The sequence below is a fragment of the Lysinibacillus sp. S1 genome (genome assembly GCF_044986265.1).
GTDB classification, from domain to species: Bacteria; Bacillota; Bacilli; order Bacillales_A; family Planococcaceae; genus Lysinibacillus; species Lysinibacillus capsici.
The window spans coordinates 3,567,116-3,797,801 of the sequence record NZ_CP173154.1 but is presented as its reverse complement, the minus strand read 5'-3'; the positions used below and the strand labels follow the sequence as shown (position 1 = coordinate 3,797,801).

Genomic DNA, 230,686 nt, shown 5'->3' with positions numbered 1-230,686 from the left:
CGCTTCACCTTGAATTGGCTCAATTAAAAATGCAGCAGTGTTTGGTGTAATAGCCGCTTTTAAAGCTTCAAGATTACCATAATCTACTAATTTAACATTTGGTAGCATTGGACCAAAACCACGACGGTATTCTTCATCAGAAGATAAAGATACAGCTAGCATTGTACGACCATGGAAGTTACCATTACATGCAATAACTTCAGCTTTACCCTCTTCTACGCCTTTTACATCATATGCCCAACGACGAGCTGCTTTAAACGCAGTTTCTACTGCTTCAGCACCAGTATTCATTGGTAATACCATTTCTTTATTTGTTAATTTCCCTACTAGCTCATACCATTCACCAAGGTTTTCACTGTAAAAAGCACGTGAAGTTAACGTTACTTTATCAGCTTGCTCTTTTAAAGCAGCGATAATTTTTGGGTGACGGTGTCCTTGGTTTACTGCTGAATAAGCAGATAACATATCTAAATATTTGTTACCTTCTGGATCTTTAACCCAAGCACCCTCAGCCTCTGAAATAACGATTGGCAGTGGATGATAGTTTGCTGCACCAAAATTTTGTGTTTGTTCAATAACTTGTTGAGTTTTTGTCATATCCTATTCTCTCCTTACTAATCATGTTGAAAAACTTTATAAAAGAAAGGGACTATGTATCACTATAAGTAGAATGATTAAGAATATAGCAACAATTCAAACGGTAAATTTGCTAACTTCTCCAAGGTAAACTACGTCATGAAAGTCTACGGTTTTAGCCAGGTAGCGTTACCTGGAGAAGTGTCACAAATTCATTCAAAATGCCTCAATTTCTACCTACTTTGAACAGCCCTCACGTCAATGTGAAAATTAAAGCATTTCTGAAGTTGTTTTTGCTTGCATATGCAGTTGTAGGTAGTCTGGGCCACCTGCTTTTGAATCTGTACCTGACATGTTGAAGCCACCAAATGGTTGGTAACCTACGATTGCACCTGTACAGCCACGGTTGAAGTAAAGGTTTCCTACATGGAATTCTTCACGTGCTTTTTCTAGGTTCATACGGTTTGTTGTGATAACAGCGCCTGTTAAACCGTATTCTGTATCGTTTGCAATTTCAATCGCATGGTCGAAATCTTTTGCTTTTGCAATGGCTACCACTGGTCCGAAGATTTCTTCCTTCATAATACGAGCAGAAGGCTCTACGTCCGCGAATACAGTTGGTTGTACGAAGTAGCCGACTGAATCGTCTGCTGTACCACCAGCTACTAAACGACCTTCGCCTTTACCGATTTCGATGTACTCTGTAATTTTATTGAATGCTGCTTGGTCAATAACTGTTGCCATGAAGTTGCTATAATCAGTTGGGTCACCCACTGTTAAAGCGTTTGTTAACTCTTCTACGCGATTTACCACTTGCTCATACACATCTTCTACGATGACAGCACGAGAACATGCTGAACATTTTTGACCTGAGAAACCAAATGCTGATTTCACGATGGATTGTGCAGCTAATTCTAAATCTGCTTCTTTATCCACTACGATTGTATCTTTACCGCCCATTTCAGCGATGACACGTTTAATCCAAATTTGGCCTTCGTTTAATACAGATGCACGTTGGTTGATACGTAAGCCAACATCACGTGAACCTGTGAAGCTGATGAAGCGTGTTTTTGGATGATCGACTAAGTAGTCACCTACTTCAGCACCAGAACCTGGTACGAAGTTCACCGCACCTGCTGGAAGACCAGCTTCTTCTAATACTTCGATAAATTTATACGCTATAACTGGCGTTGTTGAAGCTGGTTTTAATAACACTGTATTCCCTGTTACTAAAGCAGCTACTGTTGTACCAGCCATGATTGCAAATGGGAAGTTCCAAGGAGAAATGACAATACCGATTCCTAATGGAATGTAGTCATAACGATTATATTCACCTGGACGGCTTTCGACTGGCTGACCGTTTTTAATGCGTAGCATTTGGCGACCATAGTATTCCATGAAGTCGATTGCTTCCGCTGTATCTGCATCAGCCTCTGCCCATGGTTTCCCCGCTTCTTTTGTTAATAGTGCAGAGAATTCATGTTTGCGACGACGGATAATCGCTGCCGCTTTGAAAAGAACGTCCGCACGAATGGCTGGATCAACTTTTTTCCATGTTTTGAATGTTTCATCTGCCGCTTGCATCGCTTTTTCAGCTAAATCTTTGCTTGCTTTCGAAACGCGACCAATGACTTCTGTTTTCTTTGCAGGATTGTACGAAACGATTTTATCTTCTGTTGTAATGCGCTCGCCACCAATAATTAGTGGGTAGTCTTGACCTAAGTAACCTTCAACTTTATTTAAAGCCTCTACATAAGCATTGTAGTTTGCCTCTTGTGAAAAATCTGTGAATGGTTCGTGTTTGTATGGAATCATACTTAATCCTCCCTTGTGAGATGTGTTTGGGTATGCAAAAAACATTGACGCAAAATATCTTTGCGTATAAAATATTCTTACACTTATTATAATGCAAAATTTCGTTGCATATTTCAAGTAAAAAATTTTTGAGGTGCACATTTTTATGAAAAATTCTGAACCTTTACTACCTTTTTATGAGTTTATTGCAACAAATGTATCCGTTGGTATTCATGCAGTAGACCTATCTGGCAAAACGATTATTTACAATACGAAAATGAAAGAAATTGAAGGATTTCATTTTGATGAACTTGCGGATCGTTCCATTATTGAAATGTTTTCCTTCCGTCAACATGAAAGTACGTTAATGCGTGTTTTACAAACGGGAAAAAAAGAAATTAACGTTAAACAATCCTACTGGAATAAAAATGGTCATGAAATTACAACAATCAATGATACTTTTCCACTTTTTGTTGAAGGCAAACTGATTGGCGCAATTGAATTTGCACGTGATATTACCTCTCTGGAAAAGCTTGTTTATCAACCCCTTCGTCGTTACGATGAACCATTAACATTTGATATGATTAAAGCTGATTCTGAATCCATGAAGCAGGTTATCGACAACGCTAAAAAAGCAGCTGCTGTAAAATTACCAGTATTATTAATTGGCGAATCTGGCACAGGGAAAGACTTAGTAGCAGAGGGCATTCACCACGCCGCTTCACCTGATCCTGATGCCTTTGTGACACTCGTTAGTCGCCGTTCAGCTCAATCGGTGCTTGATAAATTACAGCAATTATTAGAAGAAGATAAAGATTACACCTTCTTCTTCGAACGTATAGATTTTTTAAGCTTAGACATTCAAGAGCAACTTTTGGATATACTACATTCACTTCCACAGTCCAAATATATGCTAATTGGCAGTGTGGGCAGTGATCCCATTACATTGATTGCCGAAAAGAAGCTGTCAAAATCTCTATATTATTTCTTTGCTACAATGGCCATTACCATTCCTAATTTAACGGATCGAAAAGAAGACATTCTTCCATTTGTAGAAGATTATTTTAGTCGACATCGAGAACGATTTGCTTCACAAGTCACTGAACTTGCACCAGATGTACAGGAATTATTTTTACAATATGATTGGCCAGGAAATCTAAAAGAGCTTGAGCTACTACTGGATGAAATTGTTTCATTTATGACAACGGAATCCACTGTTACTTCGGATTTATTACCTTTACATTTCCGCTTCAAAGTGCAGCAACAAGATACAAATAATCGTGAACCAGAATTTTTTATGTTCCATCAAAATCACAATGTCATGCCACTCGATGCCTATTTGCGTGAAGCCGAATCATATTATGTGCAAAATGTCTTAAATTTATATGAGGGCAATATTACAAAGGCAGCGAATGCACTTGGTATGAGCAGACAAAACCTGCAATATCGAATCCGCAAAATAAAAAAGCAATAGAAAAAACGAGGATACTTTCATTCGAAAGCATCCTCGTTTCTTTATTGACCAGATTGTTCAATCCAGTCCTGCAATTTATCTTTTAAGGAATTAAAACCATTTGCATCCGATTCATCTACACGGTCCTGCAATGATTTACGTGGTGGTGCATCTTTTTTTCTTACTGTTGCTGGGCGATCCTGTAGCGCTCTCATCGATAAACTAATTTTTTCGGCCTCTTCATCGATTTCAAGAATCTTGACTTCAACTTCTTGCCCAACAGCTAAAAATTCACTAACGTCCTTCACAAAGCCGTATGTTATTTCCGAAATATGCACAAGGCCTTGCGTATTGTCATCTAGTGCAACAAATGCACCGTATGGTTGAATACCTGTAACTTTTCCGGTCAACACGTCTCCTAATTCATATTTTTTTACCATAACCTTTGCCCACTTTCTTTTGTTTGCTACGTATATATCGCTTAAATTATAACATACGTGTAAAAACGGGGCAAAAAATCATCTCATCAATCCATGATACCAATTATACGGTAAAAACCATCTTCATTTTGAGATAATCTAAACAAAATTTGCTTGCCATACTCTTTTTGATGTTCTTCATCAAGTCGTACAGCCACCATTGGATAAATTCCATTGTATTGTGATATTTGGCTAATTATGGATAATCCTTTTACTTTGTTTAAAAAATCAGACTCTATTTCTACATTTGATAGGATTACTTTCTCTTGCAATGATTCATCTCCAATAGAAATTGCATATAAATAAAGGGATACCATATTTAAAGGACTGAGCTGATTAATAAATGGTTCAGGGTCACTTTTCAAATACTGATCATAAATTCTCTTAATTTGTGCAATCTCTGCATCATCGATGTCTACAATATTAAATTCTTCAACTGCCGTATCTTTCCTAACTTGCAAAATGGCCGTTGAAATATCTTGTATTGACAGCCCTACTAACGTTTCTGAGTTGTTATATTGGTGTAATTCATTTAAAATAGTTGCCGCATTCTTTGTCATTACCTCCCCATACTTTCCATTAGCAACTTTTTGTAAAAAATTCAGGTATTCTTTATTAACGATTCCCTTTTCAGCATACACTTGATAATTAGTGGATCCTTTCATTAGAGCTAACCAAGTATTTTCAAATACTGCCTTTAATTCCTTATAAGTAACATTCGCCGTATTGATATCAAACAGCAATGAACGCTCCATAATTTTCAAGGATTCAGCTGTTTCTTCTCGTGTATACCTCAAGCCTTCTTCTCCTACTAAAAATCCTTTTTGTAAAAACTCAAAGTAACCAAAAATATCAGGGTGCATGTATTTTATAGGCTCAAAAGCATATTCCCCATCGATGGGATTAGCTTTAAAATAATAGGAACCATCCGTATCCAAATGAAGTTCCATATATTGCTTGCTTGCTGTTTCAATGATTGCTTTTAAATCTGATGGATACTGACTACGATCTATCTTTTTCTTTAAAAACTGTTCATAAGGTTCAAGTAAAGAATTAAAATACATTTCTATGTCATTAAGCGATTGCTTATATAAGCTAAAGATTCCGTAAGATTCATTAAAGGATAATGGCCCATATCCTTTGATTGTCTCTAAGGCTCGTCTTGGGGTCATTAATCCGTCTAAAATTTCTTTCTCCATTATTTGCAATTCCCAATCCTCTTCTATCGGACGTTCGTAACTCGTATAGAAGGCTAACATGGAATCTGCATTTTGAATATATGAAAAAGTATTCAGTTCTTCTACTGAAACTTTCAACTCTCTACTGATATCTTCTTTCACTCTCTTATATTTCTTGGTGATTCGCTCTACCCATTTTTCATACGTCCCTATCGTTTTGTCATCATTTTCTTGGGAAATCTGTTTATCACTGTTATTGTATGTTTCAGGCTGTCTAATCATATATGAAGTTCCTAATAAACCCACTAATAACATGCTCGCAATACTTACAAACCAAACAACCGACTTTTGCCATCTTGAGGGGCGCTGATGACCTTTATTAATAATTTCAAAAGATAATTCCTTGGATATATCCTCTTCTTCAATTTGTTTAAAGACAGTATCAGGATCAAGCTTCGCTTCCATTCGTTCATAGGATTTTTTCAGTAGTGCCATACGTTGGTCAAATTGCTTATCATCCATTTTCAACACTCCCATCTTGCATTAATGCTGCCTTTAGCTTTTCCTTCGCTCGTAATAATCGCACTTTCACCGTCGATAACGAAATATTTAAAACTTCAGCGATTTCTTCGTATTTTAATTCGTGGAAATAATACAACACGAGAGGATAACGGTATTTTTCGTCAAGTGCCTGAATAGCACGATGTAGATGCCTGTCCTCTTCAAACAAAAGAACATCCTCTTCAGCAGATGAATGAGTCTTTTGCTGTTGGGCTTGTAGCTTGTCCTCTTTAGCCTGCTGCCGTTGTTCCTTACGATAATAATCACGCGTAGCATTTAATGTGATTTTATAGAGCCACGTGGTAAATCGATCCTGTTTAAATTGGTGTAAAAAGCGATATAGTTTAACAAATACCTCCTGTGAAACATCAGCTAAATCATTTGTATGTACGCCACATTGAAAGGCAAACTTTTCAACGGTTTGCTGATGTATGCGGATAAGCTCGATATAGGCTTCTTTATCTCCTTGCTGCGCCCTTGCTATTAGTTCAACCTCCGTCATAGCTCTCCCCCCTTTTTGATAATGAAACGAAGTATTCTACCTAATTGTTACATAATTTAAATGTCTTTCCTCATATGTCATCTCTCTATATTTTTACTCCATCAAATGTCTTTCTTGCTATCATCAATTTTCTGATATTTGCTTGTGTTATGAGAATATTGAGGTAAAATAATACTTTAGTATAAGGAGGATTTATTTTCGTGTCATCGAGGGATCAATTTACAACAAAAATTGGGTTTATTTTAGCTGCCGCAGGAAGTGCTATAGGTTTAGGAGCCATTTGGAAATTCCCCTATATGGCGGGTACGAATGGCGGTAGTGTCTTTATTTTATTATTTATTTTATGTACTTTCTTTATTGGCTTACCCGTCCTCATTGCTGAGTTCATGATAGGTCGTCGAGGTCAAAAGGATGCCGTCACTTCCTTTAAGGAACAAGCACCAGGAAAGCCATGGTATTTGATTGGCTGGGGCGGTATGGTAATTGCAGGCCTTATCTTATCATTCTACAGCGTTGTTGGTGGATGGATTTTAAGCTACTTAGGTCGTGCCTTTACATTTAAGCTAACGAATGCTGGCTCTGACATCAACTACGCTGATTTATTTGGCGATATTATTTCAAGCCCTTTCGAAGCAGTACTTGTACAGGGACTATTTATGTTATTAACAGTAGTCATTGTGTCAGCAGGTATTAAGGGCGGAATTGAAAAAGCCAGCACATGGATGATGCCTCTCCTCTTTATTTTCTTTATTGTCCTAGTTATTCGCTCTTTAACTTTAGATGGGGCTATGGAAGGCGTTAAATTTATGTTTGTACCTGATTGGTCCTATTTAAATGCTGAAACATTTTTAATGGCCTTAGGACAAGCTTTCTTCTCATTAAGTGTAGGTATTGCGGTTATGATTACATATGCTTCCTATTTATCTAAAACAGAGAAGATTGGTAACTCTGCGATTAATGTAGCATCTATGAATATTATTATCTCTTTACTTGCAGGACTTGTTATTTTCCCAGCAGTATTTGCGCTTGGTTATACGCCTGATCAAGGGCCAGGCTTAGTATTCATTATTTTGCCAGCTGTATTCGAGCAGTTACCTCTTGGTGGCTTATTCTTAACTATTTTCTTCATTCTATTGCTTTTTGCTACAGTCACTTCTTCCATTTCCATGTTAGAAATAGTCGTGGCAATCGCTATTGGTGATAAACCAGAAAAACGTAGAAAAATTGCTTGGATTGGTGGAATCGTTATTTTCATCTTTGGTATTCCAAGTGCCCTTTCATTTGGCATATTAGCAGATGTAAAAATAGTAGATCGCTCTATTTTTGACTTTGTTGATTTTATGACTAATAGCATCGGAATGCCGATTGGAGCTTTGTTGATTTCAATTTTTGCAGGTTATTATTATACAAGGGATATTTCACGTAAAGAATTAGCTGCGTCTAGCTTCATGTTTAATATTTGGTACATTTTAATTCGCTACGTCTCCCCACTCGCCATTTTTATTATTTTCATTCAGGGGATTTTGCCTTTATTTAAATAAGTACTAGCCTCATGATGCATTAAAAAAGAGGTTGTCCATTGACAACCCCTTTTTTTATAAGGAATATGCAAAATATTTTAAATAATACATTTCGCTTCAAATTTAATGGCAATTAGTTTGTAAGAAATGGCTACACAATCTTCAAACGGTATCCATTGCTCAAACGAATGCTCATATGTTTCTTGAATAACTTTTGCAAGTGTTGATGGATCATCAATCCCTTGCAATGCTGCAACTACATCTGCTGTTTCTGTATCATAATGGTCTGGACCTAAGTGGAATGGATCCCACTCCTCTAGCAGATGGACAGCTGCTTGATTCATTTTTATATTTTCCAAAATACTCACCTATTATCCTTTGATCATACTCGTATGATACCATAGTAAAAAAAAAAGAAAAGAGTGATTTGCTTGTCTATTTTTGATCAAACTATCAAACGTCGATGTACAAACTCAGTAAAATGGGACGCAATGGAAAAGGTTTATGGCCTAAACGATGCCTCAGATATCTTACCAATGTGGGTAGCCGATATGGATTTTCCTGCTCCAATAGCCGTTTCAAAGGCTTTACAACAACATGCTGAACATACTATTTTTGGCTATAGTTATATGAGTGAAGAAGCGATACAATCCATTGTAGACTGGCAAAGTACTCGCCATGACTGGCACATAGAGAAAGAAGCCATCCTATTCTGTAATGGTGTTGTGGCTGCATTAGCTAACAGCATTGTTGCCCTAACTAACCCTGGGGACAAAGTACTCATTTCACCTCCAGTTTATCCGCCATTCTTTAACATACCAAAAAGTAATGGTCGTGAAGTTGTGAGTTGCCCCTTAATTGAAAAAGACGGATTGTTTGTCTATGATTTTGAAGCCTTCGAGCAATCTTTAGCCCAAGATGTGAAAGCCTACATACTATGTAACCCGCATAATCCAGGAGGCTATGTATGGGATGAAGCTACTTTAAAGGAAATTGTACGACTTTGTGCTAAATATGATGTCATCATTATTTCTGATGAAATCCATGCTGATTTAATGATTAATGGGGATAAACATATTCCTTTAGCTAAAGTTGCAGGTGATGAAATCAATCGCATTGTTACGTGTATGGCTCCTACTAAAACATTTAACTTAGCAGGAATTCAGGTTTCATATATGATCGTAACAGATAAGAAAAAACGCTTGAAGCTTGAGGCCATCAATATGGCAAGTGGTCAAGGCTCATTAAATACATTTGCCTCTGTTGCCCTTCATGCTGCATACACAGAAGGGGCTCCTTGGTTAGATGAATTACTTCCTTATATTTCTGCCAACATGGATTATGTGAAAACGGAGTTAGAGCAGATTCCAGGTATTCGTGTTACGATTCCTCAATCCACTTATTTAATCTGGATTGATTACCGAGAACTAGCGCTTGAAGAGAAGGAGATCATGAACCGCTTACTTGAAATCGGAAAGCTTGCTCTAGAACCAGGGACAAAATACGGAGAAGAAGGTCGTGGCTTCCTACGTATGAATGTTGCTTGTTCATTTGATACTGTGAAAGATGGAGTCGAGCGTTTTAAAAAGGTCTTTGCGCAATAAAATGGTTGAAAGGATATCTCTCTCCTTAGAGCTATCCTTTTTCTATGTTTAAAAACAAAATTTTGTGGAAAAGGTTCTTATCAATCGGATTTATACAGAGGTGATTTTACATGGACATTGTCCCATTAACGATTAAACGTGCTTATATGACATTCCTATTTCCCTTCGCCTATTCCGAAAAAAATCGTCAAAAAATCAGTGATATACTACTAAACGAGGGCTTTTCCTTTTTCACCTTAAACAATACATCTCTTGAAGACGCTTTTTATGGTGATATGACGATTATACATGAGGAACTTGCCCAATTTTTCTATCCTTTTTTGGAGGATAAATTATTTCCAAACGAAATGAATAACCCTGACTTTATTCGTTTTTCGAAAGCTTTTTATACACAAGGCACCTTACATCTGCAAGAAAGTCAAATCAATTATGATTACGAAGTGATGAGTATTGATGTGACATTATGTCCTTTTGGGAATGGGATTATAACAGTCAGAACAAATATTACAGATCAATCGCATGATCTAAGTGATATCTTAAATTTTATCCACTATTTTAGAGTATTAGAGGCTAAACTACGAGAGGAAAAAGGTGCAAGTCATCATTTTTCATTTGGTCATTGTTCTTCTACGAGTGAATTATTATTTAAGTATTTTATACCTTATTTAAAACCCTTTCTATTACATCAACAAGACCATAGCTATGAAGGCTTACCTTTCTTTGAAGATGAGAGAATGTTTGCCTCAGCTTATTTAATTGCAGAGGAAGAAGCTAAAATTATACCTGAGCATTTATTTCGCTTAGGACAAGTAGACGGTAGGACACCTGCTGGCAAACCCTTTATTTCTAGCACTAATCCTTCATATATCTCTAATTATGTACAAGAGCATGCCCATACACGCTGGGCTCCTAACAGTTATATTATCACCTCCTCACAAGCACAAATAACGATTACAAATAGGCCGTTTGCCAAATGTACACATAGTATTCAAGAATTTATGGGTACGCACTATTACAATTTGTTCATTCATTATTTTTATAAAATGATGCTCTTAAAGCTTTCCTATGAGTATAGTGAAATAAAGTGGGGCAAAGATAAACAGGTTGTCAATGAACTAATCGAGCTGATTACAAAGTTTTCTGCACGCTATTATTTTGAAGAAGTCATCGTACGAACAGAAGGCAGAGAAATTGCTCAATTGCTACGAAAGTACTTCCGTATAAATGAACATTATGTAGAAACCAAAGAAACATTGAATAGTTTGTATCGAACACAGGAAGATCAATCCGATAATCGAAGTAATAATTTACTATTTATTTTAACAGTCTTTACTGTGGTATCGGGTATTTATGGGATGAACTTAGTCATTGAAGGCTGGAAAGATAGCAGTGATTTCGATAGCATCGGTAGTTATACACTCTTTGAATGGGTAGCCTTTATTACTGCATTGAGTGGGATTGGCTTGTCACTTGTACTGGTTTGTTTCACTGCCATCAAGGCCCTGCAAAATACTATTCGACGCTTTAAAAAAAATTGATACAATAAAAAAGAATCTGCTCGCCCTCTGTGGCAAGCAGATTCTTTTTATTAGACATTCTGTTGATTGTTTGTGTTTTTCTTTTCTGCTAAAATACGTGCTTCAATTTCTTTTGATTTTAATTCTTGTTTCTTAGAAATTTTTCTGAAAAGCGTAAACACGATAATACATAAAATAAGCATAATTAAAAATTCAAATGCTGCTGGAATATAACCTGATTTGTCTTCTGGGAAATATAAAAATTGATACATAAAGTTCTGCATGTTCTACACGTCCTTATACGTATTATTCAAAGACTGTAATTGACTCAATTTTCACATCTTCTAATGGTTTGTCACGGAAATCTTTTTCCACATCTGCAATTTTATCCACAATGTCCATACCTTCTACTACATGACCGAATACTGTGTGTTTATGGTCTAACCAAGGTGTACCACCGTTTTGAGCATAAGCTTCGATGATCTCTTCAGGGAAGCCCGCCCCTTGTAATTGACGAAGCATATCACTTGGAAGGTGCTTCATTTGTACAATAAAGAATTGAGAACCATTTGTGTTTGGTCCTGCATTTGCCATTGAAAGCGCTCCACGTAGGTTAAACAATTGCTCTGAGAACTCATCTTCAAAGGAATTACCCCAAATTGATTCTCCGCCCATACCAGTACCAGTTGGGTCGCCACCTTGAATCATGAAGTCTTGAATAACACGGTGGAAAATAATGCCGTTATAGTAGCCTGATTTAGCATGACCTAAAAAATTCTCAACCGTTTTCGGTGCGTGCTCAGGGAATAATTTAATTTTGATAGCACCTAATGTTGTGTTCATTTCTACAAGCACTTCGCCTGCTTGTACGTCTGTTGTTAACTGTGGAAACATGGAAGTCTCTCCTTTAATGATAAATTTCAGTTTCAATGAAAAAGATGCCCTTGCACCTTTTCTGACCTCATTTTAGTCTAACATACTTCCTACTGGTTTTCTCCCTCTAAGTATTGACGATTTTTGCACTTTTACTATTCTTGTTTAAAACTATGTAAATAGGTCTGAGCGAGTATTTGGAATCAATCCAAAATATGTTATTCTGATGAAGGATTTATAGAAAGAGTGGAGGCACACATGAAAAAGGCTTTTGGTTTTTTTATTATCGTTCTATCCCTTCCTGCTTTATGGTGGATTAGCACAAACATTAAAACAGAAATCAATATTGCACAAGCACATGAGGAACAAATGACTAATGCAATACATTTACCCGAGGTAGAGGCCCAACTACCTGTTACACTTATTGATCGAAATGGGCAAACATTTAGTGAGGAATATGTCGAATGGCGGCAGCCACTAAGTTTACAAGAAATTCCACAAATTGCCCAGGAAATATTCATTACCAGTGAGGATGCTGATTTTTATACGCATATTGGCTTTGATTTAAGTGCTATTATTCGTGCAGTTGTAGCCAATTCAAATAGCAACACAACCTCTCAAGGTGGTAGTACAATTACGCAGCAGCTTGTTCGGATGCGTTATTTATCCGAAGAAAAAACATATGAACGGAAATTAACAGAGCTTTTTTATGCCTATGAATTAGAAAAAGAATTTGATAAAGAAGCCATTTTAACGATGTACCTAAATGAGTCCTATTTCAGCAATCAAGTTTATGGCATTGGCGGAGCAGCCACCTATTATTTTCAAAAGCCACTCCAAGAATTATCCATCGCTGAAATAGCTTTCATTGCTGCCATCCCAAATAACCCTTCCCTTTATAATCCTTTAAAGAATTATGATCAAACTAAAGCAAGGCAGGAGCGTTTGTTAGATACCCTTGCAGCAAATGGGGCTATTACAGAGGGAGAGGCAAAAAACTATAAGGCTGATGCCATTACATTAAATGTGAAAGATAAAATTCAAAGTTATCCAATGTATAGCACTTATGTTCTTCAAGAGCTAAAATGGCTTATTGCAGAAAAAGAAGGTTATGCGGATCGACTAAGCTCTACAGATAATGAGGAAGAAAAGAAAAAAATTAAAGCACAATTAGACATTCGACTCAATACATTATTTCAAAATGGACTCGTCATTCACACAGCACTTGATCCTACTAAACAGCAACATGATGAGGAAAAAATGTCAGCTATTTTAGGTACTAGCCCATGGCAAGCTGCAGGTGCAGCCATTGAAAACCAATCAAGAGAAATAGTCAGTCTGTATGCAGGAAAGAACTATGAAAAATTTGATTTCCATCGTGCATTCCAAGGAACACGTCAGCCTGGTTCAGCTTTTAAGCCTCTGGCAGTCTATGCACCATTCTTCGAAACAACATCTCATACACCTGATTCGATTGTCAATGGTGGGCGTTATTGTGTGGGCTCGTTTTGCCCACAAAACTATGGGGGCTATACGTATGGTGATGTGTCAATTCGTACTGCTTTTCGACATAGCTATAATACATCTGCACTTCGTCTCTTTCAAACCGTTGGCGTCGAGACAGCCTTTCATTACCTTAATCGCTTTCACTTCCGCTCGATTGTAGAGAAAGATTATAATTATGCTGCATCATTAGGAGGACTAACCTATGGTGTAACAGCATTAGAACTAGCAGATGCTTATACTAGCTTTATTGATGGCTCTTATGTACTTGCACATAGTATTCGAAAAGTCACAGCATTAGATGGAACAGAGCTTTATAGTTGGGATACACAGCGTGATCAAATTTGGTCTCCTAAAACAGTAAAATACATGCGTGAACTCCTTGCAGATGTTGTAGCAAACGGTACGGGTCAAGGTGTCTATAGTAATAGCAGCTACGTTGGTGCAAAAACAGGGACAACGAATGACTATCGTGACTACTGGCTTGCTGGACTCAATAATGAATATACTGCTGCTGTATGGCTAGGGTATGATAAACCTCAATCGATGCAGCAATTAGAAGAGTACAAAATTCATCACCAATTATTTAACGTGTTGCTTGAGTAGTGAAACATGCAAAAGGTAGTAGTCGCTAAGACTACTACCTCTTTAAAGTGTTAAAAAACAAAACCATCAATTAAATTTTTATTAAAGATGTAAATGGTTTTCCGTTACAGGCAACTTGCTTTCCTGTGGACGAGCGCCGAGCCGCTTCCTCCGCTCCGTACAGGGGCTCGTCTGTCTCACTATCCATGGAATTTAACGTCACAGAGGAGACCCTGGAGCGAATGTAAAGGAGTGAAGCGGCTCATCGAACGCCCCCTGGAAAGGACGCTGGCGGAACGGAAATCAACCCCTCTCCTTTCAAACTCTCTTTTTCTACTATTAACATCACCATTTTAATAGTATGTATTAATTTGCAAACGGCAAACTTGCCAAAATGCCATTATATAGCTTTAATACGACATAAATAACTAATGTTAAAAGAATCGTCCACATAAAAAGCTCAAAGATTAATAGACCGATTGTGCCGCCCATTGATATAAAATGACTCATTTTATAAATCAGATAAATAAAGTAAGTAAATATCGTTATGACGAAAATACCTATTAAAACATAAATAAATTGGATGGCAAATGCAGAACACATAGCACCTACAAATAAGATAATATAGCCACCTCGAGCCTGACTAACTGTGGCTCCTTCGTTGTCCTTTGAAAAGAACAGCATTCCTACTTCATGAATGGTTTCGCCTACTAGTTTAAGGGCAGAAAATAACATAAAAAAAACAATGGCAAAGACGATGAGAAGAAATACACGTAACTCAAAATCTGATAAAAACTCTCGCATTCCTGAATACACACCGATGGCTTGAAAAATCTGTAAAGATTTACCAACAACATACATCCCAAATGTCAAACTAAACAATAAAATTGTAATTAATGGTAGATAACCATAGATATATGGGTTCTTCATAAAAAATTTTTTCCTCTATTTTTATTGATAACTTCCTATTTATAATATAACGAAAATTCTCCAACGACCGCAAGCTAAATCCCAATAGTACATATGCATTCCCAATTAAAGTACGTTATAATTGATTTACTTACCTGCATAAAGGAGGGTTTTTTTGTTACAAGTACTTTATATTTTTATTCCAATGCTTGTTGCAATATTAGTGCCATTATTATATAAACGCATGAATAATATTCACACAGGTTGGTTTGTTCTTGCTGTACCTGTTACGCTTGCTGTTATTTATACAACATATATTGCTCAAGTTGCTAAAGGTGAAGTATTTACTGCAGAGCTACCTTGGATTCCATCGCTTGATATTTCCATCATCTCATATTTAGATGGACTTAGCTTATTATTCTCATTACTCATTACTGGAATTGGCTCGTTAGTTGTGCTTTACTCCATTTTTTACTTAGATAAACATAAAGAAAAATTACATAACTTTTATGTTTACTTACTGTTATTTATGTCAGCCATGCTGGGAGTAGTACAGTCAGATCATTTAATTACTCTCTATTTCTTCTGGGAGCTAACATCCATATCATCATTTTTACTCATCGGCTATTGGTATAATCGGGATGCCTCACGCTTTGGTGCATTAAAGTCTATGATGATTACAGTTGGCGGCGGTTTAATGATGTTAGGTGGCTTCGTTCTTCTTTATTTAATGGGAGGAACCTACTCGATTCGAGAATTGATAGTCATGGCACCAAATTTAGTAGACCAACCTTTATTCACTTGGTCACTTGTCCTATTACTCTTGGGAGCATTTACAAAATCCGCGCAATTCCCATTCTACATTTGGTTACCAGATGCCATGTAGGCGCCAACACCAGTAAGTGCATACCTTCACTCAGCTACAATGGTCAAAGCAGGTATCTATTTAGTTGCACGATTTACGCCGATATTTGCAGCCTCTGAACTTTGGGTGTGGCTTGTAACAGGTGTAGGTATCTTAACTTTATTCTGGGGTTCCTTCTTTGCAGTGAAGCAAACTGATTTAAAAGGTATTCTAGCATTCTCTACAGTCAGTCAGCTTGGGCTTATTATGTCACTACTCGGGGCAAGTGCTGTTGCTTTTCATGCAAATGGCTCAATCGATACCATAAAGTTTGCTGCATTTGCTGCCATTTTCCACCTTATTAATCATGCAACATTTAAAGGCAGTCTCTTCATGATTGCAGGCATTGTGGATCATGAAACTGGAACTCGAGATATTCGTAAACTCGGTGGTTTAATGAGTATTATGCCAATTAGTTTTACTGTGGCTGCAATAGGAAGTTTATCAATGGCTGGTCTTCCACCATTTAATGGGTTCTTAAGTAAAGAAATGTTTTTAACAGCCATGCTTGCACTTCAAAAGTTTGAATTCTTCGGCTTTGAAACATGGGGAGCACTCTTCCCTATTGTTGCGTGGATTGCTAGTATTTTTACATTTATCTATAGTTTCTATTTTGTTTTCCGAACATTTAATGGGAATTACAAACCAGAGCAGTTACCTCATAAACCACATGAGGCGCCGATTGGTATGCTAATTTCTCCTATTCTTTTAGCAGCTTTAGTTGTGACAATCTTCTTTATTCCAAACTTTATCGGTAATACCTTTGTAAAACCAGCCGTTCAAGCGATACAGCCATTTTTGTATGATTCACCTCAAGCTGTTGATATTCATGTATCTGCTTGGCATGGCATTACCCCAGAGTTACTGATGACCATTGGAATTATAATAGTTGGGGTATTGTTATTTGTTGCCTTACCAAAATGGCAAGGGATGTATCAACGATTCCCGCAAGCGTTAACATTAAACAATGCCTATGACAAAATCATGCAGGGATTAGATGTTGGCTTAAATCGTATTTCCCGACGCTATATGACAGGTTCTATGCGTCACTATTTACTCTATATGTTTAGCGGAATAACTATTATTGTTATCGGCTCTCTATTCGTGAAAGATGCATTTAATATTTCATTCCAAGGAGCCTCACCAATTAATTTGTATGAAATTATCTTGATCGTAGTTTTATTAATTGGTACTGCCATCACCATCTTGGCCAAATCACGTTTAACAGCCATTATTGGGCTTGGTACTGTAGGCTATACAGTAGCCTTATTCTTTGTCATTTTTAACGCACCTGATTTAGCGCTGACACAGCTCGTTATAGAAACGATTTCAGTAGCACTATTTTTATTAGCATTTTACCATTTACCTAAGCTTGGTAAACGCGAGGAGCGAATGAGGTTCCAGTTAAATCGTGCCATTGTTTCCATTGCAGTTGGTGTGATGGTAACACTTGTTGCGCTATCAGCTCATTCCCAAAAACTAATTCCCTCTATTGCTAAGTACTACGAGGAAACCGTCTATTCTTTAGCTGGTGGTGGMAATATTGTAAACGTAATTTTAGTAGACTATCGAGGTTTCGATACATTGTTTGAAATTACAGTACTCGGTATAGCTGGCATGGCCATCTTAGCTATGATTAAGTTACGTATGAATAGAAAGGAGAACACTCATGAAAACAAATGATGTGATAATACAATTTACAGCTAAAATTGTATTTTTCATTATTTTCTTCTTCTCCATTCATATTTTTTTAGCTGGTCACTATACACCTGGTGGAGGCTTTGTTGGAGGGCTGTTAACATCAAGTGCACTTGTTCTTTTAGTGTTAGCCTATGATATCAACACAGTCCGCCATATTCTACCTATTAATTACACATATTTAACAGCCATTGGCTTACTATTAGCCCTTGCTACTGCGGCATACCCAATGTTTGTGGGCAAACCGTTTTTCACACATTTCTTTGATTATTTCGATTTACCGCTTCTAGGCAAACAGTCATTACACACGGCTATGCTTTTTGATAGCGGGGTTTATTTGGTTGTTGTCGGCGTTACGATGACCATTATTCAAACGATTGGAGAGGATGAATAATGGAAATAATTATGGCCTTTGTGATCGGCTTTCTTTTTATGGCAGCGGTCTATTTAATCTTATCAAAAAGTTTATTGCGCATTATTATTGGAACAGGTCTGTTAAGTCATGGTGCTCATCTACTCATCTTAACAATGGGTGGTCTTGGTGGTGAAGCTCCACCTGTCTTAAACGAAGGAGCCAAAACATTTGCTGATCCCTTACCCCAAGCACTTATTTTAACTGCAATTGTTATAAGCTTTGGGGTGACAGCATTCTTCCTTGTACTTGCCTACCGTTCCTATCAAGAGCTTAACACGGATGATATTAGCTTAATGAGAGGAAGTGATGAGGATGAATAACTTCCTACTATTACCCATTATCATCCCGTTTTTCTTCGGTATGATTTTAATGTTTGGACAAAAAAATCTAACTTATCAGCGATCATTTTCATTACTTGGGATTGGACTAGCCCTCCTCTCTGCCCTCTCTCTGCTTTTAACAGTGAAAGAAGATGGTATTCAAAAGGTCACATTTGGAAATTGGCCTGTTCCTTACGGTATTACAATGGTATCTGATATGGTGTCTGCATTGCTCGTTACAACGACATTGCTTATTGCACTATTTGTTGTTTGGTATGGCTTCGGTTCTATCACGAAGGAACGCGAACGCTTCTTTTATTACCCTGGTATTATGTTTATTTTAACTGGGGTCAATGGTGCCTTTACAACAGGTGATATTTTTAACTTATTTGTGTTCTTTGAAGTATTGTTAATGGCTTCCTATTTACTCATCGTTTTAGGTGGTGAGAAGGGGCAACTGAAAGGGTCAATTAAATATATTTTAATTAATGTTATTTCTTCGGCATTATTTGTTATAACCGTGGCCTATTTATATTCTGTAGTAGGGACATTAAATATGGCTGATATTGCGGTAAAAATTGCTGAAATTAATCAACCAGGGATTATTACTGTTATTGCTGTACTATTTTTAATGGTATTTGGACTAAAAGCAGCTATTTTCCCATTATACTTTTGGCTTCCTACTTCGTATGCAGCAGCCCCGATCCCTGTCTTAACTCTATTTGGCGCTCTGCTCACAAAGGTTGGGGTATATGCCATTACACGTACCTACACACTATTTTTTGTACATGATTTATCCTATACGCATGATTTACTAATGGCATTAGCTATTGCAACAATTGTGGCTGGTTGTATTGGAGCACTCGCCTATTTTGATGTAAAGCTCATTATTATCTATAACATTGTCATTGCAGTAGGTGTCATTTTATTTGGTGTCTCTCAAATGAATGAGGCTTCTTTAAAAGGAGCTATGTTTTATTTAATTCACGATATGCTGATTAAGGCAGCACTCTTTATGTTAATCGGCATTGTCATCTACATTACTGGTACATCTGACTTGCGTAAAATGGGTGGACTTATGAAAAAATACCCTGCACTGGGTTGGTGTTATTTAATAGCAGCTTTTGGCTTAGCTGGAATTCCACCACTTAGCGGGTTTGTTGGAAAGCTGTTAATTGTTCAGGGAGGCTTTGAGGCTGGCAGTATGTGGAGCAGTATTTTCATTTTAGCATCTTCACTGCTTGTTCTACTATCCGTGATTCGTATTTTCCTCTATGCCTTTTGGGGTGAAGAAAAAGAAACACAAGGTACCGTCGACAAATCTACCTATAAAATGCTGTTTATGCCTACTGCCTTGTTAGTACTTATTACGGTCGCATATGGTGTGGGTTCTGAATGGATTACGCCATTTATGGATGATGCTGCAAAACTATTAAATGATCCATCTATCTATATAGATGCTGTGATGAAGGAGGATTAGCACTATGGCATTTCAAATGATTTTAAATTTTGTACTTGCCTTTGTCTGGATGTTCCTTTCCTCTAATTACACAGCAACTGGTTTTATCATAGGATTCATTATGGGGATACTTTTACTTATTCTCATGCGGAGGTTTTTCAAGTCCCGTCTTTATGTCTATCGATTATGGGCCCTGCTAAAATTAACGTTGTTGTTCTTTAAAGAATTAATTTTAGCAAATGTTCAAGTGTTAAAAGTAGTGTTGAAGCCTAAACTGGACCTGCAACCAGCCTTTTTTGCTTATCCAACTGTTTTAACACAAGACTGGGAAATTACGTTATTATCAAGTCTTATTACTTTAACGCCAGGAACAGTTGTAGTGCATGTTTCGGATGATGCGAAAACTTTGTATGTACATGCAATTGATATTAACGATGTGGATGAAGCCATTGCTTCCATTCGAGATTCATTTGAAAAAGCGATTTTGGAGGTGAGTAAATCATGACAACATTTATTATTGCTGTAATCGTAGTGATTTGCTTATCTATGATAGCGGTCATTTATCGAATGGTAAAAGGTCCTTCCGCATCCGATCGTGTTGTAGCTTTGGATTCACTTGGTGTTTCACTCATTTCCCTAATCGGACTATTTTCGATTTTAGTGGAAACAAGCTTCTTTCTTGAAATCATTTTATTGCTAGCAATTTTATCGTTTATCGGTACGATGGCTTTCTCTAAATTCATAGAGAAAGGAGATATCATCAAACGTGACAATTCTCGCTAATAGTTTAGTTATCTTTTTCATTACTGTTGGAGTACTCTTTATTGTCGTGACAGCTATTGGACTGGTCCGCTTACCTGATTTGTATACACGTGCACATGCCGCGTCAAAAAGTGCAACACTTGGCGTCATGTGTGTACTAATTGGTGTATTCTTTCACTTTTGGCTCATTGAAGATCATTTCAACCCTCGTATTTTATTGGGGATACTCTTCCTCTTTATTACTGGTCCTGTTGGCGGACACATTATGACACGTTCTTCCTATATTGCTGGTGTTAAGCCTTGGAAAGGTACCGTACGTGATGAACTAGGTCCTGAAATTGACAGAATGAAAAAGGAACAAGGTGTAAAATAAACGTAAAAATCTGCCCGATTACTAAATCGAGCAGATTTTTTTTAGTTAAATATATCCCTTGGCAGTTAAAATAATTGTCAGTTGCTCCACACATTCTTCAATGGAATGCTGTTCTGTATCCAAAATAACTTCTGGGTTAATCGGTTCTTCATATGGAGCGCTAATCCCTGTAAAATTAGCAATTTCAGCATTCCTTGCTTTTTTATACAAACCTTTAGGATCTCTTTTTTCACATGTTTCTACTGAACACTTTACAAAGACCTCTAAAAATTCACCATCCTCTACAAGTTCACGGACTACCTGACGATCTTCTCGATAAGGTGAAATAAAAGCCGTTAGCACAATTTGACCGCTCTCTATAAATAACTTTGAGACTTCACCTATTCGACGAATATTTTCTTTGCGCCCTGCCTCATCGAATCCTAAGTCACTATTTAAGCCATGACGCACATTATCACCATCTAATACGAAGGCTTGATTGCTCATTTCAAATAATCGTCGGGCAAATGCATTGGCCACTGATGATTTCCCTGAAGCAGATAAACCCGTAAACCATAAAATAAAGCTTTGATGTTTATTTTTTGAACGGCGTTCTTCTTTTGTAATGGAGGCTTCATGCCAAACAATGTTTGAACTCATTTCACTACCTCCTTACTCATGCCTTTAATTAAAATGTCTACGACTTCTTTACGACTGAATGTACTTGGTGGTACTTCTCCATTTCGTAGCATCTCACGTACCTTCGTTCCTGATAGAATGACATGGGCAGAGCTATCATGTGGACACGTCTTTGTCGTCGCCATGCCTTCACATTGCTGGCAATAAAAGCTATGCTCAAATTTCAGTGGGACAATTCCCAATTCATCTTCAGTAAACTGTTCAAAAATCTTTTGTGCATCATATGTGCCATAATAATCACCAACACCTGCATGATCACGACCAACAATAAAATGAGTACAGCCATAATTTTTTCTAACAAGTGCATGAAAAATAGCTTCCTTTGGTCCTGCATACCGCATAGCGGCTGGGAAAATACCTAATTGTACACGACTTTCAGGATAATAGTTTTCTAATAAAACCTCATAGCTCTCCATACGTATAGCAGCTGACACATCATCTGACTTTGTTTCTCCAACAAGTGGATTTAGAAATAACCCATCAATCGTTTCAAGTGCTGCCTTTTGAATATATTCATGCGCCCTATGGACTGGATTACGTGTTTGGAAGCCAACAATAGTTTTCCATCCCTTGTCAGCAAATAATTGTCGCGTTTCTATTGGGTCAAATGAATAAGCAGGGAACTTTTGTGTAAGACGTTTAATTAACGTAATTTTCCCTCCAACATAAATGGCAGGACGATCAAAAAGCTTTTGAACGCCCGGATGTGCTAAATCCTCTGTTCCATAGACAAGTAAAGCCTCTTTCCGTTTATTCGGCTCATAAATATCTGCTACTTCAATAACGCCATATACTTCATCACCATAAACCAGCTTCACCTCGTCACCAGGCTGTAAAATGGACGCTTTCTCTTTTGTAACAGGTAATGTAATCGGAATACTCCATACTACACCTGATGCTAAACGACTTTGTGCCACGACTGACTCATAGTCTACTTGTGTTAAAAAACCTTCAATTGGGCTATACCCCCCTATAGCAATTAGCTCTAAATCACTCAACGAAATTGCATCCAACTCAATTTCCTTATGAATAGTTGTGATTTTTTTTTCCGGATTAAATGCTTGCACAAGTAGTCCACCATGTGGTTGTAGACTCATAAAAATCTCCTCCTAATTCTAGTTAAATACTAAGTTTTGTAGTCAAAAGATAGTGATGATATGATTCAATTTAAATGCCTTCCCCTGCATCATAGATAGACTGCTCTTCTTCACGCATCGTACGCATCAGACTAATGACCCCTAGCGTCCCAACAATAATGCTGCCATTTAAAATAATGGCATAAAGGTCTTTTTCTAAAAATAACTGCACTAAAAAATAAGAAATGACTAATGAAAAGATGGGTGATACAACCCAAATACGTATAATTTTTTTCACAATATGCTTATGGAAGATTTGCTTTCCGTTTTTCGCCATCCCCATCCCAATGATGGATGAAGAAGTGACTTGTGTTAAGGGTACTGGAAGCCCAAAAATTGAGCTTACGCCAACAAGCAGTGCACCTGTACTTGAAATGAGAATGCCCTCTGCCTTTTGAAAGCGCACTATTTTTTTGCCGTTTGTTTCAAGCACTCGTTTACCAAGTAGCAGAGCACCTATTGCGACAAATGCACCGCCAAGCACAATGCCCGTTGTCACATCCATCATTCCTGCTCCCACCAAGGGTCCAACTGCATTGGCAACATTATTCATCCCCGCTGAAAATGCTTCGAAAAATCCTGCTAAAACGAGAAGAACAGTTAAAATTGGCCGATCTTTCAGCAACCCTGTGTTTTGTAACTTATATAATAACTTTCCACATACAAGAGCAATGACAAAGGCAACAAGCGGTACAATCACCCAAAATGATATAATGACAAGCAGCGAATTGACGAATAGTACTTTATAGGCAATTCCTACACCCACGACAGCACCCACTGTTACTTCACTCGTTGATAAGGGAATGCCTAAAAGATTGGCGAAAAATAACGAGCTTGTCGCAGAAATCAAGATAATGATGACAACCTTTACCGTAATATATTCCTGGGGCATAATGCCTGAGCTTATCGTTTTGACTACCTCTCCTCCGCCTAATACAGCTCCACTGTAGACGCCTATCGCGCATAAAAGCAATGCTTGCCACGCTTTTTTGATGGCACCTGCCCCATAAGCAACACCCATTGAGGCTGCTGCACCGCTTGCTCCTATGTTCATCGCAAAAAATAAACTAATAGCTATTGCAAAATATTCAAGCATGGCAGAACTCCTTTATTCATGTAACCCGCACTCGGTTTTACCAGAACCTTGCCATCTACCTGAACGTAAATCCTCCATTGTAAATGCTGGTTTCGTACAATGCTCACAGCCGATGCTTGGATAGCCTTGATCGTGTAACGGATTATATGGCAAACTGTGCTTTGAAACATAGCGCCAGACATCCTTCCAAGTCCAATGAATCAATGGACAAACTTTAATCGATTTAAATTTATCGTCACGATTTAAAAAGTTTGTTTGTTGACGTGTTGGTGATTGCTCACGGCGTAAGCCTGATATCCAAGCCTTTTTACCTGATAAGGCTTCGTGTAAAGGTTTTATCTTACGAATATCACAGCACTTATTTGGGTTAGACTTCCATAGTTCTTCACCATGTTGTGTAGCTTGTTGCTCAAGTGTAAGGGCTGGCTTTTTCATGACAATGTTAAGTTGTGGATATTTTTCTTTGACTTTATGAATGGTTTCATATGTTTCTTTAAAGTGTACATCTGTATCTAAAAAAACAATCGTAGCGTTAGGCTTTACCTTTGAAATGAGATCAATTAAGACAATGCCCTCAATACCAAAGCTACATGCATAGACGATTTCATCTCCATATTCTTGATAGCTCCACTGTAAAACCTCTAGTGCAGCCTTATACATATCATCAACCTGAAAATCAATGATCGGTTCTTGCCAATTTTCGTAAGTTAACATCGAATCCCCCTCATAGCAAAAAAGGCGTTCTAACAAAAGACATAGGAAAAACAGGTCTTTGTTAAAACGCCTCTAGTTTGACTAGCCAGCTCTATATTTAATGATTGTTCACTAGTAGTTGTTACCTCGTACTACAATCATTCTTCTTATTACCAAATATATACTAAAGTACACCAAGCAGTCAACTAGGTTTTTTAAATATCTTTTCCATACACCCATTTTTTTTGTTCTTTGCTGCATATGATGAGTGGAATCTAAGGACACTTCTATTAATTTTCAAAATAAATAATCTTTTTTATAATTCCTTGTTGACTAATAGGAAATATATGTTTAATGTATTACTAAAGCTTTGACCTAAAAAAACGCTGATCAGAGGATCTGAAGGCCATCTACCCAATGTTGTCATGTCATTGTGGGTGATGGCTTTTTGCATTCTTAAGACAGAAAAGGGGCGGATTAACTATGAAAAAAAAGAGCTATGTTCTCCAATCATTGGCATTATTAACTATTCTAACGCTTAGTTTAACTGGCTGTGGAAGTGCTAACTCAGATGAAAAAGCAAGCGAACAGGAAGACAAGAAGTCTGTAGAGCTACTAAATGTTTCCTATGATCCAACACGGGAGCTTTACGATGAGTTCAACAAAGATTTTGTAAAAAAATGGAAGGCTGATACTGGCCAAGACGTCACAATCAATCAATCACATGGTGGATCTGGCAAACAGGGGCGTGCAGTTATTGATGGTCTTGAAGCCGACGTTGTGACACTCGCACTCGCTTACGATATTGATGAAATTGCTCAAACTCGTGAGCTGCTGAATAAAGATTGGCAAACCGAATTTGATCTTAATTCGACTCCCTATACATCTACAATTGTTTTTTTAGTTCGCAAGGGCAATCCAAAAAACATACAAGATTGGGATGATTTGATTCAAGATGATGTATCTGTCATAACGCCTAATCCCAAAACATCTGGAGGTGCACGGTGGAACTACTTAGCTGCTTGGGCTTATGCCGGAAAGTTATATAACAATGATGAGACAAAAATAAAAGAATTTATGAAATCACTTTACAGCAATGTAGAAGTACTTGATTCTGGCGCTCGTGGAGCTACAACAACATTCGTAGAACGTAAAATTGGTGATGTCTTAATTGCGTGGGAAAATGAAGCATACCTCTCTCTCAATGAATTAGGTAAGGATGAATTTGAAATCATCACGCCTTCTTTAAGTATTTTAGCTGAGCCACCAGTTGCAGTTGTAGACAAAATCGTAGATAAAAAAGGGACACGTGAAGTCGCTGAAGCTTACTTACAGCATTTATATAGTGATACAGGGCAAGAAATTGCGGCGAAAAATTATTATCGACCACGTAGTGAAACGATTCTAGCAAAGTATAAAGATCAATTCCCTCAGCTTGAACTTGTTTCCATCGATGATTTTGGTGGTTGGTCACAAGCACAAGCAACCCATTTTAAAGATGGTGGTACCTTTGATGAAATATACGTACCACAATAAGGAGCGTTTTGATGAGCAGTTTAATCATTCCTAAAAAATCGCGTCGAATTATTCCAGGCTTTCATTTATCTCTTGGTTATACAATGCTTTACGTAAGTTTACTAGTGTTACTACCACTTTCCATGATTTTCATTCATACCATGTCCTTAAGCTGGTCAGCATTTATAGATATCATTACAGATCCCCGTGCTGTTGCTTCCTACAAAGTGAGCTTCAGCACTGCACTGATTGCAGGCTTACTAAATGTTTTTTTCGGTACGACTATTGCATGGGTTCTCGTTCGCTATCAATTTCCCTTTAAACGAATCATTGATGGGCTTGTAGACTTACCTTTTGCATTGCCTACTGCTGTCGCTGGAATTGCTTTAACATCTCTTTATGCGCCAAATGGTTGGATTGGTCAATTTTTTGATTTTAAAATTGCCTTTACACCTCTTGGCATCATTATTGCTTTAACCTTTATCGGGCTACCCTTTGTTGTACGAACGGTCCAGCCCGTTTTACAAAATATCAGTGCTGAGGTGGAGGAAGCTTCGGCAAGCCTTGGAGCCAATCGTTTACAAACCTTCCGTAAAGTCATCTTACCAGAGCTAGTACCAGCTATTTTAACTGGCTTTTCCTTGGCCTTTGCGCGCGCTTTAGGTGAATATGGCTCGGTTGTTTTTATTGCAGGAAATATGCCGATGAAAACGGAAATTACGCCGTTAATTATTATGACAAAGCTTGAGCAATATGATTATGCGGGGGCAACTGCCATAGCTGTTGTCATGCTTGTGACATCCTTTATTTTGTTGTTCACCATTAACTTGATACAATGGCTAGCCAATCGTCGGTTTGTACATTAGGAGGTACTATATGGAACAATCAACTTTTATTCAGCAGGCTAGTACAGAAAAAAGGAAAGCAGCTACACAGACTGCTGCCTTACAGGAGCCTCGTATTATTCGCTATACGTTAATATTTATTGCCTTAGCTTTTTTAGCTTTCTTTATCGTACTACCTTTAGTATCTATTTTTATTACAGCCTTTCAAAAAGGATCCGATGTTTACTTTACTGCGATTACACATCCAGATGCATTAGCTGCTATTAAGCTTACATTAATCGTCGTAGCCATTACTGTACCCCTCAATGCAATCTTTGGCGTAATGGCTGCCTGGGCACTTACAAAGTTTAATTTTAAGGGGAAAAATCTATTGCTTACTATGGTAGATTTACCTTTTGCAGTTTCACCTGTTATCGCAGGTTTAGTATTTATTTTATTGTTTGGCTCACAGGGACTATTTGGTGAATGGTTGTTTGCACATGATATTAAAATTGTTTTTGCACTACCTGGCATTGTCCTTGCCACAATTTTCGTCACATTACCCTTTGTTGCACGTGAATTAATACCGCTGATGCAAACCCAAGGTATATCTGAGGAAGAAGCGTCCATTTCATTGGGGGCAAGTGGCTTTAAAACCTTTTGGTATGTCACATTACCCAATATTAAATGGGGACTATTCTATGGTTTGATTTTATGTAATGCACGAGCCATCGGAGAATTCGGGGCTGTGTCTGTGGTATCTGGTCATATTCGTGGCATGACAAATACGATGCCCCTTCATATTGAAATTCTCTATAATGAATATCAATTTGCAGCAGCCTTTGCAGTTGCTTCCTTAATGAGCGTAATGGCCATCTTTACATTAATTGTGAAAGACATTATTGCTTGGAAATCAAAATCTAGTTAAAAGGAGATGGTCTCAATGAGTATACAAATTCAAAACGTATCCAAAAAATATGGGTCCTTTCAGGCACTAGAGGATATATCCGTACATATTCAGTCTGGGGAGCTAGTAGCACTACTTGGCCCTTCTGGATCAGGAAAAACCTCATTATTACGTGTGATTGCTGGGCTTGAAACAACGGATGTCGGCAATATTTTATTTGATGGTCAATCCATCACAGATCGTCATCCAAAGGAACGCAATGTGGGCTTTGTCTTTCAACATTATGCGCTTTTTCGCCATATGACGGTCTTTGACAATGTAGCCTATGGCCTGAAGGTACGTCCTCGAAAAAGCAGACCTTCAAAACAACAAATCAAAGATAAAGTGATGGAATTATTGCAACTTGTGAAGCTTGAAAATTTCTCAGATCGATATCCAACACAGCTCTCAGGTGGGCAACGACAACGTGTCGCACTGGCAAGAGCGCTTGCTGTAGAGCCAAAGGTACTGTTACTAGATGAACCATTTGGAGCTCTCGATGCAAAAGTACGCAAGGAGTTACGTCGCTGGCTTCGAAAGTTACATGATGAATTTCATATTACAAGTATTTTTGTGACACATGACCAAGAGGAAGCTCTCGATGTTGCAGATCGCATTGTGGTCATGAATAATGGCAAAATCGAGCAAATTGGTAGTCCAGATGAGGTCTATACAAACCCCAAAAGTCCATTTGTCTATGACTTCTTGGGCAATGTTAATCTATTTAAAGGTCGCTTACATAATGGTAAGCTCATGCAGGGTGAAGTTGCACTTGATGTACCTGAGGCCCTAACACATTCAGAGGACAATGCGATAGGCTATGTACGTCCACATGATATTCAGATTGAGAAAACAAGTATTTCAGGTACAGTTCCTGTTAAAATCAGCCACATTCATTTGCTAGGACCTATCGTTCAAATTGAACTACGCCGTGAGGATCTTGATGAATTTTTAGAAGCGGAGTTATCAAAAGAACAATTTCATCTTCTTCAACTGAAGGTGGGCGATCAGGTATTTGTAAAGCCGAAACAATTAAAGGTATTTATTCCTGAGGATTATTCTATATAAAAAACCATGTAGCAAATTTTTCTTTGCTACATGGTTTTTATTTTTAATGAAATTCTCTCCCATCATAGACAGCTGTGACATACCCAGCACGAATGACAAAGTCTCCAAAATGTTCGCCCTCTAAACGTTCCTTTGAAAAATGCAGAAGAATTGGTCGTAGCTCTGCTAAAATTTCCTCTTCACCAATATTTTCACGATAGATTTTATTTAAGCGATTGCCTGTAAAACTTGCACCAAGGTACATATTGTATTTACCTGGCCCTTTGCCAATAAAGCCGATTTCACCCATTGCTGCACGTGAACAGCCATTTGGACAACCAGACATGCGAATAACAATTTCTGTTTCATTTAAGCCAGTCTCATCAATAATGGCATCAATTTTTGTTATAAGAGAAGGTAAATAGCGTTCTGCTTCTGCCATGGCTAAGCCACATGTTGGTAATGAGACACAGGCAATGGAATTGCGGCGTAAGGCAGAATAATGCGCACCGTCTGTTAGCTTGTATTGTTCAATAAGCGTATTTATTTGTTTCTTTTTCTGGGGTGTTACATTGCTAATCATTAGGTTTTGGTTCGGTGTTAAACGAAAATCACCCGTGTGCACCTTAGCTATTTCACGTAAGCCAGTTAACAACTGATAATCCTCAAAGTCTTTTATACGGCCATTTTGAATAAATAACGTATAATGCCAATGACCATCTGCCCCTTTAATCCAGCCAAATTCATCACCTGTACGCTCAAAAGTATAAGGACGAGCCTGCTGAATTTCCCAGCCTAGACGACGCGTTAATTCTTCTTGGAACCATTCAAGTCCTCTCGCATCAATCGTGTATTTAAATCGTGCATTTTTACGGACAGAGCGATTCCCATAATCACGCTGTATCGTTATTATTTTTTCTGCTGTTTCTAGTAATTTATCTGGCGTTATAAAGCCAATTTCACGAGCAAGCTGTGGATAGGTTTCATGATCACCATGTGTCATGCCCATGCCTCCACCAACCGCTACGTTAAAACCAACAAGCTGATTGTCTTCAACGATGGCAATCAGTCCGATATCTTGTGAAAAAACATCTACATCATTACTTGGTGGAATCGCAATACCAATTTTAAATTTACGCGGCAAATATTGAGCTCCATAAATCGGTTCAATTTCTACATCCTGACTATCTACTACCTTTTCTCCATCTAACCATAATTCATGATAAGCACGTGTTCTCGGCAGTAAATGCTCACTTAGTTTTGCAGACCAATTATAAACTTCTTCATGTAATGCAGACTGGTTTGGATTGACATTACACATCACATTACGGTTCACATCTCCACATGCAGCAAGAGAATCCAATAACACCTCATTGATTTCCTGCATATATTTTTTAACATTCCATTTTAAAATGCCATGTACTTGAAATGCTTGGCGTGTTGTTAATTTTAAAGAGCCATTACCATACTTTCTAGCCATTTCATCCATCACAAGCCATTGCGCTGGGGTAGCTGCTCCACCTGGTGTTCGTACACGTACCATAAATTGATAGGCCGGTTCCAGCTTTTGTTTCTGACGTTCATTCCGAAGATCTCGATCGTCCTGTAAGTAACTGCCATGAAATTTCATAAGGCGATTATCGTCCTCTGGGATACCAGAGCTTAATGGATTATTCATGGTACGTTCGAGTGTTCCACGTAGGTAATTACTTTCGGTTTTAATACGCTCTACATCACTTGGTTTCCCGGGCTGTGGAGGTAACACTATTTTTTCAGTCATTCTTTATCGCTCCTTTAATCCATTACACCTCAGCGTATTGGGCATACCTGAGGGTTTACTTGCTAACAAAGAGATCAACTCATTAATAAGGGAAGGTTTTCGAGAAATTTGTGTTGAACTCCATTAATAAACGTCACGTTGGTAGCGTTTTTGCTGTTTTAATTCATTCACATAGGCTTTTGCTTCCTCTGGTGTTTTCTGTCCTTGCTGCTCAATAATTTGATGAATGGTTGCATCCACATCAGATGCCATTGATTTTTCGTCACCACATACATAAATGACAGCCCCCTGCTCCAGCCACTCATAAAAACTTGCGGCATTTTCTTGCAATTTATGTTGAACATAGATTTTTTGGTCTGTATCACGTGAAAAGGCTACATGCATGTGACTTAATGTGCCAGCAGCTAGCCAACGTTGCCAATCCGTTTGATAGAGGAAATCCGTAACAAAATGCTGATCACCAAAGATGAGCCATGCTTTCCCCTTAATCCCTAACTCTTCTCGCTCCTCTAGAAAAGCTCGATATGGTGCAACACCTGTGCCTGCACCAATCATAATAATTGGCGTTTCATTATTCTCTGGCAATCTGAAATTCGGATTTTTATGAACATAGATTGGTAATGTATCACCTATTTGTATTCGTTCTGCCACACTTCCAGAGCAAACACCAAGACGTTGTCTACCTGCTGTTTCATAGCTTACCTTGCCAATCGTTAAATGAACCTCTTCGCTATTGGCCTTTTGGCTACTAGCAATAGAATAAAGTCGAGCTGGAATTTTACGCAGTAACTCTACAAATTGCTGTGCACTCCAAGTAAATGGTGTAAATTCCTCTACTAGGTCGAGCAAGTCTCTTCCTTTTGCATAGTCCTTCCAGGCTTTTGGTTCTTCAAATAGCTTAGAAAATTCTTTATGCTCTGTATAAGCAGCAATTTTTTCGAGTAACGGTTTAGATAACACCGTAATTTCTAATTTTTTCTGTAGTGCTTCTTTTATTGTTATTGTTTCATCAAAAACAGTCACTTCTGTCTCCGAATCAAATTGAAGTGCTGTCAGCAATGCATTGACTAATTGTTCATCATTCTCTGGCAGAATGCCAATGCTATCGCCAGGTTCAAAATGAAAATTAGCTCCCTCAATCGATAATTCAAGATGACGCGTCTCTTTATTGGAGCCACGACCATTTAGATTTATATTTTCAAGTACTTCAGCGTAAAATGGATTTTTTCTTGAATATGTAGATTCTTCAAGTACTTGCGCCCCTTCGTTGTGTGCTGAAGTAGACGTTGCTGAAGTTGTATGCTGAAGAAATTCCTGTTGAACCGCAGAGAACCACTGTGCAGCTGCGTCATCATAATCTACATCGCAATCTATACGAGGAACAATTCTTGTTGCACCTAATTGCGCAAATCGCTCATCGAAGTCCTTACCTGTCTTACAAAAAAATTCATAGGAGCTATCCCCTAAAGCAAGAACCGAATATTGTAGGTGTTCTAGCTTAGGCGCCCGCTTGCTATGCAAAAATTCATAGAATTGTATCGCTTGATCTGGTGGATCTCCCTCTCCATGTGTACTCACAATAAGTAATAGATTGGTGATCTTCTTTAAATTACTAGCTTTAAATTTCCCTAATGATGAGACAGTTACATCTACCTGCTGCTCTTTTAAAGCTGCTGCATACTTTTCAGCTAATCCTTGACTATTGCCTGTTTGGGAACCATATAAAATTGTTATTGTTTTGGTAATCGGCTGGGCTGCTGGTGGTGCCTGTTCAACAATTGCTTCAAGAGTTGCTTGGGGAGCACTTAGGTAACCGTTTAGCCAAAATTTTTGTTCAATTGTTAATTTAGGGAGAAGCTCGTTTAATAACTTCACCTGCTCTTCATTAAATGGACTGTTTATTACTTGTAATTTCAATCTTTGCCACCTCACGAATCTTCTTCATTTCATATTTTTTAATTTATCGAAGCCTTATTTTTTCCTTTTTCTCAATCTGAACCACATAGGAATTTTGAACAATCAATGTAATTGATCCGTGGTTCACAGTATTTAACATTTGGCGGACATTATCTAATGCTAGATTTACATTTTCAGTTCTTTTATCTACCATTACGAAACACCTTCCTCTTTAAAATGTAGTAATTCATCAATACGTTCCACTAATACTTTTTTCACATTGTCGTCATAGCCTAAGCTTTCACATAACATAATGTTTTGACTGTCAAAGCCTTGTAATCGCTTGGCAATACTTTGTCTTAAAATGCCTGTAAATAATAAATAAGGGACAATAAAAATTTGCTGTTGCTTCCCTTTAACTTGCAGTAACCAGTCTTCAAAGGTTGGTCCCATTCCGTATAAGAAGCATGTATCAACGGCTTTATAGTGATATTTAGTACGTAGCCTTTTGGCAATTTTGGCTAAATCCCTCTTGACGGCTGGATCACTACTCCCACGTCCTATGAGTAAAACACTCGCATTGCTGTTAGGTTGCTGTTTTTCTATTATCCTAGCTTGTAATGTGTCAATTAATCGTTCATGAATGCCAAGAGGCTCACCATATGTAAACTTTACATATGGGTATAGTTTTTGAGCTTTTGCCATTTCTTTCGGAATATCATGCTTTGCGTGTTGAGCAGCTAGTAGGAGAATAGGCATTACGGCAATCGCTGTTGCCCCTTTCCGAATACAGCTAGCAATGCCTTCTGCAATGGTTGGTGTTGCCAGCTCTAGAAAGCATATTTCCTGAATAGCTACTGTCACTTCTTGTTGTACGCCTTGAAGAAAGTTTACGGCCTGCTCTACACCTTCCTTGACACGACTGCCATGTGCAATATATAAAATAGCCTGCATAATCCCACAACCTTATCCCGTTATTTGGATTGGCTGTGCGGGGTTTTGCTCAAACCAATGAATGGTTTCTCTTAAGGTCACAACCTTCCCTACTAATATGATGCTAGGGTTATGAATATTTTCTGTACGCACAATTTCCTCAATTGTAGCTAAAGTCCCCGTAACAGTTCTTTGCTTAGTAGAAACTGTTCCCCAGTGAATAACAGCCACAGGCGTTTTTTCATCACGGCCATATTTGAGTAATTGTTGACGGATATACGGAAGATTACCAACACCCATATAAATGGCAATCGTATCAATTCCTTTTGCAAGACTTTCCCAACGGATAGCATCTTCTTTTCCATCCTGCATATGCCCAGTAACCATAGCAAAACTTGAACCTAAGTTACGATGTGTGACAGGAATACCTGCATATGCTGGAGCTGCTATACCTGACGTAATACCAGGAACAATTTCAAAGGGAATTTGATGCTTCGCTAACACATCTGCCTCCTCTGCCCCTCTACCAAAAACAAATGGGTCTCCTCCTTTTAATCTTGTGACAACATATCCTTGTTGGGCATAATCAACAAGCGTTTGGTTGATTTGCTCCTGAATCATGGCATGTTGCTGAGGCAATTTCCCGCAAAAGATTAATTTAGCGTCTTTCTTGGCATAGGCTAATAGCTCTTTATTAATGAGTCTGTCATATAAAATGACATCTGCACATTCAATGCAACGTAATCCTTTAATCGTAAGGAGGTCAACATCTCCAGGACCTGCACCAACAATATAAACTTTCCCCATTTCATCTCACTCCTTCTGTCAATTACGCCTCGTTGTAATGGCATTTCAGATTGATTAAACTTACTAATAAGGGTCCTCGATTTTCTAAACCTGACACTTTGCTTTCGGTACAAAAACCTTTACTAAATTAAGATAAAGAAAAAAGGCTAATATTATCCTTAGACACAAAAATGCCTATGAATAATAAAAGCCTCTAGTTTGCTAGTCAGCCACATATTTAATTCTTAGTAATATAATAAGAATAATAAATAATTTAGTATATTCTGTCAACACTAATTTTGATACTTCGTTAGGCACAATAAAAACCAGTTGTCGATATCAAGATCGACAACTGGCTGATCTAATTATGTGCTTACCATGGTCTACGATATCGCGGACCTGGTCGAAAATATGGACCTGGTGGATATGGTCGATAGTTTGGATAATATGGATTGTAAGGATATTGATTAAATTGAGAGCCAAGGAAACTGCCTAAAAAACCACCAAAAAACGGTGCGCCAAATGGCCAAATAAAGCCTCCAAATCCTCCGCCTGGATAACCTCCGAAATTGCGCATATGCTACCTCCCCTTTTTACTCTATCGTATGAAGGAAGATACATCTATCATATGTAGAATGCCTATTCTATCGGGATTAGTGCATAAATCACAAAAAATCAGCGAGAATAAACTCCCGCTGATTGACATGCTTTATTATTTTTCTTCCCCTAAACGTTGGACAAAATTCGCGAGTGTACGGACCATAACACCAGTACCACCCTTAGGTCCTAAATCATGTACAGCTACAGCATCAGATGTGCCTGCTATATCCAGGTGAATCCATGGTGTATCACCAACAAATTCGCCCACAAAACCGCCGCCGAAAATCATATGACCATCACGACCAGGTGAATTATTTAAATCAGCTACATCTGATTTTCGAATTCGTTTTTTATCATTTTCTGTTAAAGGCATACGCCAAACAAATTCATCGGTCTCTTTTGCAGCTTCCATAAATGCTTCAAAAAATGCATCATCATTTGCAAGAGCACCTGTTTTATCCATACCTAGTGCAGTAATAACGCCTCCAGTTAAAGTAGCAACATCGATCAGTGATGTAGCCCCTTGCTGTTTAGCATATGTAGTTGCATCTGCCAGAACTAAACGCCCTTCTGCATCCGTATTTAATACTTCTACCGTTTTTCCGCTGTACGTCGTAATCACATCATCTGGTTTAAACGCTGTATCAGACACCATATTATCTGTAGAACCGATAACGGCTACAACATTTTTATTTGGACGTAATTCACCGATAATTTTCATCGCACCAAGTACAGCAGCGGCACCGCCCATATCACCTTTCATACCAACCATAGAGTCCTTTGGTTTTAAAGAATAGCCGCCTGTATCATACGTTACACCCTTACCAACAAGGCCAATTGGATCTTCAAAATCTTCAGTCGCTTTATATTTTAAGGTAATTAATCGTGGTTCTTCATAAGAGCCTTGGTTAACACATAATATACCACCCATACCTAGTTCCTCTAATTGTGCTTTATCTAATATCTCTACTTCAAAATCGTATTCCACAGCAAGAGATTGTGCATAGTTAGCTAAATCCGTAGCTGTTAGTAGGTTTGGAGGTAAATTAATTAAGCTACGAGCTTCATTGACAGCATCTGCATAAATCACACCTACCTCAAAGCTTGCCACCACTTCATCTAAATCCTCTGCTGTAGTCACAAGGTGAACAGCATCAATACGTTTATCTACTTCGTTTGAAGTTGTTTTATAATGTGGGACAGCATAATAGCCAAGGCCAATTCCTTCACCTGCTAAAAATGCTACATCTGCTGTTGAAATTGACTCTGTTGTAAATGATTCAAGCCAGATGGAATACTCTTTTACTTTTAAAGATCTTAATTCTTTTCCCACTAAACCAAATGCTGTGCGAATATCACCTTCTGTGAGGTTTTTACGCTCATCTAAACCTACAAATACAATACGTTTCAGGTTAGCATGGTCTTTCACAAATGGTAATTTCGTTAGTTTCTTTAATTCAGTTGAGACGTCTCCTGCACTAATCCATGTATCAAGGGCTTCACCGTAAAAAGATGAAAAGCTTGCCCAGTCCTGCATTTGTTCACGATGTTTTGTGACTCCTACCACTAATAGTTCAGTAGAAATCGTTTCAAATGTTTTTGCTTCTTTTACAATATGCATGTAAATTCCTCCATTCCATATACTATTATAACGAAGTTTCTGAAAAGCGCGTAATATTTGCCTATATCTTCTTTTAGAAAATAATGAATGTTATAATAAAAGCAATTATTTGCGAAGGTTGTGATGAAATTGAGTTTACTCCATAATACCCCATTACTAATTGCCCTCTTTGCGGTTCTCTTTGCACAGTTTGTTAAAATCCCCATTCATTTTTTAATGACTAGACAAGTAAAATGGGGACTTTTTACCTCAACAGGAGGAATGCCTAGTTCTCACTCTGCTTCTGTCACTGGATTGGCAACCTCAATTGCCTATGAGACGGGTTTGGAATCCCCCATTTTTGCGGTAGCTGCAATGTTTTCCATTATCGTGATGTATGATGCTAGTGGTGTTCGTTACCAAGCAGGTCAGCATGCAGCCATTTTAAATCAACTGCGTAAGGATTTCCAAACATTGCTTCATGATTTAAAAAAATGGCCACAGATGGACGGACAAGAAAAAATGGAGGAATTAAAAACATTATTAGGCCATAAACGAAGTGAAGTATTTTTTGGGGCTCTAACGGGTATTTTTATCGCCATCATAGCCTACGAGTTTTTCATCTAACAGACATCAACACATCCTCTAGAGGAGGCTGTGTTTTTTGTATAAAAAAAGTATTCTTTCTTCAATTGAAGAAAGAATACTAAGCACGTTAGAACATTCGATAGCCACTTTTACGTAAATAAATCATCACGATACCAGCCACAATAGAACCCGCAAAGCCACCTGATAAAATAGCAATMTCCACAAACTGAAGTGCCTGTAATTTATCAATTAATGCTGGGAATGCAGAGCCTGGCTTAAAAATATAATCTAAGAAGCTTACTTCATCTACMNTRWMKMTKAYAMCAATYKSMKASMCMAYKRSMMTTAACCATGTCATCCGTAACAGCATATTTAACAAGAATCCGATACMMRWKWASRKGAMGAAAAATAAYAAAATAGAAATGATTAACTGTACTAATGAAACTGGACCATCCATGTATGTATAACCTCCGTTTTCCTCTCATTAGTTTACATGATTACGACACCGCTTTCAATGAACATATCCTTGTTTTCGCTTGTTCGTCATATTTAGGAAAATCATCAATCGATCATCTATGGTTGATCTTTGAATTTAGGGGTATATGCTTCTTCCGCGGGTATTTGCTTCTCCTTCGTCGTAGATGCTTTTTCCACCAAAAAACTATTGAAGACAAATGCTTATCTTCAATAGTTTCTATGATTTTATGAAGTTGATTGAGCTACTAAAAACTTTGGTGATTTCCAAAGCTGTGCCCATTTTTTAAATGCTGTCAGCACAATTAAGAAGCCAAGCATTAACATGATAACAGATAAAATCCCATTTAACATATTAAAGCCTGMAGCGGCTGGATTCCAGTATACATTTTTAATCATCCAATAGCCTGCAACGTTGACCGTAATGTADAAATAAGCCAATGGGATAAAGCATGTCAATGCATAGATGCGTTTATCTGCGACCTTCAATACCATCGTCACGCCACATACTAGACCAATGGCTGCCATTAGCTGATTGGATACACCAAATAATACCCAGATTGAGCTTATATCCCCTGAATACAATAAATAGCCCCACATAAAGCAGGCAAGTGCACTAGCAAAAATTGTACCTGGTACCCAATTGGTACGCTTCAGTGGTTTATAAACATTGCCACCAAAATCTTGTATTAAATAACGAGCTACCCTTGTTCCAGCATCAATGGCTGTAAGAATGAAAACCGCTTCAAACATAATGACAAATTGATAGAAGTACGAAGATAACTCTGCGAACCAAGGAATACCTGTAAAGATATCTGTCATACCAACTGCTAGCGTTACAGCACCTCCTGTTCGTCCTTCCAAGTCCATGCCGATACTTTGAGACAATGCTTGTAGATGAACGGGCTCCATTCCTAATGTAGCAAATACAGCTGGTGCTGAGTTAATCGCAAAATAGTCGGCTGGATGAAGAGCAGTAGCTGCGATTAAAGCCATCACACCTACTAGTGACTCTACTAACATAGCACCAAAGCCTACAATACGGATGTCCTCCCAACGATCAATCATCTTAGGTGTTGTTCCTGAGCCTACAAAAGCATGGAAGCCAGAAATGGCACCACAGGCAATTGTAATAGAAACAAACGGCCACACAGGACCGGCAATTACTGGTCCACCACCATGAATAAACTCTGTCAATGGTGGGAATTGAATAGCAGGATTAACAAAGAAAACGCCAATAATTAGTGCAATAAATACCCCAATCTTCATGAAACTACTTAAATAATCACGAGGTGCTAATAAAAGCCACACAGGTAATGCAGCGGCAAAAAAGGCATAGATTGGTAAGATGATAGCTAATGTATCCCGATCAAATGTTAAAAAATCACCGAATGCTGTGCCTTGAATAAGCGGTCCGATAAATACCCCAATCATTAATAAAATAAAGCCTATAGTAGATGTAACAATTAAATTGCCTGTTTTACGATAGGCAATACCCACAAGCATGGCGATTGGTATCGTAATACCTACAGCAAATGTTCCCCATGGATTGCGCTCTAAAGCACCTAACACCACCATCGAGAGACCTGCCATTGTAATCGTAATAATGAATAGCATCGCAAGGCCTGTACAGAAACCTGCGATAGGGCCTAACTCCTCCTTCATCACTTCCGATAGGGATTTACCACCATGACGCATGGAAGCAAATAAAACAACAGCATCATGAACTGCCCCACCAATTACTGCTCCGATTAATAGCCATAGAAGTCCAGGCAAATACCCAAATTGTGCAGCTAGGATTGGTCCAACTAAAGGTCCTGCTGCTGCAATCGCTGCAAAATGATGCCCAAAGGTTACCCACTTATTCGTCGGAACATAGTCTTTACCATCTTCCAAAGCGTGGGCTGGGGTGGGCGTATCATCTTTTATTTTAAGTACCTTCTTTGTAAAGAAAATGCCATACAAACGATAGCTGATCATCAAAATACAAATAGACCCTATCACTATTGTAATCGCATTCATGCAAACACCCCTTTTACTTTTTCCACATCATAGCAAAGGAATGTCCATATTATTCGTAAAATAACTGAAATGTCAGAAATTAAAGTTGAAAGGTAGTAGTTGTCCGTTGAAATGCAACTACTTCGATAGGTCAAAAATTTTCCGTACATCCTTCATATATAGCCTACTTACTGGAATGGAATGTCTGTTATGCACAATTAAATTAAATTTAGAACTACTCCAAGGCTCTAATTCCACAATATGCTCTAAATTGACAATATACGCGCGATGGACACGTACAAAGCCTTTTAAGGTAAGTCTTTTTTCTAACGCGGCCAATGATTCAGAAGCAAAAAAACGCCCCTGCTCTGTCACAACAACCGTTTTACTATCCTCAGAGGTACAATACAAAATATCCTGTATTTTCAATAATAAAATTCGATCGTTTGCATAAACTGTTAACTTATCGAGCTTGTCCAACTGAGATGCCTTTAACTCCTCCATTGTTTTTGCTTGCGCAGCTCTTTTTTTAGCTAACAGTTTTTCCACAGCTGTTTGTACCCTTTCTGCCTCAAAGGGTTTCAATATATAATCAAATGCATTGACTTCAAATGCCTGCAAAGCATAGTCATCGTAGGCTGTAGCAMAAATAATTTCAGGTCTCTGTGCATTCAGTAATAATTGTTTAGCTAAGTCAAGTCCATTGTTCATGCCTAATTCAATATCTAGAAATATACAATCGACTTCTTCAAGCTGTGACGCTTTGCACAACTCCTCAAGATTTTCAGATTCACCACAAACATTCACTAATGCTGTTTGCTCTAATAAATATCGCAGTTCCGCGCGTGCTAAGGGTTCATCATCCACAATATATACATTCAAATTTTTCTACTCCCATCTAGTCGCCTTTAACGGCAGTTGAATCATAATTTTTGTGCCCACACCTAACGTACTTGTTATATGAAAATCCGCTTCAGAACCATAAATTTCATGGATCCTCTGATAAATATTCCAAAGAGCGGTTCCTGTCCCCTGTTCGGATTGCATTATACGCTTGCCAAGTTGTTTTACCTGCTCCTTCCTCATACCACAGCCGTTATCTTCCGTTAACAGGACCAGCTTATCATTCACACGTTGTACTTTGACATAGATTTTGCCTTCATTACGATTTTTAAAGGCATGATAAATAGCATTCTCGACAAGAGGCTGTAAGGTAAATGGAGGAATTTGCACATCAAAGAGTGTTTCATCCATGATAAATTCAACTTCGTAACGATTTGGAAACCGTGTTTGCTCAATAGATAAATAAGCTTCAACATGATCTATTTCATTTTTCAATGGAATGAGCATTTGCCGTGCGCCCTGCAAATTGCTTCTAAAAAATGTACTAAGCTTGATTAATAATGCTCTTGCCTCATCTGCATCTGTCCGAATCAAGCTTGAAATAGTATTCAGACTATTAAAGAAGAAATGTGGATGAACTTGTGCTTGTAATGCCTTGATTTCAGCATCCTTTAATAATTTTCGCTGTTGCTCAATTTCAGCATATTCAAGCTGAGAGGAAAATAGTCTACTCAAACCCTCTGCTAGCTCCTTCTTCACCCCTGTCAAAGAATCCGCTTTAGTGAAATAAAGCTTTAAGCTTCCCACTGTTCGATGCTGTACCTTCAAGGGCAAGACAATGGCAGCACTTAATGGGCAGCTAGCGTGTGGACATTGAATTTCCTTTTGAGATGTAGCCATTAAAATTTTGCCTTCCTCTAATACTCGTTTTGTCAAAGCTGTCATGATTTCTCGATGAATTAAATGATGATCCTCACCAACGCCAACATGTGCTAACACCCCATTTTTATCGGTAATAGCGACCGCATCTACTTTTATTTCTCTTTTAATAATTTCTGCAACCGTTTGGCATGATTCTTCATTCAAGCCCTTACGAAAATGCTCAATTGTTTGTTGGGCAATTGAAAAAGCTTGATGGGTTTGTAATGCCTTTGTTCGCTCCTCTTCATCAATAAACGTTTTAATAATCATGAAAAATAAAAATATCCCAAAGGCATTCATTAAAATCATCGGCATTGCAATTAATGAAACTAACTGCAAGGCCTGCTCAAATGGCTTGGCGACTACTAAAATCACCAGCATTTGAATCGTTTCTGCACAGATGCCGATAATGACTGCTTTCTTATAGGAAAAAGTTTGACGTATTTTAAAGCGTTTACTTAAACCACCTGTAATAAAGCCAGCTAGAATTGTTGAAACACCGCAGGCTATTGCTGTAAAACCACCAAGTGTAATTCGGTGAATACCTGCAATAATTCCTACACATACACCAACAAGTGGTCCACCAAAAATTCCTGCAATGGCGACACCAATTAATCTCGTATTAGCAATGGCCTCCTCCGCATTGATCGTACTATGTATCATCTGATTTAAAGGATGGATTGTCCCACTTTCAATTTTAATCCCTGTATAACTGCTGATAATACATAGGCTACTAAAGATAATAATGAGCCATATTTTCTCTTTCGTTCCTTGCTCCTGAAACAGCTTTTCTCGAAAGAGTCGCCATCTTGACATTAAAAAGGCAAACACAATGATCAGCCCAACTCGCTCTAACATAAATAAAAACAGCTCCATCAAAGGTCACCTCCTAAAAGTCATATTATTTTTTAAAGAATAAACGATAAGAGGTATAACCAAAAATATCCCCTGGATTAATCCCTTCTATCGTCTCTAATTGATGTCTTTCAAATTGATTGGAAGCCATTTCCTTTAACATCACAGAGGTTGTTTCATCTTGTGCTAGTTCCTGTGGATACAACCATTTAGCTTCTAAAATTTCTTTTTCTTGAATGGAAACCTGCTGCTGCTCATCTAGCATTCGACAATAAAAAATGGCCATATTATCACTGATGTCATCACGGATGACACCTGTTCTAAATCCAATTAAGCCTGAGACTCTACAATCGATGCCTGTTTCTTCTTTGATTTCACGAATGACCGCCTCATCTACCGTTTCTCCTGCATTAACAAAACCTGCTGGCAATGACCAACGTCCTTTCAATCCGCTATAAGCCTTTTTCACAACTAACCATTGTCCAAGCTCATTCACCGTAACTCCTGATACACCCAACCATATTTTCCCTCGATCTTTTCTCATAACCTTCACCTCTATCTACCTATTATACCTGCTCACTTTCTATGGAATGAAGCATTTATTCTGAATTTTACAGTTAATCCACAGTGAAAATGCTTCTTTCATTCAACCTCAATGAAAGAAGCTATTATACATTGCCTTGAATTTCACTAAATAAGGTCATAAAAATTTGTTGGAAGTGTCAGATGATTTTTAACATAGTTACTTACAAACGGGAAAATAAAAAGAAAGAAAAAAGCTCCTTTCATTCATCATGTTTTGCAACATCATCAATCAAAGAAGCCTATTATTGTTAGCCCATTATTCGAATGGATTTATTTACTTTTACTCACAAACCTCAGGTGTACCTTCACGCTTTGCTGTTCTGAAAGACGTACCGCAGCCACATGATGCAATGGCATTTGGATTATCGATTGTGAAGCCACCGCCCATTAGCGATTGTTTATAGTCAATTTTTGTTCCCATCAAAATCGGCGCATCTTCACGGGAAACAAGAATTGTTAAACCATGCTGAACATCTTCAAAATCATCATCTTTTTTCTCTTTATCAAAATGCATGCCATAGGATAGCCCGCTACAGCCGCCACCATTCACCACTACACGTAAAAAAGAACCTTGTTCTTCATTATGCTCCATCATTTCATTAATATGAAAGCCAGCAGCCTGTGTCACTTCTATAATTTGCTTTGTACTTGTCATCCCAATCACCTTCCTTCTTACGTATTATCATAACAATTTTGACCATTGTATGACAAACATTCAGCTTCAAGTCGATTATAAGTTATAATTCTCATATTTTTCACATTAATAGTATTTTTTATTCATGTTAATAAAAACATCATTGGTATAATAGTTACAACGAATTCTTGGCAGGGGGTAATATATATGGAGATTTCACCATATTATGAGAAAAAAATTCAATGTTTAAATTGCAAAAAAGAATTTCCAACATTAAAAGTGCGTTCAAAATTTATTAAAGTAGATCATACGGAAACAGATTTTCAACCTATTTATGCAGATGAAGTGAATGCTCTCTATTATAATGTTTTTGTATGTGAACATTGTGGCTTTTCCTTTACAGAAGACTTTACAAAATATTTTGCACCGGGTATCCAAGATGATATACGTACACAAATTACAGAAAAATGGGTGCATCATGATTTCAAGGGTGAACGTACCGTATTTCAAGCGATTCAAGCCTATAAGTTAGCGTTTCTTTGTGGCAAGATTAAAAAAGAAAAAAATGTAGCGATTGCTGGACTAACTCTACGTCTTGCATGGCTTTATCGTTCCTTAAACAATAGTGGACAAGAAGAGCGCTTTATGAAATTAGCACGTGATTATTATATGGAATCTTATTCTACCGAGGACTACAGCTCTACACAAATGTCAGCTGTCCGAATTATGTATATGATTGCTGAATTATCTAGACGTATTGGAGATATTGAAAATGCGACACGCTTCTTTTCTAGAGTCATTGAAAAACAAAGTGTCGGTGGTGAGGCAAAAATTATAGATATGGCGAAAGAACAGTGGGCCATTATTCGTGAAGAAAAAGAACATGCGCGTCATAAATAGGTAAATAAAAAAGTTCTAGCTTGCAAACAGCTAGAACTTTTTAAAAAGGCTTAGAATACTTGCTCTACTTCGACGATACCTGGTACTTCTTCTAATAATGCTCGTTCAATACCAGCTTTTAATGTAATCGTAGAACTTGGGCAACTGCCACAAGCACCTAATAAACGTAATTTCACAACGCCATCCTCAACATCTACTAATTCACAGTCTCCACCGTCACGTAGTAAGAATGGACGTAATTTATCTAATACCTCTTGAACTTGGTCGTTAATTGTTGCTTCTGCCATTTATCTCGACTCCTTTCCTTATAATGATTATAATGTTAGCAACAGAAAAAATCCAATATTGAATCACAAGGAGAGAAAATACTATGCCATCAACAAAACCTATGATTGAAATTTATGGAACAGCTGTCATCTGTGCTAGTTGTGTCAATGCCCCATCTTCCAAGGATACATATGAGTGGCTACAAGCAGCCATCAATCGCAAATATCCAGATCAAGCATATGATATTCGCTATATCGATATTGAAGGTCCAATTGAGAATGAACGCGACCAAGAGTATGCGTCACGTATTCAAGACGATGAATTTTTCTACCCCCTTGTCCTCATTAACAGTGAGGTAGTTGGAGAGGGCTATGTCCAACTAAAGCCTGTATTTACGGCCCTTGACAATTTAGGGTTTGTCCCAGACGAAATGTTTTAATAAAAATAAAGGGATTATTTCAAAATGATTTTTGAAACAATCCCTTTCAGCTAATTAATCATTTTGACGTTTGTAATACCATAATAATCCTGATTTCATTAAGCGAGCGATACGCCCAGTTACTGTTGTATCAGCTAAGTATACAAAGCCTTGTTTTTTACCAAGAGCTCCCATAAAGCCTTTTAATTTAATATCTGGCATCTTCTCTGGTAAATGTTCACCTTTCCAACGCATACGAAGTACTTTCACAATTTGCTCCGCTTGTTCCTCTGCTAATTGTGCTGTTGGGGCTAAATCTGATGAAGCACAATCTCCTACAACATAGACATGTTCATCATCGAGTAAATTAAAATACTGTGTGACAAGTGGACGGTCATGTTTATCTTTCTCAACATCCATATCACGCACAATTTTGACTGGCTGGACACCTGCAGTCCAAACCACTGCATCGAGTAAAATTTCATCATCATGATTAAAAATTTTACCTGGCTCTACTCTTGTAATATTTGAATTGGCAACCACATCAACATTATGCTTAACAAACCAATCCTTTACATACTTACTTATTTTTTCTGGAAAATCTTTCAATATACGTTGACCACGGTCAAATAGCTTGATTTTTAAATCTGAGCGACTTTCACGTAGCTCACTTGCAAGCTCAATTCCACTTAGGCCAGCCCCTATAATTCCAACTGTAGACCCAGCTGGTAACCCACAAAGTGCTTGGAATGTTGCACGTGATTTACCCATTGTTTGAATGCTGTACGTATACTCTTCCGCACCTGGTACACCATGATATTTATCTTCACAGCCAAGCCCAATGACTAAATCATCATATTCTATACGTTGTCCGTCTTCAAGAATGACTACTTTTTCCGCACGATTAATTTCAACGACTTCTCCATATACGGCTGTTAAACGTTCATGCTCTGGGAAGCTTACACGAATTTCTTTATCTGTTGCTGTCCCTGCCGCCAATGCATAAAACTCTGTTTTTAAACTATGGAAAGGGGCTCTATCTACTATAACTACCTCTCTGTCTAATGGTAGGCTGTTTAATAGACGAAGCATGACACGCATATTGCCGTAGCCGCCACCTAAAAGTACTAATTTTCCCATAATAGTCTCCTTTTATATCTCTTTTAATAATTGTTCACAAAGTATCCACAAACGAGTATAACCGATTGTGAGAAGTTTCACAATATCAGAATGAAATTTTGTGAAAGATTTCACAAAATAAACGAGAACCTGTTCATTTCTATTGATTTTTAAGCCATTAATAACAAATTCCCTTTATCTTTTATTAAAAAACGTTTCTTTTCTCTTAAACATAAATAATTGACGAAAATCGTAAAACCGAGTAGCATTACTTTGGTGAGGTGACATGGATGAATCCAATGGTTGAATTTTGTATAAGTAATTTAGCAAATGGCTCTCAAGCAACTTATGAAGTACTCGAACGCGATCCAAACATCGACGTTTTGGAATATGGCTGCCTCAGTTATTGTACAAAGTGCTCAGAATCCTTTTATGCAATAGTAAACGGTGAATTAGTAGAAGCAGATTCTCCTGATGAATTAACGAAAGCCATTTATCAATTTATTGAAGAAAATCCTTTATGGTAGTTTTCTAAAATACCTATATGAATAAATTTGAACAAATAAAAAGGATGTTATGCTGAAAATTAGCATAAACATCCTTTTATTACTTTAGTACGTCCACTACATATGTAGGTTGGCATTCTTTTTCGAGGACAGTCTTTGTAGGCGTCACCCCAGTATTCACATGAATGGTGTCACAGCCAAATCGAATGCCACACATAATGTCCGTATCATAATTATCACCGATCATTACCATGTCTTCTTTCGCAATTCCATGTTCGGTCGCAATTACTTCCAGCATGGCTGGCGATGGCTTACCAATATAGATTGGTTCAACATCTGCAACTTCTCCTACCAAGCGTGCAAAAGAACCATTGCCTGGTAAGAACCCGTATTCTGTTGGGAATTTAATATCTTGATTCGTGGCAATAAAGGTCGCTCCTTGCTGAACAAAAACCGTGGCCCTAGCAAGTGCCATATAATCAAGCGTACGATCAATCCCCATAACAAATACATCGGGCTCATCCTCAACAGGCACAATATTTTCATTGAGTAGTGCCTGACGAATACCATCTGTACCCATCATCGCTACTTTTTTGCTTGGAAAATGTAGGGCCACATACTTTGCTGTGACCAATGCACTTGAATAAATATGCTCTAATGGCGCGTTCACGCCAATAGACAGTAAAGCTTCTTGCAGTTGTTCTCGCGTCTTCGAAGAATTATTCGTTACATAGAATGGCTCAATTCCTGCTTGCTGTAAACGATGAATAAAAGCTACCGCAGAAGGAATACCTTCCTTCCCACGGTAGACAGTACCATCTAAATCAAAGCAATAGGCCTTATATTGTTTCATTGATGATCCTCTGGCAAAAATGCTGAAACAGGTCCTAATTCATTTGTTAAATAATTATGAACTGCTGGCGAGAACTGCTTTAAAGCCATTAGATTGGCTGTTAGTACATGGATAACCTCTTGGATATCTACCTCTATAAACTCACGCACTAGCATTTTACGTAAGCCAACAACTGCTTTGTATGGTGCTTCCAAATCAGCAGCTACAACTTTTTCATCGACTAAAATATCAATAATATCCTCGTAGCTTCCTGGATCGCGCATAATGAAACCGTCAATCATTAAATTTCCTACATCCATCATTGACTCCATAATGTTGTGTCCAATTCGCTCGATAGCTAATTTCTTTATATCATTCTGAAGCCAGTTATCCTCTGTCTCCAAAATAGTTAATAGCCCATCTAAGTACTGTAAATTTTTTGTGATTTTATTACGATCTACAAAATACACAAGGAAAGCCCCCATTCAAATCTTTAAAAGTTGATAGTCTTTTCTCTTCTATAGTACCATAACTATAGGATTGGAAGGAGATTAAAAGATGGAACGTTTTTTTTTATATGATGATGTAGAAGATACGAAAACAAGATTTGTTAGTTTTGCTGGACAAAAGCTACGTTATGATTTAGCAATATTACAATCTGGCCGCTTCTTTGGAAAAGTGCTTGTCATGGATATCCAGTTCGGTCGCTTTGCTATTATTGGTCCTGATGATGTAGAAGAGCCTGGGTACTTAGAACATGTGTACAATCGCACAGAGGAAGAAACAATCGAATTACGGGAATACTTGCGTGAATTATTGAACTAACACCCATTTTATTGGGTGTTTTTTTATATAACATAAAAAAATTTCGCTAGCCATGGGCGATTGCGAAATCTTTTTACGTATTGTTATTTATTTAAAGTGGATGGATTATCTTTATTATGGGGCTTGTCTTTATTTTCATTATCATTTTGCTTTTTCGCTTGCTGATTTTGACCAATCACAGCTAAATCGTCTACACTAATATCAAAACCATACCCATATTCCTCTCGATCTAATGGCTTTTTATTGCGTTTTTCTTTTGCCAACATCATCACCTCCATTCATAAATTATCCCTTTTTTAATGATTTATACGCCCTTTTTCTCAATACGTTTAAGCTGTGACATCCTTAATAATCCACTGGGCAGCGCTTATTAAATCTGGAAAGACAGCATCTGCTAAGGGATCTTGTTCCCCTAGGAAAACACCCTTTGTTCCTGCCCGTTTTCCTGCCATAATATCCGTATCTGTATCGCCTACCATATAGGATTTTGATAAATCAATGTTATATTTCTTTCCTAAATCCACAATTAATTTGCTATTGGGCTTGCGGCAGGCACAACCTGACTTAGGTTTGTGCGGACAATAAACGACTTCATGGATCACTGCCCCTTTTTTCTTTAGCTCCTTCACCATATGTTCATGTATTTTCTGTAAGCCACTTTCCTTCATAAAGCCTAAACCAACCCCACCTTGATTTGTCACGACAAACACATAATCAAAATGCTTATTTAGCTTTCTGATTGCCTCAGGCACTTGCGGTAAAAAGTACAAATCCTTAGGCTTATTCACAAACTTCACACGATTGGTCAGTACTTCATTGATAACACCATCACGATCTAAAAATACGGCTCTTTTCATTTGCAACACACCTTCGATAAGCTGTTTTGTGCTTTAGTTTTCCCCAATTACACAAAAGCTAATAATCATGAAAAAAAACCTGATGCCTATCACATCAGGTTTTTGTATAAGAGTTTATTCTGCTAAAGGTTCATGGTCTGTTGGCTTTGTTACTTCACTCATATCCACTACTTCTGGCTGTTTCATAACTTTCCCCAATTTACGTAATACGAAATAAGCACAGCCAAAATTACAGTATTCGTATAGATAATCTTGAAGCGTACTTATTTTTGTATCAAAAGTGGATTTTTGATTTTTATCATCAAAAAACCCCTTTAAACGTAACTGGTTATAGCCCCAATCACCTACAATATAATCGTATCTGGCTAAGATATCTGAGTATCTTTCCTGAAAAACTTCCTCCTGAAAGGCCTCGCGATAATCTTCTATTAGTTCATATTCTAATCCTTCAACTATGATCAAAGTGACACCACCCTTTTCGTTCAGCCTTGACGTTTACACTTCCGCTTGTAATTGACGTTCTTTCGTTGCAGCATTTACTTGTTCGTCTGCATGATAACTACTACGTACAAGTGGGCCAGCCTCACAATGCTTAAAGCCTTTCTCCATGGCAATCTTACGCAGTTTACCAAATTCTATTGGTGAATAGTATTTTTTAACTGGTAAATGCTTTTTCGTTGGCTGTAAATATTGACCGATCGTCATAATATCTACATTATTTGCACGTAAATCGTCCATGACTTCTAAAATTTCTTCATGTGTTTCGCCTAATCCAATCATTAGTGATGATTTCGTTGGAATTTCAGGCTGCATCTCTTTAGCTAAACGCAGGAACTCTAAAGAGCGTTCGTATTTTGCACGAGCGCGCACTCTTGGTGTTAAACGGCGTACTGTTTCAATATTATGATTTAAAATATCTGGTTTTGCATCCATTAACATTTGAAGGTTCTCCTTCATCCCGCCTAAATCTGATGGCAATACCTCAACAGATGTGAAAGGACTTTTACGACGAATTGCACGTACTGTTTCTGCTAAAACTTGCGCTCCGCCATCCTTTAAATCGTCACGTGCGACCATTGTAATAACAACGTGCTTTAAATTCATAATGGCTACTGAATCTGCAACGCGCTCTGGTTCTGCCAAATCTAGTTCATTTGGTAAACCTGTTTTCACTGCACAGAAACGACAAGCACGTGTACAAACGGAACCAAGAATCATCATGGTAGCAGTACGTCTCTCTCCCCAGCATTCATGGATGTTTGGACAACGAGCTTCTTCACATACTGTATGCAGATTTTTCTCACGCATCAGCTTTTTAAGCCCTTTATATTCATCATTCGTGTTTAGTTTTATTTTTAGCCAATCTGGTTTTCTTACATGTTCTTCTTTACTTGTAGGTTTACAAGATGTCATACGAATATCGCCCCTATCAAAAATATACATTTTTTAATATTAACTATCTTCACTGTTGTCAATGTAACATATTAAAGGCACTCCAACAACTATCACAACAAACATTTCTATTTATAAGGGACAGGTATTTCTATGGACGGTTGTGGCGCGTCACTACTATTGGTATAAATGTTTGGAACAGGTCCCCTTGTTAGGCCCATCGCTACAGGTATATCCTGTGCAACGGTAGAAGATTTACTAGCGAAAGGAACAATAATCTGAACATTTACCTCTAAATGAATACCTACCTCCACATAAGCACTATTGATTCCAAATTCTTGAATAGAGGATGTCACATTACTATGAACATTCCCAATCACATGGAAGCGAATCGGGATCTTTGGCCCCAAATTTCCAAGCAAGGGAATATTGGCTGCTTGACCAAGCGGTACAAAAAAGACAATGCCATCACCATCTTGGATCCTGTTAATATCATATTCAACATTATCTAATTCAGGTAAATGCGATAGCTCTCCCTGTTCAGCTTGCTCCAAATACATTTTAACAAGCTCTAATGTCTCTGCTCGAACACGATTAATGATTTCTGTATTAAACTTAGTCGTCATCATTTCAGACGTACCTGGAGGAATATCTTCAATGATATCATTTACATCTAATACATTAGAGGTACGTGAATTAATGGCTTTACTCACAACATATGAGGCAATCTTCGTAGTTTGCACTTCCGCATATTGCAAATAGGTTGGCATGAGCCGTTCATTTAAATAATAAATAAATAATATAAGGCAAACAACCATACTAACAATTAAAATSKTTAAKTTWTKWMGAMGMRWYMMCCTTCTACCATATGAGCGTAATTTCATTCTTTTTCGAGGGAAAAACAAAAAAATCTCCTCCTGTTCCATAACGTATGAACAGGAGGAGTAATTTATTCTACTTTTGCGGGAACCACATAATCCGTCTCAACATTTTCAATTGTTACATCAGGATAATCCACTAAATTAACTTCATATGTAGCTGCCAGCAATTGATCTTGTTCTTCAAAAATACGAATCCATGGTAATGCCGCATCCAACGTGTTTTGTCTAGATACAATCCCACGGCGTCCATCTGATAATTTTAAAATAACACCATTTGGATAATGAACGACAGCTCTTTTTAAAGCTTTTACAATTCGAGCATCATAAAGAGTGCCCGAGCCAGCTTCAACAATAGCTAGTCCTTGTGAAGGGAGCATCTTCTCCCGGTATACACGATTCGTTGTCACCGCATCAAAAACATCTGCAACACCAATTATCTTGGCAAATGGATGAATTTCAAAGTCAACAAGTCCTCTTGGATAGCCACTTCCATCAATACGTTCATGGTGTTGGAAAGCACAGTGCGCCACAAGCAGAGAGATTGAATGTAAATTCCGTAATAAATCAAAACCATAACGAGCATGCATCTTCATCATTTCAAACTCATCATTCGTTAAACGTCCTGGCTTTGTTAAAATATCTTTCGGTACCATTAGTTTACCGACATCGTGTAATAATGCACCTATCCCGATCAAACGTAAATCCTCAGCAGAGTAGCCAAGTTCTTTGGCAATGGCAATAGAATACAATGTCACTTGGAAAGAGTGTTGATATAAATATTCATCAAATAAATAAGCATCTGTTAAAATGGTTAGAATTTCATTATTTCCAGTAACTGCAGAAAGTAATTCATCTACGATCGAAACAATTGTCTTTGATTGCTGATCTAATATATAAGAAGCATTTACTGGATTCAAACCATCAATGGACTGGAACGAATCCTTTATAGTTTTGATGACTTTATTTCGCATAGCAGGTGGAACGGTCTCTTCTACTTCTATTCCCTCAGAAATCTCATCGTCAATATATAAATAATGTGTATTTAACTGTTGAAGTCTTTGAATAATACGGTCATTAATGACAACATCTTTCTTTAAAAGCGGATGACCTGCCTCATTCCAAATGGTTCTTCCTAATACCATCCCTTCTTTTAATACATCGATTGAAATTAATCGCATGACTTCTTCCCCATTCCATTCTTTAAACTCTCTCTATTGTTTAAAGAATCTTTGACCATAATCTATCATAATGTTTCGTAAAAATTCAGGTAAAATATCTTGTTTTTTTGCATATTTAAAACTTGGATAAAAATAACCAAATGTAAAAAGATCCAATATGACCAGTTTATACATGTGATTTTGATCTACTAGCTTACCATTAATTAATAATTGCCGATTTTCATTCATGGAAAAKYCATATGTCAATATTTTTCCAAAAATGACGCCTCTAAACCCTAGTCCTTTTAGTTCGATATAGGGCCATTCTTCATTTTTGGATTGCATATAAATTTCTTTCATTTCAGCGACGGATAATTCAATTGTACATAAATTAATTGGATGTGGAAAAATTCGGTGCAAATCTAAGGCAGTCACTATTCCCTTAGGAAGACCATCTAAAAATATCCCTGCATTGAATAATGCACAGTCCGCTCCGCTTTTTTCCAAAATTGCATGTGCAAATAAATCAGATAGCTGTGAATAATGGAACCATTCCTTGTTGTAGGCTTTCTTTGTTGTAAAAACTGGAGTATCCAATATTCTGTTACCTTCATCCTCCAAAAACTGTACCACTTTCTGTTCATTTTTAACAATTGGCAAATCCTTATTATGAATTAAAGTATCCTTTTTTTCAACAATTTTCCTCAATTTTTTATCATATTCTATGATAAGATGTCCAGTATATTGGCCAAACTTACCTCCACCTGTCAGTAAAACCCCATTAATCACTTTGCCCTCTGGTAGGACATGATGGGTATGAGAGCCGAATATAACATCAATTTCTGGACACTCATCCGCTAAGAGCTCATCCTCTGTAATGCCTAAATGGGATAAGCATACAACAATGTCTACTTCTTCACGTAGTTGATGCGCTAAACGTAGCAGTGTACTTCTAGCGTCGTCCATATGCCAATTTAATTCTTCATAATATACTTCAAACATGGCCGTGGCTGCAATGACGCCAATCTTCGTACCCATTGCTGTTGTTAAGATTACATAAGGCTTCATCCATGCTGGCTTCTTCCCGTGGGAGGCATATACATTTGCAACMACAACATCAAAATTAGCATTGTCATATAAGTKGAAGAGCTCTTCATGGGATAATGTAATACCTTCATTGTTGCCGATTGTCACCACATCGTAACCCGCCTCATTTAGCAATCGCACATTACCTTTCCCAACTGTTGCTTCTGTATAAATGTTGGAACGATCTAAATGATCTCCAACATCAAACAAATAGCTTGTTTCCCCGATATTCCCTAATTTATTGCGCATTTCTTTCACATAGCTTTGCATTCGTGGCCAATACTTAAAATGACTATGCAAATCATTTGTGTGAAAAATATGGATCTTTTCAAGCATTAAAGCCACCTCACTTCAAATTAAGCTAATATGCCTTCTATAATAGATCGAATTCCTAGTAATAATAGAATAATCCTTAAAGCTAGTACAAGTGTATCGGATTTAATCCTCTTATTTAACGCAGCACCCAGCTTTGCTCCAACATAAGCACCAGGAATAACTGGAATAGTATAAAGCCAGGGTACATGACCGAAATAAACATGGCTTGCAGAATTAACAATGGACGTTAAAAATACCATAAACATCGATGTTGCCACCGCGACATGTGGGGGGAATAAGAATAAAATAATCATTGCTGGCACGATCATGGAGCCGCCACCTATTCCAAATAAACCAGAAGCAAAGCCAATACCAAATGTTAATGTAATAGCAAACCAAATGGGATAGCCATATACATAGGTTTTTCCCTCAGAGTCAGTAAACTCTTGCTGCATACCATTTTTTACAAACCATTTTACAGGCTTCAGTTTGTCTCTCACAAGCAAAATAATCGATAAAATAATAAGTAAAATACCGAAATATAAATTAAAGGATGGTAAATCTAATCCTTTATTGACCCATGCGCCAAGGATTGTTCCTGGAATACTTCCAATAAAGAATATAAAACCACTTTTATAATCCACCGTTTTAGATTTCATATAGCTTAGCGTGGAGGCAAGTCCCGTGAAAATCATCATCACCACTGATAAACCGACTACTTTTTGTGGTGTAATATCTGGGATCATTCCTAAATTTAAGCCGATGTATAATGTTGCTGGTACTAATACTACACCACCACCTAGCCCAACTAATGAGCCAATTAGACCAGCAAGCAAGGCAATGATGACTAATAAAATAAACTCCATTATAGTTCCCCTTCAAACATGTTTAATTGTTTAGGTGCCAACCCGACATCGTTAATATTCAACATACCTTGTAGCTCCTTTGCGTTTTTCGCTGCATGATTACCAGAATTATTATTAAATAAAACGAAGAGTTCATTGACCTCTGGTTCAAGCTTTTTCATGCTATCCCCAAGTTGCTGTAATTCTTCTTTATTATAATCATATAAGAAGCGAACTTTACGCCAATTTTCTGCATTTCCTGTGTTCCGCCATCCATGTATATTGCGACCATGGAGACGAATCAACGCTTTATTTGCAGTCACTACAGGGTAGAAAGGAACAGATCCTACACCAGCCTGTGGTTCATCACAAATCGTATGGATAAATTGATGTTCTCGTAAGAAATCTATCGTCTGTTTGACAACATTTTCTGCATACCWTGTTTGATTTCGAAATTCAATCGCTACKTCAAAATCCTTTAGCTGCTGTCGGATATACAATAAATATTGCACATTTTTTCCTTGGCAATCAAACCATGGTGGAAATTGTACTAATACCATGGCTAGCTTTCCGTAACGTTTAAATTCATTGGCACATTCAATAAATGCATTGAACATATCATTTTTTGATTCAAAGGGAATCTCTCCACGTAAATGACCCGTCATGCCTTGGTAAGCTTTCACAACAAAACGGAAGTTTTCAGGTGTATCCTCACACCATTTCCGAACATGCTCTTTGGCTGGTATGGCATAAAAAGAAGTATCTACTTCAACCGTTAAAAAATGACCTGTGTAATCAAATAATTTATCCTTTGAAGTAGTCACTCCACTATAAAGTGAAGGGTGATCGCCCCAACCAGTTAATCCTACTACAATCATGTGACATCCTCCTCTATGTACATAATCATAGCACACAGTATGTCACTACAAATAAACATCATGTAAAAAATATACCTTCTTTTATCACTTAATTATGCCAAAGAAAAAGCATGAGTCCATATTCCATTGAACTCATGCTACTATAACAGGCGACGTTTATTTCACAAGATTTTGCCGAATAGCCTCTAAAAACTTAATTCGGCTATATGCAGGGCCACCTTCCATTAGTGGATCTAGTACATTAACAAATACTCGGTCATTTTTAAATGCAGTAATATTTTGGGTGATTGGATTCTCTTTAAAGTCTTCTAAAGCATTCGGCGCGTCCGCATTTTCATCTGTTGAAAACTGCACAAATAAATAATCAGGATTCATATCTGCAAGTTGCTCCACAGAAATGGCTTCTTGAGATTTAGCTTTAGCAACTTCATTAGGTACTGCTAAACCAAGCTCGCCATAAAGAACTGCATTTAAAAATACTTCTTTTGGATAAACATACGCTTGTCCCCCACGAATACGAATAGCCGCTACTTTTTGATCTTGTAGTTTTTCAGTTAGCGTGGACTTAGCAGCTTCAATATCAGCTTTATATGTAGATAAGATCTTCTCAGCATCTGCTTGCTTACCAGTTAGTTCTGCTAGTAAATTCAAATTAAATTCCCAGTTCGTCGAAATATGTGAAACTAAAATTGTAGGTGCAATTTTCTCTAATTTACTTTGTACCTCTTCTGGGAACTTTGTGGACCCTAAAATGACATCTGGATTTAATTCTAATATTTTTTCAAAGTTTGGTTTAATCTTCTCACCAATAGATTCTGCTTTGTCTGTTACAGAAGCATAGAGCTCAGGGAACTTGCCACCAATAGCAATAGCTCCAACTGGGTGAACATCCAGCACCACCATATCCTCCATTGCTTCCATAGCTCCTGTTACAACAATTCTTTCCACTTTTTCTGGCACTTCATAGCTTTCACCAAGATATTCAATCGTTCTTGTGCCATTTTCATTTGTTGATTCTTCTTTTGTCTGTGTCACTTCTTCTTCTTTTGGTGTATCAGTGGAAGATTCCTCTTCTACTGCCTTCTTCTCTCCACATGCGGCGAGAATGAGCATAAATAATGCTATGAAACTAATAAAAAAAAACTTCTTTTTCATTTACCTATTCTCCTTTGAATGATGATTAACTATCTCATCTTGCTTATTGAAGTACTGCACATCTTCTAGATTTACCATCCCCCTTTTCAATTGATATTGATTCTCATTATCATTTTAGTATGTAATCTTAAATAAATCCAGTACTATTTCGATATATTATAATTATCCACTTTCTTTCACGACGTAAAAACACAAAAAACCCCTAGTCACAATTTATGTTATGACTAGGGGTGGCTAATAAATTAACCGATAGAACCTTCCATCTCGAATTTAATCAGACGGTTCATTTCTACTGCGTATTCCATTGGTAGTTCTTTTGTGAATGGCTCGATGAAGCCCATTACGATCATTTCTGTTGCTTCTTCTTCGGAAATTCCGCGAGACATTAAATAGAATAATTGTTCTTCAGATACTTTTGAAACTTTTGCTTCGTGCTCTAAAGATACATTATCATTAAAGATCTCGTTATAAGGAATTGTATCAGAAGTCGATTGATTATCCATAATCAGCGTATCACATTCGATGTTAGCACGTGCACCACTTGCTTTAGGACCGAAACGAACTTGTCCCATATACGTTACCTTACCACCTTGTTTAGCAATCGATTTAGAAACGATTGTTGAAGATGTGTTTGGTGCCATATGGATCATTTTAGCGCCAGCATGTTGGTGTTGTCCTTTACCTGCTAATGCAATCGATAATGTCATACCACGAGCACCTTCACCTTTTAGGATACATGCTGGGTATTTCATTGTTAATTTAGAACCGATGTTACCATCAATCCATTCCATTGTACCGTTTTCTTCTACAACTGTACGTTTCGTTACAAGATTGTAAACATTGTTCGCCCAGTTTTGAATTGTTGTATAACGGCAATAGGCATCTTTACGAACAACAATTTCTACAACTGCTGAGTGTAAAGAGTTTGTTGTGTAAACAGGAGCTGTACAACCTTCAACATAGTGTACGTGAGCGCCTTCATCTACAATAATAAGTGTACGTTCGAATTGACCCATATTTTCTGAGTTAATACGGAAGTAAGCTTGTAACGGTGTTTCTACTTTAACACCTGGTGGCACATAAATAAACGATCCACCTGACCATACTGCTGAGTTTAAAGCAGCAAATTTATTGTCTGTGTAAGGAATCACTTTGCCCCAATATTGTTTGAAAATATCTTCGTTTTCACGTAGAGCAGAGTCAGTATCTTTGAACACAATACCAAGATCTTCAAGGTCTTTTTTCATGTTGTGATAAACTACCTCAGACTCATATTGTGCAGATACACCTGCAAGATATTTTTGTTCAGCTTCTGGGATACCTAATTTATCAAAAGTTGCTTTGATTTCATCAGGTACTTCATCCCATGATTTTTGAGTAGCTTCTGATGGTTTTACATAGTACGTAATTTCATCAAAATCTAAATCTCCAAGATCGCCACCCCATTGTGGCATCGGTTTTGTATAAAATGTTTCAAGAGCTTTTAAACGGTATTCTAGCATCCATTCTGGCTCTTGTTTCATATTTGAAATTTCACGGACGATTTCTTCAGTTAAACCGCGTTTTGAACGGAAAATTGATACGTCCTTGTCATGGAAACCGTATTTGTAATCGCCGATATCAGGCATTTTTTTAGCCATCGTTTCTCCTCCGTTCATTGATGTATTTTTCTAGGTAATCATCCCTTGCTTTGAGTGAAGGCATAGTAGCTTTCACTCAAGAACAAGGAAGTAAGATTTATTTCACACCTTTTTCCATTGCTTTCCAAGCCAATGTTGCACACTTAATTCGTGCTGGGAATTGTGAAACACCTTGCAGTGCCTCAACATCCTCAAGGTCATATTTATCGCTGTACTCCTCACCCATCATCATTTTAGAAAAAATATCAGAAAGCTCAATAGCTTCCTCTACTTTTTTTCCTTTGATGAGCTGTGTCATCATTGATGCAGAGGACATAGAAATAGAACAGCCTTCACCATCAAATTTTGCATCCTCTACAACACCGTTTGTCACTTTCAATGTTAAGTGAATACGGTCGCCACAAGTCGGATTATTCATATCGATCGTTACAGCATTCTCATCTAAAGATCCTTTATTACGAGGATTCTTATAGTGATCCATAATGACTGAACGATATAGTTGATCTAAATTATTAAAAGACATCGCCAAAATACTCCTTCGCAGAACGTAACCCTGCAACTAAACGGTCAATATCCTCCTCTGTATTGTACAGATAGAAGCTTGCTCGTGCTGTCGCTACTTGCTGAAGACATTTCATTAGTGGCTGTGCACAATGATGTCCTGCACGAACAGCAATACCATTCATGTCAAGCACCGTTGCCACATCATGTGGATGTACATCATCTAGATTAAATGTTACTAATCCACAACGCTTCATAGGGTCACGTGGGCCAAAAATTTTCAAACCGTCAATTGTTTCTAGTTGATCCATTGCGTAGCCTGCAAGCTTATGCTCATGCTCTAGAATGTTATCTAACCCGATATCAGTTAAGAAATCAATAGCGGCTCCTAAACCTATTGCACCTGCAATAATAGGCGTTCCACCTTCAAATTTCCACGGTAATTCCTTCCACGTTGACTCATAAAGCCCAACAAAATCAATCATTTCGCCACCAAACTCAATTGGCTCCATCTTTTCAAGGTGTTCCTTTTTACCATATAGTACACCTATTCCAGTTGGTCCGCACATTTTATGCCCTGAGAAACCTAAGAAATCTACATCCAAATCTTGCACATCAATTTTCATATGTGGCGCAGCTTGTGCACCATCGGCTACCATGACAGCACCATTAGCATGTGCAATTTGAGCAATTTCTTTAATTGGATTTATTGTTCCAAGTACGTTTGATGCCATAGACACCGAAACAATTTTTGTTTTAGGTGTGACTGTCGCACGTACTTTCTCTAGGCTAAGAGTGCCGTCTGCTTCAAGCTCAATGTATTTTAAAGTTGCATTTTTTTCTTTGGCTAATTGTTGCCAAGGAATAATATTGGAATGATGCTCCATATGAGTAATGACAATTTCATCACCCTCAACAACATTTGCACGACCATAACTTGTCGCAACTGTATTTAAAGCGGTTGTTGTACCACGCGTAAAAATAATTTCCTGTGTTGATTGCGCATTAATAAACTTACGAACCTTTTCACGAGCACCTTCATATTTATCTGTTGCACGGTTTCCTAGTGTATGCACGCCACGGTGAACATTGGAATTATCAAATTCATAATAAGCTTTAATCGCTTCAATCACTTGAACAGGCTTCTGAGACGTCGCTGCACTATCAAGATATACAAGTCTATGACCATTTACATCCTGATTTAAAATTGGGAAATAGCTTTTAATGTCTTTATTCATCATTAGCGAACTTTCCTTTCAATAACCTCCGTCAGTTGCTTTTGAACGCCTTCAATTGGTAATTGCGTAACAACTGGCGCAAGGAATCCATGGATAACAAGGCGCTCTGCTTCTGCTTTCGAGATACCACGGCTCATTAAATAATAAAGCTGTAATGGATCTACTCGACCAACAGATGCTGCGTGTCCTGCTGTTACATCATCTTCGTCAATTAATAAAATTGGGTTTGCATCCCCACGAGCTTTTTCTGACAGCATTAATACACGTGATTCTTGTTGTGCATCGGCTTTTGTCGCACCATGCTCGATATAGCCAATACCGTTAAAGATTGACTGAGCTGCATCTTTCATTACACCATGCTTTAAGATATGCCCGTTTGAGTTTTTACCCCAGTGACGAACCTCAGTAGTGAAGTTAAGTTTTTGTTCTCCACGACCAACTACGACTGTTTTTGTATCTGCATGAGAACCGTCACCAATCAAATGCGTAATGTTTTCAGAGATTGTATCAGAATCATTCATTAGACCAAGAGCCCAGTCAACTTTTGCGTCACGCGCTAAACGTGCACGACGATTAACATACGTCGTAAATCCTTTTGCAAGGACATCTACTGCACCATATGTCACCTGTGCATTATCTTGAACAACGACTTCCGCAATAATATTCGCTTGCCCTTTTGCCTCTTCAACTGTTGAAACATAAGTTTCCACATATGTTACTGCTGAATTCGCTTCTGCTACTACTAAAACATGGTTATATAATGAAGCTTCCGCATTGTCATTAAGGAAAACAACTTGAAGTGGTTGCTCAATGATCACGTTTTTTGGTACGTATACAAACACCCCACCATTAACAAGTGCTGTATGAAGTGCTGTTAACTTATGCTCATCTACTTTAACAGCTTCTGTCATAAAGTATTTTTGTACAAGTTCGCCATGTTCACGAACTGCTGTGAAAATATCAGTAAAAATAACACCTTTATCAGCAAGTTCTTGTGATGCCTTAATATATGCTGGTGTATTATTACGTTGAMWATATAGGTTTTCTTGTGCTTCAAGGTCAATTAAACCTTTTGCTTCTTCAGGTAGAGCATCCAATGAAGGGAATGCCTCACTATGAACTGCCAACACTGGGAAGTTCATGAAATCCCATTTTGTAATATTCGTTCTATCTGGTTTTGGCAAATCTAAACCAGCTACTTTGTCTAGTGCTGCCGCGCGAAGTTCTGTAAACCAAGTAGGTTCACCATTTGCTTCTGAGAACGAGCGCACGTCCTGTACTGTTACAGGCAAGTTAAGTTCCACTGTCATGCTAGTTCGTCCTCCTTCTTATGCTTCTTGTTCTTCTGTTTCTTCTTCGATTCCTAATTCTTTTTTAATCCAGTCATAACCTTCTGCTTCTAAGCGTTGTGCAAGCTCTGCACCACCTGATTTTACAACACGTCCTTGCATCATTACGTGTACATGGTCTGGTGTAATGTAGTTTAATAGGCGTTGATAGTGTGTAATCATTAAGCAGCCAAAGCCTTCACCGCGCATTGCGTTGATGCCTTTTGAGACAACTTTCAATGCATCGATATCAAGACCAGAGTCAATTTCATCTAAGATTGCAAATGTTGGTTTGATCATCATTAATTGAAGAATCTCATTACGTTTTTTCTCCCCGCCAGAGAAACCTTCATTTAAATAACGTTGAGCCATATATTCGTTCTTATCACATCATACGCTGCCATTATCTAATAGACCGATAGTTTTCAGTAATTAAAGTTCGCGGCCATCTTCACGACGCGCGTTAATTGCTGAACGTAAGAAATCAGCATTTGTAACACCAGCAATTTCAGATGGATATTGCATTGCTAGGAATAAACCAGCTTGAGCACGCTCGTCTACTTCCATTTCAAGCACATCTTCGCCATCTAACTCAACAGTACCTGAAGTTACTTCATATTTTGGATGACCCATAATAGCAGAAGCTAGTGTTGATTTACCAGTTCCGTTTGGTCCCATAATTGCGTGAATTTCGTTTGTATTAATTGTAAGATTTACGCCTTTTAAAATCTCTTTTCCGTCGATAGCAACGTGAAGATCTTTAATAACTAAAGTTGACATGAAAATACCTCCATAGTGTTCAGTGAATGGGTCAACCATTCCTTAATTATCATCATTCTAATCTTAACTGAAAATCGTTCTCTATGCAAACCATTTCAATTACTTTCCCATTCCTTAAATAAAATCTTTAAAAATAAAGACTTTGTAAGCATTTTCAGATTATTACTACTTCACCTAAACAATGAGAATAGACTTTCTTCATTTTCAATAAAATCTCCCTAATTGAGAATTGATTTCATCTAGCTACATAGTGAAAACCTCGAGAAAAGTGCTAATTGTAGCGGTTTTGTGACAAATTAGCATAAACAACATAACTATACTATAACCTATTTCAGTAAAATGGAATCAATTTAAGTTCATATTRGAAGAAAGAAATTTTGCTATAAAAATTGATGGATTKTATCCTCAAAAGAAAGTAATTTTAGGTAAATGAAAAGACAGAAACGTAGATTGKATACAACATTTCTGCCATTTCTCCATTAATTTAGATGATATGCCCATAAATATCCTTTTGATTCCAGTAAAAAAGCATCTGACTCTAAGGTAGAAGTGATAACAATTGCATCATTTGTCTTCAGCTCATAGCCTTCATTCACGCGTTCTATTTGAATAGGTAAACCTAGCTCTATAAAAAGCTGACGTAGACGGTAAATCGTATTATAAAGATTAGCTAACGCTTTTTTCTCATCTATATTAGGCCAAATATCATCTAAAATACGATACTTCGATACTACGATTCCTTCATGGACTAATAAATAATAAAAAAGCTCCTCCGTAACCTTTGTTCGCCATTTAATAGCTTTGTCATGTATCCTTGTTCCAACCTCACCTTTTAAACTAACTTCCAACTTTGTAGTGTTTCGCTGTGTTTGACGCCCATAATATTTTGTAAGTCTTTCATTTACTTGTAGTACAATACTTGGTGTCATGGGCTTTAATACATAGTCTAGTGCTTGGACTCGAAATGCATCTACAGCATATTTTGCATAGGCTGTTGAAAAAATAATAGGGACATCAATGCCTTCTTCTACTAAAATAGCTGCAAGCTCTAATCCATTCATCTTTGGCATTTCAATATCTAAAATTAGCGCATCATATTCACCCTTAATGGACAAAATTTGAGTTATTGCTTCTAAAGGTGATGTAAAGGTGGCAATAACTTGAAAAAGCCCCTCTTTTTCAAGTAATAGTTTGTGCAAATCTAAAATTGGCTGTTCATCCTCTACCATAATAATTTTCCACATGTTGAAGCTCCTTTAAAGGTTGTATGAATACCATTGTTGTACCTTCATCTTTCTTAGAAGTAATAGAAAGAGTAGCACTCGGCATTTCTTTTACTCGACGTAGAACATTGGTAAATCCGATGCCATTTGAAAATATATTTTCTCCATTGTTTAAAGCTTTTACCTGTTCCTCAGTCATACCAACGCCATCATCCCTCACCTGAATGCTTAAATTATTTTGCTGCCTTTTAATTTCAATAAAGACTGTCCCATTTCCATCCTTTTCAAAAATCCCATGACGAATTGCATTTTCAACTAAAGGCTGTATCAGTAAACTTGGGATTTCTATCTTTTCAGCATCTAATGTATCTTCTATTGTCAAAATAACCGTTAACTTATCACCAAAGCGTGCTTGTTCAATCTCTACATAGGCACATATAATTTCAAGCTCTTTCTCTAACGTTGCGCGTTGCCCATCCTTACCTGATTCTAAAATATAACGTAAATAGGTAGAAAGCATCGTTAATAAATGCCCTGCTCGCTCTCCGTCTGTATAACAAAACGAAATAATACTGCTGAGTGCATTGTATAAAAAATGAGGATTGATTTGTGCCTGTAGAAAAGCCATTTCATGCTGTATCGCTTTGCCCATAGCCTCTTTCGTTAATGCTATAGCCGATAAACGTGAAAGTAACATTTCTTTTGTAGCTGGCTTACGGATATAATCATTGGCCCCTGATTCCAGGATAAGAGAAATATTCGTAGGATATTCATTGGCTACTAACATAATAATCGGTAAATCTATATAGCTATAATACTGACGTATATATTTGGTTAGGGCAATGCCTCCCATTCCAGGCATCACTTCATCTATCAATAAAAAATCAGGTCTTTTTTGCTGAATAACGTTGAGTGCCTCCTCAGGGCAATGCACTACCTCTATAGCGTAGTGGCTTTGTAGTAACGATTGTAAAACCTCTGCATGAATGACATCATCCTCAACTATGAGTAATCTTGGCAAATTTTCATTGAACAGTGGCTGATCATTCATAATGATAATCATCTCATTGTCTTTTAGCACTTGCTCATAGCCCCCGAATGGCAAGGTGATGATAAATCGAATGCCATTTTGTAATAAATCTACCGAATATGTACCACCCATCTGCTCAATGATGGCTTTCCCTATCGACTGTCCAGTCTCATCTGCTGCTTTTTGCTGTATAGGCTCAGGGCCAGCTCCTTCTACCAAGATTCTTACGTCTGTATCAAGATGTAAAACAGTTAGAATCATATCCCCATTCCCAGCATGAGCAATAGCTGTTTCAAGTACCCTGTATAAGATTTGACCTAGACGTTGCTCATCAGCTTGAACTAATAATTTTGGATTGGTGTGCTTGTATAAACGAATATGCGTTTTTTTATTTTCTTTTCGTGCATAATTAATACATGCTGAATAATCATTTGAATATTAACTGGGTGTACATCTATTTTAAAATCCTGAAACCTTATTCTAGTGAAATCTTTTAAGTCATTTACTAGATATAATAAACGTTCTAATTGTTGTTCTAGTAGTTGTTGCTTATCCGTCATAGATTGAGTTGATAAGGATTTTGTAATATTTAATGCATGATAAAGAGGTTGTTCTAATTCATTTGTTGTCACTTCTAAAAAGGAATCCTTACCGATTGTCGCCTTTTCCAGACGTTGACTATATAATTCAGCGTCTCTTGTTCGATTAATTAGTCGCATTGCCAAATAAATATTCATACATACTACAAAGAATAGCAGACCAATACGATTAAAAACATTTCGCCCAGAGAAAAAAAGCTGATCAAATGTTCCACTTATGCTAAAAATTAATAGAGATATAATTGTTGCACTTAATATTATCAGTTCATTTTTCGGAACATGAGCACTTTTCTTCATGATCAAATACAATAATCGTCCTATTATAAAAAATGCTAGGAAATTTATATAGGTAAAAAATATATATTGTAGCTCTGATAAAGATCTTGCTGGTAAAAGCAGTGTTCCAACGCCATATAATAGTAGTGGTGACACAAATAATAAAGCTGTCCTACGCTTCATCATAGCTGTTACCGTATAGGCAAAGAACAGGAATAGCATCACTGCATTTATATACGTTATAAAATCTTGCAAACGAAAATAAAATTCAAATTCTATAGTAGGAAACTCTCTATAAAGAGTTCGTTCGCCTCTTGTACATACCAAAATTGCCAACGTAAAAAAATACATTGCACTATAAAAAAACGCTTTGTCTCTTATTCTTAATAAATACAAACTAAAATGAAAGATTGAAAATATTAATAACATGATAATCGTTGTTTTTTCTAAGTACACATCTTGAATGACATCTTTTGCAAGAGCATCCGCATCTCCTATATCTATAGGAAATATAATGCCATGCCTTGCATTATGAAAATCTGCAACTTGTATTGTTAGGATCACCGAATCTGAAGAAGGTGAAAAATACACTTCATAAACAGGATTACTTGGTTTCGATGCTTCACGAGCAGTAGCTAGTTTACCATAGGAGGCAGCGATCTCATTATTTATAAACAGTCGATGAGATGACCAAATATTTCGTACCCGAATACCTATTTTTTTGAAATGAGGTGGTAGCTTAATTTTAAGTTGATAAGTACCATACTCTGCATCGGCCTGCCATGGTCCAGGAACCTTTTCAATTGGAGCATGATCAGGAAAATTAGCAGGTTCAAGAAATTTATTGCCTATAAAACGCCATTCTCCAGACAATGCTACAATCTCTTCCTCTTTTGTTATTTCTGATAAATCTAATTGACCATCTACCGCCTGTAACTTAGTATTGCTTGTATCTTGATCGTTAAAAATTAAATAAGTTAGCATCGTGATGGCTAATAAAATAAATAACCAACTTAAACTTTTTTTTATCATGAATCCCACCTCCTCCTCATCTTACAATAGCGAACTCTCAAATATCTAACAGCTTATAATTTTTATTTTGACATAAACAGTCATTTTTCATCTTAAATAATATATAATTAAGGTATAATCAATCTTATTTTTAGATTAATAGAGGTGAAATGTTAGTGGAGTTACGTCAATTACGCTATTTTGTAGAGGTTGCTGAACGTGAGCATATTTCAGAGGCTGCTGAGCATCTTCATGTAGCCCAATCTGCCATTAGTCGGCAAATCGCAAATCTTGAGGATGAGTTAGGCACTCCGTTATTTGAACGAGTGGGACGAAATGTCAAATTAACACCAATAGGGAAGACATTTCTTGAGCATACCATTACGGCATTAAAGGCAATCGATTTTGCAGCAAAGCAAGTAGAAGAGTATCTTGATCCTGCAAAGGGCTCAATTAAAATCGGCTTTCCAACAAGTTTAGCTAGCTATGTTCTGCCAACCGTTATTTCAGCCTTTAAACGCGAATATCCTGATTTACAATTTCAACTCCGTCAAGGGTCTTATCGATTTTTGATTGATGCAGTTAAAAATCGGGAGTTGAACCTCGCCTTTTTGGGACCCCTGCCCCCGAAGGACGAATCCATTCAATCAACCATTCTGTTTACTGAAAATATTGCCGCACTCCTACCAGCCAATCATCCATTAGCTAAAAGAGAAAGCATACAGCTTGCAGAGTTGAAAAATGATTTATTCGTATTATTTCCAGATGGTTWMAWTTTGCMTRAGGTAGCGATGGATGCTTGTAGAGCTGCAGGCTTTTTACCAAATGTCATTTCAGAGGGAGAAGATTTGGATGCACTAAAGGGCTTAGTCGCCGCTGGCATAGGTGTTAGTCTATTACCAGAAAGTTCTCTTTATGATTCAGCAGCTCGCTTTACCATTAAGGTTCCTATTGAATCTCCTACAATCCCTAGAACTGTTGGTATTATTTCACCCGTAAATCGAGAAATTGCACCATCAGAAATCATTTTCTTAGACTTTGTGAAAAACTTTTTTTCTCGCCTTTCACAATTCCAATAAAAAAATCGCCTTTTGGGCGATTTTTTTATTATTCTGTTGATTGCTCGGCAATCCATTCTATTGTTTTCTCTCCTAAGCCTCCTGCACGCCATAATACAACGTCATGATAGCTTTTCTTTTGAACGTAAGTAACCCATTTTTCTAGCGTTTCTTGATCAGCATACCAAACTTCATGGCTGACATTATTGTCATCTACATATGAAAAATAAACGGCTCCACTTGCTTGATCACGCTGCTTAGCTGCTTTTCTATCGGCTAGTAATTGTTCGGCCTCAAGCTCTGTTAAAGCGACTATTTTGCCCTGAGCTACCCAATCAAAACCTCCAGTGGCAAACGCGATAGCTAAATCTTGATTAGACTTCTTCATTTTTTTTACTAAATCATCTAGAAAAGAAAAAGTAGCTTTAGCACCTGGCCCACTGTGGTAACCATGAACATTATAGGCCATTACTGTATAGTGAGGTCCATCTGGCAATTTCACATCAAATGGAAAGCGTGGTTCGAGTACAACATGCAATGTAACATCCTTTTTGGAAAGCTCTTGGTAAAGCTCTTCTAAAAATAGGATATAGTTTTGAAGGTCATCTTTAGCCACCTTTTCATAATCAATCTCAATGCCATTTACTTGATATTGTTCCACAATCCGCAAAATATTTCCAATATGCTTTTGCCTTGCTGAGGAATCCTGCAATAATCTATGCAAAAGCGTGCTATCCTTTTGAACAGATGGAGCATTCTCTGTTACATAATCATTGATGAGTGTTAGGATCACATGATGGGAATCATTAAATTGCTGCTTGGTCTTTTGCAACATATCTACGGCATTTTCTGTTAACAATAGTTCATCATTGCTATTAAAATATGCGCCAAAAACACGTATATCTTGTAATCCAAGTTGAGAATTTTCTACATCTTTCATGGCGGATTTATTTTGCCATTCTGGTAACCAAATAGATAATCGGAGCTTCTCCTTATCGTTAAATTCTTCTTTTGCTTTAGCTGGCTGTTCTTTACTATTACTACAAGCTGTAATAAATAGTAGCGCAATACAAATAAATAACATAATGTTCTTCACTTGACTCTAATTTCACCCCGATTTAGAAGGTCTCGATAAAGAAATCAACGACATGATTAAATAACTCAGTGGATTTATACTTAACCTTCTCGAAATTCGTATATTGGTTCGTAAAAATAGTTTGATTGTTTTTATCTGTAATCAAAATATCTTCAATTAATGTATCGTAAATATCATCTGCATACTGTTCGTGTGAAGTGTTCTTATTACTGTACAACGCACCAAATCCAATCTGTGCCCCTTGTAATTTCGGATTTATTTGAACGGTCTCGGATAATACATTATCTACATCTATTTCTATTTTATCCTTATTTATAGGAATGTTAAATACTCTTTTTTCCGTTAAGTTTCTTGGGTACTCTTCTTCATCTATACGTGACCGTTTTTGCGTATCATGATAAGTGTAAACTGTTGCTTTATTAAATGCGTATTCTTCTTCATTCCACTTAATTTCATTTAATGGAAAGCGTTCTTTTTCAACAATTCCCCCGCCTGGTAATTTTTCATTTATTACAATCTCATTATCGACTAGTACAATTCGTAAATAACTATTTGTTTTTTCATCGTAATTTACATAGAAAGCTTGTTGGCCAACCACATTCCCTTTAAACGCAAAATTCACATTATATTGATCTGGCAGTTCCTCCTTTAAAAGAATTCTGCCTTCACTTGATGGTGCTGAAGTTAAGGTAATCTCATTATTTTCATATTCTGCCGCACCATTTATCACTTTCCAGTGTTGTGCTACTTCCTGATCTCCTATCTTAAATTGTATGTTTTGCCTACTGGCCTGTCTGATCTTCATCATCAMATGATTAGTTGACCAATATGGTGATACTTGTAATCTGCTTAAATTATAAATATCTGCCTCTTTATCATTGTAGGCTCCTAATTCTAGATTAAAATGCATACGAAACTTATCTTTAATTTCTTTGTTATTCACACTTTCCACGAGAGGATCCATATTGTTATAAAGTGAGTTTGCATGCATAATTGCGTAGGCTTTAGGGACTTCCCCCAACTCTTCATGATAGATATCCTGCATTAAATTGTAGTCCTTCTTAATACGAGCCTCCATCTCTTGTCGAGTTTCACTTGGTATCATATATTGATTACGAATAAAATCCATTAAATAATGATTATAGTATTCTATTGTTGTTTTATTAGGTACGTTATTTTCATCTATGACGCCTAAGGACTGTCCTTTATCATTAAAAATATTAATATAGGTTAACCTATATCCATTGGAGCCCATTTCCCAATAACCGCTTTTTTCCATCAGTTTTAAATCTTTGGGCTTTAAAAATTTATTATCGGTTGTATCCATTTTATTGGCATACGTAAACATCGTCGCCTTATAATTTAATTTTTCCATAATATTTTGAGCAAAAATACTAGAATCTGTACGTCCATCTTCAAATGATAGATACAAAGCTTTTTCTGGCAATGGTTTATCATGCTGATAGAAGTCTAAAATATCCTTTTGAGTAATGGTTTGATACCCTTGTTTTTCTAACAAAGTTAATTGTTCTTCTAAATTCTTTTTAGACACATATTTAGGTGATTCATTTCTACTGACACCAAAATAGGAAAGGGCAATAAAACCCTCTTTATTATTTAATGGAACTGTTTCAGCTCCCCTTTTCTCTGTTAGAAAAACAGCTTTAATTAAAATGACAGCTAACAATACTACTATTATTAATTGAGCGATCGAACGGATGATTTTCCGACGATTTTTTTTAGCTGGCTGAAGCTCTACACTTTTTCCGTTCATTCCTTCTCACCCTTTTTTCTAATTTTCACCATCGAAAATCGGGATTTTCGTAATTTTTGCTTTTCCATTTTCTTTTCCTTCGCTAGAACATCCTGAGGTGTTTCCCTTGTCCCCCATGTAGATTTCCAAAAAGTCACCCAAGCAACTGGCATCTGCCATAGCAAAATAAATTCATAATAAAGGACAAAGATAAAACCAAATCCCCATAGTTTACTTTTTCTAAAGAATAGATGAGCCAAACTCATAAGCATGGCCATTAATAGTAAACCTATTAAAAACGTTGTAGGAAAAATACCATACATGACTGGTACATAAATTAAGTTATAAACAACGACAATTGGTGCTGCAATAGGAACAATTAAACCAATAATGAAGAAAAGGAACATAAACGGTTCTTTTTTCCACATAAATAAAAATGCACGCAAAGATTCTCGAAGCCAAGAACGTTTCCATCTCATTTGCTGGGACAGAAAAACTTTTGTGTCAGATGGAACAATTGTCGAACAAATGGCATTGTCCTGATAGCCTGTTCGATGTGTTTTTAAAATATAGTTCGTCATACTACGGTCATCACCAAAAGTTGCTGGCTGACCAAGAAATTTTTGATTAAGCCATGCTGTTTCATTTTTTAAAATTAGCTCTTTCCGGTAACAGGCTAGTGGTCCTGATAAGCAAGTAACCGTATCAAACCATGCTTCAGCTGCTTTCATAATACGGAAGGCAATATAATAACGAACCGTCTGTAATTTAGTTAGCGCATTAGTAAATTTATTTTCAACCTCTGTTCGGCCAGCCACACCGCCCATTTTGGGATCTTGAAAAGGTTGCACTAAATTACGGATTGCATGTGGCTCTAAAAAACTATCGGAATCCACAAAAACAACTAAATCATGCTTCGCTTGATGAACACCCGCAACTAACGCTTCCCGTTTCCCACCGTTTTGTGGAAGCTTATAAAACTTTAATCGATCATTCGTCTTAAATCGTTCACCCTCTTGATGAATAAGGTTAATCATGTCGTATGCCTTTTCCTCTGTACGATCTGTTGAACAATCATCTACAACGATTACTTCTAATTTATCTACTGGGTAATATTGATTGATACAACTAGAAATCGTGCGATGAATCCACTCTTCCTCATTAAAGACTGGAATAATAATGGAGACACCTGGTTCAAACTTTGGATTGATCGGTACATTTTTATAGAAAATACCAAATAAATATGTTCTTAACAGAAATGTTGCTGCAATAATACCTTCCCCATATACGCATCTGAGAAACCTAAAGTAAATCACGCTTTCTGCTCTCATTAACATGACAATAATCGATACGACCAATAAAAATAAACTAGCCATAAAAATAGAAATGCCCCAACGTTTTTTTGTCATATATTCGTTTAAAGGCTGTAAAAATTCACAGGCAGCATAATAACGTAGTTCTCCATCCACTTCTTTCGTAAAATAACGGACAACCTTAGCCTTTAACTTCACTTTGGCTTCATAGCCCTCAGGCATTGCACCACCCGGTATGTTGAAATTCATTGTTAAAATTTCATTTATTAAAAATTCATGAGGTTGATTAGAGTAAACGAGGATACCCGTTACCGAAATATCCTCTGCAAAAAGTTTTTCTGCGTTCACTTGGCGTTTTGCCCTTTTAATATGAACCTCAAAATGAGTTTCGTAGCGTAAACTTAATTGTTGAAGTCGATAGATTTCATTCACATCTGTCGGATCAATTTCCTCTTTCTGATAGGAGGCGCCACGACGATTCACAAGGCTCCTTACATTTTCGGGATCGGGAATATTTGAAAGAATCCGACGGTCAGAGCGTGGTATCGTTAAGATCTCTTTTTTTGTTTTCATTGTTCATTCACATCCCTATTTGAATCTTCTTCAATCCAAGTAGACATTTTGCTAAAGCTATAACCATCTTCTAGAAGTTTTTCAATAATGAGTGGAAGTGCTTCTACCGTATTTGTTCCATCTAGGATATGCATGACAATGACCTTGCCGGGCCCAACCCTAGAAATCACCCGTTCGTAAATGTCTTGTGCTGAGTAATCTAAATTCCAATCAAAAGAAGCGATATCATACATAGCAATCGTTTTAATTCCCGCAGCAGTAATGATCTTGGCCGTTCGCTCATCCATTATTCCTTGGGCTGGTCGGAAATATAGAAGCGGGGGCTCTTGTAAAGCATAGGTTAATGCCTGATGTGCCTTCACTAAATCATCTTGTAATTCTTCGGGTGTCATTTTTGTAACATCTAAATGGTAATAGGAGTGGCTCGCTACCTCATGACCTTCCTCTACAATCATCTTCGCTAATTGTGGATTCTTCTCCACACCACTTCCTATTAGGAAAAAGGTACTTTTGATATTATATTTACGTAAAACATCCAACACTTCTTTTACTCGTTTTTCATGTGCCCAATCATCAAAAGTAATAGCTATTTCCTTTTTTGTTGTCTCTTTTCGATAATATAAATTCGGCTTGGCTTGCTCATAATTTACATTTGGACTGACAGCATCATATCCTGAAATTTCTTCCACGGACTTTGTTAAATAACGTTTATCTAATAGATCACTTAAGGTAGTAATGGTATACTCGCGTTCTTTAGCTAATTGAGCTAATAATGGTATAGCATCAATAATGGCAGGATTAATGTATGTGTTGAGATGAATAATAGAGCCCCTATCAATATATTTACTGATATAATTAATCAGCTCCTGAGCACTTTGCATTTTTCTATCAAGTGGGTTAATAGATAATCCAATAACGGCTTTCATATCAAGCGCCTTAGCTGCTAAGCGCATATTATCGGTAACATCGCCTGAACGACTACGAACAAATTTTGGTGTATAGCCTAAATGCTCTTCAAAAATTTGATTGGTTAACATGATTTCTTCATACGTTTGGTCATAATCCAAAGACGTTACATCTGGAAATGTCAATGTACCGTTTTGCACCTCATGTCCCCTTTTTAAGATATCTTTCACAAGCTCTGGCTCTTGAGCAACACGCATTCCCTCTAGAAAAAAGGTAGCCTTCATATTCGATTCATCTAGTTTCGTTAATAGCAATTTCATTGTGTCGTTATCTGCTAAGCCATTAAATGTTAACGATACTTTTGGTACCACAATATTGGCATGACTAATTAATTCACTTTTAGTACCATCAGATTTTTTGACCTCTATAGAAGAATCAACTGGATGAATCGTTTCTTGTGTCGCTGACTGACAGCCTGCTAAGAACAGCATGATGAGCAGACCACATAGTTTTAGTAGTTTCATTTCCTATGAATTCCCCCTTATAGTTTGTAATAATTTTTATTTTCGAACAAAAAATGGGTATTACGTGTATCAAAAATTAAAGAAGCTTGTTGATCAATTAAAGAGTAATCAATAGTTGAATGATTCGTTAAAATTAATACTGCATCTGCTTGTTGGATTATTGGTGCTGTTAATGCAACCGTATTGAAATGTGATTGTTCGATAGAGAATGTTTGTATATAAGGATCAATGATTGTTAATTGACATTGTTTATCTAGTAGTTGCTGAATAACATGAAGTGCTGGCGATTCACGTGAATCGTTTATATTAGGTTTATAAGTGACACCGATGACAACAATATTGGCTCTATACAGCTCTTTATTTTGAATACTTAAGTAATTACTTAGTCTCTCGACTACAAAGTTGGGCATTGAGTCATTGATTTTATCAGCTGCTTCAATTAACGTTGCAGAGATACCATGTTGTTGCCCAGCCCATAGTAGATATTTAGGATCGACTGGAATACAATGCCCTCCCACTCCTGGCCCTGGTGTAAATGGCATAAAACCATACGGCTTTGTAGAAGCTGCATCAATAACTTCCCAAATATCAATGTTCATCTTATAGCAAATCTGACTTAACTCGTTTACAAGGGCTATGTTAATTTGGCGAAAAGTATTTTCCAGTAATTTCTCCATTTCAGCCACTCTAGGGCTTGTCACAGTACACACATGGGTATGGAGAACTGTTTCATAAAAAATCTTTGATAATTCTAGGCATGTGGCTGTTATTCCCCCAATCACTTTTGGTGTATTCGACACGGAAAAGTTGCTATTTCCTGGATCAACACGTTCTGGTGAATACGCTAAAAACAAATTATGACCAATAGTAAAACCATATTTTTGTAAAATAGGCTGGACCATTTCTTCTGTTGTCCCAGGGTAAGTCGTACTTTCAAGAATAACTAGCGCATTGGCTTTAATATTTTGTCCGATGGCATGCGTTGCTTCTTCGATATATGAAATATTAGGTGTTCCATCAGGAGTAGTAGGTGTAGGTACACAAATAATCACAACGTCTGCTTGTGAGAGCATAGAAAAATCTTTAGTTGCTTCAAAATGTTTACTTTCGATCATTTGCTCTATATTTTCTCTCGGTAAATCAGCAATATAACTTTCACCATTTTGCAATTGTCTGATTTTTCCTTGATTCTTATCAAAGCCAACTACCTTAAATCCATTTTGAGCCATTTCCACAGCAAACGGTAAACCTACATAGCCAAGTCCAATCACTCCAATTGTTGCTTTTTTTGTTTGGATTTTTTTCAATAAAGCTGTACTTAGTGATTTCGTTTCGCTCGTCATTAAAATTACTCCTTTATTTAATCTGTATTTTCATTGTTTTTTCTTTATTTAATTGAGGAACGCATTCCATAAAGCAATGGTTCAATTCTCGTCATCTTTTGTAAAAACCCCCTTCAACATTCAAACTTACACAGGACTCTTTAGTCGAAATAGATCAGTAGGATTACACATCACTCAAAATAAGTTTATTAACGTTTATATAGTACTAATTGAAGCTGAACAATTTCTAAACAATCACATACAAGGTAATAAAAACCTATTTCCCTAAAAAATAAATCAAATTTTCATTATAAAAACGTCTATTTACGACGTTTTTTATATTAACCATTAACTGTAAATTTTTTTGTTTAGAAAATTTTTTCTTTCTACAATTCTAAAAATCCCCTTAAGCCTCGGTGAACTGCTCCCCAAATGTTAGACACATCTAACATTTGGAGGAGCAGTTTTTATATGGCTAAATTTACATCGGAAGAAAAACTACAAGCAGCCTTACGTTACATAAAAGGCAATGAAAGTTCACATGAAATTGCTAAATCTATCGGAACAGATCACAAAGCAATTCTTAATTGGGCGAAACAATATGAGTATAATGGCGTAGAAGCGTTTATAAAGCGATATACAAATTATTCGGCACAGTTTAAACTAGACGTACTAAACTTTATGATTGAAAATGGTACGTCCTTACTTGAAACAGCAGCTATCTTTAAGATAGCTACGCCTTCTACACTTCGTAGTTGGAAAAAGCAATTTAAAACAAAAGGATTCGATGCCCTTCAATCAAGGAAAAAGGGGCATCCATCCATGAAAAAAGAAACGAACAAACAACCAAAACAAGCACCAGTAGAAGGGACACCTGAAGCACTTCAAGCAGAAATCAATCGTCTACGTATGGAAAATGAGTACTTAAAAAAGTTGAACGCCTTAGTTCAAGCCAAGGAAAAATCACCAAAGAAGACAAAGTAAAGGTCATCTATGAATTAAGGCATAAATACTCGGTGAAGGCGCTTGCGAAATTCGCAGGCATTCCACGTAGCACGTACTATGATTTAGTGAAGAAGATGGATCGTCCAGATCCAGATGCCGAGTTAAAGGCCGAAATTCGAGCAATTTATAACGAACACGAAGGTCGTTATGGTTATCGTCGTATTCGTGATGAGCTAGCAAATCGTGGGAAAAAAGTGAATCATAAAAAGGTTCAACGTATCATGAAAGAATTAGGTTTAAAGTGCTTAGTGCGTATGAAGAAATACAAATCTTATAAAGGGACAATCGGTAAGATTGCGCCTAATAGATTGGATCGTAACTTCATAGCAGAAGCACCGAATGAAAAATGGGTTACAGATATTACGGAGTTTAAGCTGTTTGGTGAAAAGCTCTATTTATCACCTATTTTAGACTTATTTAACGGCGAAATTATTACGTACACAATTGGTCATAGACCAACATATTCGCTTGTATCAGAAATGTTGGAGAAGGCACTAGAGAGGTTGCCAGAGGAACATCAATTATTGATGCATTCAGATCAAGGTTGGCATTACCAAATGAAACAATATCGCCACGCCCTTGAATCAAGAGGCATTGTGCAAAGTATGTCACGTAAGGGAAACTGTTATGACAACTCTGTCATGGAGAATTTCTTCGGCATCATGAAGTCAGAATTCCTCTACTTAAAGGAATTTGATAGTGTCGAGCATTTTAAAAAGGAACTTGAAAAGTATATAACGTATTACAACACGAGACGTTTAAAGGCAAAATTAAAACTGAGTCCGGTAGAATACCGAACTCAGTTTACCCAAGCTGCCTAAACGAAATAACCGTGTCTAACTTATAGGGGTCACTTCACGGTTGACCACCGACACTTAAGGGGATTGGTAAATAAAAAAGAACTAAGGGCAGAACAATCTACCCTTAGCTCCTTTAATATGCTTTAAATAATTTTTGTAAAATATAATAGGATTGTTTTAAGCGCTCTTCATATTTTGGTACTTGCCATGTTTCCCATGTATAAGTAGAGAGTGGTGGTAAAACACCATTAGAAGCTGCTGGCATAGATTGAACAACGTTGTTCTCTTTATCTACAAATAAAGCACCAATATAAATATTGTCTACTTTAACCGCCGCTTTATCGCCATCTTTATACAGGTTACCTATAAACTCACGCTGACTCGGATCTTTAGCTTGAATCAATAACCAAGGGATGCGAAGTTCGATAACATTGTCATCGGTCCAAGTATAATCAACTAAAGAATCATAATCTTTTGCTTCTGGATTAGCATTTCCTTGAAGTAATTTTCCTGTTTCGTAGATACTAAAATCAGTCGTTCTATTTTGCTCAGGTAAAAATAGTTGTTTATTTAACACATAGTAAATAGGGGCGAACTTTCCACTATTTTTCAAGGCATTTGCCATTCGGGGAGCAACTAAATTTAAACGGTGGCCATATAAATAATCATAGAAATCGTAGTATTCATCAATAACAACCCTAGATTGACCGTTTTTATTAAGCTCAACTATAAAATCAACACCATTGGAAAACGTCATATTTTTTATAGATGTAGCTGACGTATTTCCTTGACCTGGTACAACATCTAATAAAATGCGAGGGGAGGTATTGGCTAACTCCCCACTTTTTAATTTAATGTACAAATAGCGCTCATCATAGTCTACTGCAAAATCTGTTGGGTTGTTTGGTGCAGTATCATATAGCTGTTTACCCGTCCATTCCGTTGTCTCTCCATCTACTTTTACCTTAAGTCTATCGAAGCTTAATAATCCAAACTGTTGCTCATTTGTTTGAGCATTGGACCAAAATGGTCGACGATTCGGATCATCATAATCCATCGTATTCCACGTTCGTTTAAACCACTCATCTTGCCATGTAAAAACAAGTCCTCCCATGAGCCCCTCATGCATAATATCCTCAAATAAATGTTGAAGTGTTTCTCCCTGTGCTTGCTCTGACATTTGCCCCTGATTCCAACCATATACATTATCATGTGTTTTACCACGTGATGCTGGGATACCAAATTCCGCAATAAGAACAGGCATAGTATGAGCTTCATGGAGCTCTTTTAAATAACCTGCATAGCTATTTTTGTTCCCTCGGAAATCGACATAATTTAAATAATCTTTATCGAAATTAAAGAAGTCAGGGTAATAAGGATACACATGATAGGAAGCAAATTGTCCTGGTGCTGTCATCTCTCCTTTTGTATAAATAACATTTGGATTGACCCCTACTAAATCTTCCTCCTCTGATGGCTCTGACGGATGTTCAAGAATGTCAGTTGTGACCCAGTTCGTGAAACTCATTGGACGTAGCCAGTTATATTTTTCCTTTTCATAAACTGACACCACATCCATTTGTTCTGCTAGCCAATGCTCAAACGGAGAGGCACCCTTTGTTTCAAAAAAAGTACCGTTGTATTGACCAATATTTGCATGTTTTTCATTCGTTCCCACAACCATGTGTGGATACCATTCAATTCCTAGTACCCATCCTATAACATATTTCGATACGTCTACATCATACAAGCCAGATGCATGTCCTGGGTGAGGCTCCACATAGATATTTCCATGAATGACATCTACCATTTGTTTCATTTCTAATTGGAAATCTTCTAACGTATCTTTGTCATAGGCATCCAATGAACCTGCTAAGCCCTCTTCATTAATCCAAACTCCATGTAAAACATATAATGGTTTTTTTGGATGTTCTTCATTATATTTAGCAAGTGCTCTATAAAAGCCTGGTGGATGTAATGTATAGACTCGTATCGTATTAGCATTCATGTCTGCTATTTGTTTAAACCATCGATAATATTCCTCTTCAGTAATTGCTGCTTCTCCAGGAAAGGCGCCAGGTTTCCCCATTCCGATATTGACACCCTTAAATACGATTGGTTCCCATTTGCCATCTCTTAGCACCTCAAAAGATTGTCCCTGAATCCTTGCATTATAGTTTAATTTCTCATGATTTACAGTATCCTGAACCTCTTTGTGCTCAAATGAATCAAATATTTTATGCATTACTGGGATGTAAATGGACCAATAAAACGAACTGTCCGCATACTTCTCAGCATATTTATAGATTGTAGGTAACCCTTTTATTTTATAAATATTCGGTACCCGTGCGATATCATTAAAATCTCCCGCAAAATAATAACTAGATGTGTAGCTTTTATCTTGGCCTACAATTGCTGCAAATTGTTCTGGAATGCCATTATCCTTTAACAGCTCTGTTCCTTTTTTTGTTAAATCCCATTTATAATTTGCAAGAGCATCTTCAGCATATTTAGGTGTAATAATATCAAACCAATAATCGTATTGCGCCCTTGCAGATGAATGAAAGAATTTTTTCCCATTTTCAGTAAACTGCACTTGAATACCTTCAGATTTAACATGCTTGTTCATTTCTAGAACAAGTAGCTCCTCAGTTATTTCGTTAAATAGTAAAAAGCCTCCACCTTTATATGACCAATTATCGCCATGTTCATCGATCACCCATTGCGGTATTTCTAAATTTTTATGATAATCAAGCTCATCGAAATAACGCCCGATCCAGCCAGACCATGTGATTCCTAAATAATCCTGTAATTCTTTACGAACTTCCCCTGATGTTGGTGAAGCAAACGTGTTATACTCAGCTATTAACATGCTCTTTTTTTTGCTGGCTAAGCGTTCGACGATTGCCTGCCATTCTTTTTGTTCAAGTCCCCCAACAATTTTTTCAGAACGTTCACCTAAACGTTTTGTTTGTTGTAAATCATCTTCATAAACTCCGTACGTATCTGCCAAATAAATGACATCATAGTCACTATAATCATTTGGCAAATTCTTTTCTACAACGCTTTTAGTTTCATCATTTGGAACGGTTCCATAGTAATCGCGTTCTACTTCATAAGGTTCATTATTTAATCTATATTTATAATGGTTTAAAAACCAATTCACCCCTAAGTGCTCTCGGTAAGACTCATTCGGAACCGTTTTATCTATAATGGCCACATTTAGCTGTTTTTCATCTTCCAAGTACCACCATGCAATAGGGATTATAATGAGGACTAGAACGACCATAACCCCTATATAGACTCGTTTCATACACTTTTCTCCTTTTCAGCAATGCCGACACGTTTCATATTACCCCAGTCACTTTTTCTTAAGACAAAACGAACTAATCCCTCACAGCGCCAGAATAATGTTAGTGGGCGATACCAAAAAATTTCTGTAAACGCTAAAAGAATCATGCGTAACAACTCTCTTTTTTTCGGATACGTATTCATACTCCACGATTCAAACAATACTGCCGCTATTGAAAAAATAACACCATAAATAACGAATAGTAGTAGCAGTATGAGCGCAACTTCATAATAAATTTTCCCTAAGAAAAAGGCTATGACAATATAAATATATCCACCTAACTCGACAAGAGGCCCTAGACATTCTACTAGCCAAAAATACGGGAAAGAAAGAAATCCAATCATGCCATATTTAGGATTCAAGGTCATTTTTTTGTGCTTCCATAGACTTTCAAATAACCCTTGATGCCACCTTCTTCGTTGATTGCGCAGTACCCCTAATGTTTGAGGTGCTTCCGTCCAGCAAACTGGGTCAGGTACAAATTCAATACGTTTATTTTCTTTTTTTTCTTTTATAAGTCGATGGATATTCACTACAAGTTCCATATCTTCGCCAATAATATTGGTTGAATATCCACCTGCTTCAACAGCCCATTTTTTAGAGAAAACACTAAATGCTCCTGAAATAATAAGGACTAAATTGAATTTACTTAAGGCTATTCTCCCCATTAAAAATGCCCGCAAATATTCGATTACTTGCATGATTACTAAGTAATTACTAGGTAATTGCGTCTCATAAATAGAGCCAAACTGCATCTTTGCACCATTTGCAATACGAATATTACCTCCTGCTGCAATGACCTCACCATCAGATAAAATGATAGGCTTCATCACCCGCAGCAAGGATTTTTCATCTAAAATGGAGTCCCCATCAATAGAGCAAAAATATGGATATTGAGATACATTAATACCCACATTTAGTGCATCAGCCTTACCACCATTTTCTTTATCAACTAAAATACAATTTTTATAGATTTCTGATTCATATATTTGTTTAATGTCTTTTGTAGGGATGTTAGTTCGAACAATTTTATTGATTGGCTTCATTTGAAAATGTTCGATGACCGTTTGAAGGGTTTGATCTGTAGATCCATCGTTAATAATGATAATTTCAGTTTGAGGATAACGTAAATTCAATAATGAATATACTGTATCTACAACTCCTACTTCTTCATTGTAAGCAGGAACAAGTAACGATACCGGTTTTGAATAAAAGGCATCGATATGTGCATCATCATACTCTGATAGATCGAGACGATAGCGTTTTCTTAAATCCAGCATAGCAATGATGAACATTGTACAATATGAAACAATAACGAACAGCATATAAAATAAAATACTGCCCGCAAAAAACATAATACAATTATCAATTATTTTCATATACTTCCCCTATTTTCTCGCTGCAATTTCTTGTGATATTTCAATTGCATATTGATCCTTTGAGGATTCAATGAATTGCTGTAATTTGGCAATACCATGTCGATCTTCTACAATCGTTTTTGCCGCTTGGGAACGTACCCACCAATTCTCATCTTGAAGAAGCTGCTCTAAATAACTATAAGTATAAGGAAGCGGTACATGTTGAAAAATTTTTGCAACCATTAACCTGGCTTCCCACACTTCTGAGGTCACAAAAGGKACAAAGGGATCCATCTCATCAATAATTCCTATTTCATATAGCCCTTTTAATGCTCTGATGTTAATTTCCGGTGTATCATGGTGTAATAATTTTTTTAATTCATCCAAATACTCCATATTTCTTTTTACAGCAGCAGTATCAATAACAGCAAATTGCATTTTGGCCGACAAACTATTAAAATCATGGAAAAATCGAATAAATACATTATCATCTAATAATATAAATAGTCTTCTATATTCACTTTCAGCGTAATTTACATTGGAATTTTTTATTTTCTCCATAAATAAATCTGGTTGGAAAAGCGAGTATATTTTCAATAACTGGAAATGTTCTTCATCTGTAATGTTATTTTTTTCGAATTCTTGGCACTTCGTTAGCAATTCATCTATTTGTAAGTCTGCAATTCGATAGAGGGCATTCATTCGAATACTCCATCGTTTACTGGATAAATCTTTTTCGTAGAATGCTTTTAAATATTGATTGGAGAATTGTTTAATTTTTAGTTCCACCTGTTCATTCCTTATATTCTTTAAATAGGATGAAAAAATTTTTTCAATAGCTTCTACTTGGGCCCTGCCTCGAGGAACCAATACGATACTAAATAATGCGTTATTGAATAAGTAATCATACCAAAGTTGAGAATAATTTTGTAAATAACGGTCACGAACTTTTTCAAAATAGCTTTCACGCTGCCGCTGAACAAGTAAATACATTAAAAAGATAAAGAGCACAACTAATAAAAAGAAAATTATTCCCAAAAGCGTCGAAACAGTCAGCTTGATCATTGCCAAAACCTCGCAAACGTTCTTTTAATTTTGGCTTCTAGCAAACGTAAATTAAATGGTTTGACAATATATTCATCAACACCGCCCTCATAAGCATTAAGCGCTGCCCCTTCAGAATTGCGTTCGGACATCATATAAATAATAAATTTCTTTTCATTTGGCATATGTCGTAAGATATGCAATATTTCTAAGCCATTTTTCAGAGGTAAAATATCATTCATAAGAATTAGATGCATATGCCCTGATTTATAATCATCCGATTGTAAAAAGCTATAGCCATCCTCATAAACCTTTACATCTAAGGAAAAATAAGGGATAGATATTTGGTTAAGCGTTGACTCTAATACTTGTCTAAAAATGGCGTTTTGCTCAATAATACTAACTTTCACTAATTCAGTTGGTTGCTCACAGTAATCCTTTACCTCTGCTATACTCCATGTTAATTGCTCATCCCCTGATAACATCCCTTCATCTTTATACAACAGCGCTTCACCACCCGCGTTATTATTTSKTTTTTCTGTTATAGAGGCCTTTAATGCAATCTGTTGGAACTTCCGTTCTGCTTTTAAGATGGCAAATATTCGTTTTAAAAACGCCCTAGCTTCTACATCACTACTTTGTAAAAAGAAGATGCCCCAATGATCTCCGTCGGATAATTGAAAAAGCAAGTCTGTCTTGCGTATTTTTGATTGTAAAAACGAGGTAACTTGATCATTCACATTTTCATTCAGTTGTGTAGCATTAGCTGTTTTTAAAAAGACTGCTGTTATAGTAAGGCGTGATCTAATCACACTTTCTCGCCATATTTTAAAGTAGCGCTCTACTTCATGTTCTTGCATGATGTCATGGGTGAATTTTATATCATTCATTAGAATCACTCCATCTAGTTTTTTCTTATTATTACTTTCTATCATTTATTTCGTAGATTAACAACATTACTATAGTAATAAATATGACTAAACAATAAATAGACGTCATAAAAAATACATAGTTTCTCATCAATTTAACTAAAAATAAAAAAGAGTACATAAGTCGTTAAACTTATGTACCCTTTTATAAAATTTTTAATTCTTATTTTACCGGTACTACTGCACCTTTCCACTCTTCTAAAATGAAGTCTTGGATTTCTTTAGATGTTAATACTTCTAATAATTTTTTAATTTCAGGTTTTGATTCATCACCTGCACGTACAGCGATGATGTTAACATATGGAGATTCTTTATCTTCAAGAGAAATAGCATCTTCAATTGGGTTTAAACCGTTATCGATGGCAAAGTTAGAATTGATAAGTACTGCATCGCCTTCATCGTTTTCGTACATTTGTACAAGCATTTCTGGGGCAGTATTTGCATCGAATTTAAAGTTTTTAGGATTTTCTTCAATATCCTTTAATTCTGCTGCTGTTTTATCAATGCCTTCTTTTAATTTGATTAAGCCTTTAGCCTCTAACAATGACAGCATACGACCATGGTCAGATACTGAATTAGAAAGTAAAATTGTTGCGCCTTCAGGCAGGTCTTCTAACGTTTTATATTTTTTAGAGTAAATACCGATTGGTTCAATATGAACGCCACCTGCATTAACGAAATCATAGCCATTGTCTTTAATTTGTAGCTCTAAGTAAGGAATGTGCTGGAAATAGTTTGCATCAAGTGTTTTTGAGTCTAAATCTTGGTTTGGTAGAACATAATCTGTATACGTTTCAATTTTAAGGTCTATGCCTTCTTTAGCTAAGATCGGTTTTGCTTTTTCTAAAATAACTGCGTGTGGTGTATTAGAAGCACCTACTTTTAATGTTACGTTTTCTTTGCTATCTGTTTGATCGCCAGATGCTGATTTTTCATCTTCTTTTTTATCTGTACCGCAAGCTGCTAATGCTAGTACAAGTATTGATAAAAATAATCCTGCTAATAACTTTTTCATTTATGACACTCCCTTGTATTTGTTTTAAATATGTTAGCGGTAAAAACCGGAATAACCTCATTTTCGTGCTAGCGTTTATCAATTTTTTCAGTAATTAAATCACCAATCCATTGAATAATAAATACGACTACTAAGATCAAAATAGTTGCCATTAATGTCACATCTTGGCGATTTCGCTGGAAGCCGTCTAAGAAAGCTAAGTTACCAAGACCACCTGCACCAATAATTCCTGCCATCGCTGTATAACCTACAAGAGCAACAGCCGTTACAGTGATACCAGAAATCAAAGCTGGTAATGATTCCGGAACCAATACTTTCCAAATAATTGTAGAAGTTTTTGCTCCCATTGAACGGGCTGCTTCAATCACACCTTTATCAATTTCACGTAACGCAATTAATACCATACGAGCATAAAACGGTGCTGCACCGATAATTAAAGCAGGTAATGCCGCATTGGCACCGCGAATTGTACCTAGTAAAAACTTCGTAAATGGAATTAATAAAATAATTAATACGATAAATGGAATGGAACGGAAAATATTAACGAGTGATCCTGTTAAAAAGTTAACGATTTTATTTGCCCATAACTGATTGGGGCTAGTTAGAAATAGAACAATACCAATGACTAACCCAAGAATAAATGTCACAACCGTTGATATAGCTGTCATGTATAAAGTTTCATACGTAGCTTGCCACATATTTTCCCAGTCTACATTCGGAAAGAGATTAGTTAGCATTTTCAATCACCTCCGTCTGTACTTCCACTGTATTTAAATAACGAAGGGCTTCAGTGACATTTGTCTGAGAGCCATCAATTTGCACAATCAATGTACCATATGCACCATTTTTTGTTTGTGAAATATTTCCGTGAACAATACTTACTTCTACATCAAATTGTTTCACAAGATGTGAGATGACAGGCTGTTCTGTTTTTTCACCAACAAAAATCAATTTGACAAGTTGTCCAGTTGGATAGTTTGTTTTAATTTGTGCTACCGTATCTTGTGTTTCCTTAGTGTCGGTAATTTGAGATACAAACTTCTTAGTAATAGCCGCCTGTGGGGCTTGGAAGACTTGTAATACCTCACCACGTTCCACAATTTCGCCTGCCTCCATCACCGCTACACGATGACAAATTTTGCGGATGACATGCATTTCGTGGTTCATCAGGACGATTGTTAAGCCTAAGCGTTCATTTATATCTACGAGTAAATCAAGAATTGCATCCGTTGTTTCAGGGTCGAGTGCGGATGTCGCCTCATCACATAGTAAAACCTCTGGATTATTCGCTAATGCACGTACAATTCGTACGCGCTGCTTTTGTCCCCCGGAAAGCTGGGATGGATATGCGTTATCGCGCCCTTCTAAGCGTACAAGGGCAATTAATTCCTTCACACGCGCTTCACGTTGGGCCTTTGGGAAGCCTGCGATTTCTAAAGGGAATGCAATATTTTCGGCAACTGTTCTTGACCAAAGTAAATTAAAATGCTGGAAAATCATACTTACCTTTTGTCTAGCTGCTCTAAGCTTTTGCCCTTTTATCGATGAAAATTCTTGATTGTTCACCGTTACTGTTCCTGCTGTCGGTTTCTCTAAACCGTTTAATAAACGAATCATGGTACTTTTACCAGCACCACTATAGCCGATAATGCCAAAAATTTCACCTTTATTAATAGTAAGGTTGACGTCTTTGACTGCCGTTAATTCGCCATTTGCTGTTTTGTATTTCTTTGTAATATTTTGAAGCTGGATCATAGCGAATACTCCTTTTCTCATATAGAAAACCCCTTCACTCACAGACAAGTAGAAGGGGTCACGTATGATACGTTAAACCGTTCTCTCATCTTTCAAAGAAAAATCTTTGGGTGATTTGGCACCTTTTCACATTGTGATGGTTGCCGGGCTTCATAGGGCACTTCCCTCCGCCACTCTTCATAAGAGTTCGATATATTTAATGTTTTAATAATATATTTGATACTTTACCACGCTAGTAAAGTTCAGTCAATTGATTTTTTTAACAATTCATATAAAAATGGTACGGATTGAAAAGCATAAATCTTTTCTGTCACTTTTCCGCCATCACTGATGAGTAGACAGGGAACACTTTCAATTTGATGCTCATAAGCTATGTGTTCCAAAAAGTTGATATTTGCTTTACCCATTTGTAGCTGTGGCAGTAATTGCTCAATAATGGACATCATTTTAGATGCCACTGCACACGTTCCACACATCGGTGTATATAAATAAAATGCAGTTTTCTCTCCCGACTGTTTAGCCGCTTCCCACTGCTCTATTGACCATTCTTCCATTTACTCACGCAACCTTACAAAATATATTCATTATGGATTGAAAAATGTGCACGCAGTAAAATCATTGCTAGCACTTTTCTTGGTGTCGTTTCTACTTCCTTGTATGTTGGCATTGTGCGCAGATGCTCAGCCTCTGGATAATGTCTGTCCATTAATGCACGTAGCTTATCACCAGAAGTATCTGCATCAAAAAAAGTAAATAGCTCACAGCCCTCATAGGGATCCAGTAGTTCTTCTAATTGATGCACACCAATTGTACCATTCGTACATAGTATTGTAACATTCTCATTCAAAATAGGCTCAATTTGTAGCTTATCTGAGCGCCCTTCTACTATCAAGCATTTTCCCTCGAACATTACGCCACCTCCATTTAGAGATCCCCACTTATAAGTCATTATATAACAAAAAACGCCGGTAGTTTCCGACGTTTTTCGATTATGGCTTGTCTTATTCAGCGATCATTTCTTCGTATTGCTCTGCTGTCATTAGTTTCTCAACTTCTGATGCGTCAGCAGGCTCAACAACGATCATCCATGCTTTTTCATATGGTGATTCATTAACGAATTCTGGGCTATCTTCTAAATCTGCATTTACTTCAACTACAGTACCTGAGATTGGTGCATATAATTCAGAAACAGTTTTTACTGATTCTACGCTACCGAATGGATCATCTGTTTTGATTTCGTCGCCAACTTGTGGAAGCTCAACGAATACGATATCTCCTAATTCAGATTGTGCGAAGTGAGTAATACCAATACGTACTTTTCCATCTTCTACTTTTACCCATTCATGTTCTTCAGAGTATCGTAAGTCTTTAGGTGTGCTCATGCAAAAAACCCCTCCATAAATATGTAATATATTCACTTTCAGTGTGCCATACTTCTCCTATAAATACAAGGTTTAATACGGTTATTTCCAAGCTTGCTCAAAATCTACTTCTTTAAAACCTAAAGTAACTTTTTTTCCATCTGTCACGATGGGACGTTTAATTAACATGCCATCTGAAGCAAGTAGCTCAAGCTGCTCATCCTCCGTCATTTCTGCTAACTTGTCCTTTAAACCAAGCTCACGATATTTCATGCCTGAGGTATTAAAAAATTTCTTCAAAGGCTGTCCACTAGCTTGCCAAATAGCTGTTAATTCTTCTTTAGTGGGAGGTTGCTCTGCGATATGTACCTCTTCATAGGAAACCTCATGCTCATTTAACCACTTCTGTGCCTTTTTACATGTTGTACATTTCGGATAATGGAAAAATTGAATCGTCATTACAATGCTCCTCTTCTGTCTTTTTCTGTAGTATACCATCATAGTTGTTTTCAATGGTGAACTTCACTCTTTTTTGTAAGTTTATCCACCAGTTGTGCAAATTTATCCGCTCCTTTTACGATTATCCATCTCATATAAAAAAACCTAGCTATCTTTTGCAGATAGCTAGGTTAAATTTGCACTATTAAACAATATATTTTTCAGCATCAATTAATTTAACGGAAGCCTCACGCTTCTTCGCAATTAAATTATATGGATTATTACGCGTTAGCTTACGCAGTGCAGATAATGTCATACGGGCTGCATCGCCATCCGCTGAAGCAAGAATTGTGTCTTTTGCTTCTTTTTCGATTTCTGCGAATGCTTCTTGGCAGAAAATTTGTGTGTATAGCAATTTTTGATGTGCTTTTTCAGCACCGTCACGAGCAATTGCTTTTTCTGTACGTAAGACAGCTGATTCCATTGCAAATAATTGGTTAGCTATATTCGCAATGTTTACCAATACTTCTTGCTCTTGATCAAGCTTTGCACCAAAGCGTTGTGCTGCTAATCCTGCAGCTAATACAGCAATCTTCTTGGCATTTTTCACTAAATATTTTTCTTGTGCTAACGGCTCTGTACCGATATCCTCTGGCATTAGCATAAGCAGCTCTTGCTGTAAATTTTGGGCAACTTGTAATAATGGTAGCTCACCTTTTAGCGCCTTTTTCATAAATGTGCCAGGTACAATCATGCGGTTAATTTCGTTTGTACCTTCAAAAATTCGATTAATACGAGAATCACGGTAAATACGCTCTACCTCATATTCAGCCATAAAGCCATAACCGCCATGAAGTTGTACTGCTTCATCTGCAATATAGTCTAATGTTTCTGAACCGAATACTTTGGCAATAGAGCATTCAATAGCATATTCAGCAATCGCACCTGCAATCACTTTTCCTTGCTTTTGCTCTTCTAGGCTTAATTGGCTTAAGCGATCCTCAAATAGACCCACAGTACGATAGTTTAATGATTCTGAAGCATACAATTGAGAAGCCATCGTTGATAATTTCTCTTTTGTCAGATTGAAATCAGAAAGCTTTGTCTTAAACTGCTGACGTTGGTTTGTATACTGAATAGCTAACTCCAATGCACGTTTCGATCCGCCAATTGTGCCCACGCCTAGTTTATAACGACCAATGTTTAAAATATTGAACGCAATGATATGACCACGACCAATTTCGCCTAATAGATTTTCTACAGGTACTTCCGCATCTTCCAATACCAATGTACGAGTTGATGATGATTTAATCCCCATTTTCTTTTCTTCAGGACCAACTGAAACACCATTGTAGGCACGTTCTACGATAAAGGCAGAGAATTTATCGCCATCAATTTTTGCGTAGACCACAAATACATCAGCAAAGCCTGCATTCGTAATCCACTGTTTTTCACCATTTAAAATATAATGTGTGCCAGCTTCATTTAATTTTGCAGTCGTTTTTGCACCTAGAGCATCTGAACCTGAACCTGGCTCTGTTAATGCATAGGCAGCGATTAATTCACCTGAAGCAAGCTTAGGTAAATATTTTCTCTTTTGATCTTCATTACCGAATAGAACAATTGGTAATGACCCAATACCAACGTGGGCACCATGTGTGATTGAGAAACCACCTGCAACAGACATTTTTTCAGCGATTAAAGCTGAAGAAACTTTGTCTAATCCTAACCCTTCGTATTCTTCAGGCACATCTGCTCCAAGTAAGCCTAATTCGCCTGCACTTTTTAGGAGACGCACTGAATGCTCAAATTCATGGTGCTCTAAATTTTCCACTACTGGTAAAACTTCATTTGTAACGTATTCCTCTGTTGTTTTAGCAATCATTTTATGCTCGTCAGTGAAATCTTCCGGTGTAAATACACGATCTAATTCCACATCTTCAATAAGAAATCCGCCACCTTTAATGAAATCAGTTGTTTTTTCAGTCATGATTAATTCCTCCCAATATATCTTTTTGTTAGTTGATTCCCCTAATGATCATGTATAGAAAAGCTTGACGTATACAATGTTCGGAGGCAACCGTAAACAGTACACCTCAAGCTGATCTAGCAAAAATTATAGAATTTCAAATACGCCAGCAGCACCCATGCCGCCACCAATACACATTGTCACTACGCCATATTTCTTCCCTTGACGCTTCAATTCATGAATTAGCTTTAATGTTAAAATAGCTCCCGTTGCGCCTAGTGGATGACCTAATGCAATCGCTCCACCATTGACATTGACTTTCTCTTGGTCGATGCCTAAATGACGTACCACCTGTAATGACTGTGAAGCAAATGCTTCATTGATTTCCCATACATCAATATCTTCGATGGATAAACCTGCAATTTCCAACGCTTTTGGCACTGCCACGATAGGCCCGATACCCATTACTTCAGGAGGTACACCGCCAACTGCAAAGCCTAGGAATTTTGCCATTGGTGTCAGTCCTTGCTTATCAGCCTCTTCACGATCCATTACTAGTACAGCTGCTGCACCATCAGAAGTTTGAGAGGCATTGCCCGCCGTTACACTGCCTTTTACGTGGAAAGCTGGACGTAGTTTGGCTAAACCTTCAACTGATGTACCTGGACGTACACCTTCATCCATACTGAATGTGAATTTTTTCACTTGTGGTTTATTGTTATCGTCTACGTAATGCTGTTCCACTTCAATTGGTACAATTTCATCATTGAATTTACCTTCTTTAATTGCCTTTTCAGCAAGCTCATGCGAGCGAACAGCAAAAGCATCTTGGTCTTCACGACTAACATTATATTGACGAGCTACTTCCTCAGCTGTATGCCCCATGCCCATATAATACTGTGGAGCCGTTTCTGCTAAAGTCGGATTTAAACGTGGTGTATTCCCTACCATCGGCACCATGCTCATGGATTCTACACCACCAGCAAGAATAGCCTTTGAGTGTCCTAGCATAATTCGCTCTGCTGCATAAGCAATTGCCTGTAAACCTGATGAGCAAAATCTATTGATTGTCAGAGCAGGCGTTGTATCTGGTAATCCAGCTAGTGCCCCAATACTACGTGCTACATTCATTCCTTGCTCTGCTTCTGGCATTGCACAGCCTAAAATTAAATCATCAATTGGCCCTTCATAGCCTGCTCTTTTCAATGTTTCTTTGACTACAACAGCACCAAAATCATCTGGTCTTACTGTTGCTAAAGAACCTTTTTTTGCTTTTCCAATTGGAGTTCGTGCTCCTGCTACAATAACGGCTTCACGCATCGTATTAATCCCCCTTTGTTTCATGTGCAAGATTGATCTATTTCGTCAATTAGTTACGAAGTGGTTTACCTTTTAACAGCATGTGTTGCATTCTCTGCTGTGATAGCGGATCAGCAACAAGACTAAGGAATGCCTCACGCTCTAAGTTCAATAAATATTGCTCATCGACTAATGTGCCGTACGGAACCTTTCCACCTGCAATAACATAAGCTAATTTTTTAGCAATTTTTAAATCATGTTCGCTAATAAAGCCTGACTCAAACATCCCTTGCGCACCGATGAGTAATGTACCATAGCCTGATGCACCGACCACTGGCACTTTTGTTGGTACAGGTGGTTGATAGCCCGCTTCGTAAAGTGCTAATGCAACCTGCTTCGCATCATACAATTGATGATCTGGATTAACTGAAATACCATCCGCAAAGTTTAGGAAATTATTTTCACGTGCTTCCTCACCAGATGTTGAAACCTTCGCCATCGCAATTGTTTCAAATACTTTATTAGCAATATGTTGATAGTCTACCTCTACGCCGTTTGGTAAGCCCTTTAGGAATTTCTGATAGAGCGCTTTATTTCCGCCACCACCTGGGATTAATCCAACCCCTACTTCCACTAAGCCCATATATGTTTCCATTGTTGCTTGAATATGTGCAGCTGGTAAGCAAACCTCTGCTCCTCCGCCTAATGTCATGGCAAACGGTGCTGCTACAACAGGCTTACGTGAATATTTAATTTTCTGCATAGCATCTTGGAATGCTTTAATGACGAAATCTAGCTCAAATATATTATCATCCTGTGCTTCTACCAAAATCATTCCTAGATTTGCCCCAACACAGAAGTTTTTCCCCTGATTACCGATGACTAAGCCCTTATAGTTAGCCTCTACTTCATCTACCGCAAAGTTAATCATTTGAATAATATCCAAGCCGATTGCATTGGATTGCGAATGGAACTCCAGTAATGCAATTCCATCCCCTAAATCTATTAAACTAGCACCTGTGTTTGATTTAATCACACCATGCTTTTTCTTATAACGTTTTAAATTAATCTCTTTTTCATTGACTGGCACTTTCACATATTGTGAACCATTATAGTAAGCTAAATCTCCGTCTAATTCTGTATAGAATGTCTCCACGCCATTTGCTAACATCTCTTTGACAAAAGCAGGTACCTCTCGGCCCTCAGCCTCCATTTTCGCCACAGAGTCTTTTACGCCTATAGCATCCCAAATCTCAAATGGCCCTTGTTGCCAGCCGAATCCCCATTTCATCGCGTTATCAATGGCTACGATATCATCTGCAATCTCCCCATGCAGCTGTGCAGAATAAAGGAGCGTCGGTGCAAAAATCCCCCATAATAGCTCGCCTGTACGATCCTTTGCATAGGTTAACGCCTTCACTTTATTGGCCAATCCACGAGTTTGTTTTGCCATTTCAATAGAAGGTGTTTTTAATTTTTTGGCTGGACTATACGTTAAGGTTGCTGGATCAATCTCATGTATCTCTTTTCCTTGTTTTAAGAAGAAACCTTGACCCGATTTTGCTCCTAGCCAACCGTTTGTGACCATTTTTTGTAAAAATTCAGGTACTGCAAATACTTGCTGCTCCTCACCTGTTGTTTGATCGTAAACATTTTTCGCTACATGAATGAATGTATCTAAACCAACTACATCTAGCGTACGGAAAGTTGCAGACTTTGGACGGCCGATAAGCGGACCTGTTACAGAGTCTACCTCGCCAACAGAGTAACCACCTTTTAACAGAGCATGTGACGTGTTCACCAAACCACACCTCCCGATGCGGCTGTCACGAAAGTTTGGTAGAACTGTTGCATGTACAACTCCTTTACCAAGGACAGTTTCCCCAAACGGTTTAAGCAATCTATAAACTGCACGTCGAGTTGTATTGGCAGGAATCACTTCTAATAATTTTAAATAGCGAGGTGGGTTGAAAAAATGTGTGCCAAGAAAATGCTTTTGAAAATCATCTGAACGTCCCTCTGCCATCGCATTAATGCTAATACCAGATGTATTTGAACTAATGATTGTTCCTGGTGAACGAACCGCATCAATTTTTTCATAAAGACTTTGTTTAATTGGTAAATTTTCTACAACAACCTCAATAATCCAATCTACATCTTTTAGTTTCCCTAGATCGTCTTCAAAGTTGCCAACTGATAGTAGTGATAAATTTTTCTTAGAAGTAAGTGGTGCTGGCTTTTGCTTTAATAACTTTTGCAAAGCTCCGTTTACAATACGATTTCTAACAGCTGGATGCTCTAAAGAAAGGCCTTTTGCTTCTTCCTCTTGCGTCAGTTCCTTCGGTGCTATATCCAATAGTAATGTTGGTATACCGATATTTGCTAAATGTGCTGCAATTCCAGAGCCCATCACCCCAGAACCTAGAACAGCTGCTTTTTTAATGTTKTAAGTCACAAGCAATTCCCCCTTATTCTCCCATTGAATGAATAGCCATTCATTTTTTGGTCAAAAAAATATCAAGTGTTCCTTAGTGAATTTTTTGTCCTTTTGTTGAATGAGATTCCCTCCACTCAACCAAGCACGACTAAGGTTTATCTTCGCTCCAAAATGACACTTCTCAATGAATGAAGATAAAACTACTTTTCTGTTTTTAGTGTAGATTATTTTGTCTAATTTAGCAATCTTTTTTCAAGAATTATTTTTGCAGTATACATCTTTTTTTGTTTTTAACGAGCTAAAAGAGGACAAGAAGTAGCGATTGAAACGGCCAAACAGAAAACTTTCAGATTGCGAGAAAAATGTGTAGAATGGAAAGCAAGGAGAGTGAATACTTAATGAAAACTATTACTACTGCAGAACAATTTAACGAATTAATCGCTGGCGACCAAAAAGTTTTAGTGAAATTTTATGCTGGCTGGTGCCCTGATTGCACACGTATGAATATGTTCATCGATCCAATCATTGAAGAGTACAACCAATATGATTGGTATGAGCTAAACCGAGACGAGCTTCCAGAAATCGCTGATAAGTACGATGTTATGGGAATTCCAAGTCTATTGATTTTCCAAAATGGTGAAAAACTTGCACACTTACATAGTGCAAATGCAAAAACACCTCAGCAAGTAACAGAATTTTTATCTGCTCAACAATAATGGCGAGAGAGCTGCATTTCTTCTTGAAATGCAGCTCTTTTTGAAAGGAGTTTATTATGCGTCAACAATTGGCACTACGAGGGGCTTCACAATATGAGATTTCCATTGCACCAAGCTATCGCAATTCTGCCTGTGGACCTACTACGATTCATGTCATCTTAAAATTTTTAAATGAGTCAACTCCTTCAATTAATGAGCTATATAAACTGCTTGGTGGTACAAAAATTGGCTTATTCAAATGGAGACTKATTCAMAATYTWCKKCAATTGCTTCCAWMTTGGKATATTCGWACATGTTCATTAAAGGAAGCTCTACAGGAAATTGACGCAGGTCGACCAGTTGCTATGCGTTTTGATCGCTATTTTAGTCTTCAGTGGCGTGATAAAAAATCAACCTTTGCTTATCATTGGGTACCGCTTATAGGCTATGAGATAAAAAATGATGAGCTATGGCTAATATTCCATGATAATGGTGGTCCACAACGTGATAGCCAAATTCGTCAGGCTCTCTATAAAGACAACGAAAAGGTATTATCCTTCGTGAAAATGGTTCCTTACTAGAGCAAATATCGATTAGCCTTCTTTTTGCTCTCTATTCTTTTCCTTACAATAAAAAAAGCAGAGCATATGACTATACTCTGCGATGATTGATTAAATAAGCGAATACAAAGAACGGGCATGCTTGGCAATTAGTGTGTAGCCACGCTCTTCTATTGCTTTAAAAATATGTGGTTCGTAAGTTGGTAACACAAGGCTTGTAAAATCAGCGTCAATTGGTACATTGGTTTGAATCGTTGCAAGCTCATGTGATAGCTGCAACATATCTAAATTATCTTGAATTTTTGTTCTTTGACCTGGCTTCAATTCACCGAGTGATGCCAGTATTTTGTCTATTGAGCCATATGTTTGAATAAGCGTTAACGCTTGTTTTGGGCCAATCCCTTTCACACCTGGATAGCCATCACTTGAATCACCCATAAAGGCTTTCACCTGTGCAAACTGTGAAGGTTCAATACAATATTCTTCTTTAAAGCGAGCATGCGTATAAATATCGTACTCTGTATAGCCCTTTTTCATAAACGCAATTTCTGTAGATGGCCTTAAAAGCTGAAGTAAATCCTTATCACCACTAATGACCGTAATGTCTGCCTCGTCCTGCCATTTCGTTATCATGGAGCCAATTAAATCATCTGCCTCCATGCCCTTCACCCCGAAATTTTGCCAACCCATTTGCTGCGATAAATTTTTCGCCATATCAAATTGTGGTAGCATTTCCTCTGGAGGTGCTGGGCGATTCGCTTTATAGCCATCAAATAAATCATTGCGGAATGTATGTGCGCCCATATCCCAGCAAACAGCCATATGTGTTGGCTTCATAATAGTTTGTGCTGTTAGAACATGTCGCACAAATCCTTGGGCCCCATTCGTAGGTGTTCCATCTGCCAAGCGAATAAAATGCCCCATGGCAGCCGAAGCGAAAAAAGAACGGAATAACAGTGCCATACCGTCGACAATCAATAATCTTGGTTTTGTTGTCATCATAAATTTCCTCTCTATTACAATACAAAGTTTGTATTTATTTATTGTTTTCTATTTAAACATTATAGCAAACTTTTAAAATTCAGCATTGTTAATACTCGGAAATACACTTGCTTTACAACATAACCTTCCCTTTTTTCGAGATACGATTGCGATGATCTAGTTGAATGCCTGTCAACCATTGTAAAAATGCAGTTACACCGATTTTAACAGTTTCTGGACGTAGTATACCTTCTTTAGGATCAGCATAAACAAAATCAATATGACGAACACCCTCATTTTCGCCAATAATCTTGAGGATATCGAATAACTCATAAGCCGTTAAACCACCAGGTGAAGCTGCAGGAACATCACAGGCAAATACAATATCAAGTGCATCTAAATCCACAGACACATAAATGCGATCTACTTCATACMTAAGCTGACGCAGCATTTCACGTATTGTGAGTTGAATACCATCACGCCGCATTTGCTTTAACGTAATCATATGAATGCCTTGTTCTTTAGCATAATGAATCATTTCGGGTGAATTGAAAAAGCCATGCAAACCGACATTATAGACATGTCTCCCCTCCACAACCCCTGCTGCAATTAACTGATGAATTGGAGAATCTTGTGCTAAACCAATTTCCTCTTGGTTTCTTGCATCTAAATGCGTGTCAATCTGAATGATGCCAATGCGATCCTGTGGGAAGGCATTTTTTATACCTTTTATGGAGTGCGCTGTAATAGTATGATCTCCCCCAATCAAACAAGTAAAACTTCTTTGAAAGGCTATACTTAAATTTTCTGCAGCAGCCTCGATGGCAGATTCCGAAAGCATTCGATCATTTTCTAGAATCGCCACATCCCCAATATCCACAACTGAAAGGGCACGTAAATTCACCTGCTCATCTAAATTATATGATTGAAAACCTGGCCAAGCCTTACGAAAGGCTGTTGGGTATTGCGCTTTTGACGACGCACCATTGGTATATGATAAAAGCGCTCCATATACGACAATATCCACCTCATTCGGATTCGGATTTGTTTGCTGCTTTATCCACTGATGCATAGCTGATCCATTCTCCTGCTTCCATTGGCATTCTGATTGTATAAACATATTCATCTACCACCTTCTTCTCTTTTCCATTCAAGTTCAATTGACCTAAATCAATTGGTGCTCCCCAGTAAATGTCCTAACATATTTTCTTTATAGTAATAGTACCATTCGTACAATGATTTTCGTCAAAGTTTTWCTTTTTTTCTCTTATATTGAAAATATTCTTTTGATAAACAAAAAAAGCAAACTTGAAATCAGTTTGCTCAGAAATTACATGTTTCTTTTGTTAGGAGATTGTGGCTGTTCTCAACTTTTTGAGTGTTGTTCACCTACCTTGAGCGCTTTGACACTCTTAATAAATGACTTTCTCTCGTTTACAAGCACTTTAATTACTCTTCAGAGAGCAAACCTCTTTTTACCAACTCTTCGTACAGAKAGCTCTTCCATTATTACTTCTGCTGTTTCGAAAGGCTTTCACAAAGTTCTGCTACCTCATACATGGAATAGCTTTGAAAATTATATTGATTACGCAGTTCTTGATGATAACTTAATAGTTCTTCYAGCATCGCCAAATTCTTATCAATATGCTTGCCAAAATTATGAGGATGCCACCATAAATGATAAAAGGCTTGTGCCTGTGCAGCCTTGAGCATGCCTTCCTTTATTCGCTTTACTTTTAAATTTTCGAATATACGCAATGGACTACAGTATGGCCTTAAAAAAGCACTTGATCGAATATTAATCAGTTGCTCCTCTTGCATTTCTTCCAGGGTGGCTATATGATGACCAGTTATATTCCAATAGCTATCTATCCACTTCTTAGCACCTAAAAGTCTTCCCTTTTTCGTAAACTTTTGTGCGTCATATAGCTCATGATTTTCGGTGCCTCTATAGCAAACATATCCCTCTTCTAAACAAGCTGTAAAATAGTCTTTGTTTATTTGATTACGAGGAAAGACAATCGATTTCATAGGCGCAGTATAGCCGTCACTGATTGTTTTGGTTGCATGTAAATCCGCACAAAAGGCAGCTTTCGTTTGGCCCTTCTCCAAGCAATAAAAATGAGAAAAGGTATGACTTCCTATTTCCTGATGTGGTGTACGTTTAATTTCCTCAATTAATGATTTACCAAAATGCAGGAGATCTTCTTGTTCATTTTCGCCAACTTTTGCTAGCTGTGTATGTGCTGCAAAGCGCATATTTTCATATTTCACAGGGATACCTCGCAAATAATGAGCCATTTCTGCCTTTGATTCAGCAAACAATAATCCAACTGTAGCCCAAGTTGCATGGATGTCATATTGCTCAAATAACGCTAGTATCCTGGGCAAGGCTTTACGGACACCATATAGGTTTTTATTGTATTGGCCATAACGAAATACGTCATGGACACCCCAATTCAGCTCAAAATCTAATGAAATAACGAGACCCCCACCATTCATGTTGCTACTTCCTCCATTTTTGCACACCTAGTAAAAGTGCACGTATTTTTGATTGGAWAATGTAGCYTSAGTAAACATGAACAACCTGGCCACCAAAGCTTAATTTAAAGGCTCGTACATTTCGATTGTCCGTTAATTCTCCCATATCATATAAGACAAAACCTTGCTCCTTTAGGTGTAGCAGGTTATGCCAAATTAAAAACCGATTTGCATAACGGAAAGGACGTTTTAATTGTGCAGGCAATGCGGTTGCATGACATGTTGCCTCAAAATAAGACATCGCTTTTTTCTCATGCACAATATCTAATCGATAACATAATGTCTGTCCACAAAAACTCTGGATCTCCGATAATAATAAGGCACCCTGTTCATTGAGGAGCAGAATGGTTTCCATTTGCGACTTGCCGATTGCTTCAATTTTTTTTCTTTTGGCAAATTGATTGTAAAATTGCTGAAAGGCTTTCAAATTTTCTATGGATGGCTCTTTATACAAAATGACTTGATAGGATTCTTTTTGGGCACGTCGTAAGATTTTACGATTACCTTCAGACAGTGCTAAATATAATGAAAGCTCATGCTCTTGCAAATAAATGTGAATCGTTTCGCTTTTTACAAGCTTCCGACTTGGTACTAATGAATGCGTATAGCCCACAACTTTCATAGACTTTCGAAAATTGGCTGGCTTTTCGAGAAAATAAAAATGCTGCATTGCGATATTCCATCGCTTACTTTTAATGGACAGAATGTACATCGCCCCCACTCTCTGTATATTTTTCTACACGGTGTCGCTCAAAACGAGCAAGTTTATAATGTTTCATTCGAGAAATAGGTTTATAGCCTAGTTGTACTAAGCGCTTGCGCTTGCGCCATTGCCAAAAACTTACCGATACCCACAATGTTTGYGCTGGTTTTATTTTCCGKAAMAAAGCTGTAATAATGTCGATTTGTTTGAAAACATCATAGGCTAAAAAATAGGTTTGCTTCGGTAAGGCTTCTACAATTTGCATTGAATCCACTCGCCAGTTTGTGGCATGTAATGCAAACGCCAGCTTATTCGTTTCCGCAAAGGAGTCTTTATAAATCGTATAGCCCTTATAAAGGAGGGCCATGACTTCTTCCTGATCAAGTTGCATCGCTTCCTGAATCGACATTTCTTCAAATAAGTTTCCGACAGGTTGCTGTGGTGATACGTCATCTGATGGGGATAATTCATACAGCTCCACTTGTTTCAAACGAATAAATTTTTCTACGAATTGTTGTCCATATTCTAGCCAATCTTTTACCTTTCCATACTTTACTAAATATCGTAAATGGCCCAGTGTGTTACGCTTCCAATCTACGACTCGTTGGTTCCCTTTCATAAATTCTTTGAGCCTTTGCTTTAACGATAAAAAACCTGCCAGTAGATTTGTACGTTTCGTACCGCTGCTAGCAAGCATCTGTCTTGTAAAATCAATGTCTGAGCGCCAATCAAATTTATAAGACTCATAGCCTATGCTCATATCAYATAAGCGATAGTTAGCAGTAAACGTTCSSTGGATGGCTTCCTGAGTGACTATCCGACCAGCAMCAAAKAAATTAAAAGTTGGCTCATGTGCAAGGGCATAGGTTACATAGCTGCCACGACAGCATAATCCATAGGTAAAAGCAATCCACTGGTTTTCAAAGACAAGTGCATCGACCTCTACCTGTAACGCCTCACCTTTAAGCATCGTTAAACGCTCAAAAAAATCTCTTTTCTTGCCTTTTGTAAAGCCACTTGTATCTAGTTTTTTTGCCCAACGTCGATCAAATAACCGAAACATTTGCCAAAGCTCGTCCTGTGAAGCCTCACGTCTTTCTAAGGAGCCTAAATTTCTTAGTTTTCGTTCTCGTCGATCAACGCCATGCATTTTTCGACGTTGATTGAAATGGCGCTGAAAATCAATTTCTGAAAAAGCAAGATAGGGTGTCACAACTCGGAACAGGCTTGTACGTAATTGTCTTTCTACAAAGTATTGCTCTAAGATCTTAGTAGACACCTTGCTTTCTAATAACCCATGCAAGGAAAAAAGAATATGCCTATGCTTTTTAATGAGCTCATCAAAAACAAAGGTTGTAACTTGCTGTAACCATTCCTTTTTAGCCACAACCCCTGTATAATTGGCGATGTTTTCTCCCGCAAAAGCATACACCCTTACCCCCCAACGAATAGACACTGTAAAAGGAAAAAAGGCCCTAATTGTCCCCTCATGTTCAATGGCGTAAAGCTCTACACGCTCTTTCCGTCCTACAATTTGCCACCAATTATAAAACCAAGCAAATTCTATAAATGGATTATCATTGTTCTCTTCTTCTAAAATGGCATCCCAAATTTCCTTGTACCACATAAGCTCATCATCAGTTCTAATGCGAATTAATTGCAATTTAATCCCCTTTCTTTACTAGTTCTGAAACAGCCTGTTGATAAACCATTAATGTTTTTTGATACATGGGGATGAAGGTGAAGTACTGTAAATAACGCTGCTCACTTGCCGTCCCCATCTCTCCTCTTAAAGGAGCATCCATTAATAATTGATGCAGCCTCTTCTTCAATAATTCATTATTCTCTCGCTCCACTAAAAACCCATTGTCATGATCAATAATAAGCTCTTTCACACCACCTACATTTGTTGCAATAATAGGAAGTCCTACACGCATCGCTTCAATAATCGAAATCGGCAAGCCTTCCCAATCTGATAACAGAACAAATAGGTGGCCTTTCTCAAGATAAGAATGAACGTCTAATTGATTACCTAAAAATGTTACACGATTTGATAATCGATTTTGTTCAACGAAATGTTCTAGAGCTGGACGCAGAGAACCATCTCCAATCAATTGAAGGTGCCAAGGGATATCTGTCAGTTCCGCTAAAGTCTTTAACAGGACATCTTGTCTTTTAGGCACTTCAAAACGAGCAACCATGACAATGACTGGCTGCTCCATGCATATCTTTTCAGTTGTCTTATTTCTCTCGATAGGGTCAATGCCGTTGTGAATAGTCAGCAATTTATGAGCAGGAGCGACCTTTTTCATTAGTGCTAGTTCCCGATCATATTCAGACACTGTAATAATTTTTGTCGTAAATGGCTGAATTGATCTTTCCATCCGTTGATAGAATAGCTTTTTCTTGTAAGGAACACCTTCTGTAAAGCTCCAGCTATGTGCCGTAAAAATAGTTGGAATTTGTAACAACCTACCAACTATGCGACCAATCACACCAGCCTTAGAGGAGTGGGTGGCTATAACATCTGGTTGTAKATGTTTGAAAACGGCTCTTAATTGCCAAAATGCTTGAAGATCTTTCGCTAGATGAATAGCCCGTTGAAGAGCAGATATACTGATAACAGGGATTTTATGCTCTTGTAAGTGCCACAGTGATGGTTGGTAGGAGCCCGTCACTACTGTGACATCATGCCCATCCTGTTTTAAGTGGATAGCAAGTGCCTCCACATGTTTTTGCGCACCTCCAACTTTATCCATTCGTGTAATAAGCTGAACGATCTTCAGTATGGCCACTCCTTATTTTTTAATAAGCACCTGTGCGTGCAACGACAACATAAATTGTCTTCAACAAAATTTGGACATCCAACCAAAAGGAATAATGATCAACGTATTCAATGTCATATGATATTTTTTGTCCATGTGAAATATTCGACCTACCATTAATTTGAGCGAGGCCTGTTAATCCTGGCTTTACCTCCAAACGCCGAGCCTGTAAGGAATTATATGCATTCGTGATCGTTGGTACTTCAGGACGTGGACCTACAATGCTCATATCACCTTTTAACACATTTAAAAGTTGTGGAATTTCATCAATACTGAGTTTTCGAAGAATAGCGCCCACTTTTGTGATGCGTGTATCTTGCTCTGTTTTAAAATAATAATCATCAGGGATACCATCAGCACAAATAGTCGGCATATTGACTGGAACTGCCTGAATACACATTGTTCGTAGCTTCCAAATCACAAAGCGGTGATGATCGAGGCCAGTTCGGATTTGTTTAAAAAAAATGGGGCGACCTGTCGTTATGAGTAAAATGAGGAATATAGCTAGCATTAGAGGAATTGTTATAAAAAGCAAAAATAATGCCCCAATAATATCGAATATTCTTTTGCCGTACTGACCATAGAATGTGAGATTCTGAGCTKTYTGAACKTGCAATACATCATCCTTTGCATTTTTTTAGCACTTAACTCTATATATTCATTTTGAACATTTCTAGAACTATTTTAGAAAAAGTGCTTATTTTATGAAAAAAAGAGTTATATCAGCGTTACTTGCTGAATAACTCTTGCTGTCTTATTATATGCTTGCTTCAAAAATTTGAACATCACATTCAATTACAACATTACCTTTTAATGCTTTACTGATCATACATGTTTGTTCAGCCTTGTGTGCTAAGCGTAGAAGTCTTTTTTCAAGATGTTCTGTTAGCTCTTGCACAATAATAGTCGGTTTATGGACAATTTTTTCATACGTAAAAATGCCATTTTCTACACTAACAAATCCATGGGCCTGCATGGATAATTCCAGTACATCTATTTCTGACMYTTCGAATAAASCAGCTAGTGTAATTAAATAACAGGTTGCAGCTGCCCCTAAAAGCATTTCATCTGGATTTGTACCAATGCCAGGTCCATTCATTTCCCGAGGAATAGAAATTTGTGTTTGCAAATTACTAGCTTGGATATTTCCTGTACCGTTTCTTCCTTCTGACCAAGTTAAGTCCATTGTAAATTTATGCTGAACCATTCTAGATCCTCCTTTATTTGTAAAGCGAAGAAAAATGCCCGCTTACAAACGTAAGACGAGCATTCCATTTATTCAACTGTTACTGTATTTTTTTCTGTGTCAATATGACGACCTTTCTTAGTCACGGTTTGGTACTCTGCAAGACGAGCGGTCGTACGCCAATAGTGATAGACAAGTCGATCAATCCACAGCAAAGTCTCCACTTTCGATACAGCTGTCTCTAACTCTACCACATTTTCAACAGTGTGCTCAAAGTATGCGTTTCGTTTATCACGACGCACCGTAGCCATTTCAGAGGAAGTAACCTCAAGCAAGGTAGCAATCTCAGGTAGACGTTCATCCTCATCAATGATTAGTAGTACTTTTTCCAATACCTCTAACCACTTTTGGGTTAATGTCTCCTGTAATTGAAAGGCATTTGGATGTTGCTCACGTAATGCCTTTGACAAACGATATAAGTGGTCTAAAGCATGTAAAAGGGCAATATGCTTATACCGTTCTTTTTGAGAGGAAGATTGAATAGCATCCATAAATAAACGTGTTTTTTCGATTGCCTCATCTATTTGAGCCAATCTACTGTCTGTTTCAGCTGTGCGTTTTTTTCCTTGAATAAGGGAAACGAGTACTGTCGTCATTTCCTTAGTAATATCTTGCAATGTATTAAAGGATACCTCTACAGCAACTCCAGGTAGTTTGGCAACACTACTATCTAAATTACGAGTTAAATAATTTCCTTTTTCAGGGATCATTTTTTCAATGGCCTTTGCAAAAGGACGAACAAATGGCACAAAGAGTATCGCGCCAATCACACTAAATAATGTATGGAAAACAGCAATGCCGAGTGTTTCATCAAAGCTACCATTGATGGATTTCGTGACAAACTCTGTAAGAGCAAACATAAACCTTGCACCGAATGTCACTAGTATAGCAGTGACTACATTGAACATTACATGTGTCACAGCTGTTCGTTTTGCAGCTGTTGATGCACCAATCGCAGCAAATAACGCTGTAGCTGTCGTCCCGATATTTTGACCAATGACTAAATAAGCAGCCTGTTCAAAATCAATAGCACCTGCATATAAAGCTGTTAAAGTGGCTGCTATTGCAGCACTAGAAGCCTGCATAATAACCGTCATGATAAGACCCAAAACAATTAAAATTAGCTTGCCACTAATAGAATTTGCACTAAATGCATCGAATGGAATTTTATCTTGTACCGCAGCCATTCCTCCCTGAAGAACATCAATACCTAAAAATAATAAGCCAAAACCAGTCACTAGCCCTCCAATTGCTTTGTAATCACGTGGTGCGAGCAATTGGACAAATACACCAAGCGCAATAAAAGGTAGTGACATTGTCTGCATATTGATCTTAAAGCCGATTAATGAAATAATCCAACCAGTACTCGTACTCCCGATATTGGCGCCAATAATAACGCCAATCGATTGGACAAATGTAAGAAGTCCAGCACTGACAAAACCTATCGTAATCAAGGTCGTGGCCGTGGAGGATTGTACAAGCATTGTCATAAATGTACCAGATAGTACCGAGCTAATGGTCCCACCTGTAAAACGATTGAGCCATTTTTTCAAGGCATCTCCTGCCAATTCCTTTAAACCGTTTGTTAGCATCGTCATTCCAAGTAAAAATAAACCTATGCCCCCAAGCACATTGATCAACCTATCAACACTCCCTACTAAAATTGTATCTCTTTTATGAAAGCTCCTTTATAAAGGAGTTTTATTCCCCAAACATTCTTAATAGTACCATTATTAATTTTGAGAAAATAGGGATATTTCCCTGCATTGTACAAAATCATCCATTATTTTACGAAAAACAATGTGATAATTTTTATGGTAGAATAGAATAAATAATTCTTTAGGAGATTTTCAAAATGATTTTAACAAAGCAAGAAGCAATACAAGCACTTAAAAAGAACAAATTCATCGGTTTTACTATTACAACGGGTAATATTATTATGAAAAAGATAAATAAAACCGAGTATAATATTTTTGTTTTCGAAGWAGGAAGAGMRMARCMATTACGYTATGTAGGCTCTATCATGAACGTGATGGCGACAATGAGCGATAAAGCTTCAAAAAAAGATTTTGTGATTGTTGAACAACTACCAGCAGGAAACAGCGATAAAGAAACTCAATCTTCTGAACAAGAAGCAACGACAGAGGAAAAAGTAGCACCACATGAAGAAAAGCCTTTAGTTGAAGGACAAGAAGAAAGCCGTGCGATTGCTGGCTATGAAGGCTTATATGAAATGACGGCAAGTGGTCGAATTATTACAGTAAGAGAAAACCGCCCATTGGCTCGCTGTAATGATGAATATGGCTTCCATATTGCGCGATTAACAAAGGACGGTAAAGCATCTAGCCATAATGTCTTTGAACTTTGGAAACAGACATTCCCAGAGCTGGAGCACACTCTTTTCAAAGGTGCCTTAAAAGCCAAGTATGGTACAGGCTGTAAGCTAATTGATAAACCTGGTATTCATTTTTAATGAAACACCCTCAGCAAATATGCTGAGGGTGTTGTTATTTAGATATCGTATATTTTATACGAGTTCAATATCTTTATAACACTAATTTTAGCTACTTGATGGAAGCCTGCCTGCATGAGCTTTGTTCGTCTGGTTCTCTTATACCAAGGGACTATTGTACAGACTGCTCTCCCTTCCCGCTGCACATCTGCAACGATCTCCTCTAGTCGCAAGCTATCATATTCTTTTATAAACGACATATTGTCTGACAGCTCATAGGAATAGTTAACCGTTTCTTCGGCTACCGTTTGATCGTGTCGCTTATAGATGACATGATCGCTATCTGCAAAGAGTCGATAGCCCTTATAGAAATCTGTAACATTTTTCGCTCGATCCTTCGTTGTCATGATGTCTTTCATTGATAATTCTTGAAATCTCACATTTCCGTTATTCTGTTGTTGCTTTGCAATATAAACATCTAAAATATGAATGGCTAGCATTCGTTGGAACATTTTTGTAAAAGCTCTTAGCCAATCTTTCGTGCTTGCATGCTTCAGAAAATAACGCAGTTCTCCTAATCGGTCTCGCTTTAATTTTACTAGCTGATGATTATTCGTTAATAGCCCTTTTAGGCGATCACGCATGACCATCCATAATCGAATACTACGCTCTTTAACTCCTTTTGTACTCATTACAAACTTCCTAGTAAAATCAATATGTGTATACCATTCAAACTTATATGGCTCATAGCCACTTCCTAAGTCATAATAACGATAGCCAGTTTGATGTGCTCTTAGCATATTCTCTTTTTCAATGAGGCGTCCTGGACCAAATAGATTAAAATCTGGCTCATGGCCCATTGCCTGACAAAAATTGCGCTCTCTACAGCATAGGTCAATTGTAAAAGCAATCCACTGTCCTTCAAATTGTAAGCTATCGACTTCTACGCGAAGCTCCTTACTGTTGGTTTTAGCTAGCTGCTCATAAAATAGACGAGTTTGCTTCTCGGTAAAGCCACTTTTATCAATTTTCTTTTGCCATCTTCTCTTGAATAACGTAAACATGTCTTGTAGATGATTGTGATTCACTTCCTGAAAGACGACATGACCAAGAGACTTTAATTTATTTTCACGCCGTTTAAGGCTTTTGAATTTCTTACGATGCTTCTTTAGAAATGTTTCCATAGGAATGGTGTGGAAATCAATATAAGATGTGACAGTTCGAAAAATCGAATGAGGCATCTGATATTCAATCGCATATTTTTCTAATTCTTGAGAGGTATTTTTACTTTCTAATAATCCATGTAACACGATTAAATAACGCTTATATTTTCGTGAAAACTCCTTCAAAAGAAACGTAATGGAAGGTTCTAACCACTCCTTATCAGCAATCACTTCCATATAGGTCGCAAAACCTTGTCCTAAAAAGCTGAAATAATGGATTGTACCAAATCGTACAGAATGCACTAACGGAAAAAAGGCCACTGCTATACCTTGATGCTCCACTATGTAAATTTTGACATTGTCATGAATCCCGAGCGTTGTCCACCAAGTTGAAATCCATTCATACTCAATAAAAGGGTTATTATTATACTCTTTTTCAAGAATCTCTGACCAAATGCTCCGATAGGGCTCTAACTCTTCGATAGTCGTTATGAGTTTATAAGCTAGCAATGAACTAAATCGCTCCTTTTCATGTGATCATCGCCATACATTTAGTAGCCACTATATTCCTAGCAAGAAAGTATTAGAACATTACACCAACGTAAAAACCCCTCCTTATTAGAAAGGAAGGGCTTCGTTTCATTTACACGTTTACAAGTGATACCTCATCTTTTGTCACTGCATTGGCCATATGTGCTGTCGCCACAAAGCTTAGTGTCATACCAGGCCCAATGGTTGCGCCTGGGCCAGGATACGTTTCCCCCATGATAGACGCTGAACAATTGCCAGAAGCATACAACCCCTCAATGGGTTCGCCATTCTCCTTTATTACACGAGCATATTCGTCTACTACGAGGCCACCTTTTGTGCCGATGTCTCCAGGATATAGACGCAATGCATAGAATGGTGCTTTCTTGATTTCTGCTAAATTTGGATTTGGTAGTGTCGGGTCCCCGTAGTAATTATCGTAGGCACTATCTCCTCGATAAAAATCATCATCATGTCCGTTCCGCGCAAAGTCATTAAAACGATTCACCGTTGCTACTAGGTTCTCCGCTGGCACTTCCATTTGTTTGGCAAGCTCTTCAATCGTTTCCGCACTTTTTGCAACTCCATGCTCAAACCAACTTTTCGGGAATGCCTGTCCTGGGAACAATCCTGTAAAAATATAACGGCTTTTAGCTGAAGCATCAATTAATATCCAGGAAGGAACTGCCTGCTGTGTGACCTCTTGATGCTTATACATCGTATCCACGAATTCATGATATGGAGCCGCTTCATTGACAAAACGTTGCCCTGCACTATCCACTACAATCATATTGGGAACGCCACGATCTGCMACAAGGAAGAATGGATGTCMTTGTGGATCAATAACAGARGGCGCTCCCCATACTTTATCCATTAAATCCAACGTTGCACCAATTTTTACGCCAGGTTCAAGGATGTCACCTGTTTGACCTTCTGGAGAAGAAGTCCATGCAGCATTCGTAGGACTTGGTAAATACTTTTCACGAAGTGTCTGATTATGTGAGAAGCCACCTGATGACAGAACAACACCTTTCTTTGCCTCAATTTTAAGCTCTTGTCCATCTCGTTCCACAATAATTCCAATTACTCTTCCTTTGCCCATTATGAAATCTTTAAAGGCCGTTGATAGCCAAAGCTCACCATTTGCTTCTGCAAGGGAGAGGCGTAAACGTGCAATTAAAGCTTCTCCTAAGGCTACTGGATCGCTCTTAGTCACCTTTGACTTGACTAAACGCGCCCCTAATTTCAGTGCAGTAGTTTTACCTTTTAGCGTCCGGGTAATCATATTCACTTTATGAAACTCGTAGCTATTCATCGTGAAGCCTTTTGTTGATAGAGTTGCACGACGCATAGAATTTGCTAAAGAGCCCATTTTTGTTAAATCGAAAATAAGTGGTTCAATGGAGCGTCCCTGTGACAACCCACCTGGTTTTTCTGGATAATAATCCGAGTAGCCTTTTGCATATTGGAAGCGCATATGCTTTGTTTTATTGTATAAAAAGCGTAACATTTCAGGCCCTCTCGTAATATAAGTTTCCTTTAGCTCTTCTGGCACACGATCACCGATTGTTGAATCTAGATATTGGCGTGCAAGTTCATGTGTATCTGGGACACCTGCACCTTTAATGATATGATTATTAGGAATCCATAAAGCACCACCTGAAATAGCAGAAGCACCACCATAGCAATCTGTTTTTTCTATCACTAATGATTTCATTCCTTGTAACTTTGCTGTTAAACCTGCTGTCAATCCCGCTGCACCAGAGCCTACTACTACTACATCATAACTAGCATCCCATTTCATTCAACCATTCCTCCCTATATGAGCTAAATCGATGAATCTGTCCTTTCTATTAAAAAGTATAGAATTAAACCAATATTCAGTCAATTTAAACCATTCCCTATATTTCCACAAAAAAAGGAGCATACTCACTCGATTTCAGGTTTTAGAATCAACTTTATATAGTTATCTTCCCGTCCACAAATTATTTCATAGGCTACTTGCTTCTTCTAATGGCAATTGATATGTAATGGTACGATACATTAAAAGGCAAGAGGACACAGTCACCCTTTTTCACTTTTGTCACATGCTCTTACCTATTACATAATTCTTATGTGAAAGAATAGCGCCTTGGTAAATATGCAAATCAGTTCCACGAATAGCAGTAGAAGTGATTTTCACAATAATATCGTCCTTCTTTTAACAGTTGGACCATCTAATATCTTTATTTCCATGATAGGTTACAGCCTTCACGACAACACTCCCTTTGCATAGTATCATCACAACAAGCATATATTTTCGACTCTATTCTTTCCTTCGCTAACCTGCAGTATGCACATCTTTGTCATTATCGTTTTTATGCAGGCAATTCAATGTCAAGCATATTCATTTCTACTTAGCATATAGTTTGAAAAAGGCATTAAGTTGATGATAGGGCGGAGGAATTTTACAGGTGAGTGCAATGATACTTGGCGGTTTTCTATTTTTCAGTGTGAGCATTGGGGGCGCGATTGCCTGGATTTTCTCTAAGCTATTTCAGCATACGACACAGGGGTTATCATTATTGTGCGGAGGTTTTTTAGTAGGCTTACTTGTGCTAGATATCATCCCTTCTTCCTTTCAAATCTATCAATCATTTGGGATTATATTAGGTATTTTTATTGGTTATTTCATCTTCCAACTACTAGATACCTTATTTCATGCTTCTCATGCACAGAATCCCTCTGTCTCTCTATTAACACTAGCTATGATTATCCATACAATACCTATTAGTCTCACTGTTGGAAATTTACTTGGAAATGCTGCATTAAGTATTTCTCTCACAGCCTCCATTATTCTCCACCATGTTCCAGAGGGATTTGCATTATCTACTGCACTCATCTCTCAAGGTGAAAGGCTTTGGAGACTTTTCATTTATTTCTTCATCTTCTCTATTTTCTTTAGTATTTTCATCTGGTTTGGTCAGTATTGGGCTTTACCAGACAAAGCACAAGGGATCTTAATGGGCATTTCGATAGGATTGATTGCTACAGCTAGTATTTCTGAATTCATTTTGCATCAGCTACAGAAAGTCTCATTTAAAGCATTTTTTATGTATCTCTTTCTAGGTTATTTCCTAAGCTATATTTTCCATATACTTGTTGAATAACAAAGGGATGTCTCCGCGCATGAGACATCCCTTTCCTCTTTTATTCTTCTTCACTAACTAGCATTAAAGTAAGCGTTAAAATTTTAGAAACCTCTGCCCGAGTAAGATTACCTTTTGGGTTAAACTTACCATTCGTACCATTTAAAATACCTAGATGTTGCAATAGACCGATAGCCTCTACTGTTTCTTGACGCATTTGATTTTTATCTGTGAATGAWTTGTTTTTGCTCACTTGCGCAACATTCHCTTCCATACCTTCTAAATACCTAGCAGTAATATAGGCCATTTCCTCTCGTGTAACGGGCTTTTTCGGCTCAAATTTTTCACCATTGAAAATATCGATTAAGCCATACTCCTCAAGAATCGCTACCTCCTTAGCACCCCAGAAACCACTAAGATCAGTATAAGAAGCAGGACCCTCATAATCTTCATTCACATTTAAGCCAGATGCACGGAAAATAATAGCCGCCAGTTCTCCACGCGTCACTTGTCCATTTGGATTAAACATAGTAGCCGTTGTCCCATTAATGATATCTGTTTGATATAGTAACTGAATATAGCTTTCAGCCCAATGACCAATAGCATCCTTGAAATATCCACCTGCTTTTAACTCAACGTCGGCACGAGCAAATACCTGTACCATATCATTTAAATCCTCTGCACTAACTGCTTCCCATTTGCCAGCTGTATATACCTCACTCTTATAGCCATTACTAGTTTGTGTAATTTTTATTTGAATCGCAGGCCCAAATAACTTCTTCAGTTCTTCATAGTTTTCCTTAAACTCTTTTTCTCCCTCTGGATAGAGGTTTGTACCATCTTTGTACGATTGAAGAATCGCCTCTAATGAAATTTTTACTGTAATACTATTTTTTGTTGTAACAATCGACACTTCGTTATTTTCAAAGCCTATTTTAGATAACAAAAGCATTTTATAAATATCTTGATAGGGCATGGCTTGTAACTGACTAGTGGCTGCAACATTCTGCTTTGGATGGATTATATTTGCCACATTTACTACATCCTGTGCATACGCCTGTCCACCACCCCCTGTAAAACATGCAATACTCAGTGCACCAGCTAACATTATTTTCTTCACTGTTTTTCCCCCTTCAATTCATAGATTCAGTGTACTAAAACAACAGTTTATAAATCTATAAAAATATGGGAATTAAACAATAATTATATAAAAGACCCATTTTTAACACATTATAATTTTCCTATTTTGCTTTTGAGTTTGAAACTAGTTTAACAGAAAGACAAATTACTTAATGCTATCTACAACAATTACATATGTAATTAGATTTATCTCTTAAATGAGGGCAGCTTAAAGGCTGTTCTTTGTTATATTTCTTTTACACTGGGTACATACTTGAAATGAAACTTCTTTCAGAGAACTTTATATTTATATAATATCAGAGGCTTTCATTTGATTTTTATTCAACGGTAGAAGTAGTATGGAGTTGTAACGAAGGATTCTCTACATATCCATACTATTATATTAATGTAACAATTCCAAAGGAGGAATTTCGATGAATTATCAAAACATTACGGTTGCAGGTAGTGGTGTATTAGGAAGCCAAATTGCTTATCAATCTGCTTTCAAAGGTTTTAATGTAACAGTGTATGACATTAACGATGAGGCATTAAAAAATGCACAGGATCGTATTACAAAATTAAAACCATTTTATCAACAAGATTTAGGCGCTACACAAGAAGAAGTGGATGCAGCCTATGCACGTCTTACTTTTAATAGTGACTTGGCGCAAGCAGTTGCCAATGCTGATCTTGTTATAGAAGCAATCCCTGAAGTTGTGAGCATCAAAACAGAATTTTACACGAATCTTGGAAAAGTAGCACCAGCAAAAACAATTTTTGCAACAAACTCGTCTACTTTACTACCAAGCCAATTTGCTGAAGCAACTGGCCGTCCTGATAAATTTTTAGCTCTTCACTTTGCTAATACAATTTGGAAAAACAATACTGCGGAAATTATGAAACACCCTGGTACAGATATGAAAGTATTTGATGAAGTGATTGAATTTGCACGCGCCATTGGCATGGTACCACTACCATTGCATAAAGAGCAACCTGGCTATATTTTAAACTCATTACTAGTTCCGTTTTTAGATGCAGCTGAATCTTTACTTGTAAAAGAAGTGGCCGATCCAGAAACAATTGATAAAACATGGATGATTGGTACAGGCGCTCCACTTGGACCATTTGCTATTCTAGACATCGTTGGCATTAACACTGCCTATAACATTGTGGAAGCGAAAGCAACTGCCACTGGTGATGAAAACATGAAAAAATTAGCTAACCTCTTAAAAACAGAGTACATCGAAAAAGGCAAATTGGGCCGCGCAACAGGTGAAGGCTTCTACACATATCCAAATCCAAGCTTTGCAAAACCAGATTTCTTAAAGGGTTAATGATTAAAAAGAGCAATTGTCCTTCTTAAAAGGGCATTGCTCTTTTTTTATCATACAAAAAAATTCCAAAAACTAGGTGTGTTTTCAAATTCCTTCGTTGTCAGCTTTTCAATAATTTTCAGCTTAATCTCCTGCTCTAAGTCTTCTCTATCCTGGTAACTTGTTTGATGAAGACACTGCTTAATTTTTGGCGTAAAATTTTCAATAATTATTAGCATCTCCTCATTCATATTGTTCTGCATTGACTAAATCTCCTCCTTTCTAATAATATGATGAAGCTTCTTTAAAGCTTTTCGATGCAGGTTGGATATATTCTGTGGTGTTGTTTTTAATGTTTCAGCGATTACTTTTATAGAATAGTCTTTGACATAAATCATTTCTAAAATTTGCAGTTGCTTGTCTGTTAATTTTTGCAAGCCTTTAAAGAGCTGTTCATTTTAAATTTTTTCTAATAATCCTTATTCTTCGCTCTCTTCGTCTCTTGTACCATCGTCCATTAGACCACTATCTACGACTAATAAAAAGCGATTTTGCAATCTTCTCTTTTTTTTATCGAAATCCAAGCTAAAGAAATAAATTAAATTGCTGATATATTTTATTTTCTGTACCCTTTGATAATGAGCTTGAAATGTTTCATCAACCATTTTCAAATTACAATCATTGGGATGTAAGATTGCATGTTGTACCAAATAAAGATTTTGTGCATCTGCCAAAAAACTCCTGATAATTGGGTTTTTAACCTGTTCTCTATTTCTGTAAAAAAACTCTTCTATTATTTTGTACTCATTACACATTCGCATCACTCCTATATATTCGCCTTCTTGTTCTTTAAAGTGAATATCATATATCTATTATAAACCAAAAACAGAACAAATGTTCCCTGTTTTATTCATTCATATTGATTTTATTAATCGTACGTTCACTTTTCATAACTGTAAGCATCACAATAATGAGGGAGGAAGATGTTATGATACCAATTGAAACTATACAAATGTGGGTTCACCTAATAGGTAATTCAGGTTTCCCTATTGCCATTACCATCTATCTCTTTATGCGTTTTGAGAAGAAAATAGAAAATTTGGAAGCAATCATCTTGAAATTGTTAGATAAAAGGGAAAATTAATAAGCCTATAAAAAAATTTACGGCAGCATCCTTTAAAAAGGATGCTGCCGTGTGACTTAAAGATGCTTCTGCATACCATATATGTAATAACAAATATGTAGATGGGGGGATTTTATGGAGCTTATATTGACCATTTTTCTCATGCTAGATATTCCCTACAATTACTTTCACCATTCATTCCCCATTATGATTGAATACTTGGGGAATCTTGGATTTTGGCTGGCACTCCCATTATCGGTCCTTACTATCTTGCTAAGTCTATGGTTACTTATAAAAAAAGTGGGCATTGTTAGCTCTTTACTTATTCTTTTTATTACGGGGATTCTTTTATTCCTTGCTTTAATTCCATTGTTCCATTGTTACTCATCCTAATAAATTGAAGCCTTTGAAGATGGAAGTCTTCAAAGGCTTTTTAGCATTTTTAGAAATACAGCACCATATAATCCTCATCAAAATATTGCTGCCCTATTTTTAAGGCGTTTCGTTCTGTTCCAAAAACGTGAAAACCTAACGATTTGTATAATCCTTTTGCTGATTCATTGGAAGAAACAACTGTTAAATTAATTTGCTCGACGTCTACTAGTGTCTTTGCTTGATTGATGATCTCTACCATTAGTTGTTTTCCTATGCCCAATCCCCGCTTTTTTGTAGAAACATAAACGGCAAAAATACTCGCTTTATGCTTTAGCTTCATTTTATTTGCTTGCACCAATGTCGCCACACCGAGTAAATCCTCCTGGTCAAATGCCCCAAACGTAAATGTTCCCTGTCCTTCGAGCCTACTTGCAAACGACCCAATTGACAAATCCTTTTCTTCCTCGAAGCTAGCGCCAAAAGCTTCTGGATTTGTTTGCAATCCCTCTAATCTTAAATCTCTATATACTTCAGCATCTGCAGCTGTTAATTGTCTAATTTCCATGCCTTTTCCTCCTATCATACTTTTCCTATTTATCGGCCATAACGATTGGCATTTGATGTACTTTTCCAACAGTAATCCTTAAAATGGAAATAAGGGAGCTGAAAATCTATGGAATCTACTAATATGTCAAAACACTTTCTTACATTACATGCACAACGAGCACACTATCTACCAGCTATTCATTCACTTTCACAGGAAGAACTATGGCGTGTAACACGCGAGGGAAAATGGTCCATTGGTGAACACTTTTATCACCTTTATTTGATTCTCAAAATGCTCCACACAGCAACCAAATATTCTTTATTCCTTACGCCTATCGCTAAAATGCGAAGAAACAAGCCATTCTCTACTGAAATACATGATATTTATGAAGAATATCAATCCAAAAAAGGACATGGAATGCGAGCACCCAGTATTTTGATTCCACCTAAGAAAATACGCTTTGTATTAAACAGTTATGATATCGAGCAATTACTTATCAACGAGACACTTGCTTTGCAAAAGTTAGTACAAAATATAGACGAGGATGTTGCAGGGCATATTGTTTTTCCTGATCCCATTGCGCATTATCCTAATCTCATTCAAGCTATTCAGTTGCTGTCTATTCATGAGAGACATCACTTTAATAGGATGGAAGGGCTTTTAGGAGGAAAGAATTTGAAAGGTACAATTAAAGAAATCAAATAGAGCCAATTTGATTTTATGCCCATCATAACTGGCTCTGGATTTTTCAGTGTAGCAACTTTGTCATGGAAAAATTTTATTAGGAAACGCTACGAGCTCTTTGTTCTAGAACTACACTTAAAATTCCAAACAATAACAGTAACAACACACCCATTAACGTAATATTTGACCATTGTAACCGTGTATCGAATAGCTGAAAAAAGAAGGTGAATACAGGAATAAAACACAATGACATCATGACTAAAAATACTTCACAATATTGAATACCCTTCTGTAATAAATACATTGGTATCAACACACCGATGACTGTCATCAATAAAATCCAACCAATGTTTTCAAGCAAATAAGTAAACATGACATCATATGTAGCGATAAATGAAAGCAAAATGATACCATAAAATCTTTTTGATAAAATCATCGAGTTTGTCCATCCTAATTGACTGAGCTGCTTAGAATAGACTGTACATAATACTGCACCAAGTCTAGACTATTTAATTTTCTTTCAACAAAAAAATCCGTAAAGGTCACTATGAATCTGACATTTACGAATTTTTTATCACTATTACTTATTTTGAGCTTATTAACTTTTACAGCAGCATACGTAAAAACTTTTCAAAATGCACGCCTGCCTCACGAGGTACTTGCTCCTTCGAAGTAGCTTCAATTGCAGCGGCTAAAAATGTTTCTGCTAGTTTCATGGACTCCATTAAATCTTGTCCACGCATCATGCCGCCCATCATGATGGATGCGAAGAGGTCGCCTCTGCCTGAATAGCTCTCACCATTATAGTTACGGATACTATGAAAAGACCGCTCAGAATCGACAAACATATTCCCAACATAACGCTTGTCCCTATCACCTGCTGGGGGATTCAAACCAGTAATAATGACGTTTGCTCCAGTTGTTTGCTGTAACTGCTGACCTGCTTCCTTAAGGGCATGAATATAATCTGTATCATTTTGATAGCTCAATAGCCTTTCATAGGATAAACCTGTAAGCAAGCAACATTCCGTAACATTTGGCGTAATAATATCAGCACACTTTACTAACGCTTTCATACGATCAAGCAATTCACCAGTAAACATCTTATAGACCTCACCATGATCGCCCATTACTGGATCGACAAGCAACGTCGTCTTATTTGAGTGAAACACGTCTAAAAAGCGAAATATATTATCGATTTGCTCCTTACCTGTAACAAAGCCTGTATGAATACCATCAAAGGTAGCTCCAAGCTTACTCCACTCGTCTATAAAAGAGTCCATCTTTGACGTTAAATCTTCACAATAAAAGCTTGAATATCCTGTTTGTGCCGTTAAAATAGCTGTTGGTAGTGGGACTGCTTGCACACCCATCACAGAGAGTACAGGCATCGCAGCCGTCAATGAGCACTTTCCAAAGGACGACATATCTTGAATTACAGCAACTTTTTTCATCATACATTCCACCTAACTCATCCTGCTTTTACTCTCCCCATCGTATCACAATTAGAAAGATGCGAAAATAACCTCAAACTGACCCTTAACTTTTTTATGAAATTGACACTTTTACAATAGTCAGTCCTTTGTTAAAGTAAAAATCATCAAAATATTCATCATAGTGAGGAAGAGACAAATGCAAAATATACAAAGGCCAACATCCTATACAAAATCACGCACAAAAACATTTGATTTAGTCATTACAGCGATTTTAGCAGCACTTGTTTTCGTTGCTACAATGTTTATCAATCTTAAGCTACCGATTGGGCAAGGGGGCCTTATCCACTTAGGAACATCTATGCTGTTTATCTCCGCTATTCTATTCGGGCCTAAAAAAGGAGCACTTGCTGGAGCTATTGGAATGGGTTTATTCGATATCGTAGGTGGCTGGTTAATTTGGGCACCCACAACCATTATTTCACGCGCATTACAAGGCTTCATTGTCGGTAAAATTGCTTGGTCAAAAGGACATAAAGGTGATAATCTTGGGCTGAATATTTTAGGAGCAGTAGTATCAATGCCCGTGATGATTGCTGTTTACTATGTTGGGCAAGCCATTATGTTCAACAGCTGGATTGCCCCGCTGGCATCCATTCCTGGGGACGTCATTCAAAACATCGTAGGCTTAGTTATCGCCATCCCAGTATGTGTTGTACTGAAAAAAACGCCATACTTCAAAAATAATTTTTAATGAAAAACACCATCTTGCTGTTGAACAGTAAAGATGGTGTTTTTTATGGAGTGATCTGCAAAACAACGAATTTCAAGATAAAGTGAAACTAGCCTTGTTCTTTTTCATACTATAAGGTGGAGGTGGAAAAATGCCAAGAGTAAAATACCGTGATGCAGACGTTGCTTTAATGGCAAGGATGATGAGAGCAGAAGCAGAGGGTGAAGGTCAACAAGGTATGCTTTACGTGGGCAATGTCATTGTGAATCGTGCTGTGGCGTCCTGTTTAGATTTCAATGATGTAAGAACGATTGAGCAGGTTATTTACCAGGTACAAGGTGGAAACTATTCTTTCGAAGCTGTTCAAAAAGGCAATATGTTTTACCAACGAGCAAGAGAAACGGAAAAAAGATTGGCGAAACAAAACTTAGATTTCTGGCGAGAACATCCAGCAAAATACGCACTCTGGTACTTCAATCCATATGCACCATGTCCCCCAACATGGTATGGTCAGCCGTTTACAGGACAATTTAAGAATCATTGCTTTTATGAACCTGCTCCAGATACTTGTGCAAGTGTATATATGGGATAATACGTTCAACGTTAAAAAGGGAATACCTCTATTGCAGGTATCCCTTTATGCTTATATTTTATAGCATGGCTTAATCCATCACTCTTAAAAGCTTTTCCTTAAACATCATTACTCCAATCAAGCCAATGATAGAAAATATGACTGGCGAGATGAAGCCATAGTAGTATCCATCACTTACATTGCCTGTGGCAGCTTGAAAGTAATCTAAAATATACCCAAAAATAATCGGCAGCAATGCGGCACTTAGAAAGCCCCCTGTATTGGCAAATCCAGAAACAATGCCTGATTCATTTAAAGGGAAAGTTTGACGAACTGCCGCAAAGGTTAAAGCACTTGCACCATAGCCAAAGCCGATGATAAAGAACAGGACAATGAGCATGAAAATGGACGGATGCCCTTTCAATAAAAGAAAGGCAAACCAACTCGCTAAAACCGCAATATGCACAACAATATAGGGTCTCTTAATTGTACCTAAACAGCCAGCAATCCAGCTCATTAAGGGTGCTCCTATTAGTGCTCCGACTAGACCAATCATAATTAGCTGACTAGCCTCTGACCGTGACATCTCATACATATTGATCCCATATGGTACTGCCCACGAGCTAATAAAGCCAACATACCCGCCAACAACGCCAAAATGACAAAAAAATAAAGCCCATGCTTGCCTGCTTGAAAATATTCTTCGTAATAATCTGGAGCTTTTTTCACGTTGTATTTCTTCAGTTTTGAAGACTGGTTCCTTTGAAAAGATGCGTTTTGTGTTTTGTACGAGCACAAAATAAAGAAGTACACCACATAAGCATAGTAAAAGTCCTGTAGAGAAAAAGGTGATTCGCCAACCTAATAAAAGAATCAATGTAGCAAAAGGCACTGTTGCCAATAAGAAGCCTAAGCTCCCTGTCATACCTGCAAAGCCAATTAATCGTACAAACTCCTTTTTATGAAACCATTGTGCCAAAATAAGCACCATATTCACCCATATGGTGGCATCTCCTACACCAGTAAGTATTCTAGAAAAGAATAGAATGAATTCATGTGTACCTAGACTGTAAAGAATGGTTCCTATACCTGTAAGGATGGCACCAATGATGAGGAAAAGGTTTGGCCCAAATCGGTCAGCTAAAATCCCCATCGGCATTTGCAAACTCGTGTACACAAAAAATTGAATACTCGTCAATAAGCCAATTGTCGAAGCCGTTACCCCAAAATCCTCCATCAATTGATCTGTAATTAACCCTGGAGCAGTTCGCTGACTTGCCATTAACAAATAGGTAAACAATACAGCAACAAACACAATCCATCTGTACTTATGTTGTTGTTTGTCCAATAATCACTACTCCTATTAGCTTTTATGTTATGTATATGAGTTCGAGGTCAGGATAAAACCTGCTTTTGAGGAAGCTTGAAAATTACGACAGAAAGAAAACGCACCCAGTCTACACTAGGTGCGTTCATGCTATATTATACTGCTGGCTGAGGCTGTTCACTGACATGTACTGCTGGTTGACGGTCTTTCCAAGGCATTGCTTCCTCTAGCTGTCTACCTAGCTGTAATAACGTCAATTCATCTGCAAACTTACCTGTCATTTGTAGACCAATTGGTAGACCTGATTTACTTTCTGCTAAAGGCAATGATATGGAGGGCTGACCTGTAGCATTGAATAAATTTGTAAACGGTGCATACGTGAAAATTTGCTCTGTCCATTCAACAGCCGAAATGTTAGGATTGTTGGCATTTAATTCACCAATTTTAGCAGGAAGTGTGCCAATAGTTGGACTCAATAAAATATCATAATCTTCAAAGAAGCCTGCAACTTGACGTGAAACGACTGCATTTGTATGAATAGCTTCCAATAAATCAGCCGCCTTTAATTGACCACCATATTCATAGCATTTCCAAATGGCTGCTTCAATATAGTCTGGAGAAACTGCTTTACTAGTTCCCGCTGCAGCCCCCTTAATCATTTGATAAATATTCGCTGTCCAAATATCGACCGTCGCCTTTGTGAATGATGCTTGTTCATATTTCGGACGCGCCTCTACTACCTCGTGTCCTAGTTCTTTTAATACTTGAACTGTTTTATGAACCGCTTCTATACATTCCGGATCGACAAATGCCCCAGAATTTGTTTCAGTTGTCCAAGCAATTTTTAGCGGGCGCACTGTTTCCTTGATAAGTTGACCATACGGTGCATGTGTTACCTCTAATTTGGAATAGCTCCCTAAGTCAGGGCCTGCTACTTGATCCAATAGCACCGCTGTATCACGAATTGTACGAGTCACAGCGAACTCAATGGCAATACCATTTAAAGGCTCACTATTGAATGGACCAGCTGGAACTCTTCCCCGTGTTGGCTTTAATCCCACTAACCCACTACAGGAAGCGGGGATACGAATAGAACCTCCGCCATCATTAGCATGAGCGATTGGCACAATACCACTTGCCACAGCGGCTGCTGACCCTCCACTCGAACCGCCTGGACTATGATTTAAATTCCACGGATTGCGCGTTGCACCATAAATAACTGCTTCAGTCGCTGCATTATAGCCAAACTCAGGTGTTGTCGTAGTACCTGCTAAAATCAAGCCAGCCCTTCTAAAGCGCGCCATTAATTCACTATCGACGGGTATAACCGTCTTTTCTCCAATACGACTCCCCATACTATGCGGAACACCCTCTGCATGTAACACAAGCTCTTTAATTAAAAACGGAACACCTGCAAACGGCGCATTTTCATCAACTTTCTCAATTGCTTTGTCAGCCTGCTCTTCTAACACACTAACAACTGCATTAATGGATGGATTGACTTTTTTTATTCCTTCTAACGCTAGCTCCTTTAATTCCTGTGGTGTTACTTCCTTTGATTTTACTAGCTCTGCTAACCCAATACCGTCATATGATGCATACTCTTGTAAATTCATATTCTCACCTCGTATAATAGTGATCTTGCAACTATAATGTACTGAATATTCTAAAATTAAGATATTACCCAAAAGGATAATTCTGTTTTAAGTAGAATATAAAAGCATAATAGAGAAATGAGGTGTTTTCATGTTTTTAGAAAATGATTTAGAAAACATTCTTAAAGCGAGCTATCATATTTCAAATATGAATGTGAAACAAAGTAATGAAGGGTTTAAACATGAACTATTGCATACAATAAGTCAGCATCTCGGCTATCACCATATGTTATTTTGGGAAATAGCAAATAATGAGCTAACCGCCCCTGTGCTTTTTAATATAGAGCGTCATACGATTAATGAATATTTACAAAGATATAAAAACTTTGATCCATTACACCCTCAAAATATAAATACACAGCATTCCATTCAGCTAATGAATAGGAATGAAGTTATGTGCCTGCAAAAACAAACCCACTATAAAGAAGTTTTTTTGAAAGAAAATCGCTATGAAGATGAAATGGCCATGTATTTAAGAATAGACAATAAGCTCGTAGCAGTTATTGGCTTTTTAAGGAAAACAGGAGAGAAGCTATTTAATGAAAAAGATATATTAAAGTTAGTGTATTTGAAAAGAAATATCGAAAACATGTATTCCCTCCATCACTATTCACAGCCTTCCATCTTATTTGAAATGACAGAAAGAGAAAAAGAAGTTTTAAGCTTTGTTTTAAAAGGCTTAAAAAATATAGATATCGCCCAGCAATTATTTGTCAGTGAAAATACAATCAAAAAACACCTTCAAAACCTATATAGAAAGTTTCAAGTAACCAATCGTACCCAACTGCTGGCAAAGTGTTTGAAGTATATTGATCATGTTTAGTAGGGTCCTCCATTGAATTCAAAGATAGTATTATTAATTTCCTTTTAATATTCATTTGCTGATTAATTGGCATAAAACTATTTTTCCTCAGTAAAAAAACTGCCCCACCAATTGGTAGAGTGAGTCTAACAATGGGTGGGGCAGTTGTAATTTTGATTCTAACTATAGAGGTGCTCTTTTACTTAATTACTTTGCACTTTATACACTTTACTATCAAGCTGTCTATTTATTGCCTGCTGTAAAAATCGTGTCGCGGTAAATAGTTTTTCTTCATCAATATTCGTTTGGACGCCTAAACGATGCAGGAAATTTACTAAATCATTCGTTGACACATTGCCGCTTGCACCAGGGGCATAGGGGCATCCCCCTAAACCTCCAATAGCACTGTCGTATTTTGTAATCCCCAGCTCAAGTGCTGCAAAGATATTTGCTAAAGCACGGCCATACGTATCATGAAAATGAAGGGCAAATAAATCACTATCGTATTGAGTGAGTAGCTCTGATAAAATAGCCTTTACTTGTACAGGATCCGCTACCCCAATTGTATCGCCGAGAGAAATTTCAGAAACGCCCATTGCTAGATAGGCATCAATGATTCCCTTTACTGTTTGAAGCTTTACTTCATCACCAAACGGACTGCCAAATACAGTTGAAATATAGCCTCTTAACGATATACCTTCACGATTTGCTGCTTCAGCTACAGCTTTTAAATTCTGTAAAGATTGGTTAATTGAAGCGTTTACATTACTTTGATTATGCTCCTCAGAGGCAGAGATAAATAACGCAATTTCATCAACCTTTTGTTGAATGGCTCCTTCTACCCCTTTCAAATTAGGCACAAGAGCTGCATACGTTATTTTTTCATCACGTGCGATTTGCTCAAACACTTCATGATGATCGGCTAAAGCTGGTATCCACTTGGGACTAACAAAAGAGGATACTTCGATATGGCGGACACCTGTTTCACTGATTAAGTTAATCCATTGCACTTTCAAATCAGTTGGAATAAAAATTTTCTCATTTTGTAAGCCGTCACGCGGACCTACTTCTCTAATCTCCACTGCTTTTGGTAAGTTCATCAAGATACACTTCCTTTAATTAAATGCCGAACAGCTGTAGCATAATCCAGCTTGATGCGTAGAATACCATGAATTGCACTCCAGCCCCTACACCTAAAATACGATTTAATAAACCACCAACAGTTGCGACTGTAAATGTTAACACTACTCCTAGTAATTGTGCCTCGTTATAGGCAAGCAAAAATGCTAATCCGATGAACATCGCTACGATTGCTTCCTGGCTAATATATTTCAATACTAATACAGATGCTTTACGTGCATAATTCATCGCAAATGGATAAGCAATTAAAGCGGCTACACTAATACCGATTAACCCAAAAATGAAAAAGTCCCATGAAGACATTAGCGTGTGTAAGTTGTTAACTGGATCTACTGTAAAAATCGGTGGTGCATTAAATAATGGTGATGCTGGTCCAAGTGCTACTGGGCTTAACGGAATACCGAATGCAATTAATGGAATAATCGCTTCAGCAATATATGTCGATTCCGTTACACCATTCATAACAGTAAGACTCGTTGTTGATTTTTTATAGGCACCTTTTGTACGAGAGCCTACAATTTCTCCCATCAATGACGTCATCCCAACAGGACTAAAGACAAATGTAAGGGAGGAAAGAAACGTTGTAATACTCGTAAAAATGGTCTGCCTTTTCGATAAAATTTTAAATGGATTCGGGAAATAGCCTTTCCATGATTTCGTTTCGGGAGCAAGATTATATTGATTTGGCTTACTGCGTGCTAGATCATTTTTAGCAACAGAAGAAGCCGCCATTAAAATATTACAAAACATCGGTCCAATCGCAATTCCTAAAAAGAATGTAATACTTAAATGTTTATCCAGCATCGCGAAGCTAACGCTATCTAAAGCTTTAATGAAAAATGCAAATGGAATAATGATTAAAATACTTGCCCATTTTCCTTTTGAAAAGAATGCGATTAAAATAGCGGCAAGTGTAAAAATGATGCCTGATGAAGATTTAAAAAAGTCGGCAAATTGACCTAAAAATTGACCTAACAATACAGCGGTTGGTAGGGCGATAAATGCACCGATAACACCGCCAGAAATCATTTTACGTAGTGCAACGTGCGGCATGCCTAAACGGCGTAATGTATTGGCATGATCGATTAACGGTACAGCCGTTGTATCCCCTGGAATGCCTAATAACGCAGTTGGGACAGCATGTGTTAAATGCTTAGCTAACACGCCCGCCATGAAAAAGGCGAATACCCCTTCAGGAGGCGCTCCCAGCAAAATAACTAACAATGTAATTGGTACCATAATTGCTGTTTCATCTGTACCTGAAATAAGTCCAATTATAGTAAAGATTGCTGCACCAAGAAGTGCAAATAAAAGAGCTATTACATAAATACTCATTTTTTATCCGCTCCTTTCAAGCCTTGTAAGCTAGAAAGAATGCCAAAATCCTCAAGCTCTTTTTTTGTCACCGGATCTTCCTCGATTAAGCGTATTTCCTCGTCTATATCAATTTGTAAATCCTCAAATGCTTCCTTTAAAGAATGACTAGATGCTTCATCTTCTACTAAAATACGCTTTGGTTTAAAAAGAATCGTATTAATAGCAACAACAATCAGAATACCCGTGATTCCTGTTAACAGTGAATAAGAGTTAATCATCTGAGGGTCTGCAAACTTCGGAAAAACCCACTGACCAAACTGATAGCCTAAAAAGCTTGCGGCAACGCTTAAAATAATTGAAATAATTAACTGATTGCCAGAAACCGTGTCTCCTAAAATTTCAATAAACTTCTTTTCCTCTACATTTTTTTGCTCATTGTATGGAGTATTCGCCATGTATTATTCACCTCGCAGAGAGTTTGTAATCTCTAAAACACGATCATAACGGAAATCCTTCTCTTCTACCGCCTGCTGCACAACTCGATCAATAATATCGCCTGTTGCCCCAGCCATTACAGCCAAGTTTTTCGCATGCAGACGCATATGACCAGATTGAATACCCTCTGCTGAAAGTGCGCGTAAGCTTGCTAGATTTTCTACTAATCCTACTGCGGCAATGGAGCTGGCTAGCTCCTCTGCTGTTTGCACATCCATAATTTTTAGCGCTGCTTTTGCAACAGGATGAGTCTTCGTAGCCCCTCCCACAATACCAACAGCTAATGGCAATTCCAACGTACCAACAAGATTGCCTGCTTTATTCAGCTCCCACGTTGTTAAAGAACGATATCTACCAGAACGAGCAGCATAGGCATGAGCACCAGCCTCAACAGCACGTGTATCATTACCCGATGCTAATACTGCAGCAGTAATACCATTCATAACCCCTTTATTATGTGTGGCAGCCCGATACGGGTCAGCATCTGCAAATTCGTAAGCACTTACAATATTTTTCGCAATCTCTATCCCCCCGAGCATTTCTGTCGAGAATTCACCACGCGCACGAACAATACGCTTATCTGCTAAATTTGAAATAATCCGTAGCACAACTCGTCCATTTGTAATACGTTCGATTAATGGTGACACAGATTCCGCCATCGTATTGACTGCGTTTGCCCCCATTGCATCCTTCGTATCTACGATTAAATGAACGACAACCATTGTTTCTTTTGCTGTGTCGATTAAGTGCACTTCTATATCCTTCACTCCACCGCCTAACTTGACTAACGTTGGATCCTTTTCATTACAATGCTCGATGATCTCATTTTTATGTTCAAAAATTTTCGCCCTCGCTGCATGAGGGTCCTCAATATTTAATACCTGAATCTGTCCGCGCATAACTGTTCCCGAGCTGGAAGTAAAAATACCCCCTAACTCATATGCTGCACGGGCAGCATTACTAGCCGCAGCAATTACTGACGGCTCTTCAGTAGCCATCGGAATAAATACCTCTTTGCCATTCACCTTAAAGTTGGCCGCTACCCCTAGAGGCACTGAAATATGTCCAATAACATTTTCAACCATTGCATCAGCAAGCTCTAATGAAATTCCACTTTTTAAAGCTTCAACTTCCTCTTTGGTTAAATTTGATTTTTCAGCGATTAACTTAATTCGCTCTTCTACTGAAAGTAAATAAAATCCCTTAATACGTGAAGTCATCCCCATACCCCCAAAATTAAAAAAGTGTAATATAATTCAACTTAGTTGAATAACATTACACCAATTGTAAATTGTCTGAATAGTATTGTAAACAAGAAATTTGTATTTTCGATAATATTTACGTTTTAAAGAAAGATTTAATCCTCAACATAAATCGTTAATACCTTTGAGTTTTCTACAGAATTATTAATAAAGATATGCTCCTTTTTCCCAGAAAAATACGCAGAGTCCCCCTCTTCTAAATGGTAAAATTTATGATCGTATTTCAAGACGATACTACCAGAGATGACATAAATAAATTCATCATTATCGTGTGTATAAGGAGCTAAATTTTCCGCCCCATTATGTACAGTAACAATAGAAGGATTGATATTGCTCATATAGCTCTTATTCGCTAACAGCTCATATTGATAGCCAAGTTCATTCGTCTCAACAGTCTCATTGCGTTCTTTTTTCGAAACAATCGAAATGCCATCAAATTGATCCTGAATAACAAACCAAGCCATGGGCACATCAAATATTTCCGCAATCTTAGACAATGTCACCAGACTCGGTGTCGCTTTGCCATTTTCTATTTTTGAAATATGACTTTTCGTTAAATTAATCTGCGAAGCTAAATCATCCTGAGACATTTTATTTTTCTTCCGCATCTGCTTTATTTTTACTCCAACTTCTAGTAAGTTCATCTATTCCAGTCCCCTCGATCATTTCGGTTTTTACAATAACTATACTATATTTTTAAATGATGGATAGAAAAATACAGGAGTATATTACTCCATCATTATCGTCTGTTCAATTAAATACAAAAGGGTGTGCTGAAAGTTTCTCGATTTTAAAATAAATTTGAGAAGCAATAATCAGCTTAAATAGAGGAAATAAACGGGAGTTTTATTTATAAATATTAAATTACATTTAGTAAAAACGAAATGTTGGTCACAGTTTTTCTATACGAATAACTTTGATTTTTGCTGGATTTGACTCCAAAATTTCAGAATACCAAATCCTCACTTCATCTCCACTTTTAATTCCTTTCATAGAAAGTTTTGATTCATTAATTAAAATTGAAACTGATTCAAATTTATTTGAGAACAGGAGATTTTCGCTAGAGAAACTCTCTATATCTGATTGTTGAACGTCCTTTCCTTGAATAAAATAGACTATTCCTTCATGCATTACTATATAACCAATTTCACTTTCGGTATTTTCTTTACTAGCAAATAGTTGGCTAACATTACCTAAGAACCATAAAGCAACAAGAAAAAGTAACAATAAGACTGTGTTGATAATAGGTTTGGGGATTCTATTCTTCATTTAAACCACCACCTTATACATTTAATAATTTTCATAATGAATATAATTTAGCGTTTTTAAATGTACATAATATATCAAAATACTGTACTCACCTCTTTATACAAAACGATACTTTAAATATTTTGAAGTTTTCAAAATGTAATTGGATAGAATTAAGCAAATAAAAAAGCTCTTGTATTGAACTGCTCTCCAATTATTGGACACAACTAACAATGGGAGGTACAGTTTTTTTACGGTCAAATATACTGCCGAAGATAAATTACAGGCTTTTGAGCGCTACTTAAGTGAAATAGAACGGAAAGCTCCTATGATATAGCTAAATCTATGGTGACTGATAATAAAGCAATCCTAAAAAGGATTAAGCAATATGAAATACAATGGAGTTGGGCTTTTAATCAGCCGTATACAAATTACAAATAGAGTTTACTCTAGACCAACCTATTCACGTGTTTCAAGCATGTTGGACAAAGCTACTAGAACGTTTACCTGAGTACCACCAGTTACTCATGTATACCGTTCAAGACTGGCATTATTAAATGAATAAATATCGTCGCGCCTTAGAATCAAGAGGGGTTGCTCAAAGTATGTCTCGTAAAAGAAATTGTTACGACAACTCTGTCATGGTGAATTTCCTTGACATTATGAAATCCGAATTCCTTTACATGAGGGAATTTGAAAGTATAGAGCATTTTAAAATAGATTTAGAACAATATATAAACTACTATAATATGAAACGGATCAAGGCAAAATTAAAAACGAGTCCGGTGCAATACCGAACTCATATACCCAAACAGCCTAATGAAATAACGAAGCTAACATAAATGAATTAACTATTTAATTCATTTATGTGTAACCTACTTAATTGCGCTCTGATTTTAGGAATGCTACAAATAAAGATAATTTTTTATTAGAAAAACCTTAGTTACCTCTAAAGACATTAGTCTCTATTATTGAAAGCAGATGCAAATAAAAAAAAATACTAAGAGACTGAGACATTCAGATGTAAAAACAATTATAAAAATAATACCCAAAATAGAGCCTTTGAAGAGTTTGATATGCATATATTCACATGAATTCTTTCACATTTAACCAAAAACGATGGATATCAGTTTAAAGAGATAGACGGGTGGTTATCTCGATCTCGCTTTATGACTACTCCCACTCAATCGTCGTTGGGGCTAAGATGTAGTTTTAAGATTATTATCAAAACAGAAAAATGCATTCAAATCATGTAATTTTTTGTCCTCAATTGTAGATGGTGACTCCCATTTATATGTCTTTGTCGTCTCAATGTCTTTATTATCAATTTGAAAAGAAAAACATAGGGAAATTTTAGTCTTCCTATGTTTTCATTCAAATTATTGATCTGTTTGTTCTTGCTTCTTTTTCAAATACTCCGCACGTATTTTCTCAAGTTGCTGCTTTTTATCAAATTTGGCCGGCTTGTTTTTTTCATGATACTTTGCAACAGCCACCTTACCTTTAGTATCCAATTGATATTTCCCCACTTTGGTTCACCTACTTTTCCTGCCTTTAAAGAAATCTATTCAACAAGTATAGTATACCTTATTTTGCTGATGTAAACCTTTTTCCTATATTGGTGTATTGCTTAATCTTAAATTCAGTAAAAGCTTAGTAAATCATTCATTGCCAAATGTATTGTCTGTATCCACCCATTTTTATATTATGATACCTTTATCATTATTTACCGCTACAATATTACTCAGCTTTATGTATGGAGACGGCGGGTCTTCAAACGGAAAGTTTGAAAAGTGCTGAAATACCAATGTTTTCAATAGTTTTGCGGCATTTCATAAAATGTCTGACCCAAATTTTGACCCAAAATAAAAAATTTGCTTACGGAGATATAGAAAGTAAATATTTTCTTTCGTTTTTTACATTCGATAATTTTGCCATACAACGTTTGACACTTTATATTTAGAACACAATGAAATAAATGCAAAAACATAACTTGATGTGGGAAAGCTTTTGATTTGATTTATCGATACTTCTTATTTCCTTATCGAAATTTATTATCTTCTATAGTAGTTTCATTTGGATTAAACTAATCTTTAATTAGCCAGTAATTCTTATAAAAATGGCTCATAAACTCTATTCGAATGTATCCAAGTTCGTCAATCTCATAGTCTTCCCCTACTATATATCCCCACTCAATCGTTAGTTTTTTCATTAAGAGCTTATATAATTTAAATAGTAACTCTTCGTACTTTTGCAATCCACAAACATGAATTTTACCATTTAAATCGCTTATTGAGTTACTCTCTTGGACCCAATACACATCAAATAACGCTTCTACTTCTTCAAATGGTAACAAATTATAAAAATGAAAATTGTGTAATCTACCTTCTGGTTGTAATTTCTTTTTTAAGTCTGGGTTAAATATCTTAATATTATAGCGATAATAACCACTATGATTGTTACTCTTCTTATCAAACTCTGATTTGCCGTAACGATTTTCGTAAAAGTTCCATGACATCTTAATTACTTCCTCTCTAAAACTATTTCAACCATTATAAATCACAACTTCTACCATTCGAACCATAAAATATGATTATTTTTTTATATAATTACAACAACATTCCGATACTTATTTGTACAATCATATTCCATCTACACTTAGAGTTACTATAGAGATCTCGTATCAAACGTTTTTAAATTTATTTAATCGTATAAGCAGCATTTCCCTCAAAAAAGTAGTAAAATAGATACTAGCATATACATATGCAAGAACTTGTGTTCTTAAACACTAGTTCTTAAACGTAGGAGATGAAAAAAATTGATTTTTAAAAAAGGCGAATTATTTAACGGCCCAGGTGGCCTTAGTTTAGCAGCTAAGAACACAGTCGTTATCCATCCAGAAACACAAGAAGAATTCCGTATTGAACACACCTGGTCAAATGACTATGATCAAAATGCTTGCCGAACATTTGCACTCAATATCTGTGGTAATGAAAACGATCCTAGTGTTATTTGTGGACCAGTAGAAAAGTTAAATATAAGTGAGTTACCAGAAATTCAGTGCTTTGCATTTGGTTTTCCCTGCAATGACTACAGTCTAGTAGGTGAAAAAAAGGGACTAGGAGGTTCATTCGGACCTCTTTATAGCTACGGTGTAAAAGTTTTAAATACCCATAAACCAAAATTCTTTATTGCTGAAAATGTCGGAGGATTACAAAGTGCCAATGAAGGTCGTGCCTTTATTAAGATTTTGAAAGAATTAGAAGCACCAGGTGATGTGGAATACGTAGTAACACCACACTTATATAAATTTGAAGAATACGGCGTCCCACAAGCCAGACACCGTATAATTATTGTAGGCATTCGTAAAGATCTTGCTGATAAAGGAATTGAATTTAAAGTTCCTGCACCAACAACACCAAACTCAGCTGATTATAAAACATGTAAAGAAGCGATAGAACATCCACCAATCCCTGAAAATGCACCAAACCATGATATGCCACGCCATACAGCGAGGGTTCAAGAAATGTTAAGCTATATTCCAGCAGGGGAAAATGCTTGGTATATTGGTATACCTGAAGAATTACAATTAAATGTTAAAGGTGCTCGTTTAAGCTCAATCTATAAACGTCTCGATCCAACACGTCCAGCTTATACCGTAACAGGTAGTGGAGGAGGTGGTACACATATGTATCACTGGGAACAAACACGTGCTTTAACAAACCGCGAACGCGCACGCTTACAAACATTCCCGGATGATTTCATTTTTACAGGAAGCAAAGAAGCTGCACGCAAGCAAATTGGTATGGCTGTTCCACCTGCAGGTGCTCAAATTATTTTTGAAGCGATTTTAAAATCATTTGCAAAAATCCCTTATGAATTTGTGGAACCAACAAAAAAATTTCAATTTGAATATCTTCAAAAAGAGAAAGCCAAAAAGGTGGCAAAAAATGAGATTAATGCCGACAATCAACAACTATCTTTTAACAATATCTAGTATATAATGGAATCATTCACCAAGGTATCTATACACAAACGCAAATTTAACTCAGTGAAAACCAATTTTATTGTGAAACTCAGGTTTTAATATTGAAATACTTTCTAATTGAACCTAAGTTTAACTTAACAAATTGAAAAAATATATTTCATACTCAAGGAAATACTATTAAAAAATTACTTTTTTTGAATTTTATTCATTTTTCACGTAAAGTTAGATTTGGAGGTGGCGTTCTCATGCTTATAACTCATAATTTTGAACAATATATTGTAAGGGATATATATAATTCCGGATATAGAAACCTAAAAATTTTATCTAGTAATGTTAGTCCTATTCTTGTTACAAAAATGTTAGATGAATTCTATGATTTAAACTTAAAAATCTATGTCGGAATGGTCTCTCAAGATGGTATTTCTGAATTTACACATCTAGCATTCCAACACTTAGTAAAAAGATATGTTAATCGTCTAGAAGTATACTACCAAATTACTAAACCAGGTCAGCATAGCAATGTTTACTATTGGGAAAGTCCACTTAATTTAGGATTAGATCAAAAAAAAGTATTTGTAGGTTCTGCGACTTTTACATTGAACGGATTCTGCCATAGAAATGAAATATTAGTAGAACACGATGGGGATGTAGAACAGATATTTGATAATTTAAATATTATAGATTGCACAAGTGCAAATATTTCTGAGGAAATAATAATTCACCACAACAAAGAAAGTGAATTAATTGTTTTATATGAAGATGAACAATTGGATATTTTTTCTTTAACTAAAGAAGGAGAGTTAGAGAGCAATTACGAATCCATAAATATTCCCCTAACAATTAGGGGAGGTGAGACACCGCCTAAATCAGGAATCAATTGGGGACACAATGGTCGAAATGGTTTGAGACAACCTACACGTACTGGGAACGAAGCATATCTCCCAATCTCTAAACAAGTACATCGCGAACGTCCCCATTTTCTTCCTCAAAGACGTGAAAAAATGCTTGTTTTAACAGACGATGGTGAAATGTTTGTTTGTAAAGTCGCACAAGAAGAAAGAAAAGCTATAGAAACATGCGATAACAATAGTATTTTGGGCGCTTATATTAGGCAAAGAATTGGTGTAGCCTCAGGCACCTTTATAGAAACTAGGGATTTAATAAGATACGGTAGAGATTCAGTACAATTAACAAAAATTCATGAAGGTCTGTACTTACTTAACTTTGCTACAAATTTAACTTTAGCTAACTGCGAAGACCATCTTTGGGATATCGAAGATAGGGGTACTGATATCCTACAAGAAAATGAAAATATGCAAATACTAATAGAAACAGTATTTGTAAGAGTTCCTGATCTTAATATTGATGTGTATGGTGGATTAATATGTTCTTGGAATGAAAATTCGAAGGAATACTTAATAGATTCAGACTTAATTATTATCAAGACTTTGGGTACAGATGATATAGTCTACGATGAAGGAGGTAGTTCACTAATTGTTGCAGTCTCTAACTATTGCTATTCAGTTGGTAGAGAATCAAATATGAATTATCTAGAATCCTTAGGTTGTGAAATAATCATTGAAAATTAATTTAACTATCAATTAAAACAATTCCTTATTAAAAAACGGTTATATCTATTTTAAATTTAATAGATATAACCGCTTTTTTATATACTAAGTTATTTTATTAAATAAATCATTTGGCACTTGGCACTTTCTTTTTTAATCCTTACCAATACTACTTGATTTTAGAACGAGTAGCAATTATATTTATTATTTTCTATAAACTCCTAGTTCATTTAGATGGACGGAGATATAATACGACGGTAACCAGATAAAAATAATTTTGGACATACTTAAATGTATTTCGGAAAATGTCAAAGACTTTATAAAATTTAAATAATAATTGGTCCGTTCTACTGCTCTATTCTTACATTTAAACAGCAACGATAACTCGCTTTTCTACTAAATTTTCTTGCCCTTTTACAGTCAAAATTTTTTCGTTAATTTCATTAATTTGGTTAAATATACTTTCTAAAACTTGTACAACTATACTATTGCCTGCTAATTGGATTAATTTTGTTTGTGACAATATTTTACGATCTTGGCCAATTTGTATGTTGTTTTCCATTAATAATTCGTATTGTTCCTCTTTAAAACCCATTAATAAGAAACATTCTCGTGGAGTAAGGTTCCTATATTTTTTATTTATACTTGTAAGTTCTTGATTTCTAAATTCAATAATACCTGAATTAGGATGACGATCTTGTTTCGTTGTAATAGTACGCGCATGCTCTTTATTATGAGCAATATTATCTGTTGCTAAAATCACATTATTTTCATAGATTTTTTTACGTGACTCCGTAAAAGCTGGTGTACTCTCAATTGCTTCCATATAATAAAGTTTTTTAGAATAATCTAATCGTAAAAACCTTTCAATAGGAGCTATCTGTTCTTTATCTAAATAAATATTCTCTAAATTATTTAAAAGAAAATAATTATTTATTTCATTTGCTTGTTCTGAGTTTTCGGCAAGTACGCTAACTAGATATGTTCTAATTCTAGATTGTGGAATTCCGAAATTTCTCGCATCTAGTGTATAAATTTTATTAATGTAGCCCAGATTCTCTAAAAAGTTTTGCCATTCATTGAAGTTTTTAATATGCTTGCTAGAAAGAATGTTACTTACGTTCTCCATAAGTAAAAACTTTGGTAATGCTTTCCCAATTTCTACAAACTCTTTTAAAATTCTTTCAATCTCCCAAAGCAGCGTAGAGCGATTATTGGCGTCTCTATCTATGCCTGAATGATTGTTATGCCAATATCCACTTACCGATAGATCTTGACAGGGAAATGAGTAAGTTAATACATCTGTATCAGGTAATTCAATTGCTTTAACACTTTTTATATCAACTAAATTGTTATTTCTTTCAATTGAGGATAGAATAGCCTTAAGTTGCACTAAAGATAATTTAGTTAATGCTCTGTAACTTAATGGTACTTTACCATCGCTTGATAAGGTATAATTGTCTAATATATTAACTAAAGATTCTTTAGTATGATGTCTATACTCTTTCAAGTATTGAGGACCATTATGCATTATATCGTATGCATACATTGCTCCTATCTCCCACTCTACTGTAGCGACTACTCTGTGTTCTATATTAATATTTTTAAGAGCTTGTACTTGGCTTCCAATGCCGCTAAATGTTTCTATTATCCTTAACATTGAATTCCCTCCGATCTCTTAAAATTTTTTAACTAGTAGTCCTTATTAAAGCTCATTTTATATTCATTATGATTTATTCTTGTAAAATACATTGTTGCATACCCATTAGAAACTAAATCATCATAACTAATTGGCCTTTTTTCTACTAAACCAATGCGCTCTCGAATATAATCATATAAATTAAAATTCAAAACTTCTAATTCCCCATTAAATTTACCAGTTAATTTTGCATTAAATAATTTATTATCATCGGTATAGATACTAAATTTTTCATCGCAAGGAAATACTTTAGCAAACAGTAATTTAGGAGTTTGCACTAGTACTGGGTTTCTTCCATCCACCCAAGCATTAATACCTTTATTTGCCCATCTTGGATTGTTATTCCGGTGCAATATCACAGTCACTTCAAATGAAAGGTAATATTCATAATCTATTCTACCTCGTAATAAACTCCAACTTTTAATAGATTTTCTTTTACCTACATTTCCTTTTATTTTGCTTGAAATTGTAGTTGCATTTTGCTGAAGCACATTTTCGTTTTCCAATTCATTAGAAACTTCACACTCATCTACTTCAACTAGACTTGCTGCAGAATCTATTTTACCATTAACAAGACTTAGATCATTTGTATCTTCGTCATAAAATTTAATAAAATCGTTTATGCTTTTATCGTTACATATTAATGAATCATTTACTTGGTCTATAAATAATGATTCTGGAAGGAAATCAATTTCCGTCAATACTTCTTTATGATTAAAAAATCCATTTTCTGAAAAATTGGCAGATCCTATAAAAATCTTATTACTTGTTTTTGTACTAAATTCAAGGATTTTCATATGATTTGGCTTACCCTTTATTTGATAGAAAACATTAATATTCTCATATCTTTTTATTAAAGATTGGAATTCTAAATGATTATTTTTAGATACACCATGTAATGTCATTCCTAAGAATAGTTCAATTTTTAAATGTGGAAAATCATTTATCACACGCGATAGAAAACTAGCAGAAGCATAACCGCTGATTATTCGCAAATGAGTGTAATTATTAGCTATTTTTCCAAAGATATTTTCATAAAGATTCACAAAATATGTATCCATTGAAATCAATCCCTATTTTGAACAGTTTCAAACAAGTCTGAAACATACCCCTGTAATCCACCCTCAACTAATTCTGGAGAAATGGTTAAAAGACGTGCGGTATTTAATTTAAGAACTCTTCGGAATAGATCGCGTGACTTATCCTCAAAAGTAGAATATTGCAACATTAACTCTCGATACATTTCTACATAGTAACCTATTCCTGGTCGTTCAACTAACTGCAATATCGTATCGGTAGAATTATTCTTTAAGATCTCATAGGTATCTTTTTTATTTCCTCTCCAAGATAAATGAATGTACCACCAAATCGTTTTTAACCAAATTCTTCTAGATATTTTATAAAAATGATCTGCATTTAAGGACCAACGAGAATGTACTATATCTGGTATCACATAAATGGAAAGGTAACGCCAAACATCGTCATTAGTAGCTACTCGGTTTGCAAAACCTATATCCTCGTTTAAAATTTGATACACTTCTAAGCCAAATAATAAATCAAACGGGTAGTCTAATTTATTTACTTTGTCCAAATTGTACGCTTCAAATATATTGTCCCGAGCTTTAATTAACTTTTGGCGAAGTTCGATAAATTCATTTCTTGGGTTTATTGGCTCTATAGAAGTGGATTTAACTTTAAGTTTTTCGAAATCTTTACTTGCTTTATTTATATCACAATTTAAGTTTTCCCAATTAATCATATTACTCCCCACCTAGCATTTCCTGATCAAGCTTCGTTCTCAGTGAATTCATTATCGTAAATAGTGAAGTCGTATCAACTTCAAAGGTAGTTACCCAGTACTTTACAACAGCCAATATACTATTCGAAGTAAACTCATCCACTATATCTAAAGTGTTCTCTTCTATAATTAATACTTGTTGGATTAGCATTGACATTGCTTGAACCATAATATCACCCATTAAAGCTCTACTTGCTTTTGTTTTCCCACCTTTTATTTGTTCAAAAAGTGGGTGGGCAATATTTAAGCTTAAATAGACATTCGAACTATCAAATATATCTTCAGAAGCGTCTACCCAATTTTTTTCAAGAATCCACAGAGGTCCATTCTTATCATTAAACTCAGTGATAGGGAATGATGACCCTTCTCCATCCACAACAATGGTTAGACTATATAAATCTTCTTCACTTAATCTCATCCCAATTTGATTAGCATGGTAAGGTCTAGTCTCTAGGTTATCTTGTAGATACAAAAAGAAATCCATTTCTATATTTCCACGAAGACTATCTTTTGGAAAGTAATGTTCAAAATGAACAATTATTTTCTTTTGAGTGTTTATAATGGTACCAAAATTAATTTTCTTTTGATTACTAGAAGTTTTAGAATGAATATGGACAGCTATTCCTATTTTATTATCGATTGATGTTACTCCTTCATCCCCAAATAAGATTGAAGGATTGTAAAAAGTAAATTTTTGCTTAACTATTAAATCATTTTCGTTTGGGGACCATTCTGTATCAAATTCATTTATTGTTAAAACGTTCTCAAACTCTTCACCGACCTCTATTTCTTTTAATCCTTCAGCAGTACTGTAAAAATATTGAGGTATACCTATTTCTAATCCTGCTTCTTCAATCATTTTTGAATCTATTTTTCGATATAACGATATTTGATTAGTAGATTGTAACATTCTCATATAACTCCTTCCCTAGAACGTACGGATAGCAATATTTGGTATATATTGATTAGAATGCATATTTAAAGTCATTGTACCTTCAATTACACTATCGGCTTCTGAATCTGAAATAATTTCAAATACACTCGATTGATTACTATCTAAGTTAAATATAAAATCTTCATTTTGATAATATCTATATGACTGATTTATATTTTCATCATCGATTCTTTGAATATTAACCTCAGAAATCCAAAATGGGTAAGGAATAGTATTATCCATAACTTTATTCCATGCACTTGAATCCATACGCTGATCTTGAGTTAGAACTTGTACTAATATAATATTTTTTGTTTTTCTTTTTATAAATGCTTTAAATACTACCTCTACTTTTGTTCCATTTAGAGGGATAGAACTAATAACAGAAATATCAGAACCTCTAGATTTAGTGCCAGCTTTTCTATCTGTTTCTTTCTTTTCTTTTTCTCGAGAAGATGTTTTACCAAAGTTTTTTGGTGGTAATAGCATTGCCCCAAATTTACGAGATAGACTTGATGTAGCTGATGAATTTTCTGTATCTTTATCGCCTTGATAAGTATTTGTAATACTTATATTTGTACGCTCTCTTATACGCTTTACAACTGTAATATCTACAGCATCTTCCCAGTTTGCATGGTCAGAGTTTTCAATTGATCTTAAATAAGATTCCAAAGTTGTATAGCCGGCTTCTTGAAAGCTATCTGTTAATAAAGCCTTAGAGTTTGGCACAAAGAAGCCAAGTAAAATATGGTCTTCTTTTAAAGCGATATTTCCATTTGCCCATAATCCATTAATACTATATTCAACAACCATTCCTGGCTTTCGGCTATAGGCGATAACTTTTGGCATATTATTTTCGAATAAACTTCTATCCTTCACACCTAAATAAGCCAATCCAGATGGTTTATTATCAGGAGGCGTCATTTTTAGTTCAATGTTGCTTACTTCACGAAAAGCCACATACCCTACTTCTTCTTTAGAATCTTTCAATGCATTACGTCCTAGGTTTATCGCTAGTACTTGAATATTTGGTTTTACAGGCTTTCCTAATAAAGCCGAGGTGTATAACTCTTGATAAATTTTAAAAATAGGTTCGAACTCAATAGCTGGATGTATAACATTATTATTAACTGTACATTCCAAAAAAGAATTTTCGAGTGTTTCACGATATTGTTCATTCCATATCCTCGGGAAGTACCATCGCTGAATTGCCATAGTAATAGCATCTTCATAATTGTTCTCCCATGGGAACTTTAAAACATCTTCTTCTATCATTTCTTTATTAAATTCATTTAAATATGGAATAATAATAGTTGTACCAGTCTCCGTACCTGAGTAACTTTTAATACCGAATATTGAAAGTATATCTGCGATTTCACCTTGGTTTGTAATCGGATAAATTCGATCACTATTTAATGCGAATTCACCCCACCAAGCAATACCACGCTCATTATTAGATAGTAATCGGTCTTTTTTAGATGGATCTTCAATAATTGACGCAATTAATCGTTCTTCATATCCATCACCTTCTTGTATGCGAGTGTAATAAAGAACGACTCCAACACCTAATCTAAAATAGCTAGTTTTACCGTAACCCCAACTCCCTCCAGCTCCATCTTTGCTTTGATTTTTACCGATACCAAATACTAGTTTATGAAAATTACTTTTATCTAGAATTTTAATGTCTTCAGATGTATAATCGCCTATCAAACCATATGTTTTTTTATCACTTATAGCAAGGAAATCTTGATACCCAGGGAATCTTTCAATTAAAATTTTGTCCACATCTTCGAATATTGGTGCCAACTTTTCCGATTCAAATTTATCAATTTTAAAATCTACATAGGTACTATGTTCGCCTTCAATTGAGGCGTCTAAGCTATTTTGAATTGATTCTCGTACTACAATATCAATTAAAGGTAAGTAGTTGTTTTGTAATGATTTTAGGATTTTCCCTCCATCATGTGACATACTCTGTACGTCGTTTATTGCATGTTTAATCCTCATAATCATCTAACTCCTCATAATAGTTCTCATCATTAATTTCTTTTAAATTTAATTTTGCAGATATATAAGTAGCTAATTGACTTCCTTTAGATACTCCTGGAATCATTACATTTATACCAATAACATCTTTAGAGAAGTTTAGCGGCTCTCGGTTCGCGCTAACTTTCTTATTTTTATTGTTACTTGCCTTATCAATTTGGCCCTTATCAATTCTATAAATGGTGATTAGAGGTACTTTTCCGTAGCCATATTTCTCACGTATTGAACGAATCTCCAAAATTTTAGATGTATTTCTTTCTTCCGAAGTTAACTCTTCATCAATATCAGCTAATAAATCAGATGGTGTACGTAAAGCACCTATATTAGCTATCTTTTCTGTACTACGTTTTTCTAATTTTGTTCGGACTATCGACTTAGGGCTGTATCCATGTATATTCCAGTCACTACACATCCCTTGTGTATCTTCAACTTTCCCTATGCTAGATAAAGTAATATTCCAATTAGATAGTTCTCCGGAATTTTTCTCAGCCCATTCAATTAAAGCTGGTAAATTTGACATTTTCACATCATTTTCGCACACATAATAGCCTTCTAAGAAAAACTTTATATCTTCAACCGGTATATTTCTCCATATCATATTGCTATTCTTGATTTTTGGTGATTTTAAACCATTCAGGAATTTTTTCGTATGTTCCAAATTATGTCCTAATACATCTTCATTGTTTTCAAAATACACAGTTTGTGAATTAAAACCAGCAAAATCATACTCGCTTGGTTCAGCTGACTGCATTTTATTACTTGAGGTTATTCTGATTAATTTATGATTTATAGAATTCTTGACTCTTGGTGCATAAGTTGTCGGAGTGAGGCCGTTCTGGGCATATAATGCAATTTCCTCTCGCAATTCTTCATTCATTTGTGACAAAAATTGATAACGTTCTAAAGCCTCGCTATCCAGCCAAATACGAGGGAAAATTTCATATCCCTTTCTATATCCAAACCATCGCGCCATCTGCATTAATGTATCTGCTTGATTTGTTGTCCGTAAGAAATACGTTGTAGTTAATCCTTCTAAAGTTAGGCCACGCGAAAGTGTATTCCCACCTATAACGATAAATGCAGGGGCTGGATTCAGGGCTTTAACTTTAGGATAAACAAGCCTCACAATTTGGTTTTCAGCCTTAGCTTTACTGTTATCAATAACTAAATGGAACCCTTTATGATATTTCGGTTGTCCTTCTTCACCTATTGGTATATGACTAATAAATTCATCCATATCTAAACGAATCATTCTTTCAATATAACGTGATACTTCTTCCCATTCAGGGTAATCTGGTACTTCTTCTTTAGTAGAATATTCTTTCATTCCTTCTAAGAAATACGAACGTTTAAAATCCAAAGACTCATTCTCATACATTACTTTTAATTGAGGCATTATTTTTTTGTAATTTATTTTGAAATCACGTAAGTATTCTTCAATTTTTTGCGCGATACTTCTATGGTCCGATATTCTAAAACTAGTATGTATTAACATAGAAATTGGCTTACGATAATCAATAGCTCTCATGGCTGCAACTGTTAACATAAACCAATGCAGAGAGTCAACCAGACTGTTTACTAAAGGAACATCTTGATTTACTTTTTGTGCTCCACGAATATTTTCCGCATCTGCTGAAGTAATATCCCTTACAATGTCTATATAAGGACTCATTTCTGGCTCTTCTGTACCAAAAATTTGCTTTGGGCCAATATAATCTTCTGAAGGCTCTAACAAAACAATAAAGTCTTTAGGGTATAACGTATCCTCGCCCGTTTCATTCAATATGTTTGCATATGGTGTAGCTGTATAAGCTATATAATTCATACCTTTCACCTTGTCTGAATTTACTAGCTTTAGGATTAATTTATTAATTTCTGTTCTATCTTCTTCTTCTATCTTTTTTGTATTAACACTTGCTTGATCGGCCTCATCATCAATAACTAAGATTTTTAATTGTTTTGTTTTATTCACATCATCATACAGCCATTTTATTAATGAGTTTAAACGCGTACTATTTTTTAAACAAACAGTAAAATATCTATCCTTTGCACTTGTGTCCAAATTAAAATTACTAATATTATGTTCTGGTAACTTTGATCGTAAAGAAGGATTATCTACTTGATGCCAATGCAAATGACCATTTCCAGCTGTATTCATATCCCCATATAAACGATTAGCTGTCTGTTGACGTAAATTTTCAATAACACCAGATAAAATAATGAAATAATTAAAGCCATTATCGGCTGCCATTGCCATCAATCCCGCCATATTTGCCGTTTTTCCTGACTGAACATTACCTACAACTAACCCTTTAATTGGACCTGACTCTACAGTATCCATTGATAGATTTTTCAATATTTCAAATGAAGATTTTTCAATATTTTTAATCGAATCCTCCGACCAATCTTGTTTAATTAAAACGTTTTTATAAAGTTGCCACGCTGAATATTTATCAACTGGTATTTTAGCATCGTTAAATGTATCTTTACCTAATTTAACTACCTTGTGTTTTTTCTCTCGATTTTCAAAGTAATCAATTATTTGGTTCCAAATATTTATATTTAATTCTTCATTACTCAAATTACTAAACATTCTAAGTGCTTCTAAAGCTCTATCTTCGGAAAGGTCCGCCAAGCTTTCAAAATTTCTAACTTTATTCCAATCAGCTAGATTATTAAATTGATTTTCTATTATTTGAAAAAGTTGCGAATACTTTATCTTGTTAAATGTCATTTAATCCCCACCATTTAGTTATATTTTCCTAATATATATTAACTTATTTAAACAATTTTTTATATATAAGATTTTAAACAAATTTTGAGACCATACCTTGATATCTTTTATAACCATATAATCTAAAAAGTAACCATAAAATAGTCGTTCCATTAATAGTTTTATAATAGTTTGTCTCAATATCTGTTAATGTTAGAGGAACATTCGTTTATATACCAACGTCTCCGGATTCAATCTTCTAAAAAGGGGTTTCATTGATCTCACGATTATACTACAGAAGAAGTAAATAATTAGGAAGTAGTTACCACTAAACTACCACTATAGTATATAATAATATTATAAGTTAAGTTTTTTATAATTTACTTAAATTTTTACAGATTGATGGTGATACGTTGTTTTACTCAGTTAAACCAAACGGGGCTGGTTACGAAGAAGAAGTACTTTTATTATCATTATTAAACGATGCATTTAAAAAAGATAATGCCTTTGCTTTTCAACAACTACCAATAAATACTCTTAATGAAGCGTATAGATATGAATCTGATATTATGTTTTTTCATCAGCAATTAGGTATGTTTATTTTTGAAGTGAAATCCTATAAAATCGATCAAATAAAAGGTATATTGGGGACAGAATGGAGATGCGAAGGAAGTCAAGGTCTTTTTACAGTTAGTCCACAAAAACAGGCAGAAAATCAAATGTTCCATATACGAAATATATTAAATCAGCGTTGCATGTTACACAACCTTTTCAATACACATGCTTTTGTTGTACTACCTAACATTAGTTATGAGGAATGGGATGCACGTAATGATTTACAGAAGGAGTATATTAAGCGCCCTCTTTTAAAAGACGACCTCCTAAATGCGAACATATTGTATGAAACAATCCAAACCTTCGCAAACCGTCTAAAGCTTAAGCCTTTAGATGACATAAAATGGAAGGATATTCTAGATTACTTTATGATTTCACCAGAACGGAAAATTAGCGGAACATCAACACAGGCCTTTTTTTCAGAATTGCACTTACTAAATACATTGCCTAATGACTATGCAGATATGCTTCAAACAAAGCTTTCACAAGGTCTAAAGCTATATGTCTTAACTCAGCAACCATTTAATTCTGAATTTAAAAAAGCCTTTTATCCATTTATAGAAAACTTTCAACTTTTAATTTACGAACAGCCAACTAGCATCTTTTCTGAAAAGAACGAATTTATCTTAGATGGTGATATTTCAAACGATCGCTTGAAATCGCTTGAAGCGGCCTTCCCAAATTTTAATTCAGGACAATATGCCATTATTCATGCTCCTCGAGACGGTAACTTAATGGTATCCGCTGGTGCAGGAACTGGAAAAACACATGTAATGGTTGATCGGGTTTTATTTCTTCTATTAAAGGAGCAAGTACCTCTAGATGATATTACCATGATTACCTTTACAAATGACTCAACAAACGAAATGAAGCAACGTTTAGAAAATCGCTTATTAACTCTTTTTAAATTAACAAATAAGTCTTTGTTTTTAAATTTCGCAGAGGATATTTCAAGTATGGAAATTAGTACAATTCACTCCTTTGCCAAACGCATACTACAAGCATTGGCTCATGAACTTGGCTACGGTACAGAGCTATCGTTACGTTCTTTTAAGTATGAAAAGCAGAAAATTATCTTTGAAATTTTAGATGATTATTTTTTATCTAACACCATTTCTGAATTTTTAGATACAAAGATTCGCTACTATGATTTTGTTACGATTTTGCTTGATATATGGGAAGGTATGGAGAAAAAGGGGTTATCCATGAATGAAATTGATGAGCTGGATTTTGGAAAAGCAAATCATCCATTATTACACAACTTGATTCTTGAAGTGTTTAGTAAATGTGAGCTTGCACTGGAAAAAGAAAAACAAGCTCAACAAGCGATTACAATGAGCGATTTAATTCGTAAACTAAAAAACTTTACTGGAAACGATAAAGCTTTAAGGCAGCTAGCTCCTGGCAAATACTTATTTATTGACGAGTTCCAAGATAGTGATGATGTGCAGATTGAGTTCATTGCAAAACTACAAGAAATATTAAACTATAAAATTTTCGTTGTTGGAGATATAAAACAAGCAATATACCGTTTTAGGGGCGCAGATTATCGAGCGTTTAAGGAATTAACAGAACGTTCAAAAAAACCTTTCCTACCGTACACATTACATCATAATTATCGTACAGCAGAAACCCTGCTTAAACGGATGCATGAACTTTTTTCTAATTGGGGTCAATCATATAATCAAGATTTAACCTACTCTGAAGAAGATTGCCTAACTAGTAATATTCCATCGTATACAAAAGAGTGGCATATAAAGGAGTATAGTTATCACGAAATGGATACAGTTAATAGATCACTTTTACAAGAACATGTACTACAGCTAAAAGGTGAAGAAAAGCTTGCCATTTTAGTACGTACAAATAATCAAGCACGAAAAATGAAAATTTTGTGTGATGCTCTTTCCATATCCACAATACAAAATTTAGACGGACAATTTTACTTATGTGACGCTGTAAAACATTTCCGTACATTATTAGTTGCATTACAGTATCCTGATCAACCCATGTATGTATTCGAAGCCTTACAAACACCATACTTTGGCTATAAACTGAACGATAAAAACTTTATTGCAACCCAAGGGAATAAAAATCGTTTAAAGCAGTTTTTAAATGAACATGTAGGTACTACTTTTTCAAAATATGCAGTGTTAGTACGAGATTATTCGCCACTAACTATAATTCAAATGATAATGAATGAACAAAACTTCTACAGCCGTATTGAAGATTATTATAAACAGCAACTCACGGTACAAAAACAGGAACAAGAAAAACAATTAGCCTTACTAGTACAACGCTATAAAGTAAACATGCAACATTTATTAACAATTATAGAACAACATTTTGCAACAAATGCTACTACAATTCCAATGATTAGTAATTGGTTAGATATTCAAATGAAGACAAATCGCACTGAAAATGAACCCACTATTCAATCTCATACAGCTCAGGTTGTTATTTCAACAGTTCACCGTTCAAAAGGGTTAGAATATCATACTGTATTTTTACCTATTACAAATAATCCTTACAATGCAATCAAACCAAAGTTTTTTATTGAAGATGGGATTGCCCTAAAAGAAGGAAAAAACAGACGCTTTGGTTGGCGTATCGAAAACTTCTCTAATAATTATTTCGACTTATTAAATGTTGAAGAAAATAATGAAGCAAGAAAAGAAGAAACTCGCCTCCTTTATGTAGCCTTAACACGAGCTAAGCAAAAGGTAATTATTACGCTTCCATCTAAAAACATAAATAATAGTTGGTCTGAATTATTAAAAGAAGCTGGCATTTTAGGAGGTGTATGAAGATGCCTACATTTACTCGCACATATATGAATCCGCATGATTGGGATAATCACCCTCTAAGAAATCAGTTAGAAAATGGTATTCATATTTGCGCTTCATCCAATATGCGTACAGGTATTAGTATGGCTTATCAAAACTATACTAATCTGTGCTCCATTAACGCCTTGATGAAAGAGTTATACCCTATGTGGAATTCGAGTGAGTTTCAGCTTGAGCAATATTTAGAGCTTTCAAAATGGTTGCAGGAAAATAAACAACTTTTTCCTTCAAATAAACTTTTTGATGCATTCCGCACAAATACAAAGGGACTTGTAATGCTCATGCGTAAGCTAGCTGAATCAGGGGTGAAACCAAAAGATTTAAAAGATACCTATACCGATATGAATTTACGTGGTCAAAGCGTATCTGAAAAAGAATTGATGTTTTTAAAAATTTGGACTGCCGTTGATAATGGCTCAGCTGGAAGCTACAGCTATGCGTCCTACCGTCATCAATTAATAAATAAAAAGTTAACTATTGAAGATTTAAATAAAGCACTAGAGTCTCTAAAAGCTAAAGATAAACATGTTCCTTTACCTGCAGAACCGGTAATTTTTTTACATGGCTTTTACTTCATTACACCTGAGCAGCAGTTTTTCCTAGAGCAACTCAAGGAATCTTTTACAGTTATTATGTTTTTATACTATGAACCGAAATATGAACGTACATTTAGCTTCATGCGTTCATTTATACAACCAAAATACGGATGGGAGGCAATTCCTTATAAAAATGATTCAGCTGCCATGACTGACCATATCTCAGACCTATTTTTAAGAGTTTATGAAGATGGGAACGGAACTTTTAAAAAGGGGACACAAGAAGTATTAAGTTATTCAAACTTTTTTGAGTTTATACAGGATGTTATATATCCAAATTATCCAACCGAAAAAAATTCTATACTCAAGGAGTTTAATATTTTCACACCAAATGCAAACGAAATGAACGAGCTTCTATTAAATCATTATCCTGAATTTGATCAAAAAAATCGGAACTTTTTATCATATCCAGTTGGACGTTTCTTCTCTATCATCCATGAAATTTATCAGGATGGACAATATCGCCTGACATATGATCAATTACATGAGCTATTCGCTTCTGGTTGGCTCTATAACAGAGAAACTAGACAAAACGCTCGTAACTACACGCATGATTTAAAAGATATTGAGGCTTATGTAGAACAAGCCAATACTATTGATCAATTAATTACGTTGTGTGAAAATTTAAGGAATCAAATTTTATTTATCCATAAACGGTTCCCCCTACCTGCAGATGCTTCTCGTATGCAAAAAAGTACACGTAGTCCTTTTACAAAAAACAGTCACTTCTCGATGGAAATGGACCGTTTAAATCATATCATTAAGTTTTTAGTTGAGATCAAAGATATTTGTAATGAGTTATTTGAAAGTGGGCAATCAGGAACAAAAATTAACCTTCATTTTAAGAAGTTAGAACACTTAATGAATAGACGTATAGGCCATGTACAACAAGACTTTAATAAGGTAGAACAAAAACTTGTCGAAGATTTACGTACTCGTCTATCTTATATCCGATCAGATACGGACCTTCTTTATAACGATTTACACGAAGCTGTTTCACTATATTTAAGTGGCAAATTCGATTCAAAAAAAGAAAAACTAATTCGACCTTTTATGGAAATTGACGGTGAAGCATTCAAACAAAAGAATCTGGATTATGATTACAAAGTTTATGTAAGTGGCTTAGACGAACTTTCTCTTCCATTGGTAGCAGAAACTATACATTGGCCACTACAAAGGGACACTTGGATAGCTTTAGGTGATCGTGTACCACGTATTGCCTATGATTATATGAGAACTGACGCGAAGAAATATATTTCAAGATATTTATTTTATATCATGTTGCGATTTATTTCTAAGGACCGACTACACTTATCTTGGATACGCCATTTTATCAGTCAAGATGAAAGAAAGAGTGCTTTATATATACGTCAGTTAGAACTACCCACTATTAATTATACCCCACCAATTCAGGAAAAGATGTATGTACAAAATCGACTGTTAACAGAAATGGTATATTCGCAAGACGAGCTTGAAAGCGGTTATAAAACCTTACTTTACAACGATTTCTTTGCCGAGTACGTGCAATGCCCAAAACGTTTTTACTACAGCTATTTAATGCAAGAGTATCCAGTGTTCCGTAGCGAATATACGCAAATTTTTTTATTTACTGAGTTGGTTAAAATTAGTGCTAAGGCTGCAAATTATGACTCTAAACAACTTTATAGAAATCTCGATCCTTTCTTTCCTCAGTGGATTACAGTAAAGAAAAGACTAGAAGCTGAGAATGCATTAAACTATGCTTACAAACGGACATTACAACAAAATCAGGTCGATGAAAATGTTTATGTATCTGAAATACGTAAAAACTTCCAATTTCCCGGCCTAAAAAATGGACGGCGAGAGGCTCTCTTTGAACAGGCAGTAATGCAACGCCATTCAATCGAGGAAAAATTAATGACTGAACAACAAGTGTCCTTAGATGCTACTCCTGGCTATCATTGCCGTTTCTGTCCACATAACGACCTTTGTCCTTCTGTTACTCATGGCATTGATTTAAAGGAGGACACTGATGACTAATGAACAATTTTGGATCTTTCTAGCAACTGGCTGGTCTACATTACAGGAGCAAGCAAAAAGTTCTAAATTTGATTCTGTTCTGTTAGAGAAAGTAATTCAAGCGCAAGTTTCAAATGCAAAAGCAATACGTAATAATTATTATGTTAATGATGGTTTTTTAGCATATGCAGATGATGATGAAAATGATATATATTAAGGTGGAAAATCAATGAAGCAACCATTTATTTTAGAAAAAATAGAATTTACAAAACGACAAACAGAAGCAGTAAACTATAAAGGCGATCAAATGTTATTACGTGGTATTGCTGGTAGTGGTAAAACACTAGTTTTGATGGGTAAGGCAGTTAAAGTAGCAAGAAAATATCCGAATGATAAAATAGTATTCATTTGCTATGGAGAGCCTTTATCAAAGGCAATTGGCGAACAACTAAACGAAGCTGGATTCAATAATATTACAGTCATTAATTTTAATAAGTGGATTTCTGCTGTTTGCCGTAGTATGAAAAAAGTAAGCTACTTAAGAAAGAACAGGAAAAATCCTAGTAAAGTCATTTTAGAAAATACTTTTGAGCAGTTAGAAGTTATTTACCCAAATCATCGATTTATTAAAGATGAACGCTTTATAGATTTCATACTAGAAGAGATTAGCTGGATTAAAGGTTCTGCAAATACAACAAAGGAAAAATATTTAGTTGCATCTCGTCGAGGTCGTGGTGGCAAAGTCAATGTTTCAAAAGCTGATCGTGAAGTTTTATTTGATATTTACACAACTTATGAGGTAGAAAAGAAGGGTAAACATGACTACGATGACGATGCGTTATATGTTTATAATAATTTAGATGACTTGCCAACTTCTCAAAAAATGGATCATATATTCATTGATGAAGCACAGGATTTACCAAAGACAGCATTAACAGTTTTAATTAATGCTGCTCAAAAGACATGTACAGTTGGGGCTGATCTAGGACAAAAAATTTATTCGACTTCATTCACTTGGAACGAAGTTGGACTAAACGTTTTAGGTGGACGTACAAAGATTTTAGGTACTTCCTTCCGTTCTACAAAGCAAATCGTACTTTTAGCAGAAAGCTTGCAAGCTCATGATGAGATTCGAAAAGATGAGGAATATACAGCACTTTCAATTCCTGATATCGAAGGCGACATACCAAAGCTTTTCATCTTAAAATCTAAGGAAGGACATGACGAAGCATTAATAAATGCCCTAAAACAAACTCGTTCAGAGGACCCTGAAGGATCTATCGGTGTTTTAATCCGTAACTGGGAAACTTATTGGGGTATTCGTTTGCAAACTGTTTATAAAAAGGGGTTACGTCAAAAATTTAACGACAACTGTTTGAACCACGACATTATTAAAAACGGTGAAAATGGATCCCATTTAAAACCCGGCATTCATATCACATCTTTCCATACTGCAAAGGGCTTAGAATTCGATTATGTTTATGTTGTAGATTTAGTAGACCCTACACAGGCAGAAAAATTAGGTGAGGAATTTGACTGGAACGTTGAACGTCGACTCCTATACGTAGCTATGACTCGCGCCCGCGCCTCTCTTGGCTTATTTACTTACAATGAAAATACGAAATTGATTACAGAATTTGATTCCAAATTAATGGATAAGATTTACTTATAAAATTAATCTCTCCCTCCATTAATAAAGGAGCATAATAATATATTAAAGGTACTACTACCGAAATTAATATATAAACTTTCATATTTAAGTTTTAAACTGTATATAAAAGTAGAAGACTGGATGTGACTATTTCACAGTCTAGTCTTCTACTTTTTCTTTCACACAATCACTCTCCCTCCAATTAGTGTGGTGATTTTCGATAATGAAAAAATTGTATATGGTTAAAATCACTATTTTTTCCAACGTATAAACGCATTAGCGAATTCATTACTATGGAATATAATTATCTAAATAATTCCACAGTTTTTTTAACAATCAGTTCGAATCTAGTTAGCCAACTGCTATCATATATATATAAACATCTTTTTTATATTTTTATTTATGTCTATTAAAAATTAATAAGGTCTCTTTGACTGAAAAACTAATTACTATTTTACCTTTTTCATTTAACAAAATTCTATTTTTATAGATGTCCCTCAAAAATTTCCTGATGCTCATTTTAGAGCCTACTTCTTTTTATCAAATAATCCGTTAATTCTTCTAATCGGAGTTTAAACCCATTATTCAATATAGTATAGAGCAAAAAAGAACGCTGATTTTTTGCTCAAACAGAACAATCACAGCGGTTTATATAGATGAAGAAATCCAATATCAGATCGTGCTGTTGCCAACCTCTGATTTGGTCTGGATCACATAGCTGTTGCTCGATACCAGTTGTTTCAAAAACTTATCTCAAATTTAGCTTGGAGATAAATATTAAATGGTGATAGTACACCTAAAAATATAAGGAGCTAACACTCAATGGGCAGGAGTGACAGAAATATCGCCAAGTGCATTAGCGACTACTTTTTAAAGTAGGTTACTTATTACATTTAGTCATTGGATTTTTTGTCTGCGGACATTGACCTCACTTCTCATTTTTTAAAGTGAAGCTTACTTTAGAGTAAGCATAAGTGAGCTGCACCCGCTACATTAGCGTTAAGCATTATTGCTTAAAGTTGTGCAAATTTATTACTTAACACTTTAATATCGTTATGAAATTGTATAGGACCATATAGACAGTATGTATTATGAGAAAGGAACGCTTGCTATTGCAGGCTTTTTCTATATCCCATTATATAAATTTCATAAAGATAAGCTAATTGCAAATATGGGTGGGGTCTGCCCTTTTTTATACAACTATGAAGGAAGGAATGTTTGTTATCGGAAATCGAGGATGGATTAAAACAGAAAGAGAGATTCGTATGGCCATATCTACTAATGAAGATGTGAGCAATAAAGGTGCCTATTTAAACTTGATGTTGCAATTAAATAAAATTGCTAGACATGCAAAAGGTGTTAGTGTGAATAAAACACTACCTCAATACTACAATCATATGGACTTATTTTGCCGTTTCGTAGCTGACAACTATAATTTAAAAACGCTTGCTAACATTCAAAATAAGCATCTCGTAGATTATGTAATTGAACGACAAAGCGAGGGCAAATCCGCTTCTACAATAAAAAATGATTTAGCTGCTATCAGATATTTTCATGATCAAATCCCTAACCCTCGTTATCAGCTAAGTAGCAATCAAATTTTAAGCGAAAATTATAATGAATTCCATTTAGAGAGAAGGCGCTTTGGTGGAGTTGATCGTCGTCCTACCGAACTGGAATATCAAGCCTTAGTAAGATTGGCACAACAATCTAATTCTTCTTCCCTTGCACTTATTATTATGCTGTGTCGTGAACAGGGCTTACGTGTACATGAAGCGGTTAGACTAAGCCGTGTGGATGCTGAAAAAGCATTACGTGAAGGCTTTCTAACTGTTAAAGGAAAAGGTGGCCTAATAAGACAAATCCCCTTACAAACTCAATCATTTAGTGTTTTACAAGATGCAATGCAACAGGTCAATCGTGGAGAGAGACTTTTTGTTTTGCGAGATCAGAAAGCGCATCAAGTAATTCAACGTGTGCAAGATTTTATTAGGAATAATCGCCAAAAAGTATTAGACCCACTCAACACTCGGCCAAAGGGTGTTGAAATTACAATGCATAGTTTTAGACATGCCTATGCAAAAGAACAATATGAATTATTTATTGAAAAAGGTTATACAGAAGGAGATGCACGATTAGCAGTCTCTAAATTAATTGGTCACAACCGTGAGGATGTTACACGAATTTATTTAGCTGAATAAAATTTGTAATTACTCTAGTAATATCATTTTTTGCAGATATAATGTTTTAAAATATCAAAGGATGTGGTTAAAATACGAAATCAACACGAAGAAAATGAACAAATTGTAGAATTAGAAAAAAAAATTAATTCATTGGAACGCTTATTAAAAATTGAAACATATCGATTAAAAGAAGCAATTGGAGCATGGAGACGTAAAATTGAAGGGAGAGGGTTACGTAAAGACTCTATTAGAGAAGGCTTCAATGCTGAAAGAGGAACACATTATAAAGTATTTGTCTTAGATTTACCTGGGGATTTAGAGATTGAGTTTGTGTTAGATATTATTAAAAATGAAATGTTAGAAGACTTATATCCCTTTACTTTTCGCAAGGTTGATTTTTCGCGCCGCTATAAAGGTTGGTTAATGGAGGTAGAAAGAACTTTAAATAAAGAAATGCAACTAGAAACAGATTTTTTAATGAAATACTATAGTCAAAACTAAAAACTCATTTTCCATATAATCAAAACAGAATAATACAAAACACAAAGAAAGGAGCTTATTCCATCTCTTTATGTTTTGTATTATTTAGTCATTAATAAGGTACCATCTTTAAACCCCATCAAAATGTCACTCTCTACTAATTCTGATCCCATATTTAATCTAAGTAGAATTTAAATTCGATATAAAGGTATTTATAATCTCTCTATTTCTTTCAGTAAACTCCATTTTCTTAGTAGTTTCTCTCTCAATTTCTTTATATAGTAGAAAGAGTTCTTTTTCTAAATTACTTTTACGTTCTTGTTCAACAATAATTTTATTTTTAAAACCATGGATCTGTTTACTTAAATTTGATGTACATTCACTATCTCTTACATCCAATGGACTGTTATTTAATAACCTTTTAAAATAACCTTTCTTTGTTTGCTTTATAAAATCTTTAAGCTCATGAACTTTCGAACAATATTCATTTTTCAACAACAAAATATTAAAATCACTTTCAAGATAAAGTAACTTTCTCAAACATACATTTATCTCGTCATTTATCCCAAAAGCTTTCTTATGCAATATATATAAGGACTGCTCTATTCTAAAAATTTCTTCCTGATTTTCATTCCAAGACAATATTACTTTTTCAATTATCCTGATTTTTTTATTTAATACTTGGACTTCTTCATTGGTTTGCATATTCCCTTTCTCAAACTTAAAAAGGAAGCCAATATTTTGATCCAGTCTTTTTATCGCATTCTTTATTAATTTAATTTCTTTTTGATAACTATCAACGTTTTCATATAACAATAGCTTAACATTATTCAAATTTTTACCTTGCCTCTTTAAAAACTGCTGCACTAAATACAATTTATAAATACTTATATAATTAAACTTATAATTTCTCCCCTCTCTTACATTCTCAAGATACTCAAATTTACAAAGGTTTTTAACATAATAGCGGAAACTACTAACGTTCATATTAAGCATTGTAGAGACTTCTAAAGAAGTATAAAGCCTTTTAGCATTTAAAGTTTTAATAAACTCAGGAAAAAGCACCTCTTCCTTATAACCATACTTTGTTAGCACATTATAGATTTTATCTTCTAAAAATAATGATTTAAATTTCTCAATTTCTATGTTGTCATTATTCAATTACGTCACCTCTTGTATACAAGGATTTCCAAATTGAATTTATAAGTTACAAAAAAGCAGTTTTTTAGAAGATTTTACTTACCAAAAAAACTGCACCTTAAATGCCATTTAAAAAGTTATATTTGTTATAGTCCCTTTTCCACGAATATATATTTCACTATTCTTAGCTTCTTTAATTGCTTTATTTACTATTGATACATATTGTGGAGTAGGTACACCCTCATATTCTAACTTTATCCCCACGTAAGGAACACGATAGCCTCTTGCTTCCACTAATGTCCTTAGTTCTTTTAACAATTCAGATGTAATATCTTCATGTGCTAAATTTCGTGTAGCTTCTTCATCCTCTAAACTCTCTACAATTTTGTATACATCCATCGTGAGTTGACCTTTAAAAAGTGCTTTCATCGTTTATCGATCCCCCTGGTATTTTTTCTCTGAGTACAATCCCATCTAAAAAGCCTTGCTTGTATATATCTTGAAATAATAAGTGCTGATAATTAAGAATTGATATTTGTATCGACTCAGAAATCTCTTTAACTTCTTTTTCACTTATGCCTGAAAGAGCTTTGGATAATTTCTGTTTAACATCTTTAACCATTTTATTTTGATGATTCCTAAAAACCTTGTTATGATAAAGCACATCAATCCTTTCATCTATAAATAAAATAAGTGCCGATTCAAAGTTTCCGATAGCGTTCAACCCCATTCCTTACTCATTATGTATATTTACGTTTTAAGTATAATTTATTTTCTATTGATTGTAAAATACAATAACTGTACGATTAATTAAACGATAAAAGTGGAGTTGAAATAATATTTATGAATAACTTGCAAATAGGACAGTTAATACGTTCGTTACGCAAAGAAAATAATTTAAGTATGAGTGATCTTGCTCAAAAATTAGATATTTCTCAAGCATCTATTTCACGAATAGAAAGCGGTATTCAGGAAGCTAATTATGCACTGTTAAGTGAAATTTGCGAACAATTTGGACTAACGCTTAGCTCATTCTTTTTATTACTGGAAAACAAAGTTGATACAACTATTAAAATTCCACAAGATAAATCTCTACTACAAAGTGAAAATATAGATGACGAATTATTTAATATCATTAAAAATTTATCAGAGGAACAAAAAAAGGGATTATATGTACTGTTACTACCCTATATCAGATAATTAACCATAAGAAAAACCTTAGTTTCTCGCATTCAAACGAAAACTAAGGTTTTTAGATTGCCTTTTAAATGTTTTATAAATTTATATCTCATTGTATTTAGTATTTTTTCCAGCAAACTTTTCAATTGGGTATTTTTCATTATTTTTTTGAAGTTTATTATTTATTATTTTTACTAAGTCCAAATCCGTTTCATTCGCAAATAATATCGCATAAATCAAAACATCCGCTAGCTCCTCCTTCATCTTATCTAAATTCTTTTCAACTGCTTCCTCACTTGTTTTCCATTGAAATAGCTCTAATAATTCACTTGCTTCTAATGATAAGGAGAGTGCTAGATCCTTAGGATTATGGAATTGCTGCCAGTTACGTTGGTCTCGGAATTGCAAAATACTTTTACGTAGTTGTTCTAACTCACTTATACTATTCACCTGCTTTTTGATATTCTAAAAGTTTATTGCGCAACGCTTCATCACTTGAATAAATGTACAGACCCCTAATTCCACGCTTCATCAAGATATTGATTGAATTTAGGACGATTTTTTCCTTTGCTTCATTTACATTTTCAATTCCGTCCATACCTGTATATGCACCTTTATCCATATACTTACTCGTATCAATGCTGATTTCATCTTTAACAGCGTCATATTGAACAGATGGCCCAAGCACGACACCAACATAATTTAAATCAAAGCCCTGTATTGTATAAATTGATCCAGCTTCGTGAACGGTTTCTGCTTTTTCTGCCCATGTATATTTCGTACTTGTTGTATTCCACGGCAGTTGGTATTCACCATTGGATTCTTTCACGTAGTAGGTCCCACCATCTTTTTTATGTATGTAATCAAACGTTGATACAACACGACTTAAACCGTGCTGAGTATTTTGGGATTTAATTTCATCATGCATGTCCTTCAAAGATTCAAATACTTTAAATTCATAGTTTTTATCTTTAGGAAGCGGCAATAATTTTTTTCGCTTGAATTCGTTTATCCAATTGATTACGTCATCATTTGCTTGCATGCGAAATTGATTTGTTAACTGGTATTCTTCGTGAAAAGTACTTAATTTCTTAAGCCCTTCTAGTGTTGCTGCTCCCCATAGACTCTTCAGTTTTAATACTTGATCTTGATCATAAATAATGACAACTACCTTTGCTAGCTTCAAAAACTCCTCTAAATGATTATTGCCGTGGAATCCATTATAAGTATCTGGCTTTGTTAGCAATAAATGTGCTTCATCTACGAAAATGATATCAGCCTTTTTTCCCTCTTTTTGCAACATATTAATCAGAGATGTAGGTTTTGCAAAGTTTTTCCCTTTTAAATGTTTCACTTGTTTTGCTATGTTTTTATATGTTTTAAACATTTCCTCATGGTTCACAGCTAGATAATTTTCTGTACGATATAAATTTGAAGATGCTTCTTCTACTCTTTCTTGAATCGTATTGAAAATAGAACTTAACACAACGCTTTTTCCAACGCCCGCTTCACCTTCAATGATTAATAGACTTCCATATTCGCTTGTGTTTTGAGTAACCCGTTTCTCGCAAAACTCGAGTACTTTATCTTTTAATTCAAGTTGTTCTAAAGATAAATCTTTGAAAGGAGATAATTTAAAAATATCTTTGTTTTCAATTACATGTAACTCATTGTCAACAAGCTTTTGTTCATATAGTTTTTGCCAAAGTTCTTTAAATAGTTGTTGATCGTAATAAGATTTATTGTAGTAGTTATGAGTAAAATCGTTAGCCGTCTTACTTTTATTTTGAAGCGTATATTTTTCATCACCAAGGAAATAGTTAATCAGTTTTGTCTCTAGATGAAAGGTTGCTGATCGATTAAAGTGTTCGTGCTTAATCAAATTTACTTGTTGAATATTTTTACGTGCTTTTAAATGAGCTTTCATACGATTTTTAAAATAAACCGTTTCACCAATATAAGCTTCTTTATTGCCATTCAAAACATAAATAACTGGATAATTTAAATACTGCTCTTTGTTGTTGATTTGATTAATGCTTTCTTGTATAAAAGGCCATGATAGTATTTCGATAGCTGTCATTTCTTTTCTCCTTATCACAATACTACGTATATATAATTTAACTAGTCATAATTTATGTTACTATTTTATCATAATTATCCCTTTTTACTTGTAATAGACTTCTGATCAAATGGAAGCTAATATTTCCGCACCAATTACTACTAGGGGTTAACTTAGCATACCTTACAGGTACATAAACACCCTATTCTCTATCTCCTACTTTAAATCCTTCAGCTACCTTCAGTTACTAGAACCCTCTATAATGGTGTTGAAATGTTTAATAACTGCAAATCGCAATGGTGGGGATACATCACTATCACACTTTTTTATTTATGTGTAAAACCTGCAAAAAACCATTTGATGGGGAAAAGTTACTTTCCGTGTTTTACGATTTGTTAATAAAAAATACTATGGAATTTGATGGATAAATCATTTGCTGTTTATTTCCTATAAAAAAAGATATAATACTAGTAAAGAAAGGCAAACGGAGGGATTTTTATGACAAGATTTTTAAAATCGTTAGAAGCCCATATGAAAGAACCGGAGCTTAATCTGAATTTTTCAAAGACCGTTCAACCTAACAAAAAACTAATTAAGAAAAATGAAGCTGCCTATAACCAAGCAAAAGAAAATTTTTATTTGGCACAAGACAAATAAAATAAATTCATTCCTTACCTTCTAAATAGGTAAGGTTTTTTTTTATAAATAATATTAATCTAGAAGTTATTCAATATTTAAGGAAGTATATCGAGAGCTTCACAAGAGCCAAGAACCATCTTGTTCATGCTATAAAATTTTACTATCAATTCATCTTAATCATGTTGATAATCTTCAGATAAATCATTTTCAATATAAGAAGTAAGTATGAGAATATCTCGTACTCTAAGCTCACTAGAGTCCTGAATTTTTCATATTTATAAATACACCTCTATACAATATGGATAATTTTTCATTAGAAAAACCTTAGTTTCTGCATTAAACAGTAAACTAAGGTTTTTATATACAGCTATTAAGACTGATAAAAGAATTTATATTCAGTATTACATTGTACTTCATCTAATTATTAAATCTTCCAATGTCTTATCGTTTAATCGGTAAATAACAGACATAATTCCTCATCTATTTGCTCGTTCTCAATGTTTTATACGTCTTTTTCCTTTGAAAACACGCCCCTTATAAAATATTAGGACTCATATTTCATCAGAGATATGTTTTGTTTCATTTTTTTTAATGAAAAAGCGTCTCATAAATATGACCCCCTAATTCAAACTTTTTGCGCAATAGGAGGTCATTTGATAAGTATTCAGTTCTGTTAAAACTAGGTTTTGTAAATCTTAGCATACTGTCTTTAATTTTTCAACTTCTACCAAAAGAAATAAAAGAAGAAATAAATAAAAATTACTCTTAAAAAAATAAAATCTGGCGGGTATATTGTTTAGACAAAAAGCAAAGGAGCCAACAAAATGACAGAACCAGAATTTAAACAATATCTAGAAGAGTTGAAAAATGAAATTATTACAGCTATTACTAAGCAAATATCCAAACCTGAGAAACAGTTACTAACTATTAGAGAAGCGGCTGAATATTTAGGAGTTTCGTATAACACCTTTCAAAAATTTAAATGTGAAGGGCTAAAAGTATTTGAAATTGATGGTACTAAACGAATCTATAAACACGAATTAGATAAATTTATAGAAAAAAATAGCTACTAGCAAACGGAGGAGTTATTATGGCAAAAATAAAAGCAATTAAATCATATAAGTTAGTATCAGGGGAAACAAGATATAAATTCAAGATTTATCTAGGAACCACTTCTACCGGTAAACGAATTGAAACTACTCGACGTGGTTTTAAAACAATAACAGCTGCAACAAATGAATATTTACGACTTAAAATAAAATTTAAAGAAGGCTATCGCCCTGAAAAAAAGACATTTAGTGATATTTATAATGAATGGTTATCAATTTATCGAAAATCCGTTAAACCTTCGACATATCATAAAACAAAACAACTTTTTCATGATCATATCCTGCCTTGTTTAGGTCACATTAAAATTCAATCTATTACTTACAAACATTGCGAAAATGCAGCATACATTTGGTATGATCAATTAAAAAAACACAAAACAGTCGAACATTATGCAGCCAAAGTATTTGATTATGCGATGAAATTAGATGTTATTGAACGAAATCCCATGAAGGCAGTTACGACACCCATTAAAAAGCAAAAAGAATCCACCAAAGACTACTATAGCCGTGAAGAACTAATAGAGTTTTTAGAAGCTACTAAAAATGAAGATATAAAAAAATATGCATATTTACGGTTACTATGCTATACAGGTATTAGGCGTGGAGAAGGTTTTGCCTTACAATGGAGTGACATCAATTTTGATAAAAAGGAAATTACAATAAACAAAGCTGTTACCTATGATGAAAATGGGAAACTAATAATTTCTTCCACTAAAACATCTGATCATAGACTATTAAAGATTGATGATCGCACACTTGAAATTTTAAATGAGTGGAAAACAATTCAATCCGTTTTGCATTATAATTTAAGTAGCTATAGCCTTGTATTTTCTGATAAGAAAAATAATATTACTTATCCATCTAAGGCTTGGGACTGGTGCAATAATATCCAAGAAAAATATAAACTCAAAAAGATTTCTCCCCATGATTTAAGACGTACACATGCAACAATGTACTATATAAGTGGTGCAACACCATATGAAATAAAGAAAAGGTTAGGTCATAGCTTTAAAGATATTACTTCAGATGTTTATATTATCGAAACGGATGAAATCAAGACTAATGCATTTAAAAATTTTATTCAATATATGAACTATTAGAACAAGTTTTTTAGCTTGTTCTTTTATTTTTCTACAAACTCTAATTTGTCTTTAAACGCTATAAATAATATGATAAATATGTAAGGTACTACTCACCTTACACTCTGTCTCCGTAAGCAGAACAGAGGAGGAATTACTTTGGCGAGAAATCCCCAAATCAAAGAGTACACATTAAAAGATGGAGAAAAGCGTTTTATGTTTAAGTTTTACCTTGGTACAGATTCATTAACTGGGAAGCCTTTAACTACTACTCGACGTGGTTTTAAATCACGTAAAGAAGCTCAAGATGCTATGAATCAGTTACAGCTCGAGGTATACAGTGGCACATATAAAAAACAACAATATGAAACTTATCAAGATATTTATAACATGTGGGTTGAGCAGTACGAAAACAGCGTTGAAGAAAGTACATTTGTAAAAACTATTGGTATCTTTAAAAATCACATTTTACCTGCTATGGGTACTTATAAAGTTGACAAGATTGATATTGCAACTTGCCAAAAGCATGTAAATCAGTGGGCTAAAAAGCTAAAGCGGTTTCGCATGGTTAAGTCCTATGCTGCAAAAGTTCTCGATTATGCGATTAAACATGTCTACATTGATAAAAATCCTTTTACATTGGTTGAGATGCCTAAGAAGCGAAAGCAAATCGTTTTAGATGAGGCAGAATTTGAAAACTTTTACGAACGAGAACAATTAATAAAACTACTTCAAAGCTTTGAACAGCAAGATAATCTAATGGTTTATACAATATTTCATGTATTGAGCTATTCAGGTATGCGTAAAGGCGAGTTATTAGCACTGACGTGGAATGATATCAACTTTGAAAGAAGTGAAATTCGTATTAACAAAGCGATTTCACGCGGCAAGGATTGTCAATTGTACCTGAAGACAACTAAAAATGGTGTAGTGCGAACAATTAAAATGGATGAAACGTCAATGTCTTTACTATTAAAATGGAAGTTCCAGCAAAGTAAGATTTATTTAGAAAAAGGCATTAATACATCTAATAAAAAACAACTCGTATTTAGCAATAAACATAACCGCTTCATCCAACCTGTTCAAACGCAAAAGTGGCTTCATAAAGTAATTGATAAATATAAGCTTCAGCCTATTACTACACATGGTTTACGCCATACCCATTGCTCACTATTATTTGAAGCGGGTGCAAGTATTAAAGAAGTACAGGAAAGGCTAGGACATACAGATGTTAAAACGACAATGGACATTTATACGCATGTAACCAAGAAAACCAAAGCTAGCACAATTGAAAAGTTTGATGCATACATCAATGCACGCTAATTCTTTGACCCAATTTTGACCTAGTTTGACCCCAAAAATGACCCAAAACCGTTTGATATCAGTTGAAAGTTTTTGAAATAAAAAAAGCGCCAAACCCTTGATATACCAAGGGTTTTGACACTGTTTGAAATCATGTTGTTTCGTATGTATGGAGACGGCGGGAGTCGAACCCGCGTCCAAAGACTCCAATACTTCAGCTTCTACGCGTGTAGTTTGCCTATTTACGATTCACGTAACATTATGCCGACAAACAGGCGTCCTGTACGCTAACCTGGAAATCTCTTGCCGATGACTCAGGTGGCACCATCGACCGTATCCCACTAAAGTTGGGCCCCACGTTCTCTACATGGGCGATAGAGAGGCAGAGCGCTTACGAGCTTACGCTGCGAAAGCTAAGTTTTGTTGTTTGCCAGTTATTATATAACTGTCGTTGATGACGGAGCCGAGCCCTCCGACGCGCGACCAAAGCTTGAACCATCCCTGTCGAATCCGTAACGTCCCCTTGAATATGAAGCGAAGCGGCTTGGCCTCGTTCAAACAAAGAGCTAGAATTGCTTCTAGTACGGTGGGAGCTTAAAAGTACGCTTCCATGAAATCTGGCAATCAGTAATACATATTATAAAACAAAATGAGAGAGAGTTCAAGTGTACCGCTTTAATAGAAAAAATTGGCTTAGCTATAAATACTATCCGCCAGATTAAGTCTGCTATCCATCACTTTTGCTACTCTATCCGCCACTTTCCAACCTCTATCCGTTACTTTCACCATTCTATCCGCCAAACTCGCTCGCCCCTCCCAACAACGAAAAAACTCACCGCTATCGCAGTGAGCTTTCTCTAAATCTATTAATATTGATTTTTTGCTTTGAAGACACGTTCCATCTCGCGTTTGGCTTCTTTTTTGCGCATGTCGCTGCGCTTGTCGTAGTCTTTTTTCCCTTTACCAATGCCGATTAGAAGCTTGGCGTAGCCATCCTTGATGTACATTTTCAGTGGAACGATTGTGTAGCCGTCACGTTTTACGGCACCGACTAGCTCGCCGATTTGCTTTTTGTGGAGCAGCAGCTTGCGGGTGCGTAGTGGATCGTGATTGAAGCGGTTGCCTTGTTCAAAGGCGCTAACGTGCATATTGTTGATCCATGCTTCGCCATTGCGGACGCGGACAAAGGAGTCTTTCAGTTGAACTTTGCCTGCACGGATGGATTTGATTTCTGTACCTGTTAGGACCATGCCTGCTTCGATTGTTTCTTCGATGAAGTAGTCGTGGCCTGCTTTTTTGTTTTGTGCTAATACTTTACCAGAACCTTTTGCCATATCTTTCACCCTCTACTTAAAAGGTTGAGCTTAAGCGAAAGCACCCTTTCAATGGATACTTTCGCTTAGGCTTATTTACGTTTTGTTTTTTTCTTTTTGCCTTTTTTGGCAATGCCCTCATAGAACTTTTGCTTTTGCTTCACGCGTTTTTTAGGACCTGGGCTTGAGTCATCTTTGCGGCGTCCACGTGGATCACGGTCACTTTCACGTCGTTCACCTTGCTTTGATGATGAGCTACGAGTTCCACGGTCATCCTCTTGACGACCGCCTCTACGATTGCCACCACGCCCGCCTTTTTCCTCATCACTGCGTGTGCTTCGGCGACTGCGTCCACCTTTGTTATCGCTGTAATTTTTACGTGCATGAATAACAGTTGGTGCTGCTTTGCGTGTTCGTCCATATGAAGTTACCATTCCAACGATTTCAAAGTCAATGGATGACTCCTCAATAATGACATTTGCCACACGAACTGTCACTTCATCCCCAATACGGAATTGGCGATTCGTTCGTTCCCCGATCATAATCATTTGACGATCATCGAAGCGGTAGTAATCATCAGTCATATTACTAATATGGACAAGTCCTTCGATGGTGTTTGGTAGCTCCACGAAAATACCGAAGTTTGTAATGGATGAAACAATTCCTTCGAATTCTTCGCCAATTTTGTCGGACATATATTGTGCTTTTTTCAGTGCGTCTGTATCACGTTCTGCATCAACAGCACGACGTTCACGCTCAGATGTGTGGTCAGCAATTTCATCCATTGCCATACTCCACTGTGCAATGGTTTCTCTCGATGTATCCTTGTTAATTAAATACGTGCGAATTAAACGGTGTACAACTAAGTCAGGATAACGACGAATTGGTGATGTGAAGTGTGTATAGAAATCCGTTGATAAGCCAAAGTGTCCAAGACTTTCTGGGTAGTACTTCGCCTGCTGCATTGAACGTAGGAGCATCGTTGAGATAACAGGCTCCTCTGGCATACCTTCAATTGCCTTCAAAACATCCTGTAATGCCTTAGGATGAACGGTATTACCAGTACCCTTAATTAAAATCCCGAAATTCGTGACAAATTCAAAGAAGCGTTGAAGCTTTTCAGGCTTTGGATCTTCGTGAATACGGTATAGAAACGGTACATTCATCCAGTGGAAGTGCTCTGCCACTGTTTCATTGGCAGCTAGCATGAAATCTTCAATTAATTTCTCCGCTACTGTTCGTTCACGTAATTCAATATCAACGGGCCATCCTTCTTCGTTTACGATCACCTTAGATTCTTTGAAGTCAAAGTCAATAGCTCCTCGCATTTCGCGTTTACGGCGTAAAATACCAGACAGCTCAGCCATGTTTTTAAACATTGGAACAAGTGGCTCATAGCGTTCAATTAATGCCTCATCTTGCTCCTCTAAAATTTTGTAAACGTCCTTATACGTCATACGCTCAGTCGTTTTAATGACACTTTGGAAAATTTCGTGTGCAACCACATTACCATTCGCATCAATAATCATTTCACAGGATAGTGTTAAACGATCAACCTGTGGATTTAATGAACAAATGCCGTTTGATAAACGATGTGGAATCATTGGAATGACACGGTCTGTTAAATAAACACTTGTCGCACGATCGTAAGCTTCAATGTCAATGACTGAGCCTTGTGTTACATAATAACTTACGTCTGCAATATGTACGCCAAGCTTATACGTACCATCTACATTTTTGGTTACGGTTACAGCATCATCCAAATCCTTTGCATCTGCACCATCAATTGTCACAATCGTTTCATGACGTAAATCACGACGACCTACTAAATCGGCCTCGGTAATTTCATCGGGCACGCGCTGTGCAGCAGCAATGACTTCATCTGGGAATTCAGGTGGAATGTCATGCTTATATAAAATGGATAAAATGTCCACACCTGGATCATTTTTATGCCCTAAAATTTTTGTAATATAGCCTGTAGCGGATTTTAAATCCTCTGGCCATGTTGCTACCTCAACAACAACCTTATGTCCATCGACAGCTCCTAATGTATCTCCTTTGGCAATAAAGATATCCATTGGTAGCTTTTTATCGTCTAGGACAACAAAGCCGAAGCCACGGTTAGCCTGAAATGTGCCGACAAAGCTTGTTTGACCGCGCTCAACGACCTTTGTAACCGTACCCTCACGTCGATCACCAAATGATTCCTTTAAAACACGAATCAGAACGATGTCTCCGTTAATGGCACCGTTAATTTCATGCGGCGGAATGAACACATCATCCATGCCCTCGACATCAGGTGTCACGAAGCCAAAGCCCTTCGCATGTCCGATAAATTTACCTCTTAGTAAATTCATACGCTCTGGTAGGCCATAGCGATTGGAGCGAGAGCGTACAACTAAGCCTTGCCCCTCCATGCGGACAAGTGTTTTCACAAGCTCCTTGAACTCCTCCGCATCCTCAAAGCCGAATTCATCCTCGATTTCACCGACGGTTAGTGGTTTATAATCATCTTTGCTGAAAAAATCGAGTAAACGACTTTGTAGTGTATCTTTTTGATCTTTCATACATATTCCCTCCTTCATGAGAAAATCCTATTTATAATTATTGTGCCCAATTTAGTCTTTCTAAAAAGCGATAAATGTCCTCATGTAATTGATCTTTTTCTTGATCTAATGTAATAACATGTTTTGAGTTTTCATACCACTTGATGTGCTTTTCAAGTGACTCAGTTTGATTATATATAATGTTGGCAGATTCTGTCTCTATTACTTCATCATTTGTAGCTTGTACGACGAAAATAGGCGCGTAAATCATGTCAATTTCTTGACGAGTGCGAGCTATAAATTCTCGTAGCTGCTGTAGAGATGGCATGCCTTTGTCAGCAATGCTTGCAACTTCAGCTTCAATTTGCTCTTCCTGTTTCCCTTGGAACTTTTTATAGTCCCTTGCATATTTCAAGACACCCTCAAACATAACGTCGGTTGTACGCATTGTCATAGGGGCACACATTGTCACAATTCCTTTAACAGGATTATTTAATGCAACGTTTAATGCCATAACACCGCCTAATGAAAGGCCAGCAACGGCTATTTCCTGATAGCCAGCATCCTGTAACTGTTTGTAGGCGGCAATAACATCCTGCCACCAGTCTGCTGGACCTGTTGTGATTAGTTCTTCTGGTTCCACACCGTGACCTTTATAGTGAGGTGCTAATGTAGTATACCCTTTTTTCTCTAAAAATCTACCAAGCATTCGTACGTCTGCAGAGCTTCCTGTGAAGCCGTGTAATAATAAAACAGCACGTGGTCCTGCCTGAAAGAAAAATGGCTGTGATAATGATTTGTTCACTGTAAGCACTCCTTCATTCTAAAACACTTATACATACTATACCCATTCTCGTCATCTCAATGATGCCCAGCGGATGACATTGGTTATTGCATTACCATTCATTTATTACTCCAGAGAGAGAATTTACCATTTAACAATGATAAAAGAAAACGCCCAACCAATTCGGTTAGGCGATATATCTTCAACTATTAGATTTTTGTAATAGCGATTGCTAATAAAAAGAAAACTATAGCTAACACAATTGTTGCACGGTGAAGGATTAAATCCATACCACGTGCTTTTTGCTTTCCAAATAGTTGCTCAGCTCCACCCGAGATGGCACCTGATAAGCCTGCACTTTTACTAGATTGAAGTAATACCACAACGATTAACGCTAATGATACGATAACTAATGAAACTAATACTACTGTATGCATTCACTGCACCTCCCGAACTTTGAAACATCACAACAGACTACATTATAACAAAAAAAGGTTGTGATGACAAACTTCGCTTTATGTTTTGCTGGAAATTTTCCGCCTCATGCTTCCATCCTTGTCGACTTATGCTACTATTTGTGGATGTCACTCCCTATAAATTAAATTATAATGGCAAAAATGAATTTTTTTGGAGGGTGGGAAAATGAATAAAAAAATAGCAGCGCTGCTTGTGCTATGCTGCATGATTCCGTTTCTTACTGCATGCTCAAAGGCCATTGACCTACTTCTTGAGGAAGAGGATGTAACAACTACGACCTTAGCAGAAGAAACAGAGAATGATATGAAGAAGCCAGAAAGTAAAGCGTTATCTGCCTCTTTTTCACCTAATGATCTTTTTTCAACCTCATTATTTAAGGATGATCCTGCCTTACTACAATTCACTAAAAAAGTCGAAAAACAAGTAGCAAAGTTTGAACAGCACTTTGAAGTCCCTTATACCGGGAAGCTACACTTCGAAGATTTTGAGGTGCAGCTGAATGACTTAAATAGCCTGCTTTCTTTCGTTGATCCCTATACAGCTGGTTATTTTCTTACTTATGAATGGACGGCTTGGGAAACCGAGGATGGCTATTTGGTAGAGTTGTCGATTGATTACTTAACAGATGCCAAAAAGGAGCAAAAGGTCGATCAATATGTAGAGGCTTTTGCTGACCAGTATATTACGACAGATATGACAGATTTTGAACGTGCTAAAATCATTAATGATACGGTCGTACAGTTAGCCACTTATACAGAACAAGGCTCTACTGAGGGACAAACGGTTTTTGAGCTGATAGACGAGGAAACTGCGGTATGTCAAGCCTATGCTCTACTAGCTTATCGCCTACTATTAGCATCGGATGTAGAAGCTAAATACGTATATGGCTATAGTGAGGATCAGCTGCATGCTTGGAATTTAGTCAGTATCGATGGCAATTGGTATCATCTTGATACAACGTGGAATGATGTGGATTCAGCGGAGCCTTATGCGATTTCCTATGAATACTTTTTAGTCAGTGATGAAAAACTAAGCCAAGATCATTTATGGGTAAATGAAAATTATTTTACTGCTACAAATAACAATTATGATTTTATGCATGATATGTGGTATGCCAATACTGTGGATGATGTGATTTATTATAATAGTATCAATGATAATATGGTCTATTCCTATAATTTAGACACAAATGAAAACAATCAAATTACAGAAACGGCATGCTATTATTTAGCTACTTATGATGATTTCATTTATTGCAGTGACTATGACAATGCCGGTTATTTAACAAAAATTAATGTCCAGGACGGCTCCGAAGAAGTCTTATTTGAAGATGAAGTCCTCAACTTGTACATTGAAGAAGACATTTTATATTATGAAACAATTGATGGCGCACAACATCAGGAAAATTTGTAATGCCCCAAAAGAATCTGTGTGACTTTTACACAGATTCTTTCCTTCCCCAATATTTACATAATTACCATATTCCATTAACAAACCTTTAACGCTAGCTTTACACCATTCCTTTACACTTACAATTGAATTCACCTAAAGGAGGAAAATCATGAAATACGCAAAAAAATGGACTTCATTGTTCTTAGCAAGTGCAGTGACTTTATCCGCAGTTAGTATCCCACAGCAAGAGGTACATGCAGCCGAAGTAAAGAAACCGACAAATGTCATTATGCTTGTGATGGATGGTAGCAGTAATAATGCTGTCACCCTTTCTCGCTGGTATAAAGGTGAAAGCCTAGCAATGGATGAAATTTTATCGGGTGCTATGCGCACATATTCTGCTGAATCTGCCATTACCGATTCCGCGCCTGCTGCGACAGCATTAGCAACTGGGCATAAATCGAACGATAAATATATAGGTGTGCTGCCCTCTGTGATCAACTCCCCTGGATTAACGCAAATCGCTAAGGAAGATGCCTTCCGACCTGTAGCCAATGTGCTAGAAGGAGCTAAACTGCAAGGTAAGGCTACTGGATTAATTTCTACTTCCGAAATTCAACATGCTACACCAGCTGGTTTTTCTGCACATGTCAACAATAGAAGTCAATATGGGGATATAGCAGAGCAGCAGGTTTATCAAAATATTGATGTTGTCTTAGGTGGTGGACTGGAATCACTATCACCAGGCACATCGAAAAACGCTCGTCAAGATGGCGAGGATTTAATCAAAGTTTTGAATGAAAAAAACTATGATCTCGTTAAAACGCGCGATGAGCTATTTAACAGTCAATCCTCAAAAATTTGGGGAAGCTTTGCGCCAAGTGCACTTGCTTATGATTTAGATCGTGCTAAAACAAGAGCATCTGAGCCTACACTTGCTGAAATGACAAATAAAGCAATCAATACGCTGAAAAAGGATGAGGATGGCTTCTTCCTCTTTGTAGAAGGTAGTAAGGTTGACTGGGCTGCACATGCCAACGATACTATTGGTATCATTAGCGATATTTTATCATTCGATGATGCAGTGAAAGAAGCGGTTGATTTTGCGAAGGAAGATGGTAATACTTTAGTCATCGCAGTAACTGATCATGGAAATAGTGGCATTACGATGGGGAACGCTTATACAACTAGTACCTATTCCAGCATTCCAGTCTCTGCGTACATCGACCCGTTAAAAAAAGCTACAATGACCATTGAAGGAGCTTTAAGCCAACTAAAAGAAGATCGCTCGAATTTAGTTGAGGTCGCTGCTCTTTATGGCTTAGATTCATTAACGGAGGACGAGCTTAAAACATTACAGTCTGCTAAAGACTTAGGCAATGAAATGGTAAAAATGCTAGCCAATCGTGCAAACATTGGTTATACAACAGGTGGCCATACGGGTGAAGATGTATTCTTATATTCATTTGGTCCTTCTAAATTGACAGGATTAGTAGAAAACACTGATTTAGCCCATACAATGGCACGCTTTATGGGCTTTGACTTAAACACATTAACAAATGAATTATATGTGCCTGCAACGAAGGCATTTACGGAAAAAGGATTTACAACAAAAATTGACTTATCGAATAAAGAAAACCCAACATTTATTGCACAAAAAGCAGATGTTACAGTGAAAATTCCAGTCAATAAAAACACGATGATCTATGAACAAACTTCAACAAACACGGCAAAGACTCATACATTTGATACAATCAATGTCTACAATGGCTCTGAATTTTATGTATCTAAAAAAGTTATTAATGACGAGAAGCACGAACCATCGCGTAAAMMKMWSYKKMKRYWAWTCCCTTATGTTCGTGCTTTTTTTACATAAGTAAACCAGCCAATAATTTGTAAACTCTATATATTCCCCCAAAACCTTAAATTTACCTTAAATTAATCTTATGATTTACTGAATTCATCTTAATTCAGCAACATTTTTCTCCACATTCCGTCAAATCAGTGTTAAAAACCTAAGGTAAGGATTTTTAACTAGTAAATTACTATTTTTTGAAAGTTTAATTCTATACTTTTTTTCATTGGAGGTGGACAAATGCAATCCATCAAAAATAATGAGTATCTACGCTTTATTGGCTTCACGTTGTTTTATTTGATTGTTTTGGTACTGTTGTTTCTTATACATGGCTTCCATGATATGAACGCCGGACCATTTATATATACGGAATTTTAAATAAAGGAGATTAAAATATGTTAAGTATTTTGGCAGCTATTGAACGTGTGGCCCTCCAGCAGCCACAAAAAACTGCTTATCAAACACACAATGCCTCCTTAACTTATAGTGAGCTTTGGCACTTATCAGATCGTCTTGCCGATTATTTAATGAAGCTTAAGTTGCGGAGACAACAGCCTATTGTCATTTATGGACATATGTCCCCCCTACAAATTGTTGCGTTTATCGGAGCTGTAAAGGCTGGCCATCCATATGTGCCTGTTGATTCGTCAACACCATCAGAAAGATTACAGCTCATTACAGAAGCTTCTGGGGCAGGTTTAGTATTGACAACAGAGCTATTACAGATGCCGTTGAACCTGCCAGTTATGGCAGTGCATGATATTCTGGATGCCTCCTCAAAGGACGTGATCCTATCATCCGCAACATGGGTTCGAGATGAGGATATCCATTATATTATTTACACTTCTGGTTCAACAGGTCAACCAAAAGGGGTACAAATTACAGCTAGTAATCTAACACACTTTGTTAGGTGGATGCAGGAGCACTTCCCTTTACAGCAAGACGGCGTATTTTTAAATCAAGCACCTTATTCCTTTGATTTATCTGTTATGGATCTCTACCCAGCTCTTGTTGGTGGACACACGCTTTATGCGATTACACAGCAAGAAATTGCTAATCCAAAAGCATTGTTTGATTCATTAGCGATGTCAAATACTCGTGTATGGACTTCTACACCTTCCTTTGCCAAGATGTGTTTGATGAACAAAGAATGGGATCAAAAACTCATGCCTGCATTAGATACTTTTTTATTTTGCGGAGAGGTTTTACCGATAGCAGTATGTAACGAGTTAATGCTTCGTTTTCCACAGGCAACAATTTATAATTTATATGGTCCTACAGAAACAACCGTGGCTGTATCCTATGTAAAGGTGACGAAAGAGCTAGTAGCACGCTTCGAACAATTACCGATTGCCCCTATAACGGAGCCAAACGTTTCTGTAGCAGAAGATGGAGAAATTATTATTTCAGGGCCAACCGTTAGCGCAGGGTATTTGGGAGCGCCTGAATTAACAGCGAAGGCTTTCCCGATCGTGGATGGCGATCGCATCTATCAAACTGGTGATATAGGCTATGAGCAGGATGGTTATTTGTTCTTTTCAGGTCGTAAGGATTTCCAAGTGAAATTACATGGCTATCGTTTAGAGATTGAAGAGATTGAAAAACAAATCAATAACCTGCCACCTGTTTCAAGTTGTGTTGTTGTACCTGTTTATAAAGAGAAGGAAATCATTTCTCTTAGTGCCCATATTGTTTTACATGAGCCATTAACAGGAGCAGCCTTCAAAACGACAAAGCAATTGAAGGCACTTTTATCGGCGTACTTACCTGCCTATATGATACCGAAAACGTTTAAATATATGGACGCTTTACCACTAAATCCAAATGGTAAGATAGATCGTAAAGGATTGGCGGTTATGGAGACAGTATGACGCCTTATGGAAATATAGCATTTTTTGTGATCATCGGACTTTTATTACTACCTACTATCCTCCTAGGGTTACGAGGCAAATCTTCGAAACGTTATAATCTTTTTGTTTCGGTCATTGTCTTAGCATTAATCTTCGGACATTCAATGAATGGGACCATCTCGCTCGTATTATTTACTGTCTTTCAGGTAGTACTTATTGTGGCTTATCAGCGTTACCGACTTCAGCAAAATAGCGGAACCATTTTTATAATAGCAGTGCTTTTATCCATATTACCCCTGATTCTTGTGAAGGTTTTGCCGATTCTCGGGTTACATCATGTATTTGGCTTCCTAGGTGTATCCTACATTACGTTTAAAGCGGTGCAAATGATTTTAGAAACTCGTGATGGCTTGATGAAAGAGAAAATTTCTGTAGGAGAGCTAGTCTATTTCTTATTATTCTTTCCTACCGTATCATCGGGACCTATTGATCGTTGGCGTCGTTTTACAAAGGATTTTCATACCGTACCTTCCTCGGAGGATTACCAAAAGCTGCTATTGAGTGGCATTAACTATATTTTTGTCGGCTTTTTATATAAGTTTATTTTGGCTTATTTAATTTACAACTACACGCTTATTTATTTACCTAACCATACGTATAACTATTTGACACCCTTTCAGGGACAGCTAGCGTATATGTATATGTATAGCTTTTACTTATTCTTTGATTTCGCTGGCTACAGTGCATTTGCTGTTGGTGTGAGCCGGACAATGGGTATCCATACACCGATTAACTTTAATCGCCCTTTCGCCAGCCGCAATATTAAAGATTTTTGGAATCGTTGGCATATGAGCCTTTCCTTCTGGTTTAGGGATTATGTCTATATGCGCTTTGTCCTTTGGATGACAAAGAAAAAATGGCTAAAAAATAAATTTGCTATTTCGTATATAGGCTTCTTTTTACTATTCTTTTTAATGGGTATTTGGCATGGTCTGGAATGGCACTTTGTGGTCTATGGACTCTATCATGCCCTATTGATTATCAGCTTTGATAAATTTGAACGCTGGAATAAAAAGCATAAGCGTTGGCCAAAAAATAAATGGACGCATGCTATTGGTGTAATCATTACGTTTCATGCTGTATGCTTCGGCTTTTATATTTTTTCTGGCACATTATTTTAAACAAAGGGCTGTAAGAGCCTGTTCACTAAAGGAGAATTATTAATGGATCAACAACAAGTTTTAGAAATGCTAGTCGAGTTATGTGAAGATGAAATTATTGTAGAAAACCCAGATATTGATTTATTTGAAGAAGGTTTACTAGATTCGTTTGGGACAATTAATTTATTAGTTGAAATTGAAAATCGTTTTAATATTTCTGTCCCTATTACTGATTTCAATCGTGAAGAATGGAATACGCCTAATCGAATTGCAGGGAAATTAGCTGAAAGACAATGATCAAAAAAGGCTTTCTTTCTTTATTTATTGCATTTGCTCTTTTTACTGGCTTTGTCTTTTTTCCTAATGCTTGGATTAAAGCATGGATATCCAATGAGGATGTGGAGCAAGCCAAAACGAACATGTCTCCACTTGTATTTCAGGGCACATATTTACAGGAGCGAATGTTGCAGGAGCCTAGTTCCATGCCACTTTATGGCTCCTCGGAATTAAACCGTTTTGATCCGTTCCATCCATACAATTATACGCGAGCAACTGATGCTCCGTATTCGACATTTATGATTGGGCGTGGAGGCATGCAGTCCATTACCCACTTCTTGAATTTCGCAGCACAAGAAAAGAATTTAAAGGATAAAAAAGTGGTCTTTATCATCTCCCCGCAGTGGTTTACAGAGAAGGGCATGGGTGAATTTCACTTTTCACCGAATTATTCCATGTTACATGCTTATGATTTAGCCTTTAATCAGGAGATGGATGCCAACCTTCGTAAAAGAGCTATGGAGCGCCTACTTGAATTTGATACTGTCAAACGAGATCGCCTCTTAAAGACCATGTACCAATATCAAATGTCTAACGGCAAGGAAAAACCAATTACTGGACGTATGGCCATGGTCGCGGGGCGTTTCCACAAGGAGTTACTAGAAAAGAAGGATTTATATTATTCCCTTTTCCCACGTAAAGGTCATGCATTAAAAAGTAATGACAAGCTCATTGCCAATCAAAGCTTTGAGCAACAATTGCAGCATGCAGAGGCATATGGGCAGAAGCGTGTATCCAACGACTATATGATTGAAGATCGCGCCTATCAGCGACTTGTAAATGCTAAATTTTCAAAGTTTAAAGATATACGAAAAAAAGAGGATTATACAAACTCTCCTGAATATGAGGATTTCCAACTAGTTATCGATGTTTTAAAGGATGCAGGTGCCAAACCACTATTCGTCTCCATTCCAGTTAATGGCTATTGGTATGATTATAACGGCTATCCTGAGGAACGTCGTCAAAAATATTACGATAAAATGGAGCAAGTATTAAAGGATGCAAATGTTGCCTATGTTGATTTTTCAGATCATGAATATGATCCTTACTTTATTATGGATACGATTCATATTGCCTGGAAGGGCTGGGTCTATCTCGATCAAGAACTAGATCAGCATTGGTCACAGCCATAACAATAGTCAGGACAGTCTAATATTAGTAGACTGTCTTTTCTTATTATCGTAAGAGACCTTTTATGTAAAGCGCCATTTGCTCACTTATCTCATTTAGGTTTTTCAATAGCTTCACTAAATTGTTGAACCTGCTCTGCCTGATCATTAGAGGCTGCTTCAATTTGCTCCATGCTTTCCATAAGTGCTTGAATATTACTCGTGATCGTTTTAAGGGAGGTTACATTTTGTTCTGTTGCTGTAGCTGTCTCACTAGAAAGCTTCCTTACCTCTTGCGCTACGATGTTGAAACCTGCACCGTATTGGCCTGCACATGCCGCTTCACGTTAATCTTTTTTATATGTTAAAATGCCTCAAAGTTTGAATTAACTTTGAGGCATTTTTTGAAATTCGCCTATTTATCTTTCGCAAAAAGGTATTCAATATAAGTCATATTCTAAATTGTGTTGAATATAAGCTTGCTCTTCAGATGGAGTTAATAGACGAATTGCTTTCCCTGAAGCTTCTTCATCGCCGCCTTGCATTTCCCATATGGAATTGTGGTCGTCAACTGCATTTGAAAAATCACCCTTCGACCATCTTTCCAATATTGAAATGTAAAGCTCTTTATATTTATAATTGCTTTCTTTGGCTATAGCTAACAATCGGTCAACCTTTTCTTGTGTTATTTGCTCGTGACCCCATTTTATTTCCGCTTCAACCTTCTGATGAGACATACTATGAATGGTTTCGTTCATTTTGTGTTCTATTAAGTCATCTGGATATAATTCATTTTCTTTTTTTAGAACAGTTCCATCCTTAGAAGTTACTTCAACATATCCAGCGATTGTTTTTTCTTCCTCGGGAGTAGATTTATTCATATGCTCAGTGAATTTAATGTAACCAAATGCTCCACCGAAAATAATTAATATTACAATGATACTAATAACCGATTTGGTTTTTCTCTTCATGTTATTACCCCTCAGTAATTTTTTATCATTATGTAAATATGGTTGATATTAGTTAATTAGGTTAAATAATAACAGAATGTTGTAATAGGTTTCAATGAATAGATACTTAATGTCCACCGCTTTCGGTTGTTCTAATTGAATAAGCTTACTCTGTAATTAGATAAGCAACTAAAAAACCCCCAATCTACAAGTGTTTATCACACTTATAAATCAGAGGTTGAAGCAATACATAAGACTAAATGTACAACATGGTTCAAATATAAAAGCTGTGTATTACTAAATTCAAAGTATTTTCTCTTCAATCAAATACTTATTTTAAGTTATAGAATGAATTTAAACCAAGATACTCTGCTGTTGAACCAAGTTGATCTTCGATGCGAAGAAGTTGGTTGTATTTAGCTACACGGTCTGTACGTGATGGAGCACCTGTTTTAATTTGACCAGCATTTGTTGCAACAGCGATATCAGCAATTGTCGCATCTTCTGATTCACCAGAACGGTGAGAAATAACCGCTGTGTAGCCTGCACGTTTCGCCATTTCGATCGCTTCAAATGTTTCAGTTAACGTACCGATTTGGTTTACTTTGATCAGAATTGCATTTCCTACGCCTTGCTCAATACCTGCTGATAATTTTTTCGTATTTGTTACAAATAGGTCATCACCTACTAATTGTACGCGATTGCCGATACGGTCTGTTAATAGCTTGTGTCCAGCCCAGTCGTTTTCGTCTAAGCCATCTTCAATTGAAATGATTGGGTATTTATTTGTTAACTCTTCGTACCAATCCACCATTTCCTCAGAAGTTTTGACAACACCTTCACCATCTAAGTGGTATTTGCCATCTTCTTTATTGAATAGTTCAGAGGATGCTACGTCCATTGCAAGCTTCACTTCGTCACCTGGTTTGTAGCCTGCTTTTTCAATCGCTTCTAAGATCACTGTAATTGCTTCTTCGTTAGAGCCTAGGTTTGGTGCGAAACCACCTTCATCACCTACTGCTGTGTTGTAGCCTTTTGCTTTTAGAACAGCTTTTAGGCTATGGAAGATCTCAGCGCCAATACGTAATGCATGACGGAATGATTCTGCACCAACAGGCATAACCATGAATTCCTGAATGTCTACATTGTTATCAGCGTGAGCACCACCGTTTAGGATGTTCATCATTGGTACTGGTAATTGCTTAGAATTGAACCCACCAAGATATTGATAAAGAGGTACATCTAAATAATCTGCCGCAGCATGTGCAACTGCCATGGATACACCTAGAATTGCGTTGGCACCAAGCTTGCCTTTGTTTTCTGTGCCATCTAGCTCGATTAAAGCTTTGTCGATGACTACTTGATCAAGAACAGAATAGTTACCTTCTAATTCTTCCGCAATAATTGTGTTTACATTTTCAACTGCTTTTAATACACCTTTGCCTAGGTAACGAGATTTGTCACCATCGCGTAATTCTACCGCTTCGTATTCACCTGTTGATGCACCTGATGGTACGATTGCGCGGCCAAATGCGCCTGATTCTGTAAATACTTCAACCTCTACTGTTGGGTTCCCACGTGAGTCTAAAACTTCGCGCGCATAAACTTGTGTAATAAATGGCATAATTAATTCTCCTCTTTTTCAATTAATGATTGTCCTGTCATTTCAGTAGGCTGTGACACCTCTAATAATTCTAACATGGTTGGCGCTAAATCGGCTAAAATACCACCATTTCTTAACATTATATTTGGTTTTGTCACAATTACTGGAACAGGATTTGTTGTATGAGCTGTCATTGGCTCACCTGCTAAAGTTAACACTTCATCAGAGTTGCCATGGTCAGCTGTAATAATAGCTGCGCCACCTTTTGCAAGGAGTGCGTCTACTACTCTCCCTAAGCATTCATCTACTGCTTCAATGGCTTTAATTGTTGGCTCCAGCATTCCACTATGACCAACCATATCAGGGTTGGCAAAGTTAAGAATAATGCCATCAAATTTTTCAGCCGCAATTTCTGCAAGTAAGGCTTCTGTCACCTCATAGGCAGACATTTCAGGTTTTAAATCGTATGTCGCCACCTTTGGAGAAGCAATTAAAATACGTTCCTCACCAGGGAATTTTTCCTCACGTCCACCACTCATAAAGAATGTAACATGTGGATATTTTTCAGTTTCCGCAATCCGCAACTGTGTTTTCCCATTCGTCGCTAATACTTCACCAATTGTATTTTTCAAGTTGTCATTTTCATAAGCAACCTGAGCGTTGACTTCATCACTATAGTGTGTGAAGGACACAAATTTTAAATTCTTTGGATGATTTGCAGATATAGCAAAGCCATCGAATGCTCCATTTGTAAAAACTGTTGACAGCTGAATGGCACGATCGGGACGGAAGTTAAAGAAAATCACTGCATCATGATCGCCAATTGTTGCTACTGGCTCACCATGCTCTTGAATGCTAAATGGGATGACAAATTCATCTGTTACCTCACGCTCATAGGATGCTGCTACACCACTTTTAGCACTTTCTGCTGTTTGACCGACGCCATCCACCAGTACATTGTAAGTCAGTGCCACACGATCCCAACGTTTATCGCGATCCATTGCATAGTAACGTCCATGAATAGAAGCAAATTGCCCTATGCCTATTTCAGCCATTTGCTTTTCCGTTTCTTCGATATAGTCTAATGCTGTTGTTGGACCAACATCACGACCATCTAAGAAGCCATGTATATAAACTTCCTCTAATCCTTGCTGTTTAGCTAGCTTTAATAGTGCAAACATATGCTCATAATGACTATGAACACCACCGTCTGATAATAAGCCCATAACATGTAGCTTTGACTGATGAGCTTTCACATGTGCTACTGCATCTAAAAAGGCTTGATTCGTGAAGAAATCTCCATCACGAATAGATTTATTTAAGCGTGTTAAGCTTTGATAGACGATACGTCCTGCACCGATATTTAAGTGCCCCACCTCAGAATTCCCCATCTGTCCTTCAGGTAATCCAACGGCTTCTCCCGCTGCTGTTAATGTCGCATGAGGAAATTGATGCCAATATCGATCAAAATTTGGCTTATTGGCCTGTGCTACTGCATTCCCGAATGTTTCATCTCGAAATGCAAAGCCATCTAAAATAATTAATGCTACTGGCTTTTTAGGCATTTGCTGCCGCCTCCAATAATGTTAAATAAGATTCTGGTTGTAAGCTTGCTCCACCAACTAAAGCACCATCAATATGTTCTTTGGATAAAAGCTCCTGAATGTTATCAGGCTTAACACTGCCACCATATTGAATGCGCACGGCATTCGCAGTTTCAGCATTATATAGCTCTTCTACTACTGCTCGAATCGCTCCGCATACTTGATTTGCATCGTCTGCCGTAGCCGTTTTACCAGTACCAATCGCCCAAATCGGTTCATACGCAATGACCATATGCTCAACTTGCTGTGCTTCAAACCCAGCAAGTGCCGCTTTAATTTGACCAGCCACTTTTTGCTCTGTTGTGCCTGCTTCACGTTCTTCTAGTGTTTCGCCACAGCAAATAATAGGTACGATAGTATGTGCAAGTGCTGCTGCTACCTTCTTATTAATCGCTTCATCTGTTTCATTGTAGTATTCGCGACGTTCAGAGTGTCCTAAAATGACATAGTCAACATCCACACTTGCTAGCTGTGCTGGACTAATTTCACCCGTAAAAGCACCTTCATTTTCATAGTGCATAGTTTGTGCACCAATTGCCAGCTCTGACTCACTAGCAACTTGCACAAGTGTAGGTAGGTAAAGAGCTGGTGCGCAAATAACAGCATCTACTTTGTCATTGGAAGGAAGTTTTTCTTGTACAGCATCTACAAACTGAATAGCCTCTTCAAATGTTTTAAACATTTTCCAGTTACCTGCAATAATTGGTTTACGCATCATTTTGCCTCCGATTAGCTTATTTATCGTTTAGTGCTACAATCCCTGGAAGCTCTTTGCCTTCCATTAATTCTAAGGAAGCACCACCACCTGTAGAAATGTGATCCATCTTATCTGCTACTTCAAATTTTTCAACTGCAGCAGCTGAATCTCCGCCACCGATTACTGTGTAGCCAGCTGTTGTTGCCATTGCATCAGCAACTGTTTTTGTGCCGTTTGCAAATTTGTCCATTTCAAAGACACCCATTGGTCCATTCCAAATGATTAATTTAGATTTTTTGATAACTTCTGCATAGTTTGCAGCCGTTTTAGGTCCAATATCTAGACCCATCCAATCAGCTGGAATAGCATCTACATCAACGATTTGTGTTTCAGCATCCTGTGAAAATTCATTTGCCACAACAGCATCGACTGGCATATGTAATTGCACACCTTTTGCTTTTGCCTTCTCAATAAAGGACTTTGCTAGCTCAATTTTATCTTCCTCTAGCAATGATTTACCGATATCGTGGCCTTGTGCCTTAATAAAGGTAAAGGATAAACCACCACCGATAATTAAGTGATCTACTTTTTCTAATAGGCTTTCTATAACACCAATTTTATCTTTTACTTTGGCACCACCAATAATGGCTGTAAACGGATGCTCAGGGTTAGACAATGCCTTACCTAGTACATCTAATTCCTTTTGCATTAAGAATCCAGATACAGCTGGAATATGCTTAGCAATTCCTTCTGTAGAAGCATGAGCTCGGTGGGCTGCACCAAAAGCATCATTAACATAAATATCTGCTAGCTGAGCAAATTGCTGTGCTAATGTTGGGTCATTTTTCTCTTCACCAGCATGGAAGCGTACATTTTCAAGCAGTAGAATATCTCCATCTTGCATGTTTGCAACGGCTTCTTCCACCGCTTGCCCAATGGATTCATCAAGCTTTGTAACAGGCTTGCCCATTAATTCCGCTAAGCGAATGCCAACAGCCGTTAAACGCATTTCCTCTTTTACTTCACCTTTTGGACGACCTAAGTGAGAAGCTAGAATAACTTTAGCACCCTGCTCTACTAAATACTCAATTGTAGGAATAGCTGCACGAATACGCGTCTCATCGGTAATAGCACCGTCTGCCATTGGTACATTAAAATCTACACGTACAAAAACGCGTTGACCCTTAACATCAATATCTTTCATTGTTTTCTTATTTAACATGAAGAAACTCCCTTCAAAGTTTGTTTTAGTCTTACACCCTTGTGTTTTACCCATCTTGGCTCTACACCATGCTTACTAAATTGAATAGTCATTTTGGTACTTTTTCAGCGTCACTATCTCGTGTAAGTATGATTCTCCAACTTTTGATAATGAACCCTAATACTTGTTTTTATAGTAGCAAAAGTTAACTGTTATGTCTTGCAATCAACATGTATCAATTACGCCTCAGCGTAATTGCGTCCAGATTTTTTTTGAACTTGCTCGAAACATTCCTCTTCAAAATCTGTGACATTCGCTGAGCTTTTATCTTGATTCAGTCGGTGATTGAACACCAATGAATCAAGAGAGTCATTTGTGTAATCATCTCATTACCTATAGAGGTGGGGTTTTCTGCTGAATCTAGAAAAAAAGGAGTAAGGGTTATCCCTTACTCCCAATACCCTTGTATATTATATCTATTCGATATTATAAAGGCTATACTTTTTGTGCATAAAAAGCAGTAATATGTCACACTTTTTACTCAAAATGTCGAAATATGATACTTATTTATGGTTTAAGCCTTGTTCAGCAATGTATAAAGCTAGGTCCATTAAGCGAGTAGAGTAACCAATTTCGTTATCATACCAAGCTAAAACTTTCACCATTTTGTTTTCTAACACCATTGTTGAAAGGCCATCTACCGTAGAAGAATAATGGTTACCGTTATAATCAATTGATACTAATGGTAGCTCATTGTAATCTAAAATGCCTTTTAATTCATTTTCAGAAGCTTCTTTTAATGCTGCATTAATTGTTTCTTTCGATACATCTGCTTTTAGCTCTACAACTAAGTCAACACATGATACGTTAGGCGTTGGCACACGCATAGAGAAACCATCTAGCTTACCTTTTAATTGTGGTAATACTTTTGATACAGCTATCGCTGCACCTGTTGTTGTTGGAATCATAGACACCGCTCCGGCACGTGCACGACGAGGGTCAGAGTGTGGGAAGTCTAGAATTCGTTGGTCATTTGTATAAGAGTGAATTGTTGTCATCATACCACGTTCAATGCCAAATTTCTCATCAAGCACTTTAGCTACTGGTGCTAGACAGTTAGTTGTACAAGAAGCATTGGAGATCACATCATCAGTTGCTGGGTTATAATCCTCATGGTTTACACCCATAACAAATGTAGGCATTGCGCCTTTTGCTGGTGCCGATAGAATCGCTTTTTTCGCCCCTGCTTCAATATGCTTGCCTACTTCTTCCATTGAACGGAATCGACCAGTACATTCAAGCACTACATCTACGCCTAATTCGCCCCATGGTAATTGGGCAGGATCTTTTTCAGCATATACTTTTACACGTTGACCATTTACTACGAAAGAATCTTCATCTGCATTGACTTCAGCATCATAGATACCGTGTACTGAATCATATTTCAATAAGTGCGCAAGCTGACCAGCATCTGTTAAGTCGTTTACGGCTACTACTTCAAATTCATCATGCTTCATTGCCTCACGAAATACTAAACGTCCAATACGTCCAAATCCATTAATCGCTAATTTTAATGCCATTGTTAATTCCTCCAATAATGTGTGATGTCTGTCTCTATGAATAGAGACATCAAAATTTACTTTATGCTCATTCAAAAAATGCTTTAGCACTTTCTGAGATCGAGTGACATGTTTACAACTTTGCCATCATTCAAGATGCTTATTTTCTATAGAAGATATTTTAGCAGCAATTGCTTTGGCCGCTGCTTCATCTGTTACAAATATGGTTTGCTTAGGTGCTACTTTGAAATAAGAAAGCATTGCATTGACCTTCTGTTTTCCTGCTGCAACTGCAATGACCTGCTCACTGTTTTGTACCTGCTCAAGCTGGATACCAATTGTGCGTATACGATGTACTATTTCTCCATCGGCATTGAAATAATAGCCGAAAGCCTCACTCACAGCGCCTTTTTCCTCAAGAATTCGCAAATCCTCAGGAGATGAGTTACGACGAATCGCCATTTCCTCTGCAGAGCCAATCCCATGAATGACGCAATCTGCTTGATCATAGAAGGCCATCATTTCTGTTACCATCGGCTCTGTTAGCATCGCTTGATAAGCTTGCTCACTTAAATGCTCTGGTAAAAATAAAGTACGGTATTGTGTTTCCATTTGCATGGCAAATGTTGCAACAAGTGTATTGGCCTGCATTTGCATTTCATGTCCAATCCCCCCACGTGCAGCTACAAAAGTGATATCCTTTTGTCCGTCTAAAGGATGTAAAAACTGTGCAAGTGAGGCAACAGATTTTCCACCAGTGACAGCTACAACTTGCTCATCAAAAGCAGCCGACATAAATTGCAATGCTGCTTCTTTGCCTAGCATGCTTAGGATTGTATGATCCTCATTGTAATCACCAGGAACTACGACTACACGTTGAATGCCAAAGTGGCTTTCAAGCACTTTTGCAAGCTGGGTTAAACCAGACCATTCATAAACGATAGCTCTTAATTTTTCAATGACTATATCACCATCATCTGTACATACCATACCCGACTTTTGCGCATCTAATAACCCTTGTTCACGTAAAATATCAGTTTCTTTGCGTATTTCTCTTTCTGTCATTTTCAGTGAATCAGCTAGTGTACGTCGCCCGATTGGTTGCATAAGTTGAACGGCTTGCAATATTCGATATCTTGCTTGCAGAAGCGGATACATTTCAGGAAGTAGCCTTTGCTGTGCCTCTGGAACAGTTAACATATCTATCTACTCCCCTAATTAATAGTGGTGGGTTTGTTTTTAACCCACTTAATTATTTTGTGTCCCACTTATGCTTTTATTATAATATGCATTGTTTTAAAGTGCAAGTAGTTGTATTGTTCTGGATAAAAAAAAGCCTCATAGCTCTAAAAACAGCTACAAGACTTTGTTGAACTTATTTAGTGAAAGATAAAATCGCATTCTTTTTAAAACCTTCTAAAGCTTTTGTTGCTTCAGTTTTATTTGTAAATTCAAAAATACGAACGTCCTTTTTCTCAAATACTGTAATAACCCACATTGTAAAATCTCCCTTCACATCATTCATTTTTGTAATATAACAACCACTAAAATTTGTGATACATTTGCTAAACTGTTTTATAACAACTTCTTACTTGATACCTATTCTACTCCGATTTTTAGGAAAAGAAAGTCTAATGTGAAGGTCTTCACAAACTGTTCAAATTCAAACCGCTTTCATTGAACAATTTGTGAATTGTGAGAATGACAGCTAATAATAAAGTCATTTATACCGTTAATAATTCTTTATACTTTCAGTAGATTAACTGCCTAATCGCTCCATTAACGTGGCATAATCTAAATGACCATACTGAATGACGACACCCTCTTTTTCAACTACCGGAATCATTAGCATATATTTTTCATGTATACGATCATCCTGCTCTATATCAATTATTTCAATATCAAATAGAACATCTTCCTGAACAAGCTTTAATGTCTGTAATCCTTCTACACATAAAGGACAATTCGCCCGACTAAAAAATTTAATTTTCATAGATAGCACCTCCTCCTTTATTATAAACGATGTGGCAATGTAGAAATGGCTACTATTCTTTGATGATGTTTATTTGAGCTGTCTTAGCATCCTTCTTTGTAATGGTTGTATTTTTGCCAACAATGACGGAAATCACGACAATCATTGCCACGACGATCGTAAACCAAGAGATGGATTCATTTAAAAATAGCGTAGCAAAAAGAATCATTAAAAATGGCTGTAAATATTGGATCTGACTAACTCTTGCAATACCTCCTAAAGCCATTCCCCCATACCAAGCAACATATGCTAAAAACTGACTGACAACAGCTAAATATAACAGGCTAACCCACGCTGTAAGAGGGGCATGTAGCATTTCCAAGGAAAATTGGGAAATGACAGGGACAATAAAAAAGGGAGCCGCCATCAAAATAGCCCAAGCAATCACCTGCCAGCTCCCTAATTCCTTCGCTAACTGTCCTCCTTCTGCATAGCTAAGACCTAATATTACAACTGCTGCTAATAATGCTAGATCTGCCATATGTAATTGGCCTAAGCCTAAAAAGCTAGCATAAATAATAACGGCTATAGCCCCAATAACACTCGATAACCAAAACTTAAATGAGGGACGTTCACCTGCTCTGAATAAAGCAAAGCCCGCAGTCGCTAAAGGTAAAAGTGCTAATTCTACCGCTCCGTGAGAAACTGGTAACCTTATCATTGCCCAAGATGTAAGTAAAGGAAACCCTAATACAGCGCCAAAGGATACTATTATCAAGCTTTTAAATTGTCTAGCAGTCGGTAGTCTTTCTTTTCTTACAAGTAAAACAATGGCTACGATGAACGCCGCAATGACAGCTCTCCCCAATCCTACAATTGTCGCTCCAAAATATGGTACAGCTGTACTTGTTGCAGGTAACGTTAGACTAAAGCAAATTACGCCCACAAATCCTAACAGCAAACCTATTTTTTCTTTTCTTTTATCCTGCATGTTCTCATCCTTTCATTTTCCTCTCCATCTGTCCCTGGTATAATCCATAGTAAGTGGCGCTACCCCAAAAATAAACAGAATTTTCTACCAACTGTCCTGGTACAGATAAAGGAGGAAGGATGATGATTGCAAAATATTTAGAAGTTGTAGAGGACATTAAAGAGCAGCTTGCTAATGGTGTGCTCCTTGCAGGCAGTAAACTACCTTCCGTTCGACAACTGTCTGAGCAATTTTCCTGCAGTAAAAATACAGTGATAAGAGCGTATAATGAATTAGAAAAGGAGCATCTTATTTTTTCCAAACCCAAAAGTGGCTATTATGTTGTGAATAACATAGAGCAACCAACTACAAACCAACAAGTTATTGATTTTTTATCAGCTGGCCCAGACAAAAGCATTATGCCCTATATTGAATTTCAGCATTGCATCAATCAAGCTATTGACACATTTAAAGAAGAATTATTTAGTTACAGTGATCAGCAAGGGCTTTACTCGCTGCGTGTACAATTGGCTAAGTATCTACAGGACTTACAGGTCTTTACTGAACCTGATCGATTATTTATTGTTTCGGGTTCACAGCAAGCATTACATTTACTAGCGGCAATGCCTTTTCCAAATGGTAAAAATAATATATTAATAGAACAACCTACCTATTTTGGTTTTATAGAATCTGTCCATCTGCAACAAGCTACAACTTTTGGGATTGATTTAACAATGGAGGGCATTGATTTAGATCGTCTTGACTATATTTTTCGCAATAATGACATTAAGTTTTTTTATACTGTGCCGAGATTCCATAATCCTCTTGGTCATAGCTATACAAATGACGAAAAAAGAAAGATTGTGGAATTAGCAGAAAAATATGATGTTTATATTGTGGAGGATGATTTTTTAGGAGATTTAGATCCTAATAAAAAAGCGGATCCGTTTTTTTCTTTTAATCCCACTGGCAGGGTTATTTATATTAAAAGCTTTTCAAAGGTATTTCTTCCGGGTTTAAGAGTAGCGACAGTCGTCCTTCCCACTATAATGACAAATCATTTTCTACGTTATAAATTTAGTGCTGATTTCAATAGCTCTGTGCTCTCGCAGGGTGCCTTAGACATTTATTTAAAAAGCGGTATGTTTAATAGTCATATTAAAAAGATTAAAGAGCTTTATGTAAGAAAAATGAGCGTTTTACAGGAGGCTTGCGAATCATTACTTCCCACCTCTACTAACTATACGAAACCAGTATCAGGCTTTTATCTTTCCGTTGTTCTTCCTGATAATGTAAGTGCTAGGCAGGTGGTTCATTTATTAAAGGACAAAAATATATTGATGGATGACGCTGCTAGAATGTATCTACCAGAATTTAAAAAAGATAATCTTATTCGTTTAAGTATTTCTCAGGTAGATGAACCATTAATTTATACTGGTATTGAGGAGCTAGAACTTTGCATTTCATCATTTGAACGTAAAATGCGTTATCCAAATCCCATTCACCTATTGTAATTAAAAAAGGCATTGATTGTGAGCAAGCTACACATCAATGCCTTTCGTTTTAAATTATTTTAAATGACTATCGAAGAATTTTACCATGGCATTATAGAATTCAATTCTATTTTCCTCATTTGCAAAGCCATGTCCTTCATTATCTTTTAGCATGTACTCTACATCCACACCTCTAGCGCGTAAGGCTTCCACAATTTGATCGGATTCTGCTTTGTTCACACGTGGGTCATTTGCTCCTTGTGCGACAAATAATGGTGTTTTGATTTTATCTGCATGGAAAACTGGTGAAACAGCAGTTAACAATTCTTTGTCTTTCTCTGGATGACCTACACGCTCATAAAACATGTTACGCATAGTTTCCCAGTAAGGAGGGATGGTATTTAATAATGTAAATATGTTAGATACCCCTACATAATCAACTGCAGMAGCATATAAATCAGGTGTATACGTAATACCCGCTAATGTTGCATAACCACCAAATGATGCCCCATAAATACCGATGCGATCAGGGTCTGCAATGCCTTGGTCAATTGCCCATTGGACACCATCAGTGATGTCATCTTGAATCTTCAGACCCCATTGTTTATTACCAGCCTGAAGGAATTCTTTACCATATCCAGTTGACGAACGGAAATTCACCTGTAGCACTGCATAGCCACGATTAGCTAATAATTGTACTTCTGGATTGAAGCCCCACATATCACGTGCCCAAGGCCCACCATGAGGATTGACAATAAGAGGGAGATCTTTCGCTTCTTTATTTTTCGGTAAAGTTAAATAGCCATTAATCGTTAAGCCATCTCGGCTCTTATATGAAATTGGATGCATTTCTGCCAGTTCATTCGGATTTAACCAAGGGCTTAAAGTGGCCAACTCGGTTAATTCATCTGTCGTAGAATCGTAATAATAATATTTTCCATAGACAGTATCACTTGAAACACTCACAATAAATTTTGTCATTTCTTTATTGTAATCGTTGATACCAAGCTCACTTTCATGCACATTCAGCTTGCTTTGGATTTTACGGAAAAGCTTTTCAAAGTTCTCATCAAAGAATTGGTAATGTGGTTTATCTGTTATATACGCACCATATAGCAATTTATCGTGTTCGGCACTATATAAGACACCAGAAACATCTACTTGATCATTAGACATAATTACTTCTTCATTACCTTTTAAGTCGTATTTCACAACTTCTACTTTGTCTCTACCTTTGTTAGATGTAGCGTAAATGTATTGATTGTCTTTTGAGAAAGCTAGTGGCATTACTTCATCTCCAGCTTCCATTTCAATAAATGGCTTGAATTCATCCTTTTCAGAATCTCGATAAAGAATCGTTCCTTCCACACCATCTGAGGCTACAGCAATTCGTACATTTCCATTGCGATCTGCTAGCCAGCTCGTAATATTACCCGGATTTTTTGCAACGTGAGTTGTTTCCCCAGTCTTTACATTCAACTTGTAGACATCAAAAACTGTTGCATCTTCCTTATTCATCATGATAAGAATTTCATCTTTAACACCCTGTAGACCACTTAATATCCCAACTGTGACATTTGGATATGGCGTTAGATCTTTTTCCTCAGAGCCATTAAATGTTGTAGAATAAATATGGAAGTTTTCATCTCCACCTTTATCCTTTACGTATAGTAAATTATTATCCTTCCAGTAAAATCCTGCAACGTCCCGATCTTTTGAATTGGAAACACGAACAGGCTCACTATCATCATTCATCTTTTTCACGAAAACATTGGATCTGTTCTCCCAAGCAGAGGAAAAAGTAATGTAATTGCCATCTGGCGAAAGTTCATAACCAAAATTACCAGGATTTTTCATAAAGTCTTCAACTGAAATTTCCTTTACACCTTCATGATTGGAACCATTTTTTATTTGTTTTGCATTGTTTAATATTTTTACTGCATCTTGTTTTGAAATTGCTTCTGTATTTAATGATAAGCCATTAAATAAACCAATCTTATTGGCCTTCTCTAAATAGTCAGCAAGCGAAGCTTCTTTTTCTTCTTTATTTAACGCTCTAACTAAAATACGAGCCGCTTCATCACGTTTAATTGTCAAACTTAAATCTGTGAATTCTCCAGCCTTGACCCATTTATCAATAATTTGTTGACGCATTGAATCTGAACCGTGTTGGAATGTTAAAGTTGTTACAGCTAAATTCAAAAATTCCTGCGCTGACACACGTTCTTCTTGTGCTGTTACTGTGCTATTAGTTTCATTTGCAGCACGGACTTCTTGCATTGTTGCAGGAATAACTACAGAGGTTGTTAAAATAATTGCTAACGATGCAGATAAAAATCTTTTTTTCAAAATGATTCCTCCCTATATCAGTTTACGCTATATCGTTTGTCGATATATTTAAATTATAACAATTCTAGCATTATTGTCAATAATTGAGAGGTTTTTAATTAAGCCAAAATGAAAGCGAACTATATAGAATAGTTCGCCATACCTCTATTAAAATTTCCTGCTTGCTCCCCCACCAGCAGAAGATCCGCCACCAAATCCGCCAAAGCCTCCTCTATTCGAATGTCCTCCACCAAAACTTCCTGGATAACCGCCATAGCCTCCAGAGCGAGGACCTCCGCCGCCTTTCGAAAAGAATGAATAGATAATAATAACAACGATAATGATTAGGATAATTAACCAAGTGGGTATGTCATCCTCTTCTTTTGTTTGCGCTGGCAAATCACCGTTCCAATTATACTCTTGGGCAACAGCGCGAAAAACTTCAGAATAGGTTGCTTGAAATGCTTGATCTAGATTACCAGCACTTGCTGAGGGATAAAATGCATTATCTAAAATGCGTCCTAATTTACCATCTGGTAATGCTCCTTCTAGTCCCTGACCCACGGCAATTACAACGTCGTTATTTCCTTCCCCTTGACCTAAGGTAGCTAAAATTAGGACACCGTTATTTTTATCCTTGTCACCAATGCCCCATGACCGAATCAATTTTGTCGCATACATTTTCGGCTCTTGTCCATGAAGACTATCAACTGTGACTACCATGATTTCAGCACCCGTGCCTTGATCCAACTGCTCAGAATATTGATTTATCTCTTCTTTGACATTCGCAGAAATTACATTGGCAAAGTCATGTATATACGTATTTTTCATCGGTGATGGCATCGTTGCTTCTGCTAGATTCGAGAAAAAAAGAAGCACCGAACAAACGATGATCATCTGTACAATGCAACGTTTCATTATTGTGTACCCGATTGACTAAAATCGATAGATGGTGCTTTGTCCGCTCCTGCTGTGGCTTTAAAGTATTCTTTTTGTTCAAAGCCAAACATCCCTGCCATCAAATTCCCCGGGAAACGTTTAACATGTTTATTGAATTGCTGCACCTCATTATTGTAATCCTCACGTGCTACTGCCAGACGATTTTCTGTACCTGCTAGCTCATCCATTAACTGGCGGAAGTTTGCATCTGCCTTTAAGTTTGGGTAATTTTCTACAACTACTAGTAAACGACTAAGAGCGCCAGTTAAAGCATCATTGGCAACAGCTTGCTCCTCTGGTGAGCTTGCACTTCCCATTTGTGCACGTGCCTCCGTAATATTCGCTATCACCTCTTGCTCATGATTCGCATAGCCTTTCACAGATTCCACTAGATTGGGAATCAAATCATAGCGACGTTGGAGCTGATTTTCAACTTGTGCCCATTTAGAATCAACATTTTCCTCGGCTGTCACCAGACTATTGTATTTAGGTATAAATAATAAGGCGATTACAACAAGAATGATGACAATTATTCCAATTGGTCCAAGTAACTTTTTCAATTTTAATCCTCCTTGACTTGCTTTTCCTTCTATCTTTAGTCTACATTTTTACCTTTACATTTATACCGTATGAAATTGAATTGACACGACATACTAAATACTGCAACAAAAAATTATTGAGGAGGCGTTTTTTTTGTCACAATCGTTTTACAATGAATCATCAAACCAAACAAATTTAAATCAACAACATAGCCTAAATCATGGTGGACATGAAATGATGGACATGCATGAAACAATTGGCGAAATTATTGCAGGTATGAACCAAGCGATTATTTTGCGTCCCCATGTAAAAGATCCTGAATTACTCAACATTTTGGATCGCCAATATAATTTCACTCTTGGTATGTACAATACGATCGTAGAGTCCTTTAAAACAGGACACGATCCATCTGTTCCAACAGGACGCTACCAAATGGAAACAGGAAATGATTTCAAATATGGCCTAAATCCTGGTCAACCAAAAAAGCCGATGCAAAACGCTAATGAAATTAATGATGAAGCTATTTCTGGATTTTTACTTGGAGCTCAAAAAGGAGCAGCGAAATGTATGACAACTGCTGCGTTGGAGACAACAAACCCTGTAGTTCGTCGCGTTGTTGCGGATAGTATTCCTAACTGTATTGAAATGGGATACGAATTATCCATTTATCAAAATAAACACGGCTATTATCAGGTGCCTCAGTATTCCCAACAGGATATGCAAACGATGCTGAATGCATTCGACACAACATCTAATCCCCTTCATTAAATAAGAACAGCACAAAAAAAGCGAACGAGCATGTCGTTCGCTTTTTCAGCTTTATAATACTTTTCCTAAAAACGCTTTCGTACGGTCGCTTTGGGGATTGCCGAATAGTTCCTCTGGAGACCCTTCTTCTACAATATAGCCCCCATCCATGAAGACTACTCGATCACCTACTTCACGAGCAAAGCCCATTTCATGTGTCACAACTACCATTGTCATCCCTTCAGCTGCTAGATTTTTCATAACATCTAGCACCTCTTTTACCATTTCAGGGTCAAGTGCTGAAGTTGGCTCGTCAAATAAAATAGCTTTTGGCTTCATTGCTAAGGCACGAGCAATCGCCACACGTTGTTGCTGACCACCTGATAGCTGCTCAGGATAATTATAGGCCTTGCTGTCGAGCCCGACCTTTTTTAATAGCTCATGTCCTAAAGCTTCTGCGTCTGTACGATTCATTTTACGAATTTGCATAGGTGCCATCGTGACATTATCGATAACTGTCATATGCGGGAATAAGTTAAATTGTTGAAACACCATACCCACTTCAGCGCGAATTTCATTGATATTCGTTTTAGGATCATTAATTTTTACATTTTCAATATAAATAGCACCATCCGTTACTTCTTCTAACATATTGATGCAACGGAGAAATGTACTTTTTCCTGAACCAGACGGCCCAATAACACAGACAACTTGTTTTTCTTGAATTTCATAATCGATTCCTTTTAATACTTCAAGCTTGCCAAAGTATTTGTGTAGGTTTTCAATTTTTATCATCTAGCTTCCCGCCCTTCTACCTTAGCTTTACGAGGGACATAGCTATTGCTAAATCGTTTCTCGATAAATGCTACAATCTTCGTTACACCATATGTCAACACTAAATATAATAATGCTGCAACGATATACGGTTCCCAGAAGCGGAAGCTTGCACCAGCTACGACCTTACTAGCGTATAAAATATCTGGTGCTGCAATTACAGTTACGAGTGAAGAATCTTTTAATAATGCAATAAATTCATTGCCCAATGGCGGAATCATACGTCTAAATGCTTGAGGTAAAATGACCTTACGCATCGCTTGGTTATGCGTTAATCCAAGAGAGCGAGCAGCCTCCATTTGCCCTTTTGCAATACTTTGAATCCCTGCACGGAAAATTTCCGCATTATAAGCAGCACAGTTTAAAATAAGCGCTGTAATCCCTGATACCATATAACCTAAAGAATGACCAAAAATTGTTGGAATAACTGCTAAGTGAATTAACAAGATTTGTACAAGCATCGGTGTTCCACGGAATAAATCGATATATAGTTTAGATGGCCAATAAATCCATTTTTTACTCGATAATTTTCCAAGGCCTAAAAATAGTCCTAATAGAATACCGCCAAAATAACCACTAAGTGTCAAAATAAGTGTTACGCCAATACCTCGTATAAACATATCTCGGTAGTTCCAGACAATGTCCCAGCGTAAGTCAAAGATGTCCATCCGAAAACCCCATTCCCCTTTAAATTACAATTAATAAATGAGCTGTTAGCACAGTTACTATGTTAGTAGCATCATTTCATTCATTTTTATTGAAAATCAATGCCTGTAATTTCTTTTAATTTACCGTTTTCTTTAATCTTTTTAAGACCTTCGTTTAATTTATCTAGCAATTCTTTATTCCCTTTTTGAACCATGAAGCCATAGTATTCTTTTTCGAATGCATCATCTTCAATTACTTTTAGTTTTTGATCTGGGTGAGCTTTGATATATTCATAAACTACTGCATTATCTCCGATAGCTGCATCAACATTACCATTTAGCATCTCTTGGATAGCGATTGGCTGACTTTCAAAAGCCATAATATTTGTACTTGCTTCCCCTTGTAGCTTTTTCGCTGCCATATGACCAGTTGCATTGATTTGTACAGATACTTTTTTATCTTTTAATTCATCAAGAGATTTAATCTTTGAATCTTCTTTCACAACAATTAATAACTGAGACTCATAATACGGTTCTGTAAAATCAAATGATTCTTTACGCTCTTCCGTAATTGTGATTCCAGAAGCACCGATATCTGTTTCACCGTTCTTAATTGTTTGGAACACTGGCTCCCATCCAATATTATTCCACTCAACCTCAAAGTCCATCTCATCTGCAATAGCTTGTAGAATATCGACATCAATCCCTACAATTTTCCCTGAATCGTCAACAGATTCAAATGGTGCAAAAGTTGCCTCAGTACCTACTTTGTAAACCTTTTTGCCATCTCCACCATCTTCTGAAGATGAGCTACCTGAAGATGCATCATCTTTTGTACCACAACCTGCAAGTGCTAATGTTAAAGCTGCAATAATCATCAGTAACATCCAACCTGTTTTTTTCATTGTATTTCCCCCTAGTTCGATAATTTTCCGAATTACGTATTATTTTTCGCAATTCGGAAATGTTAGACTATTAGGTCAATTATATTAACATTATAGTATTTAGACAACAACTTTTCGCATAAAATTAAATATTTTTTCATATAAATTTATAATAAATTCATATAATTTGAAAAAACATGTATAAATAACAAGAAAATTAACCTAAAACTAATATATATACAATAAGAACCATGCCAAATTTCGATAAATTTAGGCAAAAAAAAAGAATCCCCTCAGATAGGATTCTTTTTTTTCGACTATTACTAGTCTCACGTACAGTATGTTCACTAAAAAATAATTTGGAGTTGTTGCTTTTTTGAAGGTTTGAAAGGAATAAATAGGGGAATAATGCCAACTAGGACAGTATTCCCTTTATTCTTCCTCTCGATCTCCAGTAAGCAGGCTGCTAAACTACTTATTAGGAGATGAGCTATAACAGTATATCAATTGATCAGTAAAATGGCGCCCTCGGAGGGAATCGAACCCCCAGTGCAAGAACCGGAATCTTACGTGTTATCCATTACACCACGAGGGCAAAAGACACAAAAAAAAAGTACTCACTCTAGGCTTACGAAAAGCATGATGTAGATAACCCTCATTTTTGAAGCATACCTGCAAAATAGTGTCCTGTACTTTAAACCTTATAACCTTAATCATTATACAAGCCTATCCTATATAATTCAACCATAGAATGCAAAAACAATTTATTTTTTTTAATTTCACTTTAGCAGGGTTAATATTTGACCTTCCCTGACTATAATGTGTATGATAAGGATACAGCTGAAATACAAAGGAAAATTTTCAGCAAAGGTATTCGAATTTAGCTTTTTAAGGAGGATTTAACATGAATTTAATTCCTACAGTTATTGAACAAACTAGTCGTGGTGAGCGTGCATATGACATTTATTCACGTCTACTTAAAGACCGTATTATCCTTTTAGGAAGTGCTATTGATGACAATGTTGCTAACTCCATTGTCGCTCAGCTTCTTTTCCTACAAGCAGAAGATCCAGATAAAGATATCTCTCTTTATATTAACTCACCTGGCGGATCCATTACGGCTGGTATGGCTATCTATGACACAATGCAAATCATTAAACCACAGGTACAAACAATTTGTATTGGTATGGCTGCATCAATGGGTGCTTTCCTACTTGCAGCTGGAGAACCTGGTAAACGTTTTGCCTTACCAAATGCTGAAGTCATGATTCACCAACCACTAGGTGGTGCACAAGGTCAAGCGACAGAAATTGAAATTGCTGCTAAACGTATTCTATTCTTACGTGAGAAATTAAATGGCATTTTATCTGAACGCACTGGTCAACCACTTGAAGTCATTGCAAGAGACACAGATCGTGATAACTTCATGACTGCTGAACGTGCAAAAGAATACGGTTTAATCGATCATATTATGCACCGTAGCGATAATAAATAAAAAATAGAAGGCATCACAGAATTGCTCTGTGATGCCTTTTGTATTTAATGAATGTTAATCTTCATTTTCAATAATTGTTGCCAATGCTGTAACCGCTTGCTCAGCATCGTTACCTTCACTGCTTAAAGTCACTTCGGTACCTTTAGCAACTGCTAAGCTCATAACACCCATAATGGATTTGGCATTTACTTTTTTCTCATCTTTTTCTAGAAAGATATCAGCACTAAAACGATTTGCTTCTTGCACAAATAGTGCTGCTTGTCTAGCTTGTAGTCCTAATTTTAATTTAACCTGGACTCTTCTCTCAATCATTCTCAAAACTCCCCTTCACTACCGTTCGTCTATTAGTTTTATCTTACCTTACTTACTGGCAAAAGAACAATAAGCGATTAGCATGACATTCATACCTGAAAAGTATGATAACTTAACCACCTATTTTTTCACCACGCCTTAATGCATCCGCAATCTCATCAATTTTTCTCAATCGATGGTTAACACCTGATTTACTAACCGTTCCACTAGATACCATTTCACCAAGCTCTTTTAATGTCACATCTTGGTATTCAACACGGAGACGTGCTATTTCACGAAGCTTCTCCGGTAGTTGATCAAGACCAATTGAATTTTCAATAAATCGAATATTCTCAACCTGCCGTAATGCTGCTCCAATGGTTTTATTTAAATTGGCAGTTTCACAGTTCACAATACGGTTGACACTATTACGCATATCTCGCAAAATCCGAACATCTTCAAATTTCATCATAGCCTGATGCGCTCCAACAATATTAAGGAAATCTGAAATTTTTTCTGCTTCTTTTAAGTAAGTTACAAAGCCTTTTTTACGTTCAATTGTTTTGGCATTGAGTTCAAATTCATTCATCAAATCCATTAATGCCTCACCATGTTCTTTATATAAAGAATAAACCTCTAAATGATAAGCCGATGTTTCTGGATTATTGACGGAACCTCCTGCTAAAAAGGCTCCTCTTAAATAAGCTCTTTTTTGGCCGCTCTTTTGAATGAGCTTTCTTGAGATAGTATGGTTAAATTGAAAGTCGTCTGAGATGATTTCTAAATCAATTAATAGCTCACGCGCTCCTTCTCTTACACGGCATATATACACATTATTTTTTTTCAATCGCATTTTCTTACGAACAAGTAATTCAACATTGTACGGATACAATTTTTTCATAATCGTATATAGTCTTCTGGCAATTGCAGCGTTTTCGGTTTGCACGTCTAAGCTTAGTTGTTTATTTGCAAAGGATAATGAACCATTCATACGAATTAGGGCAGAAACTTCTGCTTTCATACAATGATTGTCCGCTTCTATTTGTGTCAATTCTTTTTTTGTTTCAGAAGCAAAAGACATATCACGCCCCCCTTTCAATCATGATTTCTATGTATATGTTCATCTTACCATATACAATAAAGCCATTATGTTTCTATTATTGGTCCTCTTACTTTTTGATGGTAAATATCAGCATAATCTACCAGCCATTCTGCAACATTTGTAGCATTATGTCGAACCGTTCCATCAGGTCGAATTGTAGCAATGTCTCGTTTGATAACTTCTAATCCCATACTTTCAAGCTTTGCTACGTCAAATGTTACTGGTTCCGCTCTTTCTTCTTTATACAGTTCTTTTACAGGGTTAGGGAGTTCTTCATCATTTACTAAGATGGAATCGATAAAATCATGGCCAACATGCTTATGTATGGCTGTTACATGATCACCTGCTGTATAAGAAATGGTTTCACCCTTTTGTGTCATTAAATTACAAACATATATTTTTCTTCCTTTAGCCTTAACAACTGCTTCACCTATTTCCTTAACAAGCAAATTCGGAATAATACTTGTATATAAGCTTCCTGGTCCTATTAAAATATAATCTGCACGAAGTATTGCACGAATAGCTTCTGGCAACGGTTGCACATTTTCAGGTACTAAAAAAACGCGATTAATGCGTTTCGTCGCTGTCGGGATTTTTGATTCTCCCTCGATAATTGAACCGTCCTCAAGCACAGCATGTAGGGTGATTTTTTTATTAGCTGCTGGAATAACTCGACCATGAACTTTTAAAACCTTTCCCATCTCACTGATAGCATGATTGAAATCACCAGTAATATCAGTAAGGGCTGTAAGCATTAAATTCCCTAAGGAGTGACCTCGTAAGTCTTCAGATGCCGAAAAACGGTATTGAAACATTTGCTCTACAAGGGGCTCAATATCTGATAATGCTGCAATCACATTGCGTACATCACCAGGAGGTGGGATATCGTAATCATCACGTAAACGACCTGAAGATCCACCATCATCTGCTACTGTTACGATAGCAGTAATATCAAATGGGTGATGCTTCAGACCGCGAAGTAACGTGGAGAGCCCTGTGCCACCACCAATTACCACAAGCTTTGTTTGCTTTTTCCCCATTCACTCATTCCTTTCTACGATTAATATCACGATGCGTAATAACCGTATTTTCCTTGCCCGCAAAATATGCACCAAAAAATTCTGCTAATGTCACTGAGCGATGCTGGCCCCCAGTACAACCAAAAGCAATAACAAGCTGTGATTTACCTTCTTGTCGATAGAGAGGAATCATAAAGTCTAATAAATCCGTCAGTTTTTGTATAAGGATTTGCGTATCTTCCAACGCTAACACATAAGAAGATACCTCTGTTTGAAGACCCGTTTTTGGACGTAGCTCCTCCACATAGTATGGGTTTTTAAGAAAACGAACATCAAACACTAAGTCCGCATCAATCGGCATACCATGTTTAAAGCCAAAGGACATAATGTTAACGGTAAAAATAGTATCTGCCTCACTTGCAAATTCTTTTACGATTTTTTCACGTAATTGCTTTGGTTTCATGTTAGATGTGTTATAAACAAAATTGGCACGACCCTTTACTTCAGATAAAAGTACTCGTTCCTGTTTAATTCCATCTAGAGGTAAACCATTCACTGCTAATGGATGTGCACGTCTTGTTTCTTTATACCGTCTGACTAATGTAGCATCATCCGCATCTAAAAATAAAATACGAGCAACAATATCGCCTTCTTTTAGTATATGGTCTAATGCGCCAATTAGAGCATCAAAAAAGTCGCCTCCGCGCATATCCATTACTGCTGCAATTCGGGTACTGTTTTTACCAGAATCTCTTAATAAGGTTAAAAAAGTTGTAAGTAACGCAGGTGGTAAATTATCAATACAGTAATACCCTAAATCCTCAAAGCTTTGAATAGCTACTGTTTTCCCAGCCCCAGACATTCCTGTAATAATAACCAATTCATGTGTACTTTGTTGGCCTTCAACCACCACTGTCATGCAACTCCTTTATTGTTCTTTTGAAATTTGTATTTTCTGATGAAGTAATTCAAAATTCGTTGTATAGTCAAACGTGCCATACTGAATGCCTGATTGCGAAACAGCAAATTGTAAATTAGTTCGATCTCCTTCAGCCATTGGCAAATGTGCTAAATCCTCTACTGGGTGCCATGCAAGTTTGCCTTCTCTTGTTTCTTCGAATGGTACTCCATCTACATCCTTTGCAACAAATGTATAGAGCATCCATTCATCCACTACGTCATTGTTTTCTTTAATGATCATCGTATAAACACCCTTTAAATGAACATGTAAAGGTATGACGTTTGTCTCTTCTTGAAACTCTCGAATAGCAGCCTCGAAGATTGACTCGCCACTCTCCATTTTCCCTCCTGGAGCTACATACCAGCCTCGTCTTGGTTTCTGAAGTAATAATACTTTACCGTCTTTTACGGCAATTAAATTTGCAATTCTTTGCATAGGCACACCTCTAATCACTTTTGCATTCTACTCTTCATTATAACAAGACCTTGTAAGTTTTGTCCTCATTTACAACTCTTGTACGCAGACAATTAACAATTTAGTTCTATTCAAAGATAACCATTTCATCTTGGGCGAAATTTACGTTTATCGTGATATTATTATTTGATTTTTTACACATAAAAAAGTAGGTTGCTCCCACCTATTGGAGGCGGAAACAACCTACTAAACAAAATAAAAGGGGGATTGCTAATTACATTTTTAATCATACACCTTTTATATGTCATTCAAGTTACAGCAATATTAAAACCACATTAAAATTGTATTTTTTTCCTTAAAATAGCCATATTAGGCATTAATTTTCTCTAATAGCTCTTCTACATAATGTTGAACAGCTTGCGCGGCAATACTACCGTCACCAGTTGCTGTTACAATTTGACGAAGTGATTTTTCACGAACATCTCCAGCTGCAAAGATACCTGGAATTTTTGTTTCCATCGTTTCATTTGTCAAAATATAGCCAGCCTCATTTAAAATACCTAATGACTCAAATGGTTTCGTTAAAGGAAGCATACCTATATAGACGAAAACACCATCTGTAGCAAATTCAGATTCTGTACCATCGACAGTTGATTGTAGTGTTACACTGCCAACTTTACCGTTCGCTTCATTGATTTCTTTTACAGTTGCATTCCAAATGAAATCAATTTTTTCATTGGCAAAGGCACGATCTTGGAGAATTTTTTGTGCACGTAATTTATCACGACGGTGGACAATTGTCACTTTATCAGCAAAGCGAGTTAAATAAACACCCTCTTCAACAGCTGAATCTCCGCCACCTACGACAACTAGATTTTTTTGTTTAAAGAATGCTCCATCACATACTGCACAGTAGCTGACACCACGGCCACCAAGCTCTTTTTCACCAGGCACACCCATTTTTTTATACTCAGCACCAGTGGTGATAATAATGGCACGTGTTTTATATTCTTTTGCACCTGATTTAATTGTTTTATATTCTTCTCCATCGATGACTTCCGTTACATCACCATAGGCATATTCAGCACCAAATTTTTTAGCATGCTCAAACATTTTTGTAGAAAGCTCTGGTCCTAAAATTGTCTCAAAACCTGGGTAGTTTTCTACTTCTTCAGTGTTTGCCATTTGTCCACCAGGAATGCCACGTTCAATCATTAAAGTAGACAAATTTGCACGAGATGTATAAACAGCGGCAGTCATCCCAGCAGGACCTGCACCAATAATTACTACATCATAAATTTTTTCTTCCGACATAAATACTTCCCCCTAAACAGAATACTTTTTATCTTCATTCAACCAATACATATAACGTCATCTATAGAAGAAGATCAATGACGCTAAGGAAAAATTGGTGATAGCGTTAGTATGTTCATCGTATGTGAAAGTATAAAGTTATTCAACTATGTTGCTCACACATTAATCATGACTGTTTGGCAAAAACGTTAAGATTTCGTCAATATACTTTGATAAAGTAGATACAGAAACTCCATATTGCTGCGCAATTTCCTTTTTTGTCACTTTAAGCATTTGTGAAGATCTGAATAAATAATCATTTGCTCCTGCAATTGCTGTTGGATTTGTAAAACGATAATTTTCTATTAAAGCTTGTTCACATAGCACAAACCACATTTGAAACAGCGGTACAATCAATGATGATAGCTTTCCATATTGTTCTAATAAAATTTCTGAGACCTGTACTGATCGTAAAAAGCTTGCTTCTACTTTATTTTTCTTATCAAATTCATGTCCAAGTGCATAAGCTAAAAACAATTTTTCAAAAGAGCCTAATTGTTCAATATTAATCCATTTCGGATGGGCGATAATTTCTTGCTTATGCGCTGTACCTTTCAGTAAAAATAAACCAAAAATGCGCTCACTCGTATAAGTGCTCTCTAATTTTTCAACAATAAAATCACGATCATGCTCCAATGCATCAAGTCCAAATTCATTTTCTTGTTGGCGCCAAGGTTCGAAGCCCTCTTTGTCTGGGTCTAGCTCTAGAAGCTGGTCCCACGCACTTTTCGAAATCTCCTCATGTCCTGAGAAATAAGCAGCATGTGACAGCCAAAAGTAAAATCCTGCATCTCCTACATAGCCTCTCTTTTGCATGCTACGCAACCATTTATAGGCTAATTCATATTGGCCGATTAAGGCTAAGGTAGCACCAAGTTTATAACGATGCTCCCAAGTATAGGGTTGAATTTTAACAAGAACATTTAACAGTTCTTGTAAATCATCTTCATTTTTTTCATAATACGCAATTACCGTTAAATTGCATAATGCATGTAGATTGCCCTTATTTTCACGTAGCACTGTATGCAAGAGAGCCTTTGCTTGCTCTTCTTCTCCAACATAAAAATAAGCGAGTGCTAGATTATTATAGGCTGACCAAAATGCTGGTCGATCTTCAATTAAATCTTCTAAAATAGTAATAGCTTCAGGAAAATCTCCCTTTTCCATACAACGACGAGCTTGCTCCTGACGATATAAATCCTCACCAGAGCCTTCAAGCTCTTCAAAATCATCTTGCTCAAAAGCGACAAACTCTAATATTTCTGCTGCTTCATCGGCATAAGCACCCTCAGGTTCTAGCTTTAAATATTCTTCTGCAAAGCGTTTTGCATCATGCATGATTCCTACACACCCTGATACTTCTGCCATGTAAAATATGATTTCTGGATTATCTGGATCAATTTGATAGGCGCGACGAAGTAGGTCATACGCTTCCTCAAAACGTTGACCTTCTAACTCTACTATGGCTAACTGCAAGATAATCATTGGATCGTCGGGACTTAAATCTACCGCACGCTGTAAATATTTATAGGCTTTATTCATTTGTCCACTGTTCATTGCTTGAATTGATTTCTTATAATAATAGTCGCCTGTTGGAATGAACGACACTATATTCGATTGAGTCTCATTTTGACGTTTCTTTTCCAATATATTTCCTCCGAAACAAGAAATAAGGAACGTATTCTACGTTCCTTTACACAGTAACTCCTATTATACCACACAATCAATAATATGCTGTTATTTCTCCTCGTGACGTTTTTCCAACACATGCAGAACATCATAAATGCTTACTTTTTGTTCTTGTAATAATACGAGTAGGTGATAAATTAAATCAGCTGCCTCCCATTTTACTTCCTCAGCATCTCGGTTTTTGGCACCAATGACCACCTCTGTTGCTTCTTCCCCAACCTTTTTACAGATTTTATCAATTCCCTTATCAAATAAATATGTAGTGTACGCTCCTTCTGGCATTTCCTGCTCTCGCTTTTCGATGACACGAGCAAGTTTAGAAACGATGTCCACAGAGCCTACCTTCTCTTTTTGCTGAATAACCTCAGTGAAGCAAGAAATTGTCCCATTATGACATGCTGGCCCTGTCGGTAGAACCTCCACTATTAAAGCATCTTGATCGCAATCCGCTTTGATTGAAACCACCTGTTGTGTATGGCCACTTGTTGCTCCCTTATGCCAAAGCTCTTGACGGGAACGAGAATAAAACCAAGTTTCCCCTGAATCAATTGTTTTAGCTAATGACTCCTTATTCATATAAGCTACTGTTAATACCTCTTTTGTATTGGCATCTTGTACTACAGCTGTAACAAGACCTCTCTCATCAAATTGAATGTTCTCTATCATCTTACTGCCACTCCTTTTTCACGTAAGTATTCCTTTACTTGCGCTACACTTGTTTCTTTATAATGGAAGATAGAGGCTGCTAGTGCAGCATCTGCATCTACCTCTTGTGCTAATACTTCGTAAAAATGTTCGGCATGTCCCGCTCCACCACTAGCAATCACAGGGACTGTCACAGCTTCACGCACTGCTTTGGTTAAGGCTAAATCAAAGCCTGATTTTTCTCCATCTTGATTCATACTTGTTAATAAAATCTCACCAGCTCCTAAGCGTACAGCCTCTTTGGCCCACTCAATGGCTGACCAAGGGGTTTTGTTGCGACCACCATGCGTATAAACCATCCATGTGCTATCTTCCTCACTATAGCGAGCATCGATTGCTACAACAATGCATTGTGCGCCAAAGTAATCAGAGCCTTCCTGTATAAGGGCAGGTCTTTCCAGCGCGGATGTATTCACTGAAACTTTATCAGCACCTGCTCGTAAAATACGCTTCATATCATCCAACGTACGAATACCTCCGCCAACAGTAAAGGGTATGGCAAGCGTAGCCGCTGTTTGACGAACCACATCTACCATCGTTTCTCGACCTTCATGTGATGCAGAAATATCTAAAAATACAAGCTCATCTGCTCCTTGTTCATCATAGAACTTCGCAAGCTCCACTGGATCTCCTGCATCTCGGATAGAGACAAATTGTATACCTTTTACAACACGACCTTCTTTCACATCAAGACATGGAATAATACGTTTTGTTAGCATGCCTTCACACCTTCCAACCATTGCTCTAATAAATAAACACCTAATTCCCCTGATTTTTCAGGGTGAAATTGCATGCCAGTCACAGAACCATTCATCACAATACCAGGTACTTGAATGCCGAAGTAATCAGCATAGGCAACAAGCTCTGATTCTACGATATCTGTTGCATAAAAGGAGTGAACAAAATAGACATGCTTCGCTGATACTTCATTGTGTAACCATGCAGGACGATTTGTCACAATTAGTTCATTCCACCCCATATGCGGTACTCTGTATGCTTTGCCCTCTTGGCTACCACTAAAGCGTTTAATACACCCCTTGAAAAACCCTAGCCCTTTTGTTGGGGTTACTTCATCACTTTGCTCGAATAATAATTGCATACCTAGACAAATTCCTAAAAGTGGACGGTTTTCTCTTTGTGCCTTCTGTAAATATTGATCTAAGTTTGTTTCAGCTAAACGCTTTCTGGCATCAGGGAATGCACCCACCCCTGGTAATAAAAGTGCGTCAGCTGTATCTAATGCCTTCTCATCAGCAGTTATAATAACTTCACAGCCTAGCCTTTTTAATGCCTGCTCCACACTAAATAAATTACCCATTCCATAATCAATGACACCTATTTTCACGTCAACAGCCCCTTAGTCGATGGTACGCCTTTAACACGTGGGTCAATTTCCACTGCGGCATCAATCGCACGTGCTAATGCTTTGAAAATTGCCTCAATAATGTGATGTGTATTCTGACCATAAGGTACAATTACATGAACATTCATCCTTGCCTCAAGGGCAAATTTCCATAAAAATTCATGCACTAATTCTGTATCAAACGTTCCTACTTTTTCTTTTAATGCTGGCACACGGTACTCTAGATGAGGTCGATTCGAGCAATCGACCACTACCTGAGCTAGTGCGTCATCCATCGGTACAAAGGCGTTACCATAGCGTTTTATGCCTTTCTTATCACCAAGTGCTTCTCGAACAGCCTGTCCTAATACAATACCAAGGTCCTCTGTTGTATGGTGATCATCAATATAAGTATCGCCATTTGCATGTATTGTGCCATTAAATAGTCCATGCTTAATAAATAAGTCAAGCATATGGTCCATAAACCCCACGCCTGTTTGGATATCTGCCTTGCCTTCACCATCTAAATCAATTGCTACAGAAATTTGCGTTTCATTCGTTGTACGCTCTATCTTTGCATATCGTTTCTTTTCTGTCATCGTCCTATTCCTTCTCCCATCCACGTGATTCCACTGCACGAGCATGGCCCTCTAAGCCTTCCATACGCGCTAAACGTGCAATTTTTGGTGCGTTGTCTCTCCAGGTTTTTTCACTATAGTAAACAATACTTGATTTTTTCACAAAATCATCAACATTTAAGCCACTTGCAAAACGAGCCGTACTATTAGTTGGAAGTACATGATTGGTCCCTGCAAAATAATCACCAACTGGCTCAGAACTATACCGACCTATAAAAATACCACCAGCATGTCTTATTTGCTCAGCTAACGCCTCCGCATTTTCCATCACAATTTCTAAATGCTCCGGTGCTAATGAATTAATGGCTTCCACTGCATCTGCCAATGTTTCAGCTACATAAATTACCCCAAATTTCTCTATGGAGGCACGAGCTACTTCTTGACGCGGTAAGTTCAGCAGCTGCTTCTCTACTTCCTCAGCTACTTTTTTGGCTAATTGCTCTGAGGTTGTGACAAGAATTGAACAAGCTAGTGGATCATGCTCTGCTTGTGATAAAAGGTCTGCAGCAATTTCATCAGGATAGGCTGTGTCATCAGCCAGCACAGCAATTTCACTCGGTCCCGCAATCATATCAATGGCTACTTCTCCAAATACCTCACGTTTGGCAAGTGCCACATAAATATTTCCTGGACCTGTTATTTTATCGACTGGGGAAATTGTTTCCGTGCCATAGGCAAGTGCAGCTATTGCTTGTGCCCCACCAACTTTATAAATCTCATCAATCCCTAAAAGGTGAGCCGCCACAAGTACACCTGCTGGTAGTTTCCCATTTGGCCCTGCAGGTGAAGTAATAACAATACGTTTCACCCCTGCGACCTGCGCTGGTATTACATTCATCAAGACTGATGAAGGGTAGGCAGCTGTACCACCTGGAACATATAGTCCTACTGCATCTAAAGCTGTTACCCGTTGGCCTAACCAAGAACCATCTCCCAGTTCTAGGTGATACCCTGAACGTATCTGTTGTTCATGATAAAAACGAATATTTTCTGCTGCTTCCGCTAAGTCCTTATATAATTGAGGATCGAGTTCACTTACTGCTTCTTGTATTTCTTCTTCAGAGACACGTAAATTTTTAGGGACATAGCCATCCCATCGCTCAGTATAGGTGCGTAACGCCGCATCTCCCTGTGTCTTAACATCCGAAAGCACTTGTCGTACAACTTTTATTTGTTCTTCATTTCCTCCTTCAAGTGGTCTTTTTAAGGAAATGCCTTTTTCAAGCTTTGTTATTTTCATAGGATTAATCCCCTTTAGTCCTTCATATGTAGCTACAAATGATTACTTTTTCTGCTCATTTACACATTTCTTTAACCGCCTCACAAGATCAATAATACGCTCACCTTTCATACGATAACTTACAGGGTTTGCAATTAATCGAGAAGAGACAGCCGTAATAAATTCATATTCTACTAAGCCATTCTCTTTTAATGTACGACCTGTAGAAACAATATCGACAATTCGATCAGCTAAGCCAATCATTGGTGCTAATTCAATAGAACCGTTGAGCTCGATAATTTCCACTTGCTCTCCAATGCCTTTGTAGTACTTCATGGCAATATTCGGATATTTCGTAGCAATTCTAGGCGCAATCTCATTCATGGGGGTGTTTGGTAGGCCTGCAGAAGCGATATAGCAATTACTAATTTTCAAATCAAGTAATTCGTGCACTTCTCGCTGTTGCTCTAACAAAACATCCTTACCAGCAATACCAATATCAGCAACACCATGTTCAACATAGACAGGAACATCCATTGGCTTTGATAAAATAAAGCGAATTTTTTCCTCTGGTATTTCAATCATTAATTTACGTGACATTTCTACTTCTTCTGGTAAATTAAAACCTGCCTCTAACAACATTTGATATGCCTCTTCAAAGATTCTTCCTTTGGGCATTGCAATCGTTAATTCATTCACCGCCAACTTCCTCCTGTCCAACTACCACCACTTCTGTAAAGTATGCTAAAAAAGCCGCCTCATCGACTAGACTACTACGTAACTGCAAAGTAGCTAATTTTCCTGCTGCTCGTAAATTTTTAACCTTTAGTAAAGCTTCCTCAAATTGTTCTTCTTCAAAAAGAACAACTGTTGCTTCCTGTCGTTTCACAGATTGCCCGTTTAATGTTTCTAATAAACGATCCACACGAATACTAAATCCTGTAGCACCAACCTTTGAACCAAAAACTTCTAACAAGCCATCATAACGACCACCATTTCCTAATAAAAAGCCACTTCCCACAGCAAATACTTCAAATAGCATACCCGTGTAATAACTCATATGACTCGAAAGTGTGAAATCGAAAGCTACATAATCAGCTAAATCAGCCATTTCAAGTAGTTGAGCAAGTTGTTGCATATATTCTAATGCATCATTTTTGCGGACATATTTTTCAATATCTCGTATATCTCTGACATTCATGGCTTCTTCAATAAATTGTAAGAGGGCATCGGATTTAGCTTTAGGCAGATCAAATGACTCTACTGCTTCTTCAAACCCTACGTAATTTCGTTGGACAAGCAATGTTCTAAGCGTTGTTTGCTGTTCGATACTCTCTGTGTAATCTTGTAAAATGCAATTTAATATACCAGCATGTCCAATTGTGATTTTAAACTCTTCCAATTTAAAATGCTTTAATAGCTCCATTGCTGTTACAATAACTTCTGCATCAGCAAAAACTGATTGATCACCTATTAACTCAATCCCCATTTGATCAAACTCAGCCGGCCTGCCTCCCTCTGCTTCCTGAGCTCGAAAAACGCTTGCAAAATAGGCAAGACGTAGTGGGATCATTTCCTTTAATAGCTTCGATGTAGCTACTCGAGCAATCGGTGTAGTCATGTCAGGTCGCAGCACTAACGTATTTCCTTGGCTATCCACTAGCTTAAATAAATGAGCATCAGCAATCGCTGAAGCCTTCCCCACTGTATCGAAATACTCCACCGCAGGCGTTTTAATAAACTCATAACCCCTTTTATATAAAAAGTCTCTGCCCGCATGTCTAACTGCTTCAACTTTCTCATAGATTTGCGGGAATGTATCGCGCATTCCAAGTGGCTTTTCAAACATTTTTATCGACGACATATGGACACTTCCTCACATTTTACTTTAATTCACTAGAGTATTAGAGAATTAGATTATGAAAGAATTTTAACTTATTTCATTAATACAGTCAACGATATCCTTATTAATTATCGAAATCTTTAAATACTTATTATTCTGTTAATTATACACATTGAATTGCAAAGACTTCCAAAAAAAGCATGACTCATTTTACTTATAATTTGACAAAATACTTTAGTGACAATGAGAATATGTCTAAATTGTGACAAACCAATTTTTAATCACTTTAAGTATTCGCTAAAAATTGATAATGATTCTCTCTTAACAAATCATTGATAAAAATAAAGAGTTTTCAATAGAGTATTCTCAATATCGAAATCCAATAATTATATCTATATAATTATTTTTAACCAATCACTTAAAATGATTCTCAATCTCATTATCATCAATAATACTTTTATATCAATACATTTATTGATTATTACTCTCATTCTATTTTACTTTTTACATTTCAAAAAACTTAATATAGAATAGCATTAATAACAAAAAGAACCATATACATTACGCATTGGAGGGATTTATTATGGCATGTCCATTCGTACAACTTAGTGAGCAAATGATCGTTAGTATTTGTAAAGGCGAGTTTTATCCTGGTGACAAGGTAACACTTCACACAACTGAAGACATTGATGGGACTGCAATTAAATCAACTTTTGTTGAAACAACTTGCTTAGGTGATCATGACACTTGTGAATTCAAATCAGATTATGACGCAGCTCTTGCTTAAACAGTAAAAGCTACTCCCAAAACCTAGTGTTTTTGGGAGTAGCTTTTTATGCAAAAAACTCACGAAGTATATCACTATACTACGTGAGTTTTTATTATTTCTTTGGTGTACACCACTCTACAGCCTCATTACGTTTGCGCTCAGCCATTTGTTCAGCAGTATATATTATTCGCATTGGATTACCCCCTGCTAAACAGCCTGCTGGCACATCCTTATGTACAAGAGTGGCAGCTGAAACAATGGCACCATCACCAATTGTTACACCTGGTAAAATAGTTGTATTTGCCCCTATCATTACTTCTTTTCCGATATGAACATCACCTAAGCGATATTCCTCTATTAAATATTCATGCGCTAAAATGGTAGTATTAAAACCAATCACAGTATTGTCTCCAATGAAAATACGTTCAGGAAACATGGTATCTGGCATGACCATTAAGGCTAATGACGTTTGCTTACCAATAGTCATGTTTAAAAAAGTACGATATAGCCAGTTTTTCACACGTAAAAATGGTGTGAAGCGTCCAATTTGAATGACAATGAAACACTTCATCACCTTCCAAAAGGACACCGTGTCATATATATTCCAAAGTGAATTGGCTCCTTCGACACGGTAACGTTCTGTCTTACGCGCCATCTACCTTACCCCTCTTTCACAATATCAAATAAATCTGACATATGCTGCAACATATATTCTGGTTGATACTGCTGTAAGTAAGCCTCTCCCTTAATTGCCCAAGCAACACCCGCTGCTCTTACACCAGCACGATGTCCAGCTTCAATATCGTGCGAATTATCACCAATCATAATCGCATAGTCTTTTTCTATCCCTAATCGTTCCAACGCAAGCAATACTGGCTCTGGATCAGGCTTCACATTGTTCACATCATCTGTACCAATACGCACATCAAATAGATGCGTTGCACCAAGAATAGCAAGTCCACGATCGATGGTCTCATTACGTTTCGTCGAAACAATAGCCAATTTTATACCTTGAGCTTTTAACTGCTCTAGAGTTGACACAACATCAGGATATTGGCTGACTAGGTCATCATGGTGTGCAATATTCCAAGCGCGATACATCTCTATCAAATCGTCTTCTTCACCTGGTGCAATGTCATTAAATGTCTGTTTCAATGATGGACCAATGAATTTCAGGCAATCTTTTGGCGAATATTGCCCGGGAAATCGCTCATTTAATACATGCATAAATGTTTGAATGATTAAATCATTTGTATTTAGTAAAGTCCCATCGAAATCAAATAGTAGTGCCTTAACAGCCATCTTTTACAACCCCTTATTTATTATCCAAGTATTTTACGGCTGGTTTCACCTTTATTCTACGATAAATAATTGCACCTAGACCAACTACAATACCGATAATGGATACAACCTGTGCTGAACGTAAATCTCCCACTAAGTAAAGGCTATCTGTGCGCATTCCTTCGATATAGAAACGACCAATTGAATACCAAATTAAATAGCTAAAGAATATTTCTCCACGATGTAAGTTCACTTTACGCAAAACTAATAGAATAATAAGCCCAATTAGGTTCCAAATCGATTCATATAAAAAAGTGGGATGAACATATGAACCTAATTCTTCAATATACATTTGATTAATAATCCAGTCTGGTAGCATTAGGTTTTCTAAAAATGCTTTCGATACCTCGCCACCATAGGCCTCTTGGTTCATAAAGTTGCCCCATCGACCAATAATCTGCCCGATTAAAATACTAGGTGCTGCAATATCTGCTACTCGTAAAAAGCTTACATTTTTTATACGAGTATATATGTAAGCTGTGACAAATGCCCCGATGAGTGCACCATGGATGGCAATACCACCATTCCATATCTCTATGATTTTGCCTGGATTTTCACTATAGTAATCCCATCGCATTGACACATAGTAAATACGTGCACAGATAATGGATATAGGAACTGCCCATAATAATAAATCTGCAAGAAAGTCTTCAGGCAGACCTCGCTTAACGGCCTCTCTTTGCCCAACAATATAGGCTAAAATGATTCCCGACACAATTAGCAATCCATACCAACGAACTGGAATTGGTCCTAAATGAAAGGCAATCGGGTCAATTTGCAATAGTAATAAATCCATCTTCTACTCCTCTCAATATGTCATGAACAATGTTGTTCGCTTTTTAATCGTCTAACACATCATTTGATGAAATCACTTCATCTAAACGTCTTGAAAATTCCTCTGCCGCATTGACGCCCATTTTCTTTAAACGATAGTTCATCGCTGCCACTTCAATAATAACGGAGACATTGCGTCCAGGTCTTACTGGAATTGTTAGTTTTGTTAGTTCCGTGTCAATTATTTTCATTTTTTCTTCTTCTAAGCCCAATCGATCATAAACTTTTTGTGGATCCCATATTTCGAGCTCAATGATGAGGGTAATACGTTTATAGGGGCGTACTGCACTTGCACCAAAGAGTGTCATAATGTCAATAATGCCGATGCCTCGTATTTCCAATAAGTGCTCTAACAAAGGTGGAGGGCTTCCAATTAATAGGTTTTCTGATTCTTGACGAATTTCAACACAATCATCAGCAACTAAACGATGACCCTTTTTTACAAGCTCAAGTGCTGTTTCACTTTTACCTACGCCGCTTTTACCGATTATAAGCACACCAATGCCATACACATCGACAAGTACACCATGTGCTGCTGTCATTGGAGCTAAGCGCCCCTCTAAGTAGTTCGTCAATCTACTCGAAAATTTGGTTGTTGTCATATGTGTTTTAAACACAGGTACATGCTTTTCGTTTGAGGCCTGAATAAGTTCCTCTGGTACTTCTAAATCTCTAGAAATAATAATAGCAGGTGTATCCTGTGAACAAAGTAAACGCATACGCTCAAGCTTAACATCCGCTGGTAGCATTTCAAAAAAGGAAAGTTCAGTCTTGCCAAGCAATTGTACTCGATTTGCTGGATAATGAGTAAAGTATCCTGCCATCTCAAGCCCTGGTCTTGAGATATCACTTGTCACAATTGTCCTGCCTATTCCTTCTTCACCAGCTAATAACTCTAATTTAAATTTCTCCATAACATCTCTTGTTAATACTACGACCAATGAAAAAGCCTCCAATCAATGGATAAGGTTCATCTTATTTTAGCATGTCTATGTGTAAAAGAAATGTATTTACTCTCAATACAGCGTTTACTTGCACTAAAAAAACTAGCGGCTCTCCAGCCCGCTAGTTTTTAAAAAGCAATTATTTTTGAGTTGCTAACCATTTAGCAACAGCTTCAGCATCTGCACCTTTTACTAATCCTGCAGGCATGCCGTTTTTACCATTATTTATAATATCTAAAATTTCTGATTCAGACAAACGTGAACCTACATCATTTAATGCTGGACCATTTGCACCTTGTAGCTCGCCACCATGACAAGTAACACAAGATTTCATCGCTATTGCTTCGCCATCTGGCTCTGTAGCAGTTTCATTACCATTATTAGATGCAGTTTTATCTCCGCCGCCACATGCTGCTAAGAAGATTGCTGATCCGAACACTAATGTTAACATTGCTTTTTTCATTAGTACCCCTCCTCATAATAAATATCTTACGCCGCCATTATACCAAAATTATGCACGTTTGAAACCTTCTCCTAATACCTCATATGCATCAGAAACGATAACAAACGCTGATGGGTCAACGCTTTTAATGAGTTGTTTCAGCTTTGTGAATTCTGTTTGATAAACAACAACCATCAGAACTGGTCGTGCTTCTCCTGTATACCCTCCAATTGCTGGTAACTTCGTTACACCACGATTAATTTCAGCATAAATGGCTTCCCTTACCTCATCTTGTTTCAATGTAATGATATAGACCATTTTTGACTGACTAAAACCTAGCTGAATAATATCAATCGTTTTTGTGGTAACATAAAGTCCAATCAGAGCATACAAACCTTTTTCTAAGTCAAAAACAATTGCTGCACTAATTGCGATAACGCCATCTATTAACAGCACACTTGTTCCAAGCGACAATCCTGTAAACTTCGTAATGATTTGCGCCAGTAAATCAGTGCCACCAGTTGAAGCATTCCCCTTAAAGACCAGTCCTATTCCTAGGCCAACAACAATTCCACCAAAAAGAGCACCCAATAAAGGATTATCAGTCCACGGCTCCCAGCTATTTGTTAATAAGACGATAAAAGGTAATGTAATTGTCCCAATAAAGGATTTTATTCCAAATTTTTTGCCCAATAATAAAACACCAGCAATAAAAAGCGGAATGTTAAATGCATACTGAACAATTCCCGGATTCCAACCAAATAAACCATGCAAAATCGTACTTATTCCACTTACCCCACCTGAAGCGACTTGATTTGGTAATAAAAAGACATTAAAACCAATAGCAATTATTGCCGCTCCTACAATGACATACACATACTCCACAATGCTATCTCTCACATCATGTTTCATTTCCCCACGCCCACTTCAACTATCAGAATTTTTTAAAGACGAGATGATTATAGCAAATACTTTTAGCATTGAGAACTTCATCATGATGAAGGGATACTAGATTGAGGAAGATATAAAATAAGCTATCTTACAGTATTCAATAAGATAGCTTTTGTTGATTTGGTTTAAAATGATTTTTCTGCCCATTCGATGGCTTCATAATATAAAATATCAATGTCAACTAACTGAATATTCAACTGTACAGCTAGCTCTTCTAATCGTGGCCAATCAAGTTTACTTAACGCAATACTAAACTCCAAATATGGGGTCATTTCCGTTTCAAAGCCTAAAATGGTATTCGTAATAGCCTCTGAGAATGGTAGCTGCTGTAAAATAACATTCATCGGTCTTTGAAGTAATGTATCAATTAGAGAAAACATGCCGACTAAAAAATATTCTGAGAAATTCTTTTTATAAGCAAGCTTAGCTAGTTTTTCACAAACCTTAGCTCGGAATAAAGACGTACACATCACTTCTTTAAAAAGATCAGAATCAGCATCAATATCAATTTCACGCATGGCCAATAAATAAATCCATTTTCGTAAATTGGATACGCCCAATAACACAATCGCTTGCTTGATGGAGCGCACTTTAGATTTAGAACGTTTAGATGAGTTATTAATCATTTGCAATAATTTGTATGTCAATGAAATATCACGTTCAATATTTTCCGCTAACAAATGAATATTTGGTTCTTCCTCTTTTAGTAAAGAGATAATGTGAATATATTGAATCGCATTTGCTGGAATGTCTGTTGCTCGTATTATTTGCGGTTGTTCAAAAAAATAACCTTGAAATAACACATAGCCTGAGGATTTAGCGACTTCAAATTGATGACGCGTCTCTACCTTTTCAGCGAGCAATTGAATATGTGGAAATTTCTCCTTAACTTTATTTTCGATTTCCATTCTTTTTACGATGGAAGAAGCTAAAAAATCCACCTTAATATAATCAATTTGTTCAAATAATTCATCATAAACTTCCACTTGATCATCCATCATAAAATCATCCAAGGCAATTTGAAACCCCTGTTTTTTTAGCTCAATTACACGCTCCACTAATTGAGAGGTAAGTGGAACATCCTCTAATATCTCAATCACTACCTGTGAGGGATTTAAAAATTCATGTATAGAGCTCATCAATAAGTTTTCAGTAAAATTAACAAAGCCAGGCTTACCTTTCGTTACCTCTTCAAAACCAATTGAAAGAAATGAGTTCACAAGTACATCAATCGTTGCTGCATCTGAATCGACCATTGGAAAGGCATTTACATTTTTGCTACGGTATAACAATTCATATGCAACGACTTGCTCATGAAGATTAAATATAGGCTGTCTGCCAATGAATACTTCCATTCCATTGCCCCCCATTTCTCCATTTTCTAGTAATTTATAGTATAACATTTTTTACGACCTGATGCTTATACTTCAAGCTAACTTAACATGCCAACTTTGCTTTTTCAGCAAATAATAAAGAAAGGACAGTCCCTGTGATGATGAATCACTTAAGGACTGTCCATATTATTTACCGACTTTGGATTTAATTGCACCGATCACTGCAGGCACAACTGATATAAAGATAATCAAAATCAATACAACAGAGAAGTTATCTTTAATAATTGGAATATTCCCAAAGAAGTAACCTAATAACGTACAACTGAATACCCATAAAATTGCACCAAAAATATTATAAAATAAGAAATAACTATATTTCATTTTACTTGCACCCGCCACAAACGGGATAAATGTACGAATAAATGGCATGAAACGTGCGATTACGATCGTTTTCCCACCATGTGTATTAAAGAATTTTTCAGCTGCTTCCATACGCTCTTTCTTAACAACTCTACCGAGGAGGCTCTTTGGCGGAATAGATGTCCCTACCTTATGTCCAATATGATAGTTCATCGTATCTCCCAAAATAGCTGCTGCTAAAAATACAGGGATTAAAATCCACATATCGAATGCGCCCATTGCCGCAGCTAATGTTCCACTTGCAAATAACAAGGAATCACCAGGTAAGAATGGGAAAATAACAACCCCTGTTTCTACAAAAACAATCGCAAATAAAATAAGATAGCTCCAATTGCCAAAATCACGAATAATTTCTTCTAAATGCACATCGATATGCACAATAAAACTTATTAACTCCTTAATGAGTTCTAACATGTTTTTGTATGCTCTCTTTCAATAGTATTTTTACCTAAAAGTTTTGACGTGGCTTCACCTCAAAGGGTTCCAGTTTTGTACGTCTTTTTACATTACTTCCTCACTATATGACAAGCTCTTGAAAAGTATGTAGAAGATTTCACAAGTTTGATTTTATCACTTACAGACATCTACTCTCAACTGATTTTACTATTATACGAATAATGTACAAAAAAAGAGCTACCATTTTTCAATAGTAGCTTTTCTCGTTTAAACTTTCTCTTTTAATGAGCGTCTTAATATTTTTCCTGTTGTGTTTTTTGGTAGTTCATCCAGTATTTCAATTACTTTCGGAACCTTATACTTCACCATATGTTTAGCACAATAGGATAGTAGATCATCTGTTGTAGTAGCAGCTACTTCTTTCAGCACAACATAGGCATGTACTGCTTCCCCTAAGTTAGGGTCTGGGAAGCCTACCACTGCTGCTTCTACAATATTATTATGGGCAAACAGCACTTCCTCTACTTCACGAGGATAAACATTAAAGCCCCCTACAATAATCATATCCTTTTTACGATCGACAATGTAAAAATACCCTTCTTCATCTACCTTTGCTAAATCTCCTGTATAGAGCCAGCCGTCACGAATCGCCATCGCCGTTTCTTCAGGCATTTTATAGTATCCCTTCATCACATTTGGACCACGTACAATTAGCTCTCCAACTTCGCCCACAGGAACTTCCTGACCATTTACATCAACAACTCTATTCTCAACATTGCTAATGGATGTTCCAATAGAGCCAGCTTTACGATCACGATCTAGTGGGTTAAAACATGTCACGGGTGAAGCTTCGGATAAGCCATAGCCCTCTGACACACGCACATTAAATTTCTGTTCGAAATTATGTAATAGCGCAACAGGCAAGGAGGCACCACCTGAAATAGCTAAACGAATTGTCGAGAAATCTTCAGGATTGCCCTCAGGTAATTGGTACAAGAAATTATACATAGTAGGAACACCAGCAAATACCGTTGCTTTTTGCTCTCGTGCTAAAGCGAAAATTTCGCTAGGGCTAAAGCGTGGTGCAAGTAAAACTGTTGCCCCACTTAATAAAGGCGCATTCACCACTACCGTTAAGGCAAATACATGGAATACAGGTAGTGTCGCAATAACACGGTCCTCTGCATTAATGCCTAAATAATGCGCAACATCACGTGCATTTGAGTACACATTGCCATGTGTCAGCATGGCTCCCTTTGGACTACCTGTAGTTCCTGAAGTATATAAAATAATAGCATTGTCATCCTCTGCAACTTCAACAGGTTGTAAAGATTGAGTGGTTTTGGCGATTACATGTGTAAATAAATGTGTTTTTTCTTGTGCTTGTGGTGATAAAGCTGCCACTTTTTCCGCTATATCTGGTGTGGTTTCACAAACTATAAATGTTTTTACCTGTGGAAATGCTTGTACACCTTTTTCAACCAAGGGTAGCAACATATCCAGAGCAATGACTGCTTTTACATCTCCATTATGCAAAATGTAAGAAATTTCATCCGGTGTATAGATTGGATTAACAGGTATTGCTGTTGCCCCTAAGCGCATTGTTGCATAGAGTGCAATTAAGTAGTGTGGCGTGTTGCCGAGTAAAAACGCCACATGATCCCCTTTTTCAACGCCTAAATCTTGTAATCCTTTTGCAAAGCGGCCAACTGTATGCTCAAATTCCCCGTAAGTCGTATCTTTCCCCATAAAATGATACGCCACTTTTTCAGGTTGTTCTGCTGCCTGTTGACGAACACGTGAAACTAAATTCAATTACACCATCCCCTTATCGTATAAAATGAATCGTTATTCAGTAATATTATATAAGAAATATATCTAAAAAACAATGAGTCTTTTTATCTCATGTCATAAATTACGTTAAATAATTCATTTTTTTCTCTTTTAAACCATTAGTTCATGAGCGAATATGGGAGATATAGCGCCATCGAATTAAATAAAAATAAACCACTTGTATTAATACAAAAAAGCCAAAAGCAAAGAATACTTCTTTTACAATCGATATATTCGCAATGTCCCTTAAAATGCCTTGAACCATTAGAAAAGCAAAGGCACTATGCATCATCGCAACACCCCAAGGTAAAAAGAATTGGGGAAACAAATGGCGATTAACTAGCTTTTTTAACTCTGTATCTGTTAAACCCATACGTTTTAATACATCAAATTTACGCTTTTCACGTTCGAGGGATGTATGCAATTTAAAATAGATAAAGCTACCAGCTGCAAGTAAAAATACAGTGGCTACTAAAACACCCACTAATGTAAATAATGAGTAGGTAGCTAGTATATAAGAATAATTTAATCCTGCATTTTCAAAGTAAAAAGGGCTAAACTTATCCTTTTTAATAAAATATAAATTGGATTCTAGATGATCGATATCCTTACCAATATCCTTCGTTTCCATCCATTGAGGAATAACAAATGTAAATAGATGATAGCTTGGTTGAATAATGTCTTGATCGGAAATCGGATGAATAAGCTTCGCGAAGTCTTCATCACTAATGACAATCGAATTGACACTGACAATCGAGCCTGGAAACACTATTTTTGGATAGACACTATCAATAGTGAGCGGTATATTGTTTTCTTCTAAAACAGTATGCACAACTCGATCTTTTAATTTTTTTAGGGAATCCTCCGAATAAGGAATGAATACTGCCTCACCTGCTTCCAGATTCAATAATGGATAACTGTAGGAAGAAAGCAGGACATTCATATCGGACTCTCGAAAAACCTCCACTTCATTTCGAGTGAAAGAGGAGGTTTGCTTCACAACAATAAAACGGGATAGCTGATAAGATAAACCTTTCTCCTCTAATTGCAGCCTTAAAGAATTGATATGCTCCCGTTCATATGGATTATCGACATCCCCTTTATAAACCAGCCCGAGTGGATTTAATCGATCATATTGCGTTGTATAGGAGGACATTGTTGCTAAAACACCAACAGATAAAAATGCAAGTGTCGATACCATCGTCACAACGAAAAACATTTTCACGTTATCCATCATTATATGCGTTTGTTCTGCTAGCGATAGTAGACGGTAGCGTTGCCAATGATATTTGCGTTTCCCACGTGCTAAATCTAAAAAACAAGGTACAGAATCACTGAAAAAATAATAGGTGCCAAATGTTGCGGAAAATGGTATTAACAGCGTTAGCCCAATTAGTGATGTATGTCCGACAACAAACGCGAGAATATACGTCGTTACAATTAAAGCAATACCATAGAAAGCTCGTATTTTGGAATACGTTGTTAAGCTATTTAAATAATCACTGCCTTTTATAAGATCTCGTAATTTTCTCTCTCGTGTAAAATACACACTAATAAAGGAAATGACGAAAAATGCACTTGTGAAAACACCAATCGTTAATAAAAATGGCTCCCATGAAATATAGAGTGGTAAATCTTCTAAATGTAAAATTTCCCGAACAATCATAAAAAAGAATTTTGAAAAGGAGAAACCAAAGACAATCCCTACAATAATGGAGCCTGTTCCTATAATCATTGTCTCTAAAAAGACAAGTTTATTCATCTGACGTTTTTCCATTCCCAAGTGCAATAAAATAGCAAATTCATGTGATCTGGCCTCTAAAAAGGCACTCATGGAATAATATAAAAAGAATAATGTAAACAGGACGAGAACAATTTCAGCCCCCACCATCCCAATGAGAGACATCTCCCCTAATATCCCACGTTCAATATCAGGGTGAAACATCAGCATGGAATAGATAAAAAATACAGCCACAGAAAAAAAGCTTGCCATGAAAAAGGCGCCATATATCCGGCTGTTCCGCACGACATTACGGTAAGCGAATTGTCGAAAGGTCACCTACTTGCCCTCCTCCTAGTAAGCTCAAAACATTTAAAATACGTTGGAAAAACATCTGACGGCGGTCATCTCGATAAATTTCATTAAAAAATTCACCATCTTTAATGAATAACACTCGATCACAATAACTTGCTGCAATTGGATCATGCGTGACCATCACGATTGTCGTTTGTTTATCCTGATTCACTTTTGTCAATAGTTCAAGCACATCACGTGAAGAATTTGAATCTAAATTACCTGTAGGTTCGTCCGCTAAAATGAGACTAGGATTATGAATAAGCGCACGACCAATTGCTGTTCTTTGTGCCTGTCCCCCAGATATTTCATTTGGACGTTTATGAAGGAAGGAAGTTAAATCTAGCTTTTCTACAATACTTGCCAGACGCTCCTCCATTACCTCTAGCGGCTGTTGATCTAACGTTAAGGGCAACACGATATTTTCCTCGACCGTCAGCATATGCAAAAGATTGAAATCCTGAAACACAAAGCCAAGCTGTCTTCTTCTAAAATAGGCAAGCTCTGTTGCATTCAACTTATGTGGATTCATTCCATCTAAAATGATTTCTCCACTAGTTGGTTCATCAATGGTCGAAATAATATTCAACAATGTCGTTTTACCGCTTCCTGAGGGCCCCATAACAGCTAAAAACTCGCCTTCTTCCACGTCAAAGCTCAATTGATTTAATGCACGATGCGTTACTTTACCTTCGTACACTTTTGTCACATCTTTAATTTGTAAAATAGGCATACTTCATTCACCTTATTTCTTCATTAATTCTAAGGATTGAGGTAAAAGCCACTGTAAAACGACCTCAAAACCAATGTGAAAATGAGGCTCTGTTAAAGCCAGTATTGACTCTTCCTCTACTAAACTAAAGCAATGCTCTCCAATAATTACATCCCAAGCATCCATTTCTCCCTCTACGATTTCCCCACATACAGTATAATACCCACTATACATAATCTGTTGACCGTCTACAGGAAAAGCATTCAATAATGTTGGTTGCTGTAAGTTTAACCCAAGGCTCTTTGAAAAATGCAGTAGTTCTTCATCTAACTTTTCATTTGCCAGGATAAAATTTTGATAGGCTAATGGATCTCCCGCTTGCAGATGTGTCATATAAAGCGCATTTGTTTTCTCCTTATCAATTGTTAGTTTCCAATCTAATATACGTACCTCTACCATCCTAGTGCCCCCTAATTTGTAAATGTTACTGTCACAATCGTCCCTTTTCCTACCTCTGATGTAATAGCCAGCTCATGCCCTAGCTTTTCACAGATTTCTTTGGCTAAATAAAGGCCCATTCCAGTTGATTCACCTGTTTTCCGCCCATTTTCGCCAGTAAAAAAGGCTTTCGTAACACGAGAAAGATCGGAAGCTGGAATCCCAATACCCTCATCACAAATCGCAAGTTGTACATAGTCATCCTTTTCAATGGCAGAAATAACAATTTTTTTATTGGCTTCAAACGTGTATTTCACTGCATTGGTGATAAATTGTCCAAGAATGAAACGAAGCCATTTTGAATCACTGGCAACAATTAGATCGTCGTCAATATGAATTTCCGGGAAAACTCTTTTCGTAATAAATAAACGTTTATTTTCATTAACAGTTGCAGTTACAATACCTTTTAGCGCAACTCGCTCTACTTGCATATCATCCTCAAAATTTTCTAGGCGTGCATTAACAAGTACCATGTCCAACCCTCTACGCAAGCGATCGATTTCCTCCTGAACATTCTTTTTATCAAGAGGTCGGTCATCTTGTAATAATAATTCAATCACTGAAATAGGTGTTTTCATTTGATGGACCCACTGGTTCATAAATTGATCATGCCTTTTTTGACTTGCATATAAAGCATGCAGCTCATGTTGATAAAGTCGATACAATTCATGCATATACTTCTCGGTTTGTATAGCTTCTGGCGTTTTTGCATTTTTTTGTAGCACATCCTCCATTGCTGATGGAAGCTGAGTTATCTTCAATAAGTAGCGTTGCCGCATTAAATAGCGGACAAGTAAAAAGGATGCTAATAGCACAAGGCTAATACAAAAGGAATAAATAGCCGTATCAATATTTCGAAAACCGTCGAGTGCATAGATAACCATGATGAAGCCAACTAATAAGAGCTGGAACACAATAAATGATGCATAATCACGTAAAAAAAGCTTCCAGCCCACTATAGCTCACCTGCACTTAATATGAATCGATAGCCTGCACCACGTACCGTTTCGATTGTTGACGATATATGATAATCCGCTAATTTTTTTCGAACTCGGGTCATATTCACATTCAAAGTGTTTTCATCGACAAATGCTTGATCGTCCCAAAGCTCCTCTAACAATTGCTCACGCGAAACTACTTTCGGTGCATTGCCCATCAGTAGCTCTAAGATGATACATTCTTTTTTCTGAAGCGGAATTTCTAAATCATTTTTATGTAGCTCCATTCTTTCTAAATGAAGTACAAGCTGTCCTTGCTTGATTGTCCGTTCTTCTTGCCTTGCTGCATATTCACCATATGTACGGCGTAGATGACTACGGATTTTAGCCAACACAATTTCGTAGTTAAAAGGCTTTGTAATAAAATCGTCGCCCCCATTTTCAAGTGCAAAGATTTGGTCCATTTCTCCTGAGCGTGCAGAAATGAAAATTATTGGACATGTTGTATGCTGACGTAGCTGGCGACACCAATAATAGCCATCGTAAGCGGGTAAATTTATATCAAGCAGCACCATATGTGGATTAAATGCTGTAAATTCTTCTATAAGATGATCAAATTCTTGAATTGTTGCAACTTCGTATTGATATTTTCTAAGCGTTTCCGCTAGTAATGATGCAATCTTGACATCATCTTCAACTATGAATATTCGATGCTTTTCCATATCAACACTCCTTTCTTTCTATATTGTATCAAAAAAAGGTTCGACGACATAATTGTCAGCGAACCTTTAGGCTAAAACATTACATGAAACCGTATTTTCCTTAATAAATTAATTGTAAAAAGTCCTCAGTTGAAATTCCACCAAAATATGTAGGGATATCAATGTCTGCTAATGCCTTAGCAATTGCCGCTCTGTCATAGTTTGTCCCAACTAAGCGCTGTTCTATATCAGCCATATCACCGACACCAAAGAAATCTCCAAAAATATGCACTTCTTCCATCACACCATGATTTACTTCTAGGCGAATATCAATGCCTCCTGTTGGGAATCGGTGTGTTTTTTGAATATTAAAGCGTGGTGATTTCCCAAAATTCCACTCCCATGTTTGATAGCGTTCCTCTGATAGCTTGTGGATATTTGCCCAATCATCTTCGGTTAGCTCATAATAACGAATATTTTCTTCCCCGCCAAAAATGGATTTTAAAATTTCAAGACGGAATTCCTCAACTGTCATTTGCTCTTTTAAAAACTCTGAAATGTTTGCTACTCGAGAGCGAATTGATTTAATACCTTTTGATTCGATTTTATCCTTTTTGACCTTTAAGGCTGAGACAACCGCATCGATTTCTGTATCAAACATCAATGTACCATGGCTGAACATACGTCCTTTTGTAGAGAACTGAGCATTTCCTGAAACTTTACGTCCCTCTGCTAGTATATCATTACGTCCTGAGAGCTCTGCATTCACACCCATTTTTGCTAGAGCGTCAACGACTGGTTGCGTGAATTTTTTATAGTTCATAAAGCTATCGCCATCATCATTTGTAATAAAGCTGAAGTTAAGATTGCCTAAATCATGATAAACAGCACCACCACCTGAAAGACGGCGCACAACAATAATGCCATTGTCCTCTACATAGTCTGTATTGATTTCTTCAATCGTATTTTGGTTTTTACCGATGATGATAGACGGTTGATTAATGTAGAAAAGGAGCACTGGCTCTTTCTCAACGTCCATTGTTTTTAACAAATACTCCTCAATAGCAAGATTAATGCGTGGATCATGGATCCCTTTATTATCAACGAAAATCATAGTTCACGTTTCCTCCTTCACAAAATATCCATATTTATTTTACAGTAAATTAGGCATTTTGTGTTGACGAAAAGCATCTGTTATAATACACTAGAAAATATCAAAACAGTAATAGTACAGATGAACTTAAAGGAGGAGTCCACAATGTTAGAAAACGTAGTTGAATTTTTCAAGAATTTACCTGCTAAGCAATGTACTGAGTGCGGTGAAAAAATGGAAGAACAAAGCGAATGCTACAGCAACACTTGTGAAAAATGTAACCACCTATAAGCATTTGCCTATTCTGATATAGTCATATACGTGCCCCACACGTAGCAATCATGACACCCTTCATCATATTTTGATGAACCCTTAATTAAATCTCTTACACTTACAAAAAACAACAGCTGATACGCTCATATCAGCTGTTGTTTTTATGTTTTTGAAAAAGACAATCACTAGCAGAGAAAGACCTTTTGGCAAGGGAAGGGGGATTTCCGTTCTGCCAGCGTCCAGAGGGAGCAGCTCACCTACTTAAAAACAAATGGCCGCAATGGAAATCCATACTTTTTTTCATAAAATTTCTATAGATAGCTTCGTTTTTATTTATGTCATTTGAGGCTGAAGAATTATTACATAACCCCTATGAACAACAAAGCACTCACCGTACATTAGGTGAGTGCTTCATGATTAGTTTTCTTCAGCTACTTTAGAGTAACGTTTATTGTGCAGTAGCATAAAGTAACCAAATGTGATCGCTAAGAATGCTACTAAGAAGCCAGCTAGTACTCCATAGTTTTGCATTAAGAATGACGTATCACCAGTAGAAATACTTGATTTAAATGCTTGAACTGTATATGTCATCGGTAATAGCTTGTTAAATACTTGTAATGGTGAAGGTATTAATTCTAATGGGAATGTACCTGCACTTGTTGTTAATTGTAAAATTAGTACAACAATTGCCATGAAACGACCAGGGTCACCAAAGATCGAAACAAGCATTTGGATTAAGGCTAAAAATACATAGCTTGTTAATAAGGCTGTTAAAATAAAGTAGCCCATGTTATTCACTTCGAGGCCTAGACCCCATTTGACAATAACTACTGTTAGTAATGTTTGCACTAAACCTACGACTGCTAGTACAGTCACTTTACTTGTAAACCAAGATGCCCCGTTTTTAGGACGAATAGCAGGTTCAACAAGTGGGAACACAATTGAAATTAATAATGCACCTACGAATAAACCTAGAGAAATAAAGTACGGTGCAAAACCTGTACCATAGTTAGGAACATGGTTTACAGACTCTTTTTCAACTTCAACTGGACTACCTACCATATCATACGTGTCTTGATTTGCTTTAACTTCATTTGCTTTTTCACTAGCCTCACCTAATTTACCAGATAAAGTAGCTGTACCATCTGCAAGCTCCGTCGAACCATCTGCAAGTGTTGCAGATCCTTGTGCTAGCTCACCAGATTTTGAAGCAAGTGTTGAAGTACCTTGATTTAATGTTGTTGTACCATTCGCTAATTCATTTAAACCAGATGCTAATGTTTTTGAACCTGTTACAGCTGTATTCACACCTGCATGTAGTTCACCTAATTTTGCAGCTAATGTAGCATTACCTGCTTGTAGACCTTTTGCACCTTCCAATAAAGCATTACTTTTAGCTGTTAATGCATTCGCACCAGCTAGCACTTCTGCTTGACCTGCTGCAATTTGAGTTGCCCCAGAGCTTACTTGATTGGCACCAGCTTGTAATTTTTCTGTACCAGCTGATAAAGATGTTAAACCGTTATGCACACTAGCACTACCTGCCTGTAGTTCCGCTAATGTTTGTTTCAACGCTGCTGCTTGCTCTTCAGGCATTGAAGCCATCATCGTTTGTAATTGATTTGATAGGGCTGTAATGCCTGCCTCTACTTTTGCAGATCCTGCTGTTAATTGAGTTGCCGCACCATTCAATGCACCGGCATTCTCAGCAATAGATGCTGCACCTGCACTAATTTGCTGTTGTTTGTCGTTTAAAGTGTTTAAACCAGCACCAACTTTTGCAACACCTTGTGTATATTGTGATAACCCCTGTTCAAGGCTCGTTGCTCCATTTGCAGCTTGCTGTGCACCCTGTTGTAATTGAACAGTACCATCTTGTAGTTTGACTAAACCACTAGATAAGTCATTCGCGCCTTTTGCGGCATCTCCTGCACCTTTTGTTAATTTATCAGTACCATTTGATAGTTCAACTGTGCTCGATGCTAGTTGCTCCAGATATCCTTTTAAATCTTTTGCACCATTCGCTACTTTTTGTGCACCCTCATCTAGCTTATTTGAGCCATCTGCAGCTTCTGTAAAGCCATCTCCAAGTGTTGCAATTGAATCAAATAATTTTTCAGCATAAGTCGCTGATACTTGAGAATTTACTTCAGCGCGTACACGATCCATTGCAGTCTCACCAATTTGAGCACCAAGGAAGTTCAATCCCTCGTTTGGAATGTAGTTCATTACTAATTTTGATGGTTTGTCATCTAATAGTGTTGTTGCATGTTCAGAGAAATTTGTTGGAATTTCTAAAATCATATAATAGTCACGACTATTTAAGCCTTTTTCAGCTTCCTCTTTTGAAACTTCTATAAAGTTAAATTGCTCGCTATCTATCAATTTATCGACCAAGGTATCCCCTAAGTCTAATTTAACGCCATCCATCTCAGCACCAGTATCCTCATTAACAACAGCTACTGGAAGATTAGGAAGCCCCGCATAAGGATCCCAAAACGCCCATAAAAACATACCCGCATACATTACTGGAATAAATAATACAGCAATGATTGACACAAGCATTTTTCTTGTTTTAAAGATCTTCAGCCACTCAGCTTTAATCATATAATATCCTCACTCCTAAACTATTTGACCGAAAACGTCATTTGGTCATTTTCATTCAAAAAAAATAATCAACCTCGACAATATTGCAAAAAGAGCACTTGATTCAATACTTATACAGCTGTATTTTATCGAATCAAGTTAAAATCAAACCTCGAAAGATAGTTTCCTTAAAAAGATTAAGAATCTTTTCTTCAGGGATTACATCACCATGTAACTCATGCCAATCGACAACAAAAGCAAGATATGCCTTCAGCAATAAGTAACTAACTAGCTCCGCATCACACTCTCTAATTTCACCTTTATTAATACGTCGTTGTATTAACTCTGCGACATACGATAAGATTTCAGTCTCGATACGTAGTAGCACCTGTTTAACTGCTGGTGTTCGTAATTCTTTTTCTTCCTCGATTAGCTTTGCAAATAAAAGATGTTTTTCTCGGAACTGTAGCATTTTCATTAAAGCATTATGCGCATTATCCATAAAGCTTGCTGATGCATCCAACACTGCATCTGCTTCCGCTTTCATCTCTCGTACAAGTGACATTGCGATCTCTTGAAATAAAATTTCTTTATTTGCAAAGAATGTATAAATCGTACCTTTACCGACATTGGCGATTTTAGCCACTTGCTCCATTGTTGTTGCCTTGTAGCCAAACAATGTAAAGGATTTTGCAGCTGCTTCAAGAATTTCCTGCCTACGATCCATTAGTAACATCCTTTCTAGTTAGGTTATGTACATCTCTCGTACACTTCAATAAAAATGACCAGAAAACCATTTCGGTCATCTGGTCATTATCATATTCCTATTTCAAAAAAATTGCAAGCCTTTAATGATGATTTTTTTTATCTTTTTTCTCTTCCTCATGATCCATATCATCTGAAGTGTCATTATTATGATCCATCATGTTATTATCCATGCTGTTATTGGCTTTTTCATCCTCTGGGACAACCTTTGTCATATCAGGGCTTCCAGCAATAATTTGTTGCTTTGGCATATTATGAACACCGTTAGCTGTTGTATGTGCATACATATAATACACACCATCATGATCAAAAGTAGTCGTTGCTTTATATACACCGTCTTGCTCTAATTTCCCATCAATCATTTGTCCTTCATCGCGTTTTCCTGATTCCCAAACTTCAAATTCTACTACAGCATCATCGACATTTTTTCCACCTTGTTCAACATGTGCTGCCAGCTCAATCGTTTCATTGAGTGCTACTTCTTTTGGTGTTAAAATTTCAACTTCTGGGATCTGTGGTACTTCTGGTTCTGGCAATGCCTCTTTTTTTTCTCCACATCCTACTAATAATGTAGGGACTGCAATTAGCGCAAATAACCACTTTTTCATCTTTTAATCCTCCATTAATGGCAACCGTATCTTCACGGATGTGCCTTTTTCAACAACACTTTCAATTTCTAACGTTCCTTGTAACTGTTTTAACAACTGTTCAACAATCGATAAACCTAGTCCACTACCACCGTCCGCACGACTTCGAGCTTTGTTAACACGATAAAATCGTTCAGTGACATGGGTTAAATCCTCGACAGGAATACCAATTCCATAATCCCTAATGATAATTTGTGCACTACCAGCCTTTTCAGCAGCAACAATTTCCACCTTAGAATTTTCATGCGAGTAATTAATCGCATTTTCAATAATGTTAATAAAAATTTGTTTTAGTTTTACTTCATCCGCTTCAATAATTAGGGCATCATCTACATCTAAATATAAAGTTATGTTCTTTTTATTTGCTTGATGCGTTAAGATTTTTTGAACCTCTCGTAATGTTTCACCTAACGGAATTGGATATAAATCAATGTCAGTTTGTTCATTTTCTGTTCTTGCCAGCTGAAGTAATTCGTTTGTTAAGCGTTCCATGCGATTGGCCTCACGGACGATTAGCTGAATGGTTTCTTCTTTTTGGCCTTCTGTGATGATGCCATTTTGCATGGCTTCGCTATAGCCCTTTACATAGCTAATCGGTGTTCGTAATTCATGCGAGACTGTTGCCAAGAATGTTTTTTGTGCTTCATCCTCTTGCTGAATGGCCTCTGCCATTTTATTAAAGGTACTAGATAATTTACCGATTTCATCTCGTGAATTGACAGGTACACGAGTCTCATAATTCCCATAGGACATCTGCTCCACTGCAAGCTGTAAATCGTTTAATGGTCGCATAATATGTCGAATCCCTTTATAAATTAAATAGCTAACAACTACTAAAAATATGAAGGCACTAATAAACAATAAAATAACGCCACTATTTGCCAATTCACTAATTTTGGCCAGTGGGAAATAAATATAAATAATACCTTCTAATCGATTTTGATCAACAAGTGGTACAACCACCGAAATAAGTTGTCGATCAAAGCGAGGCTCGTACCCAATTTTTTGCACATACTTTCCTGCCAATAATTTTTGTCTTTCCTCAGGACCAATCAATGTCTCATAATCGATATCAAATGGAACACAGGCACTTAATTCACGAGGATTCCTTACCGCAAATATATTCAAATTGGAATAATCATTAAATTCTTCAATATCTGCAATAAATTCATCCGTTACCTTGCCATTGTCATACATTGTTTGTAGCTTCAATCCAACTTCGACCATTGTATCTTCTGTATCTTGTACATATAAACGTTGATATAAAAAATTTGTGAGAACATACATAAAGACAACGGTAATAATTAAAAAGGCGAAAATTAACAACCAAATGCGCGTGGCAATTTTTTTCATTCGCCAGGATCAAAGCGGTAGCCCACACCCCAAACGGTTTGAATATGCGAAGCCGCATCCTTTCCAAGCTTTATTCGTAAAGTTTTAATATGTGTATCTACCGTGCGTGTTCCACCTACATAATCAATATCCCAAATGCGTTCTAATAATTGCTCTCTCGAATAGGCATTTCCTGGATTTTTCATAAATAAGTGTAAGAGTTCAAATTCCTTTAAAGTAAGTGGAATACTCTTTCCATCAACGGATACTTTTCGTGCTATTTCATCTATTTTAATAGAGCCAAAAATTACGTACTTTTGCTGTAGTTCGGTAATATTTGCACCACTTCGTCTTAATACAGCATAAATTCTGGCTACGAGTTCATCATGTGTAAATGGCTTAACAATATAATCATCTCCGCCAAGTGTAAGACCTTTCACTTTATCCTCATTCGCATCACGTGCAGTTAAAAAAATAATCGGCACATTGGACATAGCCCGAATACTTTGACAAACAACAAAACCATCCTCATGTGGCATCATTACATCAAGTAATACTAAATCTATATTTTCACGCACTATTACATCGTAAGCCTCAGTTCCACTAGCGGCAGTAAATGTCTCTATATCAGAGTTATTGAGCATCATTTCAATTAAATTACGCATATCCTGCTCATCATCAACTATTAATACAGTTGTCATCATTGTTCCTCCCTTACTAACAGCTGAAAAGCACCTTTCCCCACATCAACTGTTTTTTCCTTCTGGCCATCTTTTATAAAATACAATGTGTGATCATCATAGCCAGCGACAACAATATAATCTTTAAATTGATCCACTACAAATGGATTTGCCCCAACCTCTTGCTGCCATTTGATATGGCCATCAAAGTCAGCCACATATAACTCGTTGTGACCATGACTTACAACAAGAACAGCATCTTTGGTCTTTTTTAATCCTACTGGCATCAAAGGCATATCAATCTCTCCATGCAGTTGACCTGTAGTCAAATCATATTTTTTAACAGAACTATTTGGCTTACTTCCTTCCCCATGACCGCCTACCCATAGCTCATGTGTTTCTTCTAGAACAGCTATTCCATGTGCAGATTTTTGAATCGGCCACTCTTGCTCAATTTTTAAATCCTTCATATTTAACACAGATAACTTTGTATCTTTAAAATTAATAACATATAGTTTATCCCTATACGATGTCATTGACATTGGATAATTGCCAAGTTGTTGTGAAGCTAGCTGATTGCCTTCTTGATCAAAGCTTGTCACTGTATTGGTTTTACTATTCGTGATAAAAAATTGCTTGATGTTGTCATCGTAGTATACATTGGTCGTACCAATCTCTACTTTTTTTGAATAGAGCTTTTCTCCGGTGGATATTGTATAGACGTCGATGTTATTTAGTTGGTGTCCATATAATAAAACTTGGTCATCTCCTAATAATATGGCCCCTGAATAAGCCTTATCAAATAACCATGTCGCAAGCATATTCCCATCCTCATCAATAAAATCTAATGATGGCTCTTGTATGTTCAATGAAGCTATAAAACTTCGTTCCCTTTCAATGGGTTCATATGACTTTTCAGCGCAACCCGCTAACCATATAATTTGTAGTAACGAAAAAATGAAGAATGCCCATTTTTTCAACTTTATCACCTCTGCCCCTTTACTATACTTCACAATTGTGAAATTCGGGTGAAACTTGGAAGGTAAATTTATGACAAACCATGAAAATACATTTCACATATCAGGCGCGCAATTCTTCTAACAGTTCAATCATCCAACCAATATTTCCGTCCTTACATATATTACAAAGATAATGGTAAGGAGGAATAGAGTATGATATCCATTAGCTTATGTATGATTGTAAAAAATGAAGAAGATGTTATTGGTCGATGTCTTGACTCTGTCAAAGATATAGTAGACGAAATTAATATTGTTGATACGGGGTCAACAGATAGTACAAAGCAAGTGGTTGCACAATATACAGACCGAATTTTTGATTTTAAATGGATACATCACTTTGCAGCAGCACGAAACTTTTCCTTTCAACAAGCAACAAAAGAATACATCCTCTGGCTTGATGCTGACGATGTTTTTTTAGAGGAAGACCGCCAAAAATTAAAGGCACTCAAAGCATCTCTTACTTCCGACATCGATGCTGTTTCTATGAATTATCATTTAAGTTTCGATCATGAGGGAAATGCAGATGCCTTAATAAGAAGATATCGCCTTGTCAGGAGGGAAAAGCAATTTCAATGGATTGGTGCAGTTCATGAATATTTAGAAGTTTGTGGTATGTTGTTTGATAGTGATGTTGCTGTCAGCCATTTACCGTTAACCCATGATCACTCCCGCAATATTACGATTTATAGACAACTGATTGAAACGGGAGAAACACTATCACCACGTGATACATTTTATTTTGCTAATGAATTAGTAGATCATGGCCTGTTTGAGGAAGCTATTTATTATTATGAATTATTTTTAACGTCCAAATTAGGGTGGATTGAAGATAACATACGTGCCTGCTTAAAATTAGCTGATTGCTATTCCCATTTA

General features: G+C 36.7%; 215 protein-coding genes, 1 tRNA gene, 1 other RNA gene, 7 pseudogenes and 1 riboswitch (2 of these 225 cut by a window edge). Of the genes and pseudogenes, 60 read left to right on the top strand and 164 right to left on the bottom strand.

Annotation, left to right across the window (positions count from 1 at the left end):
- Positions 1 to 597: the start of an ornithine--oxo-acid transaminase gene (locus ACHZEU_RS18895; protein WP_004233780.1), read on the bottom strand. Its footprint begins 597 nt before the window's first position; the window shows 597 of its 1,194 coding nt (coding positions 1-597); its start codon is at positions 595 to 597; the stop codon falls past the left edge of the window.
- A gap of 249 nt (positions 598 to 846) precedes the next feature.
- A complete protein-coding gene (gene pruA / locus ACHZEU_RS18890; RefSeq protein WP_279495853.1) occupies positions 847 to 2,391 on the bottom strand; it encodes an L-glutamate gamma-semialdehyde dehydrogenase in 1,545 nt (514 codons plus the stop codon).
- A gap of 145 nt (positions 2,392 to 2,536) precedes the next feature.
- Here pruA and ACHZEU_RS18885 point away from each other — a divergent pair, with 145 nt between their 5' ends.
- Positions 2,537 to 3,844, top strand: coding sequence for a sigma 54-interacting transcriptional regulator (locus ACHZEU_RS18885; RefSeq protein WP_103118704.1), 1,308 nt, complete (start codon positions 2,537 to 2,539; stop codon positions 3,842 to 3,844).
- Between the two features lie 41 nt (positions 3,845 to 3,885).
- Here ACHZEU_RS18885 and yugI read toward each other — a convergent pair whose 3' ends face one another.
- The 3 genes from yugI to ACHZEU_RS18870 all read right to left on the bottom strand — a co-directional run bounded on the left by yugI (position 3,886) and on the right by ACHZEU_RS18870 (position 6,543).
- Positions 3,886 to 4,263: a S1 domain-containing post-transcriptional regulator GSP13 gene (yugI, locus tag ACHZEU_RS18880; protein ID WP_004228409.1), complete on the bottom strand. Its 378-nt coding sequence runs from the start codon at positions 4,261 to 4,263 to the stop codon at positions 3,886 to 3,888.
- 86 nt (positions 4,264 to 4,349) lie between these two features.
- A complete protein-coding gene (locus ACHZEU_RS18875; protein ID WP_279495856.1) occupies positions 4,350 to 6,002 on the bottom strand; it encodes a hypothetical protein in 1,653 nt (550 codons plus the stop codon).
- Positions 5,995 to 6,543, bottom strand: coding sequence for an RNA polymerase sigma factor (locus ACHZEU_RS18870; protein ID WP_048394469.1), 549 nt, complete (start codon positions 6,541 to 6,543; stop codon positions 5,995 to 5,997). Before ACHZEU_RS18870 ends, ACHZEU_RS18875 begins: the two co-directional genes overlap by 8 nt.
- A 200-nt stretch (positions 6,544 to 6,743) precedes the next feature.
- Here ACHZEU_RS18870 and ACHZEU_RS18865 point away from each other — a divergent pair, with 200 nt between their 5' ends.
- Entirely contained in the window at positions 6,744 to 8,084 is a 1,341-nt protein-coding gene (locus ACHZEU_RS18865) for a sodium-dependent transporter (protein WP_048394467.1), read from the top strand.
- Positions 8,085 to 8,161: 77 nt separating this feature from the next.
- Here the strand turns inward: ACHZEU_RS18865 and ACHZEU_RS18860 are convergent, their stop codons facing one another.
- Entirely contained in the window at positions 8,162 to 8,422 is a 261-nt protein-coding gene (locus ACHZEU_RS18860) for a DUF1871 family protein (protein ID WP_004228396.1), read from the bottom strand.
- Between the two features lie 72 nt (positions 8,423 to 8,494).
- Between ACHZEU_RS18860 and ACHZEU_RS18855 the strand changes: the two genes are divergently transcribed.
- Entirely contained in the window at positions 8,495 to 9,667 is a 1,173-nt protein-coding gene (locus ACHZEU_RS18855) for a MalY/PatB family protein (protein ID WP_048394465.1), read from the top strand.
- Positions 9,668 to 9,777: 110 nt separating this feature from the next.
- On the top strand, positions 9,778 to 11,205 hold the full coding sequence (locus ACHZEU_RS18850) for a hypothetical protein (RefSeq protein ID WP_066038173.1): 1,428 nt from the start codon (positions 9,778 to 9,780) through the stop codon (positions 11,203 to 11,205).
- 50 nt (positions 11,206 to 11,255) lie between these two features.
- On the opposite strand, the gene ACHZEU_RS18845 is transcribed toward ACHZEU_RS18850, so the two are convergent.
- Both ACHZEU_RS18845 and ACHZEU_RS18840 read right to left on the bottom strand, forming a co-directional pair.
- Positions 11,256 to 11,468 (bottom strand): hypothetical protein, encoded by a 213-nt coding sequence (locus ACHZEU_RS18845; RefSeq protein WP_066038174.1) that lies wholly within the window; start codon positions 11,466 to 11,468, stop codon positions 11,256 to 11,258.
- Positions 11,469 to 11,490: 22 nt separating this feature from the next.
- Entirely contained in the window at positions 11,491 to 12,078 is a 588-nt protein-coding gene (locus ACHZEU_RS18840) for a peptidylprolyl isomerase (protein ID WP_004228389.1), read from the bottom strand.
- A gap of 237 nt (positions 12,079 to 12,315) precedes the next feature.
- On the opposite strand from ACHZEU_RS18840, the gene ACHZEU_RS18835 reads away from it, so the two are divergent.
- Complete coding sequence (locus ACHZEU_RS18835; protein ID WP_404803642.1) at positions 12,316 to 14,166, top strand: transglycosylase domain-containing protein; 1,851 nt, start codon at positions 12,316 to 12,318, stop codon at positions 14,164 to 14,166.
- A 345-nt stretch (positions 14,167 to 14,511) separates the two neighbouring features.
- On the opposite strand, the gene ACHZEU_RS18830 is transcribed toward ACHZEU_RS18835, so the two are convergent.
- Positions 14,512 to 15,075: a DUF5366 family protein gene (locus ACHZEU_RS18830; RefSeq protein ID WP_404803641.1), complete on the bottom strand. Its 564-nt coding sequence runs from the start codon at positions 15,073 to 15,075 to the stop codon at positions 14,512 to 14,514.
- A gap of 154 nt (positions 15,076 to 15,229) precedes the next feature.
- On the opposite strand from ACHZEU_RS18830, the pseudogene ACHZEU_RS18825 reads away from it, so the two are divergent.
- The 7 genes and pseudogenes from ACHZEU_RS18825 to mnhG all read left to right on the top strand — a co-directional run bounded on the left by ACHZEU_RS18825 (position 15,230) and on the right by mnhG (position 20,985).
- A pseudogene (locus tag ACHZEU_RS18825) lies at positions 15,230 to 17,641 on the top strand (Na+/H+ antiporter subunit A).
- Complete coding sequence (locus ACHZEU_RS18820) at positions 17,628 to 18,050, top strand: Na(+)/H(+) antiporter subunit B (RefSeq protein WP_004228380.1); 423 nt, start codon at positions 17,628 to 17,630, stop codon at positions 18,048 to 18,050. Before ACHZEU_RS18825 ends, ACHZEU_RS18820 begins: the two are co-directional and overlap by 14 nt.
- Positions 18,050 to 18,391: a Na(+)/H(+) antiporter subunit C gene (locus ACHZEU_RS18815; protein WP_004228379.1), complete on the top strand. Its 342-nt coding sequence runs from the start codon at positions 18,050 to 18,052 to the stop codon at positions 18,389 to 18,391. Before ACHZEU_RS18820 ends, ACHZEU_RS18815 begins: the two co-directional genes overlap by 1 nt.
- Positions 18,384 to 19,871, top strand: a complete 1,488-nt coding sequence (locus tag ACHZEU_RS18810) for a Na+/H+ antiporter subunit D (RefSeq protein WP_054549430.1) — start codon at positions 18,384 to 18,386, stop codon at positions 19,869 to 19,871. The genes ACHZEU_RS18815 and ACHZEU_RS18810 overlap by 8 nt, the downstream gene beginning before the upstream one ends.
- Before the next feature lie 4 nt (positions 19,872 to 19,875).
- Complete coding sequence (locus tag ACHZEU_RS18805; protein ID WP_404803640.1) at positions 19,876 to 20,355, top strand: Na+/H+ antiporter subunit E; 480 nt, start codon at positions 19,876 to 19,878, stop codon at positions 20,353 to 20,355.
- Positions 20,352 to 20,633 (top strand): Na(+)/H(+) antiporter subunit F1, encoded by a 282-nt coding sequence (locus tag ACHZEU_RS18800; RefSeq protein ID WP_004228375.1) that lies wholly within the window; start codon positions 20,352 to 20,354, stop codon positions 20,631 to 20,633. The genes ACHZEU_RS18805 and ACHZEU_RS18800 overlap by 4 nt, the downstream gene beginning before the upstream one ends.
- Entirely contained in the window at positions 20,617 to 20,985 is a 369-nt protein-coding gene (mnhG, locus tag ACHZEU_RS18795; RefSeq protein ID WP_004228373.1) for a monovalent cation/H(+) antiporter subunit G, read from the top strand. The genes ACHZEU_RS18800 and mnhG overlap by 17 nt, the downstream gene beginning before the upstream one ends.
- A gap of 45 nt (positions 20,986 to 21,030) precedes the next feature.
- On the opposite strand, the gene cysC is transcribed toward mnhG, so the two are convergent.
- From cysC to ACHZEU_RS18775, 4 genes are all read right to left on the bottom strand, one after another.
- Positions 21,031 to 21,624, bottom strand: coding sequence for an adenylyl-sulfate kinase (gene cysC / locus ACHZEU_RS18790; RefSeq protein WP_404803639.1), 594 nt, complete (start codon positions 21,622 to 21,624; stop codon positions 21,031 to 21,033).
- A complete protein-coding gene (gene sat / locus ACHZEU_RS18785; RefSeq protein ID WP_103118712.1) occupies positions 21,621 to 22,760 on the bottom strand; it encodes a sulfate adenylyltransferase in 1,140 nt (379 codons plus the stop codon). The genes cysC and sat overlap by 4 nt, the downstream gene beginning before the upstream one ends.
- A 70-nt stretch (positions 22,761 to 22,830) precedes the next feature.
- Positions 22,831 to 23,895: an inorganic phosphate transporter gene (locus tag ACHZEU_RS18780; protein WP_048394449.1), complete on the bottom strand. Its 1,065-nt coding sequence runs from the start codon at positions 23,893 to 23,895 to the stop codon at positions 22,831 to 22,833.
- 12 nt (positions 23,896 to 23,907) lie between these two features.
- Positions 23,908 to 24,609 (bottom strand): phosphoadenylyl-sulfate reductase, encoded by a 702-nt coding sequence (locus ACHZEU_RS18775; RefSeq protein WP_404803638.1) that lies wholly within the window; start codon positions 24,607 to 24,609, stop codon positions 23,908 to 23,910.
- 462 nt (positions 24,610 to 25,071) lie between these two features.
- Here ACHZEU_RS18775 and ACHZEU_RS18770 point away from each other — a divergent pair, with 462 nt between their 5' ends.
- Genes ACHZEU_RS18770 through ACHZEU_RS18755 form a run of 4 tightly spaced genes read left to right on the top strand, consistent with a single transcriptional unit; the run spans position 25,072 to position 28,941 of the window.
- Positions 25,072 to 26,124, top strand: a complete 1,053-nt coding sequence (locus tag ACHZEU_RS18770; protein WP_404803637.1) for a sulfate ABC transporter substrate-binding protein — start codon at positions 25,072 to 25,074, stop codon at positions 26,122 to 26,124.
- 11 nt (positions 26,125 to 26,135) lie between these two features.
- Positions 26,136 to 26,969, top strand: a complete 834-nt coding sequence (gene cysT, locus ACHZEU_RS18765) for a sulfate ABC transporter permease subunit CysT (RefSeq protein ID WP_048394444.1) — start codon at positions 26,136 to 26,138, stop codon at positions 26,967 to 26,969.
- 10 nt (positions 26,970 to 26,979) lie between these two features.
- On the top strand, positions 26,980 to 27,855 hold the full coding sequence (gene cysW / locus ACHZEU_RS18760) for a sulfate ABC transporter permease subunit CysW (protein WP_269897699.1): 876 nt from the start codon (positions 26,980 to 26,982) through the stop codon (positions 27,853 to 27,855).
- 15 nt (positions 27,856 to 27,870) lie between these two features.
- Positions 27,871 to 28,941 carry a sulfate/molybdate ABC transporter ATP-binding protein gene (locus ACHZEU_RS18755; protein ID WP_048394440.1) on the top strand — a complete coding sequence of 357 codons (1,071 nt, stop codon included), beginning with the start codon at positions 27,871 to 27,873 and terminating at the stop codon, positions 28,939 to 28,941.
- Positions 28,942 to 28,984: 43 nt separating this feature from the next.
- On the opposite strand, the gene cysI is transcribed toward ACHZEU_RS18755, so the two are convergent.
- The 7 genes from cysI to ACHZEU_RS18720 form a co-directional block, all read right to left on the bottom strand.
- Entirely contained in the window at positions 28,985 to 30,700 is a 1,716-nt protein-coding gene (gene cysI / locus ACHZEU_RS18750) for an assimilatory sulfite reductase (NADPH) hemoprotein subunit (RefSeq protein ID WP_404803636.1), read from the bottom strand.
- A 123-nt stretch (positions 30,701 to 30,823) separates the two neighbouring features.
- Positions 30,824 to 32,617, bottom strand: coding sequence for an assimilatory sulfite reductase (NADPH) flavoprotein subunit (locus ACHZEU_RS18745; protein WP_404803635.1), 1,794 nt, complete (start codon positions 32,615 to 32,617; stop codon positions 30,824 to 30,826).
- Positions 32,618 to 32,660: 43 nt separating this feature from the next.
- Positions 32,661 to 32,810: a YezD family protein gene (locus ACHZEU_RS18740; RefSeq protein ID WP_004228347.1), complete on the bottom strand. Its 150-nt coding sequence runs from the start codon at positions 32,808 to 32,810 to the stop codon at positions 32,661 to 32,663.
- Positions 32,810 to 33,550 (bottom strand): sirohydrochlorin chelatase, encoded by a 741-nt coding sequence (locus ACHZEU_RS18735; protein ID WP_054549435.1) that lies wholly within the window; start codon positions 33,548 to 33,550, stop codon positions 32,810 to 32,812. The genes ACHZEU_RS18740 and ACHZEU_RS18735 overlap by 1 nt, the downstream gene beginning before the upstream one ends.
- Before the next feature lie 12 nt (positions 33,551 to 33,562).
- A complete protein-coding gene (gene cobA / locus ACHZEU_RS18730) occupies positions 33,563 to 34,336 on the bottom strand; it encodes a uroporphyrinogen-III C-methyltransferase (RefSeq protein WP_054549436.1) in 774 nt (257 codons plus the stop codon).
- 352 nt (positions 34,337 to 34,688) lie between these two features.
- Entirely contained in the window at positions 34,689 to 34,892 is a 204-nt protein-coding gene (locus ACHZEU_RS18725; RefSeq protein WP_016991509.1) for a hypothetical protein, read from the bottom strand.
- 135 nt (positions 34,893 to 35,027) lie between these two features.
- A complete protein-coding gene (locus ACHZEU_RS18720; RefSeq protein WP_048394430.1) occupies positions 35,028 to 36,536 on the bottom strand; it encodes a leucyl aminopeptidase in 1,509 nt (502 codons plus the stop codon).
- Positions 36,537 to 36,659: 123 nt separating this feature from the next.
- Between ACHZEU_RS18720 and ACHZEU_RS18715 the strand changes: the two genes are divergently transcribed.
- Positions 36,660 to 37,142, top strand: coding sequence for a divergent PAP2 family protein (locus ACHZEU_RS18715; RefSeq protein WP_048394429.1), 483 nt, complete (start codon positions 36,660 to 36,662; stop codon positions 37,140 to 37,142).
- A gap of 88 nt (positions 37,143 to 37,230) precedes the next feature.
- On the opposite strand, the pseudogene ACHZEU_RS18710 reads toward ACHZEU_RS18715, so the two are convergent.
- From ACHZEU_RS18710 to ACHZEU_RS18685, 6 genes and pseudogenes are all read right to left on the bottom strand, one after another.
- A pseudogene (locus ACHZEU_RS18710) lies at positions 37,231 to 37,560 on the bottom strand (YuiB family protein).
- Between the two features lie 245 nt (positions 37,561 to 37,805).
- A complete protein-coding gene (locus ACHZEU_RS18705) occupies positions 37,806 to 39,599 on the bottom strand; it encodes a carbon starvation protein A (protein ID WP_404803634.1) in 1,794 nt (597 codons plus the stop codon).
- A gap of 117 nt (positions 39,600 to 39,716) precedes the next feature.
- Complete coding sequence (locus tag ACHZEU_RS18700) at positions 39,717 to 40,460, bottom strand: LytR/AlgR family response regulator transcription factor (RefSeq protein WP_404803633.1); 744 nt, start codon at positions 40,458 to 40,460, stop codon at positions 39,717 to 39,719.
- Between the two features lie 6 nt (positions 40,461 to 40,466).
- Positions 40,467 to 42,218, bottom strand: a complete 1,752-nt coding sequence (locus ACHZEU_RS18695) for a sensor histidine kinase (RefSeq protein WP_048394424.1) — start codon at positions 42,216 to 42,218, stop codon at positions 40,467 to 40,469.
- Between the two features lie 25 nt (positions 42,219 to 42,243).
- Positions 42,244 to 42,741, bottom strand: a complete 498-nt coding sequence (locus tag ACHZEU_RS18690) for an NUDIX domain-containing protein (protein ID WP_048394423.1) — start codon at positions 42,739 to 42,741, stop codon at positions 42,244 to 42,246.
- Positions 42,742 to 43,062: 321 nt separating this feature from the next.
- The gene (locus ACHZEU_RS18685; RefSeq protein ID WP_048394421.1) at positions 43,063 to 43,437 is read right to left on the bottom strand and encodes an iron-sulfur cluster assembly accessory protein; all 375 of its coding nucleotides are present in this window, start codon (positions 43,435 to 43,437) and stop codon (positions 43,063 to 43,065) included.
- A 186-nt stretch (positions 43,438 to 43,623) separates the two neighbouring features.
- On the opposite strand from ACHZEU_RS18685, the gene ACHZEU_RS18680 reads away from it, so the two are divergent.
- On the top strand, positions 43,624 to 44,316 hold the full coding sequence (locus tag ACHZEU_RS18680; protein WP_404803632.1) for a DUF2225 domain-containing protein: 693 nt from the start codon (positions 43,624 to 43,626) through the stop codon (positions 44,314 to 44,316).
- Between the two features lie 50 nt (positions 44,317 to 44,366).
- Here ACHZEU_RS18680 and ACHZEU_RS18675 read toward each other — a convergent pair whose 3' ends face one another.
- Positions 44,367 to 44,603, bottom strand: a complete 237-nt coding sequence (locus ACHZEU_RS18675) for a NifU family protein (protein ID WP_004228295.1) — start codon at positions 44,601 to 44,603, stop codon at positions 44,367 to 44,369.
- 83 nt (positions 44,604 to 44,686) lie between these two features.
- On the opposite strand from ACHZEU_RS18675, the gene ACHZEU_RS18670 reads away from it, so the two are divergent.
- On the top strand, positions 44,687 to 45,022 hold the full coding sequence (locus ACHZEU_RS18670) for a YuzD family protein (protein ID WP_404803631.1): 336 nt from the start codon (positions 44,687 to 44,689) through the stop codon (positions 45,020 to 45,022).
- 54 nt (positions 45,023 to 45,076) lie between these two features.
- On the opposite strand, the gene ACHZEU_RS18665 is transcribed toward ACHZEU_RS18670, so the two are convergent.
- Positions 45,077 to 46,141, bottom strand: coding sequence for an NAD(P)/FAD-dependent oxidoreductase (locus ACHZEU_RS18665; RefSeq protein WP_404803630.1), 1,065 nt, complete (start codon positions 46,139 to 46,141; stop codon positions 45,077 to 45,079).
- A 269-nt stretch (positions 46,142 to 46,410) separates the two neighbouring features.
- Between ACHZEU_RS18665 and ACHZEU_RS18660 the strand changes: the two genes are divergently transcribed.
- Positions 46,411 to 46,647: a YuzB family protein gene (locus tag ACHZEU_RS18660; RefSeq protein ID WP_004228286.1), complete on the top strand. Its 237-nt coding sequence runs from the start codon at positions 46,411 to 46,413 to the stop codon at positions 46,645 to 46,647.
- Positions 46,648 to 46,726: 79 nt separating this feature from the next.
- Here the strand turns inward: ACHZEU_RS18660 and ACHZEU_RS18655 are convergent, their stop codons facing one another.
- Positions 46,727 to 47,479, bottom strand: a complete 753-nt coding sequence (locus tag ACHZEU_RS18655) for a TIGR01457 family HAD-type hydrolase (RefSeq protein ID WP_048394415.1) — start codon at positions 47,477 to 47,479, stop codon at positions 46,727 to 46,729.
- On the bottom strand, positions 47,476 to 47,928 hold the full coding sequence (locus ACHZEU_RS18650; protein WP_048394413.1) for a DUF86 domain-containing protein: 453 nt from the start codon (positions 47,926 to 47,928) through the stop codon (positions 47,476 to 47,478). Before ACHZEU_RS18650 ends, ACHZEU_RS18655 begins: the two co-directional genes overlap by 4 nt.
- An 88-nt stretch (positions 47,929 to 48,016) precedes the next feature.
- On the opposite strand from ACHZEU_RS18650, the gene ACHZEU_RS18645 reads away from it, so the two are divergent.
- Positions 48,017 to 48,283: a DUF3055 domain-containing protein gene (locus ACHZEU_RS18645; protein ID WP_009371988.1), complete on the top strand. Its 267-nt coding sequence runs from the start codon at positions 48,017 to 48,019 to the stop codon at positions 48,281 to 48,283.
- Positions 48,284 to 48,366: 83 nt separating this feature from the next.
- Here ACHZEU_RS18645 and ACHZEU_RS18640 read toward each other — a convergent pair whose 3' ends face one another.
- The 18 genes and pseudogenes from ACHZEU_RS18640 to ACHZEU_RS18555 all read right to left on the bottom strand — a co-directional run bounded on the left by ACHZEU_RS18640 (position 48,367) and on the right by ACHZEU_RS18555 (position 66,496).
- Positions 48,367 to 48,561, bottom strand: a complete 195-nt coding sequence (locus ACHZEU_RS18640) for a hypothetical protein (protein ID WP_175400780.1) — start codon at positions 48,559 to 48,561, stop codon at positions 48,367 to 48,369.
- Positions 48,562 to 48,612: 51 nt separating this feature from the next.
- Entirely contained in the window at positions 48,613 to 49,140 is a 528-nt protein-coding gene (locus ACHZEU_RS18635) for an HAD-IIIA family hydrolase (RefSeq protein ID WP_048394410.1), read from the bottom strand.
- A gap of 114 nt (positions 49,141 to 49,254) precedes the next feature.
- Positions 49,255 to 49,602 carry a YutD family protein gene (locus ACHZEU_RS18630; protein ID WP_004228271.1) on the bottom strand — a complete coding sequence of 116 codons (348 nt, stop codon included), beginning with the start codon at positions 49,600 to 49,602 and terminating at the stop codon, positions 49,255 to 49,257.
- Positions 49,603 to 49,635: 33 nt separating this feature from the next.
- Positions 49,636 to 50,553 carry a lipoyl synthase gene (gene lipA, locus ACHZEU_RS18625; RefSeq protein WP_004228269.1) on the bottom strand — a complete coding sequence of 306 codons (918 nt, stop codon included), beginning with the start codon at positions 50,551 to 50,553 and terminating at the stop codon, positions 49,636 to 49,638.
- A 107-nt stretch (positions 50,554 to 50,660) separates the two neighbouring features.
- A pseudogene (yunB, locus tag ACHZEU_RS18620) lies at positions 50,661 to 51,458 on the bottom strand (sporulation protein YunB).
- 23 nt (positions 51,459 to 51,481) lie between these two features.
- Positions 51,482 to 52,591 carry an HD-GYP domain-containing protein gene (locus tag ACHZEU_RS18615; RefSeq protein WP_048394405.1) on the bottom strand — a complete coding sequence of 370 codons (1,110 nt, stop codon included), beginning with the start codon at positions 52,589 to 52,591 and terminating at the stop codon, positions 51,482 to 51,484.
- 33 nt (positions 52,592 to 52,624) lie between these two features.
- On the bottom strand, positions 52,625 to 53,992 hold the full coding sequence (locus tag ACHZEU_RS18610; RefSeq protein WP_404803629.1) for a bifunctional metallophosphatase/5'-nucleotidase: 1,368 nt from the start codon (positions 53,990 to 53,992) through the stop codon (positions 52,625 to 52,627).
- Between the two features lie 20 nt (positions 53,993 to 54,012).
- Positions 54,013 to 54,837 carry a sulfite exporter TauE/SafE family protein gene (locus ACHZEU_RS18605; protein WP_054549446.1) on the bottom strand — a complete coding sequence of 275 codons (825 nt, stop codon included), beginning with the start codon at positions 54,835 to 54,837 and terminating at the stop codon, positions 54,013 to 54,015.
- A complete protein-coding gene (locus ACHZEU_RS18600; RefSeq protein ID WP_404803628.1) occupies positions 54,837 to 55,694 on the bottom strand; it encodes a DUF72 domain-containing protein in 858 nt (285 codons plus the stop codon). Before ACHZEU_RS18600 ends, ACHZEU_RS18605 begins: the two co-directional genes overlap by 1 nt.
- Before the next feature lie 156 nt (positions 55,695 to 55,850).
- The gene (locus ACHZEU_RS18595; protein WP_048394398.1) at positions 55,851 to 56,849 is read right to left on the bottom strand and encodes an ABC transporter substrate-binding protein; all 999 of its coding nucleotides are present in this window, start codon (positions 56,847 to 56,849) and stop codon (positions 55,851 to 55,853) included.
- A gap of 242 nt (positions 56,850 to 57,091) precedes the next feature.
- Positions 57,092 to 58,489, bottom strand: a complete 1,398-nt coding sequence (sufB, locus tag ACHZEU_RS18590; protein ID WP_016993620.1) for a Fe-S cluster assembly protein SufB — start codon at positions 58,487 to 58,489, stop codon at positions 57,092 to 57,094.
- 97 nt (positions 58,490 to 58,586) lie between these two features.
- Entirely contained in the window at positions 58,587 to 59,012 is a 426-nt protein-coding gene (gene sufU / locus ACHZEU_RS18585; protein ID WP_048394397.1) for a Fe-S cluster assembly sulfur transfer protein SufU, read from the bottom strand.
- Positions 59,002 to 60,231, bottom strand: a complete 1,230-nt coding sequence (locus ACHZEU_RS18580; protein WP_048394396.1) for a cysteine desulfurase — start codon at positions 60,229 to 60,231, stop codon at positions 59,002 to 59,004. The genes sufU and ACHZEU_RS18580 overlap by 11 nt, the downstream gene beginning before the upstream one ends.
- Entirely contained in the window at positions 60,231 to 61,538 is a 1,308-nt protein-coding gene (gene sufD, locus ACHZEU_RS18575; protein ID WP_404803627.1) for a Fe-S cluster assembly protein SufD, read from the bottom strand. The genes ACHZEU_RS18580 and sufD overlap by 1 nt, the downstream gene beginning before the upstream one ends.
- An 18-nt stretch (positions 61,539 to 61,556) precedes the next feature.
- Positions 61,557 to 62,336 (bottom strand): annotated as a pseudogene (gene sufC, locus ACHZEU_RS18570) (Fe-S cluster assembly ATPase SufC).
- Between the two features lie 479 nt (positions 62,337 to 62,815).
- The gene (locus tag ACHZEU_RS18565; protein WP_115672964.1) at positions 62,816 to 63,580 is read right to left on the bottom strand and encodes a response regulator; all 765 of its coding nucleotides are present in this window, start codon (positions 63,578 to 63,580) and stop codon (positions 62,816 to 62,818) included.
- Positions 63,552 to 64,850 carry a histidine kinase gene (locus ACHZEU_RS18560; RefSeq protein WP_279495924.1) on the bottom strand — a complete coding sequence of 433 codons (1,299 nt, stop codon included), beginning with the start codon at positions 64,848 to 64,850 and terminating at the stop codon, positions 63,552 to 63,554. The genes ACHZEU_RS18565 and ACHZEU_RS18560 overlap by 29 nt, the downstream gene beginning before the upstream one ends.
- An 80-nt stretch (positions 64,851 to 64,930) precedes the next feature.
- Positions 64,931 to 66,496 carry a hypothetical protein gene (locus ACHZEU_RS18555; protein WP_279495926.1) on the bottom strand — a complete coding sequence of 522 codons (1,566 nt, stop codon included), beginning with the start codon at positions 66,494 to 66,496 and terminating at the stop codon, positions 64,931 to 64,933.
- 155 nt (positions 66,497 to 66,651) lie between these two features.
- Here ACHZEU_RS18555 and ACHZEU_RS18550 point away from each other — a divergent pair, with 155 nt between their 5' ends.
- A complete protein-coding gene (locus ACHZEU_RS18550) occupies positions 66,652 to 67,554 on the top strand; it encodes a LysR family transcriptional regulator (protein ID WP_404803626.1) in 903 nt (300 codons plus the stop codon).
- Positions 67,555 to 67,582: 28 nt separating this feature from the next.
- Here ACHZEU_RS18550 and ACHZEU_RS18545 read toward each other — a convergent pair whose 3' ends face one another.
- The 5 genes from ACHZEU_RS18545 to ACHZEU_RS18525 are packed head-to-tail and all read right to left on the bottom strand — an operon-like array spanning position 67,583 to position 75,041.
- Positions 67,583 to 68,629, bottom strand: coding sequence for a glycosyl hydrolase family 18 protein (locus ACHZEU_RS18545; RefSeq protein ID WP_048394388.1), 1,047 nt, complete (start codon positions 68,627 to 68,629; stop codon positions 67,583 to 67,585).
- 22 nt (positions 68,630 to 68,651) lie between these two features.
- A complete protein-coding gene (locus ACHZEU_RS18540) occupies positions 68,652 to 70,403 on the bottom strand; it encodes a polysaccharide deacetylase family protein (RefSeq protein ID WP_404803625.1) in 1,752 nt (583 codons plus the stop codon).
- Positions 70,400 to 72,268 carry a glycosyltransferase gene (locus tag ACHZEU_RS18535; RefSeq protein ID WP_404803624.1) on the bottom strand — a complete coding sequence of 623 codons (1,869 nt, stop codon included), beginning with the start codon at positions 72,266 to 72,268 and terminating at the stop codon, positions 70,400 to 70,402. Before ACHZEU_RS18535 ends, ACHZEU_RS18540 begins: the two co-directional genes overlap by 4 nt.
- Positions 72,265 to 73,698 (bottom strand): polysaccharide deacetylase family protein, encoded by a 1,434-nt coding sequence (locus tag ACHZEU_RS18530; RefSeq protein WP_231595700.1) that lies wholly within the window; start codon positions 73,696 to 73,698, stop codon positions 72,265 to 72,267. The genes ACHZEU_RS18535 and ACHZEU_RS18530 overlap by 4 nt, the downstream gene beginning before the upstream one ends.
- A 17-nt stretch (positions 73,699 to 73,715) precedes the next feature.
- Positions 73,716 to 75,041 carry a nucleotide sugar dehydrogenase gene (locus ACHZEU_RS18525; RefSeq protein WP_048394381.1) on the bottom strand — a complete coding sequence of 442 codons (1,326 nt, stop codon included), beginning with the start codon at positions 75,039 to 75,041 and terminating at the stop codon, positions 73,716 to 73,718.
- A gap of 450 nt (positions 75,042 to 75,491) precedes the next feature.
- Here ACHZEU_RS18525 and ACHZEU_RS18520 point away from each other — a divergent pair.
- Positions 75,492 to 76,846, top strand: a protein-coding gene (locus tag ACHZEU_RS18520; protein WP_139111235.1) for an IS3 family transposase whose coding sequence is annotated in 2 segments (ribosomal slippage) — positions 75,492 to 75,945 and positions 75,945 to 76,846 — 1,356 coding nt in all. Because the reading frame shifts where the segments join, the coding sequence is not laid out codon by codon here.
- A gap of 112 nt (positions 76,847 to 76,958) precedes the next feature.
- Here the strand turns inward: ACHZEU_RS18520 and ACHZEU_RS18515 are convergent.
- From ACHZEU_RS18515 to ACHZEU_RS18450, 14 genes are all read right to left on the bottom strand, one after another.
- Complete coding sequence (locus tag ACHZEU_RS18515; protein ID WP_404803623.1) at positions 76,959 to 80,138, bottom strand: hypothetical protein; 3,180 nt, start codon at positions 80,136 to 80,138, stop codon at positions 76,959 to 76,961.
- Positions 80,135 to 81,556: a glycosyltransferase gene (locus ACHZEU_RS18510; protein WP_404803622.1), complete on the bottom strand. Its 1,422-nt coding sequence runs from the start codon at positions 81,554 to 81,556 to the stop codon at positions 80,135 to 80,137. Before ACHZEU_RS18510 ends, ACHZEU_RS18515 begins: the two co-directional genes overlap by 4 nt.
- Positions 81,557 to 81,565: 9 nt before the next feature.
- Positions 81,566 to 82,600 carry a HEAT repeat domain-containing protein gene (locus tag ACHZEU_RS18505; RefSeq protein WP_404803621.1) on the bottom strand — a complete coding sequence of 345 codons (1,035 nt, stop codon included), beginning with the start codon at positions 82,598 to 82,600 and terminating at the stop codon, positions 81,566 to 81,568.
- On the bottom strand, positions 82,597 to 83,469 hold the full coding sequence (locus ACHZEU_RS18500) for a response regulator (RefSeq protein ID WP_404803620.1): 873 nt from the start codon (positions 83,467 to 83,469) through the stop codon (positions 82,597 to 82,599). Before ACHZEU_RS18500 ends, ACHZEU_RS18505 begins: the two co-directional genes overlap by 4 nt.
- 202 nt (positions 83,470 to 83,671) lie before the next feature.
- Positions 83,672 to 84,523 (bottom strand): MetQ/NlpA family ABC transporter substrate-binding protein, encoded by an 852-nt coding sequence (locus ACHZEU_RS18495; RefSeq protein WP_048394372.1) that lies wholly within the window; start codon positions 84,521 to 84,523, stop codon positions 83,672 to 83,674.
- A 68-nt stretch (positions 84,524 to 84,591) separates the two neighbouring features.
- Entirely contained in the window at positions 84,592 to 85,260 is a 669-nt protein-coding gene (locus tag ACHZEU_RS18490) for a methionine ABC transporter permease (protein WP_004228234.1), read from the bottom strand.
- Positions 85,250 to 86,278 carry a methionine ABC transporter ATP-binding protein gene (locus ACHZEU_RS18485; protein WP_404804603.1) on the bottom strand — a complete coding sequence of 343 codons (1,029 nt, stop codon included), beginning with the start codon at positions 86,276 to 86,278 and terminating at the stop codon, positions 85,250 to 85,252. Before ACHZEU_RS18485 ends, ACHZEU_RS18490 begins: the two co-directional genes overlap by 11 nt.
- Before the next feature lie 82 nt (positions 86,279 to 86,360).
- A riboswitch (SAM riboswitch) is annotated at positions 86,361 to 86,464 on the bottom strand.
- Positions 86,465 to 86,520: 56 nt separating this feature from the next.
- Positions 86,521 to 86,832 carry a thioredoxin family protein gene (locus tag ACHZEU_RS18480; protein ID WP_048394370.1) on the bottom strand — a complete coding sequence of 104 codons (312 nt, stop codon included), beginning with the start codon at positions 86,830 to 86,832 and terminating at the stop codon, positions 86,521 to 86,523.
- 14 nt (positions 86,833 to 86,846) lie between these two features.
- Entirely contained in the window at positions 86,847 to 87,188 is a 342-nt protein-coding gene (locus tag ACHZEU_RS18475; protein ID WP_004228229.1) for a hypothetical protein, read from the bottom strand.
- 91 nt (positions 87,189 to 87,279) lie between these two features.
- On the bottom strand, positions 87,280 to 87,660 hold the full coding sequence (gene gcvH / locus ACHZEU_RS18470; protein ID WP_004228227.1) for a glycine cleavage system protein GcvH: 381 nt from the start codon (positions 87,658 to 87,660) through the stop codon (positions 87,280 to 87,282).
- Between the two features lie 81 nt (positions 87,661 to 87,741).
- Positions 87,742 to 88,098: an arsenate reductase family protein gene (locus tag ACHZEU_RS18465; RefSeq protein ID WP_004228225.1), complete on the bottom strand. Its 357-nt coding sequence runs from the start codon at positions 88,096 to 88,098 to the stop codon at positions 87,742 to 87,744.
- Positions 88,099 to 88,282: 184 nt separating this feature from the next.
- Positions 88,283 to 90,067 carry an acyl-CoA dehydrogenase family protein gene (locus tag ACHZEU_RS18460; RefSeq protein ID WP_066037171.1) on the bottom strand — a complete coding sequence of 595 codons (1,785 nt, stop codon included), beginning with the start codon at positions 90,065 to 90,067 and terminating at the stop codon, positions 88,283 to 88,285.
- A gap of 126 nt (positions 90,068 to 90,193) precedes the next feature.
- The gene (locus tag ACHZEU_RS18455; protein WP_066037170.1) at positions 90,194 to 91,366 is read right to left on the bottom strand and encodes an acetyl-CoA C-acetyltransferase; all 1,173 of its coding nucleotides are present in this window, start codon (positions 91,364 to 91,366) and stop codon (positions 90,194 to 90,196) included.
- A 49-nt stretch (positions 91,367 to 91,415) separates the two neighbouring features.
- A complete protein-coding gene (locus ACHZEU_RS18450) occupies positions 91,416 to 93,800 on the bottom strand; it encodes a 3-hydroxyacyl-CoA dehydrogenase/enoyl-CoA hydratase family protein (protein WP_404803619.1) in 2,385 nt (794 codons plus the stop codon).
- Between the two features lie 380 nt (positions 93,801 to 94,180).
- Here ACHZEU_RS18450 and ACHZEU_RS18445 point away from each other — a divergent pair, with 380 nt between their 5' ends.
- Positions 94,181 to 94,498: a thioredoxin family protein gene (locus tag ACHZEU_RS18445; protein ID WP_036078646.1), complete on the top strand. Its 318-nt coding sequence runs from the start codon at positions 94,181 to 94,183 to the stop codon at positions 94,496 to 94,498.
- Between the two features lie 56 nt (positions 94,499 to 94,554).
- Entirely contained in the window at positions 94,555 to 95,058 is a 504-nt protein-coding gene (locus ACHZEU_RS18440) for a C39 family peptidase (RefSeq protein ID WP_404803618.1), read from the top strand.
- 90 nt (positions 95,059 to 95,148) lie between these two features.
- Here ACHZEU_RS18440 and ACHZEU_RS18435 read toward each other — a convergent pair whose 3' ends face one another.
- The 9 genes from ACHZEU_RS18435 to ACHZEU_RS18395 form a co-directional block, all read right to left on the bottom strand.
- Positions 95,149 to 96,036, bottom strand: coding sequence for a 5'-3' exonuclease (locus tag ACHZEU_RS18435; protein WP_004228212.1), 888 nt, complete (start codon positions 96,034 to 96,036; stop codon positions 95,149 to 95,151).
- Between the two features lie 115 nt (positions 96,037 to 96,151).
- The gene (locus tag ACHZEU_RS18430) at positions 96,152 to 97,138 is read right to left on the bottom strand and encodes an agmatinase family protein (RefSeq protein WP_404803617.1); all 987 of its coding nucleotides are present in this window, start codon (positions 97,136 to 97,138) and stop codon (positions 96,152 to 96,154) included.
- Between the two features lie 389 nt (positions 97,139 to 97,527).
- On the bottom strand, positions 97,528 to 98,520 hold the full coding sequence (locus ACHZEU_RS18425) for a polysaccharide deacetylase family protein (protein WP_404803616.1): 993 nt from the start codon (positions 98,518 to 98,520) through the stop codon (positions 97,528 to 97,530).
- A gap of 4 nt (positions 98,521 to 98,524) precedes the next feature.
- Positions 98,525 to 99,271: a hypothetical protein gene (locus tag ACHZEU_RS18420; protein ID WP_404804602.1), complete on the bottom strand. Its 747-nt coding sequence runs from the start codon at positions 99,269 to 99,271 to the stop codon at positions 98,525 to 98,527.
- On the bottom strand, positions 99,252 to 100,925 hold the full coding sequence (locus ACHZEU_RS18415; RefSeq protein WP_404803615.1) for a GNAT family N-acetyltransferase: 1,674 nt from the start codon (positions 100,923 to 100,925) through the stop codon (positions 99,252 to 99,254). The genes ACHZEU_RS18420 and ACHZEU_RS18415 overlap by 20 nt, the downstream gene beginning before the upstream one ends.
- Before the next feature lies 1 nt (position 100,926).
- On the bottom strand, positions 100,927 to 102,021 hold the full coding sequence (locus ACHZEU_RS18410) for a glycosyltransferase family 4 protein (RefSeq protein ID WP_404803614.1): 1,095 nt from the start codon (positions 102,019 to 102,021) through the stop codon (positions 100,927 to 100,929).
- A gap of 46 nt (positions 102,022 to 102,067) precedes the next feature.
- Positions 102,068 to 102,703, bottom strand: coding sequence for a sugar transferase (locus ACHZEU_RS18405; protein WP_404803613.1), 636 nt, complete (start codon positions 102,701 to 102,703; stop codon positions 102,068 to 102,070).
- A gap of 141 nt (positions 102,704 to 102,844) precedes the next feature.
- Positions 102,845 to 103,294: an SACOL1771 family peroxiredoxin gene (locus ACHZEU_RS18400; RefSeq protein ID WP_404803612.1), complete on the bottom strand. Its 450-nt coding sequence runs from the start codon at positions 103,292 to 103,294 to the stop codon at positions 102,845 to 102,847.
- Between the two features lie 68 nt (positions 103,295 to 103,362).
- On the bottom strand, positions 103,363 to 104,964 hold the full coding sequence (locus ACHZEU_RS18395) for a Na/Pi cotransporter family protein (protein WP_233732847.1): 1,602 nt from the start codon (positions 104,962 to 104,964) through the stop codon (positions 103,363 to 103,365).
- 224 nt (positions 104,965 to 105,188) lie between these two features.
- Between ACHZEU_RS18395 and ACHZEU_RS18390 the strand changes: the two genes are divergently transcribed.
- Positions 105,189 to 105,806: a 3-ketosteroid-delta-1-dehydrogenase gene (locus ACHZEU_RS18390; RefSeq protein WP_404803611.1), complete on the top strand. Its 618-nt coding sequence runs from the start codon at positions 105,189 to 105,191 to the stop codon at positions 105,804 to 105,806.
- Between the two features lie 38 nt (positions 105,807 to 105,844).
- Here the strand turns inward: ACHZEU_RS18390 and ACHZEU_RS18385 are convergent, their stop codons facing one another.
- The 3 genes and pseudogenes from ACHZEU_RS18385 to ACHZEU_RS18375 all read right to left on the bottom strand — a co-directional run.
- A complete protein-coding gene (locus ACHZEU_RS18385; RefSeq protein ID WP_404803610.1) occupies positions 105,845 to 107,458 on the bottom strand; it encodes a GNAT family N-acetyltransferase in 1,614 nt (537 codons plus the stop codon).
- A 133-nt stretch (positions 107,459 to 107,591) separates the two neighbouring features.
- Entirely contained in the window at positions 107,592 to 109,280 is a 1,689-nt protein-coding gene (locus ACHZEU_RS18380) for an FAD-binding protein (protein WP_404803609.1), read from the bottom strand.
- 232 nt (positions 109,281 to 109,512) lie between these two features.
- Positions 109,513 to 109,730: pseudogene (locus tag ACHZEU_RS18375) on the bottom strand (glutathione-dependent formaldehyde dehydrogenase); the annotation flags it as partial.
- Between the two features lie 208 nt (positions 109,731 to 109,938).
- On the opposite strand from ACHZEU_RS18375, the gene ACHZEU_RS18370 reads away from it, so the two are divergent.
- Positions 109,939 to 110,625 (top strand): zinc transporter family protein, encoded by a 687-nt coding sequence (locus ACHZEU_RS18370; protein WP_231595704.1) that lies wholly within the window; start codon positions 109,939 to 109,941, stop codon positions 110,623 to 110,625.
- 40 nt (positions 110,626 to 110,665) lie between these two features.
- On the opposite strand, the gene ACHZEU_RS18365 is transcribed toward ACHZEU_RS18370, so the two are convergent.
- A complete protein-coding gene (locus ACHZEU_RS18365; RefSeq protein ID WP_404803608.1) occupies positions 110,666 to 111,724 on the bottom strand; it encodes an S-layer homology domain-containing protein in 1,059 nt (352 codons plus the stop codon).
- Between the two features lie 433 nt (positions 111,725 to 112,157).
- Between ACHZEU_RS18365 and ACHZEU_RS18360 the strand changes: the two genes are divergently transcribed.
- Complete coding sequence (locus ACHZEU_RS18360; protein ID WP_054549488.1) at positions 112,158 to 113,057, top strand: 3-hydroxyacyl-CoA dehydrogenase; 900 nt, start codon at positions 112,158 to 112,160, stop codon at positions 113,055 to 113,057.
- A 50-nt stretch (positions 113,058 to 113,107) separates the two neighbouring features.
- On the opposite strand, the gene ACHZEU_RS18355 is transcribed toward ACHZEU_RS18360, so the two are convergent.
- Genes ACHZEU_RS18355 through ACHZEU_RS18345 form a run of 3 tightly spaced genes read right to left on the bottom strand, consistent with a single transcriptional unit; the run spans position 113,108 to position 113,851 of the window.
- Positions 113,108 to 113,299, bottom strand: a complete 192-nt coding sequence (locus ACHZEU_RS18355; RefSeq protein ID WP_004228187.1) for a hypothetical protein — start codon at positions 113,297 to 113,299, stop codon at positions 113,108 to 113,110.
- A 3-nt stretch (positions 113,300 to 113,302) separates the two neighbouring features.
- Complete coding sequence (locus ACHZEU_RS18350) at positions 113,303 to 113,473, bottom strand: RNA polymerase sigma factor (protein ID WP_404803607.1); 171 nt, start codon at positions 113,471 to 113,473, stop codon at positions 113,303 to 113,305.
- A gap of 42 nt (positions 113,474 to 113,515) precedes the next feature.
- A complete protein-coding gene (locus ACHZEU_RS18345) occupies positions 113,516 to 113,851 on the bottom strand; it encodes a hypothetical protein (RefSeq protein WP_404803606.1) in 336 nt (111 codons plus the stop codon).
- 173 nt (positions 113,852 to 114,024) lie between these two features.
- Between ACHZEU_RS18345 and ACHZEU_RS18340 the strand changes: the two genes are divergently transcribed.
- Positions 114,025 to 114,180: a YvrJ family protein gene (locus tag ACHZEU_RS18340; RefSeq protein ID WP_082148167.1), complete on the top strand. Its 156-nt coding sequence runs from the start codon at positions 114,025 to 114,027 to the stop codon at positions 114,178 to 114,180.
- A 421-nt stretch (positions 114,181 to 114,601) separates the two neighbouring features.
- Here ACHZEU_RS18340 and ACHZEU_RS18335 read toward each other — a convergent pair whose 3' ends face one another.
- Positions 114,602 to 115,099 carry a GNAT family N-acetyltransferase gene (locus ACHZEU_RS18335; RefSeq protein WP_279495972.1) on the bottom strand — a complete coding sequence of 166 codons (498 nt, stop codon included), beginning with the start codon at positions 115,097 to 115,099 and terminating at the stop codon, positions 114,602 to 114,604.
- Positions 115,100 to 115,207: 108 nt separating this feature from the next.
- Between ACHZEU_RS18335 and ACHZEU_RS18330 the strand changes: the two genes are divergently transcribed.
- Positions 115,208 to 115,786, top strand: coding sequence for a DinB family protein (locus tag ACHZEU_RS18330; RefSeq protein WP_279495974.1), 579 nt, complete (start codon positions 115,208 to 115,210; stop codon positions 115,784 to 115,786).
- A 76-nt stretch (positions 115,787 to 115,862) separates the two neighbouring features.
- On the opposite strand, the gene ACHZEU_RS18325 is transcribed toward ACHZEU_RS18330, so the two are convergent.
- The gene (locus ACHZEU_RS18325; RefSeq protein ID WP_279495976.1) at positions 115,863 to 116,201 is read right to left on the bottom strand and encodes a hypothetical protein; all 339 of its coding nucleotides are present in this window, start codon (positions 116,199 to 116,201) and stop codon (positions 115,863 to 115,865) included.
- Positions 116,202 to 116,370: 169 nt separating this feature from the next.
- Positions 116,371 to 117,219 (bottom strand): pyridoxamine kinase, encoded by an 849-nt coding sequence (locus ACHZEU_RS18320; protein WP_404803605.1) that lies wholly within the window; start codon positions 117,217 to 117,219, stop codon positions 116,371 to 116,373.
- A gap of 178 nt (positions 117,220 to 117,397) precedes the next feature.
- On the opposite strand from ACHZEU_RS18320, the gene ACHZEU_RS18315 reads away from it, so the two are divergent.
- The gene (locus ACHZEU_RS18315; RefSeq protein ID WP_004228177.1) at positions 117,398 to 117,952 is read left to right on the top strand and encodes an ECF transporter S component; all 555 of its coding nucleotides are present in this window, start codon (positions 117,398 to 117,400) and stop codon (positions 117,950 to 117,952) included.
- A gap of 130 nt (positions 117,953 to 118,082) precedes the next feature.
- Complete coding sequence (locus ACHZEU_RS18310; protein WP_004228176.1) at positions 118,083 to 118,523, top strand: cell wall hydrolase; 441 nt, start codon at positions 118,083 to 118,085, stop codon at positions 118,521 to 118,523.
- A gap of 70 nt (positions 118,524 to 118,593) precedes the next feature.
- Here the strand turns inward: ACHZEU_RS18310 and ACHZEU_RS18305 are convergent, their stop codons facing one another.
- Both ACHZEU_RS18305 and ACHZEU_RS18300 read right to left on the bottom strand, forming a co-directional pair.
- A complete protein-coding gene (locus tag ACHZEU_RS18305; RefSeq protein WP_279495981.1) occupies positions 118,594 to 119,850 on the bottom strand; it encodes a nitrate/nitrite transporter in 1,257 nt (418 codons plus the stop codon).
- A gap of 134 nt (positions 119,851 to 119,984) precedes the next feature.
- Positions 119,985 to 121,445, bottom strand: a complete 1,461-nt coding sequence (locus tag ACHZEU_RS18300) for an amidase (RefSeq protein WP_279495983.1) — start codon at positions 121,443 to 121,445, stop codon at positions 119,985 to 119,987.
- 130 nt (positions 121,446 to 121,575) lie between these two features.
- Here ACHZEU_RS18300 and ACHZEU_RS18295 point away from each other — a divergent pair, with 130 nt between their 5' ends.
- A complete protein-coding gene (locus ACHZEU_RS18295) occupies positions 121,576 to 122,307 on the top strand; it encodes a helix-turn-helix transcriptional regulator (protein WP_279495985.1) in 732 nt (243 codons plus the stop codon).
- A 182-nt stretch (positions 122,308 to 122,489) separates the two neighbouring features.
- Here ACHZEU_RS18295 and ACHZEU_RS18290 read toward each other — a convergent pair whose 3' ends face one another.
- From ACHZEU_RS18290 to ACHZEU_RS18265, 6 genes are all read right to left on the bottom strand, one after another.
- Positions 122,490 to 123,386 (bottom strand): hydroxymethylglutaryl-CoA lyase, encoded by an 897-nt coding sequence (locus ACHZEU_RS18290; RefSeq protein WP_279495987.1) that lies wholly within the window; start codon positions 123,384 to 123,386, stop codon positions 122,490 to 122,492.
- A gap of 19 nt (positions 123,387 to 123,405) precedes the next feature.
- Positions 123,406 to 124,761, bottom strand: coding sequence for a tripartite tricarboxylate transporter permease (locus ACHZEU_RS18285; protein WP_004228168.1), 1,356 nt, complete (start codon positions 124,759 to 124,761; stop codon positions 123,406 to 123,408).
- Positions 124,758 to 125,198: a hypothetical protein gene (locus tag ACHZEU_RS18280; protein WP_048394316.1), complete on the bottom strand. Its 441-nt coding sequence runs from the start codon at positions 125,196 to 125,198 to the stop codon at positions 124,758 to 124,760. The genes ACHZEU_RS18285 and ACHZEU_RS18280 overlap by 4 nt, the downstream gene beginning before the upstream one ends.
- A 3-nt stretch (positions 125,199 to 125,201) precedes the next feature.
- Positions 125,202 to 126,458 (bottom strand): hydroxymethylglutaryl-CoA reductase, degradative, encoded by a 1,257-nt coding sequence (locus tag ACHZEU_RS18275; RefSeq protein WP_279495990.1) that lies wholly within the window; start codon positions 126,456 to 126,458, stop codon positions 125,202 to 125,204.
- A 137-nt stretch (positions 126,459 to 126,595) separates the two neighbouring features.
- Complete coding sequence (locus tag ACHZEU_RS18270) at positions 126,596 to 127,144, bottom strand: helix-turn-helix domain-containing protein (RefSeq protein WP_257961981.1); 549 nt, start codon at positions 127,142 to 127,144, stop codon at positions 126,596 to 126,598.
- Between the two features lie 247 nt (positions 127,145 to 127,391).
- A complete protein-coding gene (locus ACHZEU_RS18265; protein ID WP_004228160.1) occupies positions 127,392 to 127,769 on the bottom strand; it encodes a DUF3221 domain-containing protein in 378 nt (125 codons plus the stop codon).
- Positions 127,770 to 128,178: 409 nt separating this feature from the next.
- Here ACHZEU_RS18265 and ACHZEU_RS18260 point away from each other — a divergent pair.
- Positions 128,179 to 128,590: pseudogene (locus tag ACHZEU_RS18260) on the top strand (IS3 family transposase); the annotation flags it as partial.
- A 537-nt stretch (positions 128,591 to 129,127) separates the two neighbouring features.
- On the opposite strand, the gene ACHZEU_RS18255 reads toward ACHZEU_RS18260, so the two are convergent.
- Both ACHZEU_RS18255 and ACHZEU_RS18250 read right to left on the bottom strand, forming a co-directional pair.
- Positions 129,128 to 129,277 carry a hypothetical protein gene (locus tag ACHZEU_RS18255; RefSeq protein WP_004228154.1) on the bottom strand — a complete coding sequence of 50 codons (150 nt, stop codon included), beginning with the start codon at positions 129,275 to 129,277 and terminating at the stop codon, positions 129,128 to 129,130.
- A gap of 557 nt (positions 129,278 to 129,834) precedes the next feature.
- The gene (locus ACHZEU_RS18250) at positions 129,835 to 130,266 is read right to left on the bottom strand and encodes a hypothetical protein (protein WP_279495992.1); all 432 of its coding nucleotides are present in this window, start codon (positions 130,264 to 130,266) and stop codon (positions 129,835 to 129,837) included.
- A gap of 300 nt (positions 130,267 to 130,566) precedes the next feature.
- Between ACHZEU_RS18250 and ACHZEU_RS18245 the strand changes: the two genes are divergently transcribed.
- Both ACHZEU_RS18245 and ACHZEU_RS18240 read left to right on the top strand, forming a co-directional pair.
- Positions 130,567 to 131,745, top strand: a complete 1,179-nt coding sequence (locus tag ACHZEU_RS18245) for a DNA cytosine methyltransferase (protein ID WP_279495994.1) — start codon at positions 130,567 to 130,569, stop codon at positions 131,743 to 131,745.
- A 236-nt stretch (positions 131,746 to 131,981) separates the two neighbouring features.
- Positions 131,982 to 133,325, top strand: a complete 1,344-nt coding sequence (locus ACHZEU_RS18240) for a restriction endonuclease PLD domain-containing protein (RefSeq protein ID WP_279495996.1) — start codon at positions 131,982 to 131,984, stop codon at positions 133,323 to 133,325.
- Positions 133,326 to 133,671: 346 nt separating this feature from the next.
- Here the strand turns inward: ACHZEU_RS18240 and dcm are convergent, their stop codons facing one another.
- The 6 genes from dcm to ACHZEU_RS18210 are packed head-to-tail and all read right to left on the bottom strand — an operon-like array spanning position 133,672 to position 142,515.
- Positions 133,672 to 134,964 (bottom strand): DNA (cytosine-5-)-methyltransferase, encoded by a 1,293-nt coding sequence (gene dcm / locus ACHZEU_RS18235; RefSeq protein ID WP_279495998.1) that lies wholly within the window; start codon positions 134,962 to 134,964, stop codon positions 133,672 to 133,674.
- 32 nt (positions 134,965 to 134,996) lie between these two features.
- Entirely contained in the window at positions 134,997 to 136,064 is a 1,068-nt protein-coding gene (locus ACHZEU_RS18230) for a phospholipase D family protein (protein WP_279496000.1), read from the bottom strand.
- Positions 136,065 to 136,069: 5 nt separating this feature from the next.
- Entirely contained in the window at positions 136,070 to 136,762 is a 693-nt protein-coding gene (locus ACHZEU_RS18225; RefSeq protein ID WP_279496002.1) for a hypothetical protein, read from the bottom strand.
- Position 136,763: 1 nt separating this feature from the next.
- Positions 136,764 to 137,711: a hypothetical protein gene (locus ACHZEU_RS18220; protein WP_279496004.1), complete on the bottom strand. Its 948-nt coding sequence runs from the start codon at positions 137,709 to 137,711 to the stop codon at positions 136,764 to 136,766.
- A gap of 18 nt (positions 137,712 to 137,729) precedes the next feature.
- The gene (locus ACHZEU_RS18215; protein WP_279496006.1) at positions 137,730 to 139,742 is read right to left on the bottom strand and encodes a hypothetical protein; all 2,013 of its coding nucleotides are present in this window, start codon (positions 139,740 to 139,742) and stop codon (positions 137,730 to 137,732) included.
- Positions 139,732 to 142,515, bottom strand: coding sequence for a Z1 domain-containing protein (locus ACHZEU_RS18210; protein ID WP_279496008.1), 2,784 nt, complete (start codon positions 142,513 to 142,515; stop codon positions 139,732 to 139,734). Before ACHZEU_RS18210 ends, ACHZEU_RS18215 begins: the two co-directional genes overlap by 11 nt.
- Before the next feature lie 392 nt (positions 142,516 to 142,907).
- On the opposite strand from ACHZEU_RS18210, the gene ACHZEU_RS18205 reads away from it, so the two are divergent.
- From ACHZEU_RS18205 to ACHZEU_RS18180, 6 genes are all read left to right on the top strand, one after another.
- Positions 142,908 to 145,913: an exodeoxyribonuclease V subunit beta gene (locus ACHZEU_RS18205; protein WP_279496010.1), complete on the top strand. Its 3,006-nt coding sequence runs from the start codon at positions 142,908 to 142,910 to the stop codon at positions 145,911 to 145,913.
- Positions 145,914 to 145,915: 2 nt separating this feature from the next.
- Positions 145,916 to 148,567 (top strand): hypothetical protein, encoded by a 2,652-nt coding sequence (locus tag ACHZEU_RS18200; protein ID WP_279496012.1) that lies wholly within the window; start codon positions 145,916 to 145,918, stop codon positions 148,565 to 148,567.
- On the top strand, positions 148,560 to 148,763 hold the full coding sequence (locus ACHZEU_RS18195; protein ID WP_279496014.1) for a hypothetical protein: 204 nt from the start codon (positions 148,560 to 148,562) through the stop codon (positions 148,761 to 148,763). The genes ACHZEU_RS18200 and ACHZEU_RS18195 overlap by 8 nt, the downstream gene beginning before the upstream one ends.
- 12 nt (positions 148,764 to 148,775) lie before the next feature.
- Positions 148,776 to 150,218, top strand: coding sequence for a 3'-5' exonuclease (locus tag ACHZEU_RS18190; protein ID WP_279496016.1), 1,443 nt, complete (start codon positions 148,776 to 148,778; stop codon positions 150,216 to 150,218).
- A gap of 1,181 nt (positions 150,219 to 151,399) precedes the next feature.
- Complete coding sequence (locus tag ACHZEU_RS18185) at positions 151,400 to 152,398, top strand: tyrosine-type recombinase/integrase (protein WP_279496018.1); 999 nt, start codon at positions 151,400 to 151,402, stop codon at positions 152,396 to 152,398.
- Between the two features lie 63 nt (positions 152,399 to 152,461).
- Positions 152,462 to 152,881: a hypothetical protein gene (locus tag ACHZEU_RS18180; RefSeq protein ID WP_279496020.1), complete on the top strand. Its 420-nt coding sequence runs from the start codon at positions 152,462 to 152,464 to the stop codon at positions 152,879 to 152,881.
- Positions 152,882 to 153,040: 159 nt separating this feature from the next.
- Here ACHZEU_RS18180 and ACHZEU_RS18175 read toward each other — a convergent pair whose 3' ends face one another.
- From ACHZEU_RS18175 to ACHZEU_RS18165, 3 genes are all read right to left on the bottom strand, one after another.
- Positions 153,041 to 154,021 carry a hypothetical protein gene (locus ACHZEU_RS18175; RefSeq protein ID WP_279496022.1) on the bottom strand — a complete coding sequence of 327 codons (981 nt, stop codon included), beginning with the start codon at positions 154,019 to 154,021 and terminating at the stop codon, positions 153,041 to 153,043.
- Between the two features lie 108 nt (positions 154,022 to 154,129).
- Entirely contained in the window at positions 154,130 to 154,429 is a 300-nt protein-coding gene (locus tag ACHZEU_RS18170) for a hypothetical protein (protein WP_103118773.1), read from the bottom strand.
- Entirely contained in the window at positions 154,413 to 154,730 is a 318-nt protein-coding gene (locus ACHZEU_RS18165; protein WP_103118774.1) for a hypothetical protein, read from the bottom strand. Before ACHZEU_RS18165 ends, ACHZEU_RS18170 begins: the two co-directional genes overlap by 17 nt.
- A 122-nt stretch (positions 154,731 to 154,852) precedes the next feature.
- On the opposite strand from ACHZEU_RS18165, the gene ACHZEU_RS18160 reads away from it, so the two are divergent.
- Positions 154,853 to 155,200, top strand: a complete 348-nt coding sequence (locus ACHZEU_RS18160; protein ID WP_404803604.1) for a helix-turn-helix domain-containing protein — start codon at positions 154,853 to 154,855, stop codon at positions 155,198 to 155,200.
- 81 nt (positions 155,201 to 155,281) lie between these two features.
- Here the strand turns inward: ACHZEU_RS18160 and ACHZEU_RS18155 are convergent, their stop codons facing one another.
- Positions 155,282 to 155,629: a nucleotide pyrophosphohydrolase gene (locus tag ACHZEU_RS18155; protein ID WP_279496029.1), complete on the bottom strand. Its 348-nt coding sequence runs from the start codon at positions 155,627 to 155,629 to the stop codon at positions 155,282 to 155,284.
- Positions 155,622 to 157,259, bottom strand: a complete 1,638-nt coding sequence (locus ACHZEU_RS18150) for a DUF2075 domain-containing protein (RefSeq protein WP_279496031.1) — start codon at positions 157,257 to 157,259, stop codon at positions 155,622 to 155,624. The genes ACHZEU_RS18155 and ACHZEU_RS18150 overlap by 8 nt, the downstream gene beginning before the upstream one ends.
- Before the next feature lie 477 nt (positions 157,260 to 157,736).
- On the opposite strand from ACHZEU_RS18150, the gene ACHZEU_RS18145 reads away from it, so the two are divergent.
- The 4 genes from ACHZEU_RS18145 (at position 157,737) to ACHZEU_RS18130 (ending at position 161,388) form a co-directional block, all read left to right on the top strand.
- Positions 157,737 to 157,895: a hypothetical protein gene (locus tag ACHZEU_RS18145; protein ID WP_175423075.1), complete on the top strand. Its 159-nt coding sequence runs from the start codon at positions 157,737 to 157,739 to the stop codon at positions 157,893 to 157,895.
- 806 nt (positions 157,896 to 158,701) lie between these two features.
- A complete protein-coding gene (locus tag ACHZEU_RS18140) occupies positions 158,702 to 158,950 on the top strand; it encodes a helix-turn-helix domain-containing protein (protein ID WP_101966571.1) in 249 nt (82 codons plus the stop codon).
- A 17-nt stretch (positions 158,951 to 158,967) separates the two neighbouring features.
- Positions 158,968 to 160,086, top strand: coding sequence for a site-specific integrase (locus ACHZEU_RS18135; protein ID WP_279496037.1), 1,119 nt, complete (start codon positions 158,968 to 158,970; stop codon positions 160,084 to 160,086).
- A 138-nt stretch (positions 160,087 to 160,224) separates the two neighbouring features.
- On the top strand, positions 160,225 to 161,388 hold the full coding sequence (locus tag ACHZEU_RS18130; protein WP_279496039.1) for a site-specific integrase: 1,164 nt from the start codon (positions 160,225 to 160,227) through the stop codon (positions 161,386 to 161,388).
- Positions 161,389 to 161,534: 146 nt separating this feature from the next.
- On the opposite strand, the gene ssrA is transcribed toward ACHZEU_RS18130, so the two are convergent.
- The 5 genes from ssrA to secG form a co-directional block, all read right to left on the bottom strand.
- Positions 161,535 to 161,890, bottom strand: a transfer-messenger RNA (tmRNA) gene (ssrA, locus tag ACHZEU_RS18125).
- A gap of 343 nt (positions 161,891 to 162,233) precedes the next feature.
- Positions 162,234 to 162,701, bottom strand: a complete 468-nt coding sequence (smpB, locus tag ACHZEU_RS18120) for an SsrA-binding protein SmpB (RefSeq protein ID WP_305193434.1) — start codon at positions 162,699 to 162,701, stop codon at positions 162,234 to 162,236.
- A 71-nt stretch (positions 162,702 to 162,772) separates the two neighbouring features.
- Positions 162,773 to 165,247 (bottom strand): ribonuclease R, encoded by a 2,475-nt coding sequence (gene rnr / locus ACHZEU_RS18115; RefSeq protein ID WP_404803603.1) that lies wholly within the window; start codon positions 165,245 to 165,247, stop codon positions 162,773 to 162,775.
- Between the two features lie 37 nt (positions 165,248 to 165,284).
- Complete coding sequence (locus tag ACHZEU_RS18110) at positions 165,285 to 166,031, bottom strand: alpha/beta hydrolase (RefSeq protein WP_404803602.1); 747 nt, start codon at positions 166,029 to 166,031, stop codon at positions 165,285 to 165,287.
- 188 nt (positions 166,032 to 166,219) lie between these two features.
- Complete coding sequence (secG, locus tag ACHZEU_RS18105; protein WP_004228101.1) at positions 166,220 to 166,447, bottom strand: preprotein translocase subunit SecG; 228 nt, start codon at positions 166,445 to 166,447, stop codon at positions 166,220 to 166,222.
- A gap of 205 nt (positions 166,448 to 166,652) precedes the next feature.
- On the opposite strand from secG, the gene ACHZEU_RS18100 reads away from it, so the two are divergent.
- From ACHZEU_RS18100 to dltD, 7 genes and pseudogenes are all read left to right on the top strand, one after another.
- A complete protein-coding gene (locus tag ACHZEU_RS18100) occupies positions 166,653 to 167,900 on the top strand; it encodes a DUF5050 domain-containing protein (protein ID WP_048390896.1) in 1,248 nt (415 codons plus the stop codon).
- A 148-nt stretch (positions 167,901 to 168,048) separates the two neighbouring features.
- Positions 168,049 to 169,755: pseudogene (locus ACHZEU_RS18095) on the top strand (alkaline phosphatase).
- A 219-nt stretch (positions 169,756 to 169,974) separates the two neighbouring features.
- Positions 169,975 to 170,112 (top strand): teichoic acid D-Ala incorporation-associated protein DltX, encoded by a 138-nt coding sequence (locus tag ACHZEU_RS18090; RefSeq protein WP_004228095.1) that lies wholly within the window; start codon positions 169,975 to 169,977, stop codon positions 170,110 to 170,112.
- 17 nt (positions 170,113 to 170,129) lie between these two features.
- A complete protein-coding gene (gene dltA / locus ACHZEU_RS18085; protein ID WP_048390892.1) occupies positions 170,130 to 171,605 on the top strand; it encodes a D-alanine--poly(phosphoribitol) ligase subunit DltA in 1,476 nt (491 codons plus the stop codon).
- Entirely contained in the window at positions 171,602 to 172,765 is a 1,164-nt protein-coding gene (gene dltB / locus ACHZEU_RS18080) for a D-alanyl-lipoteichoic acid biosynthesis protein DltB (protein WP_404803601.1), read from the top strand. Before dltA ends, dltB begins: the two co-directional genes overlap by 4 nt.
- A gap of 42 nt (positions 172,766 to 172,807) precedes the next feature.
- Positions 172,808 to 173,041 (top strand): D-alanine--poly(phosphoribitol) ligase subunit 2, encoded by a 234-nt coding sequence (dltC, locus tag ACHZEU_RS18075; RefSeq protein WP_016994756.1) that lies wholly within the window; start codon positions 172,808 to 172,810, stop codon positions 173,039 to 173,041.
- Positions 173,038 to 174,213: a D-alanyl-lipoteichoic acid biosynthesis protein DltD gene (dltD, locus tag ACHZEU_RS18070; protein WP_404803600.1), complete on the top strand. Its 1,176-nt coding sequence runs from the start codon at positions 173,038 to 173,040 to the stop codon at positions 174,211 to 174,213. Before dltC ends, dltD begins: the two co-directional genes overlap by 4 nt.
- Before the next feature lie 416 nt (positions 174,214 to 174,629).
- Here dltD and ACHZEU_RS18065 read toward each other — a convergent pair whose 3' ends face one another.
- From ACHZEU_RS18065 to ACHZEU_RS18020, 10 genes are all read right to left on the bottom strand, one after another.
- Entirely contained in the window at positions 174,630 to 175,160 is a 531-nt protein-coding gene (locus ACHZEU_RS18065; RefSeq protein WP_048390887.1) for a DUF6241 domain-containing protein, read from the bottom strand.
- A 310-nt stretch (positions 175,161 to 175,470) separates the two neighbouring features.
- Positions 175,471 to 176,763 (bottom strand): phosphopyruvate hydratase, encoded by a 1,293-nt coding sequence (eno, locus tag ACHZEU_RS18060; RefSeq protein WP_048390885.1) that lies wholly within the window; start codon positions 176,761 to 176,763, stop codon positions 175,471 to 175,473.
- Positions 176,764 to 176,765: 2 nt separating this feature from the next.
- Entirely contained in the window at positions 176,766 to 178,307 is a 1,542-nt protein-coding gene (gene gpmI, locus ACHZEU_RS18055; RefSeq protein ID WP_404803599.1) for a 2,3-bisphosphoglycerate-independent phosphoglycerate mutase, read from the bottom strand.
- The gene (gene tpiA / locus ACHZEU_RS18050; protein WP_048390882.1) at positions 178,300 to 179,061 is read right to left on the bottom strand and encodes a triose-phosphate isomerase; all 762 of its coding nucleotides are present in this window, start codon (positions 179,059 to 179,061) and stop codon (positions 178,300 to 178,302) included. Before tpiA ends, gpmI begins: the two co-directional genes overlap by 8 nt.
- Before the next feature lie 19 nt (positions 179,062 to 179,080).
- Entirely contained in the window at positions 179,081 to 180,265 is a 1,185-nt protein-coding gene (locus ACHZEU_RS18045) for a phosphoglycerate kinase (RefSeq protein ID WP_404803598.1), read from the bottom strand.
- Positions 180,266 to 180,807: 542 nt separating this feature from the next.
- Positions 180,808 to 181,824, bottom strand: a complete 1,017-nt coding sequence (gene gap, locus ACHZEU_RS18040; protein WP_269897811.1) for a type I glyceraldehyde-3-phosphate dehydrogenase — start codon at positions 181,822 to 181,824, stop codon at positions 180,808 to 180,810.
- A gap of 126 nt (positions 181,825 to 181,950) precedes the next feature.
- On the bottom strand, positions 181,951 to 183,003 hold the full coding sequence (locus ACHZEU_RS18035) for a sugar-binding transcriptional regulator (RefSeq protein WP_048390878.1): 1,053 nt from the start codon (positions 183,001 to 183,003) through the stop codon (positions 181,951 to 181,953).
- 175 nt (positions 183,004 to 183,178) lie between these two features.
- Positions 183,179 to 183,301, bottom strand: a complete 123-nt coding sequence (locus ACHZEU_RS18030; protein WP_004228055.1) for a hypothetical protein — start codon at positions 183,299 to 183,301, stop codon at positions 183,179 to 183,181.
- Positions 183,302 to 183,562: 261 nt separating this feature from the next.
- The gene (locus tag ACHZEU_RS18025) at positions 183,563 to 183,796 is read right to left on the bottom strand and encodes a glutaredoxin family protein (protein ID WP_054549560.1); all 234 of its coding nucleotides are present in this window, start codon (positions 183,794 to 183,796) and stop codon (positions 183,563 to 183,565) included.
- Positions 183,797 to 183,848: 52 nt separating this feature from the next.
- Positions 183,849 to 184,766, bottom strand: a complete 918-nt coding sequence (locus tag ACHZEU_RS18020) for a DMT family transporter (protein WP_054549561.1) — start codon at positions 184,764 to 184,766, stop codon at positions 183,849 to 183,851.
- A gap of 122 nt (positions 184,767 to 184,888) precedes the next feature.
- Here ACHZEU_RS18020 and ACHZEU_RS18015 point away from each other — a divergent pair, with 122 nt between their 5' ends.
- Positions 184,889 to 186,259: a PLP-dependent aminotransferase family protein gene (locus ACHZEU_RS18015; protein WP_404803597.1), complete on the top strand. Its 1,371-nt coding sequence runs from the start codon at positions 184,889 to 184,891 to the stop codon at positions 186,257 to 186,259.
- Positions 186,260 to 186,313: 54 nt separating this feature from the next.
- Here the strand turns inward: ACHZEU_RS18015 and ACHZEU_RS18010 are convergent, their stop codons facing one another.
- The 3 genes from ACHZEU_RS18010 to ACHZEU_RS18000 all read right to left on the bottom strand — a co-directional run bounded on the left by ACHZEU_RS18010 (position 186,314) and on the right by ACHZEU_RS18000 (position 190,065).
- A complete protein-coding gene (locus ACHZEU_RS18010; protein WP_404803596.1) occupies positions 186,314 to 188,587 on the bottom strand; it encodes a prolyl oligopeptidase family serine peptidase in 2,274 nt (757 codons plus the stop codon).
- 147 nt (positions 188,588 to 188,734) lie between these two features.
- Positions 188,735 to 189,484: a TPM domain-containing protein gene (locus tag ACHZEU_RS18005; protein WP_279496067.1), complete on the bottom strand. Its 750-nt coding sequence runs from the start codon at positions 189,482 to 189,484 to the stop codon at positions 188,735 to 188,737.
- Entirely contained in the window at positions 189,484 to 190,065 is a 582-nt protein-coding gene (locus ACHZEU_RS18000; protein WP_259949813.1) for a LemA family protein, read from the bottom strand. Before ACHZEU_RS18000 ends, ACHZEU_RS18005 begins: the two co-directional genes overlap by 1 nt.
- A gap of 133 nt (positions 190,066 to 190,198) precedes the next feature.
- Between ACHZEU_RS18000 and ACHZEU_RS17995 the strand changes: the two genes are divergently transcribed.
- Entirely contained in the window at positions 190,199 to 190,813 is a 615-nt protein-coding gene (locus ACHZEU_RS17995; protein WP_004228038.1) for a spore coat protein, read from the top strand.
- A gap of 51 nt (positions 190,814 to 190,864) precedes the next feature.
- Here ACHZEU_RS17995 and ACHZEU_RS17990 read toward each other — a convergent pair whose 3' ends face one another.
- The 4 genes from ACHZEU_RS17990 to ACHZEU_RS17975 all read right to left on the bottom strand — a co-directional run bounded on the left by ACHZEU_RS17990 (position 190,865) and on the right by ACHZEU_RS17975 (position 193,752).
- Positions 190,865 to 191,587, bottom strand: a complete 723-nt coding sequence (locus ACHZEU_RS17990; protein WP_048390865.1) for an amino acid ABC transporter ATP-binding protein — start codon at positions 191,585 to 191,587, stop codon at positions 190,865 to 190,867.
- The gene (locus ACHZEU_RS17985; protein WP_004228035.1) at positions 191,584 to 192,294 is read right to left on the bottom strand and encodes an amino acid ABC transporter permease; all 711 of its coding nucleotides are present in this window, start codon (positions 192,292 to 192,294) and stop codon (positions 191,584 to 191,586) included. The genes ACHZEU_RS17990 and ACHZEU_RS17985 overlap by 4 nt, the downstream gene beginning before the upstream one ends.
- Positions 192,295 to 192,380: 86 nt before the next feature.
- Complete coding sequence (locus ACHZEU_RS17980; RefSeq protein ID WP_004228033.1) at positions 192,381 to 193,178, bottom strand: basic amino acid ABC transporter substrate-binding protein; 798 nt, start codon at positions 193,176 to 193,178, stop codon at positions 192,381 to 192,383.
- 499 nt (positions 193,179 to 193,677) lie between these two features.
- A tRNA-Arg gene (locus ACHZEU_RS17975) sits at positions 193,678 to 193,752 on the bottom strand.
- 309 nt (positions 193,753 to 194,061) lie between these two features.
- Here ACHZEU_RS17975 and clpP point away from each other — a divergent pair.
- On the top strand, positions 194,062 to 194,652 hold the full coding sequence (gene clpP / locus ACHZEU_RS17970) for an ATP-dependent Clp endopeptidase proteolytic subunit ClpP (RefSeq protein WP_004228025.1): 591 nt from the start codon (positions 194,062 to 194,064) through the stop codon (positions 194,650 to 194,652).
- A gap of 54 nt (positions 194,653 to 194,706) precedes the next feature.
- Here the strand turns inward: clpP and ACHZEU_RS17965 are convergent, their stop codons facing one another.
- The 14 genes from ACHZEU_RS17965 to ACHZEU_RS17900 form a co-directional block, all read right to left on the bottom strand.
- Complete coding sequence (locus ACHZEU_RS17965; RefSeq protein ID WP_004228023.1) at positions 194,707 to 194,964, bottom strand: HPr family phosphocarrier protein; 258 nt, start codon at positions 194,962 to 194,964, stop codon at positions 194,707 to 194,709.
- 112 nt (positions 194,965 to 195,076) lie between these two features.
- Entirely contained in the window at positions 195,077 to 196,024 is a 948-nt protein-coding gene (gene whiA / locus ACHZEU_RS17960) for a DNA-binding protein WhiA (RefSeq protein WP_004228019.1), read from the bottom strand.
- A gap of 65 nt (positions 196,025 to 196,089) precedes the next feature.
- Positions 196,090 to 197,085 carry a YvcK family protein gene (yvcK, locus tag ACHZEU_RS17955; RefSeq protein WP_054549565.1) on the bottom strand — a complete coding sequence of 332 codons (996 nt, stop codon included), beginning with the start codon at positions 197,083 to 197,085 and terminating at the stop codon, positions 196,090 to 196,092.
- A 4-nt stretch (positions 197,086 to 197,089) separates the two neighbouring features.
- Positions 197,090 to 197,983 (bottom strand): RNase adapter RapZ, encoded by an 894-nt coding sequence (rapZ, locus tag ACHZEU_RS17950; protein WP_054549566.1) that lies wholly within the window; start codon positions 197,981 to 197,983, stop codon positions 197,090 to 197,092.
- Between the two features lie 9 nt (positions 197,984 to 197,992).
- Entirely contained in the window at positions 197,993 to 198,460 is a 468-nt protein-coding gene (locus tag ACHZEU_RS17945; protein WP_048390859.1) for an 8-oxo-dGTP diphosphatase, read from the bottom strand.
- 348 nt (positions 198,461 to 198,808) lie between these two features.
- Positions 198,809 to 199,753: a thioredoxin-disulfide reductase gene (gene trxB / locus ACHZEU_RS17940; protein WP_259949818.1), complete on the bottom strand. Its 945-nt coding sequence runs from the start codon at positions 199,751 to 199,753 to the stop codon at positions 198,809 to 198,811.
- Between the two features lie 162 nt (positions 199,754 to 199,915).
- The gene (locus ACHZEU_RS17935; RefSeq protein WP_112116617.1) at positions 199,916 to 201,439 is read right to left on the bottom strand and encodes a tetratricopeptide repeat protein; all 1,524 of its coding nucleotides are present in this window, start codon (positions 201,437 to 201,439) and stop codon (positions 199,916 to 199,918) included.
- A 90-nt stretch (positions 201,440 to 201,529) separates the two neighbouring features.
- A complete protein-coding gene (gene hisIE / locus ACHZEU_RS17930) occupies positions 201,530 to 202,147 on the bottom strand; it encodes a bifunctional phosphoribosyl-AMP cyclohydrolase/phosphoribosyl-ATP diphosphatase HisIE (RefSeq protein ID WP_048390853.1) in 618 nt (205 codons plus the stop codon).
- Positions 202,144 to 202,905 carry an imidazole glycerol phosphate synthase subunit HisF gene (gene hisF, locus ACHZEU_RS17925; RefSeq protein WP_066037088.1) on the bottom strand — a complete coding sequence of 254 codons (762 nt, stop codon included), beginning with the start codon at positions 202,903 to 202,905 and terminating at the stop codon, positions 202,144 to 202,146. Before hisF ends, hisIE begins: the two co-directional genes overlap by 4 nt.
- Entirely contained in the window at positions 202,899 to 203,531 is a 633-nt protein-coding gene (gene hisH, locus ACHZEU_RS17920; RefSeq protein WP_404803595.1) for an imidazole glycerol phosphate synthase subunit HisH, read from the bottom strand. Before hisH ends, hisF begins: the two co-directional genes overlap by 7 nt.
- Positions 203,528 to 204,127: an imidazoleglycerol-phosphate dehydratase HisB gene (gene hisB, locus ACHZEU_RS17915; protein ID WP_004227994.1), complete on the bottom strand. Its 600-nt coding sequence runs from the start codon at positions 204,125 to 204,127 to the stop codon at positions 203,528 to 203,530. Before hisB ends, hisH begins: the two co-directional genes overlap by 4 nt.
- A gap of 4 nt (positions 204,128 to 204,131) precedes the next feature.
- A complete protein-coding gene (gene hisD, locus ACHZEU_RS17910; protein WP_328012825.1) occupies positions 204,132 to 205,406 on the bottom strand; it encodes a histidinol dehydrogenase in 1,275 nt (424 codons plus the stop codon).
- A gap of 42 nt (positions 205,407 to 205,448) precedes the next feature.
- Positions 205,449 to 206,084 (bottom strand): ATP phosphoribosyltransferase, encoded by a 636-nt coding sequence (gene hisG, locus ACHZEU_RS17905; protein ID WP_115673011.1) that lies wholly within the window; start codon positions 206,082 to 206,084, stop codon positions 205,449 to 205,451.
- Complete coding sequence (locus tag ACHZEU_RS17900; protein WP_048390842.1) at positions 206,077 to 207,249, bottom strand: ATP phosphoribosyltransferase regulatory subunit; 1,173 nt, start codon at positions 207,247 to 207,249, stop codon at positions 206,077 to 206,079. The genes hisG and ACHZEU_RS17900 overlap by 8 nt, the downstream gene beginning before the upstream one ends.
- A 562-nt stretch (positions 207,250 to 207,811) precedes the next feature.
- Between ACHZEU_RS17900 and ACHZEU_RS17895 the strand changes: the two genes are divergently transcribed.
- A complete protein-coding gene (locus ACHZEU_RS17895) occupies positions 207,812 to 208,015 on the top strand; it encodes a hypothetical protein (RefSeq protein ID WP_054549571.1) in 204 nt (67 codons plus the stop codon).
- Positions 208,016 to 208,109: 94 nt separating this feature from the next.
- Here ACHZEU_RS17895 and ACHZEU_RS17890 read toward each other — a convergent pair whose 3' ends face one another.
- The 15 genes from ACHZEU_RS17890 to ACHZEU_RS17820 all read right to left on the bottom strand — a co-directional run bounded on the left by ACHZEU_RS17890 (position 208,110) and on the right by ACHZEU_RS17820 (position 222,529).
- A complete protein-coding gene (locus ACHZEU_RS17890; protein WP_054549572.1) occupies positions 208,110 to 208,652 on the bottom strand; it encodes a DapH/DapD/GlmU-related protein in 543 nt (180 codons plus the stop codon).
- Positions 208,653 to 208,657: 5 nt separating this feature from the next.
- Positions 208,658 to 209,299 carry a pyrophosphatase PpaX gene (gene ppaX, locus ACHZEU_RS17885; RefSeq protein ID WP_048390836.1) on the bottom strand — a complete coding sequence of 214 codons (642 nt, stop codon included), beginning with the start codon at positions 209,297 to 209,299 and terminating at the stop codon, positions 208,658 to 208,660.
- Between the two features lie 13 nt (positions 209,300 to 209,312).
- Positions 209,313 to 210,134: a prolipoprotein diacylglyceryl transferase gene (gene lgt / locus ACHZEU_RS17880; RefSeq protein WP_054549573.1), complete on the bottom strand. Its 822-nt coding sequence runs from the start codon at positions 210,132 to 210,134 to the stop codon at positions 209,313 to 209,315.
- Between the two features lie 43 nt (positions 210,135 to 210,177).
- On the bottom strand, positions 210,178 to 211,113 hold the full coding sequence (gene hprK, locus ACHZEU_RS17875) for an HPr(Ser) kinase/phosphatase (protein ID WP_004227974.1): 936 nt from the start codon (positions 211,111 to 211,113) through the stop codon (positions 210,178 to 210,180).
- Positions 211,114 to 211,255: 142 nt separating this feature from the next.
- Positions 211,256 to 211,579 carry a cytochrome c551 gene (cccB, locus tag ACHZEU_RS17870; RefSeq protein ID WP_048390832.1) on the bottom strand — a complete coding sequence of 108 codons (324 nt, stop codon included), beginning with the start codon at positions 211,577 to 211,579 and terminating at the stop codon, positions 211,256 to 211,258.
- A gap of 48 nt (positions 211,580 to 211,627) precedes the next feature.
- A complete protein-coding gene (locus tag ACHZEU_RS17865) occupies positions 211,628 to 212,470 on the bottom strand; it encodes a YitT family protein (protein WP_004227970.1) in 843 nt (280 codons plus the stop codon).
- Between the two features lie 164 nt (positions 212,471 to 212,634).
- Positions 212,635 to 213,864 carry an HDOD domain-containing protein gene (locus tag ACHZEU_RS17860; protein ID WP_326141242.1) on the bottom strand — a complete coding sequence of 410 codons (1,230 nt, stop codon included), beginning with the start codon at positions 213,862 to 213,864 and terminating at the stop codon, positions 212,635 to 212,637.
- 165 nt (positions 213,865 to 214,029) lie between these two features.
- Complete coding sequence (locus ACHZEU_RS17855; RefSeq protein WP_048390828.1) at positions 214,030 to 214,677, bottom strand: VTT domain-containing protein; 648 nt, start codon at positions 214,675 to 214,677, stop codon at positions 214,030 to 214,032.
- Between the two features lie 249 nt (positions 214,678 to 214,926).
- Positions 214,927 to 216,474: a fatty acid--CoA ligase family protein gene (locus tag ACHZEU_RS17850; RefSeq protein WP_048390826.1), complete on the bottom strand. Its 1,548-nt coding sequence runs from the start codon at positions 216,472 to 216,474 to the stop codon at positions 214,927 to 214,929.
- A 142-nt stretch (positions 216,475 to 216,616) separates the two neighbouring features.
- Positions 216,617 to 218,551, bottom strand: coding sequence for an FtsX-like permease family protein (locus tag ACHZEU_RS17845; protein WP_066037085.1), 1,935 nt, complete (start codon positions 218,549 to 218,551; stop codon positions 216,617 to 216,619).
- Positions 218,523 to 219,299 carry an ABC transporter ATP-binding protein gene (locus ACHZEU_RS17840; RefSeq protein ID WP_004230460.1) on the bottom strand — a complete coding sequence of 259 codons (777 nt, stop codon included), beginning with the start codon at positions 219,297 to 219,299 and terminating at the stop codon, positions 218,523 to 218,525. The genes ACHZEU_RS17845 and ACHZEU_RS17840 overlap by 29 nt, the downstream gene beginning before the upstream one ends.
- Before the next feature lie 12 nt (positions 219,300 to 219,311).
- Positions 219,312 to 219,737, bottom strand: coding sequence for a hypothetical protein (locus ACHZEU_RS17835; protein ID WP_066037084.1), 426 nt, complete (start codon positions 219,735 to 219,737; stop codon positions 219,312 to 219,314).
- An 11-nt stretch (positions 219,738 to 219,748) separates the two neighbouring features.
- Positions 219,749 to 220,732: a HAMP domain-containing sensor histidine kinase gene (locus ACHZEU_RS17830; RefSeq protein ID WP_048390819.1), complete on the bottom strand. Its 984-nt coding sequence runs from the start codon at positions 220,730 to 220,732 to the stop codon at positions 219,749 to 219,751.
- Positions 220,732 to 221,436 (bottom strand): response regulator transcription factor, encoded by a 705-nt coding sequence (locus ACHZEU_RS17825; RefSeq protein ID WP_004230457.1) that lies wholly within the window; start codon positions 221,434 to 221,436, stop codon positions 220,732 to 220,734. Before ACHZEU_RS17825 ends, ACHZEU_RS17830 begins: the two co-directional genes overlap by 1 nt.
- Positions 221,437 to 221,536: 100 nt before the next feature.
- The gene (locus tag ACHZEU_RS17820) at positions 221,537 to 222,529 is read right to left on the bottom strand and encodes a lipoate--protein ligase (RefSeq protein WP_048390817.1); all 993 of its coding nucleotides are present in this window, start codon (positions 222,527 to 222,529) and stop codon (positions 221,537 to 221,539) included.
- 144 nt (positions 222,530 to 222,673) lie between these two features.
- Here ACHZEU_RS17820 and yhfH point away from each other — a divergent pair, with 144 nt between their 5' ends.
- On the top strand, positions 222,674 to 222,799 hold the full coding sequence (gene yhfH / locus ACHZEU_RS17815; RefSeq protein ID WP_004230455.1) for a protein YhfH: 126 nt from the start codon (positions 222,674 to 222,676) through the stop codon (positions 222,797 to 222,799).
- A 399-nt stretch (positions 222,800 to 223,198) separates the two neighbouring features.
- Here yhfH and ACHZEU_RS17810 read toward each other — a convergent pair whose 3' ends face one another.
- The 6 genes from ACHZEU_RS17810 to ACHZEU_RS17785 all read right to left on the bottom strand — a co-directional run bounded on the left by ACHZEU_RS17810 (position 223,199) and on the right by ACHZEU_RS17785 (position 229,660).
- The gene (locus ACHZEU_RS17810; protein WP_112116625.1) at positions 223,199 to 225,388 is read right to left on the bottom strand and encodes a YhgE/Pip domain-containing protein; all 2,190 of its coding nucleotides are present in this window, start codon (positions 225,386 to 225,388) and stop codon (positions 223,199 to 223,201) included.
- Between the two features lie 133 nt (positions 225,389 to 225,521).
- Positions 225,522 to 226,094, bottom strand: a complete 573-nt coding sequence (locus tag ACHZEU_RS17805) for a TetR/AcrR family transcriptional regulator (RefSeq protein ID WP_009373269.1) — start codon at positions 226,092 to 226,094, stop codon at positions 225,522 to 225,524.
- Between the two features lie 121 nt (positions 226,095 to 226,215).
- A complete protein-coding gene (locus ACHZEU_RS17800; RefSeq protein WP_404803593.1) occupies positions 226,216 to 226,740 on the bottom strand; it encodes a FixH family protein in 525 nt (174 codons plus the stop codon).
- A 3-nt stretch (positions 226,741 to 226,743) separates the two neighbouring features.
- Positions 226,744 to 228,132 carry a cell wall metabolism sensor histidine kinase WalK gene (locus tag ACHZEU_RS17795; protein ID WP_279496104.1) on the bottom strand — a complete coding sequence of 463 codons (1,389 nt, stop codon included), beginning with the start codon at positions 228,130 to 228,132 and terminating at the stop codon, positions 226,744 to 226,746.
- On the bottom strand, positions 228,129 to 228,812 hold the full coding sequence (locus ACHZEU_RS17790) for a response regulator transcription factor (RefSeq protein ID WP_004230448.1): 684 nt from the start codon (positions 228,810 to 228,812) through the stop codon (positions 228,129 to 228,131). The genes ACHZEU_RS17795 and ACHZEU_RS17790 overlap by 4 nt, the downstream gene beginning before the upstream one ends.
- Positions 228,812 to 229,660 carry a YncE family protein gene (locus ACHZEU_RS17785; protein WP_233732186.1) on the bottom strand — a complete coding sequence of 283 codons (849 nt, stop codon included), beginning with the start codon at positions 229,658 to 229,660 and terminating at the stop codon, positions 228,812 to 228,814. The genes ACHZEU_RS17790 and ACHZEU_RS17785 overlap by 1 nt, the downstream gene beginning before the upstream one ends.
- A 303-nt stretch (positions 229,661 to 229,963) precedes the next feature.
- On the opposite strand from ACHZEU_RS17785, the gene ACHZEU_RS17780 reads away from it, so the two are divergent.
- Positions 229,964 to 230,686, top strand: the 5' portion of a protein-coding gene (locus ACHZEU_RS17780; RefSeq protein ID WP_404803592.1) for a glycosyltransferase. 363 nt of this gene lie beyond the right edge of the window; 723 of the gene's 1,086 nt are visible here — the first part of the coding sequence; the start codon lies at positions 229,964 to 229,966; its stop codon lies off the right edge, out of view.

Coding starts and splice junctions, on each gene's coding strand:
- ACHZEU_RS17895 (WP_054549571.1), top strand. CDS start 207,812: ATGGCATGTCCATTCGTACAACTTAGTGAGCAAATGATCGTTAGTATT.
- ACHZEU_RS18265 (WP_004228160.1), bottom strand. CDS start 127,769: ATGAAGAATAGAATCCCCAAACCTATTATCAACACAGTCTTATTGTTA.
- ACHZEU_RS18870 (WP_048394469.1), bottom strand. CDS start 6,543: ATGACGGAGGTTGAACTAATAGCAAGGGCGCAGCAAGGAGATAAAGAA.
- hisB (WP_004227994.1), bottom strand. CDS start 204,127: ATGACAGAAAAGAAACGATATGCAAAGATAGAGCGTACAACGAATGAA.
- ACHZEU_RS18370 (WP_231595704.1), top strand. CDS start 109,939: ATGATACTTGGCGGTTTTCTATTTTTCAGTGTGAGCATTGGGGGCGCG.
- dcm (WP_279495998.1), bottom strand. CDS start 134,964: ATGTTAAGGATAATAGAAACATTTAGCGGCATTGGAAGCCAAGTACAA.
- ACHZEU_RS18755 (WP_048394440.1), top strand. CDS start 27,871: ATGAGTATACAAATTCAAAACGTATCCAAAAAATATGGGTCCTTTCAG.
- ACHZEU_RS18850 (WP_066038173.1), top strand. CDS start 9,778: ATGGACATTGTCCCATTAACGATTAAACGTGCTTATATGACATTCCTA.
- ACHZEU_RS18465 (WP_004228225.1), bottom strand. CDS start 88,098: ATGACGATTCAATTTTTCCATTATCCGAAATGTACAACATGTAAAAAG.
- sat (WP_103118712.1), bottom strand. CDS start 22,760: ATGAGTCTACAACCACATGGTGGACTACTTGTGCAAGCATTTAATCCG.
- ACHZEU_RS18645 (WP_009371988.1), top strand. CDS start 48,017: ATGGAACGTTTTTTTTTATATGATGATGTAGAAGATACGAAAACAAGA.
- ACHZEU_RS18510 (WP_404803622.1), bottom strand. CDS start 81,556: ATGAAAATAATTGATAATTGTATTATGTTTTTTGCGGGCAGTATTTTA.
- dltB (WP_404803601.1), top strand. CDS start 171,602: ATGACGCCTTATGGAAATATAGCATTTTTTGTGATCATCGGACTTTTA.
- ACHZEU_RS18835 (WP_404803642.1), top strand. CDS start 12,316: ATGAAAAAGGCTTTTGGTTTTTTTATTATCGTTCTATCCCTTCCTGCT.
- ACHZEU_RS18345 (WP_404803606.1), bottom strand. CDS start 113,851: ATGTGTAATGAGTACAAAATAATAGAAGAGTTTTTTTACAGAAATAGA.
- ACHZEU_RS18480 (WP_048394370.1), bottom strand. CDS start 86,832: ATGGAAGAATGGTCAATAGAGCAGTGGGAAGCGGCTAAACAGTCGGGA.
- ACHZEU_RS18220 (WP_279496004.1), bottom strand. CDS start 137,711: ATGTTACAATCTACTAATCAAATATCGTTATATCGAAAAATAGATTCA.
- ACHZEU_RS18320 (WP_404803605.1), bottom strand. CDS start 117,219: ATGAAAAAAGTTGCTGTAATTCAAGATATGTCGTCCTTTGGAAAGTGC.
- ACHZEU_RS18020 (WP_054549561.1), bottom strand. CDS start 184,766: ATGCAGGATAAAAGAAAAGAAAAAATAGGTTTGCTGTTAGGATTTGTG.
- ACHZEU_RS17835 (WP_066037084.1), bottom strand. CDS start 219,737: ATGGTAGAGGTACGTATATTAGATTGGAAACTAACAATTGATAAGGAG.
- pruA (WP_279495853.1), bottom strand. CDS start 2,391: ATGATTCCATACAAACACGAACCATTCACAGATTTTTCACAAGAGGCA.
- cysW (WP_269897699.1), top strand. CDS start 26,980: ATGGAACAATCAACTTTTATTCAGCAGGCTAGTACAGAAAAAAGGAAA.
- ACHZEU_RS17860 (WP_326141242.1), bottom strand. CDS start 213,864: ATGGAAGTATTCATTGGCAGACAGCCTATATTTAATCTTCATGAGCAA.
- gcvH (WP_004228227.1), bottom strand. CDS start 87,660: ATGAGCACACCTAAAGACTTACGATACTCTGAAGAACATGAATGGGTA.
- ACHZEU_RS18670 (WP_404803631.1), top strand. CDS start 44,687: ATGCCATCAACAAAACCTATGATTGAAATTTATGGAACAGCTGTCATC.
- ACHZEU_RS17900 (WP_048390842.1), bottom strand. CDS start 207,249: ATGTCGTCGATAAAAATGTTTGAAAAGCCACTTGGAATGCGCGATACA.
- whiA (WP_004228019.1), bottom strand. CDS start 196,024: ATGTCTTTTGCTTCTGAAACAAAAAAAGAATTGACACAAATAGAAGCG.
- ACHZEU_RS18635 (WP_048394410.1), bottom strand. CDS start 49,140: ATGAAAAGAGCCGTATTTTTAGATCGTGATGGTGTTATCAATGAAGTA.
- ACHZEU_RS17790 (WP_004230448.1), bottom strand. CDS start 228,812: ATGACAACTGTATTAATAGTTGATGATGAGCAGGATATGCGTAATTTA.
- ACHZEU_RS18475 (WP_004228229.1), bottom strand. CDS start 87,188: ATGTTCGAGGGAAAATGCTTGATAGTAGAAGGGCGCTCAGATAAGCTA.
- ACHZEU_RS18735 (WP_054549435.1), bottom strand. CDS start 33,550: ATGCAGGCTATTTTATATATTGCACATGGCAGTCGTGTCAAGGAAGGT.
- ACHZEU_RS18290 (WP_279495987.1), bottom strand. CDS start 123,386: ATGAACTTACCAAAAGCAGTGGAGATTAGAGAAGTAGGTCCGCGTGAC.
- ACHZEU_RS18555 (WP_279495926.1), bottom strand. CDS start 66,496: ATGATAAAAAAAAGTTTAAGTTGGTTATTTATTTTATTAGCCATCACG.
- ACHZEU_RS18145 (WP_175423075.1), top strand. CDS start 157,737: ATGACAAGATTTTTAAAATCGTTAGAAGCCCATATGAAAGAACCGGAG.
- ACHZEU_RS18615 (WP_048394405.1), bottom strand. CDS start 52,591: ATGCGATTAATTTCAATCGATGTATTAAAAGAAGGGATGGTATTAGGA.
- ACHZEU_RS18695 (WP_048394424.1), bottom strand. CDS start 42,218: ATGGAGCTGTTTTTATTTATGTTAGAGCGAGTTGGGCTGATCATTGTG.
- ACHZEU_RS18720 (WP_048394430.1), bottom strand. CDS start 36,536: ATGCATATTGTAAAAGAAGCAAAAACATTTGAAACGATTTCTACTGAA.
- ACHZEU_RS18885 (WP_103118704.1), top strand. CDS start 2,537: ATGAAAAATTCTGAACCTTTACTACCTTTTTATGAGTTTATTGCAACA.
- ACHZEU_RS18830 (WP_404803641.1), bottom strand. CDS start 15,075: ATGAAGAACCCATATATCTATGGTTATCTACCATTAATTACAATTTTA.
- ACHZEU_RS18715 (WP_048394429.1), top strand. CDS start 36,660: ATGAAATTGAGTTTACTCCATAATACCCCATTACTAATTGCCCTCTTT.
- ACHZEU_RS18515 (WP_404803623.1), bottom strand. CDS start 80,138: ATGAAACGAGTCTATATAGGGGTTATGGTCGTTCTAGTCCTCATTATA.
- ACHZEU_RS18230 (WP_279496000.1), bottom strand. CDS start 136,064: ATGGATACATATTTTGTGAATCTTTATGAAAATATCTTTGGAAAAATA.
- hisIE (WP_048390853.1), bottom strand. CDS start 202,147: ATGATAGAGAACATTCAATTTGATGAGAGAGGTCTTGTTACAGCTGTA.
- lipA (WP_004228269.1), bottom strand. CDS start 50,553: ATGACATCTTGTAAACCTACAAGTAAAGAAGAACATGTAAGAAAACCA.
- ACHZEU_RS18495 (WP_048394372.1), bottom strand. CDS start 84,523: ATGAAAAAGTTATTAGCAGGATTATTTTTATCAATACTTGTACTAGCA.
- ACHZEU_RS18275 (WP_279495990.1), bottom strand. CDS start 126,458: ATGACTTCACGTATTAAGGGATTTTATTTACTTTCAGTAGAAGAGCGA.
- ACHZEU_RS18595 (WP_048394398.1), bottom strand. CDS start 56,849: ATGAAAAAGAAGTTTTTTTTTATTAGTTTCATAGCATTATTTATGCTC.
- ACHZEU_RS18875 (WP_279495856.1), bottom strand. CDS start 6,002: ATGGATGATAAGCAATTTGACCAACGTATGGCACTACTGAAAAAATCC.
- ACHZEU_RS18030 (WP_004228055.1), bottom strand. CDS start 183,301: ATGTGGGTTATTACAGTATTTGAGAAAAAGGACGTTCGTATTTTTGAA.
- ACHZEU_RS18840 (WP_004228389.1), bottom strand. CDS start 12,078: ATGTTTCCACAGTTAACAACAGACGTACAAGCAGGCGAAGTGCTTGTA.
- ACHZEU_RS18215 (WP_279496006.1), bottom strand. CDS start 139,742: ATGAGGATTAAACATGCAATAAACGACGTACAGAGTATGTCACATGAT.
- ACHZEU_RS18210 (WP_279496008.1), bottom strand. CDS start 142,515: ATGACATTTAACAAGATAAAGTATTCGCAACTTTTTCAAATAATAGAA.
- ACHZEU_RS18240 (WP_279495996.1), top strand. CDS start 131,982: ATGCTTATAACTCATAATTTTGAACAATATATTGTAAGGGATATATAT.
- ACHZEU_RS18355 (WP_004228187.1), bottom strand. CDS start 113,299: ATGCAGAACAATATGAATGAGGAGATGCTAATAATTATTGAAAATTTT.
- ACHZEU_RS18820 (WP_004228380.1), top strand. CDS start 17,628: ATGAAAACAAATGATGTGATAATACAATTTACAGCTAAAATTGTATTT.
- ACHZEU_RS18455 (WP_066037170.1), bottom strand. CDS start 91,366: ATGCGTGAAGCCGTTATTGTAGCAGGAGCACGAACTCCAATTGGAAAA.
- ACHZEU_RS17840 (WP_004230460.1), bottom strand. CDS start 219,299: ATGCCTATTTTACAAATTAAAGATGTGACAAAAGTGTACGAAGGTAAA.
- ACHZEU_RS18685 (WP_048394421.1), bottom strand. CDS start 43,437: ATGACAAGTACAAAGCAAATTATAGAAGTGACACAGGCTGCTGGCTTT.
- ACHZEU_RS18815 (WP_004228379.1), top strand. CDS start 18,050: ATGGAAATAATTATGGCCTTTGTGATCGGCTTTCTTTTTATGGCAGCG.
- sufU (WP_048394397.1), bottom strand. CDS start 59,012: ATGTCTTTTAATAATTTAGATCAACTATATCGTTCAGTCATTATGGAT.
- ACHZEU_RS18445 (WP_036078646.1), top strand. CDS start 94,181: ATGAAAACTATTACTACTGCAGAACAATTTAACGAATTAATCGCTGGC.
- ACHZEU_RS17980 (WP_004228033.1), bottom strand. CDS start 193,178: ATGAAAAAAACAGGTTGGATGTTACTGATGATTATTGCAGCTTTAACA.
- dltD (WP_404803600.1), top strand. CDS start 173,038: ATGATCAAAAAAGGCTTTCTTTCTTTATTTATTGCATTTGCTCTTTTT.
- sufB (WP_016993620.1), bottom strand. CDS start 58,489: ATGGCTAAAAAAATGCCTGATATCGGCGATTACAAATACGGTTTCCAT.
- ACHZEU_RS17985 (WP_004228035.1), bottom strand. CDS start 192,294: ATGGACATCTTTGACTTACGCTGGGACATTGTCTGGAACTACCGAGAT.
- ACHZEU_RS18810 (WP_054549430.1), top strand. CDS start 18,384: ATGAATAACTTCCTACTATTACCCATTATCATCCCGTTTTTCTTCGGT.
- ACHZEU_RS18300 (WP_279495983.1), bottom strand. CDS start 121,445: ATGAATTTACAAGAGTATGCATCATATGACGGTATTGGGTTAGCAGAG.
- clpP (WP_004228025.1), top strand. CDS start 194,062: ATGAATTTAATTCCTACAGTTATTGAACAAACTAGTCGTGGTGAGCGT.
- ACHZEU_RS17890 (WP_054549572.1), bottom strand. CDS start 208,652: ATGGCGCGTAAGACAGAACGTTACCGTGTCGAAGGAGCCAATTCACTT.
- ACHZEU_RS18660 (WP_004228286.1), top strand. CDS start 46,411: ATGAATCCAATGGTTGAATTTTGTATAAGTAATTTAGCAAATGGCTCT.
- gap (WP_269897811.1), bottom strand. CDS start 181,824: ATGGCATTAAAATTAGCGATTAATGGATTTGGACGTATTGGACGTTTA.
- lgt (WP_054549573.1), bottom strand. CDS start 210,134: ATGGATTTATTACTATTGCAAATTGACCCGATTGCCTTTCATTTAGGA.
- ACHZEU_RS18335 (WP_279495972.1), bottom strand. CDS start 115,099: ATGGAAATTAGACAATTAACAGCTGCAGATGCTGAAGTATATAGAGAT.
- tpiA (WP_048390882.1), bottom strand. CDS start 179,061: ATGCGTAAACCAATTATTGCAGGTAACTGGAAAATGTTTAAAACATTT.
- hisD (WP_328012825.1), bottom strand. CDS start 205,406: ATGAAAATAACAAAGCTTGAAAAAGGCATTTCCTTAAAAAGACCACTT.
- ACHZEU_RS18035 (WP_048390878.1), bottom strand. CDS start 183,003: ATGTTAACTGTTCCAGAGGCACAGCAAAGGCTACTTCCTGAAATGTAT.
- ACHZEU_RS18525 (WP_048394381.1), bottom strand. CDS start 75,041: ATGACGAGCGAAACGAAATCACTAAGTACAGCTTTATTGAAAAAAATC.
- secG (WP_004228101.1), bottom strand. CDS start 166,447: ATGCATACAGTAGTATTAGTTTCATTAGTTATCGTATCATTAGCGTTA.
- ACHZEU_RS17800 (WP_404803593.1), bottom strand. CDS start 226,740: ATGAAAAAGTGGTTATTTGCGCTAATTGCAGTCCCTACATTATTAGTA.
- cccB (WP_048390832.1), bottom strand. CDS start 211,579: ATGAAAAAAGCAATGTTAACATTAGTGTTCGGATCAGCAATCTTCTTA.
- eno (WP_048390885.1), bottom strand. CDS start 176,763: ATGCCATTTATTACACAAGTTTATGCGCGCGAAGTTTTAGACTCACGT.
- rnr (WP_404803603.1), bottom strand. CDS start 165,247: ATGAAAGATCAAAAAGATACACTACAAAGTCGTTTACTCGATTTTTTC.
- ACHZEU_RS18845 (WP_066038174.1), bottom strand. CDS start 11,468: ATGCAGAACTTTATGTATCAATTTTTATATTTCCCAGAAGACAAATCA.
- cysC (WP_404803639.1), bottom strand. CDS start 21,624: ATGAGTTCAAACATTGTTTGGCATGAAGCCTCCATTACAAAAGAAGAA.
- ACHZEU_RS18310 (WP_004228176.1), top strand. CDS start 118,083: ATGCCAAGAGTAAAATACCGTGATGCAGACGTTGCTTTAATGGCAAGG.
- yugI (WP_004228409.1), bottom strand. CDS start 4,263: ATGGTAAAAAAATATGAATTAGGAGACGTGTTGACCGGAAAAGTTACA.
- ACHZEU_RS17965 (WP_004228023.1), bottom strand. CDS start 194,964: ATGATTGAGAGAAGAGTCCAGGTTAAATTAAAATTAGGACTACAAGCT.
- ACHZEU_RS18460 (WP_066037171.1), bottom strand. CDS start 90,067: ATGACTGAAAAAACAACTGATTTCATTAAAGGTGGCGGATTTCTTATT.
- rapZ (WP_054549566.1), bottom strand. CDS start 197,983: ATGACAGTGGTGGTTGAAGGCCAACAAAGTACACATGAATTGGTTATT.
- ACHZEU_RS17805 (WP_009373269.1), bottom strand. CDS start 226,094: ATGGATCGTAGGCAGGAAATTCTTGAAGCAGCTGCAAAATCCTTTACA.
- ACHZEU_RS18560 (WP_279495924.1), bottom strand. CDS start 64,850: ATGATTCTAACTGTTTTACATCTTGATACAGACGTAAGAATCTTGGTA.
- ACHZEU_RS18200 (WP_279496012.1), top strand. CDS start 145,916: ATGCCTACATTTACTCGCACATATATGAATCCGCATGATTGGGATAAT.
- yhfH (WP_004230455.1), top strand. CDS start 222,674: ATGTTAGAAAACGTAGTTGAATTTTTCAAGAATTTACCTGCTAAGCAA.
- ACHZEU_RS18150 (WP_279496031.1), bottom strand. CDS start 157,259: ATGACAGCTATCGAAATACTATCATGGCCTTTTATACAAGAAAGCATT.
- ACHZEU_RS18225 (WP_279496002.1), bottom strand. CDS start 136,762: ATGATTAATTGGGAAAACTTAAATTGTGATATAAATAAAGCAAGTAAA.
- ACHZEU_RS18140 (WP_101966571.1), top strand. CDS start 158,702: ATGACAGAACCAGAATTTAAACAATATCTAGAAGAGTTGAAAAATGAA.
- hisF (WP_066037088.1), bottom strand. CDS start 202,905: ATGCTAACAAAACGTATTATTCCATGTCTTGATGTGAAAGAAGGTCGT.
- ACHZEU_RS18295 (WP_279495985.1), top strand. CDS start 121,576: ATGTTTTTAGAAAATGATTTAGAAAACATTCTTAAAGCGAGCTATCAT.
- ACHZEU_RS18270 (WP_257961981.1), bottom strand. CDS start 127,144: ATGAACTTACTAGAAGTTGGAGTAAAAATAAAGCAGATGCGGAAGAAA.
- ACHZEU_RS18100 (WP_048390896.1), top strand. CDS start 166,653: ATGAATAAAAAAATAGCAGCGCTGCTTGTGCTATGCTGCATGATTCCG.
- ACHZEU_RS18680 (WP_404803632.1), top strand. CDS start 43,624: ATGGAGATTTCACCATATTATGAGAAAAAAATTCAATGTTTAAATTGC.
- gpmI (WP_404803599.1), bottom strand. CDS start 178,307: ATGCCTAAAAAGCCAGTAGCATTAATTATTTTAGATGGCTTTGCATTT.
- ACHZEU_RS18640 (WP_175400780.1), bottom strand. CDS start 48,561: ATGGAGGTGATGATGTTGGCAAAAGAAAAACGCAATAAAAAGCCATTA.
- ACHZEU_RS18045 (WP_404803598.1), bottom strand. CDS start 180,265: ATGTTAAATAAGAAAACAATGAAAGATATTGATGTTAAGGGTCAACGC.
- dltA (WP_048390892.1), top strand. CDS start 170,130: ATGTTAAGTATTTTGGCAGCTATTGAACGTGTGGCCCTCCAGCAGCCA.
- ACHZEU_RS18535 (WP_404803624.1), bottom strand. CDS start 72,268: ATGAAAACAAAAAAAGAGATCTTAACGATACCACGCTCTGACCGTCGG.
- ACHZEU_RS18655 (WP_048394415.1), bottom strand. CDS start 47,479: ATGAAACAATATAAGGCCTATTGCTTTGATTTAGATGGTACTGTCTAC.
- ACHZEU_RS18090 (WP_004228095.1), top strand. CDS start 169,975: ATGCAATCCATCAAAAATAATGAGTATCTACGCTTTATTGGCTTCACG.
- ACHZEU_RS18665 (WP_404803630.1), bottom strand. CDS start 46,141: ATGGGAAAATTAGTACTTTTAGGTGGCGGCTACGGCAATATGCGTGTC.
- ACHZEU_RS17945 (WP_048390859.1), bottom strand. CDS start 198,460: ATGCAAAGAATTGCAAATTTAATTGCCGTAAAAGACGGTAAAGTATTA.
- ACHZEU_RS18185 (WP_279496018.1), top strand. CDS start 151,400: ATGAAGGAAGGAATGTTTGTTATCGGAAATCGAGGATGGATTAAAACA.
- ACHZEU_RS17810 (WP_112116625.1), bottom strand. CDS start 225,388: ATGATTAAAGCTGAGTGGCTGAAGATCTTTAAAACAAGAAAAATGCTT.
- smpB (WP_305193434.1), bottom strand. CDS start 162,701: ATGGCAAAAGGTTCTGGTAAAGTATTAGCACAAAACAAAAAAGCAGGC.
- ACHZEU_RS18135 (WP_279496037.1), top strand. CDS start 158,968: ATGGCAAAAATAAAAGCAATTAAATCATATAAGTTAGTATCAGGGGAA.
- ACHZEU_RS18195 (WP_279496014.1), top strand. CDS start 148,560: ATGACTAATGAACAATTTTGGATCTTTCTAGCAACTGGCTGGTCTACA.
- ACHZEU_RS17855 (WP_048390828.1), bottom strand. CDS start 214,677: ATGTTAGAACTCATTAAGGAGTTAATAAGTTTTATTGTGCATATCGAT.
- cysI (WP_404803636.1), bottom strand. CDS start 30,700: ATGACTGAAAAAATAGTGTTACCTCCACAGCCCGGGAAACCAAGTGAT.
- ACHZEU_RS17825 (WP_004230457.1), bottom strand. CDS start 221,436: ATGGAAAAGCATCGAATATTCATAGTTGAAGATGATGTCAAGATTGCA.
- ACHZEU_RS18065 (WP_048390887.1), bottom strand. CDS start 175,160: ATGAAGAGAAAAACCAAATCGGTTATTAGTATCATTGTAATATTAATT.
- ACHZEU_RS17820 (WP_048390817.1), bottom strand. CDS start 222,529: ATGATTTTCGTTGATAATAAAGGGATCCATGATCCACGCATTAATCTT.
- ACHZEU_RS18490 (WP_004228234.1), bottom strand. CDS start 85,260: ATGCTAACTAATCTCTTTCCGAATGTAGACTGGGAAAATATGTGGCAA.
- ACHZEU_RS18330 (WP_279495974.1), top strand. CDS start 115,208: ATGGAATCTACTAATATGTCAAAACACTTTCTTACATTACATGCACAA.
- ACHZEU_RS18800 (WP_004228375.1), top strand. CDS start 20,352: ATGACAACATTTATTATTGCTGTAATCGTAGTGATTTGCTTATCTATG.
- ACHZEU_RS18485 (WP_404804603.1), bottom strand. CDS start 86,278: ATGATCCAGCTTCAAAATATTACAAAGAAATACAAAACAGCAAATGGC.
- ACHZEU_RS18435 (WP_004228212.1), bottom strand. CDS start 96,036: ATGACAACAAAACCAAGATTATTGATTGTCGACGGTATGGCACTGTTA.
- trxB (WP_259949818.1), bottom strand. CDS start 199,753: ATGTCGGAAGAAAAAATTTATGATGTAGTAATTATTGGTGCAGGTCCT.
- yvcK (WP_054549565.1), bottom strand. CDS start 197,085: ATGGGGAAAAAGCAAACAAAGCTTGTGGTAATTGGTGGTGGCACAGGG.
- ACHZEU_RS18190 (WP_279496016.1), top strand. CDS start 148,776: ATGAAGCAACCATTTATTTTAGAAAAAATAGAATTTACAAAACGACAA.
- ACHZEU_RS18605 (WP_054549446.1), bottom strand. CDS start 54,837: ATGGAGTTTATTTTATTAGTCATCATTGCCTTGCTTGCTGGTCTAATT.
- ACHZEU_RS18770 (WP_404803637.1), top strand. CDS start 25,072: ATGAAAAAAAAGAGCTATGTTCTCCAATCATTGGCATTATTAACTATT.
- cysT (WP_048394444.1), top strand. CDS start 26,136: ATGAGCAGTTTAATCATTCCTAAAAAATCGCGTCGAATTATTCCAGGC.
- ACHZEU_RS18775 (WP_404803638.1), bottom strand. CDS start 24,609: ATGTTAACTTACGAAAATTGGCAAGAACCGATCATTGATTTTCAGGTT.
- dltC (WP_016994756.1), top strand. CDS start 172,808: ATGGATCAACAACAAGTTTTAGAAATGCTAGTCGAGTTATGTGAAGAT.
- ACHZEU_RS18675 (WP_004228295.1), bottom strand. CDS start 44,603: ATGGCAGAAGCAACAATTAACGACCAAGTTCAAGAGGTATTAGATAAA.
- ppaX (WP_048390836.1), bottom strand. CDS start 209,299: ATGGCTGTTAAGGCACTACTATTTGATTTCGATGGGACTTTACTAAAT.
- ACHZEU_RS18025 (WP_054549560.1), bottom strand. CDS start 183,796: ATGAAAATTAAATTTTTTAGTCGGGCGAATTGTCCTTTATGTGTAGAA.
- ACHZEU_RS17795 (WP_279496104.1), bottom strand. CDS start 228,132: ATGAAAAAAATTGCCACGCGCATTTGGTTGTTAATTTTCGCCTTTTTA.
- ACHZEU_RS17865 (WP_004227970.1), bottom strand. CDS start 212,470: ATGAAACATGATGTGAGAGATAGCATTGTGGAGTATGTGTATGTCATT.
- ACHZEU_RS18325 (WP_279495976.1), bottom strand. CDS start 116,201: ATGATTTTATCAAAAAGATTTTATGGTATCATTTTGCTTTCATTTATC.
- ACHZEU_RS18005 (WP_279496067.1), bottom strand. CDS start 189,484: ATGAAACGTTGCATTGTACAGATGATCATCGTTTGTTCGGTGCTTCTT.
- ACHZEU_RS18580 (WP_048394396.1), bottom strand. CDS start 60,231: ATGATGAATAAAGACATTAAAAGCTATTTCCCAATTTTAAATCAGGAT.
- ACHZEU_RS18780 (WP_048394449.1), bottom strand. CDS start 23,895: ATGCTTGAATATTTTGCAATAGCTATTAGTTTATTTTTTGCGATGAAC.
- ACHZEU_RS18015 (WP_404803597.1), top strand. CDS start 184,889: ATGATTGCAAAATATTTAGAAGTTGTAGAGGACATTAAAGAGCAGCTT.
- ACHZEU_RS18530 (WP_231595700.1), bottom strand. CDS start 73,698: ATGAAACTACTAAAACTATGTGGTCTGCTCATCATGCTGTTCTTAGCA.
- ACHZEU_RS18165 (WP_103118774.1), bottom strand. CDS start 154,730: ATGGGGTTGAACGCTATCGGAAACTTTGAATCGGCACTTATTTTATTT.
- ACHZEU_RS18565 (WP_115672964.1), bottom strand. CDS start 63,580: ATGTGGAAAATTATTATGGTAGAGGATGAACAGCCAATTTTAGATTTG.
- ACHZEU_RS18280 (WP_048394316.1), bottom strand. CDS start 125,198: ATGGCGAATACTCCATACAATGAGCAAAAAAATGTAGAGGAAAAGAAG.
- ACHZEU_RS18360 (WP_054549488.1), top strand. CDS start 112,158: ATGAATTATCAAAACATTACGGTTGCAGGTAGTGGTGTATTAGGAAGC.
- cobA (WP_054549436.1), bottom strand. CDS start 34,336: ATGGGGAAAGTTTATATTGTTGGTGCAGGTCCTGGAGATGTTGACCTC.
- ACHZEU_RS18690 (WP_048394423.1), bottom strand. CDS start 42,741: ATGAGAAAAGATCGAGGGAAAATATGGTTGGGTGTATCAGGAGTTACG.
- ACHZEU_RS17990 (WP_048390865.1), bottom strand. CDS start 191,587: ATGATAAAAATTGAAAACCTACACAAATACTTTGGCAAGCTTGAAGTA.
- ACHZEU_RS18315 (WP_004228177.1), top strand. CDS start 117,398: ATGCAAAATATACAAAGGCCAACATCCTATACAAAATCACGCACAAAA.
- ACHZEU_RS18725 (WP_016991509.1), bottom strand. CDS start 34,892: ATGCGCAATTTCGGAGGTTATCCAGGCGGAGGATTTGGAGGCTTTATT.
- ACHZEU_RS18740 (WP_004228347.1), bottom strand. CDS start 32,810: ATGGTAGATAAAAGAACTGAAAATGTAAATCTAGCATTAGATAATGTC.
- ACHZEU_RS18285 (WP_004228168.1), bottom strand. CDS start 124,761: ATGAGTATTTATGTAATAGCTCTTTTATTTGCACTTCTTGGTGCAGCA.
- ACHZEU_RS18170 (WP_103118773.1), bottom strand. CDS start 154,429: ATGAAAGCACTTTTTAAAGGTCAACTCACGATGGATGTATACAAAATT.
- ACHZEU_RS18805 (WP_404803640.1), top strand. CDS start 19,876: ATGGCATTTCAAATGATTTTAAATTTTGTACTTGCCTTTGTCTGGATG.
- ACHZEU_RS18250 (WP_279495992.1), bottom strand. CDS start 130,266: ATGTCATGGAACTTTTACGAAAATCGTTACGGCAAATCAGAGTTTGAT.
- ACHZEU_RS18340 (WP_082148167.1), top strand. CDS start 114,025: ATGATACCAATTGAAACTATACAAATGTGGGTTCACCTAATAGGTAAT.